At 60.5% G+C, this 224578-nt stretch carries 214 protein-coding genes, 7 tRNA genes, 1 other RNA gene, 1 riboswitch and 1 other annotated feature (1 of these 224 only partly in view); of the genes, 111 read left to right on the top strand and 111 right to left on the bottom strand.

Annotation, left to right across the window (positions count from 1 at the left end; genetic code table 11):
• Together ACJ8HN_RS13040 and ppnP are read left to right on the top strand one after the other, a co-directional pair.
• Positions 1 to 86 carry the 3' portion of an AroM family protein gene (locus ACJ8HN_RS13040; protein ID WP_039567007.1) on the top strand. It extends 592 nt beyond the left edge of the window, so the window shows 86 of its 678 coding nt (coding positions 593–678); its start codon lies off the left edge, out of view; its stop codon occupies positions 84 to 86.
• A 211-nt stretch (positions 87 to 297) separates the two neighbouring features.
• The gene (ppnP, locus tag ACJ8HN_RS13035; protein WP_004940463.1) at positions 298 to 588 is read left to right on the top strand and encodes a pyrimidine/purine nucleoside phosphorylase; all 291 of its coding nucleotides are present in this window, start codon (positions 298 to 300) and stop codon (positions 586 to 588) included.
• A gap of 65 nt (positions 589 to 653) precedes the next feature.
• On the opposite strand, the gene rdgC is transcribed toward ppnP, so the two are convergent.
• The gene (gene rdgC, locus ACJ8HN_RS13030; RefSeq protein WP_004940461.1) at positions 654 to 1565 is read right to left on the bottom strand and encodes a recombination-associated protein RdgC; all 912 of its coding nucleotides are present in this window, start codon (positions 1563 to 1565) and stop codon (positions 654 to 656) included.
• 216 nt (positions 1566 to 1781) lie between these two features.
• Here rdgC and mak point away from each other — a divergent pair, with 216 nt between their 5' ends.
• From mak to ACJ8HN_RS13015, 3 genes are all read left to right on the top strand, one after another.
• Positions 1782 to 2696: a fructokinase gene (gene mak, locus ACJ8HN_RS13025; protein WP_442523500.1), complete on the top strand. Its 915-nt coding sequence runs from the start codon at positions 1782 to 1784 to the stop codon at positions 2694 to 2696.
• Between the two features lie 102 nt (positions 2697 to 2798).
• Positions 2799 to 3032 carry a type II toxin-antitoxin system Phd/YefM family antitoxin gene (locus tag ACJ8HN_RS13020; RefSeq protein WP_033637280.1) on the top strand — a complete coding sequence of 78 codons (234 nt, stop codon included), beginning with the start codon at positions 2799 to 2801 and terminating at the stop codon, positions 3030 to 3032.
• Positions 3029 to 3415 carry a type II toxin-antitoxin system VapC family toxin gene (locus tag ACJ8HN_RS13015; protein WP_033637281.1) on the top strand — a complete coding sequence of 129 codons (387 nt, stop codon included), beginning with the start codon at positions 3029 to 3031 and terminating at the stop codon, positions 3413 to 3415. The genes ACJ8HN_RS13020 and ACJ8HN_RS13015 overlap by 4 nt, the downstream gene beginning before the upstream one ends.
• On the opposite strand, the gene licT is transcribed toward ACJ8HN_RS13015, so the two are convergent.
• The 3 genes from licT to sbcD all read right to left on the bottom strand — a co-directional run bounded on the left by licT (position 3412) and on the right by sbcD (position 8972).
• Positions 3412 to 4260 (bottom strand): BglG family transcription antiterminator LicT, encoded by an 849-nt coding sequence (licT, locus tag ACJ8HN_RS13010; RefSeq protein ID WP_060426303.1) that lies wholly within the window; start codon positions 4258 to 4260, stop codon positions 3412 to 3414. The two genes, ACJ8HN_RS13015 and licT, sit on opposite strands and share 4 nt — an antisense overlap.
• Before the next feature lie 231 nt (positions 4261 to 4491).
• Entirely contained in the window at positions 4492 to 7743 is a 3252-nt protein-coding gene (gene sbcC / locus ACJ8HN_RS13005; protein ID WP_442523499.1) for an exonuclease subunit SbcC, read from the bottom strand.
• On the bottom strand, positions 7740 to 8972 hold the full coding sequence (gene sbcD, locus ACJ8HN_RS13000) for an exonuclease subunit SbcD (protein WP_442523498.1): 1233 nt from the start codon (positions 8970 to 8972) through the stop codon (positions 7740 to 7742). The genes sbcC and sbcD overlap by 4 nt, the downstream gene beginning before the upstream one ends.
• Before the next feature lie 215 nt (positions 8973 to 9187).
• Between sbcD and phoB the strand changes: the two genes are divergently transcribed.
• The 5 genes from phoB to proY all read left to right on the top strand — a co-directional run bounded on the left by phoB (position 9188) and on the right by proY (position 15476).
• Positions 9188 to 9877 carry a phosphate response regulator transcription factor PhoB gene (gene phoB, locus ACJ8HN_RS12995; RefSeq protein ID WP_004940438.1) on the top strand — a complete coding sequence of 230 codons (690 nt, stop codon included), beginning with the start codon at positions 9188 to 9190 and terminating at the stop codon, positions 9875 to 9877.
• Positions 9878 to 9901: 24 nt separating this feature from the next.
• Positions 9902 to 11218 carry a phosphate regulon sensor histidine kinase PhoR gene (gene phoR / locus ACJ8HN_RS12990; RefSeq protein ID WP_025301740.1) on the top strand — a complete coding sequence of 439 codons (1317 nt, stop codon included), beginning with the start codon at positions 9902 to 9904 and terminating at the stop codon, positions 11216 to 11218.
• A gap of 14 nt (positions 11219 to 11232) precedes the next feature.
• Positions 11233 to 12195, top strand: coding sequence for a PstS family phosphate ABC transporter substrate-binding protein (locus ACJ8HN_RS12985; RefSeq protein WP_033647326.1), 963 nt, complete (start codon positions 11233 to 11235; stop codon positions 12193 to 12195).
• Between the two features lie 484 nt (positions 12196 to 12679).
• On the top strand, positions 12680 to 13996 hold the full coding sequence (gene brnQ / locus ACJ8HN_RS12980) for a branched-chain amino acid transport system II carrier protein (RefSeq protein WP_033653282.1): 1317 nt from the start codon (positions 12680 to 12682) through the stop codon (positions 13994 to 13996).
• A 73-nt stretch (positions 13997 to 14069) separates the two neighbouring features.
• Complete coding sequence (gene proY / locus ACJ8HN_RS12975; protein WP_033653281.1) at positions 14070 to 15476, top strand: proline-specific permease ProY; 1407 nt, start codon at positions 14070 to 14072, stop codon at positions 15474 to 15476.
• Positions 15477 to 15521: 45 nt separating this feature from the next.
• Here proY and ACJ8HN_RS12970 read toward each other — a convergent pair whose 3' ends face one another.
• The 4 genes from ACJ8HN_RS12970 to ACJ8HN_RS12955 form a co-directional block, all read right to left on the bottom strand.
• Complete coding sequence (locus ACJ8HN_RS12970) at positions 15522 to 15809, bottom strand: HigA family addiction module antitoxin (protein ID WP_025160069.1); 288 nt, start codon at positions 15807 to 15809, stop codon at positions 15522 to 15524.
• Entirely contained in the window at positions 15809 to 16087 is a 279-nt protein-coding gene (locus ACJ8HN_RS12965; RefSeq protein WP_019454217.1) for a type II toxin-antitoxin system RelE/ParE family toxin, read from the bottom strand. Before ACJ8HN_RS12965 ends, ACJ8HN_RS12970 begins: the two co-directional genes overlap by 1 nt.
• 85 nt (positions 16088 to 16172) lie before the next feature.
• Positions 16173 to 16442: a hypothetical protein gene (locus ACJ8HN_RS12960; protein WP_033637289.1), complete on the bottom strand. Its 270-nt coding sequence runs from the start codon at positions 16440 to 16442 to the stop codon at positions 16173 to 16175.
• Between the two features lie 132 nt (positions 16443 to 16574).
• Positions 16575 to 17831: a mechanosensitive ion channel family protein gene (locus ACJ8HN_RS12955; RefSeq protein WP_039566999.1), complete on the bottom strand. Its 1257-nt coding sequence runs from the start codon at positions 17829 to 17831 to the stop codon at positions 16575 to 16577.
• Positions 17832 to 18078: 247 nt separating this feature from the next.
• Here ACJ8HN_RS12955 and malZ point away from each other — a divergent pair, with 247 nt between their 5' ends.
• Entirely contained in the window at positions 18079 to 19902 is a 1824-nt protein-coding gene (gene malZ, locus ACJ8HN_RS12950) for a maltodextrin glucosidase (RefSeq protein WP_039566998.1), read from the top strand.
• 53 nt (positions 19903 to 19955) lie between these two features.
• Here malZ and ggt read toward each other — a convergent pair whose 3' ends face one another.
• The 3 genes from ggt to ACJ8HN_RS12935 all read right to left on the bottom strand — a co-directional run bounded on the left by ggt (position 19956) and on the right by ACJ8HN_RS12935 (position 23367).
• On the bottom strand, positions 19956 to 21719 hold the full coding sequence (gene ggt, locus ACJ8HN_RS12945) for a gamma-glutamyltransferase (RefSeq protein ID WP_442523497.1): 1764 nt from the start codon (positions 21717 to 21719) through the stop codon (positions 19956 to 19958).
• A gap of 234 nt (positions 21720 to 21953) precedes the next feature.
• Positions 21954 to 22556, bottom strand: coding sequence for a peroxiredoxin C (locus ACJ8HN_RS12940; protein ID WP_019454212.1), 603 nt, complete (start codon positions 22554 to 22556; stop codon positions 21954 to 21956).
• A 229-nt stretch (positions 22557 to 22785) separates the two neighbouring features.
• Positions 22786 to 23367 (bottom strand): ACP phosphodiesterase, encoded by a 582-nt coding sequence (locus ACJ8HN_RS12935; RefSeq protein ID WP_442523496.1) that lies wholly within the window; start codon positions 23365 to 23367, stop codon positions 22786 to 22788.
• A 120-nt stretch (positions 23368 to 23487) separates the two neighbouring features.
• On the opposite strand from ACJ8HN_RS12935, the gene queA reads away from it, so the two are divergent.
• From queA to secF, 5 genes are all read left to right on the top strand, one after another.
• Positions 23488 to 24558, top strand: a complete 1071-nt coding sequence (gene queA, locus ACJ8HN_RS12930; protein ID WP_442523495.1) for a tRNA preQ1(34) S-adenosylmethionine ribosyltransferase-isomerase QueA — start codon at positions 23488 to 23490, stop codon at positions 24556 to 24558.
• 72 nt (positions 24559 to 24630) lie between these two features.
• The gene (gene tgt / locus ACJ8HN_RS12925; protein WP_442523494.1) at positions 24631 to 25755 is read left to right on the top strand and encodes a tRNA guanosine(34) transglycosylase Tgt; all 1125 of its coding nucleotides are present in this window, start codon (positions 24631 to 24633) and stop codon (positions 25753 to 25755) included.
• Between the two features lie 33 nt (positions 25756 to 25788).
• Positions 25789 to 26121, top strand: coding sequence for a preprotein translocase subunit YajC (gene yajC / locus ACJ8HN_RS12920; protein WP_004940391.1), 333 nt, complete (start codon positions 25789 to 25791; stop codon positions 26119 to 26121).
• 24 nt (positions 26122 to 26145) lie between these two features.
• Positions 26146 to 27993 (top strand): protein translocase subunit SecD, encoded by a 1848-nt coding sequence (secD, locus tag ACJ8HN_RS12915; RefSeq protein WP_072008390.1) that lies wholly within the window; start codon positions 26146 to 26148, stop codon positions 27991 to 27993.
• Positions 27994 to 28003: 10 nt separating this feature from the next.
• On the top strand, positions 28004 to 28972 hold the full coding sequence (secF, locus tag ACJ8HN_RS12910; RefSeq protein ID WP_019454209.1) for a protein translocase subunit SecF: 969 nt from the start codon (positions 28004 to 28006) through the stop codon (positions 28970 to 28972).
• Positions 28973 to 29036: 64 nt separating this feature from the next.
• Here secF and ACJ8HN_RS12905 read toward each other — a convergent pair whose 3' ends face one another.
• The gene (locus tag ACJ8HN_RS12905; RefSeq protein ID WP_172904929.1) at positions 29037 to 29597 is read right to left on the bottom strand and encodes a DUF3251 domain-containing protein; all 561 of its coding nucleotides are present in this window, start codon (positions 29595 to 29597) and stop codon (positions 29037 to 29039) included.
• Between the two features lie 175 nt (positions 29598 to 29772).
• Between ACJ8HN_RS12905 and nrdR the strand changes: the two genes are divergently transcribed.
• The 6 genes from nrdR to pgpA all read left to right on the top strand — a co-directional run bounded on the left by nrdR (position 29773) and on the right by pgpA (position 33888).
• A complete protein-coding gene (gene nrdR / locus ACJ8HN_RS12900) occupies positions 29773 to 30222 on the top strand; it encodes a transcriptional regulator NrdR (protein ID WP_004940387.1) in 450 nt (149 codons plus the stop codon).
• Positions 30223 to 30232: 10 nt separating this feature from the next.
• Entirely contained in the window at positions 30233 to 31342 is a 1110-nt protein-coding gene (gene ribD, locus ACJ8HN_RS12895; protein WP_079656254.1) for a bifunctional diaminohydroxyphosphoribosylaminopyrimidine deaminase/5-amino-6-(5-phosphoribosylamino)uracil reductase RibD, read from the top strand.
• Between the two features lie 107 nt (positions 31343 to 31449).
• On the top strand, positions 31450 to 31920 hold the full coding sequence (gene ribH / locus ACJ8HN_RS12890) for a 6,7-dimethyl-8-ribityllumazine synthase (protein ID WP_033637299.1): 471 nt from the start codon (positions 31450 to 31452) through the stop codon (positions 31918 to 31920).
• A gap of 20 nt (positions 31921 to 31940) precedes the next feature.
• Positions 31941 to 32357, top strand: coding sequence for a transcription antitermination factor NusB (gene nusB, locus ACJ8HN_RS12885; RefSeq protein WP_004940384.1), 417 nt, complete (start codon positions 31941 to 31943; stop codon positions 32355 to 32357).
• Positions 32358 to 32408: 51 nt separating this feature from the next.
• A complete protein-coding gene (gene thiL / locus ACJ8HN_RS12880; RefSeq protein ID WP_033637301.1) occupies positions 32409 to 33401 on the top strand; it encodes a thiamine-phosphate kinase in 993 nt (330 codons plus the stop codon).
• Positions 33394 to 33888, top strand: coding sequence for a phosphatidylglycerophosphatase A (pgpA, locus tag ACJ8HN_RS12875; protein WP_033634010.1), 495 nt, complete (start codon positions 33394 to 33396; stop codon positions 33886 to 33888). The genes thiL and pgpA overlap by 8 nt, the downstream gene beginning before the upstream one ends.
• Before the next feature lie 32 nt (positions 33889 to 33920).
• On the opposite strand, the gene ACJ8HN_RS12870 is transcribed toward pgpA, so the two are convergent.
• The 4 genes from ACJ8HN_RS12870 to xseB all read right to left on the bottom strand — a co-directional run bounded on the left by ACJ8HN_RS12870 (position 33921) and on the right by xseB (position 38093).
• Positions 33921 to 34895: an aldo/keto reductase gene (locus tag ACJ8HN_RS12870; protein WP_060422039.1), complete on the bottom strand. Its 975-nt coding sequence runs from the start codon at positions 34893 to 34895 to the stop codon at positions 33921 to 33923.
• Positions 34896 to 35003: 108 nt separating this feature from the next.
• Positions 35004 to 36869 (bottom strand): 1-deoxy-D-xylulose-5-phosphate synthase, encoded by a 1866-nt coding sequence (gene dxs, locus ACJ8HN_RS12865; RefSeq protein ID WP_033637303.1) that lies wholly within the window; start codon positions 36867 to 36869, stop codon positions 35004 to 35006.
• A gap of 34 nt (positions 36870 to 36903) precedes the next feature.
• Positions 36904 to 37824: a (2E,6E)-farnesyl diphosphate synthase gene (ispA, locus tag ACJ8HN_RS12860; protein ID WP_060422037.1), complete on the bottom strand. Its 921-nt coding sequence runs from the start codon at positions 37822 to 37824 to the stop codon at positions 36904 to 36906.
• A 5-nt stretch (positions 37825 to 37829) separates the two neighbouring features.
• Entirely contained in the window at positions 37830 to 38093 is a 264-nt protein-coding gene (gene xseB, locus ACJ8HN_RS12855; RefSeq protein WP_015376838.1) for an exodeoxyribonuclease VII small subunit, read from the bottom strand.
• 160 nt (positions 38094 to 38253) lie between these two features.
• Here xseB and thiI point away from each other — a divergent pair, with 160 nt between their 5' ends.
• From thiI to ACJ8HN_RS12840, 3 genes are all read left to right on the top strand, one after another.
• Positions 38254 to 39702: a tRNA uracil 4-sulfurtransferase ThiI gene (thiI, locus tag ACJ8HN_RS12850; RefSeq protein WP_334282316.1), complete on the top strand. Its 1449-nt coding sequence runs from the start codon at positions 38254 to 38256 to the stop codon at positions 39700 to 39702.
• 447 nt (positions 39703 to 40149) lie between these two features.
• Positions 40150 to 41727: a filamentous hemagglutinin N-terminal domain-containing protein gene (locus ACJ8HN_RS12845; RefSeq protein WP_442523493.1), complete on the top strand. Its 1578-nt coding sequence runs from the start codon at positions 40150 to 40152 to the stop codon at positions 41725 to 41727.
• A 44-nt stretch (positions 41728 to 41771) separates the two neighbouring features.
• Positions 41772 to 43388, top strand: coding sequence for a ShlB/FhaC/HecB family hemolysin secretion/activation protein (locus tag ACJ8HN_RS12840; protein ID WP_442523492.1), 1617 nt, complete (start codon positions 41772 to 41774; stop codon positions 43386 to 43388).
• A gap of 46 nt (positions 43389 to 43434) precedes the next feature.
• Here ACJ8HN_RS12840 and yajL read toward each other — a convergent pair whose 3' ends face one another.
• Positions 43435 to 44037, bottom strand: a complete 603-nt coding sequence (yajL, locus tag ACJ8HN_RS12835; protein ID WP_033647310.1) for a protein deglycase YajL — start codon at positions 44035 to 44037, stop codon at positions 43435 to 43437.
• On the bottom strand, positions 44000 to 44911 hold the full coding sequence (gene panE / locus ACJ8HN_RS12830; protein WP_033647309.1) for a 2-dehydropantoate 2-reductase: 912 nt from the start codon (positions 44909 to 44911) through the stop codon (positions 44000 to 44002). Before panE ends, yajL begins: the two co-directional genes overlap by 38 nt.
• A gap of 182 nt (positions 44912 to 45093) precedes the next feature.
• Between panE and ACJ8HN_RS12825 the strand changes: the two genes are divergently transcribed.
• A complete protein-coding gene (locus ACJ8HN_RS12825) occupies positions 45094 to 45585 on the top strand; it encodes a YajQ family cyclic di-GMP-binding protein (RefSeq protein WP_004940373.1) in 492 nt (163 codons plus the stop codon).
• 34 nt (positions 45586 to 45619) lie between these two features.
• Here the strand turns inward: ACJ8HN_RS12825 and ACJ8HN_RS12820 are convergent, their stop codons facing one another.
• From ACJ8HN_RS12820 to ACJ8HN_RS12785, 8 genes are all read right to left on the bottom strand, one after another.
• Positions 45620 to 46984, bottom strand: a complete 1365-nt coding sequence (locus tag ACJ8HN_RS12820) for an MFS transporter (RefSeq protein WP_442523491.1) — start codon at positions 46982 to 46984, stop codon at positions 45620 to 45622.
• Between the two features lie 198 nt (positions 46985 to 47182).
• Positions 47183 to 48073 (bottom strand): heme o synthase, encoded by an 891-nt coding sequence (cyoE, locus tag ACJ8HN_RS12815; RefSeq protein WP_019454196.1) that lies wholly within the window; start codon positions 48071 to 48073, stop codon positions 47183 to 47185.
• Between the two features lie 17 nt (positions 48074 to 48090).
• A complete protein-coding gene (locus ACJ8HN_RS12810; RefSeq protein WP_004940369.1) occupies positions 48091 to 48429 on the bottom strand; it encodes a cytochrome o ubiquinol oxidase subunit IV in 339 nt (112 codons plus the stop codon).
• A complete protein-coding gene (locus tag ACJ8HN_RS12805) occupies positions 48429 to 49043 on the bottom strand; it encodes a cytochrome o ubiquinol oxidase subunit III (protein ID WP_004940367.1) in 615 nt (204 codons plus the stop codon). Before ACJ8HN_RS12805 ends, ACJ8HN_RS12810 begins: the two co-directional genes overlap by 1 nt.
• Positions 49033 to 51024, bottom strand: a complete 1992-nt coding sequence (cyoB, locus tag ACJ8HN_RS12800; RefSeq protein ID WP_033637313.1) for a cytochrome o ubiquinol oxidase subunit I — start codon at positions 51022 to 51024, stop codon at positions 49033 to 49035. The genes ACJ8HN_RS12805 and cyoB overlap by 11 nt, the downstream gene beginning before the upstream one ends.
• A gap of 3 nt (positions 51025 to 51027) precedes the next feature.
• Positions 51028 to 51978, bottom strand: a complete 951-nt coding sequence (gene cyoA, locus ACJ8HN_RS12795) for a cytochrome o ubiquinol oxidase subunit II (RefSeq protein WP_025301763.1) — start codon at positions 51976 to 51978, stop codon at positions 51028 to 51030.
• 440 nt (positions 51979 to 52418) lie between these two features.
• A complete protein-coding gene (ampG, locus tag ACJ8HN_RS12790; RefSeq protein WP_442523489.1) occupies positions 52419 to 53897 on the bottom strand; it encodes a muropeptide MFS transporter AmpG in 1479 nt (492 codons plus the stop codon).
• A gap of 51 nt (positions 53898 to 53948) precedes the next feature.
• Positions 53949 to 54527 carry a lipoprotein gene (locus ACJ8HN_RS12785; RefSeq protein ID WP_033634001.1) on the bottom strand — a complete coding sequence of 193 codons (579 nt, stop codon included), beginning with the start codon at positions 54525 to 54527 and terminating at the stop codon, positions 53949 to 53951.
• Positions 54528 to 54841: 314 nt separating this feature from the next.
• On the opposite strand from ACJ8HN_RS12785, the gene bolA reads away from it, so the two are divergent.
• The 9 genes from bolA (at position 54842) to ACJ8HN_RS12740 (ending at position 65492) form a co-directional block, all read left to right on the top strand.
• A complete protein-coding gene (bolA, locus tag ACJ8HN_RS12780; protein WP_004940361.1) occupies positions 54842 to 55156 on the top strand; it encodes a transcriptional regulator BolA in 315 nt (104 codons plus the stop codon).
• Positions 55157 to 55523: 367 nt separating this feature from the next.
• On the top strand, positions 55524 to 56828 hold the full coding sequence (tig, locus tag ACJ8HN_RS12775) for a trigger factor (protein WP_004940358.1): 1305 nt from the start codon (positions 55524 to 55526) through the stop codon (positions 56826 to 56828).
• Positions 56829 to 57266: 438 nt separating this feature from the next.
• Positions 57267 to 57890 (top strand): ATP-dependent Clp endopeptidase proteolytic subunit ClpP, encoded by a 624-nt coding sequence (clpP, locus tag ACJ8HN_RS12770; protein WP_016928858.1) that lies wholly within the window; start codon positions 57267 to 57269, stop codon positions 57888 to 57890.
• 143 nt (positions 57891 to 58033) lie between these two features.
• Complete coding sequence (clpX, locus tag ACJ8HN_RS12765) at positions 58034 to 59305, top strand: ATP-dependent protease ATP-binding subunit ClpX (RefSeq protein ID WP_004940354.1); 1272 nt, start codon at positions 58034 to 58036, stop codon at positions 59303 to 59305.
• A gap of 194 nt (positions 59306 to 59499) precedes the next feature.
• Positions 59500 to 61854, top strand: a complete 2355-nt coding sequence (gene lon, locus ACJ8HN_RS12760) for an endopeptidase La (protein WP_033653263.1) — start codon at positions 59500 to 59502, stop codon at positions 61852 to 61854.
• 216 nt (positions 61855 to 62070) lie between these two features.
• Complete coding sequence (gene hupB / locus ACJ8HN_RS12755) at positions 62071 to 62343, top strand: nucleoid-associated protein HU-beta (RefSeq protein WP_004940351.1); 273 nt, start codon at positions 62071 to 62073, stop codon at positions 62341 to 62343.
• A 178-nt stretch (positions 62344 to 62521) separates the two neighbouring features.
• Positions 62522 to 64405, top strand: coding sequence for a peptidylprolyl isomerase (gene ppiD / locus ACJ8HN_RS12750; RefSeq protein WP_033637316.1), 1884 nt, complete (start codon positions 62522 to 62524; stop codon positions 64403 to 64405).
• A 138-nt stretch (positions 64406 to 64543) separates the two neighbouring features.
• Positions 64544 to 64924, top strand: coding sequence for a ComEA family DNA-binding protein (locus ACJ8HN_RS12745; RefSeq protein WP_049196371.1), 381 nt, complete (start codon positions 64544 to 64546; stop codon positions 64922 to 64924).
• 154 nt (positions 64925 to 65078) lie between these two features.
• Positions 65079 to 65492, top strand: a complete 414-nt coding sequence (locus tag ACJ8HN_RS12740; protein WP_033637318.1) for an acyl-CoA thioesterase — start codon at positions 65079 to 65081, stop codon at positions 65490 to 65492.
• Between the two features lie 42 nt (positions 65493 to 65534).
• On the opposite strand, the gene queC is transcribed toward ACJ8HN_RS12740, so the two are convergent.
• Together queC and ACJ8HN_RS12730 are read right to left on the bottom strand one after the other, a co-directional pair.
• A complete protein-coding gene (queC, locus tag ACJ8HN_RS12735) occupies positions 65535 to 66233 on the bottom strand; it encodes a 7-cyano-7-deazaguanine synthase QueC (protein WP_442523487.1) in 699 nt (232 codons plus the stop codon).
• A 114-nt stretch (positions 66234 to 66347) separates the two neighbouring features.
• Entirely contained in the window at positions 66348 to 68063 is a 1716-nt protein-coding gene (locus ACJ8HN_RS12730; RefSeq protein ID WP_039566991.1) for an SgrR family transcriptional regulator, read from the bottom strand.
• A gap of 104 nt (positions 68064 to 68167) precedes the next feature.
• On the opposite strand from ACJ8HN_RS12730, the gene cof reads away from it, so the two are divergent.
• Entirely contained in the window at positions 68168 to 68992 is an 825-nt protein-coding gene (gene cof, locus ACJ8HN_RS12725) for an HMP-PP phosphatase (RefSeq protein ID WP_442523486.1), read from the top strand.
• Positions 68993 to 69052: 60 nt separating this feature from the next.
• Here the strand turns inward: cof and ACJ8HN_RS12720 are convergent, their stop codons facing one another.
• Positions 69053 to 70093 carry a PLP-dependent cysteine synthase family protein gene (locus tag ACJ8HN_RS12720; protein WP_015376851.1) on the bottom strand — a complete coding sequence of 347 codons (1041 nt, stop codon included), beginning with the start codon at positions 70091 to 70093 and terminating at the stop codon, positions 69053 to 69055.
• Between the two features lie 122 nt (positions 70094 to 70215).
• On the opposite strand from ACJ8HN_RS12720, the gene ACJ8HN_RS12715 reads away from it, so the two are divergent.
• From ACJ8HN_RS12715 to amtB, 5 genes are all read left to right on the top strand, one after another.
• The gene (locus ACJ8HN_RS12715) at positions 70216 to 70677 is read left to right on the top strand and encodes an Lrp/AsnC family transcriptional regulator (protein WP_004940330.1); all 462 of its coding nucleotides are present in this window, start codon (positions 70216 to 70218) and stop codon (positions 70675 to 70677) included.
• Positions 70678 to 70769: 92 nt separating this feature from the next.
• Entirely contained in the window at positions 70770 to 72545 is a 1776-nt protein-coding gene (gene smdA / locus ACJ8HN_RS12710) for a multidrug efflux ABC transporter permease/ATP-binding subunit SmdA (RefSeq protein WP_442523485.1), read from the top strand.
• A complete protein-coding gene (gene smdB / locus ACJ8HN_RS12705; RefSeq protein ID WP_439076011.1) occupies positions 72538 to 74316 on the top strand; it encodes a multidrug efflux ABC transporter permease/ATP-binding subunit SmdB in 1779 nt (592 codons plus the stop codon). The genes smdA and smdB overlap by 8 nt, the downstream gene beginning before the upstream one ends.
• Before the next feature lie 278 nt (positions 74317 to 74594).
• The gene (gene glnK / locus ACJ8HN_RS12700; protein WP_004940327.1) at positions 74595 to 74933 is read left to right on the top strand and encodes a P-II family nitrogen regulator; all 339 of its coding nucleotides are present in this window, start codon (positions 74595 to 74597) and stop codon (positions 74931 to 74933) included.
• A gap of 35 nt (positions 74934 to 74968) precedes the next feature.
• Entirely contained in the window at positions 74969 to 76255 is a 1287-nt protein-coding gene (amtB, locus tag ACJ8HN_RS12695) for an ammonium transporter AmtB (RefSeq protein WP_004940322.1), read from the top strand.
• Positions 76256 to 76345: 90 nt separating this feature from the next.
• Here the strand turns inward: amtB and tesB are convergent, their stop codons facing one another.
• On the bottom strand, positions 76346 to 77209 hold the full coding sequence (gene tesB / locus ACJ8HN_RS12690) for an acyl-CoA thioesterase II (protein WP_004940320.1): 864 nt from the start codon (positions 77207 to 77209) through the stop codon (positions 76346 to 76348).
• A 231-nt stretch (positions 77210 to 77440) separates the two neighbouring features.
• On the opposite strand from tesB, the gene ACJ8HN_RS12685 reads away from it, so the two are divergent.
• On the top strand, positions 77441 to 77932 hold the full coding sequence (locus tag ACJ8HN_RS12685; RefSeq protein WP_049196364.1) for a YbaY family lipoprotein: 492 nt from the start codon (positions 77441 to 77443) through the stop codon (positions 77930 to 77932).
• A 64-nt stretch (positions 77933 to 77996) separates the two neighbouring features.
• On the opposite strand, the gene ACJ8HN_RS12680 is transcribed toward ACJ8HN_RS12685, so the two are convergent.
• Entirely contained in the window at positions 77997 to 78311 is a 315-nt protein-coding gene (locus tag ACJ8HN_RS12680) for an MGMT family protein (RefSeq protein ID WP_033647296.1), read from the bottom strand.
• Positions 78312 to 78467: 156 nt separating this feature from the next.
• Here ACJ8HN_RS12680 and ffs point away from each other — a divergent pair.
• The 16 genes from ffs to ACJ8HN_RS12600 all read left to right on the top strand — a co-directional run bounded on the left by ffs (position 78468) and on the right by ACJ8HN_RS12600 (position 91579).
• An RNA gene (gene ffs, locus ACJ8HN_RS12675) (signal recognition particle sRNA small type) lies at positions 78468 to 78564 on the top strand.
• 368 nt (positions 78565 to 78932) lie between these two features.
• Complete coding sequence (locus ACJ8HN_RS12670; RefSeq protein WP_103829795.1) at positions 78933 to 79730, top strand: winged helix-turn-helix domain-containing protein; 798 nt, start codon at positions 78933 to 78935, stop codon at positions 79728 to 79730.
• Complete coding sequence (locus ACJ8HN_RS12665) at positions 79715 to 80209, top strand: FidL-like protein (protein WP_033637327.1); 495 nt, start codon at positions 79715 to 79717, stop codon at positions 80207 to 80209. Before ACJ8HN_RS12670 ends, ACJ8HN_RS12665 begins: the two co-directional genes overlap by 16 nt.
• Before the next feature lie 400 nt (positions 80210 to 80609).
• Positions 80610 to 81095 (top strand): winged helix-turn-helix domain-containing protein, encoded by a 486-nt coding sequence (locus tag ACJ8HN_RS12660; RefSeq protein WP_033647291.1) that lies wholly within the window; start codon positions 80610 to 80612, stop codon positions 81093 to 81095.
• Between the two features lie 30 nt (positions 81096 to 81125).
• Positions 81126 to 81629 carry a type II secretion system protein N gene (locus ACJ8HN_RS12655; RefSeq protein ID WP_033647289.1) on the top strand — a complete coding sequence of 168 codons (504 nt, stop codon included), beginning with the start codon at positions 81126 to 81128 and terminating at the stop codon, positions 81627 to 81629.
• 126 nt (positions 81630 to 81755) lie between these two features.
• Positions 81756 to 83645 carry a type II secretion system secretin GspD gene (gene gspD, locus ACJ8HN_RS12650; protein ID WP_442523565.1) on the top strand — a complete coding sequence of 630 codons (1890 nt, stop codon included), beginning with the start codon at positions 81756 to 81758 and terminating at the stop codon, positions 83643 to 83645.
• The gene (gspE, locus tag ACJ8HN_RS12645; RefSeq protein WP_442523484.1) at positions 83642 to 85138 is read left to right on the top strand and encodes a type II secretion system ATPase GspE; all 1497 of its coding nucleotides are present in this window, start codon (positions 83642 to 83644) and stop codon (positions 85136 to 85138) included. Before gspD ends, gspE begins: the two co-directional genes overlap by 4 nt.
• Positions 85128 to 86339 carry a type II secretion system inner membrane protein GspF gene (gene gspF, locus ACJ8HN_RS12640; RefSeq protein ID WP_193168969.1) on the top strand — a complete coding sequence of 404 codons (1212 nt, stop codon included), beginning with the start codon at positions 85128 to 85130 and terminating at the stop codon, positions 86337 to 86339. The genes gspE and gspF overlap by 11 nt, the downstream gene beginning before the upstream one ends.
• 23 nt (positions 86340 to 86362) lie before the next feature.
• Positions 86363 to 86815 carry a type II secretion system major pseudopilin GspG gene (gene gspG, locus ACJ8HN_RS12635; protein WP_442523483.1) on the top strand — a complete coding sequence of 151 codons (453 nt, stop codon included), beginning with the start codon at positions 86363 to 86365 and terminating at the stop codon, positions 86813 to 86815.
• Entirely contained in the window at positions 86812 to 87282 is a 471-nt protein-coding gene (locus tag ACJ8HN_RS12630; RefSeq protein ID WP_043146731.1) for a prepilin-type N-terminal cleavage/methylation domain-containing protein, read from the top strand. The genes gspG and ACJ8HN_RS12630 overlap by 4 nt, the downstream gene beginning before the upstream one ends.
• Complete coding sequence (gene gspI, locus ACJ8HN_RS12625; protein WP_223182041.1) at positions 87266 to 87643, top strand: type II secretion system minor pseudopilin GspI; 378 nt, start codon at positions 87266 to 87268, stop codon at positions 87641 to 87643. The genes ACJ8HN_RS12630 and gspI overlap by 17 nt, the downstream gene beginning before the upstream one ends.
• Positions 87640 to 88251: a type II secretion system minor pseudopilin GspJ gene (gene gspJ, locus ACJ8HN_RS12620; protein ID WP_103829790.1), complete on the top strand. Its 612-nt coding sequence runs from the start codon at positions 87640 to 87642 to the stop codon at positions 88249 to 88251. Before gspI ends, gspJ begins: the two co-directional genes overlap by 4 nt.
• A gap of 14 nt (positions 88252 to 88265) precedes the next feature.
• Positions 88266 to 89150, top strand: coding sequence for a type II secretion system minor pseudopilin GspK (gspK, locus tag ACJ8HN_RS12615; protein ID WP_442523482.1), 885 nt, complete (start codon positions 88266 to 88268; stop codon positions 89148 to 89150).
• Between the two features lie 3 nt (positions 89151 to 89153).
• On the top strand, positions 89154 to 90284 hold the full coding sequence (gene gspL, locus ACJ8HN_RS12610; protein WP_442523481.1) for a type II secretion system protein GspL: 1131 nt from the start codon (positions 89154 to 89156) through the stop codon (positions 90282 to 90284).
• Positions 90281 to 90727 (top strand): type II secretion system protein GspM, encoded by a 447-nt coding sequence (gene gspM / locus ACJ8HN_RS12605; protein WP_033637337.1) that lies wholly within the window; start codon positions 90281 to 90283, stop codon positions 90725 to 90727. Before gspL ends, gspM begins: the two co-directional genes overlap by 4 nt.
• 36 nt (positions 90728 to 90763) lie before the next feature.
• Positions 90764 to 91579: a prepilin peptidase gene (locus tag ACJ8HN_RS12600; RefSeq protein ID WP_049235196.1), complete on the top strand. Its 816-nt coding sequence runs from the start codon at positions 90764 to 90766 to the stop codon at positions 91577 to 91579.
• Here the strand turns inward: ACJ8HN_RS12600 and gspS are convergent.
• Positions 91576 to 91938: a type II secretion system pilot lipoprotein GspS gene (gene gspS, locus ACJ8HN_RS12595; RefSeq protein ID WP_033653248.1), complete on the bottom strand. Its 363-nt coding sequence runs from the start codon at positions 91936 to 91938 to the stop codon at positions 91576 to 91578. The genes ACJ8HN_RS12600 and gspS overlap by 4 nt on opposite strands.
• Positions 91939 to 92191: 253 nt before the next feature.
• On the opposite strand from gspS, the gene gbpA reads away from it, so the two are divergent.
• Together gbpA and ACJ8HN_RS12585 are read left to right on the top strand one after the other, a co-directional pair.
• Positions 92192 to 93619, top strand: coding sequence for an N-acetylglucosamine-binding protein GbpA (gene gbpA, locus ACJ8HN_RS12590; protein WP_103829786.1), 1428 nt, complete (start codon positions 92192 to 92194; stop codon positions 93617 to 93619).
• Between the two features lie 52 nt (positions 93620 to 93671).
• On the top strand, positions 93672 to 94190 hold the full coding sequence (locus ACJ8HN_RS12585) for a cytochrome b (protein WP_043146740.1): 519 nt from the start codon (positions 93672 to 93674) through the stop codon (positions 94188 to 94190).
• Positions 94191 to 94486: 296 nt separating this feature from the next.
• Here ACJ8HN_RS12585 and ACJ8HN_RS12580 read toward each other — a convergent pair whose 3' ends face one another.
• From ACJ8HN_RS12580 to ACJ8HN_RS12570, 3 genes are all read right to left on the bottom strand, one after another.
• On the bottom strand, positions 94487 to 94690 hold the full coding sequence (locus ACJ8HN_RS12580) for an HHA domain-containing protein (protein WP_004940313.1): 204 nt from the start codon (positions 94688 to 94690) through the stop codon (positions 94487 to 94489).
• A gap of 49 nt (positions 94691 to 94739) precedes the next feature.
• Positions 94740 to 95108 (bottom strand): Hha toxicity modulator TomB, encoded by a 369-nt coding sequence (gene tomB / locus ACJ8HN_RS12575; protein WP_004940312.1) that lies wholly within the window; start codon positions 95106 to 95108, stop codon positions 94740 to 94742.
• Between the two features lie 158 nt (positions 95109 to 95266).
• Entirely contained in the window at positions 95267 to 95620 is a 354-nt protein-coding gene (locus tag ACJ8HN_RS12570) for a hypothetical protein (RefSeq protein WP_033653245.1), read from the bottom strand.
• Positions 95621 to 96027: 407 nt separating this feature from the next.
• Here ACJ8HN_RS12570 and ACJ8HN_RS12565 point away from each other — a divergent pair, with 407 nt between their 5' ends.
• From ACJ8HN_RS12565 to ACJ8HN_RS12555, 3 genes are read left to right on the top strand one after another with little or no spacing between them, the layout of a single operon-like run.
• On the top strand, positions 96028 to 96741 hold the full coding sequence (locus ACJ8HN_RS12565) for a metal ABC transporter ATP-binding protein (RefSeq protein ID WP_033647273.1): 714 nt from the start codon (positions 96028 to 96030) through the stop codon (positions 96739 to 96741).
• Positions 96738 to 97595, top strand: coding sequence for a metal ABC transporter permease (locus ACJ8HN_RS12560; RefSeq protein ID WP_033637343.1), 858 nt, complete (start codon positions 96738 to 96740; stop codon positions 97593 to 97595). The genes ACJ8HN_RS12565 and ACJ8HN_RS12560 overlap by 4 nt, the downstream gene beginning before the upstream one ends.
• A 25-nt stretch (positions 97596 to 97620) precedes the next feature.
• A complete protein-coding gene (locus tag ACJ8HN_RS12555; RefSeq protein WP_041033680.1) occupies positions 97621 to 98499 on the top strand; it encodes a metal ABC transporter substrate-binding protein in 879 nt (292 codons plus the stop codon).
• Positions 98500 to 98605: 106 nt separating this feature from the next.
• On the opposite strand, the gene ykgO is transcribed toward ACJ8HN_RS12555, so the two are convergent.
• The 4 genes from ykgO to sdeX form a co-directional block, all read right to left on the bottom strand.
• Positions 98606 to 98746 (bottom strand): type B 50S ribosomal protein L36, encoded by a 141-nt coding sequence (gene ykgO, locus ACJ8HN_RS12550; RefSeq protein WP_442523480.1) that lies wholly within the window; start codon positions 98744 to 98746, stop codon positions 98606 to 98608.
• Between the two features lie 12 nt (positions 98747 to 98758).
• Positions 98759 to 99013, bottom strand: a complete 255-nt coding sequence (locus ACJ8HN_RS12545; RefSeq protein ID WP_004940303.1) for a type B 50S ribosomal protein L31 — start codon at positions 99011 to 99013, stop codon at positions 98759 to 98761.
• A gap of 186 nt (positions 99014 to 99199) precedes the next feature.
• Positions 99200 to 102346, bottom strand: a complete 3147-nt coding sequence (sdeY, locus tag ACJ8HN_RS12540; protein WP_033637346.1) for a multidrug efflux RND transporter permease subunit SdeY — start codon at positions 102344 to 102346, stop codon at positions 99200 to 99202.
• 17 nt (positions 102347 to 102363) lie between these two features.
• Positions 102364 to 103551 carry a multidrug efflux RND transporter periplasmic adaptor subunit SdeX gene (gene sdeX, locus ACJ8HN_RS12535; protein ID WP_033637347.1) on the bottom strand — a complete coding sequence of 396 codons (1188 nt, stop codon included), beginning with the start codon at positions 103549 to 103551 and terminating at the stop codon, positions 102364 to 102366.
• A gap of 142 nt (positions 103552 to 103693) precedes the next feature.
• Here sdeX and acrR point away from each other — a divergent pair, with 142 nt between their 5' ends.
• On the top strand, positions 103694 to 104368 hold the full coding sequence (gene acrR, locus ACJ8HN_RS12530) for a multidrug efflux transporter transcriptional repressor AcrR (RefSeq protein WP_033637348.1): 675 nt from the start codon (positions 103694 to 103696) through the stop codon (positions 104366 to 104368).
• Positions 104369 to 104379: 11 nt separating this feature from the next.
• On the top strand, positions 104380 to 104733 hold the full coding sequence (locus tag ACJ8HN_RS12525; RefSeq protein ID WP_033647269.1) for a DsrE/DsrF/TusD sulfur relay family protein: 354 nt from the start codon (positions 104380 to 104382) through the stop codon (positions 104731 to 104733).
• A 275-nt stretch (positions 104734 to 105008) separates the two neighbouring features.
• On the opposite strand, the gene rsmS is transcribed toward ACJ8HN_RS12525, so the two are convergent.
• Positions 105009 to 105188 (bottom strand): pleiotropic regulatory protein RsmS, encoded by a 180-nt coding sequence (rsmS, locus tag ACJ8HN_RS12520; protein ID WP_016928837.1) that lies wholly within the window; start codon positions 105186 to 105188, stop codon positions 105009 to 105011.
• Between the two features lie 103 nt (positions 105189 to 105291).
• Positions 105292 to 105828, bottom strand: a complete 537-nt coding sequence (gene priC / locus ACJ8HN_RS12515; protein WP_033637350.1) for a primosomal replication protein PriC — start codon at positions 105826 to 105828, stop codon at positions 105292 to 105294.
• A 134-nt stretch (positions 105829 to 105962) separates the two neighbouring features.
• Here priC and ACJ8HN_RS12510 point away from each other — a divergent pair, with 134 nt between their 5' ends.
• From ACJ8HN_RS12510 to ACJ8HN_RS12455, 12 genes are all read left to right on the top strand, one after another.
• Complete coding sequence (locus ACJ8HN_RS12510; RefSeq protein ID WP_004940275.1) at positions 105963 to 106343, top strand: DUF454 family protein; 381 nt, start codon at positions 105963 to 105965, stop codon at positions 106341 to 106343.
• Between the two features lie 278 nt (positions 106344 to 106621).
• The gene (gene apt / locus ACJ8HN_RS12505) at positions 106622 to 107173 is read left to right on the top strand and encodes an adenine phosphoribosyltransferase (RefSeq protein ID WP_015376864.1); all 552 of its coding nucleotides are present in this window, start codon (positions 106622 to 106624) and stop codon (positions 107171 to 107173) included.
• 92 nt (positions 107174 to 107265) lie between these two features.
• Positions 107266 to 109221 carry a DNA polymerase III subunit gamma/tau gene (gene dnaX / locus ACJ8HN_RS12500; protein ID WP_060420353.1) on the top strand — a complete coding sequence of 652 codons (1956 nt, stop codon included), beginning with the start codon at positions 107266 to 107268 and terminating at the stop codon, positions 109219 to 109221.
• Positions 108554 to 108618: a sequence feature (DnaX frameshifting element), on the top strand. (Overlaps the previous gene by 65 nt.)
• A gap of 41 nt (positions 109222 to 109262) precedes the next feature.
• Positions 109263 to 109592, top strand: a complete 330-nt coding sequence (locus ACJ8HN_RS12495) for a YbaB/EbfC family nucleoid-associated protein (RefSeq protein ID WP_004940264.1) — start codon at positions 109263 to 109265, stop codon at positions 109590 to 109592.
• Positions 109592 to 110197 (top strand): recombination mediator RecR, encoded by a 606-nt coding sequence (recR, locus tag ACJ8HN_RS12490; protein WP_004940263.1) that lies wholly within the window; start codon positions 109592 to 109594, stop codon positions 110195 to 110197. The genes ACJ8HN_RS12495 and recR overlap by 1 nt, the downstream gene beginning before the upstream one ends.
• A 144-nt stretch (positions 110198 to 110341) precedes the next feature.
• On the top strand, positions 110342 to 112207 hold the full coding sequence (gene htpG, locus ACJ8HN_RS12485) for a molecular chaperone HtpG (protein ID WP_033637352.1): 1866 nt from the start codon (positions 110342 to 110344) through the stop codon (positions 112205 to 112207).
• A 202-nt stretch (positions 112208 to 112409) separates the two neighbouring features.
• Positions 112410 to 113054 (top strand): adenylate kinase, encoded by a 645-nt coding sequence (gene adk / locus ACJ8HN_RS12480; RefSeq protein ID WP_004940261.1) that lies wholly within the window; start codon positions 112410 to 112412, stop codon positions 113052 to 113054.
• A 164-nt stretch (positions 113055 to 113218) separates the two neighbouring features.
• Positions 113219 to 114352, top strand: a complete 1134-nt coding sequence (locus tag ACJ8HN_RS12475) for a sugar diacid recognition domain-containing protein (RefSeq protein ID WP_442523479.1) — start codon at positions 113219 to 113221, stop codon at positions 114350 to 114352.
• 119 nt (positions 114353 to 114471) lie between these two features.
• Positions 114472 to 115737: a GntP family permease gene (locus ACJ8HN_RS12470; RefSeq protein ID WP_442523478.1), complete on the top strand. Its 1266-nt coding sequence runs from the start codon at positions 114472 to 114474 to the stop codon at positions 115735 to 115737.
• Positions 115738 to 115746: 9 nt separating this feature from the next.
• Complete coding sequence (locus ACJ8HN_RS12465) at positions 115747 to 116895, top strand: glycerate kinase (protein ID WP_442523477.1); 1149 nt, start codon at positions 115747 to 115749, stop codon at positions 116893 to 116895.
• Positions 116896 to 117029: 134 nt separating this feature from the next.
• The gene (hemH, locus tag ACJ8HN_RS12460; RefSeq protein WP_033637355.1) at positions 117030 to 117992 is read left to right on the top strand and encodes a ferrochelatase; all 963 of its coding nucleotides are present in this window, start codon (positions 117030 to 117032) and stop codon (positions 117990 to 117992) included.
• A 90-nt stretch (positions 117993 to 118082) separates the two neighbouring features.
• Positions 118083 to 119387 carry an inosine/guanosine kinase gene (locus tag ACJ8HN_RS12455; RefSeq protein WP_033647265.1) on the top strand — a complete coding sequence of 435 codons (1305 nt, stop codon included), beginning with the start codon at positions 118083 to 118085 and terminating at the stop codon, positions 119385 to 119387.
• Positions 119388 to 119443: 56 nt separating this feature from the next.
• On the opposite strand, the gene ybaL is transcribed toward ACJ8HN_RS12455, so the two are convergent.
• Together ybaL and ACJ8HN_RS12445 are read right to left on the bottom strand one after the other, a co-directional pair.
• Positions 119444 to 121135 carry a YbaL family putative K(+) efflux transporter gene (ybaL, locus tag ACJ8HN_RS12450; RefSeq protein ID WP_033637356.1) on the bottom strand — a complete coding sequence of 564 codons (1692 nt, stop codon included), beginning with the start codon at positions 121133 to 121135 and terminating at the stop codon, positions 119444 to 119446.
• Between the two features lie 245 nt (positions 121136 to 121380).
• Positions 121381 to 122601 carry an MFS transporter gene (locus tag ACJ8HN_RS12445; RefSeq protein WP_033637357.1) on the bottom strand — a complete coding sequence of 407 codons (1221 nt, stop codon included), beginning with the start codon at positions 122599 to 122601 and terminating at the stop codon, positions 121381 to 121383.
• Positions 122602 to 122779: 178 nt separating this feature from the next.
• On the opposite strand from ACJ8HN_RS12445, the gene ushA reads away from it, so the two are divergent.
• Positions 122780 to 124432 carry a bifunctional UDP-sugar hydrolase/5'-nucleotidase UshA gene (ushA, locus tag ACJ8HN_RS12440; protein ID WP_442523476.1) on the top strand — a complete coding sequence of 551 codons (1653 nt, stop codon included), beginning with the start codon at positions 122780 to 122782 and terminating at the stop codon, positions 124430 to 124432.
• Positions 124433 to 124541: 109 nt separating this feature from the next.
• On the opposite strand, the gene ACJ8HN_RS12435 is transcribed toward ushA, so the two are convergent.
• Positions 124542 to 125309 (bottom strand): AraC family transcriptional regulator, encoded by a 768-nt coding sequence (locus ACJ8HN_RS12435; RefSeq protein WP_033637359.1) that lies wholly within the window; start codon positions 125307 to 125309, stop codon positions 124542 to 124544.
• Positions 125310 to 125408: 99 nt separating this feature from the next.
• Here ACJ8HN_RS12435 and ACJ8HN_RS12430 point away from each other — a divergent pair, with 99 nt between their 5' ends.
• Together ACJ8HN_RS12430 and dacB are read left to right on the top strand one after the other, a co-directional pair.
• Positions 125409 to 126566: a multidrug effflux MFS transporter gene (locus tag ACJ8HN_RS12430; protein WP_086579517.1), complete on the top strand. Its 1158-nt coding sequence runs from the start codon at positions 125409 to 125411 to the stop codon at positions 126564 to 126566.
• A gap of 92 nt (positions 126567 to 126658) precedes the next feature.
• The gene (gene dacB, locus ACJ8HN_RS12425) at positions 126659 to 128125 is read left to right on the top strand and encodes a D-alanyl-D-alanine carboxypeptidase/D-alanyl-D-alanine endopeptidase (protein ID WP_442523475.1); all 1467 of its coding nucleotides are present in this window, start codon (positions 126659 to 126661) and stop codon (positions 128123 to 128125) included.
• A 10-nt stretch (positions 128126 to 128135) separates the two neighbouring features.
• On the opposite strand, the gene ybaK is transcribed toward dacB, so the two are convergent.
• The 3 genes from ybaK to copA all read right to left on the bottom strand — a co-directional run bounded on the left by ybaK (position 128136) and on the right by copA (position 132495).
• Complete coding sequence (gene ybaK / locus ACJ8HN_RS12420) at positions 128136 to 128615, bottom strand: Cys-tRNA(Pro)/Cys-tRNA(Cys) deacylase YbaK (protein ID WP_004940240.1); 480 nt, start codon at positions 128613 to 128615, stop codon at positions 128136 to 128138.
• 228 nt (positions 128616 to 128843) lie between these two features.
• Positions 128844 to 129650, bottom strand: a complete 807-nt coding sequence (locus tag ACJ8HN_RS12415) for a TraB/GumN family protein (RefSeq protein WP_342181945.1) — start codon at positions 129648 to 129650, stop codon at positions 128844 to 128846.
• Positions 129651 to 129783: 133 nt separating this feature from the next.
• On the bottom strand, positions 129784 to 132495 hold the full coding sequence (gene copA / locus ACJ8HN_RS12410) for a copper-exporting P-type ATPase CopA (protein ID WP_442523474.1): 2712 nt from the start codon (positions 132493 to 132495) through the stop codon (positions 129784 to 129786).
• Positions 132496 to 132603: 108 nt separating this feature from the next.
• Here copA and cueR point away from each other — a divergent pair, with 108 nt between their 5' ends.
• Positions 132604 to 133005 (top strand): Cu(I)-responsive transcriptional regulator, encoded by a 402-nt coding sequence (gene cueR, locus ACJ8HN_RS12405; protein WP_033637368.1) that lies wholly within the window; start codon positions 132604 to 132606, stop codon positions 133003 to 133005.
• Here cueR and ACJ8HN_RS12400 read toward each other — a convergent pair.
• The 3 genes from ACJ8HN_RS12400 to allS form a co-directional block, all read right to left on the bottom strand.
• Positions 133002 to 133463 carry an NfeD family protein gene (locus ACJ8HN_RS12400; RefSeq protein ID WP_033637369.1) on the bottom strand — a complete coding sequence of 154 codons (462 nt, stop codon included), beginning with the start codon at positions 133461 to 133463 and terminating at the stop codon, positions 133002 to 133004. The genes cueR and ACJ8HN_RS12400 overlap by 4 nt on opposite strands.
• A 2-nt stretch (positions 133464 to 133465) precedes the next feature.
• Positions 133466 to 134371, bottom strand: a complete 906-nt coding sequence (locus tag ACJ8HN_RS12395) for an SPFH domain-containing protein (RefSeq protein WP_004940203.1) — start codon at positions 134369 to 134371, stop codon at positions 133466 to 133468.
• A gap of 72 nt (positions 134372 to 134443) precedes the next feature.
• A complete protein-coding gene (gene allS / locus ACJ8HN_RS12390; RefSeq protein WP_033653232.1) occupies positions 134444 to 135358 on the bottom strand; it encodes an HTH-type transcriptional activator AllS in 915 nt (304 codons plus the stop codon).
• Between the two features lie 353 nt (positions 135359 to 135711).
• On the opposite strand from allS, the gene ACJ8HN_RS12385 reads away from it, so the two are divergent.
• The 7 genes from ACJ8HN_RS12385 (at position 135712) to ACJ8HN_RS12355 (ending at position 143446) form a co-directional block, all read left to right on the top strand.
• On the top strand, positions 135712 to 136197 hold the full coding sequence (locus ACJ8HN_RS12385) for an ureidoglycolate lyase (protein WP_033653231.1): 486 nt from the start codon (positions 135712 to 135714) through the stop codon (positions 136195 to 136197).
• A gap of 70 nt (positions 136198 to 136267) precedes the next feature.
• Positions 136268 to 137083, top strand: coding sequence for an HTH-type transcriptional repressor AllR (gene allR / locus ACJ8HN_RS12380; RefSeq protein ID WP_015376892.1), 816 nt, complete (start codon positions 136268 to 136270; stop codon positions 137081 to 137083).
• Positions 137084 to 137202: 119 nt separating this feature from the next.
• Positions 137203 to 138984, top strand: coding sequence for a glyoxylate carboligase (gcl, locus tag ACJ8HN_RS12375; RefSeq protein WP_442523473.1), 1782 nt, complete (start codon positions 137203 to 137205; stop codon positions 138982 to 138984).
• A gap of 11 nt (positions 138985 to 138995) precedes the next feature.
• The gene (gene hyi, locus ACJ8HN_RS12370; protein ID WP_442523472.1) at positions 138996 to 139775 is read left to right on the top strand and encodes a hydroxypyruvate isomerase; all 780 of its coding nucleotides are present in this window, start codon (positions 138996 to 138998) and stop codon (positions 139773 to 139775) included.
• 10 nt (positions 139776 to 139785) lie between these two features.
• On the top strand, positions 139786 to 140667 hold the full coding sequence (gene glxR / locus ACJ8HN_RS12365) for a 2-hydroxy-3-oxopropionate reductase (protein ID WP_049196309.1): 882 nt from the start codon (positions 139786 to 139788) through the stop codon (positions 140665 to 140667).
• 254 nt (positions 140668 to 140921) lie between these two features.
• Complete coding sequence (locus tag ACJ8HN_RS12360; RefSeq protein ID WP_223307168.1) at positions 140922 to 142175, top strand: MFS transporter; 1254 nt, start codon at positions 140922 to 140924, stop codon at positions 142173 to 142175.
• Between the two features lie 128 nt (positions 142176 to 142303).
• Positions 142304 to 143446, top strand: coding sequence for a glycerate kinase (locus ACJ8HN_RS12355; protein WP_049195557.1), 1143 nt, complete (start codon positions 142304 to 142306; stop codon positions 143444 to 143446).
• Between the two features lie 52 nt (positions 143447 to 143498).
• Here ACJ8HN_RS12355 and allE read toward each other — a convergent pair whose 3' ends face one another.
• The 4 genes from allE to allD all read right to left on the bottom strand — a co-directional run bounded on the left by allE (position 143499) and on the right by allD (position 148066).
• A complete protein-coding gene (allE, locus tag ACJ8HN_RS12350) occupies positions 143499 to 144284 on the bottom strand; it encodes a (S)-ureidoglycine aminohydrolase (protein ID WP_033637377.1) in 786 nt (261 codons plus the stop codon).
• Positions 144285 to 144341: 57 nt separating this feature from the next.
• Complete coding sequence (locus ACJ8HN_RS12345) at positions 144342 to 145601, bottom strand: MFS transporter (protein ID WP_047568949.1); 1260 nt, start codon at positions 145599 to 145601, stop codon at positions 144342 to 144344.
• Positions 145598 to 146845 (bottom strand): allantoate deiminase, encoded by a 1248-nt coding sequence (gene allC, locus ACJ8HN_RS12340; RefSeq protein ID WP_033653226.1) that lies wholly within the window; start codon positions 146843 to 146845, stop codon positions 145598 to 145600. The genes ACJ8HN_RS12345 and allC overlap by 4 nt, the downstream gene beginning before the upstream one ends.
• 171 nt (positions 146846 to 147016) lie before the next feature.
• Positions 147017 to 148066 (bottom strand): ureidoglycolate dehydrogenase, encoded by a 1050-nt coding sequence (gene allD / locus ACJ8HN_RS12335; protein ID WP_015376901.1) that lies wholly within the window; start codon positions 148064 to 148066, stop codon positions 147017 to 147019.
• A gap of 357 nt (positions 148067 to 148423) precedes the next feature.
• On the opposite strand from allD, the gene ACJ8HN_RS12330 reads away from it, so the two are divergent.
• The 5 genes from ACJ8HN_RS12330 (at position 148424) to cfa (ending at position 154522) form a co-directional block, all read left to right on the top strand.
• Positions 148424 to 150091, top strand: coding sequence for an acyl-CoA synthetase FdrA (locus ACJ8HN_RS12330; protein WP_049195558.1), 1668 nt, complete (start codon positions 148424 to 148426; stop codon positions 150089 to 150091).
• 9 nt (positions 150092 to 150100) lie between these two features.
• The gene (locus tag ACJ8HN_RS12325) at positions 150101 to 151366 is read left to right on the top strand and encodes a DUF1116 domain-containing protein (protein WP_015376903.1); all 1266 of its coding nucleotides are present in this window, start codon (positions 150101 to 150103) and stop codon (positions 151364 to 151366) included.
• 16 nt (positions 151367 to 151382) lie between these two features.
• Positions 151383 to 152252, top strand: coding sequence for a DUF2877 domain-containing protein (locus tag ACJ8HN_RS12320; protein WP_442523471.1), 870 nt, complete (start codon positions 151383 to 151385; stop codon positions 152250 to 152252).
• 21 nt (positions 152253 to 152273) lie between these two features.
• Positions 152274 to 153176: a carbamate kinase gene (locus tag ACJ8HN_RS12315; RefSeq protein ID WP_442523470.1), complete on the top strand. Its 903-nt coding sequence runs from the start codon at positions 152274 to 152276 to the stop codon at positions 153174 to 153176.
• Positions 153177 to 153370: 194 nt separating this feature from the next.
• Entirely contained in the window at positions 153371 to 154522 is a 1152-nt protein-coding gene (gene cfa / locus ACJ8HN_RS12310; protein ID WP_033637384.1) for a cyclopropane fatty acyl phospholipid synthase, read from the top strand.
• A gap of 283 nt (positions 154523 to 154805) precedes the next feature.
• Here the strand turns inward: cfa and ACJ8HN_RS12305 are convergent, their stop codons facing one another.
• The 3 genes from ACJ8HN_RS12305 to tesA all read right to left on the bottom strand — a co-directional run bounded on the left by ACJ8HN_RS12305 (position 154806) and on the right by tesA (position 157179).
• Positions 154806 to 155660: a co-chaperone YbbN gene (locus ACJ8HN_RS12305; protein ID WP_033647233.1), complete on the bottom strand. Its 855-nt coding sequence runs from the start codon at positions 155658 to 155660 to the stop codon at positions 154806 to 154808.
• Positions 155661 to 155737: 77 nt separating this feature from the next.
• On the bottom strand, positions 155738 to 156514 hold the full coding sequence (locus tag ACJ8HN_RS12300) for an SDR family oxidoreductase (RefSeq protein WP_033637386.1): 777 nt from the start codon (positions 156512 to 156514) through the stop codon (positions 155738 to 155740).
• A 26-nt stretch (positions 156515 to 156540) separates the two neighbouring features.
• The gene (gene tesA, locus ACJ8HN_RS12295) at positions 156541 to 157179 is read right to left on the bottom strand and encodes a multifunctional acyl-CoA thioesterase I/protease I/lysophospholipase L1 (protein WP_160866764.1); all 639 of its coding nucleotides are present in this window, start codon (positions 157177 to 157179) and stop codon (positions 156541 to 156543) included.
• Between tesA and ybbA the strand changes: the two genes are divergently transcribed.
• The 3 genes from ybbA (at position 157150) to ACJ8HN_RS12280 (ending at position 161426) form a co-directional block, all read left to right on the top strand.
• A complete protein-coding gene (gene ybbA, locus ACJ8HN_RS12290) occupies positions 157150 to 157836 on the top strand; it encodes a putative ABC transporter ATP-binding protein YbbA (RefSeq protein ID WP_004940192.1) in 687 nt (228 codons plus the stop codon). The genes tesA and ybbA overlap by 30 nt on opposite strands.
• Positions 157833 to 160265 (top strand): putative ABC transporter permease subunit YbbP, encoded by a 2433-nt coding sequence (ybbP, locus tag ACJ8HN_RS12285; RefSeq protein ID WP_442523468.1) that lies wholly within the window; start codon positions 157833 to 157835, stop codon positions 160263 to 160265. The genes ybbA and ybbP overlap by 4 nt, the downstream gene beginning before the upstream one ends.
• Positions 160266 to 160469: 204 nt before the next feature.
• Positions 160470 to 161426: a bifunctional helix-turn-helix transcriptional regulator/GNAT family N-acetyltransferase gene (locus ACJ8HN_RS12280; protein WP_126192521.1), complete on the top strand. Its 957-nt coding sequence runs from the start codon at positions 160470 to 160472 to the stop codon at positions 161424 to 161426.
• A gap of 162 nt (positions 161427 to 161588) precedes the next feature.
• Here the strand turns inward: ACJ8HN_RS12280 and purK are convergent, their stop codons facing one another.
• The 4 genes from purK to ppiB all read right to left on the bottom strand — a co-directional run bounded on the left by purK (position 161589) and on the right by ppiB (position 164554).
• Positions 161589 to 162656 (bottom strand): 5-(carboxyamino)imidazole ribonucleotide synthase, encoded by a 1068-nt coding sequence (purK, locus tag ACJ8HN_RS12275; RefSeq protein ID WP_126192522.1) that lies wholly within the window; start codon positions 162654 to 162656, stop codon positions 161589 to 161591.
• Complete coding sequence (gene purE / locus ACJ8HN_RS12270) at positions 162653 to 163177, bottom strand: 5-(carboxyamino)imidazole ribonucleotide mutase (RefSeq protein ID WP_033653219.1); 525 nt, start codon at positions 163175 to 163177, stop codon at positions 162653 to 162655. The genes purK and purE overlap by 4 nt, the downstream gene beginning before the upstream one ends.
• Positions 163178 to 163326: 149 nt before the next feature.
• Positions 163327 to 164049 carry a UDP-2,3-diacylglucosamine diphosphatase gene (locus ACJ8HN_RS12265; RefSeq protein ID WP_442523467.1) on the bottom strand — a complete coding sequence of 241 codons (723 nt, stop codon included), beginning with the start codon at positions 164047 to 164049 and terminating at the stop codon, positions 163327 to 163329.
• A 10-nt stretch (positions 164050 to 164059) separates the two neighbouring features.
• Positions 164060 to 164554 carry a peptidylprolyl isomerase B gene (gene ppiB, locus ACJ8HN_RS12260; protein WP_004940183.1) on the bottom strand — a complete coding sequence of 165 codons (495 nt, stop codon included), beginning with the start codon at positions 164552 to 164554 and terminating at the stop codon, positions 164060 to 164062.
• 308 nt (positions 164555 to 164862) lie between these two features.
• Between ppiB and cysS the strand changes: the two genes are divergently transcribed.
• Positions 164863 to 166248 (top strand): cysteine--tRNA ligase, encoded by a 1386-nt coding sequence (cysS, locus tag ACJ8HN_RS12255; RefSeq protein WP_033637393.1) that lies wholly within the window; start codon positions 164863 to 164865, stop codon positions 166246 to 166248.
• A gap of 61 nt (positions 166249 to 166309) precedes the next feature.
• Here cysS and ybcJ read toward each other — a convergent pair whose 3' ends face one another.
• Positions 166310 to 166522 (bottom strand): ribosome-associated protein YbcJ, encoded by a 213-nt coding sequence (ybcJ, locus tag ACJ8HN_RS12250; RefSeq protein WP_442523465.1) that lies wholly within the window; start codon positions 166520 to 166522, stop codon positions 166310 to 166312.
• 10 nt (positions 166523 to 166532) lie between these two features.
• Positions 166533 to 167399 (bottom strand): bifunctional methylenetetrahydrofolate dehydrogenase/methenyltetrahydrofolate cyclohydrolase FolD, encoded by an 867-nt coding sequence (gene folD, locus ACJ8HN_RS12245; RefSeq protein ID WP_033637396.1) that lies wholly within the window; start codon positions 167397 to 167399, stop codon positions 166533 to 166535.
• A 205-nt stretch (positions 167400 to 167604) separates the two neighbouring features.
• Between folD and ACJ8HN_RS12240 the strand changes: the two genes are divergently transcribed.
• From ACJ8HN_RS12240 to ACJ8HN_RS12215, 6 genes are all read left to right on the top strand, one after another.
• Positions 167605 to 167814 carry a hypothetical protein gene (locus ACJ8HN_RS12240; protein WP_442523464.1) on the top strand — a complete coding sequence of 70 codons (210 nt, stop codon included), beginning with the start codon at positions 167605 to 167607 and terminating at the stop codon, positions 167812 to 167814.
• A gap of 413 nt (positions 167815 to 168227) precedes the next feature.
• Positions 168228 to 168304: transfer RNA gene (locus tag ACJ8HN_RS12235), tRNA-Arg, on the top strand.
• Positions 168305 to 168436: 132 nt separating this feature from the next.
• Entirely contained in the window at positions 168437 to 168763 is a 327-nt protein-coding gene (locus ACJ8HN_RS12230) for a gamma-glutamylcyclotransferase family protein (RefSeq protein WP_033647222.1), read from the top strand.
• A 109-nt stretch (positions 168764 to 168872) separates the two neighbouring features.
• Complete coding sequence (locus ACJ8HN_RS12225; protein ID WP_162882640.1) at positions 168873 to 169016, top strand: hypothetical protein; 144 nt, start codon at positions 168873 to 168875, stop codon at positions 169014 to 169016.
• A 403-nt stretch (positions 169017 to 169419) separates the two neighbouring features.
• A complete protein-coding gene (locus tag ACJ8HN_RS12220) occupies positions 169420 to 169971 on the top strand; it encodes a flavodoxin family protein (protein ID WP_033653217.1) in 552 nt (183 codons plus the stop codon).
• A 618-nt stretch (positions 169972 to 170589) separates the two neighbouring features.
• Entirely contained in the window at positions 170590 to 172050 is a 1461-nt protein-coding gene (locus tag ACJ8HN_RS12215) for a diguanylate cyclase (RefSeq protein ID WP_442523463.1), read from the top strand.
• Between the two features lie 24 nt (positions 172051 to 172074).
• Here the strand turns inward: ACJ8HN_RS12215 and ACJ8HN_RS12210 are convergent, their stop codons facing one another.
• Entirely contained in the window at positions 172075 to 172554 is a 480-nt protein-coding gene (locus tag ACJ8HN_RS12210; protein WP_442523462.1) for a cold-shock protein, read from the bottom strand.
• Positions 172555 to 172719: 165 nt separating this feature from the next.
• Here ACJ8HN_RS12210 and ACJ8HN_RS12205 point away from each other — a divergent pair, with 165 nt between their 5' ends.
• Positions 172720 to 173229, top strand: coding sequence for a VOC family protein (locus ACJ8HN_RS12205; RefSeq protein ID WP_033637415.1), 510 nt, complete (start codon positions 172720 to 172722; stop codon positions 173227 to 173229).
• 36 nt (positions 173230 to 173265) lie between these two features.
• Here ACJ8HN_RS12205 and ACJ8HN_RS12200 read toward each other — a convergent pair whose 3' ends face one another.
• The 5 genes from ACJ8HN_RS12200 to ACJ8HN_RS12180 all read right to left on the bottom strand — a co-directional run bounded on the left by ACJ8HN_RS12200 (position 173266) and on the right by ACJ8HN_RS12180 (position 178470).
• On the bottom strand, positions 173266 to 174093 hold the full coding sequence (locus tag ACJ8HN_RS12200; protein ID WP_442523461.1) for an amino acid ABC transporter ATP-binding protein: 828 nt from the start codon (positions 174091 to 174093) through the stop codon (positions 173266 to 173268).
• 9 nt (positions 174094 to 174102) lie between these two features.
• Positions 174103 to 174990 (bottom strand): amino acid ABC transporter permease, encoded by an 888-nt coding sequence (locus tag ACJ8HN_RS12195; protein ID WP_041033840.1) that lies wholly within the window; start codon positions 174988 to 174990, stop codon positions 174103 to 174105.
• 30 nt (positions 174991 to 175020) lie between these two features.
• Positions 175021 to 175548: a GNAT family N-acetyltransferase gene (locus ACJ8HN_RS12190; protein WP_033653215.1), complete on the bottom strand. Its 528-nt coding sequence runs from the start codon at positions 175546 to 175548 to the stop codon at positions 175021 to 175023.
• Positions 175549 to 175792: 244 nt separating this feature from the next.
• On the bottom strand, positions 175793 to 177118 hold the full coding sequence (locus ACJ8HN_RS12185) for an LLM class flavin-dependent oxidoreductase (protein WP_442523460.1): 1326 nt from the start codon (positions 177116 to 177118) through the stop codon (positions 175793 to 175795).
• 188 nt (positions 177119 to 177306) lie between these two features.
• A complete protein-coding gene (locus ACJ8HN_RS12180; RefSeq protein WP_442523459.1) occupies positions 177307 to 178470 on the bottom strand; it encodes a M20 peptidase aminoacylase family protein in 1164 nt (387 codons plus the stop codon).
• A 346-nt stretch (positions 178471 to 178816) separates the two neighbouring features.
• Here ACJ8HN_RS12180 and cspE point away from each other — a divergent pair, with 346 nt between their 5' ends.
• The gene (gene cspE / locus ACJ8HN_RS12175; protein ID WP_004940030.1) at positions 178817 to 179026 is read left to right on the top strand and encodes a transcription antiterminator/RNA stability regulator CspE; all 210 of its coding nucleotides are present in this window, start codon (positions 178817 to 178819) and stop codon (positions 179024 to 179026) included.
• Between the two features lie 57 nt (positions 179027 to 179083).
• Here cspE and ACJ8HN_RS12170 read toward each other — a convergent pair whose 3' ends face one another.
• From ACJ8HN_RS12170 to crcB, 3 genes are all read right to left on the bottom strand, one after another.
• Complete coding sequence (locus ACJ8HN_RS12170; RefSeq protein WP_308318603.1) at positions 179084 to 180274, bottom strand: multidrug effflux MFS transporter; 1191 nt, start codon at positions 180272 to 180274, stop codon at positions 179084 to 179086.
• A gap of 6 nt (positions 180275 to 180280) precedes the next feature.
• Positions 180281 to 180877, bottom strand: coding sequence for a TetR/AcrR family transcriptional regulator (locus ACJ8HN_RS12165; RefSeq protein ID WP_038877424.1), 597 nt, complete (start codon positions 180875 to 180877; stop codon positions 180281 to 180283).
• Positions 180878 to 181165: 288 nt separating this feature from the next.
• Complete coding sequence (crcB, locus tag ACJ8HN_RS12160) at positions 181166 to 181549, bottom strand: fluoride efflux transporter CrcB (RefSeq protein WP_039566950.1); 384 nt, start codon at positions 181547 to 181549, stop codon at positions 181166 to 181168.
• Positions 181550 to 181628: 79 nt separating this feature from the next.
• A riboswitch (Fluoride riboswitch) is annotated at positions 181629 to 181691 on the bottom strand.
• Between the two features lie 122 nt (positions 181692 to 181813).
• On the opposite strand from crcB, the gene ACJ8HN_RS12155 reads away from it, so the two are divergent.
• A complete protein-coding gene (locus ACJ8HN_RS12155) occupies positions 181814 to 181945 on the top strand; it encodes a hypothetical protein (protein ID WP_442523458.1) in 132 nt (43 codons plus the stop codon).
• A 1-nt stretch (position 181946) separates the two neighbouring features.
• Here ACJ8HN_RS12155 and ACJ8HN_RS12150 read toward each other — a convergent pair whose 3' ends face one another.
• The gene (locus tag ACJ8HN_RS12150) at positions 181947 to 183014 is read right to left on the bottom strand and encodes a diguanylate cyclase (RefSeq protein WP_060438993.1); all 1068 of its coding nucleotides are present in this window, start codon (positions 183012 to 183014) and stop codon (positions 181947 to 181949) included.
• Between the two features lie 218 nt (positions 183015 to 183232).
• Between ACJ8HN_RS12150 and tatA the strand changes: the two genes are divergently transcribed.
• Positions 183233 to 183448 (top strand): Sec-independent protein translocase subunit TatA, encoded by a 216-nt coding sequence (gene tatA / locus ACJ8HN_RS12145; protein WP_004940019.1) that lies wholly within the window; start codon positions 183233 to 183235, stop codon positions 183446 to 183448.
• A gap of 93 nt (positions 183449 to 183541) precedes the next feature.
• Here tatA and lipA read toward each other — a convergent pair whose 3' ends face one another.
• The 13 genes from lipA to leuS form a co-directional block, all read right to left on the bottom strand.
• Complete coding sequence (gene lipA, locus ACJ8HN_RS12140; RefSeq protein ID WP_025301835.1) at positions 183542 to 184507, bottom strand: lipoyl synthase; 966 nt, start codon at positions 184505 to 184507, stop codon at positions 183542 to 183544.
• A complete protein-coding gene (gene lipB / locus ACJ8HN_RS12135) occupies positions 184500 to 185168 on the bottom strand; it encodes a lipoyl(octanoyl) transferase LipB (RefSeq protein ID WP_442523457.1) in 669 nt (222 codons plus the stop codon). Before lipB ends, lipA begins: the two co-directional genes overlap by 8 nt.
• A gap of 134 nt (positions 185169 to 185302) precedes the next feature.
• Positions 185303 to 185569 carry a DUF493 family protein YbeD gene (gene ybeD, locus ACJ8HN_RS12130; protein ID WP_033637425.1) on the bottom strand — a complete coding sequence of 89 codons (267 nt, stop codon included), beginning with the start codon at positions 185567 to 185569 and terminating at the stop codon, positions 185303 to 185305.
• A gap of 104 nt (positions 185570 to 185673) precedes the next feature.
• Positions 185674 to 186885: a D-alanyl-D-alanine carboxypeptidase DacA gene (dacA, locus tag ACJ8HN_RS12125; protein ID WP_033637426.1), complete on the bottom strand. Its 1212-nt coding sequence runs from the start codon at positions 186883 to 186885 to the stop codon at positions 185674 to 185676.
• 180 nt (positions 186886 to 187065) lie between these two features.
• Positions 187066 to 188139: an endolytic peptidoglycan transglycosylase RlpA gene (gene rlpA, locus ACJ8HN_RS12120; RefSeq protein WP_442523456.1), complete on the bottom strand. Its 1074-nt coding sequence runs from the start codon at positions 188137 to 188139 to the stop codon at positions 187066 to 187068.
• Between the two features lie 10 nt (positions 188140 to 188149).
• A complete protein-coding gene (gene mrdB, locus ACJ8HN_RS12115) occupies positions 188150 to 189262 on the bottom strand; it encodes a peptidoglycan glycosyltransferase MrdB (RefSeq protein ID WP_004940006.1) in 1113 nt (370 codons plus the stop codon).
• Positions 189263 to 189270: 8 nt separating this feature from the next.
• Positions 189271 to 191166 (bottom strand): peptidoglycan DD-transpeptidase MrdA, encoded by a 1896-nt coding sequence (gene mrdA / locus ACJ8HN_RS12110; protein WP_033637428.1) that lies wholly within the window; start codon positions 191164 to 191166, stop codon positions 189271 to 189273.
• Between the two features lie 38 nt (positions 191167 to 191204).
• On the bottom strand, positions 191205 to 191675 hold the full coding sequence (rlmH, locus tag ACJ8HN_RS12105; protein WP_004940002.1) for a 23S rRNA (pseudouridine(1915)-N(3))-methyltransferase RlmH: 471 nt from the start codon (positions 191673 to 191675) through the stop codon (positions 191205 to 191207).
• A gap of 3 nt (positions 191676 to 191678) precedes the next feature.
• On the bottom strand, positions 191679 to 191996 hold the full coding sequence (gene rsfS, locus ACJ8HN_RS12100; RefSeq protein WP_016928774.1) for a ribosome silencing factor: 318 nt from the start codon (positions 191994 to 191996) through the stop codon (positions 191679 to 191681).
• 194 nt (positions 191997 to 192190) lie between these two features.
• Entirely contained in the window at positions 192191 to 192853 is a 663-nt protein-coding gene (nadD, locus tag ACJ8HN_RS12095; protein ID WP_015376938.1) for a nicotinate-nucleotide adenylyltransferase, read from the bottom strand.
• Complete coding sequence (holA, locus tag ACJ8HN_RS12090; RefSeq protein WP_442523455.1) at positions 192843 to 193877, bottom strand: DNA polymerase III subunit delta; 1035 nt, start codon at positions 193875 to 193877, stop codon at positions 192843 to 192845. The genes nadD and holA overlap by 11 nt, the downstream gene beginning before the upstream one ends.
• Positions 193874 to 194434, bottom strand: a complete 561-nt coding sequence (gene lptE, locus ACJ8HN_RS12085) for an LPS assembly lipoprotein LptE (protein WP_033637431.1) — start codon at positions 194432 to 194434, stop codon at positions 193874 to 193876. The genes holA and lptE overlap by 4 nt, the downstream gene beginning before the upstream one ends.
• A 14-nt stretch (positions 194435 to 194448) precedes the next feature.
• Complete coding sequence (leuS, locus tag ACJ8HN_RS12080; protein ID WP_033637432.1) at positions 194449 to 197031, bottom strand: leucine--tRNA ligase; 2583 nt, start codon at positions 197029 to 197031, stop codon at positions 194449 to 194451.
• Positions 197032 to 197316: 285 nt separating this feature from the next.
• Between leuS and ACJ8HN_RS12075 the strand changes: the two genes are divergently transcribed.
• A complete protein-coding gene (locus ACJ8HN_RS12075) occupies positions 197317 to 197799 on the top strand; it encodes a zinc ribbon-containing protein (RefSeq protein WP_025301844.1) in 483 nt (160 codons plus the stop codon).
• Positions 197800 to 197839: 40 nt separating this feature from the next.
• Here the strand turns inward: ACJ8HN_RS12075 and ACJ8HN_RS12070 are convergent, their stop codons facing one another.
• The 13 genes from ACJ8HN_RS12070 to miaB form a co-directional block, all read right to left on the bottom strand.
• Positions 197840 to 198544 (bottom strand): FMN-dependent NADH-azoreductase, encoded by a 705-nt coding sequence (locus ACJ8HN_RS12070; RefSeq protein WP_442523454.1) that lies wholly within the window; start codon positions 198542 to 198544, stop codon positions 197840 to 197842.
• 147 nt (positions 198545 to 198691) lie between these two features.
• Positions 198692 to 199624: a pyrimidine-specific ribonucleoside hydrolase RihA gene (gene rihA / locus ACJ8HN_RS12065; protein WP_442523453.1), complete on the bottom strand. Its 933-nt coding sequence runs from the start codon at positions 199622 to 199624 to the stop codon at positions 198692 to 198694.
• 99 nt (positions 199625 to 199723) lie between these two features.
• Positions 199724 to 200185 carry a hypothetical protein gene (locus tag ACJ8HN_RS12060; protein WP_038877460.1) on the bottom strand — a complete coding sequence of 154 codons (462 nt, stop codon included), beginning with the start codon at positions 200183 to 200185 and terminating at the stop codon, positions 199724 to 199726.
• Positions 200186 to 200379: 194 nt separating this feature from the next.
• Positions 200380 to 201105, bottom strand: a complete 726-nt coding sequence (locus tag ACJ8HN_RS12055) for an amino acid ABC transporter ATP-binding protein (protein WP_033637437.1) — start codon at positions 201103 to 201105, stop codon at positions 200380 to 200382.
• A complete protein-coding gene (gene gltK / locus ACJ8HN_RS12050; RefSeq protein WP_033637438.1) occupies positions 201105 to 201779 on the bottom strand; it encodes a glutamate/aspartate ABC transporter permease GltK in 675 nt (224 codons plus the stop codon). Before gltK ends, ACJ8HN_RS12055 begins: the two co-directional genes overlap by 1 nt.
• On the bottom strand, positions 201779 to 202519 hold the full coding sequence (locus tag ACJ8HN_RS12045; RefSeq protein ID WP_033647195.1) for an amino acid ABC transporter permease: 741 nt from the start codon (positions 202517 to 202519) through the stop codon (positions 201779 to 201781). Before ACJ8HN_RS12045 ends, gltK begins: the two co-directional genes overlap by 1 nt.
• Positions 202520 to 202732: 213 nt before the next feature.
• A complete protein-coding gene (locus ACJ8HN_RS12040; RefSeq protein ID WP_033637439.1) occupies positions 202733 to 203629 on the bottom strand; it encodes an amino acid ABC transporter substrate-binding protein in 897 nt (298 codons plus the stop codon).
• A gap of 393 nt (positions 203630 to 204022) precedes the next feature.
• Positions 204023 to 205552 carry an apolipoprotein N-acyltransferase gene (lnt, locus tag ACJ8HN_RS12035; protein ID WP_033647194.1) on the bottom strand — a complete coding sequence of 510 codons (1530 nt, stop codon included), beginning with the start codon at positions 205550 to 205552 and terminating at the stop codon, positions 204023 to 204025.
• Positions 205553 to 205559: 7 nt separating this feature from the next.
• Positions 205560 to 206438, bottom strand: coding sequence for a CNNM family magnesium/cobalt transport protein CorC (gene corC / locus ACJ8HN_RS12030; protein WP_004939973.1), 879 nt, complete (start codon positions 206436 to 206438; stop codon positions 205560 to 205562).
• Between the two features lie 85 nt (positions 206439 to 206523).
• Positions 206524 to 206997 carry an rRNA maturation RNase YbeY gene (ybeY, locus tag ACJ8HN_RS12025; RefSeq protein ID WP_033637441.1) on the bottom strand — a complete coding sequence of 158 codons (474 nt, stop codon included), beginning with the start codon at positions 206995 to 206997 and terminating at the stop codon, positions 206524 to 206526.
• Positions 206994 to 208049: a PhoH family protein gene (locus ACJ8HN_RS12020; RefSeq protein WP_033637443.1), complete on the bottom strand. Its 1056-nt coding sequence runs from the start codon at positions 208047 to 208049 to the stop codon at positions 206994 to 206996. Before ACJ8HN_RS12020 ends, ybeY begins: the two co-directional genes overlap by 4 nt.
• Before the next feature lie 234 nt (positions 208050 to 208283).
• On the bottom strand, positions 208284 to 208619 hold the full coding sequence (locus ACJ8HN_RS12015) for a zinc ribbon domain-containing protein YjdM (protein ID WP_049195580.1): 336 nt from the start codon (positions 208617 to 208619) through the stop codon (positions 208284 to 208286).
• Between the two features lie 118 nt (positions 208620 to 208737).
• Positions 208738 to 210162 carry a tRNA (N6-isopentenyl adenosine(37)-C2)-methylthiotransferase MiaB gene (gene miaB / locus ACJ8HN_RS12010; protein ID WP_103772577.1) on the bottom strand — a complete coding sequence of 475 codons (1425 nt, stop codon included), beginning with the start codon at positions 210160 to 210162 and terminating at the stop codon, positions 208738 to 208740.
• Between the two features lie 197 nt (positions 210163 to 210359).
• On the opposite strand from miaB, the gene ubiF reads away from it, so the two are divergent.
• Complete coding sequence (gene ubiF / locus ACJ8HN_RS12005) at positions 210360 to 211541, top strand: 3-demethoxyubiquinol 3-hydroxylase (protein WP_442523452.1); 1182 nt, start codon at positions 210360 to 210362, stop codon at positions 211539 to 211541.
• An 87-nt stretch (positions 211542 to 211628) separates the two neighbouring features.
• Here ubiF and ACJ8HN_RS12000 read toward each other — a convergent pair.
• From ACJ8HN_RS12000 to nagB, 12 genes are all read right to left on the bottom strand, one after another.
• Positions 211629 to 211703, bottom strand: a tRNA-Gln gene (locus tag ACJ8HN_RS12000).
• 4 nt (positions 211704 to 211707) lie between these two features.
• Positions 211708 to 211784 (bottom strand) — tRNA-Met (locus ACJ8HN_RS11995).
• Positions 211785 to 211825: 41 nt separating this feature from the next.
• Positions 211826 to 211900: transfer RNA gene (locus tag ACJ8HN_RS11990), tRNA-Gln, on the bottom strand.
• 44 nt (positions 211901 to 211944) lie between these two features.
• A tRNA-Gln gene (locus ACJ8HN_RS11985) sits at positions 211945 to 212019 on the bottom strand.
• Between the two features lie 30 nt (positions 212020 to 212049).
• Positions 212050 to 212134, bottom strand: a tRNA-Leu gene (locus ACJ8HN_RS11980).
• A gap of 16 nt (positions 212135 to 212150) precedes the next feature.
• Positions 212151 to 212227, bottom strand: a tRNA-Met gene (locus ACJ8HN_RS11975).
• A gap of 219 nt (positions 212228 to 212446) precedes the next feature.
• The gene (asnB, locus tag ACJ8HN_RS11970) at positions 212447 to 214111 is read right to left on the bottom strand and encodes an asparagine synthase B (RefSeq protein WP_033637446.1); all 1665 of its coding nucleotides are present in this window, start codon (positions 214109 to 214111) and stop codon (positions 212447 to 212449) included.
• 284 nt (positions 214112 to 214395) lie between these two features.
• Positions 214396 to 215844 carry a carbohydrate-binding protein gene (locus tag ACJ8HN_RS11965; RefSeq protein ID WP_442523451.1) on the bottom strand — a complete coding sequence of 483 codons (1449 nt, stop codon included), beginning with the start codon at positions 215842 to 215844 and terminating at the stop codon, positions 214396 to 214398.
• Between the two features lie 188 nt (positions 215845 to 216032).
• Positions 216033 to 216785, bottom strand: coding sequence for an HAD-IIA family hydrolase (locus tag ACJ8HN_RS11960; protein WP_414483074.1), 753 nt, complete (start codon positions 216783 to 216785; stop codon positions 216033 to 216035).
• Between the two features lie 67 nt (positions 216786 to 216852).
• Entirely contained in the window at positions 216853 to 218073 is a 1221-nt protein-coding gene (gene nagC, locus ACJ8HN_RS11955) for a DNA-binding transcriptional regulator NagC (RefSeq protein ID WP_033637448.1), read from the bottom strand.
• Between the two features lie 27 nt (positions 218074 to 218100).
• The gene (gene nagA / locus ACJ8HN_RS11950) at positions 218101 to 219240 is read right to left on the bottom strand and encodes an N-acetylglucosamine-6-phosphate deacetylase (RefSeq protein ID WP_033647188.1); all 1140 of its coding nucleotides are present in this window, start codon (positions 219238 to 219240) and stop codon (positions 218101 to 218103) included.
• An 18-nt stretch (positions 219241 to 219258) separates the two neighbouring features.
• Positions 219259 to 220059 carry a glucosamine-6-phosphate deaminase gene (gene nagB, locus ACJ8HN_RS11945; protein ID WP_004939952.1) on the bottom strand — a complete coding sequence of 267 codons (801 nt, stop codon included), beginning with the start codon at positions 220057 to 220059 and terminating at the stop codon, positions 219259 to 219261.
• 334 nt (positions 220060 to 220393) lie between these two features.
• On the opposite strand from nagB, the gene nagE reads away from it, so the two are divergent.
• Positions 220394 to 222430, top strand: coding sequence for an N-acetylglucosamine-specific PTS transporter subunit IIBC (gene nagE, locus ACJ8HN_RS11940; RefSeq protein WP_060436936.1), 2037 nt, complete (start codon positions 220394 to 220396; stop codon positions 222428 to 222430).
• Positions 222431 to 222670: 240 nt separating this feature from the next.
• The gene (gene glnS / locus ACJ8HN_RS11935) at positions 222671 to 224335 is read left to right on the top strand and encodes a glutamine--tRNA ligase (RefSeq protein ID WP_033655303.1); all 1665 of its coding nucleotides are present in this window, start codon (positions 222671 to 222673) and stop codon (positions 224333 to 224335) included.
• Positions 224336 to 224578: the final 243 nt, after the last annotated feature.

The raw sequence follows: 224578 nt of genomic DNA, 5'->3' as shown, positions 1-224578 counted from the left end.
GCGCTTTTTTGCAGGCGCGTCTGTCGGTGCCGGTGCTGCTGTCGAACGTTCTGGTCGCCAAGCTGGCCGCAGAGTTAATCGGCTGATACAAATAGCCATAAATCACCGCTCGGCGCGGCCTCGGGCGCTTTGCGCTCGCGGGTATCCCCGGGTTTCAGCAGCCCTGACTGCCGGAGAGAGGCCCGGTGGCGTTTTCCTCTGCGCCGCGATCGCATTTCGCGCGAAAAACCAGTGACAGATCAACCGCAATCCCCCAATATGGATTTTCCATCAAGATGATTACGCGGGTGCCAGTCTATGCTGAAAGTGAATGAGTATTTTGCCGGAAAAGTGAAGTCTATCGGTTTTGACAGTAGCAGCATCGGTCTTACCAGCGTGGGCGTGATGGAAGAGGGGGAATACACCTTCTCCACCGCGCAGCCGGAAGAAATGACGGTGATCACCGGGGCGCTGAAAGTGCTGCTGCCGGGGGCGCCGGACTGGCAGGTGTTTACGCCGGGCGAGAAGTTCTTCGTGCCGGGGCACAGCGAGTTCAACCTGCAGGTGGCCGACGCGACCGCCTATCTGTGCCGTTACCTGAGCAAATAAATTTTGTTCGTTAGGGAAACGCAGGGCTCAGCGGATGCTGGGCCCTGGTCATTTCTGCGGCGGGATTAACGCTGGGCTTCGCCGCCGAGCGCTTCGATGGTGTTTTTGATCAACGCCGCCAGCTCGCTGGTCATCAGGATAAAGTCGGCGTCAAAGCGCTGGGCGAAGTCGTCGCGATCGATATCGTCGTTCTGCTCGCGCAGCGTGTCGGCGAACTTCAGGCGCTTGAGCGAGCCGTCGTCCGACAGCATCAGCTGAATGCGCTCCTGCCAATCCACTGCCAGCTTGGTCACCAGCTTGCCGGCTTCGATATGCACCGCGATTTCGTCGCTGATCAGATTCTGTTTCTTGCAGCGGATCACGCCGCCTTCTTCCAGAATCGCTTTCAGTTCCGCTTCATCCTGAATGGCGAAACCAGCCGGCATCTCGCCGGAACGCACCCATTCGGTCAGCGTCAGTTCGATCGGGCTTTCCATGGTCAGCGGCACCACCGGCAGCGAGCCGAGGCTTTTGCGCAGCAGCGCCAGCGTATCTTCGGCGCGTTTGGCGCTGGCGGCATCGACCATGATCAGATCGTTGACGGTATCGATCCACATGAAGGTTTGGTTGAAGCGGCTGAAGGCACGCGGCAGCAGGCTGTGCAGCACTTCGTCCTTCAGCGCGTCTTTCTCGGTTTTCTTCAGTTTGCGATGTTGTTCCGCCTCCAGGCGCTCAATTTTGGCCTGCAGCTCTTGCTTGATGACCGGCGACGGCAGGATTTTCTCTTCCTTGCGCGCGCAGATGACGATTTGGCCGTTGACCGCGTGCGTCAGCGCATCGCTGTGCGAGCCCATCGGGGAGACCCAGCCGGTCTTGGCCATGTCCTGGCTGCCGCACGGCGTGAAGGCGAACGCGCTGAGTTGTTTTTCCATTTCATCCGCGTTTAACGCCACTTCGCGGCTCAAACGGTAAACCATCAAATTCTTAAACCACAGCATAATGTTATCCCTGGCTGGGCGTGCGCTCGGCACGCTGATTCGTCAAAAGCAGGGCGGCATGATAACGAATTGACGCTGAAAAATCGCCCCATTCTCTCCGAATTGCGTCGCCGACCGCAGCGGAAAAGGCCGGGCGGGGGAGAGGGAAACAGGTGATTCATCCGCGTACTTACATTAGGCTGTGGCAACGCTGCGCGGCATCGAGGAGAAAAATACATGCGCATTGGCATCGATTTGGGCGGGACAAAAATTGAAGTGATTGCGTTGGCGGACGACGGCCGGGAGCTGTTTCGCCATCGCATCGCCACGCCGCGCCATGACTATGGGCAAACCCTGGCGGCGATCGCCGGGCTGGTGAAACTGGCGGAAGATCATACCGGCGAGCGGGGATCGGTCGGGATCGGCATTCCCGGCACGCTGTCGCCGTTTACCGGGCGGGTGAAAAACGCCAACTCAGTATGGCTCAACGGCCAACCGCTGGACAAGGATCTCTCGGCGCTGTTGGCGCGCGAGGTGCGTATCGCCAACGACGCCAACTGCCTGGCGGTGTCGGAAGCCACCGACGGCGCAGGCGCCGGCGCGCAAACCGTGTTTGCGGTCATTGTCGGCACCGGCTGCGGCGCCGGCGTGGCGCTGAATGGGCAGGTGCATTCCGGCGGCAACGGCATCGCCGGCGAGTGGGGCCACAATCCGCTGCCGTGGCAGGATGACGATGAGCTGCGCTACGCCCGCGAAGTGCCGTGCTACTGCGGCAAACCGGGCTGCATCGAAACCTTTATTTCCGGCACCGGTTTCGCCACCGACTATGCGCGCCTGGGCGGCAACGCGTTGCAAGGGCACGAGATCGTGGCGCTGAGCGAGCGGGGCGATGCGCTGGCGGAGCAGGCGATCGTGCGCTACGAAATGCGGCTGGCGAAAGCGTTGGCGCACGTGATCAACATTCTGGATCCGGACGTGGTGGTGCTCGGCGGCGGCATGAGCAACGTGGATCGCCTGTACCGCACGGTGCCGCAGCGGGTGAAAGATTGGGTGTTCGGCGGCGAGTGTGAAACGCCGATCCGCAAGGCGGTGCACGGCGACTCCAGCGGCGTACGCGGCGCGGCCTGGTTATGGCCGCAACAGCAGCGCTAAGCGTTGCAGCAAAGCGCGAGGCTGCTCGCGCTTTAAACCATTCCCTGTACAAAAACTGGACGGCGCTTTATGCTTTAGCTAACTTAGCTAAGGAGGACGCGTATGCCGATTCAGGCCAATATGCACGAAGCCAAATCCAATCTGAGCCAGCTGGCGGACAGAGCCGCGGAGGGAGAAACCGTGATTATTGCAAAAGCAGGGAAGCCGTACGTACAGCTGGTCGCCATCCAGGGCGAAGCGCGCCGGCCCGGCGCCGCCAAGGGCAAGTTTACCGTGCCGGCGGATTTCAACGCGGGGGATGCGGCCATTGCGGCGCTGTTTGAGGGCGATGCATGAAGCGCCTGCTGCTGGATACCCACGCGTTGCTGTGGTGGCTGATTGATGACGCCTGCCTGGGCGCGAACGCCAAAAGGCAGATCGCCGATCCGGGCAATGCGGTGTACGTCAGCGCGGCCAGCATTTGGGAGATCTCGATCAAGCAGGCGCTGGGCAAGCTGGCGCTGCCGGAAGACATCTTTGCGATCATCGAGGCCGAAGATTTTCTGGCGCTGCCGATGGACGCCTTTCATTGCCAACAGGCCGGGCAACTACCGCCCTATCATCAGGATCCTTTCGATCGCATGCTGATCGCACAGGCGCAGGCCGAGGGGCTGACGCTGATCTCCGCCGACGCGGTGTTTCCGCAGTACGGCGTGCGGGTGGCGGACGCCCGCCGTTAAGCCGGTTTTTCCTCACTTTCGCTGCGCACCCGTTCGATATGAATGGTCAGGAACATCATCTCTTCCGTGGTGAGCTGATGCTGATAGTGCTTTTCGATGTGGCGGTTGATTTTGCCGGCGCAGGCGAATGACTCACGGTATTTCTCTTTCACCACCTGATACAGCGAGTCGTCGTCGCTGTCGACGTAGTTTTGCCCCAGCAGGCGCTGGGCAAAGAATTTCAAATGGGTGACGAAACGGTGGTAACTCAGGGCTTCCTCGTTGTAATCAAAGCGGAAGTGGTATTTGACCAGGTTGAGGATCTCTTGCATCACGCGGGTGATGTGCAGCGTGTTGTGCATCTCGTCGTTAAGCTGGGCGTTGACCAGGTGCAAGGCGATAAATCCGGCCTCGTCTTCCGGCAGCGCGGTATTCAGCCGCTCGGCGATCAAGGCCAGCGCCTCCAGCCCGACGGCGAACTCGGCCTGATAGAGCTTTTTAATCTCCCACAGCAACGCATTTTTGATATCCAATCCTTCCGCGTGGCGCTGCAGAGCGAAATGGATGTGGTCGGTCAGCGTGATGTAGACGATGTTATGCAACTTGCCCGGCAGCCGTTCGCGGGCGAGGGTAATAATCCGGTCGGCGGTGGTGACGCAGGCCAGCGGGATCTCGGAGAGCAGCTCTTTATAGCGCTCGGCGATTTCACCGCCGTTATGGGTGAACACTTTTTCGATCAGGCTTTCGTCCAGCGTGTCGCCGGGCTTCTTTTTAAAGCCGATTCCTTTTCCCATTACCACCGTCTCTTCCTGACGGTCGTCCAGCGTAATCACCACGTTATTATTGAGTATTTTAGCGATTTTCATGGTCTTTCCCGGTGTTTCAGCATCCTGAAAACGAAAAAACCTGACGCCCGGAAGCGATCCCGAGCGTCAGGTTTTGCCTGTATTTTATGTTTCTGTCCTGCGGCCTGAGCGGCGGAGGGGATACAGTAACAATCCTGTTATGTCTGCATAATAACCCGTGCTCGCCGCGGCTCAACGCTTTTCACCGCGGAGTGCCGCCGCGGTCACACTTCTGCGCCGCGCACGGCGTGATCATTCCAGCCTGAAGTGCGCCTCCAGCCGGCTGACGCCGAGCCCGTTGACCTTTTTCACCTTGATCTGCACCGGAATACGCTCTTTCATCGCCTCGACGTGGCTGATCACGCCAATGGTTTTGCCGGAGGCGTTCAGGCTGTCCAGCGCGTCCAGCGCGGTATCGAGGGTTTCGGCGTCCAGCGTGCCGAAGCCTTCGTCGAGGAACAGCGAATCGATGCTGGTCTTGTGGCTGACCAGATCGGACAACGCCAGTGCCAGCGCCAGGCTGACCAGGAAGCTCTCGCCGCCGGACAGGGTGCGGGTATCGCGCAGCGCGTCGGCCTGCCAGGTGTCCACCACCTGCAGCTCCAGCGCGTCGCTGGTTTTGCGCTGCAGCAGGTAGCGCCCGTGCAGCCGGCCGAGCTGAAGGTTGGCCAGATAAACCAGATGATCGAGCGTCAGCCCTTGAGCGAAGCGGCGGAACTTGTCGCCTTCTTTCGAGCCGATCAGCTGGTTGAGGTAGCTCCAGTCGTCGTAGTCTTGCTGGCTGCGGGCGATTTGCTCGAACAACGCCTGTTGATTGAGACGGCGGGCGGCATCGCTTTCCAGCTGGTTGCGCAGTTCGCCCTGGCGCAGCTGCAACGTTTTCAACTGCTGGGCCAGCTCGGCCAGCGATTGGGTGAGTGCGTCGAGATCCGCGTTGGCTTCATCCACCCCTTCAGGGCGGCTTTGCCGATGCTGCTCCAGCGTTTGCGTCGCCTGCGTCAGCAGGGCGGCGGCCTCCACCTGGCGCTGTTGCAGTTGCTCTTTACGCTGCTGCAATTCGCGGCGCAGGGCGTCGTCCAGCAACGCAGCGGCGAAGGCGGTTTCATCGGCGAATTCGCTGTCGGCCAGCGCCTGCTGCCACAGCTGCTGCGCCTGCTGCAGCCGTTCCTGCATTTGGGTGTGCTGTTGTTGCAATCCGGCCTGCTGGCCGGCCAGGCGCTCGCGCAGTTCCTGCGCTTTTTGCCACTGCTCGGCGGCCTGCAAGCTGGCCTGTTCACAGGCGGTTTGTTTGGCGCGCAGCTGTTCGCGCACCTCGGCGACCTGCTGTTCGCCGAACAGCGCCAGCCGCTGCGCGCGCCGTTCGGCGAGGGTCTTCTCGCCTTCTTGCCAGCGTTGTTGCAGGTCTTGCTGCTGTTGCAGGCTGTCGTCATGGGTTTTCTGCAGCAGCGTAAAGCGCTCTTCGAGCAGCGCCAGCCGTTGCTGCGCCTGCTGCTGCTGCGTTTGCAGAGCGGCGAGCGCGTCTTTTGCCTGCTGTACCGCCTGCGCCGCCTGTTCATGCTGCTGCAGCGCGTGTTGCCCGCGCCGCTCTTCATCGTCGCAGCCGCTTAGCCAGGCGCTGAGCCGCTCGCCCTCGGCCAACGTAAAGTCGAATGCCAGCGGCGCGCTGAGCTGCTGCCACTGCTGCTGTTGGGCAGCCAGCTGCTGCTCATCCTGCGCGATAGCCTGCTGTTGGCGTTGCAATTGCTGTTGCAGGTTGTCGTAACGGGCTCGCAGCTCGACGCCTTGTTTTTGCAATGCTTCGGTCTGGACTTTCATTTGTTCCAGACGTTGCGCAGTTTCTGACAGTTTTACCTCTTGGTATTGTTCTACCGCCGGGTGCTCGCATGAGCCGCACAGCGGGCAGGGGGCGCCGGGTTGCAAACGGGCGCGCTCGGCTTCCAGACCCACGATCCGTTGTTCCAGCGCATAGGTTTTTTCAACATCGGCCTGGTGGGCTTTCTGCTGCTTAAATTGCTGACGGATGAGCTCTAACTGTGGCTCCAACTGGGTCAGTTCATTTTGACCGATGTTTAGCTCTTGCCGCTGCTGTTCCAGCCGTTTAACAACTTGTTGCGATAAAGAGGCGAGCGTAAATAACTGCTGGCGCGTCGGGCGCAGATCCGCCAGGGCGCTCAGGCGCTGGCGCAGCGGGGCCAGCGGCGTTTGCGCCGCCAGCGCCTGCTGCTGTTGCTGCTGAACGGCCAGCGCTTCGGTCAGCGCGTTCAACCGCTGCTGATGCTGTGCGGCCTGCGCCGTCAGCTGGCTGCGCTCGGCGGTGAGCTGCTCCAGCGTGGTTTGCTGTTTGGCACACTGCTGCGCGGCGGCATCGCCGGCCTGTCGCCGCTCGGCCTGCGTCGACTGCAGTTGGGCTATTTGGTGGTCGAGCGGGGCGACCTGGTCATCGATCAGCTGTTGCTGCTGCCGCATATGCTCGGCATGGGCTTGCTGCGCCAGACGGGCCTTTTCCACCGCCTGCTGCAGTGGCGCCAGCTGCGCCGAGTGCTGTTCCTGTTGCTGCGTCAGCTGGGCTGCCTGCTGTTGTATCGTCTGCAGCTCGGCGCGGCAGCGATCGCGTTCACCGCGCAGCGGCCGCAATTTCTCGGCCGGTTCGCTGAGCGCCAGCCGCTGCAGCTGCGGGGCGGCCTCCGTCTGCTCGCGCTGGGCGGTTTCCAGCCGCTGTTGACCCTCGTTTTGCTGTTGCTGGAGGCGTTGCCATTGCTGCAGCCAGCTCAGCGCCTGTTGCTGTTGCTGAGTTTGCTTACCGAGGGCGCTTTCCTGCGCGCTCAGCGCCGTCAGCTGTTCAGTCAGGGAGTGGCGCTGTTCATCGTTCAGCAGCTCGATGCCGCTGGCGCGCTGGTGCAACCCATCCAGGTCGGTTTTGGCCTGCTTGTGCGATTCGAACACCTGTTCGGACAACCGCCCGTAGATTTCGGTGCCGGTCAGCTCTTCCAACAGTTCGGCGCGATCGTTGGCGTCGGCGTTGAGGAACGCGGCGAACTGCCCCTGAGACAGCATCATCGATTTGGTGAAGCGGCCGAAGTCCAGCCCGGTGATGGCGGCGGTGATCTCCAGCTTGTCGCGCACCTTGTCCGCCAGGATCTTGCCGTCCTCGCGGTGCGCCAGTTCCACCTTCGGCGCCTGCAGGTTGCCGTCCGGCGCGTTTTTGGCGCGGCGCTGGCTCCAGAAGGCGCGATAGCCGACGCCCTTGACCTCGAATTCGACCTCCGCCAGCGATTCGGCGGTGTGGCGGGTCATCAGTTCATTCTGGCTCGGCGTGACGTTGAGACGCGGCGTTTGGTGGTACAGCGCCAGGCAGATGGCGTCCAGCAGGGTGGTTTTGCCCGCGCCGGTCGGGCCGGTAATGGCGAACAGGCCGTTGCTGGCGAACGGCTCGGCGGTGAAGTCAATTTTCCACTCGCCCTGCAGCGAGTTGAGGTTTTTTAACCGCAGGCTGAGGATCTTCATGGATTGGTCTCCTCAGGATTGTGCTGCACCGCCTCGACCACCTGGCGGAACAGTTGGTGCATCCGCCGTTGGCGCGCTTCGGGTATGTCGGCCTCCTGCGCCAACCTGCGTTCGAACACCTCGTTGACGCTCAGCTCGTTGAGCGTTTCCTTATCCTGCTGCGCGATCGCCTGGCGGCGCTGCTCTTTGCTGCGCCGCAGCAGCACCACTTCCACCGGCAGCTCATCCGCCATCAGCTGGATGCGGCGCTGGATATCGCTGAGATAGTCCTGCGTCGCCACTTCGATATCCAGCCACACCGGCAGCTCGCCGGCATAGTCGGCAAATTGCTGCAGCTGCCGTTCGATCTCGGCCAGATCGCCTTTGATCAGCTGCATGGGCTGGAACTGCGGGATCGCTAACGCTTCTACCTGCTGCAGGGCGCCGTCGGCGAAATCGACCAGGAAGACGCTTTTGGCTTTGCCCAGTTCATCGAAGCTGAGCGGAATCGGTGAGCCGCTATAGCGAATATGCTCTGATTTGGCGACGTTCTGCGCGCGGTGAATGTGGCCCAGCGCGATGTAATCGGCAGGTGGGAAGGCTTGCGCCGGGAAGGCGTCGAGGGTGCCGATATAGATGTCGCGCACCGAGTCGGAGGTGGTGACGCCGACGGTGGTCAGGTGGCCGGTGGCGACGATCGGCAGCGGCAGGCCCAGCCGATCGCGGCGTTCGCAGGCCGCCTGATACAGCGCCTGGTAATGTTCGGCGATGGCTTCCTGCAGCGCCTGCTGTTTTTGCGCGCCGGATTCGCCGGCGCGGCTGGTGAGCAGATCGCGCGGCCGCAGAAAAGGAATGGCGCACAGCACCGCGCCCGGCTGGCCGTCGCGCCGGTTCAGCACCACAATCTGCTGTTCGGGGGCGCTTTGCGCGCTCGCGATCACCGTGGTGTTCAGGCAGGAGAGCAGCTCACGCGATTCGTTCAGCGTCGCCACCGAGTCGTGGTTGCCGCCCAGCACCACCAGCTGACAGCCGGTGCGCTGCAGCTCCACCACGAAGCGGTTGTACAGCTCGCGGGCGTAGCTGGGCGGCGAGCCGGTATCGAACAGATCCCCGGCGACGATCAGCGCATCCACCTGCTGCTGCTCGATCTGCTCGATCAGCCAGTTCAGAAAAGCCTGGTGCTCGGCGGCACGGCTTTTGGTGAAAAAGTACTGGCCAAGGTGCCAGTCAGAGGTGTGGATCAGGCGCATGACACTCCCGGATGCAAAGGTAATGGCGATGATTATAAAGGCCGCGGCGGCGGCTGTCCCGGCGCAATGATGATGACAACCGGATGATTTTTCTTTGCGCCGGGAAATAATCGCTATGCTTACTGCCTATAACAGCCGCTTTTTTTCATAAAAGTGTCACAAAACTGACGCATAATGGCGCCCGCAAAGTCGCTAACACATTGGCAGGATTGACGATGGCAAGACGCATACTGGTGGTGGAAGACGAAGCGCCGATCCGTGAGATGGTGTGCTTTGTGTTGGAACAGAATGGTTACCAACCGTTGGAAGCCGAGGATTATGACAGCGCCGTGACGCGCCTGTCTGAGCCGTTCCCTGATTTGGTGTTGCTCGACTGGATGTTGCCCGGCGGTTCCGGCATTCAGTTTATCAAACATATGAAGCGCGAAGCGCTGACCCGTGATATTCCGGTGATGATGCTGACCGCGCGCGGCGAAGAGGAAGACCGGGTGCGCGGCCTGGAAGTGGGGGCGGATGATTACATCACCAAGCCGTTCTCGCCCAAGGAGCTGGTGGCGCGCATCAAAGCGGTCATGCGCCGCATTTCACCGATGGCGGTGGAAGAGGTGATTGAAATGCAAGGGCTGAGCCTGGATCCGTCCTCCCACCGCGTGATGGCGAACGATCAGGCGCTGGACATGGGGCCGACCGAGTTCAAGCTGCTGCACTTCTTTATGACCCACCCGGAGCGGGTTTATAGCCGTGAGCAGTTGCTTAATCACGTCTGGGGCACTAACGTTTATGTGGAAGACCGTACCGTTGACGTGCATATCCGTCGGCTCCGCAAGGCGTTAGAAACCAGTGGGCATGATAAAATGGTTCAAACCGTTCGGGGCACCGGCTACCGGTTCTCAACGCGCTACTGATCGCGCTGCGCTGGAGAATATGCCGTGTTAGAACGTCTGTCGTGGAAGAGGCTGGCTCTGGAGCTGGCTCTTTTCTGTTTGCCCGCCTTACTGCTGGGGCTGATTTTCGGTTATCTGCCCTGGTTCCTGCTGGCCTCCGCGCTGGCCGCGCTGGTGTGGAATTTCTACAACCAGCTCAAACTCTCTCATTGGCTGTGGATCGACCGCAGCATGACGCCGCCGCCCGGCCGCTGGAGTTGGGAGCCGCTGTTCTATGGCCTGTATCAGATGCAGCAGCGCAACCGCCGCCGCCGGCGCGAGCTGGCGCTGTTGATCAAGCGCTTTCGCAGCGGGGCCGAATCGCTGCCTGACGCGGTGGTGATGACCACCGTTGAAGGCAACATCTTCTGGTGCAACGGGCTGGCGCAGCATCTGCTCGGCTTCCGCTGGCCGGAAGACAACGGCCAGCACATCCTCAACCTGCTGCGTTATCCGGAATTCAGCCACTATCTGCAACAGCAGGAGTTCTCGCGCCCGCTGACGCTGCAGCTGAACAACGAACACTACGTCGAATTCCGCGTGATGCCCTACTCCGAAGGGCAGTTGCTGATGGTGGCGCGCGACGTCACCCAGATGCGCCAGCTGGAGGGGGCGCGGCGCAACTTCTTCGCCAACGTCAGCCATGAGCTGCGCACGCCGCTGACGGTGCTGCAGGGCTATCTGGAGATGATGGGCGACGAAGAGCAGGACGGTTCGCTGCGCAGCAAGGCGCTCGGCACCATGCAGGAACAGACCCGCCGGATGGACGGGCTGGTCAAGCAGCTGCTGACGCTGTCGCGCATCGAGGCGGCGCCCAATGTCGACATGAACGAGCGAGTGGATATCCCGCTGATGCTGCGGGTGTTGCAGCGCGAGGCGCAATCGCTGAGCGGCGGCAATCACGAGATCACTTTCCGAGTGAACGAACAGCTCAACGTGTTCGGCAATGAAGACCAGTTGCGCAGCGCGGTGTCTAACCTGGTGTACAACGCGGTCAACCACACGCCGAAGGGCACCCATATCGAAGTGAGCTGGCAGCAGACGGCGCACGGCGCGCAGTTCCAGGTCAGTGACAACGGGCCGGGCATCGCCGCCGAACACCTGCCGCGCCTGACCGAGCGTTTTTACCGCGTCGACAAGGCCCGTTCGCGCCAGACCGGCGGCAGCGGGCTGGGGCTGGCGATCGTCAAGCATGCGCTCAGCCATCACGACGCGCGGCTGGAGATCCTCAGCGAGCCGGGGATCGGCACCCGCTTTATCTTTACCTTACCCAACCGGTTGATTGTTCCCGCCGCTTTATCAGAGAATGCGGTGAAAAATTAACGCGAGACACCGGTATGACCCGAATAACCCGAGGGCTGTTGCTTTGCCTGGCGCTGCTGGCCGGACGCGGCGCGCTGGCGCAGCCCGACGGCATGCTGGCGGGCAACCTGTCCAGCGTCGGTTCCGATACTTTGGCGAATCTGATGGCGCTGTGGGCGCAGGATTTCAGCCGGCATTATCCCAACGTTAACCTGCAGATCCAGGCCGCCGGCTCGTCGACCGCGCCGACCGCCTTGGCGGCGGGCGCCGCGCAGCTGGGCCCGATGAGCCGGCCGATGAAGGCGGCCGAGGTTTCGGCGTTCGAACACCGTTACGGCTACGCGCCGCTGGCGGTGCCGGTGGCGGTGGATGCGCTGGTGGTGTTGGTGCATCAGGACAACCCGCTGCGCGGCCTCAATCTGCAGCAGCTCGATCGCATTTTCTCCGCCACCCGGCGCTGCGGTGAAAGCAAACCGCTGACGCGTTGGGGCGAGCTGGGGCTGAGCGGCGATTGGGCGACGCGCTCGCTGCAGCGCTTCGGCCGCAACTCGGCGTCCGGCACCTACGGCTATTTCAAACTGCGCGCGCTGTGCGGCGGCGATTTTATGCCGCGCGTCAATGAGCTGCCCGGTTCGGCTTCGGTGGTGCAGGCGGTGGCCGGTTCGCTCAACGGCATCGGCTACGCCAGCATCGGTTTTCGCGCCAGCGGCGTGCGGCTGCTGCCGTTGGCGGAATCGGGAGAGGACTATGTCGCGCCTACCGCCGCCAACGTGCGCAACGATCGCTACCCGCTGTCGCGCTATCTCTATATCTACATCAACAAAGCCCCCAATCAACCGCTGGAGCCGCTGACCGCCGCGTTCCTCGATCGCGTGCTGTCGAACGCAGGGCAGAGCCTGGTCAATCACGACGGCTATCTGCCGCTGCCGCCGGGCGCCCTGCAGAGGACCCGCCAGGCGCTCGGGCTGCAGCCGCTCGCGGCGGCCACGGTGCAATAAGCGACAAAAAGCGGCGTAATTTTCGCCTTTTTTAACGGCCAAACGGAGCTTATACCACGCGAAAACCGGGCATTTATTGGCGTTTTCGCGCGGTAAAACGGTATATGTTTCACGTTTCGTGAATCCATTGTTCAAAAATGATACAAATCATGTAGTGTATATTTATTGATAGCCAATATGATCGACTGGTGGCTAAAGTTTATATGGTCGATAGCTCTGCTTTTCGCCGTGCGTCTTGCCTTGAAGCGCTATAAACGTTTACCTTAGCCCTCGTTGTCGGATTAAACCTCCATTTTTATAACTCCTAAAATTTTGCCCATCTTCATGAGCGGCCACTTTCGAATAGGGACATAAACGCCGGATCGACTGCGTTTAGGATGCTTATTTGGCGCTGCGACGATCGGGCATGCCGGCAACCGGTGGGGCGTCACGCCACCACGCTATCGGACAATTTTTTTCATTTGAACAGGCAACACGACATCGTATGAGTCATCGTTTAACGTCAAAAGATATCCTGGCACTGGGCTTCATGACCTTTGCCTTATTCGTTGGGGCCGGGAACATCATCTTCCCGCCGATGGTCGGCTTGCAGTCCGGTGAACACGTCTGGATCGCGGCGCTGGGCTTCCTGATCACCGCCGTCGGTCTGCCGGTCATCACCGTCATCGCGCTGGCGCGCGTCGGCGGCGGCATCGACGCCCTCAGTTCGCCGATCGGCCGCGGCGCCGGCCTGCTGCTGGCGACCGTCTGCTACCTGGCCGTCGGCCCGCTGTTCGCCACGCCGCGCACCGCCACCGTGTCCTTTGAAGTGGGCATCGCCCCGCTGACCGGCGACGGCGCCATGCCGCTGTTCATCTACAGCCTGGTGTACTTCGCGCTGGTGATCGGCATCTCCCTGTATCCGGGCCGCCTGCTCGACACCGTCGGCCATGTGCTGGCGCCGCTGAAGATCGTGGCGTTGGGCGTACTGGGCATCGCCGCGCTGCTGTGGCCTGCCGGCGCGCCGATTCCGGCGACGGCGGCTTACCAGAGCGTGCCTTTCTCTTCCGGCTTCGTTAACGGCTACCTGACCATGGATACGCTGGGCGCGCTGGTATTCGGCATCGTTATCGTCAACGCGGCGCGCTCGCGCGGCGTGAAAGACGCCGGTCTGTTGACCCGCTACACCATTCTGGCCGGTTTGATCGCCGGCGTGGGCCTGACGCTGGTTTACCTGAGCCTGTTCAAGCTGGGCTCCGGCAGCGGCGCGCTGGTGCCGGACGCCACCAACGGCGCGGTGATCCTGCACGCTTACGTTCAGAACACCTTCGGCGGCCTGGGCAGCTTCTTCCTGGCGGCGCTGATCTTCATCGCCTGTATGGTGACCGCGGTAGGCCTGACCTGCGCCTGCGCCGAGTTCTTCGCGCAATACCTGCCGTTCTCGTACAAGACGCTGGTGTTTATTCTGGGCCTGTTCTCGATGGTGGTGTCCAACCTCGGCCTGAGCCACCTGATCCAGATCTCCATTCCGGTGCTGACCGCGATTTACCCGCCGTGCATCGTGCTGGTGGTGCTGAGCTTCACCCTGCGTTGGTGGCACAGCGCGCCGCGCATCATCGCGCCGGTGATGCTTGTCAGCCTGTTGTTTGGTATCCTTGACGCGGTGAAAGCCTCCAGTTTCCAGCAGCTGCTGCCGGCCTGGACCACTCACCTGCCGCTGGCGGAGCAGGGGTTGGCATGGTTGCCGCCTTCGCTGCTGATGCTGGTGCTGGTCGCGATTTATGATCGGGTGTGCACGCGTTCCCAAGTGACCGCGCACTGATAATCCCCCGGCTTAATCCAGGGCCACGGACATGTCCGTGGCTTTTTTACGTTTAAAACTATGGGTCATTTTCATGCAACAACAGTCACCCACCACTGCCCCCGACAATAAGCTGAAACGCGGCCTCAGTACGCGTCATATCCGTTTTATGGCGCTGGGATCGGCCATCGGCACCGGGTTGTTCTACGGCTCGGCGGACGCCATCAAAATGGCCGGCCCGAGCGTGCTGCTGGCTTACCTGATCGGCGGCATCGTGGCCTTTATCATCATGCGCGCCCTGGGGGAGATGTCGGTCAACAACCCGCAGGCCAGCTCGTTTTCCCGCTACGCGCAGGACTACCTCGGCCCGATGGCGGGTTACATCACCGGCTGGACTTACTGCTTTGAAATCCTGATCGTCGCCATCGCCGACGTGACCGCCTTCGGCATCTATATGGGGGTCTGGTTCCCGGAAGTGCCGCACTGGATCTGGGTGCTGAGCGTGGTGCTGATCATCGGCGCCATCAACCTGATGAGCGTCAAGGTGTTCGGCGAGCTGGAGTTTTGGTTCTCGTTCTTCAAAGTCGCCACCATCATCATCATGATCGTGGCCGGCATCGGCATCATCATCTGGGGCATCGGCAACGGCGGGCAACCGACCGGCATTCATAACCTGTGGTCGAACGGCGGCTTCTTCAGCAACGGTTTTATCGGCATGATCCTGTCGCTGCAGCTGGTGATGTTCGCTTACGGCGGCATTGAAATCATCGGCATCACCGCCGGCGAAGCCAAAGATCCGAAAAAATCGATTCCGAAGGCCATCAACTCGGTGCCGTGGCGCATTCTGGTGTTCTACGTCGGCACGCTGTTCGTCATCATGTCTATCTACCCGTGGAATCAGGTGGGCACCAACGGCAGCCCGTTCGTGCTGACCTTCCAGCATATGGGCATCACCGTGGCGGCAGGTATCCTCAACTTCGTGGTGATTACCGCTTCGCTGTCGGCGATCAACAGCGACGTGTTCGGCGTCGGCCGCATGTTGCACGGCATGGCCGAGCAGGGCCATGCGCCGAAAATGTTCAGCAAGGTGTCGAAGCGCGGCATTCCCTGGGTGACGGTGGTGGTGATGATGCTGGCGCTGCTGCTGGCGGTATACCTCAACTACATCATGCCGGAGAGCGTGTTCCTGGTGATCGCGTCCCTGGCGACCTTCGCCACCGTGTGGGTGTGGATCATGATCCTGTTCTCCCAAATCGCCTTCCGCCGCAGCCTGAGCAAAGAACAGGTGAAGCAACTGGCGTTCCCGCTGCGCGGTGGGGTGTTCACCTCGGTGGTGGCGATCGTGTTCCTGGTGTTCATCATCGGCCTGATCGGCTACTTCCCGACCACGCGCGTCTCGCTGTACGCCGGCCTGGTCTGGGTGGTATTGCTGCTGGCGGGGTACTGGTTCAAGGTCAACCATCAGAAAAAACGCGCGCCGTTGGCGACGCAGCAAGACTGAATGGAAAAACACCGGCTAAGGCCGGTGTTTTTTTAGGAGCAGGCGTCAAGCGAAGTCCAGCTTGCGCAGTTTGGAAACGTCGATGGACTGCCTGGCCTGCCACAGATCGTAAGCATCCTGCATGCCCATCCAAACCTGTTCGGAACTGCCTATCACGATGGACAGGCGGATGGCCATTTCCGGCGAGATATCGGACTTTCCGCTGATCAGGCGTTGAACCGTGGAGGGCGCGACGTCCAGCGCTTTAGCCAGCGCACGCGCGCTGAGATTCAGCGTTTCCATGGTTTCTTTGATCAACTCGCCAGGATGAGGGGGATTATGCATGCGGTTCATTAGTGATAGTCCTCATAATTCACGATATAAACATCACCCTCGACCAGTTCAAACGTGATACGCCAGTTGCCGGTTACGGTGACGGACCATTGCCCGCTGCGAGCGCCCGTTAGCGGGTGCAAGAAGAAGCCGGGCAGATCTACGTCATCAATCACTTTCGCCAGATCCAGCACGCTCAGCCGCAGCGCGATTTTCTTCGCCTGCTTGGCGTCGATACCCGCCGTTGAACCGGTTTCGAAAAACTTTTTGAGTCCCTTATGCTTGAAGCTTCTTATCATCCTGACGGCTCCATGAGTGTTGCGCTATACGCATCATAGCCAGGTGTTGCGTATGGCGCAACAAGATGGGGCGTTTTTTAACCTATTATGCCGGGCGTTTGTCTTCCGCTTCATCCTCCCCGGCGGCGCGCGCTTCGATACGCACGTCGCCGCCGTTAAGGCGTTCCTCCTCTTCCTCGCCGGCGCAGCGCGCCAGCACCTCGCGAATGTCTTGCATATTGCTGCTCAGGGCGCTCAGCGAAGGTTGCAGGTTGCGGGGCATGCGGCTTTCGTCCAGCGAAGCGCTGTGCAGGCAGCCGATAAACAGCAGGGTGGCCATCAGGGTAAACAGCCGGTGACGTAAGCGTTTCAGCAAGGGCTTTCCCTCTCGGTGGTGAAGATGATGGCGCATTAACGCCGTTTTCACCGGGGAAAAGAAGGGGATGGAGATATCTGCTGGCAATTGAAAGAACATCATTACCAGCAGACACAGTTACGTCAGCCGACGTCAGGAAGCGTTGGCGTTTTGTAGCAGCATGCCGCGCAGGTCATTGCCGGTTGGCGTTTGATGCACGCGCAGGCCGAACTCGTCGATCACCGCCAGGATATGGTCGAAAATATCCGCCTGAATGCTTTCATACTCCGCCCAGACCGTGGTGTTGGTGAAGGCGTAGATTTCCAGCGGCAGGCCTTCCGGCGTCGGCGCCAGCTGGCGCACCATCAGCGTCATGTTCTGGTGAATGCGCGGGTGAGCGCGCAGGTAGGCTTCCAGATAGGCGCGCAGCGTGCCGAGGTTGGTCAGGCGGCGGCCGTTGAGCGGCGAGGCCAGATCGATGGCAATCTCCTGATTGTGCCGGCTCAGCTCCTGGGTTTTATCGTTCAGGTAGCTGTGCAGCAGCGGGTTGCGCTGCAGGCGACGCTGTTCCTCTTGCGACAGGAAGTGCACGCTGCCGGTGTCGATATTCAGGCTGCGCTTGATGCGGCGCCCGCCGGATTCCGACATCGAACGCCAGTTTTTGAACGAGTCGGAGATCAGCGCGTAGGTGGGAATGGTGGTGACGGTATTGTCCCAGTTACGCACTTTGACCGTGGTCAGGCCGATGTCGGTGACCGCGCCGTCTGCGCCGTATTTCGGCATTTCCAGCCAGTCGCCGATCTTCAGCATATCGTTGGCGGAGAGCTGAATGCCGGCCACCAGGCCGAGGATCGGATCCTTGAACACCAACATCAGGACCGCGGTCATGGCGCCCAGGCCGCTGAGCAGCAGCAGCGGCGATTTGCCCATCAGCAGCGAGACGATCATGATGCCGATCAGGATCGCCGCCACCAGTTTCAGGCCCTGGAAAATGCCGCGCAGCGGCAGCTGATTGGAGATCGGGCTTTGGCGCAGCAGCGCCAGCAGCGTATCCAGCAGCGAGAACAGCGACAGCAGGGTGAAGGCGAGGATCCACACCTGTGCGGCGGTGACGATCACCGCCTGGGTCTGGCTGCCGCTCTGCAGCCACAGCGTCGCCTGGATGCTGATAATCACCCCTTGCAGCAGCAGCGCCACGCGCTGGAACAGTTTGTATTGGGTGATGGCCTGTTGCCAGACGCGCTGCGATTGCTGGCCGCGGCGCTGAAGGGCGGCCAGCACCACCCGGTGCAGCACCAGGTGGATCGCGACCGAGATCAGGACAATCAACCCCAATACCATCAACAGCGACATCACTCCGCCGAATTCCAAACCAAACTGTTCCAGCCAGCGCGTTATCTGTTGTTGCATTACCGCTCCTTAAAAAATGCGCAAAAAATATCCTGTAAACTTAAAACGCGTTAGCCTAAGGGGTAACGTGCAGGATTTGTACCTGTTTACCTTTTTTTACATCGGGTTAGCGTTATTTTTCGGTCTCCGCCCCCCGGCTCATCCCCGGGTTTTGCGGCCAGAGAGGAGGGGGAGTTGCACTTAACGTGGCATTGTTCGTTTCTTGAAGAACGCCGTCGATTTCGTTTGGTACAGCAGGAGAAACAGTATGCTTAACGCCTGGCATCAACCGGTCCCGCCTTTTGTGGTAAAGCAAGGGCAACGTTTGGATATCACGCTGTGGTTACAGGGGGATGAACTGCCGGAACGGGTGTTTTTGCGCGCCGAACCGGACAACGAAGAGTGGCTGCTGGTGATGAAAGCGCAGCGCCACGAGGGGATGCGGCGCTACCAGGCCAGCCTGACGCTGAATGAGGGCGAGCCGACGCGGCGTTACTGCTTCAAGCTGCTGTGGGCCGATCGCCAGCAGTGGTTCGGGCCGCAGGGCTGGTCGCCAACGCCGCCGGGGCAGCTGGCGCAGTTCGCCGTCGACGAACCTGACAACGGCCCCGAGTGGGTGGCGGATCAGCTGTTCTATCAGATTTTCCCCGATCGCTTCGCCAGCAGCGGCGGCGAGCACGGCATCCAGAGCGGCAGCTACCGCCATCACGCGGCCGGCGCCGAGGTGATTCGGCGCGACTGGCAGCACCCGCTGGAGGATCGCCACGCCGCCTCGACCTTTTACGGCGGCGATCTGGACGGCATCGGCGCCAAACTGCCGTATTTGCAGCAGCTGGGGGTGACGGCGCTGTACCTGAACCCGATTTTTACCGCACCGAGCGTGCATAAGTACGATACCGAGGACTATTACCAGGTCGATCCGCACTTCGGCGGCAACGCGGCGCTGCAGCGTTTGCGAGTGAGCACTCACAAGGTGGGCATGAAACTGGTGCTGGACGGGGTATTCAACCACACCGGCGACTCGCATCCGTGGTTCGACCGCCATCGTCAGGGCGAAAACGGCGCCTGTCACCACCCCGATTCGCCGTATCGCGGCTGGTTCAACTTTTACCCGGACGGCCGCGCGCTCGACTGGAAGGGCAACGCCAGCCTGCCGAAGCTCAACTTCGCCGAGCCGCAGGTGGCGGAAGCGATCTATCGCGGGGAAGGCAGCGTGGTGCGCCACTGGCTGCGCCCGCCGTACAGCATCGACGGTTGGCGGTTGGACGTGGTGCACATGCTGGGGGAGAACGGCGGCGCCACCGGCAACCTGCACCACCTGGCTGGCATCTATCAGGCGGTGAAGCAGGAGAATCCGCAGGCCTACGTATTGGGCGAGCACTTCGGCGACGCGCGCCGCTGGCTGCACGCCGGCGTGGAGGATGCGGCGATGAACTACATGGGCTTCGCGCTGCCGGTGCGGGCGTTCTTGGCGGGGCTGGACGTAGCCTATCACCCGGTGCGGCTGGACGCCGCCGGGTGCGCGCAGTGGATGGACGGCTACCGCGCCGGGTTGCCGCACGGCCGCCAGCTGATCCAGTTCAACCAACTGGACAGCCACGATACCGCGCGTTTTCTCACGCTGTTGCAGGGGAACGCGGCGCGCATGCAGATGGCGGCGGTGTGGTTGCTGAGCTGGATAGGCGTGCCTTGCCTCTATTACGGCGATGAGATTGGTCTGGACGGCGGCAACGATCCGTTCTGCCGCAAGCCGTTCCCGTGGGACGTCGGCGACTGGGACCGGCCGCTGCTGGCGCTGTTCCAGCGCATGGCGGCGTTGCGTAAACAGAGCGTGGCATTGCGTCGCGGCGGCTGTCAGGTGCTGTATGCCAGCGGGGAAACGCTGGTGTTCGTGCGCCTGTATCAGCAGGAGCAGGTGCTGGTGGCGCTGCAGCGCGACGGCAGCGGCCAGGCGCAGCTGCCGTACAACCCGCTGTTGGCGCGCGGCCCGTGGCGGCGTGTGGAAGGGCGGGGAGAGTTGAGCGAAACGGCAGGCGGGCTGCGCCTGCAGCTGGCGGAAGAGACGGCCACCGTGTGGCGCTGTGAAGGCTAAAGACACTGCGGGGGCCGAAGGGCCCCCGCGATAAAGGTGAGTAGGCGTTTACATCAGTAACCGACCGCAGAACCTGCCGGGCGACGCACGTCGTTGGCGCCGTACAGATAGCCTTCGCGCACCTTGCCGGAAACCGCCGAGTCGTTGCCGGAGTTGGCCGGGCTGACGCCCGCCGCACCCGGCAAGCCGACCAGAATCAGTTCGGCGGCGCCCCACGGCGTTTGCTCGACCATCTTATAGCCCATGCCGCTCAGCAGCTTCAGCGTATCGGCGGAAACGCCGCGCTGTTCGTAGTACACCTCATCCGGCAACCATTGATGATGGATGCGCGGCGCGTCCACCGCTTCCTGCGGCGCCATGCCGTGGTCTATCACGTTCAACGCGGTCTGCAGGGTGATGGTGATGATGCGCGAGCCGCCCGGCGAGCCCAGCACCATAAAGATCTTGTTGTCCTTGGTCACCAGCGTCGGGCTCATCGACGATAGTGGGCGCTTACCGGGGGCAATGCTGTTGGCGGTGCCCTGCACCAGCCCGTACAGGTTTTTCTCGCCCACTTTGACCGTAAAGTCGTCCATCTCGTCGTTGAGGAAGAAGCCGGTGCCCGGTGCGATCACTACGGCGCCGAAGCGGCCGTTGACGGTATAGGTGGTGGAGACCGCGTTGCCGTCGTGATCGACGATCGAATAGTGGGTGGTTTCCGGTTTCTCATGCGGTTCCATGCCGGGCTGTACGTTTTCCGACGGCGTGGCCTTGTCCGAGACGATTTTCTTGCGGATCTGCTCGGCGTAGCTCTTGCTCACCAGCCGGTCGATCGGGTTCTTGATGAATTCCGGGTCGCCGAGGTAGGTGTTGCGGTCCATGTAGGCATGGCGCATCGCTTCGGTCATGGTGTGAATGGCCGCCGCCGAGTTGAAGCCCATGCTTTTCAGGTCGTAGCCTTCCACCACGTTGAGGATTTCGCACAGCGTCACGCCGCCGGAGCTGGGAGGCGGCGCCGACACGAACTTGTAGCCGCGATAGCTGCAGGTAATCGGCGGCGTTTCGGTGACCTTGTAATTGGCGAAGTCGGTGGCGGTCAAGATACCGCCGCCCTGTTTGGCCGCCGCCTCCACCGCCTGCGGGATCTTGCCTTTATAGAAGGCGTCGGTTCCCCCTTTGGCGATGGCTTCCAGCGTATTGGCCAGATCGGTTTGCACCAGTTTGTCCCCCGGCTGCAGCGGGCTGCCGTCCGGGCGCAGGAAGATTTTGGCCGACTCGGGATCCTGTTTGAAGCGTGCGACGGTGGTGTCGAGGATATCGGTATCGGCGCGGGTCAGCACAAAGCCTTCGCGCGCCAGCCTGATAGCTGGCGCCAGCACCTGTTCACGGCTCAGCTTGCCGTACTTCTCACGCGCGGTTTCCATCCCCAGCACGGTGCCCGGCACGCCCGCCGCCAGATAGCCGTACAGGCTGGCGTCTTTCTTCACCTTGCCGTCGGCATCCAGATACATGTTGGCGCTGGCCGCCGCCGGCGCGGTTTCACGGAAGTTGATGAAGGTGTCGGTGCCGTCCGCCAGGTGAACGGTCATAAAGCCGCCGCCGCCGATGTTGCCGCAGCAGGGGTTAACCACCGCCTGCGCATAGCCCACCGCCACGGCGGCGTCGATGGCGTTGCCGCCCATCTTCAGGATATCCACGCCGACCTGCGAGGCCAGGTGCTGCGAGGTGACCACCATGCCGTTTTTGGCTTCCACCGCGGGGTTGGATGCCGCATACAGGCTGCCGCTGACCAGCAGCGCCGCCATGGTCAGGGGTTTGCTCCATTTCTGTAAAAACATAGTTATTCCTACCCTGTCAGTTTTTTATTGTGTTGTGTTTGCTTGCCGCTGTTCGCTTGCAAAGCGCGAGCCAGCGTTATTGATAGTAGCCGCTGATGGGCGCACGCGCGGCGAGCAGGGTGGGAAATGTGAGCGGAAACAGGGAAATAAAGCACTGAAGGTGGGCGGCCTGCCCCATAAAGGGGCATAAAAAAACCGGCCGCGTGGGCCGGTTGATTCACTATCAGGCTGAAATTACAGCTTGGCAGCGTTTTCAGACAGGTATTTTGCAACGCCGTCTGGGGAAGCGCCCATACCTGCTTTGCCTTTTTCCCACTGAGCCGGGCACACTTCACCGTGCTCTTCGTGGAATTGCAGCGCATCAACGGTACGGATCATTTCGTCGATGTTACGGCCGATTGGCAGATCGTTAACAACCTGAGCACGCACGATGCCGTCTTTGTCGATCAGGAAGGAGCCGCGCAGCGCAACGCCGGCTTCCGGGTGTTCGATGCCGTAAGCTTTCTGAATTTCACGCTTGATGTCAGCAACCATTGCGTATTTCACTTCACCGATGCCGCCTTTGTCGACAGGGGTTTTACGCCATGCGTTGTGAACGAACTCTGAGTCGAAGGAAACGCCAACCACTTCAACGCCACGCTTCTGGAACTCTTCATAGCGGTGATCGAAAGCGATCAGCTCGGAAGGGCATACGAAGGTGAAGTCCATTGGCCAGAAGAACAGGACGGCCGGTTTGCCGTTCAGGTGCTTCTTCAGGTTGAAGTTTTCAACGATTTCGCCGCTACCCAGTACGGCAGCTGCAGTGAAGTCAGGGGCTTGACGAGTTACCAGGACCATAATTACTCCTGTAATAGGTGTTAAAGGGTGGATGTAAAAACAAGGGCCAGTATAGGGGCCGCGACTTGGTGAATAAAGGGTAAAAGACCAATCGATGAGATAGCTTTCACCTATCAAAGTCGTTGATATAATTTAGCGAGCTTTAAAAATAACCTTTTCCCACAAAAGGGCAAGCGGCAAAACGTAAATTCTTGCAAGGCGTTGCAATTTCAAGGGCTTGAGCTTGACCTCAGAGCGTTTTGTCCTTCGCCTGCCGCATCATTTGCGGGTAAAACTGCCAGAACTGTGTTTCAAGCTGATGATAATGTTGCTCGACGTCGGCGAACGAACCGGCCAGCGCCTCGAGGCGCGGGCGGCGGCTGGCCATGCCCTGCAGCACCCGGGCGATGAACGGCAATTCGGCGTAGCGCTCCAGCCAGCGTTCCTGCCACAGGTAGCCGTTCAGGTTCTGAAAGCGCGGCGGCGTGAGCGGCAGAAAAGGTTCGATCTGGCTGCGGGCTTCCTGGGTAAACTGGTGCAGGTCGCGCGAAGGCTCGAGCTGCTGCCAGTGGCGCGCCAGAAAATGGTCCCACACCACGTCGAGGGTGATCGGCGCCACGCGGCGGTAGGGGGCGCTGAAATAGTCGCGGCTGGCTTTGACCTGCGGCAGGCTGTCGGTCAGCACGTCGACGCGGCGGTGCATCATGATGCCGGCCACCACCTCGGGCTGGTAGTCGGCGGCGGGGTTGCCACGCACGAAATCGGCCAGCAGGTTGCCCAGCAGCGAGCTGTCCGCCAGCATGGCCAGGTGAAGATGAGCGAGAAAATTCATCCCTCAACTATACCCGAAGTCAGGCAAATCCTCCTTATTTCTTGCCGCTGACCGCCCCCGGCTTTAGACTAGGCCGCCTGTTTTTTACCAACCAGCCCTAAATTGAAGAAGTGAATACCCATGCGCGTCGCTGATTTTTCGTTTGAACTTCCCGAATCCCTGATTGCCCACTATCCCCAGGCCGAACGCAGCGCATGCCGCCTGCTGCAGCTGGACGGGCCGAGCGGGGCGCTGACGCACGGCGTATTCACCGATCTGCTGGATAAGCTGGAAACCGGCGACCTGCTGGTGTTCAACAATACCCGCGTGATCCCGGCGCGCATGTTCGGCCGCAAGGTCAGCGGCGGCAAGATTGAGGTGCTGGTGGAGCGCGTGCTGGACGACCATCGCGTGCTGGCGCACGTGCGCGCGTCGAAAGCGCCGAAGCCGGGCGCCGAGCTGCTGTTGGGGGATGACGAGAGCATCGCCGCCACCATGGTGGCGCGCCACGAGACGCTGTTCGAGCTGCGCTTCAACGACGAGCGCGACGTGTTCACTATCCTCAACGCCGCCGGCCACATGCCGCTGCCGCCTTATATCGCCCGCCCGGATGAAGACGCCGACCGCGAGCTGTATCAGACGGTCTACAGCGAGAAGCCCGGCGCGGTTGCCGCGCCGACCGCCGGCCTGCACTTCGACGAGCCGCTGCTGGCGGCGCTGCGCGCCAAGGGCGTGGAAATGGCGTTCGTGACGCTGCACGTCGGCGCCGGCACCTTCCAGCCGGTGCGCGTGGAAACCATCGAAGATCACGTGATGCACGCCGAATACGCCGAAGTGCCGCAGGAGGTGGTCGATGCGGTGCTGGCCTGCAAGGCGCGCGGCAAACGCGTCGTAGCGGTGGGCACCACCTCGGTACGCTCGCTGGAAAGCGCCGCGGCGGCCAGCAAAGAAGCGCTGATTGCGCCGTTCTTCGGCGATACCAGCATCTTTATCTATCCGGGCTATCACTATCAGGTGATCGACGCGCTGGTGACCAATTTCCACCTGCCGGAATCGACCCTGATCATGCTGGTGTCGGCCTTCGCCGGCTATAAAAATACCATGAACGCCTATCAGCAGGCGGTGGCCGAGCAGTATCGCTTTTTCAGCTACGGCGATGCGATGTTCATCAGCCGTAACCCGCAGGCGGAAAACGAGTCCGTCGGCGGTTAATTTCCCGGGCTGCGCGCACGGCGCGGCCCCGTTTCAACGACATCAGACTGTTTCTCTGATGCTGGAGGTTTTGTGAAGTACGAACTACAAACTACCGATGGCCGCGCGCGTCGCGGCCGCCTGATCTTCGACCGCGGCGTGGTGGAGACCCCGGCCTTTATGCCGGTCGGCACCTACGGCACGGTCAAGGGCATGACGCCGGAAGAAGTGAAAGAAACCGGCGCGCAGATCCTGCTGGGCAACACTTTCCACCTGTGGCTGCGCCCGGGCCAGGAGATCATGAAACTGCACGGCGACCTGCACGATTTCATGCAGTGGCATGGGCCGATCCTTACCGATTCCGGCGGTTTCCAGGTGTTCAGCCTGGGGGCGATGCGCAAGATCAAAGAGGAAGGCGTGTACTTCCGCAACCCGATCAATGGCGACAAGGTGTTCCTGAGCCCGGAAAAATCGATGGAAATCCAGTATGACCTGGGTTCCGACATCGTGATGATCTTCGATGAATGTACGCCGTACCCGGCCGACAGGGACTACGCTAAGCGTTCGATGGAAATGTCGCTGCGCTGGGCGGAGCGCAGCCGCAAGCGATTCGACGAGCTGGAAAATAAAAATGCGCTGTTCGGCATCATTCAGGGCGGCGTTTACGAAGATTTACGTGATGTTTCAGTCAAAGGGCTGGTGGATATCGGCTTTGACGGGTACGCTGTGGGCGGCTTGGCTGTAGGCGAGCCGAAAGAGGATATGCATCGCATTCTTGAACACGTTTGCCCGCAAATTCCGGAAGATAAGCCACGCTATTTGATGGGCGTCGGCAAGCCGGAAGATTTGGTGGAAGGCGTGCGTCGCGGCATCGACATGTTCGACTGCGTCATGCCGACCCGCAACGCCCGCAACGGCCATTTGTTCGTGACTGACGGTGTGGTAAAAATCCGTAATGCCAAGCACAAGGATGATACTTCTCCGCTGGATAAGGACTGTGATTGCTACACCTGTCGCCATTACAGCCGCGCCTACTTGCACCATCTCGACCGTTGCAACGAAATATTGGGTGCTCGACTGAACACGATTCATAACCTGCGTCACTACCAACGCCTGATGGCGGGTTTACGCCAGGCTATCGAAGAGGGTAAATTAGAGCAGTTTGTTGCGGATTTCTATGGTCGGATCGGCAAGCCGATTCCGCCTTTAAACGCTTGATCTAATAATTGATAACTTAATGAGGGAATTTCAATGAGCTTTTTCATTTCTGACGCCGTCGCATCCGCAGGGGCTCCGGCTCAGGGAAGCCCGTACTCTCTGATCATTATGCTGGTGGTGTTCGGCCTGATCTTCTACTTCATGATCCTGCGCCCACAGCAGAAACGCGCTAAAGATCACAAGAAGCTGATGGACTCCATCGGTAAAGGCGACGAAGTGCTGACCACCGGCGGCCTGATCGGTCGCGTGACCAAAGTGGCCGACACCGGCATCATCGCCATCGCGCTGAACGACACCACGGAAGTGATGATCAAGCGTGACTTCGTGGCGGCCGTTCTGCCGAAAGGTACCATGAAGGCCCTGTAATCTTTTTTCCCGAAGGGAATTGCCGTGCTAAACCGTTATCCTTTGTGGAAGTATCTGATGTTGATCGTGGTGATCCTCGTCGGTCTGCTTTATGCGCTTCCCAACATCTACGGTGAGGATCCGGCCGTACAAATCACTGGCGCGCGCGGCGTCGCCGCCAGTGAAACTACGCTGGACCAGGTCCGTACCGTATTAGAAAAAGACAACATCGCGAGCAAGTCGATTGCGCTGGAAAATGGCGCCATCCTGGCTCGCTTTAAAGATCCTGACGTTCAGCTGCGCGCCCGCGAAGCGCTGGTGACCGAGCTGGGTGACAAATTCGTCGTGGCGCTGAACCTGGCGCCGGCCACGCCGACCTGGCTGGCCATGCTGGGCGCAGAGCCGATGAAACTCGGCCTGGACCTGCGCGGCGGCGTACACTTCCTGATGGAAGTGGACATGGACACCGCGTTGAGCAAGCTGCAGGAACAGACCATGGATACCCTGCGCAGCGAGCTGCGCGAGAAGGGCATTCCTTACGCGTCTATCCGCAAGCTGGACAACAACGGCGTGGAAGTTCGCTTCCGCGACAATGCGGCCCGTGACCAGGCCATCAGCTACATCGGCCCGCGTCAGCGCGATCTGGTGCTGTCCGCCAACGGCGCCAACACCATGAAAGCCAGCCTGACGGACGCCCGTCTGAGCGAAGCGCGCGAATACGCCGTCCAGCAGAACATCACTATCCTGCGTAACCGCGTCAACCAGCTCGGCGTCGCCGAACCGCTGGTACAGCGCCAGGGCGCCGACCGCATCGTGGTCGAGCTGCCGGGCATTCAGGACACCGCGCGCGCCAAAGAAATTCTGGGCGCCACCGCGACCCTCGAATTCCGTCTGGTGAACACCAATGCGGACGCCACTGCGGCGGCCAACGGCCGCGTGCCGGGCGACTCCGAGGTGAAATACACCCGTGACGGCCAGCCGATCGTGCTGTACAAGCGCGTGATCCTGACCGGTGATCACATCACTGACTCCACCTCGAGCACCGACGAATACAACCAGCCGCAGGTTAACATCTCGCTGGACAGCGCCGGCGGCACGTCCATGTCCAACTTCACCAAGGACAACATCGGCAAGCCGATGGCGACCCTGTTCGTGGAGTATAAGGACAGCGGCAAGAAAGACGCCAACGGCCGTGCAGTGCTGGTGAAACAGGAAGAAGTGATCAACGTGGCGAACATTCAGTCGCGTCTGGGCAACAGCTTCCGCATCACCGGTATCGGCAACCCGAACGAAGCGCGTCAGCTTTCGCTGCTGCTGCGTGCGGGCGCGCTGATCGCGCCGATTCAGATCGTCGAAGAGCGCACCATCGGCCCGACCCTGGGTCAGCAGAACATCACCCAGGGTCTGGAAGCCTGTCTGTGGGGCCTGGTGGCGTCCATCGTCTTCATGGTGGTCTGGTACCGTAAGTTCGGCGTGATCGCCACCACGGCGCTGGTCGCCAACCTGGTGCTGATCGTCGGCGTGATGTCCCTGTTGCCGGGGGCGACGCTGACCATGCCGGGCATCGCCGGGATCGTGTTGACGCTGGCGGTGGCGGTCGACGCCAACGTACTGATTAACGAACGTATCAAGGAAGAGCTGAAGAACGGCAGGTCCGTTCAGCAGGCGATCCATGAGGGCTATAAAGGCGCGTTCTCCAGTATCGTTGACGCCAACATCACCACGCTGATCACCGCGATCATCCTGTACGCAGTCGGCACCGGTTCGATCAAAGGCTTTGCGATCACCACCGCTATCGGTGTGGCGACGTCCATGTTCACCGCGATTGTCGGTACCCGTGCCATCGTCAACCTGCTTTACGGCGGCAAACGCATTAACAAGCTGTCTATCTGAGGAGTGCGTTGTGGCACAGGATTATACTGTTGAGCAACTCAACTACGGCCGTAAAGTCTACGACTTTATGCGCTGGGACTACGTGGCCTTCGGCATCTCGTTGGTGCTGTTGGTCGCGTCGATCGCCACCATGTCGGTGCGAGGGTTTAACTGGGGTCTGGATTTCACCGGCGGTACGGTGATTGAAATCAACCTGGAGAAACCGGCTAATCTCGACCTGATGCGCGATACGCTGGAGAAGGCCGGGTTCCAGGATCCGATCATCCAGAACTTCGGCAGCAGCCGCGACGTGATGGTGCGAATGCCACCGGCGACCGGCACCGCAGGCCAGGAACTGGGCAACAAGGTGATCGGCGTGATCAACGACTCGGTGGATAAAAATGCCACCGTGAAGCGCATCGAGTTCGTCGGCCCGAGCGTGGGCAGCGAACTGGCGCAAACCGGCGGCATGGCGCTGCTGGTGGCGTTGATCTGTATCCTGATCTACGTCGGTTTCCGCTTCGAATGGCGCCTGGCGTTGGGGGCGGTTATCGCGCTGGCGCACGACGTGATCATCACGCTGGGCGTGCTGTCGCTGTTCCATATCGAGATTGACCTGACCATCGTCGCGTCCCTGATGTCGGTTATCGGCTACTCGCTGAACGACAGCATCGTGGTTTCCGACCGTATTCGTGAGAACTTCCGCAAGATCCGCCGCGGTACGCCTTACGAGATCATGAACGTGTCGTTGACCCAGACGCTGAGCCGTACGCTGATGACTTCCGGGACCACCCTGATGGTGGTGCTGATGCTGTACATCTTCGGTGGCGCGATGCTGCAAGGCTTCTCGCTGGCGATGCTGATCGGCGTGTCGATCGGTACCGTCTCCTCGATCTACGTCGCGTCCGCGCTGGCGTTGAAGCTGGGGATGAAACGCGAACACATGCTGCAGCAAAAAGTGGAAAAAGAGGGCGCGGATCAGCCTTCGATTCTGCCTTAACAACCGCAGTATTCAGCGATATGAGAAGGAGCGCCGATGGCGCTCCTTTTTTTTGCCTCGGGGGTCAGTGCTGCTTCACTACCGCCGGTTGGGCGGTTGAAACCAGACTGTGCAGACGGATATAGCCCAATTGTTCCGGCGTCAGGCCGCTGAAGCGCAGTTCGAAGTCCTGGCCGGGCTTCGGCAGCAGCGAATCGGCGCTGGCGATCGGTTGCGACAGCGCCTCGGCGGTCAACGGCCGGCCGGTGGCGTCGTCCAACTGGCCCCATTCCACCACGGCTTTGAACGGCGGCAGCGTGGCCTGAGAGAGGACGCGCACATGCAGCTGCGCCTGCGTGCCGTTGGCTTCGTTCTTGATGTGGCTCAGCGAAACGCTCAGTTCGCCGATACCGCTCTGCAAACGGGCGGCGCTTCGGGCCGCCGGCAGCAGATAGACGCCATTGTCGGAGTTCTGATTGAGCTGATTCTGCCGCTCCAGCGCGGTGGTTTGATCGGTCAGCACGCTCACTTTCTGGTTCAGCGCGGCGACCTGATGGCGCAACTGGGGCACGGCGGCGTTATGCGCGCAGCCCGCCAGCAACACGGCGGCGGCGAGCAGGGCGATTTTGGGGTAACAGGTTGTCATGACGGCGATTTCCTATGCTGAATCTCCTGTTATCAGCTTAGTCCGCCCGGAGGGGAAAGTCATATCGGCGCCGCTTCCCGGCCGCGTGTCGCAACAAATGGCCGCCGCTCTTTGTTGTGGCTGCACTTCGGGGTAAACTGCATTTATCTATAAAAAACGTTTATCAGGACGTGTTATGCATTGCCCTTTCTGCGCCGCCGTTGATACCAAAGTCATTGATTCCCGCCTGGTGGGGGACGGTTCGCAAGTGCGCCGTCGCCGCCAGTGTCTGGTGTGCAATGAACGCTTCACCACCTTCGAGGTGGCTGAGCTGGTGATGCCGCGAGTGATTAAAAGCGATGAGGTGCGCGAGCCGTTCAACGAAGACAAACTGCGCCGCGGCATGCTGAAAGCGCTGGAAAAGCGCCCGGTAAGCTCGGACGACGTGGAAAACGCCCTTAATCATATCAAATCCCAACTGCGCGCCACCGGCGAACGCGAAGTGCCGACCAAACTGGTGGGCAATCTGGTGATGGACGCGCTGAAAAAGCTGGATAAGGTCGCCTACATTCGCTTCGCGTCGGTGTACCGCAGCTTCGAAGACGTGCGCGAGTTCGGCGAAGAGATCGCCCGCCTGCAAGACTAAAGGATCTTTCATGCATCACGACGAACTTTATATGGCGCGCGCCTTCGAACTGGCGCGGCTGGGGCGTTTTACCACCGCACCCAATCCGAACGTCGGCTGCGTTATCGTGCGCGACGGCGAAATTGTCGGTGAAGGCTATCATCTGCGCGCCGGCGAGCCGCACGCGGAAGTGCACGCGCTGCGCATGGCGGGCGACAAGGCGCGCGGCGCCACCGCCTATGTCACGCTCGAGCCGTGCAGCCATCACGGCCGCACGCCGCCCTGCGCCGATGCGCTGGTGGCCGCCGGCGTAACCCGGGTGGTCGCGGCGATGCAAGATCCCAATCCGCAGGTGGCGGGGCGCGGGCTGTACAAGCTGCAGCAGGCCGGCGTCGAGGTGCGGCACGGCCTGATGCTGGCCGAGGCCGAAGCGGTCAACCTGGGCTTCCTCAAGCGCATGCGCACCGGTTTCCCTTACGTGCAGCTGAAGCTGGGCGCGTCGCTGGACGGCCGCACGGCGATGGCCTCCGGCGAGAGCCAGTGGATCACCTCACCCGAAGCGCGTCAGGACGTGCAGCGCCTGCGTGCGCAGAGCGCCGCCATTCTCAGCACCAGCGCCACCGTGCTGGCGGACGATCCGTCGCTGACGGTGCGTTGGGATGAATTGGACGCCGAGACGCAGCGCCTCTATCCGCGCGACAATCTGCGCCAGCCGCTGCGCATCCTGCTCGACAGCCAAAATCGCATTACTCCGCAGCACCGCGTGGTGCAGCAGCCGGGCGCCACCTGGCTGGCGCGCCTGGAGGCGGATGAACAGGCCTGGCCGCAAGACGTCGAGCAGTTTATCTGCCCGGCGCACGGCGGCGGCGTCGATCTGGTAGTGATGATGATGCTGTTGGCCAAGCGCCAGGTGAATTCAATCTGGGTGGAGGCGGGCGCAACGCTGGCCGGCGCGCTGCTGCAGGCCGGCCTGGTGGATGAGCTCATTTTGTACATCGCGCCGAAACTGTTGGGCGATAATGGCCGTGGCCTGTGCCACCTGCCGGGCCTGGAGCGATTGGCCGACGCGCCGGAATTCGTCTTTAGCGACGTGCGCCAGGTCGGCCCCGACCTGCGTTTGCGCCTGCGGGCGAAACACTGAATCTCGCGCCCGCGCGCCGGTTTTACAAAAGCGCCGCGCAGGCGATGAAAGAATATGATAGAATCCGCCCCCCTGCGGGGTATTGAACCCATTTTTAAGGAAAGCCCATGAAAGTTATCGAAGGTGTTGTTGCTACTCCAAAGGCCCGCGTGGCGATCGCAATTGCACGTTTTAACAATTTCATCAACGACAGCCTGCTGGAAGGCGCGATCGACGCGTTGAAACGCATTGGTCAGGTTGCTGACGACAACATCACCGTTGTCTGGGTCCCGGGCGCTTACGAGCTGCCGCTGACGGCGAGCGTATTGGCCAAAACCGGCAAATACGACGCGGTTATCGCGCTGGGCACCGTTATCCGTGGGGGCACCGCGCACTTCGAATATGTGGCGGGCGAAGCCAGCTCCGGCATCGGCAACGTTGCGATGAATGCCGAAATCCCGGTTGCTTTTGGCGTGCTGACCACCGAAAGCATCGAGCAGGCGATCGAACGCGCCGGCACCAAAGCGGGCAACAAGGGCGCTGAAGCCGCGCTGACCGCACTTGAAATGATTAATGTTATCAAAGCTATTAAAGCCTGAATTTAGTTAAGGGGAATTCCGTGAAACCTGCTGCTCGTCGCCGCGCTCGTGAGTGCGCTGTTCAAGCGCTTTACTCTTGGCAGTTGTCTAAAAACGACCTTGCCGATGTTGAACACCAGTTCCTGACGGAGCAGGATGTCAAAGATGTTGACGTCGCCTATTTTCGCGAGTTGCTGTCCGGCGCGGCAGTGAATGCAGGTATGCTGGACGAACTGATGGCGCCTTACCTGTCGCGTCAGCTCGAAGAGCTGGGCCAGGTGGAGCGCGCGGTGCTGCGCGTCGCGCTGTTTGAACTGAAAATGCGCGAGGATGTCCCTTACAAGGTGGCGATCAACGAAGCGATCGAACTGGCGAAAACCTTCGGCGCGGAAGACAGCCACAAGTTTGTGAACGGGGTGCTGGATAAAGTGGCGCCAACCCTTCGCAAGAAAAAGTAAAACATTAAGGCCGGCATTCCCGGCCTTAATTTCTTCTAGTGGAATATCGATATGGCATGCGGCGAATTTGACCTCATTGCCCGCTATTTTGACCGGTTCAAGCGTGTGCGCCGGGATGTACAGTTGGGCATTGGAGATGACTGCGCACTGCTGGCAGTGCCGGAAAAACAGCTGGTGGCCGTCAGTACCGATACGCTGGTGGCGGGCGTGCACTTTCTGCCGGACATCGATCCGGCCGATCTCGGCTATAAGGCGTTGGCGGTCAATCTGAGCGATCTGGCGGCGATGGGCGCCGATCCGGCCTGGCTTTCGCTGGCGCTGACCCTGCCTGAAGTGAACGAATCCTGGCTGAAGGCCTTCAGCGACAGCCTGTTCGATCAGCTCAACTATTACGGCATGCAGCTGATCGGCGGCGATACCACGCGCGGGCCGCTGAGCATGACGCTGACCATCCAGGGGCTGATCCCGGCCGGCCGGGCGCTGACCCGCAGCGGCGCGCGCATCGGCGACTGGATCTATGTGACCGGCACGCTGGGCGACAGCGCCGCCGGGTTGGCGATCCTGCAGGATCGTTTGGCGGTGACGGAAACGACGGCGCGCGATTATTTGGTCGCTCGCCATCTGCGGCCGCAGCCGCGGGTGTTGCAGGGGCAGGCGCTGCGCGATCTGGCCAGCTCGGCGATCGACATCTCCGACGGCCTGATTTCCGATCTGAAGCATATCCTTAAGGCCAGCGACTGTGGCGCACGCATCGTGCTGGACGAACTGCCGATGTCGCAGGCGCTGAGCAGCCACGCCGATGCCGAACAGGCGCTGCGCTGGGCGCTGGCGGGCGGTGAAGATTACGAACTGTGCTTCACCGTGCCGGAGATCAACCGCGGCGCGCTGGAAGTGGCGTTGAGCCACCTCGGGGCCGACTACACCTGCATCGGCCAAATTGGCCCGCTGTCTGAAGGCATCCGCTATTATCGCGACGATGAGGCGGTAGAGCTGGACTGGGCTGGGTTCGATCATTTCAACGCGGAGCCGGGCACCCATGGATGAAGCCAAGCGCCGGCTGCGGATGAGCAATCCGTGGCACCTGCTGGCCACCGGGTTTGGCAGCGGTTTGTCGCCGGTGATGCCGGGCACCATGGGATCGCTGGCGGCGATCCCGTTTTGGCTGCTGCTGATCCAGCTGCCGTGGCAGCTCTACTCGCTGACGGTGATGTTCAGCATCTGCATCGGCGTCTATATTTGCCACCGCACGGCAAAAGACATGAAGGTGCACGATCACGGCAGCATCGTCTGGGACGAGTTCGTCGGCATGTGGATCACGCTGATGGCGCTGCCGGTCAATGACTGGCGCTGGGTCGCCGCCGGTTTCGTTATCTTCCGCATTCTCGACATGTGGAAGCCGTGGCCGATCCGCTGGTTCGACCGCAACGTGCATGGCGGCATGGGCATCATGGTCGACGATATCATCGCCGGCGTGCTGTCCGCCGGCATCATCTACCTGATTGGGCACCACTGGCCGATCGGGCTGTTCTGACAGACGGGCGCGCCGTTTTGCGCCCGCTTCTCTTATTCAAATCCCGTCACCCGATGCGGCACGTAAGCCGTCTCCAGTTCTGCGACCTCTTGCGGCGACAAACTCAAATCGACCGCGGCGATTGCGTCATCCAACTGCTCGCTGCGTGAAGCGCCGACGATCGGCGCGCTGACCGCCGGCTTGTTCAGCAGCCAGGCCAGCGCGATCTGCGCGCGTGAAACGCCGCGTTCCTCGGCGAGGCTGGCGACGCGCTCGGCGATGATGGCGTCGATGCCTTCAGTTTCCTCGTACAGGCTCTTGCCGAACTGGTCGGAAACCAGCCGCGCGGTGGTTTCGCCCCAGGGGCGGGTCAGGCGGCCGCGCGCCAGCGGGCTCCACGGCAACACGGCGATGCCTTCGGCGGTACACAGCGGATGCATTTCGCGCTCTTCTTCGCGCTGGATCAGGTTGTATTGATCCTGCATGCTAACAAAGCGCGTCCAGCCGTGCAGATCGGCGGTATACAGCGCCTTGGCGAACTGCCAGGCGTACATCGAGGAGGCGCCGATGTAACGCGCCTTGCCGGCTTTCACCACGTCGTGCAGCGCTTCCAACGTCTCTTCCAGCGGCGTTTCGTAATCCCAGCGGTGGATCTGCAGCAAATCGACATAGTCGGTGCCCAGGCGCCGCAGGCTGTCGTCGATGGATTGCATGATGTTGGCGCGCGACAAACCGCGCTCCAGGTTGCTCAGCGGGAAATACACCTTGGTGGCGACCACCACGTCTTCGCGGCGCGCATAGTCGCGCAGCGCCCGGCCGAGGATCTCCTCGCTGCTGCCGTCGGAATAGCTGTTGGCGGTATCGAAAAAGTTGATGCCGGCTTCCAGCGCCTGTTTCAGCAGCGGGCGGCTGCTCTCTTCCGGCAGCGTCCAGGCGTGATTGCCGCGGTTCGGTTCGCCGTAGGTCATGCAGCCCAGGCAGATGCGCGAGACGTTCAGATCGGTGTTGCCCAGTTTCAGGTACTTCATGCTTGCCTCCCATTCGAAAGCTCAGACAGTAACTGTAGCGCGGATCCCGGAGGGCGGAAACGAAAACGCCCCCGAGAGCGGAGGCGTTTTTTCAGGCGCGAGTGGCGATTACTGCGCCAGCCAGGTTTCGATTTGGCGCTGAATGCCGGCGGCGTCCAGCCCCAGATCGGCGCGCAGTTCTTCCTGGCTGCCCTGTGAGACAAAGCTGTCCGGCAGGCCGAGGTTCAGCACCGGCACCGGACGGCGTTTGGCCATCAGCAGTTCGTTGACGCCGCTGCCGGCGCCGCCCATGATGGCGTTCTCTTCCAATGTGACCAGCGTTTCATGGCTGGCGGCCAGTTCGAGCACCAGCTGCTCGTCCAGCGGTTTGACGAAGCGCATGTCGACCAGCGTGGCGTTGAGCGCCTCCGCCGCTTGCGCGGCCTCCGGCAGCAGGGTGCCGAAGTTGAGAATGGCGATCTTTTCTCCCTGGCGACGCACCACGCCTTTGCCGATCGGCAGCAGGTTGAGCGGCTCCAGCGCCGCGCCGGTGCCGGTGCCGCGCGGATAGCGTACGGCGCTCGGGCCGTCGTTGTAGTGATAGCCGGTGTACAGCATCTGGCGGCATTCGTTCTCGTCGCTCGGCGTCATGATCACCATGGTCGGGATGCAGCGCATGAACGACAGATCGAACGCCCCCTGGTGAGTCTGGCCGTCGGCGCCGACGATGCCGCCGCGATCGATGGCGAACATCACCGGCAGGTTTTGGATCGCCACATCGTGGATCAGCTGATCGTAGGCGCGTTGCAGGAAGGTGGAATAGATCGCCACCACCGGCTTGTAGCCGCCGATCGCCAGCCCGGCGGCGAAGGTGACCGCATGCTGCTCGGCGATCGCCACGTCGAAATATTGCTGCGGGTAGTCGCGGGAGAACTGCACCATGCCGGAACCTTCGCGCATCGCCGGTGTGATCGCCATCAGCGAGCTGTCTTTGGCGGCGGTTTCACACAGCCAGTCGCCGAAGATTTTCGAATAGGTCGGCAGACCGCCGGCGCTTTTCGGCAGCGTGCCGCTGGCGGGATCGAACTTCGGCACCGCGTGGAAGCTGATCGGATCTTTCTCCGCCGGCGCGTAACCGCGGCCTTTCTTGGTCATGATGTGCAACAGCTGCGGGCCTTTCAGATCGCGCATGTTTTTCAACGTGGCAACCAGCCCCTGCACGTCGTGCCCGTCTACCGGGCCGATATAGTTAAAGCCCAGCTCTTCGAACAGCGTGCCCGGCACCACCATGCCTTTCAGGTGCTCTTCGGTGCGTTTCACCAGCTCCTTGATCGGCGGCACGCCGGCCAGCACTTTCTTGCCGCCTTCGCGCAGGGTGGAGTAAAGCTTGCCGGACAGCAGCTGCGCCAGGTGGTTGTTCAGCGCGCCGACGTTTTCCGAGATCGACATCTCGTTATCGTTCAGCACCACCAGCATGTCCGGGTTGATGTCGCCGGCGTGGTTCATCGCTTCGAAAGCCATGCCGGCGGTGATGGCGCCGTCGCCGATCACGCACACCGTGCGGCGGCCTTTGCCTTCACGTTCCGCCGCCACCGCCATGCCGAGGCCGGCGCTGATCGAGGTCGACGAGTGGCCGACCGACAGCACGTCGTATTCGCTTTCGGCGCGCCACGGGAAGGGGTGCAGGCCGTTCTTTTGCCGAATGGTGGCGATACGGTCGCGGCGGCCGGTCAGAATTTTGTGCGGGTAGGCCTGGTGGCCGACGTCCCACACCAGATGATCGAACGGCGTGTTGTAGACGAAATGCAACGCCACCGTCAGTTCGACGGTACCCAGCCCGGAGGCAAAGTGGCCGCTGGAGCGGCTGACGCTGTTCAGCAGGTATTGCCGCAGCTCATCGCACAGCTTCGGCAAGCTCTCTTTGGGCAGTGAGCGGAGTTCCTCGGGGTTTTCCGCTAGCGCCAGGGTTGGGTATTTGGCTATATCAAGACTCATTCGATACTCATATCAGAGGAGTTAACGTCACACGTTAATTGTCGCGTTCAATAATGAAGCTGGCTAACGCTCGCAATGGCGCTGTGTTATAAGATTGCGCTGCCAAAGTGTCTAATGCAGCTAATGCTTCCTGATAGAGATCCCACGCTTTTGCTTTCGCGCTGTCAAGCCCGAGCAACGCCGGGTAGGTACTCTTTCCGTGTTGTTGATCCGCGCCCTGGCGCTTGCCGATTTTTTCAGTCTCGCCGACAACGTCCAAAATGTCATCCTGCACCTGGAACGCCAGGCCAACCGCGGCGGCGTAACGATCCAGCTGCGGCAACGCCGCTCGCCCGGCTTCGCCGGCGCTCAGCGCGCCCAGACGCACCGCCGCGCGGATCAGCGCGCCGGTTTTGTGGCGGTGGATCTGCTCCAGCGCCTGCAGGTCGATGCGCTTGCCTTCGGCTTCCAGATCCAGCGATTGGCCGCCGCACATGCCGGCTACGCCGCTGGCGGTCGCCAGTTCGGAGACCATCGCCAGCCGATCGCGCAGGGCCACGTCGGGCATTTCAGCATCGGCCAGGATCGAAAACGCCAGCGTTTGCAGCGCATCGCCGGCCAGGATCGCGTTGGCTTCGCCGAATTTAATGTGGCAGGTCGGCTGGCCGCGGCGCAGATCGTCGTCGTCCATCGCCGGCAGATCGTCGTGGATCAGCGAGTAGGCGTGAATGCATTCCACCGCCGCCGCCGGCGCGTCCAGGTTGGCCAACGACACGCCGAACATCTGGCCGGTGGTGTAGACCAGGAACGGGCGCAGGCGCTTGCCGCCCAGCAAGGCGCCATGACGCATCGCCGCCACCATGTTGCCGTCGTTGAACGGCAGTGGGGCGATGAAGTCCAGCAGCGCGCGATCGGCGCGCTGGCGGAAAATCTGCAGTTGATCGGCAAAAGCGGCCGCTGGGGCGATCTCAGACATGTCGGTTACTCGGCATCCGGTGTGAAAGGCGCCAGCGCCGCGTCGTCGGCGCTGTCGTTAAGAAGTATCTGCACACGCTGTTCCGCCTGTTGCAGTTTCTGCTGGCCCTGACGCGCCAGCTGCACGCCGCGTTCGAATTCGTTCAGCGCGTCTTCCAGCGGCAGTTCGCCTGATTCCAGACGCGTCACGATGCTTTCCAGCTCGCCGAGGGCGCTTTCAAAGCTGGCTGTTTGCTCTGTACTGGCTGATTGTGCTGGTTTTTTCGGCATAATTTTCTTTTTACGTCATCATGTGAACCGTGGCGCCAGAGCCTATCCTAGCGGATCTTGATTAGCAAATCATGGCGCTCATGTATGGTTTTGTGCGCAGAGCGCGGCGATATGGTGATATACTCCGCGCCGTAATTCTTATCTGACAACAAAGACCGCCATGAAGTTTATCATTAAATTGTTCCCGGAAATCACCATCAAGAGCCAATCTGTGCGCTTGCGCTTTATCAAGATTCTCTCGACCAATATTCGCAACGTCCTGAAGCAGTATGATGAAACGCTGGCGGTCGTCCGTCACTGGGATCATATCGAAGTTCGCGCCAAAGATGAAAACCAGCGGCCGGTCATCGCCGACGCCCTGACGCGCATTCCCGGCATCCACCATATTCTGGAAGTGGAAGATCGCGCTTATACCGATATCCACCACATCTTCGAGCAGACGCTGGAAGCCTACCGCGCCCAGCTGGAAGGCAAAACCTTCTGCGTGCGCGTCAAGCGCCGCGGCAAGCAGACGTTCAACTCGCAGGACGTGGAGCGCTATGTCGGCGGCGGTCTGAACCAGCATATCGAGAGCGCGCGCGTTAACCTGACCCGCCCGCAGGTTACGGTAAACCTGGAGATCGAAGACGACAAGCTGATGCTGGTCAAACGCCGCCTCGAAGGCATCGGCGGTTACCCGGTCGGCACCCAGGAAGACGTAATGTCGCTGATTTCCGGCGGTTTCGACTCGGGCGTGTCCAGCTACATGCTGATGCGTCGCGGCTGCCGCGTGCACTTTTGCTTCTTCAACCTGGGCGGCGCCGCGCACGAGATCGGCGTGAAGCAGGTGGCGCACTACCTGTGGAATCGCTTCGCCAGCTCGCACAAGGTGCGCTTCGTCGCCATCGATTTCGAGCCGGTGGTGGGTGAGATCCTGGAGAAGATTGACGACGGCCAGATGGGCGTGGTGCTCAAGCGCATGATGGTGCGCGCCGCTTCGCAAGTGGCCGAACGCTACGGCGTGCAGGCGCTGGTGACCGGCGAAGCGTTGGGGCAGGTCTCCAGCCAGACGCTGACCAACCTGCGCTTGATCGACAACGCGTCCGATACCCTGATCCTGCGTCCGCTGATCTCGCACGATAAAGAGCACATCATCAAGCTGGCGCGCGAAATCGGCACCGAAGACTTCGCCAAAACCATGCCGGAATACTGCGGCGTGATTTCGAAGAGCCCGACGGTGAAAGCCATCAAGGCCAAGATCGAAGAGGAAGAGAGCCACTTCGATTTCAGCATTCTCGACCGGGTGGTGAGCGAAGCGAAGAACGTCGATATCCGCTCCATCGCCGAGCAGGCGCAGGAGCAGGTGACCGAGGTGGAAACCGTCGCGGCCTTCGGCGCCGACGAGGTGATCCTGGATATCCGCTCCAACGACGAGCAGGAAGAGAAGCCGCTGCAGTTGGAACAGGTTGAAGTGAAAGCGCTGCCGTTCTACAAGCTGAGCACCCAGTTCGGCGATCTGGATCAGAGCAAAACCTACCTGCTGTACTGCGAGCGCGGCGTGATGAGCCGCCTGCAGGCGCTGTACCTGCTGGAGCAAGGCTTCAGAAACGTGAAGGTTTATCGTCCGTAATTTATCCGCCGGCGCCGCCAGACGCCGGCCGTTTTCTTTCAAAACGCATTTTCCCGCCAAATAACCCTGCTTATTACGCCTTTTTTTAAATAATACACTTAACTTGTTTTTCCTTTTATTAAAATCACTTCAGTCAATATATTAAAAATCTATTGATTTTTTTATTTGATGGTATGGATATTATTGTTATCGAACGCTGGCAGCCCTGTCGGCGTTTATCTGCTGACTCCCTATTGAAATTGTGTTTTGGCATTTGATTGCACATGTTTTTTCTTACTGTGCAAATTATATTTTTGCTGAGCATAAGCCATTCGTATTTTATGGTTATCAGGGTAATGCACATTGCAAAGGAGGATATCCCTATGGCCATTAATGTTTTTCGCCATTAGTCTGAACGTCAGTTAATGGTTGGCAGGGATGGACAACATTATTTAAGGAGAGCGATTAATGAAAATGAATAAGACGACATTGCTGTTGTCGGCAGCGGCGTTGCTGTTGCCCAGCGCGCCGCTGTTGGCGCAAATAGCACCTCAGGCGGGGGGCGCATCGGTTGACCATATCAATCAGGTGCCGGTGGTGAATATCAATCGTGCGGGTGCGGACGGTGTCTCGCATAACGTTTACACGCAGTTCGACGTTGGCGCTCAGGGCGCTATTTTAAATAACAGCCTTGCGGGCGCGAATACGTCATTGGCCGGAACCGTTGCGGGGAACGCTCAGTTAGAGGGCCGTGCAGCTAAGGTAATTCTGAATGAAGTGAATTCGGTAAATAAAAGTATTTTGAAGGGGATGGTAGAAGTCGCCGGGCAACGTGCCGATGTTGTCATTGCCAATAAATCCGGCATTACCTGCAACGGTTGCGGTTTTATTAATGCCCGCAACGGCGTATTAACTACCGCCGATTTGCAGTTCAAGGACGGCGCTTTTAACGGCTACCACGTTAATCAAGGCAATATTCGAGTCGAGGGGGAGGGCTTGACGAAGGGCGATGTCGATTATACGGCTGTTATTGCGCGCACGGCGGAAATCAGCGCGGCGGTTCATGCGGATGCCCTGTTAGTCTCGGCGGGGAAAAAAACGGTTTCGGCAGATCTATCCCGCTTCAATAGCGTTGAAGCGTCTAAAGATAAGCCTGAAGTATTGATCGACGTCGCCGAGTTGGGGGGAATGTATGCCAACAAGATTAGGCTGGTCGCCAATGAAAACGGCGTAGGCGTCAATAGCGGCAATGCCAATGGGGCGGGCTCCAACGCCGGCGCCTCGTTGAACAATGTCAGCATCGTCAGTATCCAAACCGACGCGGGAAGTGATGAACGCGTGCAAATCGGCAACGGCGCTCAAAACGTATCCCGCGCTTTCGTCGGTATCGCCAACCGCGGTCAGATTCAGGCGAAAAACGGTGGCGCCGACATCAGTACCGACTCGCTGGTCAATCAAGGAAATATCGCTTCACAGGGGCAATTGAACATCAGCGCTACCCGGCTGCAAAATGAAAAGAACGTGAGTGCGCGTTCGGCCTCCCTGACGGCAACGCAGCTGGACAATATCGGCCGCATTGAGGGCGGGGCAATACGGCTGAATGCGACCCAACTGAACAATCGCGGCAGCGTCAAAACGCAAAACGGCGCGCTGACACTGCGGGCGACCCGCGTCGACAATACCGGCGGCATTCAATCCGCGCAGGCTTTGCAACTCAACGCCACCAGCTTGTTCAACGCCGGCAATGGCGTGATCGAAGCCCAAAACGGCGCGGCGATCCAGGGAACGTCCATCACCAACCGCGGGAGCATCGTTTCTCGCGCTTCTTCCATCAGCTTGTCGGACACCAGTTTCAGCAACTACGGCAGGATTGAAGCCTATGGCGATATCAGCCATCGCGGCGTCTCTTTCAACAACTCAGGCACGATGCGCTCCACGTCCGGCGCGGTCACCAACAACGGCCGCGACATCAACAAGCCCGCGAATAGCTGGGGTTGGGGATACGGCGGTTTCGGCTGGCCTTACGGTTGGTCTTATTGGATGTGACAAACGTTTCCCCCACCCAAGGGTGGGGGAATGGATGAGAGAGCATGAAAAGGGAATGTCTTATTCTTTGTCTGGGCGTGCTGTTCAGCTGTTGCAGCCGCGCTGAAGCCACGCCGGCGCCGGCCAAACAACGCGTTAGCCAGGAAAGCCTCATCGGCGATACGCAACGCAAGCTGTTACCGTCCACCCCTCCTGTTTTGTCGCCGCAGCCGGAGCAAAACGCGCAAGCGGACATATTTATCAGCGAATCTCCGTGTTGGATGATCGATAACGTCGAAACGGCGACGGCGCCGCTACGCCTCACGGCTTTCAAACAGTTGGCGCATACGGCCCGTGGCCGCTGTATGGGGGAGAAAGGGTTGGCGAGGTTGCGCAAAAAGCTGCAAAACGCGCTGATAGCGCAAGGCTATATCACTTCGCGGGTGCAGCTCGACGTTCAAGAGGTACCGGCAGGGATACTGAAGGTTCGTGTGCATTATGGCCGCATCGGTCAGCTGAAAATGCAGGCGGGCAGCAGCGCCTATTTCCGCCCCGATGCGCTTTTTCCCATTGCGGCCGGCGATGTGCTGAATTTGCGTAGTATCGAGCAAGGGCTGGAGAACATGGGGGGGATACCGGGCGTCATCAGCGATATCCGCATTGCTCCGGGCGAACGAGCTGGCGAAAGCGATATCGAGATCCTGCGCCAACAGGATAAATATTGGCGTTTTACCGCCTGGGCGGATGACGCCGGCGTTCGTTCTACGGGGCGTTATCAGACCGGCGGCGCGCTGTATCTCGATAATCTGACCGCCTTGGGCGACGTTTTTTACCTGTCGATGGCGCGCAGCATTCTGGCGCCGCCGGGCAAAGGCAATGAAAGCCGCGCCCTGTACTATAGCTTGCCTTGGAGATACTGGCGCTTCAGCGCGTTGGGCGGAGACAGCCGCTATCACCAGACTTTCGCCGGCAACTTCACCGATTATCGCTATAACGGCCGTTCGCAGTATTGGGGGCTGCAGGCTGACTATACGTTGGCGCGCGGGATGAATGAGAAAACGTCGTTGAATGCGCAACTGCTGCAACGTCATTACCGCTATTACCTCAATGACACGGAGATTGCCTTGCAGAGCGCAAGGCTAACCAGCCTGAAGCTGGGCGTCAGCCATCTTTATTATGGCGCCCGTGCGCAAATCGCGCTGACCGCCGACGCCCTTGCCGGCGTCGGGAAGGGGAGCTCACATGCCGAACAGCAGCTGCGAGCGGGCGGCAGTATGCTGAAACCCTTCAATGCATTTGGTCATCGTCTGCGTTATCTCGGGGAGTTATCGGGGCAATGGGCGAGCGCCGCACAGCCGATCCAGGATAAATCGTTTATCGGCGACCGTTCTACGGTGCGCGGGTTTAGCGGCGACAGCAAATTGATCGGCAGCAGCGGAGGGTATCTGCGCAATACGCTGACGTTGGAACGTGACATGCTGCAACCCTATATTGGATTCGACTACGGGCAGTTGGCCAAACAACAGGGGGAAGGCGGCCAGTTGGCGGGGAGCGTCATTGGCCTGCAGGTGAATCAGGGGCGTTTTGCTGCGGACATTTTCGCCGGCACGCCGGTGATCAAACCCGGCGCGCTGCCGAGTGAGCGTCTGGTTTTGGGCTTCTCCAGCCAGCTCAGTTTTTGACGCGATACGGGGCGCGGATCTGCGCCCCGTGTTTACGATCGCTGATTCAGTTTTCTTCACTGTCGCGATAATCGTACATCCCGGGGATCAGCACCAGCTGCGCGGCGATCTCCGCCGCCTTGGCCTTGCCGAGCAGCAGGTCTATCAGCTTCAGCGCGAACTCCATCGCGGTGCCCGGCCCCTGGCTGGTGAGCAGGTTGACGCGCGCGTCGTACACCACGCGGCGCTCCATCCATTTATCCGCCGGTATCTGGTCTTTCAGGCCCGGGAAGCCGGTCATGTTGCCGATCGGGAACAGATCGTGATGCTGCAGCACCAGCGCCGGCGCCGCGCAGATGGCGGCGACAATGTTGCCCTGCAGATGCATCTGCCGCACCTTTTCCACCAGCAGCGGGCTGTCGCGAAAGCATTCTGCGCCTTTCAGGCCGCCGGGCAGCACGATAGCGTCGAACGGCTCATCGACGATCGCCACCAGCGGCGCGTCGGCCAGCAGCTTGACGCCGCGCGAACAGACGATAGTCAGCTCGCCGTCGCCGGCAACGCTGGCAGTAGTGACTTTTACGCCCGCCCGCACCAGCAGATCGAGGGTGGTGACGGCTTCGATTTCTTCGCTACCAGGTGCCAGGCAGACCAGCGCCGATACGCTCATATTCATTTTCCTTTCGTTTAATCAGTTCAAACAGCCGCGCATTCTCCGGCAGCGTGAGGCCGTGGCTGCGCGCGCGGCGCAGCAGGTAACCGGTGATGTAGTCGATCTCGGTGTGCCGCTGGCTGCGGATATCCTGCAGCATCGACGAAACGTTGTCGGCGGTGCTGTGGATCACGTCCATCACGTATTGCATCAGGCCTTCGCAGGAGGTGTGGTAGCCCTCCATCGCCATCACGCTGGCGACTTCACGGCACAGCGTTTCGATCTGCTCCGGGTAGCGCTGCAGATCGCCGTTGCGGCAGCCGTACAGCGCCGTCAGCGGGTTGATCACGCAGTTGACCGCCAGCTTGCGCCAGTTGGCCGAGGCGATGTTGTTGTGCCAGGCGACGTCGGGCAGCGCCTGATGCAGCACTTCCGCCAGGTGGCTGAGGTGTTGGGCGGCCGGCGAGGTGGGGCCAATGTGGGTGATGCCGGTGGCGACGTGAATAATGGTGCTGCCTTCGTGGCGCGCGGCGTGGGTGGTGGTGCCCTGCAGGATCGGCTGGCCGTTCGGCGGCAGCTCCTCCTGGGTGCCCATGCCGTTGTGCAGCAGCAAAATGGCGCACTGGGGGTTCAGCTTCGGCAGCAGCGCGCTGACCGCGCTGGACACCTGCCAGGCTTTCAGCGTCACCAGCAGCAGCTCGCTCTGCGCGAGGTGCTCCGGATCGTTGGTGGGCAAGTTGCGATTAAACGAGACGCCTTCCGGCTCTATCACGTTCACGGCGCAAAAAGGCTGAGGCACTCTTAGCCATCCCTGCACATCGTGGCCCTGCTGATACAGCCGGGAGAGCCACAGTTGTCCGAGCGCGCCGCAACCAAGAATGGTTATTTTCATTCAGTCTCCTTGGAAACACGGGAATACCGCTCAATTACCGTGAATTAACTATAGGCTTTATGGCAGCCCGAAGCGCTATCCCTGCGTGCGTTCAGCAGATTTTGTCTGAGGCGGCAAAGCGGTTATCATGCTCGGCATCAAAATCGCCTAAGCTATTAGGCACTCATTCAGGAGGAAGAAGTATGCCATCTTTCGACATTGTTTCCGAAATTGATATGCAGGAAGTGCGTAACGCCGTTGAGAACGCCACCCGCGATCTCGGCACCCGCTGGGATTTTCGCAACGTGCCGGCCAGCTTTGAGCTAAACGAGAAAAACCAAAGCATCAAGGTTGCCACCGAGTCTGATTTCCAGGTGCAGCAGCTGCTCGACATTCTGCGCGAAAAGCTGAGCAAGCGCAGCATCGACGGCGCCGCGCTGGAGATCCCGGAAGAGTTTACCCACAGCGGTAAAACCTACAGCGTGGAAGCCAAGCTGAAGCAGGGGATTGAAACCTCTGTGGCGAAGAAAATCGTCAAGCTGATCAAAGACAGCAAGCTGAAGGTGCAGGCGCAGATCCAGGGCGAAGAAGTGCGGGTGACCGGCAAGTCACGCGACGATTTGCAGAGCGTGATGGCACTGGTGCGCGGCGGCGATCTGGGGCAGCCGTTCCAGTTCAAGAACTTCCGCGATTAATCTCTACAGGGCCGGCATTGCCGGCCCTGATGCTTTACAGCGAATTGACCAGCGCTTCCAGCTGACCGCGATTGGTCTGCTTGGTATCCACCTTGACGTAGGCGCTGCGCTCTTCCGGCACCACGATCGCTTCGGCCACGCCGGGCTGCGCCTTCAGGCGGCTTTCCAGCGCCGAATCCTTTACCGCCAGTTCTGACAGCGTAATGCGCAGGCTGCTGACATACGGCGGCTCTTTCATGGTGCTGCTGACCAGGAACCAGACCGCGGCCAACACGGCGCCGGCGATAAACACCAGCCCTGCGCCCTGCAATCCGTATAGCCAGCCGCCGAGGCTGCCGCCGATCGCCACGCCGATAAACTGGCTGGTGGAGTAGACCCCCATCGCGGTGCCCTTGTAGCCGGCCGGCGATTCTTTGCTGATCAGCGAAGGCAGAATGGCTTCCATCACGTTGAAGGCTATGAAGAACAGCTGAACGCCGGCGATGATGCCCCACAGGCGCGCGCCGGAGAGCCACAGCAACACTTCGGCGCAGAACAGCACCGCCACGCAGCCCATAAACACCTGCTTCATGCGGCGATATTTTTCGGAATAGATGATGAAAGGCACCACGGCGGCGAACGACACCAGCATGGTGACCAGGTAGACGATCCAGTGCTCGCTGGCCGCCAGCCCGGCTTTTTCCATCGCCAGCGGCAGCGCCACGAAGCTCGACATCAGCAGGATATGCAGGCACATGATGCCGAAGTTGAGCTTCAGCAGGCGCGAGTTGCTCAGCACCTTGCGGAAGCTGCCGCGCACGATGCTGGACTCGCGGTTCAGCAGGTGAGTGTCGGCGGAAGGCACCACCGCCAGGGTGATGACAATGCCGGCCAGCGCCAGTACGGCGATCATCCAGAACAGCGCATGCAGGCCTAAGGCGTGGGTGATGATAGGGCCCAATACCATGGCGATGGCGAAGGTGATACCGAAGCTGACGCCGATAAACGCCATCGCCTTGGTGCGGTTCTGCTCGCGGGTCAGATCGGAGAGCAGCGCCATTACTGCGGCGGCGATGGCGCCGGAGCCTTGTAGCGCGCGGCCGAGGATCACGCCCCAGATCGAGTCGGTAGCGGCGGCGATCACGCTGCCGAGGGCAAAGATCAGCAGGCCGCCGACGATCAGCGGCTTGCGACCGATGCGATCGGACACCAGGCCGAACGGGATTTGAAACACCGCCTGCGCCAGGCCGTAGATGCCGATGGCGATGCCGATCAGCGCTTCGCTGGCGCCGTTGAGCGCCATGCCGTAGGTGGTCAGCACCGGCAGTACCATAAACATGCCGAGCATGCGCAGGGAGAATACGGTGCCTAATCCCCAGGTGGCGCGGCGCTCCTGCGGGGTCATTGAATTATCGTTCACATCAAACCTCGGTAAAAACCATGCCATCAGACGTTGAGACAGCGCCTGATGGCATGATTTCTGTAAAGCTGTGTCATTTTAGTGTGCAGGGCAGGGGGGGTAAATCGAATGTTGTTTAACAGATATTACAGTTCGGCCGCTTTTCGGCGTGACAAATAAAATGGGCCGCAAAAGCGGCCCATTTACGGATGATTTGGCTTACCAAACGTAGGTCACCAGCGCTTCAGGCGCCGCCGTGGCGCTGAAGTCGATCGACATCATCACGCTCAGCGAGGTGATGGCGACGATGGAGAACACGAACAGTTTACGCGCCCAGACGCTGTCGTTTTCGGTTTTGTAACCGCGTAGCGCCATGCCTAGCCACCATACGCTCACCGCCGCAGCGACGATCAGGTATTTGTAGCCGGCGTAGCCCACCAGGGTCAGCATCAGCGTGGCGATCATAAATGCCAGGATGTAGACCGTGATGTGGTTCTTGGCGACGGAAATGCCTTTCACCACCGGCAGCACCGGAATGTTGGCCGCCTGGTAATCTTTAAAGCGGAAGATAGCGATCGCATAAGAATGCGGCATCTGCCACAGGCTAAAGATAGCCAGCAGGATCAACGCGCCGGCGTCGAACTCGTTGGTTACCGCGCAGTAGCCGATAACCGGCGGCGCGGCGCCCGACAGGCTGCCGATCAGCGTGCCGTAGACCGAGTGGCGTTTCATGTACAGACTGTAAACGCCGACATAAACCACGAAGCCCATCACCGCCAGCCACATGGCCAGCGGGTTGGCCGCGATATACAGCAACGCGAAGCCCACAATACCCAGAACGGTCGCATAAACCAGGGTGACACTCGGCGCGATCAGGCCTTTTACCAGCACCCGATTCTTCGTTCTCTCCATTTTCTTGTCGATATCACGGTCGATGTAGTTGTTAAACACACAGCCCGACGCGACCACCAACGAGACACCCACCAGGGTGGCGAGAAACAGGGGATAGTCGATGCTCCCTTTGGAAGCGAGCAGGAATCCCCCAACGACAGAAATTAAATTGCCGAAAATAATTCCTGGTTTAGTGACTTGCAGGTATTGCTTAATCATCACGTGCAGCTCAGCTCTTAATCGACCATCATATTGATGTTGAGGTTGTACATAATCCAGAGTGAACCTACAACAACGATACCGATGATCATAGCGGTGAACAGCAATGCCACCAGGTTCCAGCGCTCTTCCGATGAGGTGTTCATGTGCAGGAAGTAAACCAGGTGAACAATCACCTGGATAACCGCCATGCCGACAACAACCGCCAGGATGGTGGAATGAGAGGCAGTGCCGTTCATTACCATCGCAAATGGAATTACCGTCAGGATGATCGACAGGATAAAGCCGATCAGGTATGACTTCACGCTGCCGTGGCTTGCGCCGCCGTGAGAGGTTTCATGGGATGAATGGCTCATTACATAACCCCCAGCAGGTAGACAACGGTAAATACGCAGATCCAGACCACGTCCAGGAAGTGCCAGAACAGGCTCAGGCACATCAGGCGGGTTTTGTTGGTCGCGGTCAGGCCGAACTTGCTCACCTGAATCATCAGCACGATGATCCAAATCAGGCCGGAAGTTACGTGCAGACCGTGGGTGCCGACCAGCGCGAAGAAGCTGGACAGGAACGCGCTGCGATCCGGACCGAAGCCTTCGGCGATCAGATGATGGAATTCATAGATTTCCATCGCCACGAAGCCCAGACCAAACAGGAAGGTCAGGAACAGCCAGGTGTTTACACCGCCAACTTTACCCTTGTTCATGGCGATCATCGCCATGCCGTAGGTGATGGAGCTGAACAACAGCAGGAAAGTTTCGACCAGGACAAACTTCAGGTCGAAGATATCTTTACCTGAGGGACCGCCAGCGGTCCCGTTCACCAGGACTGCATAAGTCGCGAACAAGCTCGCAAACAAAATACAGTCGCTCATCAGGTAGATCCAGAATCCGAAGACTTTGGTCTCACCCGCATCGTGGTGCCCATGCTCTGCATGGGCTGCGTTATGATTGGTCAGAGTTTCAGTTGACATGGTTCACGCCTGCTTTACGGATTTGTTCGTAGTGTTGGTTCTCAATGCGCTCGATTTCATCAACCTGCACATAGTAGTCAACATCGTGATCGAAGCTCTTGCCGATCCAGACAACGATCATACCGATGAAGCCGGCCAGAGCCATCCACCAGATTTCCCAAATCATTGCGAAACCGAATACCAGGCTGAAGAAGGCGATGATAACGCCGGCGCCGGTGTTCTTAGGCATATGAATCGGTTCGTATTTAGCCGGTTTCTTATACGCTTCGCCTTTTTCTTTCATGTCCCAGAATTCATCACGGTCATGAATCTGCGGCACTACGGCAAAGTTATAGAACGGCGGTGGAGACGAAGTTGACCACTCCAGAGTACGAGCGCCCCATGGGTCACCGGTCAGATCGCGGTTCTGTTCGCGGTCACGGATACTGACGAAGATCTGAATCAGCTGGCACAGGATGCCGCAGGCGATCAGCGCCGCACCGCCGGCTGCAACCAGCAGCAGAGGGTGGAACTCAGGGTTGATGTTCTGGCTGATACGACGGGTCATGCCCATAAAGCCCAATGCGTACAGCGGCATGAAGGCGGTGAAGAAGCCGATGATCCAGAACCAGAACGCGCGGATGCCCCATTTTTCGTTCAGCGTGAAGCCGAAGGATTTCGGGAACCAGTAGGTCAGGCCCGCGAAGCAACCGAACACCACGCCGCCGATGATGACGTTGTGGAAGTGAGCGATCAGGAACAGGCTGTTGTGCAGCACGAAGTTCGCGCCCGGCACCGCCAGCAGAACGCCGGTCATACCACCTACGGAGAAGGTGATGATGAAGCCAACGGTCCACAGCATCGCGGAGTTGAGCTTGATACGGCCCTGATACATGGTGAACAGCCAGTTGAAGATTTTCACCCCGGTCGGGATGGAAATGATCATGGTGGCGATACCGAAGAAGGCGTTAACGTTCGCGCCGGACCCCATGGTAAAGAAGTGGTGCAGCCAGACGATGAACGACAGAACGGTGATCGCGATGGTTGCCCATACCAGTGAGGTATAGCCGAACAGGCGTTTTCTGGAGAAGGTCGCGGTGACTTCGGAGAACACGCCGAACACCGGCAGAACCAGAATATACACCTCTGGGTGACCCCAGGCCCAAATCAGGTTGATGTACATCATCATGTTGCCGCCCATATCATTGGTGAAGAAATGGGTGCCCAGATAGCGATCCAGGGTCAGCAGCGCGATGGTGACGGTCAGAATTGGGAAAGAAACGATGATCAGGACGTTGGTACACAGCGCCGCCCAGGTGAACACCGGCATCTTCATCATAGGCATGCCTGGGGCACGCATCTTCAGAATGGTGGCGAAGAAGTTCACGCCGGTCAGCAGGGTACCCAGACCGGAAATCTGCAGACTCCAGATCCAGTAATCGACCCCGACGCCAGGACTGTACTCTTTACCCGACAGCGGCGGATACGCCAGCCAACCGGTCTGAGCGAACTCACCGACCCCCAGGGAGATGTTGATCAGCACAACGCCCACCACGAAGAACCAGAAGCTCAGGGAGTTCAGGAACGGGAAGGCGACGTCGCGCGCACCGATTTGCAGCGGCACCACGACGTTCATCAGGCCGACCACGAAAGGCATCGCCATGAAGAAGATCATGATAACGCCGTGCGCGGTGAAGATCTGGTCGTAGTGGTGCGGCGGCAGGAACCCGGCTTCGCCGGCGGACGCCAACGCCTGCTGGCTACGCATCATGATTGCGTCGGCGAAACCGCGCAGCAGCATGACCATCGCCACGATGATGTACATGATACCAATTTTTTTATGGTCGACCGAAGTCAGCCATTCGCTCCACAACCACTTCCATTTGCCGAAATATGTCAGCAGCGCCAGCACTGCCAGGCCCCCGACAATAATTGCGGCTACGGTGACCATGATGATCGGTTCGTGGTACGGAACCGCATCAAGTGTTAATTTTCCCAACATCAGTTATTCCTCGGCTCCGGCGTGAGCAGCATGTTCACCCATGTCCATACCTTGGCTCATGTCCATGCCTTCGTGCGCGCCAGCGCCCTTGTGCATATCCATGTCGCCCATGAATTTGGCAATTGTTTCTTTGAACAAATTCGGTTTGACAGCGGCAAAGTACTCAACCGGGTTGTTTTCACTCGGCTCTGCCAGTTTGTTAAAGTCGTCGGTGGTGTTCAGGTTTTTAGACGATGCCTTCACCTTGGCTACCCACTGATCGAAGTCGCCTTCGGTCGGGGTAACGATCGCGGTGAATTTCATGCCGGAGAAGCCTGCGCCGCTGTAGCTGCTGGAGATGCCCTTGTAGGCACCGGCTTCGTTGCCGATCAGGTGCAGTTTGGTCTGCATGCCGGCCATCGCATAAATCTGTCCACCCAACTGCGGGATAAAGAACGAGTTCATTACCGAGTTAGAGGTGATCTTGAATTCGACTGGAACATCTTTCGGGAAAGCCAGCTCATTAACGGTCGCAATGCCTTGTTCCGGGTAGATGAACAGCCATTTCCAGTCGAGCGACACCACTTCGATCGTCATCGGCTTCTTGTCGGTGACAATCGGCTTGAACGGGTCGAGTTCGTGGGTAGTCTTCCAGGTAATGGTGCCAAGGATGGCGATGATAATGATAGGAATGGTCCAGACGACCGCTTCGATCTTGTTGGAGTGGGCCCAGTTCGGACTGTACTTGGCGTCTTTGTTGGAAGCGCGATACTTCCAGGCAAAGGCGAACGCCATGAAGATAACTGGCACCACCACGATCAACATCAACGCGATTGCAGTGATAATCAGTGTCCGTTGCTCAACACCAATTGCTCCTTTGGGATTCATCAAAACCATATCGCAACCACTGAGCAATACAGTGGCTGCGATTAATGACAGCATCCCAATACTTTTATTGTATTTCTTAAGTCTCATCTAACGACCTCAATAACAAAGGCTCAATTGTCGTTTCATGTGTGCGGGCATTTTACGGGAAGGTTGCAGTACTGTAAACATGCTTAAGGGAGTGTCAGCGGCTTGTTGACACTTTCTGTTAAGGGGGTCACAGATGTAACCCTGCGTGACAATTTACTAATGACAACAACGCGTTGGCACGCTGAATCGTGACGAGCAGCCCGTATGTTAAGGAAAACTAAAGGTATGATGAATTTGGCGAAGAAATGCGCGGCAGGGAAATACGAAAAAAAGGTTTATTTAATGTAAAATAATTGTGTCTTAAAGGTGAATTTAATTTTATTTCCGAGCGCGGCAGTCGGATAAAAAAATAATTTTCGCGCCGATTATCTTTTTTTACCGAAATAAATATACCCCCGGATCGCTTTTTTTTCGGCCGGCGAAATCGCCGGCCGGTCAGATTATGCCAAACGGGTGCGGCGAAGGGCGAGGTAATCCAGCGTGCTGCCCATCGCGACGCCGAGCAGGCTCAGCGCGGCGCCGACTTGCAGCAGCCGATCGGCCAGCAGCGGTGCCTGCGTCCAGTCCAGCGCATTGGCGATCAGCAACAGCAACCACAGGCCCAACAGCGAACAGCCTAGCGTCAGCAGGCGCAGTGCCCAACGGTAAGATTCTGAAAACTCGGTGCGCGGCATGAAGTCGCCATGCTGCTGGGTGTGCTCCAGCGTCTGACGGCAGATGCCGAGCAGCAGCAAGCCGGGCAGGGCGGCGGCGATAGAGAACAGGTAGAACAACGGCCAGCCGTGGGCTTCGACGAACCAGCTGGCGATCGGGCCGACATAGACGCGCCCCACGGCGGACAGCGCCGACAGCAGCGCGAACTGGGTGGCGGAGAACGAACGGTTGCACAGCGTCATCAGCAGCGCCACGAAGGCCGCGGTGCCCATGCCGCCACACAGGTTTTCAAGGAAAATGGCGCTGCCCATGGTGAGCAGGCTCTTGTCGGTCACCGCCAGGATCCAATACCCGAGGTTGGAGACCGCCTGCAGGACGCCGAACAGCATCAGCGCGCGGAACAGGCTGAGACGCTGCATCAGCACACCGCCGAACAGGGCGCCGACGATGGTGGCGAACAGGCCGAGGGTTTTGTTGACCAGCCCGACTTCACCGGCGTCGAACCCCACACCGCGGATCAGGAAGGTGGTGCTGAGGCTGCCGGCGAAGGCGTCGCCCATTTTGTACATCACGATCAGCAGCAGGATCAGCCAGGCGTTGTTGCGGCCGAAGAAATCGCGCAGCGGCGCGACGACCGCCTGTTCCATGGTGCGCGGCGCCGGGATGCTTTCGTCCGGCTCCGGCGCCAGCAGCGTGGCGGCCACGCCGATCAGCATCAATCCGGCCATCAGCCAGTAGGTGGCTTGCCAGCCGAAATAGCGATCCGCCAGCCACAGCGCCAGGCCGCCGGAAACCAACATCGCCAGCCGGTAACCCAGCACCGAGATCGCCGCGCCCGCCCCGCGCTCTTCGGCTTTCAGCAGATCGGTCTTGTAGGCGTCGAACACGATATCTTGCGAGGCGGAGCAGAACGCCACCAGCACCGCCAACGCCGCCAGCCACCACAGGTGCTGCGCGGGCTGCATAAAGCCCATCGCCACGATCGCCGCCACCAGCAGCAGCTGGCTGACCAGCAGCCAACCGCGCCGCCGCCCGAGGAACGGCGGGGTATAGCGGTCCATGAACGGCGACCAGAGGAATTTGAAGACATAGGCCTGGCCCACCAGCGAGAAGATGCCGATGGTTTTCAGATCGATATTTTCGACGGTCATCCAGGCTTGCAGCGTGCCGGAGGTCAATGCCAGCGGCAGACCCGACGCGAAGCCCAGCAGCAGCAGAATGGCGGAGTTACGCTGGGTGAAAATGTTCAGATAGTGTTTCGACATGAGTTCCCTGTCTGCGCCGCCCGATCCGCCGGGCGGCACAAGGCGCGGCGATTAACGCGCGTTTTGCTTGATGAAATCGTTGACGCTGGTGTCCTGGGCCATATCGGCGATCACGTCGCCCAGTACGGAGTTGACGGCGTCGGTGATCTTCTCGTTGGTGGCCGTGAAGGCGCCCTGCACGTTATAGGTCGAGCGGTAATTCTTCACCTGCTTGTTGCCGTTCTTCGCCTGGGCGATGATCGAGATGTCGGCTTTGGTGGTGATGTTGTAGCGCAGGTTGCCTTCGGAGACGTCCGCGTACAGATTATTGACGACGATTTGCAGCGCCACCGGGCCGTCGGCGCCGATCATGTAGCCGCGTGCGCCCATCTGTTTCTCCAGCACTTCCTGCAGCAGGAAACGCAGATCGCGCGATGGCGTCAGCGTGACCAGCTGGCCGTCGCGGTTCACCTTGGCCAGCGCCTGATCGGTGCGCTGATCCGCGCCGTTGATGCTGACGGTGATGCCCTGCAGGGTAGGATCCTGCTGCGGCAGAACGATTTTCGGCGTGACGTTCAAGGTGTTGCTGCTGGTCGCGCAGCCGGCCAGCAGCAGGGCGGCCAGCAAAGGAAGACAAAGTTTCTTTAACATGTTTTCTGTCTCATTCTCGATGGGTTTAGCAATAATCAGAGCGGGATAGCCGACAACAAATTGCCGACATCATAGCATCGCCGCCGTGCGGTGGAAGCGCGGAAGGCGCCTGAGTGACAAATTTTTACCTGCCGTTGATAAAAACACGCTTTTTTGGCCCGCTCAATCGGATAATCCCCCAAGCGGCGGGGATGACGCTCATCATTTGACCGCATAAAAGAGAAATTTGTCCCGGCGATGGTCTAAACGGGGGGAAACCGGCTAATATTGAACTAGATGGGCACGGTCCTCTGCCGGTGTTGTAAGGAGATCCTATGATTCGCGAGCAAATAGAAGCAAAGTTAAGGGCGGCGTTTGAGCCCGCGTATCTGGAAGTCGTTGATGAAAGCTATCGTCATAACGTTCCGGCGGGCTCAGAAAGCCATTTCAAAGTGGTATTGGTCAGCGATCGCTTCGTCGGCGAACGTTTTTTGACGCGCCACCGCTCCATCTACGGCGTGCTGTCGGAGGAGCTGGCGGACGGCGTACACGCGCTGGCGCTGCACACCTACACGCTCAAAGAGTGGGAAGGGTTGCAGGATACCGTGCCGGCCTCGCCGCCGTGTCGCGGCGCCGGGACGCTGGCCTGAGGGGGAAATTTTCAGGTATCAGTGGAACTTTGCCCTTGAATTAGGGTATTACTACTGACGAATTTTGAAACGGCCTGCGGGCCGTTTCTGTTTTTGACGACGACACGGCCGATGCGCAATGTGGCCAACGTTCGGTCTGTTTTGGCGGCCTTTTGGCGATCGAATCGGCAAAAGTGTGAGTTTTAGCGCGCCTGCGCCGCCTAGCTTTCCTCGACTCGCCATGCATGCGCCGCTATAATGTCGCGTCTTATTTTTCCGGAATGGTTTCGGGACGCTTCTGTCATCAGGGAACTCGGTTCTTATTTGTAGCCGTCCTGGTTCTTGGAACGGAGTTGACCGAGCACTGTGATTTTTTTGAGGTAACAAGATGCAAGTTTCAGTAGAAACCACTCAAGGCCTTGGGCGCCGTCTCTCTATTACTGTACCGGCTGATACTATCAAGCAGGCGGTGAAGAAAGAGCTGATCAACGCAGCGAAAAGCGTGCGTATCGACGGCTTCCGCAAAGGCAAAGTGCCGATGAACATCGTGGAACAGCGTTACGGCGCCTCTGTTCGTCAGGACGTGCTGGGCGAAGCGATGCAGCGCAGCTTCGTTGACGCGATCATCAAAGAAAAGATTAATCCGGCCGGCGCACCAAACTACGTGCCGGGCGAGTACAAAGAAGGTGAAGACTTCACCTTCGCCGTTGAATTCGAAGTGTATCCAGAAGTTGAGCTGAAAGGCCTGGAAAACATCGAAGTTGAAAAACCTGTGGTTGAAGTGAACGACGAAGACGTCGACGCGATGCTGGATACCCTGCGCAAGCAGCAGGCGACCTGGAAAGAAACCGATCGCGCAGCGGAAGCTGAAGATCGCGTGACCGTTGACTTCACCGGTTCTATCGACGGTGAAGAGTTCGAAGGCGGCAAAGCGTCCGACTTCGTACTGGCAATGGGCCAGGGCCGCATGATCCCAGGCTTCGAAGAAGGCCTGGTCGGTCACAAAGCGGGTGAAGAGTTCTCCATCGACGTGAACTTCCCGGAAGATTACCACGCGGAAAACCTGAAGGGCAAAGCGGCCAAATTCGCTATTGTGCTGAAGAAAGTTGAAGAGCGCGAACTGCCGGAGCTGACCGAAGAGTTCATCAAGCGTTTCGGCGTGGCGGACGGTTCCGTTGCCGGCCTGCGCACCGAAGTTCGCAAGAACATGGAGCGCGAGCTGAAAGGCGCCGTGCGTAACCGCATCAAGTCTCAGGCGATCGACGGCCTGGTGAGCGCGAACGAAATCGACGTGCCTGCTGCCCTGATCGACGGCGAAATCGACGTACTGCGTCGTCAGGCTGCACAGCGTTTCGGCGGCAACGAGAAGCAAGCGCTGGAACTGCCACGCGAGCTGTTCGAAGAGCAAGCGAAACGCCGCGTAGTGGTTGGCCTGCTGCTGGGCGAAGTGATCAGCACCAACGACCTGAAAGCTGACGAAGACCGCGTGAAGACGCTGATCGAAGAAATGGCTTCTGCCTACGAAGATCCGAGCGAAGTCATCGAGTTCTACAGCAAAAACAAAGAGCTGATGAACAACATGCGCAACGTGGCTCTGGAAGAGCAAGCGGTTGAAGCCCTGCTGGCAAAAGCGAAAGTGACTGAAAAAGCCACTACCTTCAGCGAGCTGATGAACCAGACTCAACAGGCGTAATGCCGGCGTGCCGGGCGCGATGAACGGCGCCCCCGGTTTCGCCTGGCGAACCGGCGCACGATGAAAAAGCCCGCAACCTCAGGTTGCGGGCTTTTCTTTTTGCCACGTTGCTGATTAATCTCAGGTTAAGCGGGGCAATATGCACTATATTTACCCTGTTGCCTGGGGAACTGGCTGGCATGATAACGGTCAGATTAACGGCATCGTTTTCGGCGCGCGGAGAAAATCGGCCTCTGGGCTTGAAATCGCGCCGGGATCCCCCAATCTGTAAAGAATAATTCTGGGGCTGTTTGCCAAAGTGCGCGGGATGAAATAACCGTCGGGTACGTGCGGCGCGGGTCGAATGCTTGAGCATAGTCATCATGGCCGTTCTCAAGTAGAATCGGCGTATTAGGGTGACACCCTGGCCGCCAAGGCAATTTCTATTAGGAGACGGTAATGTCATACAGTGGCGAACGAGATCAATTTGCACCGAACATGGCGCTGGTGCCGATGGTGGTAGAGCAGACTTCACGCGGGGAGCGTTCTTACGACATCTATTCCCGCCTGCTGAAAGAGCGCATCATTTTCCTGACCGGCCAGGTGGAAGATCACATGGCCAACCTGATCGTGGCGCAAATGCTGTTCCTCGAAGCGGAAAGCCCGGAAAAAGACATTTTCCTCTACATCAACTCGCCGGGCGGGGTGATCACCGCGGGCATGTCGATTTACGACACCATGAAGTTCATCAAGCCGGACGTCAGCACCATCTGTATGGGGCAGGCGTGCTCGATGGGCTCCTTCCTGCTGACCGCGGGCGCCAAAGGCAAACGTTTCTGCCTGCCGAACTCGCGCGTGATGATTCACCAGCCGCTGGGCGGCTACCAAGGCCAGGCGACGGACATCGAAATCCATGCGCGTGAAATCCTCAAGGTGAAAGCGCGCATGAACGAACTGATGGCGGAACATACCGGCCAGCCGCTGGAGCAGATCGAGCGCGACACCGAGCGCGATCGCTTTATGACCGCGGAAGAAGCCGTGGAATACGGCCTGGTTGACGGCATTCTGACACACCGCAGCTAGAACCACGCGGCGCCGATGGACTATAGTAATCAGAGTGGGCAGGGGCTCGCTCTGCTGTGGCCACTCGGCGTTCCCGATATGAGTTTGGGCGCACTGCCGCCGTGATTTTCCTGCGGGACAAGACTAAAGAAGAGGTTTGACTGATGACAGATAAGCGCAAAGACGGTTCAGGAAAGCTGCTGTACTGCTCTTTTTGCGGCAAAAGCCAGCATGAAGTGCGTAAGCTGATTGCCGGGCCGTCAGTGTATATCTGCGATGAATGTGTCGATCTGTGTAACGACATTATTCGCGAAGAGATTAAAGAAGTTGCCCCGCATCGTGAGCGCAGTGCGCTGCCGACGCCGCACGAGATCCGCCACCACCTGGATGACTACGTCATCGGCCAGGAGCAGGCGAAGAAAGTGCTGGCGGTTGCGGTGTACAACCACTACAAACGCCTGCGCAACGGCGATACCAGCAACGGTATCGAGTTGGGCAAGAGCAACATCTTGCTGATCGGCCCGACCGGCAGCGGCAAAACCCTGCTGGCGGAAACGCTGGCGCGCTTCCTGGACGTGCCGTTCACCATGGCCGACGCCACCACGCTGACCGAAGCCGGTTACGTGGGCGAGGACGTGGAAAATATTATCCAGAAGCTGTTGCAAAAATGTGACTATGACGTGCAGAAAGCGCAGCGCGGCATCGTTTATATCGATGAAATCGATAAGATTTCCCGCAAGTCCGACAACCCGTCGATCACGCGTGACGTCTCGGGTGAGGGCGTGCAGCAGGCGCTACTGAAGCTGATTGAAGGCACCATCGCCGCGGTTCCGCCGCAGGGTGGGCGCAAGCATCCGCAACAGGAGTTCCTGCAGGTCGATACCTCCAAGATCCTGTTTATCTGCGGCGGCGCATTTGCGGGCCTGGATAAGGTGATCGGCCAGCGCGTCAACACCGGCTCCGGCATCGGCTTCGGCGCGACCGTCAAGGGCGAGTCCGAGAAGGCGACCGAAGGCGAACTGCTGCTGCAGGCCGAACCGGAAGACCTGATCAAGTTCGGCCTGATCCCTGAGTTCATCGGCCGTCTGCCGGTGGTGGCGACCCTGAGCGAGCTGAGCGAAGACGCGCTGATTCAGATCCTGAAAGAGCCGAAGAACGCCCTGACCAAGCAGTATCAGGCGCTGTTCAACCTGGAAGGCGTCGAGCTGGAGTTCCGCGACGAAGCGTTGAACGCCATCGCCAAGAAAGCCATGGCGCGCAAAACCGGCGCCCGCGGCCTGCGTTCCATCGTGGAAGGCGCGCTGCTCGACACCATGTACGATCTGCCGTCGATGGACAGCGTAGACAAAGTGGTGATCGACGAGTCGGTCATCGCCGGCCAATCCAAACCGCTGCTGATTTACGGCAAGCCGGAAGCTCAGGCGTCTGGCGAATAATTAGCCAGTCAAACCAGGGCGTTATCAGCAAAATGGGGGATTTTATCCCCCATTTCTTTTTCCTGCATTCTTGCCGTTGAATGTAAGAGATTCATCCCCATATACTCGTTAACCAGATTTTATGAAACGTTAGATGCTTGCGTCTCATGAGATTCCCCCTCAACCTGGCGGAAATTAAACTAAGAGAGAGCTCTATGAACCCTGAGCGTTCCGAACGCATTGAAATCCCCGTTCTGCCATTGCGCGACGTGGTGGTTTATCCGCACATGGTGATCCCGTTATTTGTTGGCCGGGAAAAATCGATTCGGTGCCTCGAAGCCGCAATGGATCACGATAAGAAGATCATGCTGGTGGCACAGAAAGAGGCCTCAACGGATGAACCTGGCATTAACGACTTGTTCTCGGTTGGCACCGTAGCGTCGATCCTGCAGATGCTGAAGCTGCCGGACGGCACGGTAAAAGTGCTGGTCGAGGGGCTGCAGCGCGCGCGCATCACTACGCTGTCCGACAGCGGTGAGCATTTCGCCGCGCAGGCGGAATACCTTGAGTCGCCGTCGATCGACGAGCGCGAGCAGGAAGTGCTGGTGCGCACCGCGATCAATCAGTTTGAAGGCTATATCAAGCTGAACAAAAAAATCCCGCCGGAGGTGCTGACTTCACTGAACAGCATCGACGACGCCGCGCGCCTGGCGGACACCATCGCCGCCCACATGCCGCTGAAACTCAGCGACAAGCAGTCAGTGCTCGAGATGTCCGACATCACCGAGCGCCTGGAATACCTGATGGCGATGATGGAATCGGAGATCGACCTGCTGCAGGTCGAGAAACGCATCCGCAACCGCGTCAAGAAGCAGATGGAGAAGAGCCAGCGCGAGTACTATCTGAATGAGCAGATGAAGGCGATTCAGAAAGAACTGGGCGAGATGGACGACGCGCCGGACGAGCACGAAGCGCTGAAGCGCAAGATCGATGCGGCGAAAATGCCGAAAGAGGCGCGCGAGAAAACCGAAGCGGAACTGCAAAAGCTGAAGATGATGTCGCCGATGTCGGCGGAAGCGACCGTGGTGCGCGGCTACATCGACTGGATGCTGCAGGTGCCGTGGAATGCGCGCAGCAAGGTGAAAAAAGACCTGAACAAGGCGCAGGAAGTGCTCGATACCGATCACTACGGCTTGGAGCGCGTCAAGGATCGCATTCTCGAGTACCTCGCGGTGCAGAGCCGCGTCAGCAAAATCAAGGGGCCGATCCTGTGTCTGGTGGGGCCGCCGGGCGTGGGTAAAACCTCGCTGGGGCAGTCGATCGCCAAAGCGACCGGCCGCCAGTACGTGCGCATGGCGCTGGGCGGCGTGCGTGACGAAGCGGAAATCCGCGGCCACCGTCGTACCTACATCGGTTCGATGCCGGGCAAACTGATCCAGAAGATGGCCAAGGTCGGGGTGAAGAACCCGCTGTTCCTGCTGGATGAGATCGACAAGATGTCTTCCGACATGCGCGGCGATCCGGCCTCCGCTCTGCTGGAGGTGCTGGATCCGGAACAGAACGTGGCGTTCAACGACCACTACCTGGAAGTGGATTACGATCTGTCCGACGTGATGTTCGTCGCCACCTCGAACTCGATGAACATTCCTGCGCCGCTGCTGGACCGTATGGAAGTGATCCGCCTGTCGGGTTACACCGAGGACGAGAAGCTCAACATCGCCAAGCAGCACCTGCTGCCGAAGCAGCTTGAGCGCAACGCGCTGAAAAAAGGCGAGCTGACGGTCGACGACAGCGCCATCATCGGCATCATTCGCTTCTACACCCGCGAAGCCGGGGTGCGCAGCCTGGAGCGTGAAATCTCCAAACTGTGCCGTAAAGCGGTGAAAACGCTGCTGATGGACAAGAAGCTCAAGCATCTTGAGATCAACGGCGACAACCTGAAGGATTACCTGGGCGTGCAGCGCGTCGATTACGGCCGTGCGGATACCGAAAACCGCGTGGGCGAAGTCACCGGGCTGGCGTGGACGGAAGTGGGCGGCGATCTGCTGACCATCGAAACCGCCTGCGTGCCGGGCAAAGGCAAGCTGACCTACACCGGTTCCCTGGGCGAAGTGATGCAGGAATCGATTCAGGCGGCGCTGACCGTGGTGCGCGCGCGCGCGGAGAAATTGGGCATCAACGCCGATTTCTACGAGAAACGCGACATCCACGTGCACGTGCCGGAAGGGGCGACGCCGAAAGACGGCCCGAGCGCCGGTATCGCGATGTGCACCGCGCTGGTCTCCTGCCTGACCGGCAACCCGGTACGCGCCGATGTGGCGATGACCGGGGAGATCACGCTGCGCGGTCAGGTGTTGCCGATCGGCGGCCTGAAAGAGAAGCTGTTGGCGGCGCATCGTGGCGGCATCAAAACCGTGCTGATCCCTTACGAGAACAAGCGCGATCTGGAAGAGATTCCGGACAATGTTATCGCCGATCTGGAGATTCATCCGGTGCAGCGAATCGATGAAGTTTTGAACATTGCGTTGCAAAACCCGGCCTTCGGCGCACTGCCGGTAGCGGCAAAATAGTGACGAATCGCAAAAACCATTGATAAAACTTATACTGGCAAGCCATTTCGGACTTGCCAGTATTTTTTTGTACCGCTAAGTTAGATCTCTGTCGGCCCGCGTTTTGCCACGCAGTCGGTGGCTTGCCAAGGTTCGATGGGATTGATATAACAGCTGCGCTGTCGCAACCGTAGGGATTTTTCGGTGCGACGATAGAATTCTAGAGGGGATGATAGAGTGAATAAGTCACAACTGATCGACAAGATTGCCGCAGGTGCTGATATTTCCAAAGCGGCAGCGGGACGTGCTTTAGACGCAGTAATCGCTTCCGTTACCGACTCTCTGAAAGCAGGGGATGACGTGGCTCTGGTAGGTTTCGGTTCCTTCACCGTGCGTGAACGTTCGGCTCGTACCGGCCGCAACCCGCAGACCGGTAAAGAGATCAAAATCGCGGCAGCCAAAGTACCTGCCTTCCGTGCAGGGAAAGCGCTGAAAGACGCTGTAAACTGATTTAGCGTCTAACCGTTTAGCGTAACAGGGTTTTGTAATAAACAATCACCTGACGCAGCGGTGCTGGTAAGGTAAGATACAAGGCGCATCGGACTGATGCGCTTTTTTTATTTTTGTCGCAGGGAACGCGCCTGCACAAGGGTTGTTAATCCACATCACAGCGGAGTGTTGTCACACTATGATGGACAATTTACGCGCGGCTGCTAATCACGTCGTGCTCAAAATCATCCTGGCCCTGATCATCCTGTCATTCGTTCTGACCGGGGTGGGTAACTACCTGATCGGCGGCTCCGGCGATTATGCTGCGAAAGTAAATGGTCAGACGATCGAGCGCGCTCAGCTGGAACAGGCTTTCCAAAGCGAGCGTAGCCGCATGCAGCAGCAGCTGGGTGACCAGTTCTCCGCGCTGGCCGGCAACGAAGGCTATATGCAGCAGATGCGCCGTCAGGTGTTGTCCCAGTTGATCGACAACATGCTGCTCGACCAGTACGCCAAGAAGCTGGGCCTGGCGGTCAGCGACGATCAGATCAAGGACGCCATCCGCAAGGCGCCTTACTTCCAGACCAACGGCCAGTTCGATAACGCCAAATACCTCGACCTGATCGGCCGCATGGGCTACACCGCCGACAACTTCGCGCAGTCGATGCGCCAGCAGTTGGTCAATCAGCAGGTGATCCAGGCCTTCGGCGATTCCGGCTTCGTGCTGCCGTCTGAATCGCAAGCCATGGCGGCGTTGGTGCTGCAGGAGCGCGACGTGCGCCTGGCGACCATCGATTTGAAAGCGCTGCAGGCGAAACAGAGCGCCGGCGACGACGAACTGAAGGCGTATTACGATCAGAACAAGAACAGCTTCATCGCACCTGAGCAGGTGAAGGTGAGCTATATCCCGCTGGACGCTGCGTCCATGCAGGACAAGGTGAAAGTGAGTGAAGAAGACATCAGCGCTTACTACGACCAGCACAAGAGCAGCTACGGCCAGCCGGAGCGTAAAAACTACAGCGTGATCCAGCTGAAAACCGAGGCGGAAGCCAACGCGGCGCTGGACGAGCTGAAGAAGGGCGCCGATTTCGCCACGCTGGCGAAAGAGAAATCCACCGATATCATCTCACGCCGCACTGGCGGCGAGCTGGGTTGGCTGGAGCCGGAAACCACCGCCGACGAGCTGAAGCAGGCTAACCTGACCGAGAAAGGGCAGCTGTCCGGCGTGGTGAAGTCTTCCGTCGGCTACCTGATCGTGCGTTTGAACGATATCGAACCTGAGAAAGTGAAGCCGCTGAGCGAAGTGCATGACGCCATCGCCAAGCAGGTGCAGCAGGAGAAAGCGGTAGACGCGTATTACGCGCTGCAGCAAAAGGTGAGCGAAGCGGCGACCAGCGACAACGAATCTCTGGCCTCGGCTGAAGAAGCGGCCGGCGTGAAAGCGGCGCAAAGCGACTGGTTCACCCGTGACAACATTCCTGCCGCGCTGAACTTCAAGCCGGTCGTGCAGGCGATCTTCGACGGCTCGCTGATCGGCGAGAACGGCGCGCCGGGCAGCAACTCCGACGTGATCACCGTAGACGGCGACCGCGCCTTCGTGGTGCGCGTGAGCGGCCACAAGCCGGAAGGCATCGAACCGTTCGACCAGGTGAAAGACCGCGTGGCGGAACTGGTGAAGCGCAACAAGGCGCTGCAGGCAGCGAAACTGCAGGGCGAGAAGCTGCTGGTTGAGCTGAAGCAGGGCAAGGGCGACGAGGCGATGAAAGCCGCCGGCCTGAGCTTTGGCGCCGTGCAGAAGATGGCGCGCGCGCCGGAAGACAGCCAACTGGTAGAGAGCGTGTTCGCGCTGCCGCACCCGCAGGACGGTAAACCGGTATACGGCATGTCGCAGGATCGTCAGGACAACGTGGTGCTGATCGCGCTCGATGCGGTGAAGCCAGGCACGTTGCCGGAAGACGAAATGAAAACCTTCGTTGGCAAGATGGAAGAGGGCGCGACCGGCGTCTCCTTCGATTCGCTGCTGGCGAGCCTGCGTAAAGAAGCCGAGATCAAAATGGGCGCCGCTGAGCAACAGCCTCAGTAATCGCCGCATTTTTCTGCAACGCAGTGCAACAAACAAAGGCCGCTTTCGCGGCCTTTTCCACATCTGATATCCGCCGATTGCTGAATATCCGCCGCCGCGGCAAGGTAGCCGTGCTGTCACACACAAGGAGGATACAGCATGCAACATTCAGAGAAAAAAGCGTTTTTCGGTTACCGTCGTCACGTTAACGCCGCGCTGACCGCGCTGTTGTTATGCCTGGCGGGGCCAGCCGCCGCGGTGAATAAAGCCGAGGCGCCGGCCCCCATGCTCTCAGCACCGGCGAGCAATGGCGGGCAACAGACGATGACCAGGGTGGCCGAAGAAACGGCGGTCAGCATCAATCAGGCTACCGCCGAACAGCTGGCCGCCGCCTTGAGCGGCGTCGGCCTGAAGAAGGCGGAAGGCATCGTGCGCTACCGCGAGCAGAATGGGCCATTCACCCAGGTTGAGCAGTTGCAGGAGGTGCCGGGCATCGGGCCGGCGCTGTTTGAGAAGAACCGCGCCCGGCTGAAAATGTGATCCCGGTCGCGGCTGCGTGGCAAAATGCCGCTGAGGCCGAAACTCCTCTGCTACATTTTACAGGTCTTACCAGTTTGGCGCGTTGACCAAACGGGCGAGGGAGCCAGCGCGGCTCCCTCTTTCTGTAATCACCAGGCAGGAGCGATCGTTCCCTATGCAAACCTTTATCAAAGTTCGCGGTTATCATCTTGATGTTTACCAGCACGTTAACAATGCTCGCTATCTGGAGTTTCTGGAAGAGGCGCGTTGGGAGTGGCTGGAGAACGAGGCCGGGTTCCGCTGGATGACGGAAAACAACATCGCTTTCATCGTGGTGAACATCAATATCAATTACCGCAGCCCGGCGGTATTGGGGGATAAGCTGCGTATCGACAGCCAGATGGTGCAGCTCAACGGCAAGAGCGGCGTGCTGAGCCAAAAGGTGACGCAGGATCCGGCGGGGACGCCGGTGGCCGACGCGCTGCTGACTTTCGTGTGCGTCGATCTGAAAACGCAGCGTGCGCTGCCGCTCGAGGGGGAACTGCGTGCGCATCTGGAGGCGCTTGTGCCGCAGGAAAACTCACGGTAAACAGGGGGAGAACGGGCGGCAGAAGCTGCCGCCGTCACTGCCTCAGGCCAGACCGGCCTTTTGTTTCAACGCGGCCATCACTTCCGCCTGATTGGCGCGATACTGCGTCAGGCCATTGGCGCGCAGGTTGCAGGCGGCGCACTCGCCGCAGCCGTCACCCTTGATGCCGTTGTAGCAGGTCAGCGTATCCTGGCGCACGCGATCCAGCTGGTGGTAATAGTCCGCCAGCGCCCAGGTCTCGGCCTTGTTCAGCCACATCAGCGGCGTTTCGAAGCGGATATCGCGGGCGATGCCCAGCGTCACCGCCTTGTTTAACGCTTTAACGAACTCGTCGCGGCAATCGGGGTAGCCGGAGAAATCGGTTTCACACACGCCGGTGATCACCGCTTCCGCTTCCACCTGGTAGGCGTAGATCGCCGCCAGCGTCAGGAACAGGATGTTGCGGCCCGGCACGAAGGTGCTCGGCAGCGCATTTTTCTGATTGGGATCGTAGGCGGGAACCGGGATATTGTCGCGCGTCAGGCTGCTGACGGCCAGCTCGTTGAGCAGCGTTACGTCCAGCACCTTGTGCGCCTTGGCGCCGAGGGCCACCGACAGCTCCTGAGCCACTTCAATCTCGGTGCGATGGCGCTGGCCGTAATCGAACGTGACGCAGTGAACTTCGTCATACTGTTGCAATGCCTGGATCAAGCAGGTCGTGGAGTCTTGTCCACCGCTGAAAACGACAACCGCGCGCTTCATAAAATCACCTTTTTGGGCTTTGGCCTCTCCCGATACACATTCGGGCGGCAGGATAAAATTGCGTTGCGGCGACAATAGTAGCAGAAAGGGCCGCCAGGCGCAGGGCGGTTCGGCTCAGGCCGGGGCGTCGTCCACCGGCGGCGGCAGCCACGCCTGGCAAAAATCGAACCAGCCGTGGGCGGTCAGCGTGACGCCATGCATGCGCGGCGGCGCGCTGATCTGATACTGGTAGTGAAACAGCGGCGTGATGATGGCGGCGGCCATCAGCCGTTGATAATAAGCCTGCAGTTGTGCGAAGCGCGGTTGCTGCGCCTGCAGCTGCTGGATCTGCCGCAGCGTGTCCTGTTGCTGTTGCCAGCGGCTTTCCGTCAGGATGCCGCGCCACAGCGTATCCTGCCGCAGCCAGCTCTCCAGCGTCGCCTCCGGCGCTTCGCCGATCAGGTTGTCCGCCAGCAGCAGGTCGGCCTGGGCGATCTGTTCCTCGCTTTGCCAGCGCTTGCCGGCGTAGTAGCGCACTTCCAGCTCGCAGCCGTGCTGCGCGAGCAGCCGCTGTAGCGCGGCCGTCACCGTTTCCAGCTCGACCGGCGGCCGATACAGCAGCGTCAGCCGGGCGGGCAGGGCGACGTCCTCTTCGACCTGTTGGCGGGGGATGCGCCAGCCGGGCAGCATTTCATGGCTGGGGGTGATCACGCTGTTGGGGATCGGCAGATGGCTCAGCAGGCCGGACTGCTGGATCAGCATCAGCAGCTTTTGTCCCTGGGCTTCGCTCAGCACGCCGTGGCGCAGGTTCAGCGCCAGATAACACCAGCCCAGGCTCATGCTGCGCTGCACCGGCCGGGCCTGCGCCAAATCGTCTTGTTGACCGATGGTGATGCGCACCGGATGCTGGCAACTGGTGTAGGGGGCGGCGGTGGGCAGATCGGGAGTGATCCAGTATTCGATGGTGTCCAGATACGGATGCTGCAGGTGGTAACCGGCGTGCTGTTCCAGCCGCACCAGCTGCGGTTCATTCAGCGTCAGCTTGAACGGGCCGGCGCCGATGGCCGGCAGCTCCGGGTGGGTCATCAGGCAAGGCAGTTCCGCCAGCCGGTGGGCCAGCCAGTAATCCGGCAGATGCAGATCGAACTGAACGCACAGCGGATGCGGCAGGCTGATGCGCGCGACGTTGGCCAGGCTCGGTTGGCTGCGCGGGTGGTGTTGCAGTTTTTCCAGCGTTTGCAGCAGCTGGTGGCCGGTCAACGGTTCGCCGTTGTGCCAGCGCAGCTGGCTGCGCAGAAAGAAGCGCCAGCGCAGGCCGCGATCGCTAATCTGCCAATGGTGCGCCAGATCGGGCTGCGGTTCCGGGTTACCGGTCATCAGGCGCGTCAGCCCGGCGTGCAGGGTCGACACCAGGTGTTGCTCGGCGCGGCCGGTCAGCGTGAGCGGGTCGAGCGCTTCCAGCGTGCGGTAATAGGGAATGCGCAGCGTCGGGCTGCCGGCCTGCCATTGCCCGCCGAGGTGCGGGCTGAGCAGATCCTGCAGGTGCTGCGGATCGAGCTGCGCCATCTCCAGCGCCCCCTGATGGTTGCCCTGTTGCAGCAGCTGTTGCAACAGCTGCGCGCGTAGCTCATCCGGGGTTTTCAGGCAGTGCAGGCGAGCGCGTTTGCCCCGGCCGGGCTGCGAATGCCAGCTCAGCCAGCCCTGATCCTGCAGCTGTTGCACCAGCGTGCGGGCGTGCCGCTCGCTGCAGTAGAACATCGCCGCCAGCTCGCCGATGGTCACGGCGACCGGCGCGCTGCCGAGCTGATGGTACAGGCGTTGATATTGGCTGAGGCGGTGAACCAGGCGCATGGGCAGAAATCCGGAACGGTTTTTTCAAATTGTTCACTATTACTTCCGCAAATACCATTCCATACTGCACGGATTGTAATCGCGTTCACATTCAAGAGGTCTTTATGTATCGCCTGGCAGCTTTCGATATGGACGGCACGCTGTTGATGCCGGATCACCGGGTTGGCCCGGAAACGCAGGCGGTGCTGAACCAGCTGGTGGAGCGGGAGATGGTGGTGACGTTCGCCACCGGGCGGCACTACCTCGACGCGCAGCCGATCATGGCGCAACTGGGGCTGCAGGGCTACCTGATCACCGGCAACGGCACGCGGGTGTATGACAACCGCGGCCAACAGCTGCACGCTACCGATCTGCCGGCGGCGGTCGCCGAAGAGGTGCTGCATCATCATTGGCGCACCCGCGCCAGCATGCACGTGTTCCGCGACGAAGGCTGGCTGACCGAGTTTCCCGTGCCGGAAGAGATGCTGCGGGCGCACCACCTGAGTGGCTTTCGTTTTCAGCTGGCCGACGTGCGCCGCCTGCCGGCGTTCGGCAACAGCAAGGTGTGCTTTGTCGCGCCGCACGAGGAGTTGCTGGCGTTGCAGGTGCAGCTGCGGGCGCAGCTGGGTGACGAGGCAGACCTGTGTTTCTCCGCCTACGATTGCCTGGAGGTGCTGCCGCTCGGTTGCAATAAGGGCACGGCGCTGGACCGGCTGAGCCGCCATCTGGGGCTGACGATGGCCGACTGCATGGCGTTCGGCGACGCGATGAACGACAAAGAGATGCTGGGGGCGGTGGGGCACGGCGTGGTGATGGGCAACGCCCTGCCACAGCTGAAATCCCTGCTGCCGCAGCTACCGGTTATCGGCCATTGCCAACAGCAGGCGGTGGCCCACTATTTACAACATTGGCTGCGTTCACCTTGCCTCACCTATTCCCCCGAAGAATGAGGTTCTCCTTACAGCCGGCCGGGTATGACTACCCGGCTTTTTTTTATCCGCAGCCTGGCGTTACAAATCCGCCAGCTGCGCCAGATACGGCTGCAGATCGCCGATGTTGTTGCTGACCCATTCCGGGTTGTAATAGGTATCCAGATAACGCTCGCCGCTGTCGCACAGCAGGGTGACGATCGACCCTTGCTCGCCGTTTTCCCGCATCTGCTTCGCCAGCTGCAGCGCACCCCAGACGTTGGTGCCGGTGGAGGCGCCAACCTTGCGGCCGAGCACGCCTTCCAGCCAGTGAATGGTGGCGACGCTGGCGGCATCCGGCACCCGCAGCATGTTGTCGACCACCGACGGGATGAACGACGGCTCGGCGCGCGGGCGGCCGATGCCTTCGATGCGGCTGCCGCAGCTGCCGATCAGGGTGCGATCGCCGTGGTGGAAGCAGTCATAGAACACCGAATTTTCCGGATCGACCACCGTCAATTGCGTATCGTGCCCCTGATAGCGGATGTAGCGCCCCAGCGTGGCGGAGGTGCCGCCGGTGCCGGCGCTCATCACGATGTGTTTCGGCACCGGGAAGGGTTCGCGCGCCATCTGGCGGAAGATGCTGTCGGCGATGTTGTTGTTGCCGCGCCAGTCGGTGGCGCGCTCGGCGTAGGTGAACTGATCCATATAGTGGCCGTTCAGCTCTTTCGCCAGCTGTTCGGAGGCGGCGTAGATCTGGGCGGCGTGATCGACGAAGTGACAGCGGCCGCCGTAAAAGGCGATCTGTTCCACCTTGCGGCGCGCGGTGCAGGACGGCATCACCGCGATGAACGGCAGGCCGATCAGACGGGCGAAGTAGGCTTCGGACACCGCGGTGCTGCCGGAAGAGGCCTCGATGATGGTGGTGTTTTCGGTGATCCAGCCGTTGCACAGGCCATAAAGGAACAGCGAGCGCGCCAGACGGTGTTTCAGGCTGCCGGTCGGGTGGGTGCTCTCATCTTTCAGATACAGGCAGATGCCGGGAAACGCCGGCAGGTTCAGGCGAATCAGGTGCGTATCGGCGGAGCGCTGAAAATCCGCTTCTATTTCACCGATAGCATATTTTACCCAAGAGTTTGTCATGATTTGGCCTCAGAATAGGGGGCTGGTTTATGGCGTAGCATAGCCTGTCGGCAGGAAAAAAGGATTGCCATTTTCCCTGTTTAATCGCCTAATGAGAGAAAATTTTTCTCCTGGTAGCCGCTATGTTAGATAAAACAGACCGTAAGCTGCTGTGCATGCTGCAGCAAGATTGCACCCAGTCGCTGCAGGCGCTGGCCGATGCGGTCAATTTGACCTCGACGCCGTGCTGGAAACGCCTGAAGCGCCTGGAAGACGAGGGCTATATCCGCGGCCGGGTGGCGCTGCTGGATAACGAAAAGCTCGGCCTGGGGCTGACGGCGTTTGTGCTGATCAAGACCCAGCAGCACAGCAGCGAGTGGTATCAGGCGTTTGTGCAGCTGACCAGCCAGATGCCCGAGGTGCTGGCGTTCTACCGCATGGCGGGGGAGTACGATTACCTGATGCAGGTCGAAGTGGCGGACATGAAAAGCTACGACGGCTTTTATAAGCGCCTGGTGAACGGCGTGCCGGGCCTCATCGACGTCACCTCGAGCTTTGCCATGGAAAAAATCAAATACACCACTGCATTGCCGGTGCCGGAGTGAAAAGTTCACCGGACGGGCGGCTCAACGGTGGTATCCTGCTCCGCTGAAGCAGAAAAAGAGACAAATCCCATAAAATCCTGGAATCAAACTGCGTGAGATTATTTGCTCAAATCGGCTGGTACTTCCGCCGGGAGTGGCGCCGCTACCTCGGGGCGGTGGTGCTGCTGATCGTCATCGCCATCCTGCAACTGTTGCCGCCTAAGCTGGTCGGCATCATCGTGGACGGCGTCACCGAAAAACAAATGTCTACCGGCGTGCTGATGGCCTGGCTCGGGCTGATGATCGGCACCGCGATCGTCGTTTACCTGCTGCGCTATGTGTGGCGGGTATTGCTGTTCGGCGCGTCCTACCAGCTGGCGGTCGAACTGCGCGAGAACTTTTACCGCCAGCTCAGCCGGCAAAACCCGGCGTTCTACCTGCGCCACCGCACCGGCGATCTGATGGCGCGCGCCACCAACGACGTGGACCGCGTGGTGTTCGCCGCCGGTGAAGGCGTGCTGACGCTGGTGGATTCGCTGGTGATGGGGTTGGTGGTGCTGGTGGTGATGAGCACCCAAATCAGCTGGCAGCTGACGGTGCTGGCGTTGATCCCGATGCCGCTGATGGCGATCGCCATCAAATATTACGGCGACCAGCTGCACCAGCGCTTTAAATCGGCGCAGGCGGCGTTTTCCAGCCTGAACGATCAGGCGCAGGAAAGCATGACCAGCATCCGCATGATCAAGGCCTTTGGGCTGGAAGATCACCAATCCAACCGCTTTGCCGACGTCGCGGCGCAGACCGGCGCCAAGAACATGCACGTGGCGCGGGTGGATGCGCGCTTCGATCCGACCATTTATATCGCCATCGGCGCCTCTAACCTGCTGGCCATCGGCGGCGGCAGCTGGATGGTGGTGAACGGGTCGCTGACGCTCGGGCAACTGACCAACTTTGTGATGTACCTCGGCCTGATGATCTGGCCAATGCTGGCGCTGGCCTGGATGTTCAACATCGTCGAGCGCGGCAGCGCGGCCTACAGCCGCATCCGCAGCCTGCTCGACGAGGCGCCGGCGGTGCAGGACGGCCCGCAGGCGCTGCCGGCCGGGCGCGGCGTGCTGGACGTGGATATCCGCGCGTTCCACTACCCGGAAAATCCGCACCCGGCGCTGCATGATGTGGCGCTGACGCTGAAACCGGGGCAGATGCTGGGGCTGTGCGGGCCGACCGGCGCCGGCAAATCGACGCTGCTGTCGCTGATCCAGCGCCAGTTCGACGTCGATCAAGGGCAGATCCGCTATCACGGCCTGCCGCTGCCGCAGGTTAAACTCGACGACTGGCGTTCGCGGCTGTCGGTGGTGAGCCAAACGCCGTTCCTGTTCTCCGATACCGTGGCGAACAACATCGCGCTGGGTCATCCGGGCGCGACGCAGGCGCAGATCGAACAGGCGGCGCGGTTGGCCAGCGTCCATGAGGACATTCTGCGGTTGCCGCAGGGCTATGACACCGAGGTGGGCGAACGCGGCGTGATGCTGTCGGGCGGGCAGAAACAGCGAATCTCCATTGCGCGCGCGCTGCTGCTGGATGCGGAGATCCTGATCCTCGACGACGCGCTGTCGGCGGTGGACGGCCGCACCGAACACCAGATCCTGCACAACCTGCGCAGCTGGGGGCAAGATCGCACGGTGATCATCAGCGCGCACCGGCTGTCGGCGTTGACCGAAGCCGGCGAGATCCTGGTGATGCAGCACGGTGGCGTGGCGCAGCGCGGCGATCATGCGGCGCTGGCGGCGCAGCCGGGCTGGTATCGCGATATGTACCGTTATCAGCAGCTGGAAGCGGCGCTGGACGAAGCGCCGGAAAACGGCGAGGAGGCGTTGGCCGATGAATAAAGTGCAAAAGCTGTGGCCGACGCTGAAGCGGCTGCTGGCCTACGGTTCGCCGTACCGCAAACCGCTGGGACTGGCGGTGCTGATGCTGTGGATCGCGGCGGCGGCGGAAGTCGCCGGGCCGATCCTGGTGAGCTATTTCATCGATAACTACGTCGCCAAAGGGCAGCTGCCGCTGACGATCGTCGGCGGGCTGGCGGCGGCTTACATTCTGCTGGAGCTGCTGGCGGCGGCGCTGCACTACTTCCAGGCGCTGCTGTTCAACCAGGCTGCGGTGGGGGTGGTCCAGCGGCTGCGTACCGACGTGATGGACGCCGCGCTGCGCCAGCCGCTCAGCGCCTTCGACACCCAGCCGGTCGGGCAATTGATCTCGCGCGTCACCAACGACACCGAGGTGATCAAGGATCTGTACGTGATGGTGGTCTCCACGGTGCTGAAAAGCGCCGCGCTGATCGGCGCCATGCTGGTGGCGATGTTCAGTCTCGACTGGCGCATGGCGCTGGTGGCGGTCTGCATCTTCCCGGCGGTGTTCGTGGTGATGGGCATCTATCAATACTACAGCACGCCGATCGTGCGCCGGGTGCGCAGCTATCTGGCGGACATCAACGACGGCTTCAACGAAGTGATCAACGGCATGGGCGTGATTCAGCAGTTCCGCCAGCAGGTGCGCTTCGGCGAGCGCATGAGCGCCGCCAGCCAGTCGCACTATCTGGCGCGTATGCAGACCCTGCGGCTCGACGGTTTTCTGCTGCGGCCGCTGCTCAGCCTGTTTTCGGCGCTGGTGCTGTGCGGCCTGCTGATGCTGTTCGGCTTCAGCGGCGAAGGCGTGATTGGCGTCGGCGTGCTCTACGCCTTCATCAATTACCTGGGGCGCCTGAACGAACCGCTGATCGAGCTGACGTCACAGCAGTCGATCCTGCAGCAGGCGGTGGTGGCCGGCGAACGCATCTTCGAGCTGATGGATCGCAGCCAGCAGAGTTACGGCGCCGACGATCGTCCGTTGGCCGGTGGCCGCATCGACATCACCGATCTGAGCTTCGCCTACCGCGCGGACAAAAAGGTGCTGCAGCACATTTCGCTGGCGGTGCCGTCGCGCGGTTTCGTGGCGCTGGTCGGGCATACCGGCAGCGGCAAGAGCACCTTGGCCAACCTGCTGATGGGCTATTACCCGGTCAGCGAAGGGGAAGTGCGCCTCGATGGCCGCCCGATCTCCAGCCTGTCGCACCGCACGCTGCGCCAGGGCGTGGCGATGGTGCAGCAGGATCCGGTGGTGATCGCCGATTCGGTGCTGGCCAACGTCACGCTGGGGCGCAACATCGAGGAAGAGGCCGTGTGGCGGGCGCTGGAAACGGTGCAGCTGGCGAGTCTGGTGCGCGGCTTCCCGCAGGGCATTCACACCCGGCTGGGAGAGCAGGGCAATAACCTGTCGGTCGGGCAGAAACAGTTGCTGGCGATGGCGCGGGTGTTGGTGCAGGCGCCGCAGATCCTGATCCTCGACGAGGCGACCGCCAACATCGACTCGGGCACCGAACAGGCGATCCAGCGCGCGCTGCGTGCGATCCGCGAGCACACCACGCTGGTGGTGATCGCTCACCGGCTGTCGACCATCGTCGATGCCGATTCCATCCTGGTGCTGCATCGAGGCCAGGCGGTAGAGCAGGGCAACCATCAGCAGCTGCTGGCGCAGCAGGGGCGCTACTACCAGATGTACCAGCTGCAGCTGGCGGGCGAGCAGCTGGCGGAAGCGGTGCGCGAAGAGAGCCAACCCGCCTGAGCATGGGCCGCGATCGCGGCCCTTGTTTCTTTCCCTCGCACCACAAGCAGGCAACCCGCCTGCGTCACGCCCCCTTTCTGCACTTTTTCGACGCGATGCGCACCAAATCAGTGCGCATTATTTAACCCATTCAAGGTATCGGTGCTGCGCTGCGTCGCGGGGGCGCCCGCGCGCCCGCTAATCCGCTGAATCGCCATGAAAAATTAAATTTGGCACAGCCCTTGCTACACAAGAGGCGTACCAGGGGTGAGTTTGGGCTTAATTCGTGGAGGGGCAATATGAAGCTGGTGACCGTGGTAATCAAACCGTTCAAGCTGGAGGACGTGCGCGAGGCCCTGTCCTCCGTGGGCATTCAGGGGTTGACCGTAACCGAAGTGAAGGGCTTTGGCCGCCAGAAGGGGCACGCCGAGCTGTATCGCGGCGCCGAGTATAACGTCAACTTCCTGCCCAAGGTCAAAATCGATATCGCCATTGCCGACGATCAGTTGGATGAAGTGGTTGATGTGATTAGCAAAGCCGCCTACACCGGCAAAATCGGCGACGGCAAAATTTTCGTTGCCGAGTTGCAACGCGTGATCCGCATTCGCACCGGCGAAACCGACGAATCGGCACTGTAACCGCGAACTCAGTTAAGTGATGGGGATGATTGATAATGAAAAGACTGTTATCCATGTTGGGCCTGAGTTCGGTAACCCTGGTTCCTTCTTTGGCCCTGGCCGCTCCGGCGGTCGCTGATAAGGCCGACAACGCCTTTATGATGATCTGCACTGCGTTGGTGCTGTTCATGACGCTGCCCGGCATCGCGCTGTTTTACGGCGGCCTGCTGCGCGGCAAAAACGTGCTGTCGATGCTGACGCAGGTCACCGTCACCTTCGCGCTGGTCTGCGTACTGTGGGTGTTGTATGGCTACAGCCTGGCGTTCAGCGAGGGCAATGCGGTGTTCGGCGGGTTCGAAACGGCGATGCTGAAAGGCATCGGCATCGACAGCGTCACCGGCAGCATCAGTCAGATGATCCACGTCGCCTTCCAGGCCTCCTTCGCCTGCATTACCGTGGCGCTGGTGGTGGGCGGCTTCGCCGAACGCATTCGCTTCTCGGCGGTGCTGATCTTCGCGATCCTGTGGTTCACATTGTCTTACCTGCCGATCGCGCACATGGTGTGGGGCGGCGGCTACCTGGCCGCCGACGGCGCATTGGACTTCGCCGGCGGCACCGTGGTGCACATCAACGCCGCCAGCGCCGGGTTGATCGGCGCCTACCTGATCGGCAAGCGCGCCGGCTTCGGTAAAGAGGCCTTCAAACCGCACAACCTGCCGATGGTGTTTACCGGGGCGTCGATCCTGTATATCGGCTGGTTCGGCTTCAACGCCGGCTCCGCCAGCGCGGCCAACGGCATTGCGGCCCTGGCATTCCTCAACACCGTGGTTGCCACCGCGGGCGCCATTCTCTCCTGGACCTTCGCCGAGTGGGTGCTGCGCGGCAAGCCTTCGCTGCTGGGCGCCTGCTCCGGCATGATCGCCGGGTTGGTTGCGGTGACGCCGGCGGCGGGCACCGTGGGCGTGGGCGGGGCGTTGATCATCGGCCTGGTGGGCGGCGTCGCCGGTCTGTGGGGCGTCGTAACGCTGAAAAAATGGCTGAAAGTGGACGACACCTGCGACGTATTCGGCGTGCACGGGGTGTGTGGCATCGTCGGCTGCCTGCTGACCGGCGTGTTCACCGCCTCTTCACTGGGCGGCACTGGCTACGCCGAAGGCGTGACGATGGGCCACCAGGTCTGGATCCAGCTGGTGAGCGTGCTGATCACGCTGGTGTGGTCGAGCGTCGCCGCCTTCATCGCCTTCAAGATCGCGGGCGCCATGGTGGGGCTGAGAGTGCCGGAAGAGCAGGAACGCGAAGGGCTGGATGTCAACAGCCACGGCGAGAGCGCCTACAACCAATAAGACTCGAAGCAGGGCAGTGCGCTAAAGACTAAAATAATGATGAAGCCAAAAGGGGCGATGGAAACATCGCCCCTTTCTTTATATTGCGGATCAGGCGTCGCGCTGGCGAATCACCCCTTCCTGCACGGTGGTGGCGACCAGTACGCCGTCGCGGGTGTAAATCTGGCCGCGCACAAAGCCCCGTGCGCCGGAGGCGGAGGAGCTCTCCACCGCGTACAGCAGCCAGTCATCCATGCGGAACGGACGGTGGAACCACATCGAGTGGTCAATGGTGGCCACCTGCATGCCCGGCTCGAGGAAGCCGACGCCGTGCGGCTGCAGCGCCGTCGGCAGGAAGTTAAAGTCCGACGCGTAGCCCAGCAGATATTGGTGGATGCGCTGATCGTCCGGCATGCTGCCGTTGGCGCGGAACCACACGTAGCGATGTGGTTCTTCCACGCTGCCTTTCAGCGGGTTGTGGAATTTCACCGGGCGCATTTCGATCGGCTTCTGGCCGATAAATTTTTCGCGCACTTTTTCCGGCAGCATATGCGCCAGTTTCTGGGCGATCTCTGACTCGGACAGCAGCCCTTCCGGCGGCGGCACGTCCGGCATCAGGTTCTGATGCTCGAAACCCGCTTCCGGGCTCTGGAAGGAAGCGGTCATATAGAAGATAGGTTTGCCGTGCTGGATGGCGCTGACGCGGCGCGCGCTGAAACTGTTGCCGTCGCGCAGGGTTTCCACGTCGTAAACGATAGGCTTGCTGCTGTCGCCCGGGCGCAGGAAGTAACTGTGGAACGAATGCACGCTGCGTTCGTCCGGCACCGTCTGTTTGGCTGCGTACAGCGCCTGGCCGACCACTTGCCCACCGAACACCTGGCGCAGCCCCAGATCTTCACTCTGGCCGCGGAACAGCCCTTCTTCGATTTTCTCCAGATCCAGCAGATCGAGGAGGTTTTGCAATGCCTGGCTCATAAAGTTATTACCTTTCTAATAATCATTTTGCGCAGTGTGCGGAATATCACGGCGCGGCGTCAACATTTTGCGTTAAAGGGCCGATGAGAATGCTCTTAATCGTGGACGCCTTGGGTTGTTTAAGTGATTAATAGGCAGGGTAAAGTGGATTTATCAGTGTTTTGTGCTAGGTTTAATAGGTGAGGTGGTGAAAGCCACCAACATGTTGATAATAAAAAAGGAGACCGATCCATGAAACTCTGGCAAATCGTAGGCGGTGCCGCGGCACTGACGATCACGCTGGCGGGATGCGCGCAAAAGAGTGCTGATGTGCCTACCCAGGCGGCCGGTAACCCGGCGGCTGCGCAAACGCAGATTCAGGGCCCGGTGGTGACAGGTTCGGTTAATATACGTCAGCGCATTGCGCTGCCGCCGGACGCCGTACTGACGGTCACCCTCTCTGATGCCTCGCTGGCAGATGCGCCGTCCAAAGTGATTGCACAGCGCGCGGTACGTACTGAAGGGCAGCAGGCGCCATTCAGCTTTACGCTGCCGTACAACCCGTCCGACATCCAACCGAATGCGCGTATCATTCTGAGCGCGGCGGTGACGGTCAACGGGCGACTGATGTTTATTACCGACACCATCCAGGAAGTGGTTAACCGCAACGGCACCCGTGCCGATCTGCTGCTGGTTCCGGTTCAGGGTGTGCCGATTCAGGCTGCGCCAACCGCCATGCAGTAAGCTTACTGCGGTACAGCAAGATGAAATCAGCAGCCTTTGCGCTTCGGCCAAAGGCTGTTTTGTTTTACCAGCGCCAGCCGTAGCGATCGAAATCGACCGTGCTGTGCGGGCCGAAAATAATCCCCTCCGCCAGCAATGCCTGCCGTTGCCGTTGAAAATCCTCCCCCTGCTGCGAGATCTGTCCGTGCCGGTTGATCACCCGGTGCCAGGGCAGCGTGCTGCCTTCCGGCAAACGCCGCAGCACGCCCCCGACCTGACGCGCGGCGCGCGGCGAGCCGGCCAGCCGGGCGACTTCGCCGTAGGTGGTGACTTTGCCGAACGGGATGGCGGCCACGATATGGAAAACCCGCTGGCTGAAAGAGGCGTCTTCTGGTTGCATATTGCTGTTCCTGCGTGACTCAAAACCCAGGCGAAGAGTGTGCCACAGCGCAGGTGGGTAAGAAAACAGCGGTTAACCCCGGTTGGCTTGCTATTTGATGGGGCATCGCCGATAATGCCCACCGCTTCGGAGTACAGAAGCCGTCAATGGGGGCCCTGTTGGTTCTCCCGCAACACTAACTTGTGAACTCGGTCAGGTCCGGAAGGAAGCAGCCGCAGCAGGTGACGTGTGTGCCGGGATGTAGCTGGCAGGGTCCCCACCCATTTTGCGGCCCGCAAAACGCTTATCCCCGTTATTCCTCATGTCGACAAGCTGCGCAAGCGTCATTTCGTACGCCGCGAGCGTGAATCTTTTCCTCTGCGCCGTTTTTGCCCTTCTCCTCCCGTGACCAAATGTATTGTTGCCAACAGATCCGATGACGGTGAAAAAATAGCGTTTATATCGTTATTTGTGGGACAAATAATGACGCAGGGATAGGGAAAATTCTTAAAGTTGCACGCCTGTTGGGATGGCGTTAGTATGGTTTATTCTCGTTGCGAAAAAACTATCCGCGCTTCGCGGCGGTCGACGAACTGGCTGAATAAGTTTAAATAATAACCCGTGTGCGCTGTCAGGCTGAACATGATTTATATCATTGATAAAGATATTACATTTAACACTGAAAACGGTTCATTGAAGAGTATAAAGAAGGGACGGGAAGTTTTCTTATCCAGCGTCAATTCGAGAGTATTCAAATGTTTGCTCGAGCATGGCCACGAGGCGGTAAGCCGGGAAACGCTGTTGCAACAGGTTTGGAGCGATCACGGCTTGAGCGCTTCTTCCGCGACGTTAAATCAATATATCAGCCTGACGCGACGGGCCTTGACGTCTGTCGGTTTCAACGAGCGCCTGATCGTTACCCTCTCTAAAAAGGGGTATAGACTCAATAGAATAATATCGATAGAGCGGCTGCGGATTGATTTGCCTGAGCCTCCCCACGCCGCGGACGTTCCCGCTACATCGCCCGCATCCGCCGCGGCGTCAAAAAATACCCACCATTATTTTTTTATTCTGCTGCGCAGCTTATCGATCGTCGTGCCATTATCTTTTCTGGCGCTGTGCTTCATCTATTACAAACATCATCGCGACAGTGAAAAGAAGCAGGTATTGTCTTACGTCGGTACGGTGAACGGCTGCCCGATCTACTATGCCGGCCATTTTTTGGAGAATCATCAGGACGACTATTTGCAGTTCTTGAGCCGTAAGGATCTTTATGGCCAGCGTTGCCGCCCCGGTGAGATTATCATCACCAAGGTTAACCGTTCTCATAATGCCAGTGAAGACAGCGGACGCCAGTTTATCGCCAAATGCACGAAGGACAGTGCGGCCGTTTTGCATAATTGTGAGAGCGAGTACATCCGGGCATGGAAAAAAAGTTAAATATCTTGTCAGCCACGCTGGTCGGCCTGTGCGTGTTGACCGGCAGCGTGGTGTATTCCCTGGTGCGCAGCCATCATGGCTTCGGCGATTTGTCCTGCGAAGCGAACGCCACGTTTAATTATTTCAATTCGCTGGACGCGCAGGCGGCGCACGATGATATCCAGCTGTCGCTAAAAATAAACTACATCTTTTTGTCCGGCGATAAGGGCGTGATGATGCTGTCGGGCCTGGCCAACGATGGCGAAGAGAAGTATTTCGTCAACCGACGGGTTAACTTCAGCTACGTCTCGCAAGGCAGTTTTTATCGCTTCCACTATGGCGAGGTGAATTATTCGCCGCGTGATACCTTGCCGGACGAGGTGTATACTTACTTTTTCAGCACTGAATCGACGTTTTATCATATTCGCAGCGTGGATAAGAATACGTTGATGTTTAGCGATGCCTACTCGCCGATGTTTTTATGCAATATTGAATCCTGATATGCATGTTATTTTTATATGGGGTTAAGGTGTATTCTGGTTACCTTTTATATCCTCGTGCCCTGCCTTTTTCGCACGCAGCTAATAACATGGGTTATTATGCGTGAATGCCTATTTTTTCATTGTTAATCAAATTTAATGGTGATTTAGCTATTTTACAAAAACGGCTATCATCATGTTTTTAAATGATTTAATGAATCTAAGGCGATGCGGTGTAGCCATATTAATTTTATATTGTTTATATTAAAGAAATAAGTTGCATGAATGTTTTTCGCATGATTAATTGAGGCCGCTCTTGAAACGGCGAACTATTAATTTTCATTGAAAATGCATCTCGCCGCATGCGTGCAAAGGTGATGGCACAAGAGCCTTTGGACTTCATTAAACTGATAGGCGAGAGATGGACATACATAACATTGCCCTGAACGAGACTCTGTTGGAAAATGAGTTGGTAATATTAAACAACAATGAAAAAACGCTGTTGTTTAAAAAAGAGAATGTGCTCATTGAAATGACCGAATTACAGCGGCGCTTCATGCTGTGCCTGTTGAGCGGTATTTATAAGAAGAACGACATTATTCGCGCGGTCTGGTTTTGCAATCATGAGACCATCAGCGACAACAATTATTATCAGATGATATTCCAATGCCGTTCTTTGCTCTCACGCCACGGTATTCCCGGCGAGGTGATCAAGACCATTCCCCGATTTGGCGTGATGCTGAGCTTTCAGGCCTGCGAGCGCGCGGCCGCTAATTTGCAGGGGGAATGCCCGTCGCCATCGGCTAATAAGCGCCGGCGAACGTGGTTGGACGCCGTGAATTATAAAGTGGCCCTGATCATCACGCTGCTGTTTTCTGTCGCGATGGTGGTCGGTATTTCCGCTTAGCGTTGACACCGTTGAATAACCGGGGGGCACGTGAGCAAGCGGTTGACAGACCTTCTTATTCTACTTTTCTGCCTGATAAATCTGGCATTCATGCTCCAGCTGGGATGGCGAATGGTGGCCGGGGATGGCGCGCCCGTTGAGCCGAGCCGTGAAAACGCGCGCGGGCCGGTGCGTCATAGTGTCTTTCCTCAGGAAGATGACATCGGAAAAATTCATGACGCGCACTGGTTTGGCCGCTATCAAGCGGCGAAAAACGGCGAAAAGGCGCACGGGTATAAAGTCGGCGAATGGGCGATCGGTGCCGAGCTGCTGGCTAACGCGCCGGAAGCCGCAGCGCTCGGCAAGATAGCCGGCCTGCTGTTCAGCGACAACGCCAAAAAAAGCCTGGTCATCGTCGAGCATGGCGGCAAGCAAACCGGTTATGGCGTTGGCGACCGTCTGGCCGGCAGCAATGCCGTTATCGTGCGGATAGTGAAAAATAAAATACTGCTCGATGAAAACGGCTATTACGCCACGCTGACGTTTAAAGAGTAGCCGGCGCGCCGTTTCGGCGCGGGGTGTTTCATAGCATAAGGCGACATTGTGATTACGCATTTCATTTATCGTTCCGGCCCAGGCTGGAGCGCCGGCTTATGGCGCGCATTAGCGGCGGTGGCCGTCATGATCGCGCTGGGCGGCGCGGCGCGCGCGGAGCAATTCTCTGCCAATTTCAAAGGCACGGACATTCAGGAATTTATCAATACGGTCAGTAAAAACCTGGGCAAAACCATCATTATCGATCCGGCGGTGAAAGGTAAGGTCACGGTGCGCAGCTACGAACAGCTCGACGAGAAACAGTATTACCAGTTCTTTCTCAACGTGCTGGACGTCTATGGCTATACGGTCATCGGCATGCCCAACAACGTCCTGAAGGTGATTGCCGCCAAAGAGGGAAAAAGAGCCGCGCTGGCGCAAAACGGCGCAGAGGCGATCGCCGAAGGGGATGAGGTGGTGATGCGCGTGGTGCCGCTGCGCAATATCGCGGCCAAGGACGTTTCGCCGATATTGCGCCAGCTTAACGACAGCATCGGCGTGGGCAGCGTGGCGCATTACGAGCAGGGCAACGCGCTGTTGATCACCGGGCGGGCCAGCGTGGTCAACGGCCTGCTCGAGCTGGTCAGGGAGATGGATCAGGACGACGGCAATCGGGTCGAGACTCTCGCGCTGAAGCATGCGGCGGCGCCGGAGATCGCGCGCATGGTGAATGAACTGTTTCGCGAAGAGGGCAAGCGGCGTACGGCCGGCGCGAGCTCGCTGCGGCTGGTGGCGGATGAGCGAACCAACAGCGTGATGATCGCCGGGGACGATCGGGCCCGCGAACACGCCAAAGAACTGATTGATCAGCTGGATAACAAGAGCGTCACCCAGGGCAATACCCAGGTTATCCCGCTCAAATACGCCAAGGCGCAAAGCCTGGTCGAGGTATTGACCGGCGTGAGTGCGGGCCTGCAAAACGAGAAAGAGAGCGCCGCCGCCAACGTGGCGCTGCTGAAAAACGTGGTGATCAAGGCCGATGAGCAGACCAATGCGCTGATCATCACCGCCGCGCCGGACGTGATGCGCGATCTGGAGGCGGTGGTCGCGAAGCTCGACGTGCGCCGCGCGCAGGTGCTGGTCGAAGCGGTGATCGTCGAAGTGCAGGATGGGCAGGGGCTGAACATCGGCGTGCAGTGGGCCAACAAATACGGCGGCGGCACGCAGTTCGCCGGCTCGGCGCCCGGGGTGTCGGCGGGGTTCGAAAATGGCATGAGCGACGTGTTCGGCAAGGCCAACGGCCTGATGACCGGTTTCTACAGCGGTAACTGGGGCGTATTGCTGTCCGCCATCGCCAGCAACAACCAAAACAATATCCTGGCCACGCCGAGCATCGTCACGCTGGATAACGCCGAGGCGGAGTTCAGCGTCGGGCAGGATGTGCCGATCCTGACCGGTTCGCAAACCACCAACAGCGATAACGTCTTCAACACCGTGTCGCGCAAGACGGTGGGGATCAAACTCAAGGTCAAACCGCAGATTAACCAGGGCCAGTCCGTGCTGCTGCAGATCGAACAGGAGGTCTCCAGCGTTGCCGACAGCGCCGGCGCCACGCCGGATTCGCTGGGGGCGATCTTCAATATCCGCACGGTCAACAACACGGTGCTGGTGGACAGCGGCGAAACCGTGGTGGTGGGCGGCCTGTTGGACAAGTCCAATTCGGAGCTGGAGAGCAGCGTGCCGATCCTCGGCAAGATCCCGCTGGTGGGGGCGCTGTTTCGCTCGACCGCCACCAAAGCGAGCAAGCGCAATTTGATGCTGTTTATCCGCCCGACCATCATTCGCAGCACCGAGGGGTATGCCCGGCAGAGCCAACGCAAGTTAGGCAAGTTCGACGCCGAGCAGCAGGACGATCGTGAGCTGAATGACGCGCTGCGCGGCGAGATCGCCGGCGATAAGAAGGCGCTCGACAATCGGGCGTTTCTCGCCACCGTTGCCAGTATCGACGCGTTTTATCCGCGGGGAGCACGCCCGTGAAGCGCCGTTCCGCGGGGCCGTTGCTGCCTTTCGGCTGGGCGCGCCAGCATGGCGTGCTGGCCGTCGATGGGCAGAGCGGCATCCAAATGTATTGCCATCCTGAAACGAGCCACGCCGGGTTGATGGAGGCCTACCGCTGCCTGCCCGGCGTGCCGGCGCTGGCCCAGCTGGAGGTGGAGGCTTTTGATCAACGGTTGGTGGCGCACTACCAGCAGGAGAGCGGCCAGGCGCAGAGAATGATCGACGATCTGGGCGGCGAACTGGATTTTTACGCGCTGGCCGAAGAGCTGCCGCAGCAGCAAGACCTGTTGGACGAACAGGACGATGCGCCGATTATCCGCCTGATCAACGCCTTACTGAGCGAGGCGATCAAAGAGCGCGCCTCCGATATCCACATCGAAACCTACGAGAGCGAGCTGGTGATCCGCTTTCGCATCGACGGCGCGCTGCGGCGGATTCTGGCACCGCAGCGCAAGCTGGCGGCGCTGCTGGTGTCGCGCATCAAGGTGATGTCGAAGCTGGATATCGCCGAGAAGCGAGTGCCGCAGGACGGGCGCATGGCGCTGAAGGTCGGCGGGCGGGCGATCGACGTACGGGTGTCGGTGATGCCGGCCAGCCACGGCGAGCGCGTGGTCATGCGCCTGTTGGACAAACAGGGCGTGCGGCTCGAACTGCCCAGCCTGGGTATGGCGCCGGCGCACCAGCAGGCGTTGCTGCGTCTGATCCGCCAGCCGCACGGCATCATTTTGGTCACCGGGCCGACCGGCTCCGGCAAGAGCACCACGCTCTATACCTTGCTGAGCCAGATCAACGATGAACAGCGCAACATCATGACGATCGAAGATCCCGTCGAGTATGAGTTGGCCGGCATCGCGCAGACGCAGGTGAATCCCAAGGTGGACATGACCTTCGCGCGCGGGCTGCGCGCGCTGCTGCGTCAGGATCCCGATGTGGTGCTGATCGGCGAGATCCGCGACGGCGAAACGGCGCAGATCGCGGTGCAGGCCTCATTGACCGGGCATTTGGTGCTGTCGACCCTGCATACCAACACGGCGATCGGCGCCGTGACCCGGCTACGGGACATGGGGGTCGAACCGTTTCTGCTTTCGAGTTCGCTCAGCGGCGTGTTGGCGCAGCGCCTGGTGCGTCGGCTTTGTCCGCAGTGCCGCGAGCCCTATGCGCTGTCTGACGCGCAGCGGCGCCTGCTGGGGCTGCCACCGACGCAGGCGGTGACCTGCTGGCGTCCGTTGGGGTGCGAGGCCTGCGGCGGGCAGGGATATCACGGCCGAATCGGCTTGCACGAACTGTTGGTGCTGGATGAACCGATGCGCATGGCGATCCATCGCGGTGACGGCGAGCTGGACATCGCGAAACTGGCCGCCGAACGCTACCTGCCGCTGCGCCAGGATGGGATCGCCAAGATGCGCGCCGGGGAGACCAGCCTGGAGGAAGTGCTGCGGGTGACGCGCGAAGGGGACGGCGATGAAGTTTGATTATCGCGCCTGCGACCGTGAGGGGCGCGCCCAGCGCGGCGTGTTGGAGGCGGATTCTCTGCGCCACGCTCGCGATCGCCTGCGTGAAAAGGGGTGGCAGGTGCTGGCGGTGCAAGCGCGCGGGCGGCCCGTTTTCGCCGGCATGTTTGCCGGCCGCTGGATGAGCGGCGTGAGCAGCGGCGATGTGGCGCTGTTGACCCGGCAGCTGGCGACGCTGCTCTCCGCTGCGCTGCCGCTCGAGGAAGCGTTGATGGCGGTGGCGCGGCAAACGGAGAAAAAAGGCCTGCAGGCGGCGTTGGCTCAGGTGCGGCAGCGCATTCTGGAGGGCTTCCCGCTGGCGCAGGCTCTAGGGCAGCATCCGCGAATTTTTGACCGTCTCTACTGCGCCATGGTGGCGGCCGGTGAGATTTCCGGCCATCTGGCGCCGGTGCTGGAGCGGCTGGCCGACTACGTCGAACAGCGCCAGCAAATGAAGAACAAGATCGTGCAGGCGCTGGTGTACCCGATGGTGCTGACGGCGGTGGCGATCGGCGTGGTGGCGATCCTGTTGACGGCGGTGGTGCCGAAGGTGATCGAACAGTTTGTGCATATGAAGCAGACCTTGCCGCTGTCGACCCGGATGCTGCTCGGCGCCAGCGACGGGCTGCGCCAATGGGGGGCATTGGCGCTGATGTTGGCGCTGGCGAGTCTCGGCGCTTTCCGCTATCGCCTGCGGGATCCGGCGCGGCGCGTGCGCTGGCATGCGTTCATCCTGCGGTTGCCGGTGGTCGGCAAGCTGTCGCTGGCGGTGAATACGGCGCGCTACGCCAAAACGCTGAGCATTTTGAACGCCAGCGCGGTGCCGTTGCTGGAGGCGATGCGCATCAGCGCCGGCGTGTTGGGCAACGACGCCGCCCGCGAACGGCTGCTGGCGGCGATGGAGCGGGTGCGGGAGGGCGAAGGGTTATCGCCGTCGCTCGAGGGCACCGCGCTGTTCTCGCCGATGATGCGGCACATGATCATGTCCGGCGAGCGCAGCGGTGAGCTGGACATGATGCTCGAGCGGGCGGCGGCGATGCAGCAGGAGGCCTTCAGCCGGCAAATCACGCTGGCGCTGGGGCTGTTCGAGCCTTTATTGGTGATCGCGATGGCCGGTTCGGTGCTGTTCATCATTTTGGCCATCCTGCAGCCGATATTGCAGCTCAATAATATGGTCGGCTAATCATGCCGTTAATGGAGAGTAAAATGAGTCATATCAGCAAGATACGCAGATCGCGGCAGCGAGGGTTTACGCTGCTGGAAATCATGGTGGTGATCGTCATTCTGGGGCTGTTGGCCAGCCTGACCATTCCAAGCCTGATGGGAAACAAGGAGAAGGCCGATCGGCAAAAGGCCGCCAGCGATATCGTGGCGCTGGAGAACGCGCTGGATATGTACAAGCTGGATAACGGGCGTTATCCCAGCGCGGAGCAGGGGCTGGCGGCGCTGGTGACCCGGCCGGTGCTGGCGCCGATCCCGAGGAATTATCCCGAAGACGGCTATATTCGCCGGTTGCCGCAAGATCCCTGGGGGCAGGAGTACCGTCTGCGCAACCCGGGGCGCCACGGCAAGCTGGACGTGTTTTCTCTGGGGCCGGACGGCGTTGCCGACACCGATGACGACATCGGCAACTGGGTGGCCGACGCCGACGCGCCATGAGGCGCATACGCGGCTTTACGCTGCTGGAGATCATGCTGGTATTGCTGTTGCTGGGAGTGACCAGCGGCCTGGTGATGCTGAGTTTTCCTGCGGATGAGAAGCCGCTGGCGCGGCAGGGGGAGCGGCTGAACCATTGGCTGTATGCCCTCGCCGAGCGGGCCGAACGTGAAGGGGTGAGTTATGGCGTGGCGTTCGCCAGCGGCGGTTGGCGCAGCGTCGTCGCCGAAGAGGGGCGGGATGAATACGTTTTGCCGGAGGGCATCGCGCTGCGGCTGAGCGTTGAGGGGCAAGCCGTCACGCTTGACGACGCGGCGGCGCAGATGCCGCAGGTGTGGCTGTATCCGGGGGGAGAAACCACTGCGTTCAGCGTGGCGCTGTCGCAGGGCAAGTGCCAGTGGCGATTGCAGGCACCTGGTTACTTCGTATTTGAAACGACGGATATTCGTTGCGATGACGCGGAAAATTAAACGCCAGCGGGGTATGACGCTGCTGGAGGTAATGGTGGCCTTGATGATCTTCGCCATCGGCTGCCTGGCGCTGATCAACAGCACCGGCGGCCAGGTGCGCAGCCTGAGCGCGATCGAAGCCAAGACCGTTGCGCTGTGGGTGGCGGACAACCAGTTGACGCTGCTGCAGCTCGACCCGCATCCGCCGACGCTGGCCTGGCATTCGGGCACTGCGGCGATGGCCGGTGAAACCTGGCACTGGCGCTATCGCGGGCAGGAGACCAGCGACGCCGGAATGCGGGCGATCGCGATTGAAGTCCGGCGCGATCCGCAGGATCGCAACGCGCTGGTGGAGATGCTGGCCTACAGGGCACTGCCATGAAACGCGGTTCGCAATGCGGTTTTACGCTGGTGGAAATGCTACTGGCCATCGCCCTGTTCGCCATGCTGTCGCTCACCGCGCTGGCGGTCTTTAGGGGCGTGCTGAAAAGCGATGAAATCACCCGGCGCAAATCGACGCAACTGACCCAGCTGCAACGGGCGCTGGCGATCGTCGAACGCGATTTCACTCATGCGCAGGCGCGGGCGCCGATTGGCGATAAGCGCTTGCCGGCGGTGCCGGAGTTCGCGGTGCGGCAGACGGTGGGCGAGGACGCGGATATACAGCTGCTGCTGATCCGAAACGGCTGGCCGAATCCACACGCTCGGCTGCCGCGCGCCACGCTGGAGCGGGTGGTGTATCGCTACCGGCAGGGGCGGCTCGAGCGTCTCAGCTATCCGAGTTTGGGCAGCCCGCAGGCGGCGGCGCGCAGCGTGCTGCTGCTGCCGGAGGTGACGCGGTTCCGCCTGCGTTTTTACCTGCAGGGCGAATGGTTGACGACCTGGCGCGCCGGCGGGCTGCTGCCGCAGGCGGTGGAGATCGTCGTCGAAACCCCCGCGCTGGGGGAGGTGCGCCGCATCGTCACGGTGCCCGCCGCGAGGCCATCATAAAAAAACAACGCGGTATGGCGCTGTTGATGGTGCTGCTGCTGATGTCGCTGATGGCGATCGTGGCGATCAATATCAACGACAACTGGCAGCGTTCGCTGGCGCGCACCCAGTCTCAACAGGATCGGCTGAAGGCCAAATGGCTGCTGCTGGGCGGGGAGATCTACGCCCAACAGCGATTGCGGCAGGCGGGAGAGAAGCGCAAGGCCTGGGGGGCATCAGGAGCGGCGTTCAGTATGCGTACCGAAGAGGGGGAGGTGGCGATACGCCTGCGCCGCGTCGATGCCTGTTTCAACCTAAACGCCCTGATCCGCGCCGCCGGCCCAACGGAGGCCGGGGATAGCGAGGGGGGGCCCCCCAATAAGGAGAGGCGGATATTCATGCTGTTACTGAACAACCTGGGGATCGCCGACGCGCAGGCGGACGCGATTGCCGAGGCCATCGTCGCCAGGGGCGATGACGAGGGGTATCTGATGGGGAATGTCAGCGAATTGCGGGAGCTGGCCGGCATCGATCGTGAGCTTTACCTGCGCCTGGCACCGCAGCTTTGTGCGGCGCCGGATGCCGAACTGCGCATCAACCCGGATGCCGTGAGCGAGGCGCAATTACCGCTGCTGCGGGCGATGCTGATGAACGCCCTGAGCGATGAACGGTTGCGGGCGCTGCTGGCGGCCCGTCCGCCGCAGGGCTGGCAGACGCTGGCGTTTTTGTCGCAGGAAAAAGCGCTGCAAGACTTGGGTGACGACGATCTCGGCGAGCGATTGACGTTCGACGATAGCCGCTGGATTGCGCAGCTGCAGCTGACGCTGAACGACGGGCGCTATCGGCTCGTCAGCGCGTTGCAACCGGGCCAGTCAGGCGTCACGGTCAGCGGACGCCTGTTCGACAGAGGGGAGGGGTAAAGGGTGGCGAATACAATCCTGCTTATCGCGCTGAGCGAGGACTTGATGGCCGATGTGCGCTGGGGCCGCGTCGGCGAGACGAGTTGCCGTTTCGCCGCCCACCTCGATCTGACCGAAGGCGGCGGCGAGTTGGCGGCCATGGCGCAGGGCAGCCGCGTCGTGGTGTTGGTGCCTGCCCGTCATGTGGCGCTGAGGCAAACGACATTCCAGGGCAAGGCCCGGCAGGCGACGCCGCTGGCGCTGGCCTACGCCCATGAGGCCGGGTTGTTGGCCGATGCCGAGCAGATGCACTGGGCGGTGCTGGACAAGGCGCAGCGCGATTTCACCCTCGCCGGCGTCGCGCTGACGCAGATGCAGGAATGGGTCGAGCGCCTGAGCGCCAGCGGCATTCGCGCCGATAAAATGCTGCCCGACGTGCTGGCATTGCCGCTGCCCGGCCAATGCAGCGCGCTACATTGGCGCAACCACTGGTTGATCCGAACGGGAAGCGGGCAGGGAATGCAGCTGCCCGACGCCTGGCTGGGCTGCGCTTCACTGCCGACGCCGGACTGGTGTCTGCACCGCGGCGGGGAGGTTCCGGCGGGCTGGGAAGCGGCGTGCATTGACGAGGATCCGCTCTGGCGACTGGCGGAAGAGGCCTGGAACAGTACATTCACGCTGCTGCAGGGACGTTTCAAACCGAGCGTACGCTGGCCGCGCCGCCTGCCCGACAAGACCGCCTGTGCGCTGCTGTTGCTCAGCGGTTCGCTGCTGGTGGGCGGTTTGCATCACCAACAGATGGCTCGGCAGAACGAGAGCCAGATTGCGGCGCTCTCACGGCACCTGCTGCCGGGCCAGGCCGCGTCGGCGTTTGCCGAGCAGGCGGCGAAAGCGCGGGTGCGGCGTATGCAGGATGCCCTGAATGCGCCGCAGCTGTTCAGGCTGTTGCCCTACGCGGCCGGGGCGCTCGCGTTATGGGCGCCCCCGCAGCTGCAGGCGCTGGCTTTCGACGCTGCCGACGATCGTCTGGTGGTGACTGTGAACAGAAACGACGTGCCGCTGCCGGCGCCGGTTAACGACGGCGAGGTCAGCATGGCGTTCAGCGAAGGCGGTGCGTCCAACCAGGCGATCCTGACGGTGAGAGGTGAGCGATGAATATCGGGTGGCGCGATAAGGCGTTGCGGCGGGCGGTGCTGTTAAGCCTGTTGCTGCTGGCAGCCTGCGGCTACTGCCTGTATCAGTTTTCACAGGCGCAGAAAAGCGCACAGCGCCTGGCCGCGCTGCAGGGGCAGGCACGCGTCATCCAGCAACTGCAGGCGCGCTTGCCGCCGGATGCCGCTGCGCGCGAGCAACTGCCGGAGCGGCTGCGGCAGAGCGCGCAGGCGTTCCGCATCCCCATCGTCGCCCTGACGGAAAGTGATGCGCAGATGCAGGTGGGGCTGCCGCCCGTGCCGTTTGAAAGCCTGCTGTCGTGGCTGGCCGCCCTGCAGCGTGAGCATGGCATCCGCGTGCTGGCGCTCGCCGTGGAACGCGCGGAGCAGGCGCCGGGCGTAGTGCAGGTCAGCCTGCTGCGGGTAACGACGCAGCCGTCGATGTAACCAACGCGAAAGAATCATCAGGGATCAGAAAAAATCATGCTATTTGCTATAAATGCGGCGGCAGATGAACACTGGCTGTTATTTAGCGCCGTGTTGAGTCTGTGCGTCGGCAGTTTTATTAACGTAGTTGTTTATCGGCTGCCCATTATGCTTGAGCGCGAAATGGAAACGGCGCAGGCCGAGCGGTTCGATCTCTTTTGGCCGCGTTCATTCTGTCCGTCATGCACAAAAAAATTATCGGCGTTCGACAATATTCCTTTATTAAGTTGGCTGCTGTTGCGTGGCCGCTGTCGTTATTGTCGCCGTCCTATTGCCGTGCGTTATCCACTGCTGGAATTATTTCTGATGCTGATGGGGATAACGCTGGCCTGGCGGCTCGGCATCGGGGTGGATTGGTTTTTCATGCTGGCGTTGGTTGCGCTGTTGCTGGCGTTGGCGGCGATCGATAACCAATGTCAGCTGCTGCCGGATTGCCTGACGCTATCGCTGCTGTGGATCGGCTTACTGTGGCATTGCCTGGCGCACCCGGCCTTTTTGCCGGCGGCGGTCATTGGCGCGATGGCGGGCTATCTGGCGCTCTGGCTATTGTATTGGGGATTTCGTTTGGCGACCGGCCGCGAGGGGCTGGGATACGGCGATTTCAAACTGTTGGCGGCGCTTGGCGCCTGGGGCGGCTATGCCGCTTTGCCGTCGATCCTGCTGTTCGCCTCCGCCGGCAGCCTGCTGTGGCTGTTGCTGCGCGCGTGGCGCGGCGGCGATGCGGCCCAACCCCTGCCTTTCGGGCCGGGGCTGGCGACGGCGGGCGCCGGCGCGGTGGCCTGTCAGTGGCTTGCGCTGCCGATAGGGGGCTAACGCAGCTGGGCTAAAAAAGGCGCCAGCGAGCGGTTGAGTCCACGGCACTTTTCCTGCAGCGGCGTGGCGTCGGCCTCCAGCTGCGCGGCGACGTGTTTACCCGCCGCAAGCAGTTGGGCGCGATTGAGCGCCGGCGTCCAATCTTTTTCCTTCGCTTCCTGCAGCGCCGCCGCCGCGAGCTTATCGCCGGCCGGAATATCGGCGCGGTTGCACCTGTCTCTTAGAAATTGACCGGCGCCGACCAGCGACGACAGCTGGTCGCGTTGGGTGGCGGCGTCAGGAGCCGATTTGGCGGCGTGCTGGCAGCCGGATAACAGCAGGGATGCCACGATCGCTGCGGCAATATTTTTCAATGTCACGTTATTTTCTCTGCGGTGTTGGTACGGTGTATTTATTTTCTTGCTCGGTGCTACGGTATTTCACGCTTTCCGGATTATTTTAAACGTTTGTCATGCCATTTAATATCATGACGATATTAGGTTTTATTATTTTAATGCATTCTAAGTGCCGGGCGTTCAGGGCTTCTACTTATTATTCCTCTCGCGGTATCGCCGCATCTCTTTGAGTTTCTTCTCACTCAGTTGGAATCCAATAAATTTAACTGGAGTCGTAATGAAATTATCCAAAATCGCCCTGATGATGGCAACGCTCGCGGCCTCCTCGGCCGCCTGGTCGCACGGTTATATCGAAGTGCCCGAGAGCCGCGCCTACAAGTGCAAGCTGGGCAGCAACACCGACTGCGGCCGGGCGCAGTGGGAACCGCAGAGCGTCGAGCAGGTTTCCGGCTTCCCTGGCGGCGCGACGCCGCTCGACGGCCAGCTGGCCAGCGGCGGGGTGAACGGCTTCGAGTCGTTGGATCGCCAGGGCGTCAACGTCTGGGCGTTGAATACCATGAAGCCGGGGCCACAGACGTTTACCTGGTACCACACCGCCAAGCACAAAACCAATAACTGGCGTTACTACATCACCAAACAGGACTGGGACGTGAACAAGCCGCTGTCGCGCGAGGCCTTCGAAAAAGAGCCGTTCTGCGAGATTGATGGCCATGCCAAGCCGCCAAAAGATCGCGAAGTGCACCAGTGCGTGGTGCCGGAGAGAACCGGCTATCAGGTGATTTACGGCGTGTGGGAAATCAATGACACGGTAAACAGTTTCTATCAGGTGGTTGACGTCAACTTCGAAGACGACGGCGTCGTGTCGGAATGGCGCAAGCAGCTGCAAGGTTCCCTCACCGGTAAAAACCTGCAGGTTGGCGACAAGGTGATTGCCCGCTTCTTCGATGCGGACGGTGAAGTGCTGACGATGAAAACCGAACTGGCGATCGACAGTGAGACGCTGACCGACAAAAACCGCTGGGGTCACGCGCTGGCCAGCAAGATCAACGCCGAACAGAAAGCGGTGCGTGCCGGGGTGAAAGACGGCAAAGGCAACGTCAATCCGGTGTTTGGCAACAACGCGGTCTACGCCAAGCAGGGCAGCACGATGAAGAGCGTGGTGATTTCCTATGAGGAAGAAACCCCGGCTATCACCGAAGAGATCCGCATCGGCAACCTGTCCAGCACCAAAATCAAGGACGGCAAAGCTCAGCTGACTTTCAATGCCGAGGTCAAAGGCAAACTGACGGTTGAAGCGCGCGTTTACGACCACGGCCAGACGGAAAAAGGCTATGTGAAAGCGACGCTGGAAGACGCCAGCCAGCCGCTGACTATGGCGCTGAGCAACGTCAGCGAAGGCCACCACATGCTGAAAGTGATCGCCAGCAACGACAACGGGCAGAGCATTCAGCCAGATATCGAAAACTTCAACCTGGAAGCGGAATCCACCGGCGGTGGCGGCAACGGCGACTATAACTTCGTCTTCCCGAACGCGCTGAGTAAATACACTGCCGGCACCACGGTGCTGCAACCGAAAGACGGCAAGGTATATCAGTGCAAACCTTTCCCTTACAGCGGTTACTGCATGCAGTGGAACAGCGGCGCGACTCACTTTGAGCCGGGCGTGGGTTCCAACTGGCAGGATGCCTGGGTCGTGAAAAAGTAAGCGTAAATCGGATAGCCAAGCGGCCAGCGATGGCCGCTTTTAAAGGAGTTTTATGTCACACGAACCTGCCCGTTACGATCTTTTCAGTCGGTTACTGCATTGGGGCATTGCCGCCGTGATGATCTACGTAATGATCGTTGGTTATTCACTGCATTTTATGACGGATGCACGCATCTTCGCCTTTTTCTCCGTGACCAATATGTCGCTGGCCTTGGTGCTGACACCGCTGATGGCGGCGCGCTTTATCTGGCGTTTTTTCCGGCCTAAGGTGCCCTATGGCGATATGCTGCAAGGGCACGAGAAGGGATTGGTGCATTTGCTGCACGAAATATTCTACCTGCTGATTTTCGTGGTGCTGCTCAGTGGATTCCTTATGCTGGAGCACGGCTTTGCCGTTTTCGGCGCGATCGATTTCCCTCGCCCGATAGCAAATCTCGACGTTAACCGCTTCTTTTTCGCCGTGCACCGTTATTCGTGCATCGCGCTGTCGGCCATGATCGTGCTGCACATAGCGGCGGTGATTAAACACCACTGCTTCGCCGGGCAGGCGATTTTGCGCCGCATGCTCTGATTTTACGGGGCGATCACGCCGCCCGGCGAGGCAGTGCGGCGGCGTGGCCGCGAAGGTAATAGGGAAGAGCGACGGCATGACCGTGACGCGTGTGGCCGATAAGCAGGGAGTGCGAGAGACAGCACGCGTTAATCGCGTTAAGGCGTAATACCCCGGACAGGAACAGAGAATTGTTTCTATTTATTATTAACGATAAAAATGAACGTAATTAACATTTCATTGTCAATAGGAAAAATACGTATTCAGTTTGAACATTGAAGCCGATAAAAGCATCGGCTCAACGCGTTGGGGGATGATTATCTGACATATTTCCAAACGGAGGTGGGGATTTTGTCATACAGTTTGTTCATGGTGAGCTCCGCCAGACGGTGATCGGCCGCTGAGTAAAACAGCTCCAGTTCATCATCGGAAAGCTCGTACTTATTTTTCTCAATAACACGTTCGAGAGTATCAATCGTGGTGCATTTACGTAAACGCATCAGATAGTCGGTTTTAGTCATGGTGGCCTTTAGTTTAATAACCGTAAAATAGCTCGGGAATAATTATCCCCTAAGTTTTCATTGTCGTACAGATGTCCTCTCCTGAGAACATTCTGAATAATCTCGCCTTGGTTTTTTGCCAGCGGCGCAGGTCGGAATCATTGATACCGTAGCTGCTGAACAGCGTATAGGTATCGTCGAGATATTCTTCGACTAACTCCGACAGGTCTGATTCGTCCATGTATTTAATTTTATAACTCATCACAAACGAAGCGATATGTTCGATCAACTCATTAAGCTGCAGGTTGACGGAGGACGTCGGATCGTTGACCCACCCATGGTGACTGTCTCCCAGGGTAGCGATACCTTCATCATACAAATTTTCGCACAAGAATTTGAGCTGAGCAATGTCGTGTCGCTTAGGCGAATACTCATCCATATCATCCCCTCCGTAAGTCTTAATTGCGGTGTGATAACACTATGTGAGTAAGCTGATTTACATCATGGACGGAGGCAGCTTAACGGTGGTTAAATAAACTTCCCGTAAAATGAATATAAATCATTTTTTCGCGTTTGGCCTGCAGTTATTACGTAAACTTACAATTCATCCGCAGTTGATGGCCGTGAGTTATCAATGATGTCGAAGATTAAACCCCGCTCCGTCACTCGGAACCGTACGCTGTCGTTGATGATATCTTCGCTGTTGATATCCAGGCAGGCATTAAAAATGCCCCACTTATAGCGATAACTCATTGAATAATCGCCGTCACCTTGTCGTACTATATCAAGTATTTCTAATGAATCTTCGGCATAGCGTGCGCTTTCAGAATAAAAACTCAGTCCGCTGGTCAGCGCCGGCACTAACTCCGCTATATTGTCATTAATCACTTTCTTTAATTTTTTAACAGAAAGTGCGTTGACGTCCAGGTTACAGGCAAGGGTAACAAGCATTAATCTCGGCCAACAGCAATGTTATCTGCTTATCTTACTCCTTTTTCACTCACGCCGGTAAATTTTTCGATTTACCGCTGTTTTTTACCTTATGCCAACATTTCAACCGAATGGGAATATCCCTGGATTTGATAAGGAGGCTGCGGGGGGAAGCGCCGCTGCGCGAAGGACTGTTACGTTCCGTTGCATTATTGTCGCGCCATAGCTTGAGATGTGGCAATGGGTGTGATGTTATATTATAACTATTAACCCATCATTTTGGTCACCACATTGACTCCCTCTTCACAACATGACGCCGCGCCGTCACTGAATTCGTTGTTTACCACCTCCGCCGCCGCGCGCTGTGCGGGGGCCGTTGCGCTGCTGGCCCTGCTGTGGCTCGGCATCTTCTGGGCGGTATCGCTGCCATGATCTCCTTGCGCCAACTGGCGATAGGCTATGGCGTCACGCCGCTTTTCCCGCCGCTGAGCGGGCAGTTCAGCGCCGGTTCGTTAACCGCGGTGGTGGGCGTCAACGGGGCCGGGAAATCGACGTTGCTGAAAACGCTCGCCGGATTGTTGCCGCCGCTGGGCGGCAGTCTGAGTTTTAGCGGCGGCAAGCCACCGCGCAGGGCTTATCTACCGCAGCAGGCCGAGTTGGATCGGCAATTCCCGATCGCGGTAAGCGATCTGGTGGCGATGGGCTGTTGGCCGCAAAGCGGCATGTTCGGCGGTATGAACAGGCGTGCGGCAAGCCAGGTCAATGAGGCGCTGGCGAACGTTGGCATGAGCGCGCTGGCGCGCAGCCCGGTGGGCGAACTGTCCGGCGGCCAGCTGCAGCGGGTGCTGTTTGCGCGCCTGCTGGTTCAACCGGCGCCGCTGATTTTGCTGGATGAACCTTTTACCGGCATCGACAGCGCCACCACGCAGATCCTGCTGCAGGCGATCGCGCAACTGCATCGGCAGGGGAAAACGGTGATCGCCGTGCTGCACGATATGTCGATGGTCGCCGAGCATTTTCCACAGGTGCTGTTGCTGACGCCGCAGGCTTGCCACTGGGGCGCGGCCGAGCGGGTATTGGAACAGGTGCCGAGGTATCACGCCGCCGAACGGCAGCCGGATCTGCGGGCGGTGGCGCCATGATGCTGTGGCATGGGCTTATCGATCCTTTCCTCTCTTTCGGTTTTATGCGCCGCGCGCTCATGGCGTGCCTGGCGTTGTCGCTCAGCGCCGCCCCGCTGGGCGTGTTTTTGCTGCTGCGCCGCATGAGCCTGGTGGGGGATGCCTTGTCCCACGCGGTGTTGCCGGGTGCGGCGATCGGCTATCTGATCTCCGGCATGTCGCTGGTGGCGATGGGGGTGGGCGGTTTTATCGCCGGGCTGGCGGTGGCGATGCTGTCCGGCCTGGTGAGCCGCCGCACGCCGCTGAAAGAGGACGCCAGCTTCGCCGGGTTCTATCTGGGCTCACTGGCGCTGGGGGTCACGCTGGTCTCGCTGCGCGGCTCCAGCGTGGATCTGCTGCACGTGCTGTTCGGTTCGATCCTGGCGGTGGATGCGCAGGCGATGCTGATGGTCGGAGCGATCGCCTCGGTTTCGCTGCTGGCGCTGGCGGCGCTGTACCGTGCATTGGTGATCGAGTCCTTCGACGTCACGTTCCTGCGCGTCAATGCGCCGCGCCGGTTGGCGCTGATCCACGGCCTGTTTCTGGCGCTGGTGGTGGTCAATCTGGTGGCGGGATTCCAGATCCTCGGCACCCTGATGTCGGTGGGGCTGATGATGCTGCCCGCCGCCAGCGCGCGCTTCTGGGCGCGCAATCTGCCGCAGACGCTGGCGACGGCGATGGGCATCGGCGCGCTTTCCAGCCTGATTGGGTTGGTGTGGTCCTATTACGCTTCGCTGCCCGCCGGCCCGGCGATCGTGCTCAGCGCCAGCGTCATCTTTTTCGTCTCGATCCTGTTTGGAACGCGCGGAGGCATTTACGCCTTCGCGCGCCGTTGAGAAGTGCCATTTGCAAGGAGAAAGTATGAAACGTTTACCTATATCGCTGGCGGTCGCTGCGCTGCTGGCCAGCCCATTGGCGATGGCGAAGACCGTCGACGCCGTCGCCAGCTTTTCCATTCTGGGGGATATCGTCAAACAGGTGGGGGGCGATCACGTCAAGGTCAGCACGCTGGTGGGGCCGGATGGCGATCCGCACAGTTTCGAGCCTTCGCCGCAGGACGGCAAAAAGTTGGCTCAGGCTGATGTGGTATTCGTCAGCGGACTGGGGCTGGAAGGGTGGATCGATCGCCTGGTCAGCGCTTCGGGTTATAAAGGGCAGGTGATCACCGCTTCACAGGGCATCAGCACCCGCCAGATGGAGGAGGACGGCAAAGCGATTACCGATCCTCACGCCTGGAACAGCATGAAAAACGGCGTGCAGTACGCCACCAACGTGATGAACGCCCTGATTGCCGCCGATCCCGAGGATGCCAACTATTTTCGCCAGCGCGGGGCCGAATACATTCAGCAACTGCAAAAGCTGGACCTGTGGGCCAAAACCCAGTTCGCCGCAGTGCCGCCACAGAAACGTAAAGTGCTGACCAGCCATGATGCTTTTGGTTACTTTGGGCAAGAGTATGGCGTCACTTTCCTTGCCCCGGTCGGATTTTCCACCGAGGCCGAAGCCAGCGCCAGCGACGTGGCCGGCCTGATCAAGCAGATCAAACAGGAAAAGGTCAACGCTTACTTTATCGAGAATCAGACCGATCCGCGGTTGGTGAAACAGATTGCCGCCGCCACCGGCGCCAAGGCGGGCGGCGAGCTGTACCCTGAAGCGCTCTCCCGTACGGGCGGCCCGGCGGCCACCTATGAACAGGCGTTCAAACACAATGTCGACGCGCTGCTGAGCAGCATGAAGTAACCTCTGCCCCCGCCTGCCGGCGGGGGACAGCTTGCAGGCACTTTCTCGCCATAAAAAAAGCCCCGTTGAGCAGCAACGGGGCTTTGCGACAGATGACACTGGGGAGTTAACGCTTTTTCTTACGTCCCTGTACCGCTTTGAATCGCGGATTGCTTTTACAGATCACATAGATGCGGCCACGACGACGCACGACTTTGCAATCCGAGTGGCGATTTTTCGCCGAACGCAATGAACTCAATACCTGCATGGGATTTCCTTGTTACTTATTGCCGATAAAGCGGCCAAAGCGCTGCTGGAAGCGCGCCGTGCTGCCTTCTTTGGAATAGTCTTTCTGCTTGCCGGTGTAGTACGGATGCGAAGCGGAAGAGACGTCGAGGGTGACATACGGCCAGCTTTCGCCGTCCAGCTCGATGGTGCGATCGGTTTTGATGGTCGATCCCACTTTAAAGTAGGCGTTGGCGCTGACGTCGTGGAAGACCACGGTGCGGTAATCGGGATGGATGCCGGGTTTCATAATGGCTCTCTCGTGTAATGTTATACTATAACAATAATTATGCACCGACCCGGCGTCGCGATCAAGCGTAAATTGCGCCCACGAGTGAATTAATGAGAACGGTTTGCATTAAGCAACTGAAGCAAAAGAAAAAGGCCGCATGCGCGGCCTTTTCGATTATCGGGTGGAGCTCATATCACTGAGCGATCAGTGGTGCTCTACCGGATGGCTGTGTTCCAGGTCCTCGTTCTTCTTGCTGAAGCGGCGGCGAACCACCACGAAGAACACCGGTACGAAGAAGATCGCCAAGACGGTGGCGGTGATCATCCCGCCCATTACGCCGGTACCTACCGCGTTCTGTGCGCCGGAGCCCGCACCGCTGCTGATAACCAGCGGCAGAACCCCGAGGATGAAGGCCAGAGACGTCATCAGGATTGGACGCAGACGCATACGCACCGCTTCCAACGTCGCTTCGATCAGGCCTTTGCCTTCTTTTTCCATCAGATCCTTGGCGAATTCCACGATCAGGATGGCGTTCTTCGCCGATAGACCGATGGTGGTCAGCAGCCCCACCTGGAAGTACACGTCGTTGTTCATGCCGCGCATCGTCGCGGCCAGCAACGCACCGATAACCCCCAGCGGCAATACCAGCATGACCGAGAACGGCACGGACCAGCTTTCATACAGCGCCGCCAGACACAGGAACACCACCAGAATCGAGATGGCGTACAGCGCCGGCGCCTGGTTGCCCGACAGACGTTCCTGATAGGACATGCCGGTCCAGTCGTAACCGATGCCGCTTGGCAGTTTGGACGCCAACTGTTCCATCAGGTTCATCGCTTCACCGGTACTCTTGCCCGGTGCGGCCTGGCCCAGAATTTCCATCGACGGCAAGCCGTTATAGCGTTCCAGGCGCGGTGAGCCGTATTCCCATTTCGCCGAAGAGAAGGCGGAGAATGGCACCATCTGGCCGCTCGTGCCGCGCACGTACCACTTGTTGATGTCTTCCGGCAGCATACGGAACGGCGCGTCGGCCTGTACGTATACCTTCTTCACACGACCGCGGTCGATGAAGTCGTTGACGTACGAGCCGCCCAGCGCGGTGCTCAGCGTGCTGTTGATGGTGGTGATGCTGACGCCCAGCGCCTTGGCTTTCTCCTGATCGACGATCAGTTTGAACTGCGGCGTATCTTCCAGGCCGTTCGGGCGCACGCCCACCAGCACGTCCGGATGTTGAGCAACCATGCCCAACAGCTGGTTACGCGCTTCGGTCAGTTTCTCGTGCCCCAGGCCGCCCTGGTCAATCAGCTCGAAGTCGAAGCCGGTTGCGGTACCGAGTTCGATGATCGCCGGCAGGTTGAACGGGAATACCAGGCCTTCTTTAATCTGCGAGAATGCGCCCATGGCGCGACCCGCGATCGCTTCGACCTTGTTCTCGCTCCCTGGACGCTCGCCCCAGTCTTTCAGGCTGACGAATGCCAGGCCGTTGTTCTGGCCGTTACCGTTGAAGCCGAAGCCCGCGACGGTAAACACCGAAACCACGTTGTCCTTTTCCTTGTTCAGGAAGTAGTCGGAGACTTCTTCCAGCACTTTGTTGGTGCGGGACTCGGTGGCGCCGGCAGGCAGCTGCACCATGGTCAACAGGATGCCCTGATCTTCGTCCGGCAGGAACGAGGAAGGCAGGCGCAGGAACAGCAGGCCCATGCCAACCACGATCAGCAGGTAGATGATCAGATAGCGACCGGTGCTGCGCAGGATGTTGCCCACGCTGTCGGTATAGTGATGCGTGCTTTTCTCGAACATGCGGTTAAACCAGCCGAAGAAGCCTGTTTTAACCCCGTGATCGCCTTTCGGGATCGGTTTGAGCATGGTGGCGCACAGCGCCGGCGTCAGGATCAAGGCCACCAGCACCGACAGCGCCATCGCGGACACGATGGTGATCGAGAACTGGCGATAGATGGCGCCGGTTGAACCGCCGAAGAACGCCATCGGCACGAATACCGCCGACAGCACCATGGCGATACCCACCAGCGCGCCCTGAATCTGGCCCATCGATTTACGGGTGGCTTCTTTCGGCGGCAGCCCCTCTTCGGCCATGACGCGCTCGACGTTTTCCACCACCACGATGGCGTCATCCACCAGCAGGCCGATCGCCAACACCATGCCGAACATCGTCAGGGTGTTTATCGAGAAGCCGAACGCCGCGAGTATCGCAAAGGTCCCCAGCAGCACCACCGGCACCGCGATGGTTGGGATCAGCGTCGCGCGGAAGTTCTGCAGGAACAGATACATCACCAGGAATACCAGGATGATGGCTTCGATCAGCGTTTTCACCACTTCGTTGATGGAGATCTTAACGAACGGGGTGGTGTCGTACGGATAAACCACTTTCATCCCTTGCGGGAAGAATGGCGTCATCTTGGCCAGCTCATCTTTCACACCTTTGGCGGTGTTCAAGGCGTTGGCGCCGGTTGCCAGTTTGATACCCAGACCGGCGGCAGGCTTACCGTTATAGCGAGCGGTAACGGCATAGCTTTCCGCGCCGCGCTCGATGTGAGCGACGTCGCGCAGGCGTACCTGGGAACCGTCGGTATTCACCTTCAGCAGGATCTTGCCGAACTCTTCCGGCGAAGTCAGACGGGTCTGCGCGATGATCGAGGCGTTCAACTGCTGCCCCGGTACCGGCGGCAGGCCGCCCAGCTGGCCTGCGGCGATCTGGTTGTTCTGCTCGGTGATGGCGGAGGTCACGTCCGTGGTCGTCAGCTGGTAGTTGTTCAGCTTGTTCGGATCCAGCCAGATACGCATCGCGTACTGGGCACCGAACAGCTGCACTTCACCCACGCCGGACGAACGGCTGATCGGATCCTTGATGTTGGACGCCACGTAGTCCGCAATATCGTCCTGAGTCATGTTCGGATCGTCGGAAACGAAGCCGGCCACCATCAGGAAGCTGCTGCTGGATTTTTCTACTTTCAGGCCCTGTTGCTGAACTTCTTGCGGCAGCAACGGGGTGGCCAACGACAGTTTGTTCTGGACCTGAACCTGCGCGATGTCAGGATCGGTGCCGGATTCAAACGTCAGGGTAATGGTGACGCTACCAGAGGAATCACTGGTGGAGGACATGTACATCAGGTTATCGATACCGTTCATGTTCTGTTCGATAATCTGCGTGACGGTATCCTGCACCGTTTTGGCATCTGCGCCCGGGTAGTTGGCGGAAATACTCACCGCCGGCGGTGCAATAGTGGGATACTGCGCAATAGGCAGTTTCATTATTGCAAGCACCCCCGCCAACATGACGATGATGGCGATTACCCAGGCGAAAATTGGGCGGTCTATAAAGAACTTAGCCATGTATTACAGGCTCCTTTTTATGACTTCTGCGCTTCAGACTGCGGCTGTTTTTGCGCCTGAGTGTCAACTTCCTGCACTTTTACCTGCGCGCCCGGATGCACTTTCATCAGGCCGGAGACGATCACGCGATCGCCGGCTTTCAGGCCATCGGTAACCAGCCATTTGTCGCCAATCGCCTGGTCCGCCTTCAGCGTGCGCAGCTCAACTTTGTCGTCTGCCCCTACCACCAACGCCGTCGCTTCGCCGCGCGGGTTGCGGGTGACGCCTTGCTGAGGCACCAGCAGCGCATCGCTGCGCACGCCTTCGTCCAGACGGGCGCGCACGAACATGCCCGGCAGCAGCGTATCGTTCGGGTTAGGGAACAGGGCGCGAATGGTGATGGAGCCGGTGGTCTCGTCGACGGTGACGTCGGAGAATTCCAGCGTGCCTTCCTGTGCGTATTCGGTGCCGTTTTCCAGCAGCAGTTTCACTTTAGCCTTGCCGTTTTCCTGCTTCAGCGCGCCGCTGGCCAACTCTTGCTTCAGGCGCAGGAAGTCGGTGCTCGACTGGGTGACGTCGACATACATCGGATCCAGCTGCTGCACGGTGGACAGGGCGGTCGCCTGGCCGTTGCTGACCAGCGCGCCTTCGGTCACGGCGGACTTGCCGATGCGGCCGGAGATCGGGGAGGTCACCTTGGTGTACGCCAGGTTGATGCGCGCGGTTTCCACGGCGGCCTTGGCGGCCACCACGGCGGCATCCGCCTGCTGCAGGGTGGAGACGGCGTTGTCGTAGTCCTGCTTGCTGATGTAGCTGGTACCCAGCAATGGCTTGTAGCGGTTTACCGTCACGCGTGCGATGGAAGCGCTGGCCTGTGCTTTGGCCAAATCGCCTTTCGCGCTGTCGTAGCTGGCTTGATAGGTGGCGGGATCGATTTGGTACAGAGACGTCCCGGCCTTGATATCGCTGCCTTCAACGAAGTTGCGCTTCAGGATGATGCCGCTGACCTGAGGGCGAACTTCGGCGATACGATACGCAGCGGTGCGGCCAGGAAGATCGGTAGTGATGTTGAGAGGCTCGGCCTTCAAGGTGACTACGCCCACTTCAGGCGCCTGTTGTTGGGCGCCTTGCTGTTGGGTTTCTTTATCATTACATCCTGTTAGCACTAAGCTGCCTGAAAGCATCAGAACGGCCGCCAGAGGCGTTAACCCTCTGTTTTTGTTCATAGAAAAACCTCAAGTGTCCGATTTCAAAATGATCAATGGATCACAAGCTTTAAAACCCATTGCTGCGTTAATTATATGTGCGTGCTATGGTACATACATTCGCGAATGTATGTAAATCACACTCCCCCTAAATAACAATGCCATGGCACGAAAAACCAAACAGCAGGCGCAAGAAACCCGACAGCAAATCCTTGATGCTGCGGTGAGAGAGTTCTCTGAACGTGGCGTTGCTGCAACGTCACTGACAGATATTGCCACCGCTGCCGGGGTTACGCGTGGAGCCATTTACTGGCACTTCAAGAATAAGGTAGACCTGTTTAATGAAGTTTGGGAATCTACCGAGCCGAAAATTGACCAGCTCGAAACAGAGTATCAGGCAAAGTTTCCCGATAATCCACTGCGGGTTATCCGAGAAATTCTGATTTACATTCTGACGTCTACGGTTGAAGACGGCCGTAGGCGGGCGTTGATGGAAATTATATTCCACAAATGCGAGTTTGTCGGTGAAATGATGCCGCTGCTGGATTCGCGCAAGGTGCTGTACCTCGCCGGCTACGAACGCATTGAAGCGGTGCTGTATAACTGCATTCACCACGGGCAATTACCCGCCGATTTACATACCCGCCGCGCGGCGATCATCCTGCGCGGTTATATCACCGGCCTGATGGAAAACTGGCTGTTTATGCCGGAAAGTTTCGATCTGCGGGCCGAAGCCGAAGCGCTGGTGGACGCGTTTTTGGAAATGCTGCAGTTTTGCCCCACCTTGCGCCTCAAACCCGACGCGGCGACGTCTGACGCCGACCGCCTTCCTTTATAAGGAGAGATTTCATGTCATCCATCGTTCTCATCGCCAATGGCGCCGCCTATGGCCATGAATCCTTGTTCAATGCGCTGCGGTTGGCCATCGCCATGAAAGAGCAGCAGAGCAGTCTCGACCTGCGGCTGTTTCTGATGTCCGATGCGGTGGTGGCCGGGCTGGCCGGGCAGCAGCCGCACGAAGGGTATCACCTGCAGCAGATGCTGGAGATCCTCACCGCGCAGCAGGTGCCGGTCAAGCTGTGCAAGACCTGTGCCGACGCGCGCGGCGTCAGCCGCTTGCCGCTGGCGGACGGCGTGGCGATCGGTACGTTGGTCGAGCTGGCGCAGTGGACGCTGGCGGCGGAAAAAGTGCTGACTTTCTGATTCCGCTGCAACGGGCCATCAGCTGCAACGCTTTTGTTGTTCGTTGCCCGCCGGCGGCCGTGACACTCTTCAGGCTTCTTAACCGATCCGAAGCTAAATCATGCAGCGCTGATTGATTCTGCCTTCTCTGGCGCCGCTCACGTTTGTCGGCGCATCGCTGCCGCGACACGCTTTTTTTTCCTTATTATTTGCGCGCTCAGCTCGCCGGACGAAGGCGGCCAGACGGCGGGTTGATGAGCGTTGAAAGACGAAAGGGACAGCGGCGCTGTCCCTGATTACTGTCCGGCAGGCAGATAGGGAGAGGTGACGCCGGCGCGCTGCAGTTTTTCCTGATAATCCCGTTTGACGATATCCAGCGCCGCCAGCGCGGTGGCCGGATCGATCTCGTTGCATTCCAGCAGGTAAATCAAGTCTACCGCCAGCTGCAGTTCGGGTGAGGCGTTTTCCAGAGACATAGCACCTGCGCTTAATTAATGGAATGAATAACTCGCGTACCGGCAGAGTATAGTGAACCCGGCGCGCAACCGGGAATAATCATTAAAATATTGTGATAAATCTTCAAAAACCGTTTTCTTTGCGCTCGATATTGCGCTCGATGCGCGCCAGCGCCTGGCGGCAGCGCATCAGGCGCCCCTCCAGCGCCGCCAGCTCGTGCTGCAGCTTTTGCTGCGCCGCCAGCGTGGTCTGGCGGCCAAGCAGGCTTTCCCGATCCTGAATCATGGCGATCAGCCGGCGTTCGTAGTCCTGATGCTCGGCCAGCTTGTGGTACAGATCGGCCTCAGGGGCTTCTTTCGGCTGGTTCTTGCGCCGCAGCGCCTGGGTGGCCAGCTCGCGCTGCAGGGCGGCGATCTGAGCCACCAGTTTTTCGGCCAGAAAGGCCACCTGGCTGGTGCGGCTGTCGTTGGCGGCGCTTTGCAACTGGGCGAAATTCTTCTCCACCTCGGCCAGGTAGTCGCGCAGCCGCGTGCCGCGGTTGGCGAACAGGGCGGCGTCGAAGCGCGCCTGCGGGATCGGGGCGTCGCCGCGCGGGGTCACTTCGGCCGCCAGCGCCGCAATCTGCTGTGCCAACACCTGTAATAGACGCTGAGTGCTCACATAAGCTCCCTCTTGATTTCAACAGGCGTAAGCTTGCCCGCGATCCTGCCGTGAAACAAGCGCCGCACGCATATTCCGCCGGCGCGGCGCCGATGCTACAGTAGGCGGCAACCGATTGAGGAGCGAAGAGCCGCATGACGCGTGGGTTATTGATCATTTTGGGCTGGCTGGCGGTGGTGCTGGCGACGTTGGGCGTGGTGCTGCCGCTGTTGCCGACCACGCCGTTTCTGCTGTTGGCCGCCTGGTGTTTCGCCCGCTCTTCGCCGCGCTTTCATCACTGGCTGCTGCACCGCTCCTGGTTCGGCCCCTACCTGCGCCACTGGCAACAGCATCGCGCGCTGCCGCCGGGAGCGAAGTGGAAGGCGGTGCTGGTGATCGTGCTCACCTTCGCCTGTTCGCTGTGGCTGGTGAAAATCTGGTGGGTGCGCGGGCTGTTGCTGCTGATGCTGGCCATTTTGCTGACCTTTATGCTGCGCCTGCCGGTTATTGACCTGCCGCAACAAAAACAGCGCTGATTGTCCCTTAAACTCCCCAATAGCTTTCAAGCCGCAGCTAGACGACAAACGCAGGCATCCCCGGGAGCTTACTTAGGTAAGTGACCGGGGGGAATGCGTGCAGTCAACAACGCTGCGGGTTGAAAGATGCAGGGGAGAGTTGCATTTGTCCGCCAGTTTGCATAGATTTGGGCGTTTTCGTGCGCGGATCGCCTGCCATTTCATCTCCGGTGTGTTTCACCCGGCGGCGGCGGGTGAGCGGCGCGCCGGTTTTCAGGCAGTTTTATCAGGCAACAATTATGACCGCTACTGCGCAGCAGCTTCAGTTTATTAAAGACAGTATCAAAACCATCCCGGATTATCCGAAGCCGGGCATCCTGTTCCGCGACGTGACCAGCCTGCTGGAAAACCCGTTGGCCTACGCCGCCAGCATCGAGCTGCTGGTTGAGCGCTATCGCGAAGCGGGCGTGACCAAGGTGGTGGGTACCGAAGCGCGTGGTTTCCTGTTCGGCGCGCCCGTCGCGCTGGCGTTGGGCGTCGGTTTCGTGCCGGTGCGCAAACCGGGCAAACTGCCGCGCGCCACGCTCAGCGAAAGCTATGAGCTGGAGTACGGCACCGACAAGCTGGAGATCCACACCGACGCCATCACCGCGGGTGACAAAGTGCTGGTGGTGGACGATCTGCTGGCGACCGGCGGCACCATCGAAGCGACCACCAAACTGATCCGCCGCCTGGGCGGTGAAGTGAACGACGCCGCATTCATCATCAACCTGCCGGATCTGGGCGGGGAAGCGCGTCTGAACAAGCTGGGCATCGACTGCTACTGCCTGGTGGACTTCGCCGGCCATTGATGCGGCATCGCCCCTTGGGCACAACGGCCTCGCGGATCGCCGCGGGGCTGTGTTAGCATGACCCTCCAGATTCCTCGACTTCTCCGGTATTAATGAGCTATCAGGTTCTCGCCCGTAAGTGGCGCCCTCAAACGTTCGCAGACGTGGTCGGCCAGGAACATGTCCTGACCGCGCTGGCCAACGGCCTCTCGCTGGGGCGGATCCATCACGCCTATCTGTTCTCGGGCACGCGCGGCGTGGGGAAAACCACCATCGCGCGCCTGCTGGCCAAAGGCCTGAACTGTGAAACCGGCATCACCGCCACGCCGTGCGGCCAATGCGACAACTGCCGCGAGATCGAGCAGGGGCGCTTCGTCGATCTGATCGAGATCGACGCCGCTTCCCGAACCAAGGTGGAAGATACCCGCGATCTGCTGGACAACGTTCAGTACGCGCCGGCGCGCGGCCGCTTCAAGGTCTACCTGATCGATGAAGTGCACATGCTCTCGCGCCACAGCTTCAACGCGTTGCTCAAGACGCTGGAAGAGCCGCCGCCGCACGTCAAATTCCTGTTGGCCACCACCGATCCGCAAAAGCTGCCGGTGACCATTCTCTCGCGCTGTCTGCAATTCCACCTCAAGGCGCTGGACGTCGATCAGATCCGCCAGCAGCTGGAAACGGTGCTGACGGCGGAGCAGATCACCAGCGACGCCCGCGCGCTGCAGCTGCTGGCGCGCGCCGCCGACGGCAGCATGCGCGATGCGCTGAGCCTGACCGATCAGGCGATCGCCATGGGGCAGGGGCAGGTGACCGCCGCCACCGTCAGCCAGATGCTCGGCACGCTCGATGACGAACAGCCGCTGGCGATCCTCGAAGCGCTGGTCAGCGCCGACGGCGAAAAGGTGATGGCTCAGGTCGCACAGGCCGCTTCGCGCGGCGTGGACTGGGAAAACCTGCTGGTGGAGACGCTGGCGCTGCTGCACCGCATTGCGATGGTGCAGCTGCTGCCTTCGATGCTCGACAATCAGTACGCCGCCGTGGAACAACGGCTGCGCGAGCTGGCGCGCACCCTGCCGCCGGCCGATGTGCAACTTTACTACCAGACGCTGTTGGTCGGCCGCAAAGAGCTGGCCTATGCGCCGGATCGCCGCATGGGGGTTGAGATGACCCTGCTGCGCGCGCTGGCGTTTCACCCGAAAGCGGTGATCCCGGAGCCGGTGGCGTTGGTGCAGACCGCGCCGGCGCCGATGGCGCAGCCGCAGGCCGCCGCATCGCAACAGCCGCCGCAGTTTCAGGACGCGCCGCCGCTAGGGCAGCCGGCCGCGCCGTCGCGGCAATCATCGACCCCATTACCGGATGCCACCGCCCAGCTGTTGAAAGCGCGGTCCCAGCTGCAGCGGCAGCAGGGAGCATCCACACCAAAAAAGAATGAGCCGGCGGCGCCAGGAATAGCGCGGCCGGCAAACTCGGCGCTGGGGCGTTTGGCTTCCGTGACCGAGCGTAGCCAGCAGCGTCTGGCGGAGAAGAAGGTGCCGGAAAAACCGGCCAAGCCGGAAGCCTATCGCTGGCGCGCGCAGACCGAGCCGGAAGCGGCGCCGGAACCGCTGGCGACGCCGAAAGCGTTGCGCACGGCGTTGGAGCACGAGAAAACGCCGGAGCTGGCCGCCAAGCTGGTGGTGGAGTCGCTGGAGCGCGACGCCTGGGCGGCGGAAATCGACAGGCTGAAGATCCCGAAACTGGTGCAGCAGCTGGCGTTGAACGCCTTCAAGCAGCAGCCGGAAGCGGGCAAGATTTGCCTCCATCTGCGGTCTTCGCAGCGTCATCTGAATTCGCCTTCGGCGCAGAAGACGCTGGCCGAAGCGCTCGGCGAGCTGTACGGCAGCCCGATCGAGCTGACCGTGATAGAGGACGATAATCCGGCGGAGCGCACCCCGCTGGAATGGCGACAAGCCATCTATGAAGAAAAGCTGGCGCAGGCGCGCCAGTCCATCGTTGCGGATACCCATATTCAGACGCTGTGCCGGTTCTTCGACGCGGATCTGGATGAAGAGAGTATTCGCCCCCTTTAAACGCCGCGCGAGGTGCGCGGCCCTAGCGACGAGAGACGACTATGTTTGGTAAAGGCGGTCTGGGCAACCTGATGAAGCAAGCCCAGCAAATGCAAGAAAAAATGCAGCAGATGCAGGAAGAAGTCGCCAAATTGGAAGTGACCGGCGAGTCTGGCGCGGGCCTGGTGAAGGTCACCATCAACGGCGCGCACAACTGCCGCCGCGTGGAGATCGATCCTAGCCTGATGGAAGACGACAAAGAGATGCTGGAAGATCTGATCGCCGCCGCGTTCAACGACGCCGCGCGCCGCATCGAAGAGACCCAGAAAGAGAAGATGGCCTCCGTCTCCAGCGGCATGCAGTTGCCGCCTGGCTTCAAGATGCCGTTCTGATGCAAACCAGCCCGCTCCTTGAATCCCTGATGGAGGCGCTGCGCTGCCTGCCGGGCGTCGGCCCGAAATCGGCGCAGCGCATGGCGTTTCAGCTGCTGCAGCGCGATCGCAGCGGCGGCATGCGCCTGGCGCAGGCGTTGACGCGCGCGATGTCGGAAATCGGCCACTGCGCCGACTGCCGCACCTTCACCGAGCAGGACGTCTGCACCATCTGCGCCAATCCGCGCCGTCAGCAAAACGGCCAGATTTGCGTGGTGGAAAGCCCGGCGGATATCCACGCCATCGAGCAGACCGGCCAGTTCGCCGGGCGCTACTTTGTGCTGATGGGGCATCTGTCGCCGCTGGACGGCATCGGGCCGGGCGATATCGGTCTGGATCGCCTGGAGCAACGGCTGGAAAAGGAGAGCATCACCGAAGTGATCCTCGCCACCAACCCGACGGTGGAAGGGGAAGCGACCGCCAACTACATCGCCGAGATGTGCGGCCAGTATGGCGTGCTCGCCAGCCGCATCGCCCACGGCGTGCCGGTGGGCGGCGAGCTGGAGATGGTCGACGGCACCACGCTGTCGCATTCGCTGGCCGGGCGTCACGCCATCAAGTTCTGATGTTTTTCCGGATGGGGCCGTTCGGCCCCGTCATTTTTTTGCCAAAAATCTCCCGCCGTCCGCTTGAAAAACAATACCCTGACCCTCATCTGATCCTCATTGTTCGATTTTGGTAGCCATTGTCTTTTGAGGTAATCAATGAGTATGAAAGGTCAAGAAACCCGCGGGTTCCAGTCTGAAGTAAAACAGCTGCTTCATTTGATGATCCATTCGCTGTACTCCAACAAAGAAATTTTCCTGCGCGAGCTGATTTCCAACGCCTCTGACGCCGCCGACAAGCTGCGCTTCCGCGCCCTGTCCGCGCCAGAGCTGTACGCCGGCGACGGCGAGCTGCGCGTACGCTTGTCCTTCGATAAAGAGCAGCGCACCCTGACCATCGCCGACAACGGCATCGGCATGCGCCGCGAAGAAGTGATCGAAAACCTCGGCACCATCGCTAAGTCCGGCACCAAAGCGTTCCTGGAATCCATCGGCTCCGATCAGGCGAAAGACAGCCAGCTGATCGGCCAGTTCGGCGTCGGTTTCTACTCGGCGTTCATCGTGGCGGACAAAGTGACCGTGCGCACCCGCGCCGCCGGCGCCGCCGATGACGAAGGCGTGTTCTGGGAGTCTGCCGGCGAAGGCGACTACACCATCGCCGACATCACCAAAGAGACGCGCGGCACCGAAATCACCCTGCATCTGCGCGAAGGCGAAGATGAGTACCTCGACGCCTGGCGCCTGCGCTCGGTGATCGGCAAATATTCCGATCACATCGCCCTGCCGGTGGAGATCGAAAGCAAAAACGAAGAAGACGACACCGTCACCTGGGAGAAGATCAACAAGGCGCAGGCCCTGTGGACCCGCAGCAAGGCTGACGTGACCGACGAAGAGTACAAAGAGTTCTACAAGCACATCGCCCACGACTTCACCGATCCGCTGAGCTGGAGCCACAACCGGGTAGAAGGCAAGCAGGAGTACACCAGCCTGCTGTATATCCCGGCGCAGGCGCCGTGGGACATGTGGAACCGCGATCACAAGCATGGTCTGAAGCTGTACGTGCAGCGCGTGTTCATCATGGACGACGCCGAGCAGTTCATGCCGAACTACCTGCGCTTCGTGCGCGGCCTGATCGACTCCAACGATCTGCCGCTGAACGTGTCGCGCGAGATCCTGCAAGACAGCCGCGTGACGCAAAACCTGCGCGGCGCGCTGACCAAGCGCGTGCTGCAGATGCTGGATAAGCTGGCCAAAGATGACGCCGAAGGCTACCAGAAATTCTGGCAGCAGTTCGGTCTGGTGCTGAAAGAGGGCCCGGCGGAAGACCACGGCAACCAGGAAGCGATCGCCAAGCTGCTGCGCTTTGCCTCCACCCACGGCGACAGCTCGGCGCAGACCGTGTCGCTGGAAGAGTACGTCGGCCGCATGGCGGAAGGGCAGGAGAAGATTTACTACATCACCGCCGACAGCTACGCCGCCGCCAAGAGCAGCCCGCACCTGGAGCTGTTCCGCAAGAAAGGCATCGAAGTGCTGTTGCTGTCCGATCGCATCGACGAGTGGATGATGAGCTATCTGACCGAATTCGACGGCAAGCCGTTCCAGTCGGTTAGCAAAGCGGATGAAACGCTGGATAAACTGGCGGATGAAACCGAAGAGCAGAAGGCCGCCGAGAAGCAGCTGGAGCCGTTCATCGAACGCGTGAAAACCCTGCTGGGCGAGCGGGTGAAGGATGTGCGCCTGACGCACCGCCTGACCGATACGCCGGCGATCGTGGTGACCGACGCCGACGAAATGAGCACCCAGATGGCCAAGCTGTTCGCCGCCGCCGGCCAGCAGGCGCCGGAAGTGAAGTACATTTTCGAGCTTAATCCGGAGCATGCTCTGGTCAAACGCGCATCCGATGTGGGCGATAACGAACATTTCGCCGAATGGATCGACCTGTTATTGGATCAGGCTCTGCTGGCTGAACGCGGCACGCTGGAAGATCCGAACCTGTTCATCCGTCGCATGAACAAGTTGCTGTCCGCCTGAAACTGAAAATATGCGCCCTTAACGGCACCGTTAGGGGCGCATTGCCGATTTTTCCCCGCCTTTTCTCGCTTTTTGTTCGTCCGTTTTTTTGCACATTCCGCAATCGATTTCCTTCGCGCGCCTTGAGCCTGCCCCCCCTGAAATGGTATCGTTGAGCGTTTTCGCAATTTTATAAAAACTACATAGCAAGGGGATTTACGCAATGCGTATCATTCTGCTGGGCGCTCCGGGCGCTGGTAAAGGTACTCAGGCTCAATTCATCATGGAGAAATACGGCATTCCGCAAATCTCCACCGGTGATATGTTGCGCGCAGCCGTGAAGGCCGGCAGTGAACTGGGCAAGCAGGCGAAAGAGATCATGGACGCCGGCAAGCTGGTGACCGATGAGCTGGTGATCGCGCTGGTCAAAGAGCGCATCGCTCAGGAAGATTGCCGCAAGGGCTTCCTGCTGGACGGTTTCCCACGCACCATTCCGCAGGCTGACGCGATGAAAGAAGCCGGCATCAACGTGGACTTCGTGCTGGAGTTCGACGTGCCGGACGAGCTGATCGTTGACCGTATCGTTGGCCGCCGCGTGCACGCGCCGTCCGGCCGCGTATACCACGTGAAGTTCAACCCGCCGCAGGTGGAAGGCAAAGACGACGTGACCGGCGAAGAGCTGACCACGCGCAAGGACGATCAGGAAGAGACCGTGCGCAAGCGCCTGGTGGAATACCATCAGATGACCGCGCCGCTGATCTCTTACTACAGCAAAGAAGCGGCGGCGGGCAACACCCAATACCGCAAAATCGACGGCACCCGCAAGGTGGCCGAAGTGAGCGCAGAGCTGGCGACCATCCTCGGTTGATCGCAAGCACGTTGTGCATGACGCCGAGCCTGTGGCCCGGCGTTTTTTTTGCCGTTTTCCCGCCAAATTGTGATCGCGGCGGCTTGTTGCGGCCGTGCCCGTTAATCGCCCGCGCCAAATAGCGTATAACAAGCCTGCGTTTTCACCCTCAGCAGGGAGCGGGCATGCTCAGACAAACCAATCTTCTGGCGGAAGCCACCGCGCGCCAGATCGTCCAGCGGGCGATGGGCATCATCAGCCATTCCGTCAACGTGATGGACAGCAACGGCGTGATCATCGCCTCCGGCAACCCGCAGCGCCTGTTCCAGCGCCATGAAGGCGCCGTGCTGGCGCTGGCGGAGAACCGGGTGGTGGAAATCGACCGCGCCACCGCCGAACATCTGAAGGGCGTGCGGCCCGGCATCAACCTGCCGTTCAGCTTTCGCAACCAGCGAGTGGGGGTGATCGGCATCTCCGGCGAACCGGCCGAGGTGCGCGCCTACGCCGAGCTGGTGAAGATGGCGGCGGAGATGATGGTGGAGCAGGCGGCGCTGCTGGATCAGCACCAGTGGGAAAAACGCTACCGGGAAGAGCTGGCGAATCAGCTGCTGCAGCCCCAGCCGAACACCGCGTCGCTGGCGGCGATGGCGGCGTATTTGGGATTGGATCTGTGCCAGGCGCGCATCGTGTGGATCGTCGAGCTGCAAGAGGCGCAGCCGCACCTGCTGCGCGAGCTGCTGGCGGAGCTGGAGGCCACCCAGCGCGACGCGTTGATCGCCATTACCGGCTTCAATGAAATGACCCTGCTGCGCCCGGCCTGCATGGTGCAGGGCGAATGGAGCCTGAAGCTGGAGCGCCAACAGGCCCAGCGTGTGCAAAACCAACTCAAACACCGCTTCCGGGTGCGGCTGATCGTCGGCGGTTTTTATGACGATCCGCAAAGCGCCTACCGTTCCAGCCTGACGGCGCGCGCCACTCAGGCGATGGCGCAGCGCCTGAAACTGCGTCACGCCACGCTGTTCTACCACGACTACCCGCTGCCGTCGCTTTTGTGCGATCTGGGGGAGGATTGGCGCGCGCAGGAGCTGGGTCGCCCCTGGCGGACGCTGGGCGAACAGGACGAAAAAGGCGTGCTGCGCGGCACGCTGCGCCACTATTTTTCGCAGAATTGTGATCAGACGCAGACCGCCGCGCAGCTGCATATCCACGTCAATACCCTTCGCTATCGCCTGCAGCGTATCGAAGCAATAACCGGCATGAAAATCAACCAATTAACCGACGCTCTGCGGTTATATATCGGCATGCTGATGCACGACTGAGTTGTGCCAACCCACAAATTCCACGCCGTTCCCCCGGCGATTTTTTGTTGTTTCCCCTCAGGCCAACGCCGGGCGCGCGGGATATGTTGGCCTGCACATCAACCACGGAGAAAACAACAATGACAACCGTATCCACTCTGGGGGCGCTGGTGGCGTTAGCCGTCGCCATCGTCCTGATTCTACGCAAGGTGCCGCCGGCTTACGGCATGATCGCCGGCGCGCTGGCGGGCGGGCTGTGCGGCGGCGCCGATCTGGTGCAGACCGTAACGCTGATGATCGGCGGGGCGCAGGGCATCACCAACGCCGTGATGCGCATCCTGGCGGCGGGGGTGCTGGCCGGGGTGCTGATCGAATCCGGCGCGGCGCACACCATCGCCGAAACCATCGTGCGCAAGGTGGGCGAAACCCGCGCGCTGCTGGCGCTGGCGGTGGCTACACTGATCCTGACGGCGGTAGGGGTGTTTATCGACGTGGCGGTGATCACCGTCGCGCCGATCGCGCTGTCGATAGCACAAAAGGCCGGCATTTCGCGCGCGGCGATCCTGCTGGCGATGATCGGCGGCGGCAAGGCCGGCAACGTGATGTCGCCCAACCCGAACACCATCGCGGCGGCGGACAATTTCCACGTGCCGCTCACCTCGGTAATGATGGCCGGCATCGTGCCGGGGCTGTGCGGCCTGGTGGTGGCCTATCTGCTGGCGCGCCGCCTGAGCGATAAAGGCAGCAAAGTGATGGCCGAAGAGCTGACTCAGCATGCCGAAGGGGCGCGGCCGGGCTTCGCTGCAGCGATCAGCGCGCCGCTGGTGGCGATCCTGCTGCTGTCGCTGCGGCCGATCGCCGGCATCGCCGTCGATCCGCTGATCGCGCTGCCGGCCGGCGGCTTGGCGGGCGCGCTGCTGATGGGGCGCATCCGCCAGTGCAATCAGTTTATGGTCTCCGGCCTGTCGCGCATGGCGCCGGTGGCGATCATGCTGCTCGGCACCGGCACGCTGGCGGGCATTATCGCCAACTCGGCGCTGAAGGATGTCTTGATTAACGGCTTAACGCACACCGGGCTGCCGGCCTGGCTGCTGGCGCCGATGTCCGGCGCGCTGATGTCGATGGCGACCGCGTCGACCACCGCCGGCACCGCCGTGGCTTCCGGGGTGTTCAGCTCCACGCTGCTCGAGCTGGGCGTGAGCGGGTTGGCCGGCGCTGCGATGATCCATGCGGGCGCCACGGTGCTGGATCACCTGCCGCACGGCAGCTTCTTCCACGCCACCGGCGGCAGCGTCAATATGGCGGTACACGAGCGGCTGAAGCTGCTGCCGTACGAAACGCTGGTGGGGTTCACCATTGCGGCAATCTCGGCGCTGATGTTTGGCGTATTTAACCTGGCGGGATAAGGAACAGTGATGAAAACGCTGAAAAAAGTGGTTATTGCCCCGGATTCTTTCAAAGAGAGCCTGAGCGCGCTCGGCGTCGCCGACGCCATCGAGCGGGGGTTCCGCCAAATTTACCCGCAGGCGCACTACGTGAAGCTGCCGATGGCGGACGGCGGCGAAGGCACGGTGGAGTCGATGGTGGCGGCCACCGGCGGCGAAATCGTCCAGGTGACGGTCACCGGGCCGCTGGGGGAGCCGGTGCAGGGGTTCTATGGCCTGCTGGGCGACGGCGAAACCGCGGTGATTGAAATGGCCGCCGCCTCAGGGCTGCACCTGGCGCCGCCCGGCCGGCGCGATCCGCGCATCACCACCAGCTACGGCACCGGCGAACTGATGCTGGCGGCGTTGGAACGCGGCGTGAAGGCGGTCATTCTCGGCATCGGCGGCAGCGCCACCAACGACGGCGGCGCCGGGATGATGCAGGCGCTGGGCGTGAAGTTGCTGGATAAGGCACGCCGGCCGCTGCCGGCGGGCGGAGCGGCGCTGGCGCAGCTGGCGCATCTCGATCTCGCCGGGCTGGATGCGCGTTGGCAACGGGTGAGCGTGACCGCCGCCTGCGACGTCGATAACCCGCTGTGCGGCGAAAAGGGCGCCTCGGCGGTGTTCGGGCCGCAGAAGGGAGCGACGCCGGAGATGGTGGCGCAGCTCGATGCGGCGCTGCATCACTATGGCGAGCTGCTGGAACGGGAAACCGGCCGCGCGGTGCTCACCCAGCCAGGGGCGGGCGCGGCGGGCGGCATGGGGGCGGCGCTGCTCGGGATGCTCAATGCGCGCTTGCGGCCGGGCATCGAGATCGTCACCGAAACCCTGTGCCTGGATGAGGCGGTGCGCGATGCCGATCTGGTGATCACCGGGGAAGGCCGGCTGGACAGCCAGTCGATCCACGGCAAAACGCCGATCGGCGTGGCGCGGGTGGCCAAGCGCCACGGCGTGCCGGTGATCGCCATCGCCGGCAGCCTGACGTCGGATTACCAGGTGGTGCATCAACACGGCATCGACGCGGCGTTTTCGGTGCTCGATGGCATCGTGACGCTGGAAGAAGCGCTGGCGGGCGCCGATCGCAATCTGCAGGTGACGGCGCGCAACGTGGCGGCGGTGTGGCGACTGGCGCAAGGGTGAGGCCCACAGGCATAGCCTGTTGCTGTTATCGGTTTCGATGCACGACTTTTCCGTTACAATAGCCGGCATTAATGGCTGCTGACATCCCGACCCAGAACGGAATGCCGGCCGGAAAGGAAATGAGGGGAACTGAGATGAAGCAAGAGAAACACGGCGTATTGCTGGTGAACCTGGGCACGCCAGATGCGCCGACCTCGTCGGCGGTCAAACGCTATCTGAAGGAATTCCTCAGTGACGATCGCGTGGTCGACACGGCGCCGCTGATCTGGTGGCCGATCCTCAACGGCGCGATCTTGCCGATCCGTTCGCCGCGCGTGGCGAAGCTCTATCAGTCGGTGTGGATGGAAGAAGGCTCGCCGCTGCTGGTGTACAGCCGCCGCCAACAGCGGGCGCTGGCGGCGCGCATGCCGAATACGCCGGTGGAGCTGGGCATGAGCTACGGCTCGCCGAGCCTGGCGGAAGCCATCGACAAGCTGCTGGCGCAGGGCGTGACCAACCTGGTGGTGCTGCCGCTCTATCCGCAATATTCCTGTTCCACCAGCGCGGCGGTATGGGATGGCGTAGCGCGGGTGCTGAAAGGCTATCGCCGCTTGCCTTCTGTGGCCTTCATCCGCGATTACGCCGAACACCCGGCCTACATCGCCGCGCTGCAGCAAAGCGTGGAGCGCTCGTTCGCCGAGCATGGCCAGCCGGATCGGTTGGTGCTGTCGTTCCACGGCATCCCCAAACGCTATGCGCGCCTGGGCGACGACTACCCGCAGCGCTGCGAGGATACGCTGCGAGCGCTGAGCGCCACGCTGCCGCTGGCGCCGGAGCGAGTGATGATGACGTACCAATCGCGCTTCGGCCGCGAGCCGTGGCTGACGCCGTACACCGATGAGACCCTGAAGGGGCTGCCGGCGCAGGGCGTGAAGCACATTCAGCTGATTTGCCCGGGTTTCTCGGCGGACTGCCTGGAAACGCTGGAAGAGATCAAGGAGCAGAACCGCGAGATCTTCCTCGAGGCCGGCGGCGAGAAGTTTGAGTATATCTCTGCGTTGAACGACGAGCCGGCGCATATCGATATGATGCAGCAGCTGGTGGCGCAGCGCCTCTAATCATCAATAATCTGTATATTAGAATCATCGTGATCGGGCGGGAATGTGTTAACATTCTCCGCTTGTTAAACCGCCACCACCGCCAATCACATGAAATTTCCTGGTAAACGCAAGTCCAAACACTATTTCCCGGTGAGCGCCCGCGATCCGCTTCTGCAGCAGGCCCAGCCCGAAAGTGAAATCAGCACCTCGTATATCGTCGGCATCGACCAGACGCTGGTGGATATCGAGGCGAAGGTGGACGACGCTTTTGTCCAGCGCTACGGCCTGAGCCTGGGCCACTCTCTGGTGATCGAAGACGACGTCGCCGAGGCGCTGTATCAGGAACTGAATGAAAACAACCTGGTTACCCATCAGTTCGCCGGCGGCACCATCGGCAATACCATGCACAACTATTCGGTGCTGGCGGACGATCGCTCGGTGCTGCTCGGCGTGATGTGCAGCAACGTGAAAATCGGCAGCTACGCCTACCGTTACCTGTGCAATACCTCCAGCCGTACCGATCTCAACTATCTGCAGGGCGTAGACGGCGCCATCGGCCGCTGTTTCACGTTGATTGGCGAAAGCGGCGAGCGCACCTTCGCCATCAACCCGGGCCAAATGAACCAGTTGCGCCCGGAAAGCATTCCTGAAGAGGTGATCGCCGGCGCGTCGGCGCTGGTGCTGAGCTCTTATCTGGTGCGCTGCAAGGAAGGGGAGCCGATGAAGGCCGCCACCCTGCAGGCGATCGAATACGCCAAAAAGCACGACGTGCCGGTGGTGTTGACGTTGGGCACCAAGTACGTCATTGCCGACAATCCGCAGTGGTGGCGCGACTTCCTGAAGGAAAACGTGACGATTCTGGCGATGAACGAAGACGAAGCGCTGGAGCTGACCGGGCTGAGCGATCCGCTGACCGCCTCGGACATGGCGCTGGAGTGGGTGGATCTGGTGCTGTGCACCGCCGGGCCGAACGGCCTGTATATGGCGGGCTACACCGAAGAGGCCAACAAGCGCCAGACCCAGCACCCGCTGCTGCCGGGGCATATCGCCGAGTTCAACCGCTACGAATTCAGCCGCGCCATGCGCCGCGAACACTGTGAAAATCCGCTGCGCGTTTATTCGCACATCGCGCCGTATATGGGCGGGCCGGAGAAGATCATGAACACCAACGGCGCCGGCGACGGCGCGCTGTCGGCGTTGCTGCACGATATCGCCGCCAACGGCTATCACCGCCACAACGTGCCGAACTCCAGCAAGCACGTGCGCAGCTACCTGACTTACTCCTCTCTGGCGCAGGTGTGCAAATACGCCAACCGCGTCAGCTACCAGGTGTTGAACCAGCATTCGCCGCGCCTCACTCGCGGCCTGCCGGAGCGGGAAGACAGCCTGGAAGAGTCTTACTGGGAGCGTTAACCCGCTGAAAAATAAAAGGTCCGGCATGCCGGACCTTTTTTTGCGCGTGTGGCGCTTCAGATCGGGCAGCCGCCCATTTTTTCTTCTTCGCTCAGGGTGTCCAGCTGCAGGATGTTCAGCATGCTGTTGGCGATCTCCCGTTCGCCCATCACCACCTGGTTGGCGCCGCGATCGGTGATGTAGGCCACCTCGTCGTCGTAGTGGGCGCGGGCGATGATCTCGATATTCGGCCGCTTGGCGCGCGCCGAGGCGACGATCTCGCCGGCCTCATAGCCGTTGGGGATGGTCAGCAGCAGCCAGCGCGCGCAGTCGAGCCGCGCCAGATCCATCACTTCCGGATTGGCGGCGTTGCCCAGCACCGTCTTGATGCCCTGTTCGCGCAGCGCTTCCACCCGCGGGCGGGAGTTCTCGATCACCACCAGCGGGATGCCCGCTTCGGCCAGTTTGCCGCCCAGCAGGCTGCCGACGCGGCCATAGCCGACCACCAGCGCGTGATTGCACATATCCACCGGGATTTGCTTCTCTTCTTCCACCGCCTCTTCGAGGATTTGGTCTTCGATGGTTTCGGTCTTGGCCAGATAGCGTTCCAGCAGGGTGAACAACAGCGGATTGAGCATGATGGACAGAATGGCGCCGGCCAGCACCAGATTGCGGCCGTGTTCCGACATCATGCCGAGCGCAATGCCGAGGCCCGCCAGAATAAAGGCGAACTCGCCGATTTGCGCCAGGCTGGCGGAAATGGTCAGCGCGGTGCGCTTGGAGTGACCGAACATTTTCACCAGCAGGAACGCGGCGGCGGATTTGCCGAACACGATGATCGCCAGCGTCGCCAGCACCGCCAGCGGTTCGTTAATCACGATCATCGGATCGAACAGCATGCCGACCGAGACGAAGAACAGCACTGCGAATGCGTCGCGCAGCGGCAGGGTGTCATGCGCCGCGCGGTGGCTCAGTTCGGACTCGTTCAGCACCATGCCGGCGAAGAAAGCGCCCAGCGCGAAGGAGACGTCGAACAGCTTCACCGCGCCGTAGGCGATGCCGAGCGCCAGCGCCAATACCGCCAGGGTGAACAGCTCGCGCGAGCCGGTGCTGGCGGTTTTGGACAGGATCCACGGCACCAGGCGGCGGCCGACCACGATCATCAGCGCGATAAAGGCGATGACCTTACCGATGGTCAGTGCCAGCTCCATCAGCAGCTGGCTGCTGCTGGCGTTGTCGTTGCCCAGCATGTTGCCGAAGGCCGGCAGCAATACCAGCGTCAGCACCATCGCCAAATCTTCGACGATCAGCCAGCCGATGGCGATTTGCCCGCGCTGGCTGTCGATCAGCTGCCGCTCCTCCAGCGCGCGCAGCAGCACCACGGTGCTGGCGGTGGAGAGGCAGAGGCCGAACACCAGGCCGGAGATCAGATCCCAGCCGAGCAGCTTGGACAGCCCCATGCCGAGCAGGGTGGCGACGGCTATTTGCGCTACGGCGCCGGGAATGGCGATAGATTTTACTGCGAGGAGGTCTTTCAAAGAGAAGTGCAGGCCAACACCGAACATCAACAGGATAACGCCGATTTCCGCCAGTTCCGGCGCCAATGAGGTATCGGCGACGAAACCGGGGGTGAACGGGCCGGCGAGCACGCCTGCGGCCAGATACCCCACCAGAGGGGAGATGCGCAGGCGGTTCGCCAGCATGCCGAGGAGGAAGGCGAGTACTAACCCTCCGACGATGGTGGTAATGAGCGGTGTTGAATTATGCATCCATACTCCTTCTGGCTATGCATCGCGGCACGGGAGAAACGCAACAAAGTTACGAAAAGATACATTTAGTTTATTGCATTTGTGCGCGACTTGCTTGGCTAATTTGGCCTTTTTTGTAAAAAGACAGAGGATTTCACTTAAGGCGCGGCAATGAGGGGGTTTTGTGCCAGATATGGAAAATAACATTGATTTATCCGTAAGATAACCCGGACGAATAAGTAATTTCATCCGGGCTAGTCGCGGAGTTATTGCGGTTTATGCTCCATATTGGGCAGCAGTGCGGTGATAATGCCGATCAGCGGCAGGAAAGCACAGATTTGGTAGACCAGTTCGATACTGGTCAAATCCGCGACATAACCAAGAACTGCCGCGCCTAATCCGCCCATACCGAAAGCAAAACCGAAGAATAAGCCGGAAACCATGCCCACCTTGCCGGGGATCAGCTCCTGGGCGTAGACCAAAATGGCGGAGAACGCCGAGGCGAGAATAACCCCGATAATCACCGTTAAAATGCCGGTCCAATAGAGCGATGCATAAGGTAAAACAAGGGTAAACGGCGCAGCGCCGAGAATAGAGCCCCAAATAACGTATTTTCGCCCTATCTTGTCGCCGAGAGGCCCGCCGATAATGGTGCCTGCCGCCACCGCGAACAGGAAGGCGAACAGGTGAATTTGCGCATTCTGCACCGAAACGCCGAATTTATGTATCAGATAAAAGGTGTAATAGCTGCTGATGCTGGCCAGATAGAAGTATTTAGAGAAAATCAGCACCAGCAGGATGCCCAGCGAGTAGACTACGGTACGTTTTGGCAGCGGTTTCAGCGTTGATGGGCTTTTCGGCTGCCCTTTAGTTGCCCGGTGCTGATGTTGATACCACTTGCTGACCTGCAGCAACACCACGATCGCCAGCAGCGCCGCCAGCGTGAACCAGGCGACGTTACCCTTGCCGTAAGGCGCGATGATCAGCGCAGCCAGCAGCGGGCCTAGCGAGCTGCCGAAGTTGCCGCCGACCTGGAACAGCGACTGCGCCAGGCCGTGCCGCCCGCCGGAGGCCATGCGCGCCACGCGCGAGGATTCCGGGTGGAACACCGATGAGCCGGTGCCCACCAGCGCCGCCGCCAGCAGCACCAGCGGGAAGGTGCTCGCCACCGACAGCAGCAGCAGGCCGGACAGGGTAAAGCCCATGCCGATCGGCAGCGAATAAGGCTGCGGGTGTTTATCGGTGTAATAACCAATCAGCGGCTGCAGCAGCGAGGCCGTCAGCTGATAGGTCAGGGTGATCATGCCGATCTGCACGAAGCTGAGGTGAAAATCGGCTTGCAGGATCGGGTAAATCGCCAGGATCAGCGATTGGATCATATCGTTGAGCAGGTGGGACACGCTGATGGCGCCGAGGATGGAGAAGGCGGTGCCTTTCACCGCACTGCCCTTGGCGGGCGGCATCGCGCTTTGGCTACTGTCGGTCATATTATTATTAGCCTGATAAGTTGTTGAGCACAGAGAAGACATCTTAGGCAGGGTGCGCAATTTTTACCATATCTGAAATAATCAGACTCACATCGCAAAAATTTGAAATCAGCTGTCATTGATTCGCGCTACAATTTCGCCCTCATCATAAAAGCCATTTAATACACGGAGATCCGCCATGCGTTTTTCGCTGAAAACCACCGCATGTGCGTTGGCCATTTCCCTGACGTTGCTGTCGGGGGCCGCCAGTGCCTGGGAAAAGGATAAGACCTACGCCATCACCATTCTGCATACCAACGACCATCACGGTCACTTCTGGCAGAACGATCATGGCGAATACGGCCTGGGCGCGCAGAAAACGTTGGTGGACGGCATTCGTCAGGAAGTGGCGGCGCAGGGTGGCAGCCTGCTGTTGCTGTCCGGCGGCGATATCAACACCGGCGTGCCGGAATCGGATTTGCAGGACGCCGAGCCGGACTTCCGCGGCATGAACCTGGTGGGTTACGACGCGATGGCGATCGGCAACCACGAATTCGACAACCCGCTGAGCGTGCTGCGGCAGCAGGAAAAATGGGCGACCTTCCCGTTGCTGTCCGCCAATATCTACCAGAAAAGCACCGGCCAGCGCCTGTTCAAGCCTTACGCCTTGTTCGACAAGCAGGGCATCAAGATTGCCGTGATCGGCCTGACGACCGACGACACCGCCAAGATAGGCAACCCGGAGTACTTCACCGACATGGAGTTCCGCGTGCCGGCGCAGGAGGCGAAGCAGGTGGTGGAGCAACTGCGTAAGGACGAGAAGCCGGACGTGATTATCGCCGCCACCCATATGGGGCACTACGACAACGGCGAACACGGCTCGAACGCGCCGGGCGACGTGGAAATGGCGCGCAGCCTGCCGGTCGGGTATCTCGACATGATTGTCGGCGGCCACTCGCAGGATCCGGTGTGCATGGCCGGCGACAACCGCAAACAGGCAGATTACGTGCCGGGCACGCCATGCTCGCCGGATCGCCAGAACGGCACCTGGATCGTGCAGGCGCACGAGTGGGGTAAATACGTGGGCCGCGCCGACTTCGAATTCCGCAACGGCGAGCTGAAGCTGGTGCATTATCAGCTGATCCCGGTAAACCTGAAGAAGAAGGTGGAGAAGGCGGACGGCACCAGCGAGCGGGTGTACTACACCCAGCAGATCGCGGAAGACCAGACCATGATGAAACTGCTGACGCCGTTCCAGGAGAAGGGCAAGGCGCAGTTGGGCGTGAAGATCGGCAGCGTTAACGGCAAGCTGGAGGGCGATCGCAGCAAGGTGCGCTTCGTGCAGACCAACCTGGCGCGGGTGATGCTGGCGGCGCAGAGGGAGCGCGCCGATGCCGACTTCGCGGTGATGAGCGGCGGCGGGGTGCGCGATTCGATTGAAAGCGGCGATATCACCTATAAGAACGTGCTCAAGGTACAGCCGTTCGGCAACACCCTGGTGCATGTCGATATGAAAGGCAGCGAGGTTGAGCAGTACCTGGCGGTGGTGGCCAACATGAAGCCGGATTCCGGCGCCTACGCCCAGTTCGCCAACGTCAGCCTGGTGGCGGACGGCAAGGGCGTCAGCGAGGTGAAGATCAACGGCCAGCCGCTGCAGGCGGATAAAACCTACCGCATGGCGACGCTGAACTTCAACGCGCTGGGCGGCGACGGCTATCCGAAGCTGGACGGGCTGCCGAGCTACGTCAACACCGGCTTTATCGACGCCGAGGTGTTGAAGCAGTACATCGAGAAACATTCACCGCTGGATGCGGCGGCCTACGAGCCGAAGGGCGAGATCGTCTATCGATAAGGGCGTAGCGGAACGGCGTTTCTCGCTTGTCGCGGGGGCGCCGTTCCCGCCGTCGCTTTTTTCCTCCCCATCAACGCATTCTGTCGGCGTTGCCGTTTTAGACGGCCTCTTACTTTCTTCTCTCCATATACGCCCTCGGCGGGCAGCCCACCATATTCTTGAAAAAAGTGGCGAAGGCGCTGTCGCTGGAAAACGCCAGCCGACCGGCGACGTCGGATTGGCTCAGCCCTGCGGCCAGCATCTCTATTGCTTTGATCAGGCGCCATTGCTGACGCCACTGTTGATAACTGAGGCCGGTTTCACGGCGGAAAATCCGGCTGATGGTTTTCTCGGAAGCGCCGCTGTAGCGCGATAGCTCGTGCAGCGGCGGAAGCATGTCCAGATTGGCCAGATGGCGCAGGCGCCGGTCGCTGGGCAGCGGTAGCAACGTCAGTTCGCGCGGCGCGGCGGCGATCTCGTCCAGGCAGACCGCCAGAATATTGGCGTGAGGCCCATGCTGCCAGTCGGTGTCGAATGCGGCGAACGCGATGCGTTCCAACACCTCGCGCAGTAGCGGCGAGGCTGTCAGTACGGCAAGCTGCGCAGGCAGACAGGCATAGCGATCGGCGTCGAGATAAAGCGAACGGTAACCGACTACGCCGTTGACCTGAACGCGGTGAGCCACTTGCGGCGGGATCCAGGCAACTCTGCCCGGCGGCAGCATACAGATGCTTTGGTTGAGCGTGATACGCATGCTGCCTTGCTGACAGAACAGCAACTGGCCCCTGTCATGCCAATGCGTGCCAGAGTCGTGCTGCGCCAGTTCGGCGGCGATCCCGAGCACGCCGTTGTCGAGCGTATCCGGATTAAAACTGTCCTGCGCCTGAAGCCACGCCATAGTATGTCCGATTTTGTAAATTTATTGTCTTTTATATTGTAATCGGCGCCGGGAGCAGATGCTACCTTGTGCAGCTTATTCTTGGCTACAGGATCTGTTATGCAACGTAAGCTGACTCTGACATTGGCGACGTCGATGATGATGTTTCCCCAGGTGGTGGAGACCATCTACAGCCCGGCATTGACGCACATTGCGCACGGTTTCCGGGTAAGTGCGGAAATGGCGGCGCAAACGCTCTCTTGCTACTTTTTCGCCTTTGCGCTGGGCGTGGTGGTTTGGGGGCGGATGTGCGACGTTATCGGACGCCGTCCCACCATTTTGGCCGGGCTGACGCTCTATCTGCTGGCTTCTATCGTCGCACTGTTCAGCGGCAGCTTCAGCGTGCTGCTGGCGGCGCGGGTGCTGGCCGCCTTTGGCGCGGCGGTCGGTTCGGTCGGGACGCAAACGGCGATTCGCGATCGCTTCGACGGTTATGAGTTGGCGCGGGTGTTCTCGGTGATGGGGATCGCCATGGCGATCAGCCCGGCGGTTGGCGTATTGAGCGGCGCAGTGCTGACTCACTATTGGGGCTATCAGGGGGTGTTTGGCGGTTTGGCGCTGTTGGCGGCGCTGTTGCTGGGCTATGCCGGTTGGCAACTGCCGGAGACGCGTCCGCAACAGGTGGTGAAGCATTCATTTTTCGGCACGCTGGGGCGGATGATCAAGGACGGGGATATTTGGCTCAGTGCGCTGCTGGTGGCGTTGTTCAATATTTGCATGTTCAGCTATTATCAGCTGGCGCCATTCCACTTCGCGGCGTTGGAACTGCCGGCGCAGTGGTTCGGTTATACCGGTTTGGTGTTGGCGGCCGGGGTCGGTATCGGCGCGGCGATCAACAAGTTTTTGATCGGCAAACACTGGCTGTTCCCCGCGTTGCTGATGCTGGCCTGCGTTTTGTCACTGGCCGGCGGCCTGCTGGTACTGCTGCTGGAAGGGAGCTTGTGGTTCGTTCTGCCGATGATGCTGGTGGTGATGGCGTACGGCATCGCCATTCCCAATATTCTGGCGCGCGCGCTGCGGCATTATAAAGACTGCATGGGCACCGCCGGCGCGATCCTTGGCCTGATGTATTACCTGATGCTTGGCGGTGGCTTGGTGCTGGCCGGGCTGTCGCAGCACCTGGGCGCCGTGCTGTCGCTCTGCAGCCTGTGCGTGCTGCTGTTGGCGTGGCGGGTGGTGCACAACGAGCGCCGTTTGGCGTTGCCTGAGCGTATCTGAATGATAAACGGGCCGGACATTCTCGCCACCGCCGCCTTCCAATGATAGCCTGAGCGGCAATTTGGTTTTGATAACGCAAGCAGGAAGATGACATGTTGAAAACCGCAGGCTGGCTGCTGCCCGCCATCCTGGCGCTGGCGGGGTGTTCGTCATCCGGCCAACGTCATGAGCAAACGCTTAGCCAGGCGCTGACGGCCCTCGGCCAGGACAAGGCGCTGATTGGGGCGTCGAGCGGCGTGATGGTGCGCGACGCCGAGAGCGGCACCGTGCTGTATCAGGCGCACGCGGAGCAGCGTTTGGCGCCGGCTTCCAACATGAAGATGTTCACGTCTCTGGCGGCGTTCGGCGTGCTGGGGGCGGATTACCGGTTTGAAACCCGGCTGCTGACCACCGGCGAGCAGCGCGGCGACACCTTGCGGGGGGATCTCTATCTGCAGGGCAGCGGCGATCCGACGCTGCACCCGGACGATCTTGACACCTTCGCCGCCACGCTGGCGCAGCGCGGCATTCGCCATATCCATGGGCGGCTGATCCTGGATGCCAGCGCGTTCGATCAAACGCCATTCGGCGCCGGCTGGAGCTGGGACGACGAACCCTTCGCCTTCGCCGCGCCGATCTCGGCGCTGAACTATGCCTTTACCCCCGGCGGCGATATCAACGTGGTGCAGGTGGACGTGCAGCCGGGCGCCCGCGCCGGTGCGCCAGGGCGGGTGAGTTTCTATCCCGCCAATGACGCGGTGACGCTGGTCAACCGCACCACCACCGGCGGTGACACCGCACTGACGTTCGATCGCCAGCCGGGCAGCAACCGAATCGTGGTCAGCGGCACCGTCGCCGCGCAGGCGGAGGCCAGCTCACGCTTGATTACCGTCGATCAGCCCGCCCGCGTGGTTGGCGCCTTATTGCAAAATGCCCTGCGCGCGCACGGCATCACGCTGCGCGGCAACGCTGAAGAAGGCGTGACCCCTGCGGGTGCCCGGCTGCTGGCGGAAAAAACCTCGCCGCCGCTCTCCCGATTGGCCGTCACCTTCCTGAAAGTGTCCAACAATGGTTACGGCGAGGTATTGACCAAAGCGATGGGCCGCAAGACGCAGGGCAAGGGGGACTGGGCCGCCGGCCTGCAGGCGATCGGCCGGTTTGTGCAAAGCCAGGGCATCGAGACCGGCGCGTACCGCCAGGTGGACGGTTCCGGGCTGTCGCGCATGAACCAGATCACGCCGCAGCAGCTGACGACGCTGCTGCTGGCGGCCAGAAAACAGCCGTGGTTCGCCGACTGGTATAACGCCTTGCCCATCGCGGGCCAGCCGGGGCTGCTGGTGGGCGGCACGCTGCGGAGCCGCATGGTGAAAAGCGCGGCTGCCGGCCGCGCCCACGCCAAGAGCGGTTCCATGACCGGGGTATCGTCGCTCAGCGGCTATGTCGACTCGGCGACCGGGCGGCCGCTGGCGTTCGCCATCATCAGCAACAATTACCTGGTGCCCGGCGCAGAGGTGAAAGCGCTGGAGGATCACCTGGTCGAGACGCTGGCGGCCTGTGACGCCACGGTGGTGTGCCGCTGAGAAGGCGGCGTCAGTCGCGCTTGGCTATGTCGGCGAAGCTGCCGGCCAGCAGGCGGCATAGATCGGCGGCGGCCAGTTCGATGTCCAGCCCGCGTTTGCCGCCGGAAACGTAGATGGTGGCGAACGCTTGCGCCGGGCTGTCGATCACCGTCGGCAGCCGTTTTTTCTGCCCCAGCGGGCTGATGCCGCCCACCAGATACCCGGTGACGCGCTGGGCCAGCTGCGGATCGGCCATCTCGGCCTTTTTGGCGCCGAGCGCGCGGGCGACCTTTTTCAGATCCAACTGGGTGGCGACCGGCGTGACCGCCACCGCCAGATGTTTGGCGTCGCCGTTCAGCGCCACCAGCAGCGTTTTGTAAACCCGATCGGCATCCAGCCCCAGCTTTCTCACCGCTTCGTCGCCGAAGTTGGTTTCGTCGCTGTCGTGGTGATACGGATGAAGGGTGAAGGCGACCTTTTGTTTCTCGAGCAGAACGACTGCGGGCGTCATAATGTATTGTCCAAAATGTCCCTAACGGGGAAGGGGTGATAACCAGCCTTAAAAATACAAAAATCCAACCCGCCCGGCAACCTGAGCGGCTGTTACATAAAGCGGGTTGCCAAGATATTCACCGGGTTGCTACCCTGTTTGTTGTAACCGTTAACACGGTTGCTATGCGTATAACTACAATACAAGAAATTCCTCTTTGACTGGCCAATAGCGATATTGGCCTCTTTTTTAGCCCTGTGGCTGCAGCATCGCCGGCAGGTTATCCTCGCCGTACAGGTGCAATGCGCCAACCGCCACCACATAGTCACCCGCCGGCAGCGCCTCCAACTGACGCCGCCAGTCGCGATTGCGCTGATGCATCAGCACATCGTACAGCCCGGCGCTGAAGGTGGCGGGCAGGGTGTCCAGCGTGCCGCGCGGTTTGGCGTCTAGCCACCAGCTCACCATGGTTTGCAGCAGCCGCGCGTTGGTGTGCCAGTGCTCCAGCGTATCGCGCAGCAGCGCGATGCCGCCTTCCGGCAGCTGTTCCAGCATCGCCAACTGCTGCTGCGCCCCTTCCAGCTCGATCACCGGTTTGTCATGCGCGCGGGCGGCCTGCAGCAGCTGATAGTCCACGCCGTACTCCGCCCGCAGCCCCAGACGCTGAGCCTGGCGCGCCTGCATCATCAGCGCCACCTGCCAGCCAGGCAGGGTGGCGAAGGCGTGTGGATCGGCGCCCAGCTCGTGGCACAGCGCCAGCAGCCGTTGATATTCTTCGGCGGACAGGCGCTGTTCCAGCGCCGGCTGCGGTTCTGCGTGGTCAAAAGGGGAGGCGGAATCGGTGATATCGGCCTCGACGATCAGCGCGTCGGCCTGCTGCAGCCGGGCGGCCAGCCGCGCCGGCAGCGGCGACATATCGACGGTGCCCATATGGATGCTGCCCACCAGATGCAGCCGACGATCGCCCGGCAGAGTGATGTCCAGCGCCGGATAAGCGTATCGTTTGGGCGAGATCAGGCCGAGAAAGGCGGCGAGGCGGCGTAACAGTTGACCCATACGGCGTGGCTCCTGAGTAGCGGGTGCGCGTTTCAGCATGAAAGGCGAGGAAAAATCGTCATTCATGCTAAACGCTATCCGCCGCGCAGGAAAGCCCGGAAAACGGCGGGGCGCCATGACGGCACCCCTGAGATCACTTCCTGGGTTTAAAACGCAGCAGCCGGTTGGCGTTGCTGACCACGGTAATCGACGACAGCGCCATCGCCGCGCCCGCCACCACCGGGCTGAGCAGCGTGCCGGTCAGCGGGTAGAGCACGCCGGCGGCGATCGGGATGCCCAGCGTATTGTAGATAAAGGCGCCGAACAGGTTCTGCTTCATGTTGCGCAGCGTGGCCTTCGACAGTTCCACCGCATCCGCCACGCCGTGCAGGCTGTGGCGCATCAGGGTGATGGCGGCGGTCTCGATGGCGATGTCGCTGCCGCCGCCCATCGCGATGCCCACGTCGGCCTGCGCCAGCGCCGGGGCGTCGTTGATGCCGTCGCCGACCATCGCCACGCGTTGGCCCTGCGCCTGCAGCTGTTTGATCGCCGCCGCTTTGCCGTCCGGCAGCACCCCGGCAATCACCCGATCGATACCGGCCTCTTTGGCGATGGCGTTGGCGGTCACCGGATTGTCGCCGGTCAGCATCACCAGCTGATACCCCTGCTGGTGCAGGCGCTGCAGCGCCGCGACGCTGTCCTCGCGCAGCGGATCGCGAATGGCGAACAGCGCGGCCGGTTTACCGTCAACGGCCAGCAGCACCGGCGTCACGCCGCGCTCGGCCTGGTCGCGCATCGGCGCTTCCAGTTCGGCGGTCGCGACCTGATGCTGCTCCAGCAGCGCGGCGTTGCCCAGCAGCAACTGCACGCCGTCGATCTCCCCGCTGACGCCGGCGCCGCGCAGGGTGCGGAACTGCGCGACCTGCGGCAGCGTTTGCCCGGCGGCGCGTTCCATGATGGCGCGCGCCAGCGGGTGATTGGAGCCTTGCTCCAGCGCGGCGGCCCAGCCGATCGCCTGCCGTTCGCTGACCTGATTGAAGGTCAGGATCTCCACCACCTGCGGCTTTCCTTCGGTCAGGGTGCCGGTTTTGTCGAACACCAGGGTGTCCAGCTGGCTGGCCTGCTGCAGGGCGTCGGCGTCGCGTACCAGCACGCCAAACTCCGCCGCGCGGCCCACGCCGGAGATGATCGACATCGGCGTCGCCAATCCCAATGCGCACGGGCAGGCGATGATCAGCACCGTGGTGGCGATCACCAACGTGTAGACCAGCTGCGGCTGCGGGCCGAAGAAGTACCATATCGCCGCGCTGAACAGGGCGATCGCCACCACCGCCGGCACGAACACCGCCGAGACGCGATCGGCCAGTTGGCCAATCGCCGGTTTACTGCTCTGCGCCTGGCGCACCAGTTTGATGATGCGCGCCAGCGTGGTTTGGCTGCCGATGGCGGCGGCGCGGAACAGCACGCTGCCGTCGTCGACCACCGTCCCGGCATGCACCGTATCGCCGGGACCTTTCTGCTGCGGCACCGCTTCGCCGGTCAGCATCGCTTCATCGAGCCAGACTTCGCCCTGCACGATTTCACCGTCGACCGGCACGCGATCGCCGGTGGTCAGCCGCAGCGTCATGCCGAGCTGCACCTCCGCCAGCGGGATATCGCGCTCGCCGTCGTCGGTTACCAGCCGTGCGGTAGGCGGCGTCAGATCCAGCAGCCGTTCCAGCGCCTGCGAAGAACGCTGGCGAGCACGCTGCTCCAGCGCATGGCCGAGGTTGATCAAACCGATGATCATCGCGCTGGCCTCGTAATAGAGGTGGCGCGCCTCCATCGGGAAGAAATCGGGCCAGATGTTGACGGCGATCGAATAGAGCCAGGCGGCGCCGGTGCCGAGCGCCACCAGGGTATCCATGGTGGCGCTGCCGTTCATCAGCGCGCGCCAGGCGTTGCGGTAGAAGTGCCCGCCGGCGAACACCATCACCGCCAGGGTGATGACGCCGACCAGCAGCCAGGGGCGCTGGGTTTCCGGCGTCAGCGTCATGCTGCCGCCGAACAGCCCCCAGGCCATCAGCGGGATACCCAACGCCAGACCCAGCGCCGCCTGCCAGCTAAAGCGCTTCATGTTGGCGCGTGCGGTCTGCTGTTGGCGCTCGCGGCGTTCGGTCTCGTCCTGAATCATTTCGGCGCCGTAGCCGGCTTTTTCCACCGCCGCCACCAGCGCCTGCGCATCGGCGGCGCCGGTCACCAGCGCGCTGCGTTCCGCCAGGTTGACGCGCGCGTGCTCAACGCCGGGAACGCTTTGCAGCGCCTGCTGCACTTTATTGACGCAGCTGGCGCAGGTCATGCCGCTGAGTAGCAGCTGTACGCTGTCGTCCGCGCCGTCGGTTGCCGGAAGGGGAGATTGCGCCGCTGGCTGAACGTCCGGCAACGAAGGTGTTGCGTCAGTCAACGGCTCAGTTTTTGGGGCGACGGCGCCCGCTACGCCGGCGTGATAACCGGCATTTTCCACCGCGGCGATCAGCGCCTGCGGATCGGCATCGCCGTACACTTTCGCGCTGTCGATAGCGACGTCGGCGGCGAACACGCCCGGCACCGCTTCCAGCGCTTTGCGGGTGGTGCCGACGCAGTGCATGCAGCTCAGGCCGCTCAGCTGCAGTTCGGTATCGGCGCGCGGCGCGACTTCGGCCTGATAACCGGCGGCGATCACACTGTCGATCAGCGCGCTGTCCGGTGCGTCGCCGGTCACTTTGGCGTAATGCACGTTAACGTCCGCCTGTTCGACATCGCTGCGGCTTTCCAGGGCTTTTTTCACCCGCTGCGCGCAGTTCATGCAGGACAGCCCCTGCAATGCCAGCATAGTGGTGTGTGACATGATTGAACTCCTTGCTTAAAAGACGGTGTTTAAAGGTTGACCGCCTGACCTGTTTTCACTAAGAATGGAGCTTAAACCTTCCAGCAAGGGTAAGGTCAAGGAGGGAAAATGAATATTAGCGACGTCGCGAAAAAAACCGGGTTAACCAGCAAAACGATTCGTTTTTACGAAGAGAAAGCGCTGATTACCGCCCCGATCCGCAGCGATAACGGTTACCGCCATTATTCCGCCAGGCACGTTGAAGAGCTGACGCTGCTGCGCCAGGCGCGGCAGGTGGGCTTCAACCTGGACGAGTGCCGCGAGCTGGTGGCGTTGTTCAACGATCCGGCCCGCCACAGCGCCGACGTGAAGGCGCGCACGCTGCAGAAGGTGGCGGAGATCGACAGGCACATCAGCGAACTGGGCGAAATGCGCCAGCGCCTGGTGACGCTGGCCGACCAATGCCCGGGCGACGAGGGGGCGGAGTGCCCCATCATCAACAACCTGGCAGGATGCTGTCGTTCAAATTAGCGGCCGATGGCGCGGATCACCAGCGTGACGCCTTCCACCGCTACCACTTCCACTTCTGTGCCGGCGGGCAGATCTTCCGCCGCCTGCGCGCGCCAGCTGCTGTCGCCGATATTGATGCGCCCCATGCCGTTGTGCATCGGCTCCGTCAGCGTGGCGCGAGTGCCGATCAGCTGGCGGTTGCGCTGGTTGAGCACCGGCGAACCGCCGGATGCGGCCGCCGGGCGCCGGCGCAGCCAGTACCACCACAGATAGGCGACGACGACGGTCAGGACGGCGAAGATCATGCCCTGCCACGCCCAGGAAAGCGGCGGCAGCAGCCAGATCAGCACGCCGACCAACAGCGCCGCCACGCCGCTCCACAGCAGGTAACCGCCGGCGCCGAGCATTTCCGCCGCCAGCAACACGCCCCCGAGGGAGAGCCAAAACCACAGCGGATTCGCCGCGATCAGTTCGAGCATGATTATTTGCCTTTGCTTTCTTTCAGCAGTTCGGTAATGCCGCCGATAGAGCCGAGGAGGCTGCTGGCGTCCAGCGGCATCATCACCACCTTGCTGTTGTTGGAGGAACCGATCTTCTGCAGCGCGTCGGTGTATTTCTGCGCCACGAAGTAGTTCACCGCCTGAATGTTGCCGCTGGCGATGGCGTCCGACACCAGCTGGGTGGCGCGCGCCTCGGCCTCGGCGGCGCGTTCACGCGCTTCCGCCTGCAGGAATGCCGACTGGCGTTCGCCCTCGGCCTTCAGGATCTGCGACTGTTTCTCCCCCTCGGCGCGCAGAATGGCCGCCTGACGCACCCCTTCCGCCTCCAGGATGTCGGCGCGCTTGGTCCGTTCGGCCTTCATCTGGGCGTTCATCGAGGCGATCAGTTCCGCCGGCGGCCGCACGTCGCGGATCTCGATACGGGTGATTTTCACCCCCCACGGATTGGTCGCTTCATCGACGATGTGCAGCAGGCGGCTGTTGATGCTGTCGCGCTGCGACAGCATTTCGTCCAGCTCCATTGAGCCGAGCACGGTGCGGAAGTTGGTCATGGTCAGGTTGACGATCGCCTGTTCGAGGTTGCTGACCTCGTAGGCGGCGCGGGCCGGATCGACCACCTGGATAAAGCACACCGCGTCGATGGCGACGTTGGCGTTATCGCGGGAAATCACCTCCTGTGAGGGAATGTCCAGCACCTGTTCCATCATGTTGATTTTACGGCCGATGCGGTCCATGAACGGCACCACCAGGTTCAGGCCCGGCATCAGCGTTTTGGTGTAGCGGCCGAAGCGTTCTACCGTCCATTGGAACCCCTGCGGCACAATTTTGACGCCGGCGAACACCACAATCAGCGCGACGACGATCACGATGGGGATAAAAGTAAGCATGCAAACCTCCTGTCAGACATATGTAAACAGATATTACGTCAGCGCCGGAAAAATGCCTACCGATACCGCGACTTAATCCAGAGCGCCGATCAAACCCGCGATCAGCGGATCCCGCGTCTGGAACAGGTTGATAAGGGTGCGCACCGCTTCGCCGCCGCGAGCATCGGACCAGGCCAGCGACAGGGGAGAAGACTGGCGCGGGTATTTGAGCTGTTTGGCCACCAACTCGCCGCTCTCCAGATAAGTTTGGCACAGCCGGCGCGGAAGGAAACCGATCCCGAGACCGCGCAGATGGCACTCCAGCTTGGTGCGCAGATCCGGCACCTTGATTTCCTGCTGGCCCGACAGCAGCCAGGCGGTGCGCTTGGCCAAATGGCGTGCGGTATCTTCGACGTTGATCGCGGCGTAAGGGCGCAGCTGCGTTTCGTTCAGCGGATCGGCGGCGGCGGCCAGCGGGTGCGTCGGCGCGATGGCGAACACCCACTCTATTTTGCCCAGCGGCAGCACCTTGATGCTGTTTTCCAGCGATTCATTGCCCGCCGCGCCGATCGCCAGATGGCAATCCTCATTCAGCAGCGCGTCCCACACGCCCATGTACACCTGGCGGGAAATGTGGAATTGGGTGAACGGGTATTTGTCGTGCAGGTGAGTTAACAGCCCGGCTACGGCGGCGGCGTCGTACAGCAGGTTGTTGATCACGATATTCACCTGATGCTCTACGCCGTCGTTGATTTGCCGCAGCTCGCCCGGCATGGCGTCCAGCCAGGTGTGCCACTGGCGGCAGCGTTCCAGCAAATACTCTCCGGCCGGCGTCAGGTTGACGGTGCGGGTGGTGCGGATAAACAGCTGCGTGCCGATGCTCTCTTCCAGCGTTTTGATGCGGTAGCTGATGGTGGCGGTGGTTTTGTGCAGCAGCTCCGCCGCGCGGGAGAAACTTTGGCACTCGGCAACCTTGATAAACGAACGAATGGTTTCGTGATCCAGCATGAGGGGTCCTTGGCTGACACCGCCTTTTCGGTTATCGGTGAGAAGAATCTACTGATGTTGCGGCGCGATAGGCAGCGGCAAAGCGCAACCCCACGATCCCGGTCACAGAATCACCCGATAGCGATGAATATGCGCCGCCCCATTTTGCCCGATGATGAATCAGGCGGTTTTTTAATTCATTGATTTAAGGCAACTAATATTACTCTTCGATCATAAAGTGTGCTGTCGATCTTATTGTGGAAAAATTTTCCAAAAAAATGCTGTCAAATTCACCACGCGCTGTCTAGAGTGAAGGCGTTGGGTGAAATATCGCCGTTCAATCGTCGTCTGGGTCATGCGCTTGGGAGAATCACATGGATTTAGTCATCGAAGAATTAACGCCGGCGGCCTTTGCGCCTTACGGCGATGTATTGCAGATAGAGGGCTCGCGTTTCTTTCATATCAATGACGGGAAAACCGAGCGTTATCACGATCTCGCCAGGATAGAGGTGTCCGACGGCAACCGGGTGCTGGCCAGCATCAACCGGGCGGAACCCTGCGATCTGCCGATGACCTTTTCCCTGTTGGAAAAGCATCCGCTCTCGTCGCAGGCCTTTGTGCCGATGAACGGCGAACGCTTCGTGGTGATCGTCGCCGAACCGGGCGAAACCATCCCCGTTGGCACGCTGCGCGCCTTTATCACCAACGGCAAACAGGGGATCAACTATCATCGCAATGTCTGGCACCACCCGCTGTTCGCCTATGCGAAGGTCACCGACTTTTTCACCATCGACCGCGCGGGCGCCGACAACTGCGTGGTCAGCCGCTTGCCGGAGCCGTATCGCATAGTTTTGGCATAGCGCTGGCCGCACGCCGCGCTGGGCGTTTATCATAGCGTCACCCATGCCGTCACTGACAAAGGAAGCTTGAATGACCGAATTACGCAGGAAAGGACGCCCCGCCACCGAAGCCGGCGCCACCAAAGGAGCGCAGGCGTTGGATCGCGGGCTGGAGATCCTCCAGTACCTGGCCAACGCCGGGGGGAGTTCGTCGGTTTCCGTGCTGTCCGAAAAGCTGGAGCTGCCGCTTTCCACCACCTTCAGGTTGTTGAAAGTGCTGGAGAAATCGGAATTCGTCTTTCAGGATCCACAGCTGGGCTGGTGGCATATCGGCATTCAGTCGTTCACCGTCGGTTCCGCTTACATGAACGATCGCGACGTGGTATCGGTGGCCGGGCCGTTCATGCGCCGACTGATGCTGCTGTCCGGCGAGACCGCCAACCTGGCGATCCGCAACAATTTCGACGCGGTGCTGATTCGCCAATGCGAGTGCCAGGCGATGGTGCGCATGTGCGCACCGCTGGGCAGCCGTTTGCCGCTGCACGCCTCGGGCGCCGGCAAGGCGCTGCTGTACCCGCTGGCGGAAGAGGAGATGCTGGATCTGATCGTGCGTTCGGGGCTGCAATCCTATACGCCGAAGACGCTGACCAGCGTGAACCTGCTGCGCAAGGATCTGCATCAGTCGCTGGAACAGGGCTACACCATCGACGATGAAGAGCACGCGCTTGGCCTGAACTGCCTGGCTTCGGCGATTTTCGATCGCAACAACAACGTGATAGCCGCCATCTCCATCTCCGGGCCCAGTTCGCGGGTCGGCAAGGAGCGGTTCAAGGAGCTGGGCGAACTGGTGGGTGAAGTGGCCAGAGACATCAGCGCCGCGCTGGGCGAATCGCGCAGCAAGGCGTAAACGTCGCGCGCCGGGCTGAACCGGCGCGGAGCAAGACTCCCCGTTTGATGAGCAAACGGGTTTTTTTGAGCGTAATTTTAAGTTGGAAAAATTTTCCAATAAATTGAGGAGAGCATCACATGGCAATTATGCGAGCGGTAGACGCGGCAATGCACGTGCTGGAAAAAGAAGGGATCACCACCGCGTTCGGCGTGCCCGGCGCGGCGATCAACCCGTTCTACGATGCGATGCGGCGGCACGGCGGCATCAAACACTACCTGGCGCGGCACGTGGAAGGAGCCTCGCACATGGCGGAAGGCTACACCCGCGCCGCCGCCGGCAACATCGGCGTGTGCATCGGCACCTCCGGCCCGGCGGGCACCGACATGATCACCGGCCTTTACTCCGCCTCCGCCGACTCGATCCCGATCCTGTGCATCACCGGCCAGGCGCCGCGTGCGCGTTTGCACAAAGAAGATTTTCAGGCGGTAGACATCGAATCGATCGCCAAGCCGGTGACCAAGATGGCGGTCACCGTGCAGGAACCGGCGCTGGTGCCGCGCGTGCTGCAGCAGGCGTTCCACTTGATGCGATCCGGCCGGCCGGGCCCGGTGCTGATCGACCTGCCTTTCGACGTGCAGATGGCGGAGATCGAGTTCGATCCGGACACCTACTCTTCGCTGCCCGCCTATAAGCCGGCGGCCACCCAGGCGCAGATCGACAAAGCGCTGGATCTGCTGTGCGCGGCGAAAAAGCCGCTGATCATCGCCGGCGGCGGCATTCACAACGCCGACGCGGCGGATCTGCTGCAGCAGCTGGCGGAGATCTGCAACGTGCCGGTGATCCCGACGCTGATGGGCTGGGGCGCCATTCCGGACGATCACCCGCTGATGGCGGGCATGGCGGGCCTGCAAACCTCGCATCGCTACGGCAACGCCAACCTGCTGGATTCGGATCTGGTGTTCGGCATCGGCAACCGCTGGGCCAACCGCCACACCGGCTCGGTGGACAAGTACACCGCCGGGCGCAAGGTGGTGCACATCGATATCGAGCCGACGCAGATTGGCCGGGTGATCTGCCCGGATCTGGGCATCGTTTCCGACGCGCGCATCGCGCTGCAAATGCTGGTGGACACGGCAAAGCGCCGCTTCGAGCGCGGCGAGTTGCCGAATCACGACGACTGGTGCGCCGCCTGTCTGCAGCGCAAGCAAACGCTGCTGCGCAAGACCCACTTCGACAACGTGCCGGTCAAGCCGCAGCGGGTGTATGAAGAGATGAACCGTGCCTTCGGCCGCGACGCCTGCTACGTCACCACCATCGGGCTGTCGCAGATCGCCGCCGCGCAAATGCTGCACGTTTTCGAGCCGCGTCACTGGATCAACGCCGGCCAGGCCGGCCCGCTGGGCTGGACGTTGCCTGCGGCGCTGGGCGTGTGCGCCGCCGATCCGCAGCGCAAGGTGGTCGCGCTGTCGGGCGACTATGATTTCCAATTTATGATTGAAGAGCTGGCGGTCGGCGCACAGTTCAAGCTGCCCTATATCCACGTGCTGGTGAACAACGCCTATCTGGGGCTGATCCGCCAGGCGCAGCGCGGGTTCGATATGGATTACTGCGTGCAGCTGTCGTTTGAAAACATCAACAATGCGGAGATTGGCGAGTACGGCGTCGATCACGTCAAGGTGGCGGAAGGGCTGGGCTGCAAGGCGCTGCGGGTGTTCAAACCGGAAGAGATCGCGCCGGCGTTCCGTCAGGCCCAGGAATTGATGCAGCAGCACCGGGTGCCGGTGGTGGTGGAAATCATCCTGGAGCGCGTCACCAATATTTCCATGGGCACCGAGCTGGATAACGTCAACGAGTTCGAGCCGGTGGCGGCAACGCCGGAAGACGCGCCGACCTCGGTCAACTTCTTTGATTACCGTTGAGGAGCCTTACCATGCCGAAATTTTCAGCCAACCTGTCCATGCTGTTCACCGAAGTCGATTTCATGCAGCGCTTCCGTCGGGCGAAGGAGCAGGGCTTCAGCGCGGTGGAATACATGTTTCCCTATGACTACCCGATCGCCGCGCTGCGCAGCGAACTGGAGGCGCATCGCCTGAGCCAGATGCTGTTCAACCTGCCGGCCGGCGACTGGGCGGCGGGCGAACGGGGCATCGCCTGCTTGCCGGGGCGCGAAGCGGAGTTCCGCGACGGCGTCGGGCGCGCGATCGAGTATGCGCAGGCGCTGGGCTGCGATCGCATCAACTGCCTGATCGGCAATCCGGATCCCGCCGTCGGCCGCCATACCACCGACGAACGGGTGAAAGAGAACCTGAGCTACGCCGCCGACACCCTGGCGCGGCAGAATATCCGCCTGCTGATCGAACCGATCAACCGCTACGACATGCCGCAGTTCTACCTGCAAACCTCCCGGCAGGCGATCGAACTGATCGAAGCGATCGGCAGCCCCAACCTGTATCTGCAGTACGACCTTTACCACATGCAGCGCATGGAGGGAGAGCTGACGCAGACCCTTGAGCGCCTGCTGGCGAAGATCGACCACGTTCAGGTCGCCGACAACCCGGGGCGGCACGAGCCGGGCACCGGCGAAATCAACTGCGAGTTTATTTTCGCGCAGCTGGATCGCATGGGTTACCGCGGCTGGATCGGCTGTGAATACAAACCGCTCACCACCACGGAAAGCGGCCTGTCATGGATTAAAAAATACCTGTCTTGAGGAGATGAAAATGAAAGTGGGATTTATCGGTCTGGGCATCATGGGCGCGCCGATGGCGGAAAAGCTGCTGGCGGGCGGGCACACGCTTTACGCCCATACCCGGCATCAGGTGCCGGCGGCGCTGTTGCAGCACGGGGCCATTGCCTGCGGCGATCCGCAGCAGGTGGCGGATGAGGCGGACGTGATCTTCATCATGGTGCCGGATACGCCGCAGGTGGAGGAGGTGCTGTTCGGTGAACGCGGCTGCGCCGCCGGCAAGCTGAACGGCAAAGTGGTGGTGGATATGAGCTCCATTTCACCGCTGGAGACCAAGCGGTTCGCGCAGCGCATCAACCAGCTGGGCGCCCAGTATCTGGACGCGCCGGTTTCCGGCGGCGAAGTGGGCGCCAAACAGGGCACGCTGACCATCATGGTGGGAGGCGAGGAAGCGACCTTCGAACGGGTACAGCCGCTGCTGGCGCTGATGGGCAAGAACATCACGCTGATCGGCGGCAACGGCGACGGGCAAACCTGCAAGGTCGCCAACCAGATCATCGTGGCGTTGACCATCGAAGCGGTCTCCGAGGCGCTGGTCTTCGCCTCGCGCGCCGGCGCCGATCCGGCCCGGGTGCGCGAAGCCCTGATGGGCGGTTTCGCCTCGTCGCGCATTCTGGAGGTGCACGGTGAGCGGATGATCAAGCGGGCGTTCGCGCCAGGGTTCCGCATCTCGCTGCACCAGAAGGATCTTAATCTGGCGCTGCAGGGCGCGAAGGCGCTGGCGCTCAGCCTGCCGAATACCGCCACTTGCCAGGAGTTGTTCAACGTCTGCGCCGCCAATGGCGACGGCGAACTGGATCACTCCGCGCTGGTGCGGGCGCTGGAGATCATGGGCAACCACCGGGTGGCCGGCTAAGAGTACCCCCGGCATTTAATTCGCCGGCTTATCGTTAGAATCAGAGATGTTCGACATTAATAACGCCCTCTTTATGATAAATAAAGAGGGTCCCCGCCAATCCAATAAAAAATGATTCAGCACAATAAAAAGTAAAAAGCAGGATGCCAACCGAGGAGACACTGAATATGGCAACCGATAATGCTGTTATTGATAAAGATATTCTTACCGCCCCTGACAAAAACCGTTTATATCGAAAAATCGCCTGGCGCATTATGCCCATTTTATTAGTGAGCTATATCGTCGGTTATCTCGATCGGGTTGGCATTTCGTTCTCGAAATTTCAAATGATGCCCGATATTCTGAACGGCAATGTCTCGATGGCCGAAGCCGTTTACGGGCTGGGCGCCGGGGTGTTTTTCATCGGCTATATCATCGCCGGGGTACCCAGTAATATTCTGCTGAGCCGCTACGGCGCCAGAAAGATCATCGCGCTGCTGATGGTGGTGTGGGGGGCGATTTCGATGCTGAGCATCTTTATCACCAACCCCTGGCAATTCTACCTGGCGCGTTTCCTGCTGGGGCTGGCGGAGGCCGGCTTCTACCCCGGCGTGATCCTCTATCTGACGCTGTGGTTCCCGTCCAGCCAACGCGCCAAGATGACCGCGCTGTTCGTGTGCGGCATCCCGGTCAGCAACATCATCGGCGGCCCGCTGTGCGGGTGGATCATCGAGCACATGAACGGCCTGATGAATCTCTCCGGCTGGCAGTGGCTGTTCTTTATCAGCGGCCCGCGCGCGCTGCTGATCGCCATCGTTATCTTCTGTTTCCTGGATAACACCTATCAGAGCGCCAAGTGGCTCAGCCCGCAGGAGAAGGCGCTGATCAAAGAGGATATGGCGCAGAGCGCGCCGCGCCAGGGCGCCGCCGGCGGGCAGGAGTGGACGATGAAAAGCATGCTGAGATCGTCCGCGTTCACCAAAATGTGGCTGATTTGCTTCTGCACCGTGATGGGCCAGGGCGGGCTGGCGTTTTGGGTGCCGACCATCATTCGCGACACCGGCGTGACCTCGGTGATGGATATCGGCCTGCTGACCATGCTGCCGTACATGCTGGCGGTGGTGGCGATGCTGGTGGCCGCGCGCAGTTCGGACAAGCATCGCGAGCGGCGCTGGCACATCATCGTGCCGTTCTGCATCGCCGCGGTGTCGCTGATCTTCATCGGCCTGTTCCCGGACAACAAGCACGTGGTGATGGCGGCGCTGTGCGTGGCGGTGGCGTCGAGCCTGGTGCCCTCGCCGCTGTTCTGGAGCCTGCCGAACGCCATCTTTACCGGCACCTGCGCCGCGGCGGGCATTGCGCTCATCAATTCCATCGCCAACATCGGCGGTTTTATTTCGCCTTATATCATCGGCTATTTCAAACAGCTGACCCACAGCAATTTGGCGGCGATGTGCGTCTTGTCGACGATGATGATACTGGGGGCGATATTAACCTACAGCGTGCCGGCGAAATGGGTCAATAAATAACGCTTCCCTTCATCTTCATTAAATAGTCGGCAACAGTTTTATTTTATTTCGCCATGCATTTCTCATCTGATTATTTCAGCGGGGGAAGGCATGGCCATTTTTATTTCGTCTCGAATAAAGGAGGCAGCATGAAAATTGTTATTGCACCGGATTCATTTAAAGAAAGCGTCAGCGCAGAACGGGCGGCGCGGGCGATCGCGCGCGGCTTCCACGAGGTTTATCCCGATGCCGAGTGCGTCTGCCTGCCGATCGCCGACGGCGGCGAAGGCACGGTGGACGCGCTGGTGGCCGCCACCGGCGGGCGCAAGGTGACGGTATCGGCGACGGGGCCGCTGGGGGAACGGGTGGCGGCGTTTTACGGCATCAGCGGCGACGGCAAGACGGCGGTGATCGAAATGGCGGCGGCCAGCGGATTGATGCTGACGCCGGCGGCGCGCCGTAACCCGCTGCTGGCGACCAGCTACGGCACCGGTGAACTGATCCGGCATGCGTTGGATCAGGGCATTCGCCACCTGATCCTCGGCATCGGCGGCAGCGCCACGGTGGATGGCGGCGTCGGCATGGTGCAGGCGCTGGGCGGGCGCTTCTACCGCCCGGACGGCAAGGCGCTGCCGTGGGGCGGCGGCGAGCTGACGGCGCTGAGCGGCGTCGATCTCTCCGCGCTGGACGCACGCCTGCGGCAGTGCCGGATCGAGGTCGCCTGCGACGTAGACAATCCGCTGGTGGGGCCGCGCGGCGCGGCGGCGGTGTTCGGGCCGCAGAAGGGTGCGACGGCGGCGATGGTGGCGCAGCTGGAACAGGGCCTGACGCAGTATGCTGAGGTGATCCGCCAGAGCACCGGGCGTGACGTGCGGCACGAAGCCGGCGGCGGGGCGGCGGGTGGCATGGGGATCGCCTGCCAGGTGTTTCTCGGCGCAACGCTGAAGCCGGGTATCGAGATCGTGATGGCGGCGCTGGGCCTGGAGCAGGCGCTGGCGGAGGCCGATCTGCTGATCACCGGCGAAGGGCGCATCGACAGCCAAACGCTGGGTGGCAAGGCGCTGTCCGGCGTCGCCCGTCTGGCGTGGGCGCGCGGCCTGCCGGTCATCGCGCTGGCCGGCGTGGTGGAGGAAGGGGCGGAGGCGCTGCACGCGCAGGGAATAGACGCGATGTTCAGCATTCTGCCGCGCCTGAGTGCGCTGGAGGCCGCGCTGTCGCAAGGGGAGCTCAACCTGCAGCGCAGCGCCGCCAACGTCGCCCGCGCGATGCGCATCGGCCGGCGATTGGGATAAAAAGAAGGCCACGCTGCGCGAGCAGGTGGCCTTGGTTTTGGCGGCGAAGCGCTTACGGCTCGACGTCGCGGTTGCAGTCCTTGGAGTAGATGTAGCTGAAGGTTTCCTGGCCCACCGCATAGCCCGCCTGCTGCACATAGGCGCCCATGAAGATGTAGTCGCCTTGCTTCACCGGCATCCATTCATTGTCCAGGTTGTACACGCCGGCGCCGCTGAGAATGTAGGCGCCATGCTCCTGCACGTGGGTCTCGATGTAGCCGTGGCTGGCACCGGGGGCGAAGGAGAGGATGTGCATATTCATGTCGAAGCCCAGATCTTTCGGCAGCAGATCCTGCAGGATCACCTCGCTCATGCCTTCGTAGTGGATCTTTTCCAGGTTGGCGACGTTGTTGCTGACCACGTGCGCCTCGTAACCCTTGATGCGCTGGTAGCGGCGCTTGTAGAGGAACAGGCGGCTGGATTGGCCGCCGTTGGCGTTTTCCAGCCGCAGGGTGACGCCCGCCGGGCAGTAAAGGTAGCCTCCGGCGGTCAGCGGGTAGTCGGTGGCGTCGGCGGAAGCGGTGATGGCGCCATCGATGACGTACACGAAGGTTTCGATCTCTTCACCGCCAAAGCCTTTGGTGTTGCGGCCGCAGTCGTGCAGCGTTACCAGATAATCGACGAAGGTGGCGCCCAGTTTCGGCGTCGACAAGATGGTGACGTCGCAGTTTTCAAAACCGGGAATGACGTTGCGCACCAGGCCGTTCGGCGGGATCAGCGCATAGTTGCCGCGTTTGATGATGGCGCGCGTTGACAGAATGTCGGTTGGATATCCGGTTTGATTGTTGAAGTAACCCACGTTGATTCTCCTGATCGTTGAAAGGGCGCCGCGGCGGCGCCCGGTAAAAAAGCGCCGTCAGGCCTCGGTGGCCGTTCGGGTTGGCGTAGTGCGTTTCATCAAGACGTTGACGGTGAAGAAAATGGCGGTGCCCACCAGCAGGATGGCGGCGGAGATGTAAAAGCCCATCACCTTGGAGCCGGTGCTGTCGGAGATCACGCCGGTCAGGAAGGGGGCGATCACCGACGAGGACATGCCGAAGAAGTTGAACACGCCGAAGCTGGTGCCATAGCCTTTCTTCGGCGCGTTGTCGGCGACGAAGGAGATCATGATCGGATCGACCGCCAGCTTGCCCAGCAACCCGTACAGGATCAGGCTGATCAGCAGCATGGTGGAGTCCGGCGAAATGACGGTGCAAACCAGCATCACCGCCGCGCACAGCTCGAGGAAAATGATCAGCTGCACCTTCTTGTTGCGGAAACGGTCGGACATGCGGCTGAAGAACAGCGCGCCCGGCACCGAGGCGAACGCCACCAGGGCGGAGGAGAAGCCGATGGCCACCCCTTCAAAGCCGCGCTCTTGCTGCAGGAACGAGGGCAGCCAGGTGACTATCATGTAGTAGCCGTAGCAGGTGGCGAAGTACATCGCGTAGGCGGAGATCATGCGCAGGCTGAACAGGCCGCTGGGCTGGCCGTCCTCCTCGGGCTCGGCAGCCGTCGGCGCAACGGTCTGGCTGACGGCCGCCGCGGCGTGAGGCTGCGAGCCTTTGATGACCACGGCGAACACCAGCGTCATCACTACCAGCAGGCCGGTGATGATGAACAGCATGATCTGCCAGTTCATGTTGAAGCTTTTCACCAGCAGGCTGGAGGCGATCAGGCCGATGGCCATGCCGAGCGCCGAGCCGCTGTTGATCACCGCGGTTGCCAGGCCACGGCGTTCCAGCGGGATATTCTCCGACGACAGGGAGTAGGCCGAGCCGTAATAAGAGCCGCAGCCCATGCCCGCCAGCAGGCTGCCGGCATAGACCATGGTCAGGCTGGTGGCGTTGCCGATCAGCAGCGTGGCGATGATGAACAGGCAGAAGCCCGGGATCAGCACCACCTTCTTGCCGAATTTGTCCACCAGGATGCCCGCCGGGATCTGCATCCCGGTGTAGGCGAAGAAGTAGAAGCTGGCGATCAGCCCCATTTCCGCATTGGAGTGCGCGCCGATGGTTTGTTGGATCTCGGGGAAGATCGGCGTCAGGACGGTGCGATAGATCCAGATCACCGCCCAGCCCAGACAGAGCACGACGACGATCTTTTTCCAGTAGCGCGGGTCGATGTCGTTGCTCATGCCTCGGCCCCCTGTTCGGTGTAGGCCAGCTGATACAGCGTCTGCGCCAGGATTTTCACCCCTTCGTTCAAATCGGCGACGGCGGTTTTTTCCGCCGGGTTATGGCTGATGCCGGCGATGCTCGGCACGAACATCATCACCGTCGGCACGCGCGGGGCGAAGATTTGCGAGTCGTGTCCGGCGCCGCTGTGCATCATGCGGTAATTCAGCCGCTGCGTTTCGCACAGGCGGCTGACGCAGGCCACCAGCTGTTCGTTCATCGGGATCGGCGCTTCGTCCATCCACAGATCGATCTCGGCCTCGATGCCCATCTCGGCGCAGATGCGCTGGATATCCTGCTCGATCTCCTGCGTGAAGCGCAGCAGCGCGGCCTGATCGGTGTGGCGGCAGTCGAGGGTGAAGTGGGTGAAGCCCGGCACCACGTTGACGGTGTTCGGCTTCGGCTCCACCTTGCCGAAGGTCAGCACCAGCGGGTCGCCCTCGGCGCGCGCCTTGGCGATCGATTCGCAGCAGATGCGGCTGAAGGCGTGCACGGTATCCCGGCGGTAGCTCATCGGGGTGGTGCCGGCGTGGTTGGCTTCGCCCTGCAGCCGCACGTCATAACGCCGTTGGCCGACGATGCTGGTCACCACGCCGATGGTTTTGCCTTCGGTTTCCAGCACCTTGCCCTGTTCGATATGGATCTCGACGAAGGCCGCGATGTCGCTGCGCAGCGGCTGATGCGGCGGAGGGAAATCGAAACCGGCGTCGTGCATGGCGTTGACGAAGCCGACGCCCTTGGCGTCCGTAATGTGCTGCACGTCTTCCCGCCGGGCCAGGCCGACGATGTTCTTGCTGCCCCAGAACACATAAGGGAAGCGGCTGCCTTCTTCTTCCGCCAGCGCGATGACTTCCAGGCTGCGCAGCGGCGGGCCGTAGGTGTCCTTGAGGTGTTTGATCGCCATGAAGGCGGCTTCGATACCGAACTGGCCGTCGAGGTTGCCGCCGTTGACCACCGTGTCGATGTGCGAACCGGAGAGAATCACCTGGTCGGGGTATTTGCTGCCCTCCAGTCGGCCGAACAGGTTGCCGACCGCATCAAAATGGGTGCTCAGCCCGGCGGCCTCGAAGGTGGTTTTCAGCGCGTGCTGCGCTTCGATCCATTCCGGGGTATAAAGCAGACGCGTCATGCCGCCGCTGGGGTCGGCGCCGATTTTCGATAACCAGCCGGAAATATCACGGATTTCTTGTTGGAAGTCTTTCATGTTTACCTGCCCGCATGTTGTGTCTCAGCGGCGATGCGGCCAGGGCGGAGGCTATTCGCCGCCGGCCGACCTATTGCGCTGAGCGCGCTGATGAAGGTTTTCTTTTTTCTCCCCGGCTCAGACATATCAACCGCGAGCCGCGGCGTAAAAAGCCCACGATAATAGAGTGCGTTAACTGGCGAAGGGATCTTTATGGTCGTAAGAACGCTGGTAAATAGCATTTGAAATTAAGTATTGATAAATATCGTCGACGATTTCGATACCGTTTTTCTCGCTTTCCATTTCACGCGCATGGCTGTTCTGCCCTGGATAAAGCACTTTGCTGACACCCGGCGCCGGCTTAACGGCATTCAACTCTTTCATGACCTGGCTGATATTTTTACGGAACGCCGATTCGTTGGTGAAATAACCCGGATTCAGGACGATATGCAATTGCCCCAATTCCCGGCCGGCGCTGAGATCGTGATACATCGAGCTGACGTGTTTGCCGAACGGCAGGCCGAGCAAAATGCCCGACAGCACGTCGACCATCATCATCAGGCCGTAGCCTTTCGGCCCGGCGATCGGCAGCAGCCCGCTGACGGCGAACGGATCGGTGGTGTGCTTGCCCTCGGCGTCCACCGCCCAGGTGTCGGGGATGGCGGCGTTGCGCGAGCGGGCGTCCAGCACTTTGCCCCAGGCCTGCACGGTGGTGGCCATATCGAAGGTAATCAGCTCGTCGCCTTCGCCCGGCGCGGAGAAGGCGATGGGGTTGGTGCCGTAGTAGACCTCGGCGCCGCCGTACGGCACCACCATCGGATCGGACTGGCACAGCGAAATGCCGACCATGCCGGCGCGCGCCGCCTGCTGCACGAAGTAGGACAGCGCTCCACTGTGGCCGATGCGGCGCACGCCCACCACCGCCACGCCGTTCTCTTTCGCCATTTCAATGGCGCGATCCATGCTCAGCTTGGCCGCCACATGCCCGGCGCCGTTGTCGCCGTCGAAAATGGCGCTGCAGGGGCCGGTTTTCTCAAAGGTGAAATGCGGGTGATTATTGGTGCCGCCTTTGCTGATGCGTTCGGAATAGTATTCGACCCTGACCGCGCCGTGAGAATGAATGCCGCGCGCATCGGCATGAACCAGCACGTCGGCGACGATGCCGGCGTGTTCCTGGCTCAGGCCGGCGGCGTGAATTTTTTGCTGGATAAGCTGATGTAATTGTTGTTTAGAGACCTTCATATACAGTCCTTTTATCACTACGGTTTATTTAATTCGCCTCTGCGTTGTAATGTATAAATACCGGGGGGGAATAATGTGATCCAGATGCGTTTTATCCGATTGGATTAAAAATTCGTTGAATTAAATCGCCATTGTTAGAAGTTTTTTTATAAATGCTTTTTCCCTTCTGGATTAACTAATATTCAGGTGATTAAGTTATTTTTTCTAACAATGGATAAAGTGTGACCGTACTCACCTCGGGGCACGATTTTAATTTGTAGCTTGATAATTAACCTTTTCGCTGAATTCAATGCGTCGCCGTGCCGCCGGTGCGGGAATATTGCCGATATTATTAAATGCTGTCTTAAGGATATCACCATGATCCATGCTTTTATTAAAAAGGGGAGCTTTCAGGATTCCGTCAGCCTGATGTTGATCTCCCGCAAACTCAGTGAATCTCCCAAGGTCGAGGAAATATCCGTCATGATGGGGACACCGGCCAATAAATCCTTATTGGAGGTGACCGGTTTCTGGCACCCGCAGTTTAGCGAAGCGACGCCGAACGATATTTGCGTGGCGATCAAGGCGGAGCCCGCCGACGAGACGATCGCCGAGGAGATCGGCGCGGCGCTGGAGACGGCGCTCAAGGCGATTGCGCAGGGCAGCCAGGGCGGCAAAAAACTGCTGCGGGCGCGCAGCTGGCGCACCGCCAGGCAGAAGCTGCCCGCCGCCAATCTGGCGCTGATCTCGATCGCCGGCGAATACGCGGCGGAGCTGGCGGATAGCGCGCTGGAAGACGGCTGCAACGTGATGATGTTCTCCGACAACGTCAGCGTGGCGCAGGAAGTGGCGCTGAAAACCAAGGCGCGCGAACGCGGGCTGATCGTGATGGGGCCGGACTGCGGCACCGCCTGCATCGCCGGCGCGCCGCTGGCGTTCGCCAATGTGGCGCCCGCCGGATCTATCGGCGTGGTGGGCGCCTCCGGCACCGGCATTCAGGAACTGATTTCGCAAATTACCCTGGCAGGCCAGGGCATCTCGCACGCCATTGGCCTCGGCGGGCGGGATTTGACGGCGGAGATCGGCGGCATCAGCGCCATCAGCGCGCTGCGCATGCTGGCGGCGGATCCGCAGAGTCTGGTGCTGGCGTTCGTGTCCAAACCGCCGGCGCCCGAGGTGCGCCAGCGGGTGATCGACGAGATGAAAGCGCTCGGTAAGCCGGTAGTGGCGCTGTTCCTCGGCGCGCAGTCCGCCGTGCGTCAGGAGGGCAACATCACGTTCGCCGCCACGCTGGATGAAGCGGCGCGGCTGGCGGCGGTGCTGGGCTACGTGCAGCAACAGGCGGCACAACAGCCCGCGGTGCCCGGCGGCAAAATCGCCGGGCTGTACGCCGGCGGCACGCTGGCGGCCGAATGCGCGATGCTGCTGGCGGAAAAACTGTCCCTGCCGGTGGATAGCGAGCACCCGCGCGGCGCCATGCTGATGGCCGACGGCCATCGCATCATCGACATGGGCGATGACTTTTATACCCAGGGGCGACCGCACCCGATGATTGACCCGACCGCCCGCAATCAAGAAATCGCCCGCCTGGCACAGCAGCCGCAGACCGGCGTGTTGCTGCTGGACGTGGTGATCGGCTTCGGCGCTCAGGACGATCCGGCGGCGTCGCTGGCGGCCGAGGTGGCCAACGTGCGCGCGGCGCGCGGCGCGGCCCACCCGCTGGCGGCGATCGCCACCGTCACCGGCACCGAACAGGATCCGCAGCAGCGCTCGCGGCAAATCGCCACCCTGCAGGAGGCCGGCATCGCGGTGATGCCGTCGCTGCCGGCGGCGGTCGCGTTGGCGCACCAGCTGATTACCCCCGTCTTACCCGCACCTGAACGCGAACGGCCGGCCTTGCTGGACGGCGTCGCGGTGATCAACGCCGGGCTGCGCAGCTTCGCCGATGACCTGCAAACCAGCGACATTCCGGTGGTGCATTACCAGTGGGCGCCGGTGGCCGGTGGCGATCAACGATTAGCCAACATCTTGAAAAAATTAAAGTAAGGAACCGCTATGTACGCAACGATTGAGCAAGCAAACGCCGCCGTTATCGCCCGTATCCGCGAGGCGCGCCCGCACTGGCAGGATGTGGATCTGGCGCACCGTTTGATCCCGCAGCTGGCCGAAGGGCGCAAGCTGCTGCACGCCGGCCCGCCGGTCACCTGGCAAGAGATGAGCGGCCCGGTGCGCGGCGCCTGCATCGGCGCCTGCCTGTTCGAAGGCTGGGCGCAGGATGAGCAGCAGGCGCTGGCGCTGCTGGAGCAGGGGGAAATCGAATTCATCCCGTGCCACAGCGTGAGCGCGGTGGGGCCGATGGGCGGCATCACCTCGGCCCACATGCCGATGGTAGTGGTCAGGAACACCGTTCACGGCAACTACGCCTACTGCAACATGAACGAAGGCATCGGCAAGGTGATGCGCTTCGGCGCCTACGGCGAGGACGTGCAGCAGCGCCTGCGCTGGATGCGCGACTCGCTGGCCCCGGTGTTGAAAGCGGTACTGGCGACGCTGGAGGAGGGGATCGATCTGACCGCGCTGATGGCGCAGGCGATCAGCATGGGGGACGAATTCCACCAGCGCAATATCGCGGCCTCGGCGCTGCTGATGCGCAGGCTGGCGCCGGAGATTAGCCTGCTGCCGCGCGATAAGGCGGAGCTGGCGCAGGTGATGCAGTTCCTCAGCATCACCGATCAGTTCTTCCTCAATCTGGCGATGGCCTACTGCAAGGCGGCGATGGACGCCGGGGCGGAGATTGAGCAGGGCACCATCGTCACGGTAATGACCCGCAACGGCAAGAACTTCGGTATCAAGATCAGCGGGATGGGCGATCGTTGGTTCACCGCCCCCGTCAATACGCCGGAAGGGCTGTTCTTCTCCGGCTTCAGCCAGGCGGACGCCAACCCGGACATCGGCGACAGCGCGATCACCGAAACTTTCGGCATTGGCGGCGCGGCGATGGTCGCGGCACCGGGCGTGACGCGCTTCGTCGGGGCTTCCGGCGGCATGAGCGCCGCCACCGACATCTCCGAGGAAATGGCGGAGATCTACCTCGAGCGCAACATGATGCTGCAGATCCCGACCTGGGACTTCCAGGGCGCCTGCCTGGGGCTGGATGCGCGCCGGGTGGTGGAAACCGGCATCACGCCACTGATCAACACCGGCATCGCCCACCGCGAAGCCGGGGTCGGGCAAATTGGCGCCGGCACGGTGCGCGCGCCGCTCGGCTGCTTCGAGAAAGCGATCGAAGCGCTGGCCGATAAGCTCGGCATCACGGCGTAAGCGAACGGAGGGGCGTATGGACATTATCGCGTTGGCCGGCAGCCGCCATGCGACGCAAGACTACGGCGCGCTGCGCTGCGTCGGCAGCTTCAACAACGCGATCAATTTCCTGACGGAACGCGCGCGGCTGCTGACGCTGCACCGCGCCGGCAGCGGCCTGAGCCCGATGGGGTGGCAGCTCAGCGCGCGGGATTTCGATCGCGTGCGGCGTGCGGTGCCGTCTGTACGACGCTGCGCCTTCTCCGCCGCAGGCATCACGTTGGATGCGCTCCTGGTGCGGCCCGCCGCCGCGGCGCGGGATCTGGCGCTGACATCGCGCGCGGCCATTGCCGATCGGCCGCTGACGGCGGTATTGCAGCGCTGCACGGCGCAGTGCGGGTTACACGGCGAGCTGGGCCGATTGGTGAAGCGGCCGTTAACGCCGGAGCCGGCCGCGCTGGTGCGGGATTTCTCCCGTTGGCTGCGGGGCGGCACGGTCGACTGGCGCCAGGCGCTGGGCAAGGGGCCGGGGCTGACGCCGAGCAACGACGACACCTTGCTCGGCCTGCTGCTGAGCGCGCACCTCGACAGCCGCATTCAGGTCGCCGGGCTGGCGCCGTTTTTCGCCCAGACGCCACCGCTGGACGCGCTGACCACGCTGGTGAGCGCGCACTACCTGCGTTACGCCGAGCAGGGCGTGTTCGCCACGCCGCTGCAGGCGTTGGCGCTGGGGCTGCGGGCGCCTGAAGAGGTATCGGCGGCGGTGGAAGCGGTGCTGAGCCTGGGGCACTTTTCGGGAGCGGACACGCTGCTGGGCGTGTGGCTGGGGGTGACGACGATTAACGCACTGTGCGGCGCGCGGTGTGAACACGAGGGCCGGATCGCGGATCCGGCCGGGACGGTATGATTTCAACTACGGGTGCAAACCATGAAAACCTTGGTCATTGCGTTGGGCGGCAACGCCCTGTTGCAGCGCGGAGCCGTGCTCTCTGCGGAGAATCAGTATAAGAGCATCGCCCTCATCGCCGACGCCATCGGCAAGCTGGCGCAGAAATACCGCATCGCCATCGTGCACGGCAACGGGCCGCAGGTGGGGCTGCTGGCGTTGCAGAACCTGGCGTACCGCGACGTGCCGCCCTATCCGCTGGATATTCTGGTGGCCGAAAGCCAGGGCATGATCGGCTATATGCTGGCGCAGCAGTTGAGCGCCAGCCATCCGCAGCAGCCGGTGTCCACGCTGCTGACGCGGGTGCTGGTGGATGCGCAGGATGCGGATTACCAGGCGCCGAGCAAGTTCATCGGGCCGGTGTATGCGCCGGAACAGCGGCAGGCGCTGGAGGCCAAATACGGCTGGACGCTGAAGGCGGACGGCAACTACATCCGCCGGGTGGTGCCTTCGCCGGCGCCGCAAAAGATCCTCGACATCGAGGCGATCACGCTGCTGCTGGCGCAGCGGCACATCGTGATCTGCAACGGCGGCGGCGGCATCCCGATGATCGCCGGCGAGCGTGGGCTGACGGGCAGCGAAGCGGTGATCGACAAAGATCTGGCGGCGGCGCTGTTGGCGGAGCAGGTAGGAGCCGATCATCTGGTGATCCTCACCGACGCCGACGCGGTGTACCAAGAGTGGGGCACGCCGCGCCAGCGCGCCATTCGGCGCGCCACCACGCAGGAGCTGGCGCCGATGGCGGTGGCGGACGGCGCCATGGGGCCGAAGATCATGGCGGTCAGCCGCTTCGTCGATCGCACCGGGCGGACGGCGCATATCGGTGGCCTGCAGGATATCGACGCGGTGCTGGCGGGCCAGGCCGGCACCTCTATTTTGCCTTAGCCGCCGTCGGTTTATCCGCGCCCGCGCTGGCGCGGATAAGTATGCCTAAATGGCATGATTTCAATAATTTTTATTCATTTCATGATGTTGCTCGCCTTGGCTAGAGTAAAAACACCCCGGTATTTACCGTCAAAAATTTGTCATTTTTATTTGCGACTATGCTTTTTGAAATGACATTTCGGCCAAGGATTGTTATGGATTCGCTCAGTGTTGATGAACTCGCCCAGAAGAAGGATCGCTGGTATCGCATTGTGGAGGAGATGTTGGCGGAAGCCGGCGTCGCCATCAACGGCCCGCGCGCCTGGGATATCCGGGTGCACAACCCGGCGCTGTTCAAACGCATTTTGCAGGAAGGCTCGCTCGGTTTCGGCGAAGGCTATATGGACGGCTGGTGGGAGTGCGAACGGCTGGATATGCTGTTCACCCGCATTCTGCAGGCCGGCGTCGATGAGCGGCTGCCGAAAAGCCTGAGCGACATCGCGCGCATCGCCTATGCCCGGCTGTTCAACCGCCAATCGCGCAAGCGCGCCTGGCAGGTGGGCAAAGAGCACTACGACATTGGCAACGACCTGTTCCGGGCGATGCTCGATCCCTACATGCAATACTCCTGCGGTTACTGGAAAGAGGCGCAGACGCTCGAGCAGGCGCAGCAGGCCAAGCTGCGGATGATCTGCGAGAAACTGCAGCTGAAACCGGGCATGACGCTGCTGGATATCGGCTGCGGCTGGGGCGGGCTGGCGCAGTTTGCGGCGCAAAACTACGGCGTCTCGGTGCACGGCGTGACCATTTCGGCCGAGCAGCAGAAGCTGGCGCAGGCACGCTGCGCCGGGCTGGACGTCGAGATCTTGCTGCAGGATTACCGCGATCTGGATCGCCAGTTCGATCGCATCGTGTCGGTCGGCATGTTCGAGCACGTCGGGCCGAAAAACTACGAGACCTATTTCAGCGTCGCGGCGCGCAACCTGAAGCCCGACGGCCTGTTCCTGCTGCACACTATCGGTTCCAATCAGACCGATCTCAACGTCGACGCCTGGATAGACAAATACATCTTCCCCAACGGCTGCCTGCCTTCGGTGCGGCATATCGCCGAGGCCAGCGAAGGGCGTTTCGTGATGGAGGATTGGCACAACTTTGGCGCCGATTACGATCGCACGCTGATGGCCTGGCTGGAGAACTTCAAACGGGCGTGGCCAGAGTTGGCCGGCGGCTATTCCGAGCGCTTCGAACGCATGTTCACTTATTACCTGAACGCCTGCGCCGGCGCGTTCCGTTCGCGCAACATTCAGCTGTGGCAGGTGTTGTTCAGCCCGGCGGGCGTGGAGGGCGGGGTGCGGGTCTATCGCTGATATCCCCGTCATATTTCAAGCTGCATCTGTGTTGGCTGCGTTTGCGCGCCCCGGTCGCTTACTTGAGTAAGTTCCCGGGGACTTACAAACTTGCCGCCTTGATGCAACTCGAACTATTTAGGGGATACCCTTCAATATTTACTTTGGGACAACACATATACCCAATGGATTTCCAGTTGCGTCTAGGCGGCAAACGTGAGAAACCCCAGGAGCTTAGATAACTAAGTGACTGGGGTTCGAACGTGCAGCCAACAACGATGCGGCTGGAAAGACGAAGGGTATATCAGTACAGCAGGGAGTACAGCTGGCGGCGATACTTAGCGGCCAGCGCGTCGCCGGTGCCGAGCGCGGCCAGAATGTCCATCAGGGTCTTGCGCGCGTTGCCGTTGGCGGCGGCCAGATCTTTCTTCAGATGCCCCATCAGCAGTTCCAGCGCTTCTTCGTTACGCCCGACCTGATGCAGCTGCAGCGCCAGCTGCACCGCCAGCTCGACGTTGCCCGGCTGCTGCTGCACCTGCTGTTGCAGCTGTTGGATTTCCGGCGTGTCCGCCGCCTGCTTCAGCAGTTCAATCTGCGCCACCAGGCCCTGATAGCGGGTATCGCGATCCTGCAGCGGGATGGTCGCCAGCACCGCTTCGGCGTCTTCGCTGCGGCTGAGCGCGATCTGAGTTTCGGCCAGGGTCAGGCCGATGTCGCTGCGCTGTTGGCTGCTCTGCCAGGCGTCTTTCAGCAGCGGCAGCGCTTCGGCAGCGTTGCCGGCGGCCAGCAGTTCCTGCGCCTGCGCCAGTTTCAGATCTTCTTCCTTCGGCAGGAAACGCTGCAGCAAGTCGCGGATCGCTTCTTCCGGCTGCGGGCCCTGGAAGCCGTCGACCGGCTGACCGTCTTTGAACAGGTAGACGGTCGGAATGGAGCGCAGCCCGAATTGGGAGGCGATCATCTGTTCGGCGTCGCAGTCCACCTTGGCCAGAATGAACTGGCCGGCGTATTCCGCCGCCAGTTTGTCGAGCACCGGCGTGAGCTGCAGGCAGTGTTGGCTGCGCTCGGACCAGAAGTAGAACAGCACCGGAATGGACATCGACTGTTCCAGCGTCTGGTGCAGGTTAGTTTCGTTAATATCAACAACAGCTTGAGCTAGCATCTTTTTTCTCTCTGATCGTGCGGAGCCATGGGGTGTAGATGGGGGCGCGCCGCCATTCTTCAACCCCGGCGGGCGAATTAAGCGTTGCTGCGCAGCAGCCAATCCAGACAGCGGCCCGGTAGAATGCGGCGCAGCACGCTCATCGCGTGCGCCAGCAGGGTCACCGGGTAGCGCAGTTTGGCGCGCGGGCTTTCCAGCGCGTGGCGCAGCTTGGGCAGAATGGCCTCCGGCGGCAGCGTCAGGCGCTTGGCGATGCCGGGGTTATGCACCGGCTTGTCGCTCTGCGTCTGATTGACGTTCTGGCTAAAGTGGGTGGAAATCGGCCCCGGTTCGATCAGGCTGACCTGAATGCCGCTGCCGTGCAGCTCCATGCGCAGCGCGTCCGACCAGGCTTCCAGCGCGAATTTGCTGGCGGCGTAGGCGCCGCGCCCGGCGCTGGAGACCAGGCCCATCACCGAGCTGGTCTGGATAATGCGCCCTTCGCCGTGCGGCAACATCGCCGGCAGCAGCAACTGGGTCAACTGGTGGGTGCCGAACAGGTTGGTGGCGAACTGCCGCTCCAGCTGGCTGCGCGAGATGCCGCTGAGCGGGCCGTAAACGCCGAAGCCGCCGTTGTTGAACAGGCCATACAGGCGGCCGCCGGTCAGCGCGATCACCTCGGCGGCGGCGCGCTCGACGCTGGCGCTGTCGTCCAGATCCAGCTCGATGCCTTCCAGCCCGAGCTGGCGCATGTTTTCCACGTCCTGCGGCTTGCGGCAGGCGGCCAGCACCCGGTAGCCGCGGTTGCGCAGATCCTGCGCCGCAATCAATCCAATTCCGCTGGAGCAGCCGGTTATCAATACTGCTTTTTGCATAACTTTACCTAGTGTACGACCCTAATTTAGTTAGACTCATGTTTTACTAGCGGTTCCAGGCGCTCCGCCATCCAGGTGGCGATAAACGGCTGGGCGTCCCCATTGGGGTGCAATCCGTCATCCTGCATCCATTCCGGCTTCACCACCACCTGTTCCATATAGAACGGCAGCAGCGGAATGTTGAACTGCCTGGCCAGCGCCGGGTAGACGGCGCTGAACGCTTCGGTATAGCGGCGGCCGTAGTTCGGCGGGATGCGGATCTGCATCAGCAGCGGCTGTGCGCCGGCCTGCTGCACCCGCGTGATGATCTGGCCGAGATCGCGCTGCATGTCCGGCGCCGGGAAACCGCGCAGGCCGTCGTTGGCGCCCAGCTCGATCAGCACCCAGCGTGGCTGATGCTGTTTCAGCAGCGCGGGCAGACGCGCCAGCCCCTGTGCGGCGGTGTCGCCGCTGATGCTGGCGTTGACCAGCTGCGGCGCGCCCGGTTTTTTCTGCCACTGTTCGGCCAACAGCGTCGGCCAGGCCCGCTCGATCGGCAGGCGGTAGCCGGCGCTTAAACTGTCGCCCAAAATCAACAAGGTATCGGCGGCGACAGCGCGTAAACTGAATAATCCCAACAGCAAAAGGAAGGGAAGATGCCAGCGGAAAACGTTCTTGAAGTTCATCATCTTAGTAAACACGTTGGTCAGGGTGAGCATCAGCTCACCATCCTTACCGGAGTCGAGCTGCTTGTCAAACCCGCGCAGACGATCGCCCTGATCGGCGAATCCGGATCGGGAAAATCGACCCTGCTGGGCATTTTGGCCGGGCTGGATGACGGCAGCGAGGGCGAGGTGCGCCTGCTCGGCGAGTCGCTGACCGCGCTGGACGAAGAAGGCCGCGCCGCGCTGCGCGCCAGGAACGTCGGCTTCGTGTTTCAGTCGTTCATGCTGGTGCCGACGCTGAACGCGCTGGAAAACGTGCAACTGCCGGCGCTGCTGCGCGGCGAGAGCGACAGGCAGAGCCGCGAGCAGGCGGTGCAGCTGCTGGAACAGCTGGGATTGGGCAAACGGCTCGATCACCTGCCGGCGCAGCTGTCCGGCGGCGAGCAGCAGCGTGTGGCGCTGGCGCGCGCCTTCAGCGGCCGGCCGCGGGTGCTGTTCGCCGATGAACCGACCGGCAACCTCGATCGCCAGACCGGCGATCGCATCGCCGACCTGTTGTTCTCTCTCAACCGCGATTTTGACACCACCCTGATCCTGGTGACCCATGACGAAACCCTGGCGGCGCGCTGCCAGCGGCGGCTGCGGCTGCGCGAAGGCAAGCTGTGGGAGGAAGCATGATCTGGCGCTGGTTCTGGCGCGAATGGCGCTCGCCGTCGCTGCTGATCGTTTGGCTGGCGTTGACGCTCTCCGTGGCCTGCGTGCTGGCGCTGGGCAGCATCAGCGATCGCATGGACAAAGGGCTCAGCCAGCAGAGCCGCGATTTTATCGCCGGCGATCGGGTGCTGCGCAGTGCGCATCCGGTGCCGGAAGGCTGGCTGCTGGACGCGCAGCAGCAGGGGCTGACGCTGAGCCGCCAGCTGTCGTTCACCACCATGACCTATGCCGGCGACCGGCCGCAGCTGGCGGACGTGAAAGCCACCGATCTGGCCTATCCGCTGTATGGCAAGCTGGAAACGCGCCCGGCCAACATCAAGCCCGAACCGGGCAGCGTGCTGGTGGCGCCGCGTCTGCTGGCGCTGCTGAACGTGAAAGTGGGGGATTCGCTCGAGGTGGGCGACACCACGCTGCGCATCGCCGGTGAAATCATTCAGGAGCCGGACGCCGGCTTCAACCCGTTCCAGACCGCGCCGCGCATCATGATCAACCTGGCGGACGTCGATAAGACCGGCGCGGTGCAGCCGGGCAGTCGCCTGACCTACCGCTACATGTTCGCCGGCGCCGAGCCGGATATTCAGCGTTACGAGGAGCGGCTGACGCCGCAGTTGACGCCGGATCAGCGCTGGTTCGGGCTGCAGGAGTCCGGCAGCGCGCTCGGCAAGTCGCTGCAGCGATCCCAACAGTTCTTGCTGCTGTCGGCCCTGCTGACGCTGCTGTTGTCGATCGCCGCCGTGGCGGTGGCGATGAGCCACTATTGTCGCAGCCGCTACGATCTGATCGCGGTGCTGAAAACCCTTGGCGCCGGGCGCGGCGCGCTGCGTAAGCTGATCGTCGGCCAGTGGCTGGCGGTGATGGCGCTGGCGGCGGTGTGTGGCGGGGCGATCGGGCTGGCGTTCGAAGCGCTGTTGATTCGCCTGCTGAAGCCGGTGTTGCCGGCCGCATTGCCCGCCGCCGGCGCCTGGCCGTGGCTGTGGGCGCTCGGCGCGCTGGTGCTGATTTCGCTGCTGGTCGGGCTGCGGCCGTACCGTCAGCTGCTGGCCACCCAACCGCTGCGGGTGCTGCGCCGCGACGTAGTGGCCAACGTCTGGCCGCTGCGCTACTTCCTGCCGGTGACGGCGGCGATCGTGGTGGCGCTGCTGGTGACGCTGATGGGGGCCAGCACGCTGCTGTGGGCGATCTTGGCGGGCATGGCGGTGCTGGCGCTGCTGCTGGGCGGCATCGGCTGGGGCAGCCTGCAGCTGCTGCGCCGCATCACGCTCAAGAGCCTGGCGCTGCGGCTGGCGGTCAACCGCCTGCTGCATCAGCCGTGGGTGACCATCAGCCAGCTGGCGGCGTTCTCGCTGTCGTTTATGCTGCTGGCGCTGTTGCTGGTGCTGCGCGGCGATTTGCTCGACCGCTGGCAGCAACAGCTGCCGCCGGACAGCCCGAACTATTTCCTGCTCAACATGACCGAGGCGCAGGTGCCGCAGGTGAAAACCTTCCTGCAGCAGCACCAGATCAAGCCGGAAACCTATTATCCGATCGTCCGGGTGCGCCTGACCGAGATAAACCAGCAGGTGGCGACCGAGCGGGTGCATGAAGACGATCCGGGCGGCGAGGCGGTGAACCGCGAGCTGAACCTGACCTGGTTGGCCGATCTGCCGGATCACAATCCGCTGGTGGCGGGCAATTGGCCGCCGAAAACCGGCGAGGTTTCGATGGATGAAGGCATTGCCGGGCGGCTGAAGATCAAGTTGGGCGACACGCTGACATTCAGCGGCGATACCCAGGCGTTCAGCGCCAAGGTCACCAGCCTGCGCCAGGTGGATTGGGAAAGCCTGAAGCCGAACTTTTACTTTATCTTCCCGCCGGGCGGGCTGGACGGCCAGCCGCAGACCTGGCTTACCAGCTTCCGCTACGACGGCGACGGTCAGATGCTGACCCAGCTCAACCGCCAGTTCCCGACGCTCAGCCTGATGGACATCGGCGCGATCCTGAAACAGGTCGGCGGCGTGCTGCAGCAGGTCAGTCGCGCGCTGGAGGTGATGGTGGTGCTGGTGGTGCTGTGCGGCGGCCTGCTGCTGCTGGCACAGGTGCAGGTCGGCATGCGTCAGCGCCGCCAGGAGCTGGTGGTGTATCGCACGCTGGGCGCCGGCAAACGGCTGCTGCGCCGCACGCTGTGGTGCGAGTTCGCCCTGCTGGGGCTGGTGGCGGGCATCGCGGCGGCGGTGGGCGCCGAGGCGGCGCTGTGGCTGCTGCAGAGCCGGGTGTTCGACTTCCCGTGGACGCCGACGCCGGTGCTGTGGTGGGCGTTGCCGCTGGCCAGCGCGCTGCTGCTGTCGCTGTGCGGCGGCTGGCTGGGCGTGCACCTGCTGCGCGGCCGGGCGCTGTTCCGCAGTTATGATGGCTGAGGTAAAGCAAGATTAGGGGCAGCTCTCGGGCTGCCGCAATCTTGCCAAAACCCAGGCTGTTCAATTGCAAAGGGCGTGGCGCTGCCTTGGTTGTTAGCGCTTACGATGGCTGATTGAGCTTTAAAGTAAGTTGTATAAAGCAACTATATGGTTGTATATTGCAACTGCTTGGTCGTTCATCGGCTCTCTGCGAGATACATAAACATGAATGAAGACTCTCTGATAGAAACGATACGTACGGCTTCCCGAACCATAGTGCGGGAATTAGGATTCATGCGTACGACGTTGGCAGGCACTGAATTTTCCCCATCCGCTGTACATGCGCTTCTTGAAATCGAACGGCAGGAAATGATGACCGCCGCTCAGCTGGTACTGGTACTCGGTCTGGATAAATCCAGCGTCAGTCGGATGGTCGGTAAACTGATGCGGGCAGGATTGCTGATTGAAACCGCCGGAGAAGATGACACCCGTTTGAAACCACTCTGTCTTTCAGCAACCGGCAGACAGACGGTGGCCAGGATCCACGCCTATGGGCGGCAACAGGTTACGACGGCGCTGGCGCATCTGCACCCATTGCAGCAACAAACCGTTGCTCAGGGACTGAGCGCCTATGCCGGTGCTCTGCAAACGCACCGTCTTGCCACCGGACAAACTTTGCAGACGCCTTTCACCATTCGTTCCGGTTATCAGACAGGTATGATTGGTCGAATCACTGAAATGCATGCCGAGTTTTACTCCCGCCACGCCGGTTTCGGGGCGTTCTTCGAGAGTCAGGTGGCTGCAGGCCTCGCGGAATTCACCGGCCGTCTGGACCAGCCAGGTAATCAGATTTGGCTGGCCATGCTCAATGACCGTATCGTGGGATCGGTGGCCATTGATGGGCAGGCTTTGGGGCAGAACGCTGCCCATCTGCGTTGGTTCATACTGGATGAAGGATGCCGTGGAAGCGGCGTAGGGCGCCAACTGCTCAGTAACGCGATGGCTTTCTGCGATCGCTTGGGTTTTTCGGCCGTTCATCTCTGGACGTTCAAGGGACTGGATGCCGCACGTCGGCTGTATGAATCTTTTGGCTTTGAGCTGATGCAGGAAGAAATCGGCAATCAATGGGGAACGATTGTCACTGAACAGAAATTTACCCGTTCTTGTCGCCCGGGGAATTAGTGTTCTGAAAACAAAGCGCGGCTGTAAAACACAAAGAAAGGATAGCGGACATGAAAGGCCCGGTGCCGGTATCGCGGAATGGGCACATCAATCTCAGGAAGATGAAAAGGGGCACCTGAATGAACAGGGGCCCTTTTGCTTTCTGCTGCTGCGGCAGCAGCCTTAGACCAGCTTCTGCTGCGCCCAGGCCAGCCCGCTTTGGTATTCGCCCGGCAGCAGCGGCGCCAGCGCCTGCAGCGCCTGGCGCAGATCGGCGGCGCTCGGGTCGTTCAGATTGAGATGGCCGACCTTGCGGCCCGGGCGCACCTCTTTCTCATACCAGTGCAGATGCACCAGCGGCAGCGACAGCCACTGTTCGTTGACGGCGGTGCCGATCAGGTTGACCATCACCGACGGCGTGCTCACCACCGGCTGCGGCAGCGGCAGGCCGAGAATGGCGCGCAGGTGCAGCTCGAACTGGCTGATGGACGCGCCGTTTTGCGTCCAGTGGCCGCTGTTGTGCACGCGCGGCGCCAGCTCGTTGATCAGCAGCCGATCGCCGACGATAAAGCACTCCATCGCCATCACGCCGACGTAGTTCAGCTCGTTCAGGATCGCCGCCAGCATCTGCTCGGCCTGTTGCTGCAGCGCCGGGTTGGGCTGCGGCAGCGCCACGCTGGTGCGCAGGATGCCGTCTTCATGCAGGTTGTGGGTCAGCGGGTAGAATACCGAACGGCCGTCGTGGCCGCGCGCGCCCACCAGCGACACTTCGCCGGAGAAATTGATGCCTTGCTCGACGATGCACTCGCCATAGGCGTCGGCCGGCAGTTCGGCTTCCTGCCCCGGGCGCAAGCGCCACTGGCCGCGGCCGTCATAGCCACCGACCCGGCGTTTGACGATCGCCAGCTCGCCCAGCGAAGCGAATACCTGCGGCCATTCGGCGGCGCTCGCCAGCAGCTGCCACGGCGCGGTCGCCAGGCCGAGCTGATCGAGCAGCTGTTTTTGCGTCAGGCGATCCGCCAGGCGCGGGAAAATGTCGCGGTTGACGAAGGCGCTGTGGGTCGCCAGCTCGCGCGTCAGCGCGGTTTCCGGCCAGCGTTCGATCTCGGCGGTAATGACGCTATTCTGATACGGCACCGCTTCGGGCTCGGCATCGATGCCGACAGGGTAAACGGCGATGCCCAGCGGTTCGCCTGCCTGGCGCAGCATGCGCCCCAGCTGGCCATTGCCCAGTACGCAAACCGGCTTCATGCATCCTCCCGCGGATCGGGGTGGTTCAAGACGTCTTCGGTCTGCGCCTGACGCCAATCCGCCAAACGCTGCGCCAGCGCGGCGTCGTGCAGCGCCAGGATCTGCATCGCCAACAGCCCGGCGTTGGCGGCGCCGGCTTTGCCGATCGCCAGCGTGCCCACCGGAATGCCGCGCGGCATCTGCACGATGGAGTACAGGCTGTCTACGCCGCTCAGCGCGGCGCTTTGCACCGGCACACCCAGCACCGGCACCAGGGTTTTCGCCGCCAGCATGCCCGGCAGGTGCGCCGCACCGCCGGCGCCGGCGATGATCACGTCAAAACCGTTGGCGGTAGCCTGCTCGGCGAAGCTGAACAGCTTGTCCGGCGTGCGGTGGGCGGAAACGACTTCGACATGGAAGGGGACATCGAGCTGGGTCAGGACTTCGGCGGCGAACTGCATGGTGGCCCAGTCACTTTTCGATCCCATTACAATTGCGATTTTCGCCCCGGTAGTGGCGGCTGAAGCGGCGTTGGCTCCCATGGGTGTAAGGCTCCTGTGATTTGTCTGGCGTCGGCTGAGGGCCGAATGAGGGCGTAGAGCATACCATGAGCGCACGGCGAGGAAAACGGTTGCGTCGCCGGTTTTCACCGTCGAAAGCGCGAATTTTCACTCGCGCGCCAGTCCGGAATTCAGAATGGGAATTGGATCAGCTCGACGGCGTCGGCGCTGACTTTGATCATCGATCCTTCGACGTGCCAGGCCCCCAGCACCGCGCGATGGGCTTCGCCGTTGCTCAACGCCAGCCGGTGCACCGCCGGGCGATGGGTATGGCCGTGGATCATCCAGTGCACGTCGTGGCGCAGCATGGTTTGCTCGACCGCCTGCGGGTTGACGTCCATGATGGCTTCCGACTTGTCCTGGTTGGATTGCCGGCTGCGGGCGCGCATTTTGGCGGCGATCTTCAATCGCCAGCGCAGCGGCAGCGCCAGGAACAATTTTTGAATCAGCGGGTTGTGCACTTTACGGCGGAATTGCTGATAGGCGTGATCGTCGGTGCACAGGGTGTCGCCGTGCAGGATCAGGATCCTGCGGCCGTACAGCTCCAGCACTTTCTCTTCCGGCAGCAGCTGCATGCCGCTGGCGCGGGCGAAGCGCTTGCCGAGCAGAAAATCGCGGTTGCCGTGGATGAAGTAGCAGGGCACGCCGGCCTGTTGCAGCGCTTTCAGCGCCGCGGCGATCTCCGCGTGCAGCGGCTCGGGATCGTCGTCGCCGATCCAGGCTTCAAACAGGTCGCCAAGGATGTACAGCGCGTCGGCGTGCACCGCTTCGCGCCGTAAAAAACGCAGAAAACCGGCAGTGATTGCCGGTTCCTGTGCGCACAAGTGCAGATCTGCGATGAACAGCGTACTCATGCAGCCGCGATTACTCGCTGACGGTCACGCTGTTGATCACCACGTCTTCTACCGGTACGTCCTGGTGCATGCCGCTGCGGCCGGTTTTCACGCCTTTGATCTTGTTGACCACGTCCATGCCTTCAACCACTTCAGCAAACACGCAGTAGCCCCAGCCCTGCACGTTTTCGCCGCGGAAGTTCAGGAAGTCGTTGTCAGCCACGTTGATGAAGAACTGTGCGGTGGCGGAGTGCGGATCGTTGGTGCGCGCCATTGCCAGGGTGCCGATGGTGTTTTTCAGACCGTTGTTGGCTTCGTTCTTGATGGTCGCGTTGGTCGCTTTCTGGTTCATGCCCGGCTCGAAACCGCCGCCCTGGATCATGAAGCCGTTGATCACACGGTGGAAGATGGTGTTGTCGTAGAAACCGGCGCGGCAGTAGTTCAGGAAGTTTTCAACGGTAACCGGCGCTTTGTCAGCAAAGGTCTTGATAACGATATCGCCGTGATTGGTGTGGAAAGTAACCATAGTTTTAATCCTAACAAGGTGAAGTGAGACGTCACGTAAAGCGAGTGAACATTCAGACCGCCCTTATAACATATCCGCCCCAGCGAGTCAGCAGCGGCTCAACCGCGCACTGTCTGTGGTAATCGTATTTGTGTTATATTATAACAATTGCGCCGGCCGCCGAATTTCGCGCATTTTATTCGCGTGAAATCAGCAAAGCATGGCCTTAACCTTGCAATAGATCAGGCTTCAGGTTTCAATACGCTACCGGGCGGCAACCTGAAGCCCGGTTATCTTTTTTGTTATCACGCACACCACGGAATCTCCCGATGCTAAAGATTTTTAATACCCTGAGTCGTCAAAAAGAGGAATTCAAACCCATTCATGCCGGGAAAGTGGGCATGTACGTGTGCGGGGTAACCATCTATGACCTGTGTCACATCGGGCACGGTCGTACCTTTGTCGCTTTCGACGTGGTGGCGCGTTACCTGCGCTACCTCGGCTATTCGCTGAACTACGTGCGCAACGTCACCGACGTGGACGACAAAATCATCCGCCGCGCGGCGGAAAATCATGAGACCTGCGACCAACTGACCGAACGCATGCTGGCGGAAATGCACGCCGACTTCGACGCGCTGCTGATCGATCGCCCGGATCAAGAGCCGCGCGCGACTCAGCACATCGCCGAGATCATCGAGATCACCCAGCGCCTGATCGATCGCGATCACGCCTACGTGGCCAGCAACGGCGACGTGATGTTCTCCATCGACAGCGATCCGCAATACGGGCTGCTGTCACGTCAGGATCTGGATCAGCTGCAGGCCGGCGCGCGCGTGGAGATCGACGACGTGAAGCGCAACCCGATGGACTTCGTGCTGTGGAAGATGTCCAAGCCGGGCGAGCCGAGCTGGCAGTCGCCGTGGGGGCCGGGCCGTCCGGGCTGGCACATCGAATGCTCCGCCATGAACTGCAAACAGCTGGGCACCCACTTCGACATTCACGGCGGCGGTTCCGATCTGATGTTCCCGCACCACGAGAACGAGATCGCACAGTCGAGCTGCGCCCACGACGGCCCGTACGTCAATTACTGGATGCACTCCGGCATGGTGATGATAGACAAAGAGAAGATGTCCAAATCGCTGGATAACTTCTTCACCATCCGCGACGTGCTCGGCCATTACGATGCGGAGACGGTGCGTTACTTCCTGATGTCCGGCCACTATCGCAGCCAGCTGAACTACAGCGAAGAGAACCTCAAACAGGCGCGCACCGCGCTGGAGCGCCTCTATACCGCGCTGCGCGGCACCGACGCCGACGCCGCGCCGGCCGGCGGCGAAGCGTTCGAAGCCCGCTTCCGCGAAGCGATGGACGACGACTTCAACACCCCGGAAGCCTACTCGGCGCTGTTTGATCTGGCGCGCGAGGTTAACCGCCTCAAGGGTGAAGACATGGCGGCGGCTAACGGCATGGCGGCGGAACTGCGCAAGCTGGCTAAGGTGCTCGGCCTGCTGCAGCAGGAACCGGAGCAGTTCCTGCAAGGAGGCGCTCAGGTTGATGACGGCGAAGTGGCGGAGATCGAAGCGCTGATCAAACAGCGTAACGAAGCGCGCGCCGCGAAGGATTGGGCGCTGGCGGATGCCGCCCGCGATCGGTTGAACGAGATGAACATCGTGCTGGAAGACGGCCCGCAGGGCACCACCTGGCGCCGTAAGTAAGCCGGCCGCAGGGAAAAACAAAAAAGGCGCTGAATTCAGCGCCTTTTTCTATGGCTGCGGGTCAGGGTTTAACCATGACCTTGCCGCCGTTGAACTCCACCACCTGATCGGCGACGATCTTGCAGCGCTTGCGGGTTTCGACCTTGCCGTCGACTTTCACCTGCCCTTCAGCGATGATTTCTTTGGCGGCGCCGCCGCTTTCACACCAGCCCTGAAACTTCAGCAGATCGCACAGTTCGACGTGGGGATGATTGTCCAGATTGAAAATTTCCATACTGCCTTACTTATTTAGGTTGAACGTCGTGATATTCCTCGCAGGCCTGCAAGGTATTTTGGATCAGTGTAGCAACGGTCATCGGGCCAACGCCACCCGGCACCGGGGTGATGTAGGCGGCGCGCTCGCTGGCGGCGTCGAAATCGACGTCGCCCACCACTTTACCGCTTTCCAAGCGGTTGATGCCGACGTCCACCACGATGGCGCCCGGTTTGATCCAGTCGCCCGGAATGAAGCCCGGTTTGCCAACTGCTACTACCAGCAGATCGGCGTTCTCGACGTGATGACGCAGATTCTTGGTGAAGCGGTGGGTGACGGTGGTGGTGCAGCCGGCCAGCAGCAGCTCCATGCTCATCGGGCGGCCGACGATGTTGGAGGCGCCGACCACCACGGCGTTCAGGCCGTAGGTATCGATGTTATAACGCTCCAGCAGGGTGACGATGCCGCGCGGCGTGCACGGGCGCAGTTTGGGGGCGCGCTGGCACAGGCGGCCGACGTTGTACGGGTGGAAGCCGTCGACGTCTTTGTCCGGGTGGATGCGTTCCAGCACCTTGACGTTATCGATGCCGGCCGGCAGCGGCAGTTGCACCAGAATGCCGTCGATTTCCTGATCGGCGTTCAACTGGTCGATCAACGCCAGCAGCTCGGCTTCACTGGTGGCAGCGGGCAGGTCGTAGGAGCGGGAAAGGAAGCCGACTTCATCGCAGGCGCGGCGCTTGCTGGCGACGTAAATTTGCGAAGCCGGGTTCTCGCCGACCAGCACAACCGCCAGCCCTGGGGCGCGTTTGCCGGCCGCCAGACGTTGTTTCACTTGCTCAGCCACTTCGTTTCTAACCTGCTGCGCAATCGTTTTACCATCAATAATCTTTGCTGACATCAGTGTGGAAATCCATCAATTAAGAAAAGCGGGGATGCCGCTATTCTGGCAGAAGCTGAGCGCGCTGTCAGGCGCAGAATCACCCTCGCGGCCGTTGCCGACGCCGATTTACGCTTTTTTTATGCCGGCCTCAGGATCCTCTACGCCATTTTTACCGGCACTTGGATACGCTGGGGCGGTTCACAGGGCGAAAGAGGGCAGGATCATGAGGGCGATAACCCGGCTTTACCCGTTGCATCATCAGCCTGATCAGCAACCGGCGAAGCCTAAGCACGTTGGCGAGACGGTGTTCGATTCTTCGCTGCATCCGGCGGACAGCGCGCAACTCACCGCGCTGCATCGGCTCGGCAAGCATGAAGGAGCGCCGCCGTGGCGGGCGCGCCTGAGTGCGCTGTGGCGGAAGCTGTGCGCATGAACGGCAGCGCATGGGCAGGGTGCGCGCTATTGCTGGCTTGGGCGCCGTGGAGCCAGGCTTCTTTAAACAGCGCACGCCCCGACGCAACACTGGGGGAAAGGGGGGAGATGACCTGCAACGCGCGGGTGGTTGAGCATGCCGATTGGGGGGACATCGCCGCAGTGGTGCAGTCCGCCCGCCTTTGCCTGCGGCGGGGCGGTGGGCGGCAAGGGGCTGAGCGTGCGCCGATTTACGTAGGCTTTGGTCTGGCTCAGCATGGCGGCGCCCGGTTGACGGGAACCCTCGCCGCGCGGGCGCTGGCGGAAAAAACGCCATAAAGCACGGCCGCCGCCGTAACGCCATGAAAAGGCATTGACTCGCTAACCTCTGACCGTATAATCCCAACCCGCAGCCGCAGGTTGCCGCATCTCAATGCGCCCTTAGCTCAGTTGGATAGAGCAACGGCCTTCTAAGCCGTAGGTCATAGGTTCGAATCCTATAGGGCGTGCCATTACTCCCTTGATTTTCTTCCCCCTACTTGTTCCCTTGAAAACTCGACTGCGCTACCCGTACTCCCGTTGGCTCGCCGCTGAACGTCATGCTATGTTCATGCGTTAACTTTCAGTGAGTAGTAGAGAGAAAAATGCAAAGCTTATTCGTTTACGGCACCCTGGGGCCGGGCAGGCCCAACGCGCACATTATGGAAGCCATCGGCGGCAGCTGGGAAGAAGGCAGCGTTGGCGGCTCGCTGCTTAACGAAGGCTGGGGCGCCGAGATGGGCTACCCGGGCATCGTGCTGGATAACAGTGGCAATCGGGTGAACGGGTTTCTGTTCCGTTCAGCTAACCTCGTCAACCACTGGCCGACTCTCGATGCGTTTGAAGGTGAGGGTTATGAACGAGTGGCGGTCAGCGTCACCACCGCCGGCGGCGAAACCGTCGATTCGTTTATCTACATGCTGAAGAAATGATATGAAGCCGCCTCGCCGAATGAGTGCGAGGCGCTTGACCCGCCGGCAATTGAACCTTCGTTTATTTTGCCGCGCTACAATAGGCGAAAATTTCTCCACGGAGCCTATCGTGCGCAAATCCAGATTCCTGCTTGTGACCTTGCTGTGCCTGTGCGCCGCCGCCGTGCTGTACGTCATGGCTTACCGGGCGTTGGGGCATTACCTCAGCGACGGCGAGCAAGCCTACCCGGATATCACTGTTGAAATCCGCTGAGGGCCGTTCGTCGCCGGGGGGGCAATACCGGCACCTTCAAGAGCGGCGGCTTGAGTCGCGCCTGTTCGTGGTGCGTTGAGAAAAATGTCATATTTCCCATTCGGCGTTACATCTGGCCGAGCAAACTTACGCGGGGATGACAGTTCTATACATTGGGATTGGTACTGTAGCTCTACCCGATGATGTTGTGTGTTATCCATTCCCTGTAGTGTATTACCCCATCCCTGTTAAGTTTATCCCGCCTTGCGCGGGATTTTTTTTATCTGCGCATGCCTGGCGGAGGAACGCGATTTTTTTGAATAACACCGTCAGTTTTATTTGGTATTCAGCCGCTGCGCGCTTGATTAGATTGAACGCGAGAGGGGCGCCGTCGGCGCCTTTGTGCAATGAGTGGAGAATTTCTATGGCGAAGACAGTAGTGGTGTTTCATTCCGGCTACGGCCATACCGAGCGTTTGGCGAAAGTCGTGGCGGAAGGCGCCGGGGCCGAACTGATCGCCATCGATCAGAACGGCGATATCAGCGACGAAGCCTGGCAGACGCTGGATGAGGCGGACGCCATCATCTTTGGTTCGCCGACCTATATGGGCGGCCCGTCGTGGCAGTTCAAGAAATTCGCCGACGCCAGCTCCAAGGCCTGGTTCGGCCGCAAGTGGCAGGACAAAGTGTTCGGCGGCTTTACCAACAGCGCCAGCCTGAACGGCGACAAGCAGGTAACGCTGATCGCGCTGCAGACGCTGGCTTCACAACATGGCGGCCTGTGGGTCAGCCTGGGGCTGATGCCGGCCAACACCAAATCGGCGCAGCGCACCGACGTCAATAACCTGGGCGGTTCGGTGGGGCTGCTGGTGCAGACCCCGGCGGATGCCGGCGTGGATGAGATGCTGTCGGGCGATCTGGCGACCGCCAAGCTCTATGGCCAGCGCGTAGCGGGCTTTGCCGCCAAACTGGCGTAAGCCCTTCCGTGCAGAGAGGGCGGCGGTGCGGTTGAGCGGACGCCGCGTTCATTTTCTCTGCACAATTGGCGTGTAAGCTGCGAAATGTTATTAGCCTGCTTGGGCTAACACTGCATTTCGTACAAATATTCCCGGTTCCTAGGCCGGGTTTTTTGTTGCTAAGGTCTGCTTAAGCTTGCACCGCTATACTGCGCGGCAGCACGGGCATGCAAGGCATGGCCGTGTTGTAACTGTCGATTTGCTGTTGTTCAGGCAAGCCCGCGCTATGCGGGCTTTTTTGGGGTTGTTATTGCACGGGCGGCCCAGTTGCAGGAAAATAATCGCGCAGTTATTCAAACAGCATTCAACGACCAATAACCATAAACTTATTAATGTAATTAACGCCCTCGGCGGCCTATTACGCTATGCGCTATGCTGACAGCAGAGTGGGCATTATTTGCTGACGCTATGCGGGGGGAGTTCGCCGCAGGCGCATCAGGCTAAGAAAAGTCTGTTAATTAAATGTTAATGCTTTTTATTATTGATTTGTCTGGCTTTTTTGGTTGAAACTCGGATTGACTATCCCTCACTGGCCGGGCGAGAGAGTATGCACATTATTATTCTGGTTATTAGCAAAATATGGGCGAGGCGATGAACGCCAGAATAAACGCCAGGCATGGCCTGCCGCTAACGGTTCAGATGATCAATCTTTTCATGCTGGCCTTTTTACTTTCCCTGGTGGGTATTCTTAGCCGGCCGATTGGCTCGCTTTCCTTATTTTGGCCGGTGAATGCGATTCTGCTCGGCCTGCTGCTGCGAAAACCCGTTTACGCCACGCCGCTCGGCTGGCTTACCACCTATCTGGGCATGGTCGCCGCCGATCTCAGCACCGGCGAAGGCTGGTCTCTGGCGCTGTGGCTGAACGCCTGCAACATGTCGCTGATCGCCGTCGGTTACGGCATCATGCTGATGCTGCCCCAATCTCAACGGCGCATGGGCAAACCCCAGGCGATACTCTATATGTTCAGCGCCAGCCTGGCCGGCGCGGCGGTGGCGTCGACGCTGTCGGTGCTGCGCAACGACAGCCTGTACAACAACACGGTGGTGGTCGCCTGGCTGGCCTGGTTCAGCGAGCAGTTCTCGACGACCTTGCTGCTGTTGCCGGTGCTGATGGCGGCGCCGCGGTTGAAGCAGCTGCTGCGCATGCAGGTGCGTTGGCGCCTGAAGGGCTGCCTGCCGCTGCTGGCGCTGCTGCTGTCGCTGATATTCAGCGTCTATATCGGCGGGCCGGGGGCCATCGCCTTCCCGATCCCGGCGCTGCTGTGGTGCGCGGTGCGCTACCCGCTGTTCCCCGTGACGTTGCTGACGCTGTTGACCGGCATGACCGAGATCAGCAGCATTTCCGCCAACCTGGTGCTGTACGAAACGCCGAACAACCACAACGCCTTCCTCGACACGCTGATGTCCGCCCGCTTGGGCATCGCCATGCTGGTGATGGGGCCGCTGATCCTCGCCAGCTCTATCGCCGCCAACCGCAAACTGATGCGGCGTCTGGAGCACAGCGCCAACCACGATTTTCTGACCGGGGTGCTGGCGCGCAGCGCGATGACGCGCAAAGCGGGCGAGCTGCTGGAACACAAGCACCGCTCGAAAGAGGCGGTGTCGCTACTGCTGATCGACATCGACCATTTTAAGCAGATCAACGATACGCACGGCCACAGCGCCGGCGATCAGGTTTTGGCGTCGTTCGCGCACATCGTGCGGCGCGAGCTGCGGCACGATCAGCTGTTCGGCCGCCTGGGCGGAGAAGAGTTCGCCATCATGCTGCCGCGCGCGCTGGCGGCGCAGGGCGTGGCGCTGGGGGAACATCTGCGCCGGCTGGTGGAGCAGGCGGAACTGCAGGCGGAAGGCAAACAGACGCTGAAAATCACCATCAGCGTCGGCGTCGCCAGCCTGGCGATGAATGAGGTGAAATCGCTGGAGCAACTGATGAATATGGCGGATATCGCGCTGTATCGCGCCAAATCGCAGGGGCGTAATCGGGTGGAGTCGTTCAACGTGGTGAGCGGCAACAGCGTCGAGCATATCCTGTTCCGCTAGGGCTCGACGCTGGGCAACCGGCGCTTACAGGCTTTTCAGCGCCTTAATGGTCTCATCCATATCGATCTCGTGCTCGGAGAAGGTATGGGTGGTGTTCTGGAAGGTGGTAATGGTCAGCATGCGCAGCGTTTGCATGGTCTGCGCCTGATCTTCTGACTGCGGGCGAATGCGGTTCATCAGCAGGCCGACCGACAGCACGGTGTTCTCTTTATCCACGTCGGCTTTGGCCGGCACTTCCTTGGTGAAGGTATTGAAAGACTTGATGCTGGCGATCTTGATTCTTTCATTGGCGATGATGATGTATTTGCTGGGCGCCAACACTTTGACCGCATAAGCCGACGGGCCTTTGGTGTTGTTGGTCGGTTCGAAGGTCACCGCCGCGTTTTTCTTAATCAGCTCCGGGTTTTGCACTTTAGTCACGTGAAAATAACGATTTTCTCCGTTCTCGTCGGTAATAAAGCCGAAGCCTTTGTCTTCAAAAAAAGTCGTTATCTTGCCGTTCATCGCTATTCTCACAAAAGGGTTCAATACAGCGCTTATGATAGCGCGGAATGCCTTGCAGCGACAGATTGCGCGGGCGGCATTTCGTCATGCGATAACGGCATTTAGCGGCTTTCCCCCCACATGCTATGTTCATGCTGACTTCATTCAATGCGTAAAGGAATAGCGATGGGCATCAAACGTCTCAATCACGCCGTGCTGTATGTCAGCGACGTGCGGCAGAGCGCCGACTTCTATCATCAGGTGTTGGGGTTCAAGCTCAAGCCGTCCGACAGCCCCGATCGGGCGGTGTTTACCCAGGCCGCCGATTCGGACAACGATCACGATTTGGCGCTGTTCAGCAAGAACCTGGGCCAGCAGCGCGCCGGGGTGTTTCGTGCCAACAACGAGCCGCCGGCGGAGCATGAGCCAGCGGCCGGGCTGTACCATCTGGCCTGGGAAGTGGACAGCCTGGAGGAGCTGGAGCGCATTCGTCACCAGCTGGCCGAACGCGGCATTCTCGGGCTGGAAGAGGATCACGGCGTGCACAAAAGCATTTATGGCCACGATCCGGACGGGCTGCTGTTCGAGGTGACGTGGTTTATTCCGCCGGCGTTGCTGACCGAAGAGGACAAAAACCAGCAGGGGATCCGCCCGCTGGATTTCGCCGCCGAGAAGCGGCGCTTCGCCGGCAGGTAAGCAGCTCGGGTACGGGGCGCCGCGGCGCCCCGACGATCACAGCACTTTGTTGAGGAAGTTGACGGTGCGCGGATGCTGCGGCTGAGCCAGCACTTGCCTGGCGTCGCCCTGCTCGACGATCTGCCCATCGACCATAAACACCACCCGATCCGCCGCTTCGCGCGCAAAGCCGATTTCATGCGTGACCACCACCAGCGTGACGCCCAGATCCGCCAACCCCTTTATCACGTCCAGCACTTCGCCGACCAGCTCGGGATCGAGCGCGGAGGTCGGTTCATCGAACAGGATCACCTTCGGGTTCAGCGCCAGCGCGCGCGCGATGGCGATACGCTGTTGTTGGCCGCCGGAGAGGTGGCGCGGGTAGGCGTCCGCCTTGTGGCGCAACCCGACGGTATCCAGCAGCGTATAGGCTACCGCTTTCGCCCGTTCGCGGGTGTGAATTTTATGCACTACCGGCGCTTCGATGATGTTTTCCAGCACCGTCAGGTGCGGGAACAGGTTGAAATTTTGGAACACGTAGCCGACGTTGATGCGTTGCCGAAGGATGGCCTTTTCCTTCAGCTCATACAGCCGGTTGCCTTTGCGGCGGTAGCCGACGTAGTCGCCGTCGATGCGGATAAAGCCTTCGTCCACGCGTTCCAGGTGGTTGATCGCCCGCAGCAGCGTCGATTTACCGGAGCCGGAAGGGCCGAGGATCACGGTGACGGTGCCCGGCTGCAGCGTCAGGCTGACGTCGTCCAGCGCCTTGTGCTTGCCGAAGAACTTGCTGACGTTGCTGATTTCGATCAGGCCGCGCGCCGGCACCGGGGTGAGATTGCGCACCGGCTGCTCGGGCAAGGCATAATAATCAATGGCTTCAGACATGCGGGTCTCCTAACGTTTTAGCCAGCCGGCCAGTTTATGCCAGGGCGTCGGCGGCAGTTCGCGCACTGCGCCTCGGGCGAAATAGCGCTCGATGTAGTATTGGATCACCGACAGTGCGGTGGTGATGAACAGATACCAGACGGTGGCGACCATCAGCAGCGGTATCACCTGCTGGGTGCGGTTATAGATCACCTGAATGGTGTAAAACAGCTCCGGCAGCGCCAGCACGTAAACGATTGAGGTGCCTTTCGCCAGGCTGATGATCTCGTTGAAGCCGGTCGGAATAATGGAGCGCAGCGCCTGCGGCAGAATGATGCGGAAGGTGCGGCGATAGCCCGGCAACCCCAGCGCCGCCGCCGCTTCGTGCTGGCCGTAATCCACGCCCAGGATGCCGCCGCGGATGATCTCGGCGGTGTAGGCGGACTGCACCAGCGTCAGGCCCAGCACCGCCACGGCGAACTGGCCGAGAATGTCGATGGTCGGGTAGCTGGCGAACACCACGGAGGTGAAGGGAATGCCCAGCGAGATGGCGTCATACAGATAGGAAAAGTTGTACAGGATGATCAGCACCAGGATCAGCGGCAGCGAGCGAAACAGCCAGATATAACCCCAGGCCAGCGACGCCAGCAGGTAAGAGCGCGACAGCCGCGCCAGCGCCAGCAGGGTGCCGAACAGGATGCTGAACAGCGTGCCGAGCAGCGTCAGCAGCAGGGTTTGCCCCAGCCCTGCCAGCACCGCCGGCGCGAAGAACCACTCGGCGAACACGCCCCATTCCCAGCGCGCGTTGCCCGCCACCGATTGCACGATGGCGGCCAGAATAAACAGCGAAAACAGCGCGCCGATCAGCCGCAGCGGATAGCGGGCGGGCACCACTTTCAAGACTTCTTGTTTGGACATGTCATGTCTCCTGATACAGATTAAGGGGCCTTAGGCGATTTTCCTTTCCGACGCGCAACAACACGCGTCCTCTGCAATCAGGCTTTTGCGGAACGGCAGGCGGCCATCGTAGGGTGGGCGACTGTATATCTCGCTGTCGACGGTGGGATCGAACTGCGGCTGATACCCGTTGCTCAGATACAGGCCCACCGCTTCGGGCTGGCGAAAGCCGGTGGTTAGATAGAGCCGGCGATATCCCTGCGCCAGCGCCAGCGTTTCCAGCTGCTGCAGCACCCGCTGCGCCAGGCCCTGGCGGCGCAGGTCGCCCCGCGTCCAGATGCGCTTCAGCTCGGCGGTTAGCGCGTCATAGCGTTTGAAGGCGCCCATGGCGATCGGCGCACCGGCGCGCAGCAGCACGATGAAGGCTCCTTGCGGCGGCGCGTACAGATCCAGCGCTTCCGGTTCCTGGTCACCAAAATAGTCGCCGTAGCGCTGACGATATTCGCCGAACAGCCCTTCGATCACCGGGGCGATCAGCGGGTCGGTCGGCAGCGTCTGAATGAAGGTGTCTTGCGTCATCGCGCGCTCCTAATCGCCGTGGCCGGGCGGGTTGATTTCCGACTGCGCAAGGCGTTCGGCGCTCTCGCCCCAGCGGTTGACCATGGCGTTCGCCTGCGGGGTCTTCGGCGCGTGAATAGAGGGGCATAGGCCTGCAAATCGATGCCGGTGCTCGCCTGCGCGGCGCCGGTCAGGCTCGGCAAGGCCGCCACGAGGGCGGCGGTAACGGTTTTCTGCATAGCGGGTATCCCTGAAAGCGATCTTATTATTGGGTGAATCTGTTCAACGGGCGCTTCAGGCCTAGATGTTCACGCAGCGTGTCGCCGTGGTACGCCTGGCGGAACAGGCCGCGTTGCTGCAGGACGGGCACTACCCGATCGACGAAGTGGCCGAAGGCGTTGGGCGTACCGCCGCTGATGATGAAACCGTCGGCGGCTTCGCCGTCGAACCAGTGTTGCAGGCCATCCGCCACCGCTTCCGGCGTGCCGCTGAACACCGGGCGCGGCGAGGCGGCTTCCAGCGCCACCTGGCGCAGCGTGAGGTTACGCTCGTGGGCGCTGCGCTTGATGGCGTCGGTGGTGCTGCGGAAGCTGTTTTGCCCCAGATCGCCGATGTCGGGGAAGGGGGCGTCCAGCGGATGGCGGGCGAAATCGTAATGCTCGAAGTAGCGGCCGAGGTAGTTGAGGGCATTCTCGATGCTGACCAGGCGGGCGGTCTCCTGGTACTGGCGCTCGACGTCCGCGTCGTCGTCGCCGACGATTACGCTGACGCCCTGGAAGATGCGCAGATCGTCCGGTTCGCGCCCCTGTTCCACCAGCTGCCGCTTCACGTCCTGGTAGAAATCCTGCGCCTGCTCCAGCGTGTCGTGATGGGTGAAGATCGCATCGGCGTGTTGGGCCGCCAGCCGTTTGCCGTCTTCAGAGGCGCCGGCCTGGAACAGGATCGGGCGCCCCTGTGGCGTGCGGCCGATGTTCAGCGGCCCCTGTACCGAGAAGAATTCCCCCTGGTGATTGAGAGTGTGCAGTTTGCCGGCGCGGAAAAATTCGCCGCTGGCCTTATTACGCACGAAGGCGTCGTCTTCCCAGGAGTCCCACAGCCCTTTGGCAACGTCGAGAAACTCGCCGGCGATGCGATAACGCAGGCTGTGCTCCGGGTGTTCTTTGCGCGAGAAATTTTTGGCCGAGCCTTCCAGCGGCGAGGTCACCACGTTCCAGCCGGCGCGGCCGTTGCTCAGGTGATCGAGGCTGGCGAACTGGCGGGCGACGGTGAACGGATCGCTGTAGGAGGTGGAGAGGGTGCCCACCAGGCCGATTTTATCGGTGGCGGCGGACAACGCGGCCAGCAGGGTGAGCGGTTCGAAACGATTAAGAAAATGCGGAATGGACTTTTCGTTGATATATAGCCCATCGGCGACGAAGACGAAATCGAATTTCCCCTGTTCGGCTTTTTTCGCCGTGGCGATATTAAATTCGAGGTTGATGCTGGCGTCGGCGGTGGCGTCCGGGTGGCGCCAGGCGGACATATTTCCCGATGCACCATGCAGAATGGCGCCCAGCCGCAATTGCCGTTGATTAGTCGCGTTGTCGCTCATCGTGATTACCCTGTCATGCGCCGCAGAGGCGCGCGGTGTCTGATGTGCCCACTATTGATGAGCGGCGGCGGGATGTAAAACAACAAAACAGCATATTCAAATGTTGAAAATTGCAAATATCACGGCGAGCGAAAAAATAACCCCCGACGCCGCATCCTCTGCGTCGGGGAAATACGCTTTACCGTTATTCAGGCGTTGCTGAGGGCTTTTTCCGGCGTGGTGGTTAATTGTTGCAGCGTGCGTTCAGCCAGCAGCGTGAAATATTGCGCGGCGGGGAACAGGGCGCGTTCATCGGGATTGAAACGCGGATGATGCAGGCCGAATTCGCTGGCGGAGCCGATGCTGACGAATACGCCCGGCACATGGTGCAGATACAGCGCGAAATCTTCACCGCCCATCTGCAGTTCCGCCTCTTCGACCCGGTAGCCGGCCTCGGCGGCGACGGTTTTGCTGAACGCCGCCCAATGCGGATCATTGATTACCGCCGGCGGCCCCGGCTGCCAGCGGAGTTCGGCCTGCGCGCCCAGCGCGGCGGCAACGCCGTCGATCACCTGGCGAATTTTGTCCGGCACCTGGCGGCGCACCGCGTCGCTGTGGGTGCGCACCGTGCCTTCCAGCTCCACGGTTTGCGGCAGCACGTTCCAGGTATTGCCGCCTTCGATGCGCGTTACGCTCACCACCAGCGATTCCAGCGAGCTGAAGCTGCGGCTGGGCAGCGTCTGCAGCGCGCCGACGATCTGGCTGGCGGTGACGATGGTGTCGACGCCCTGTTCCGGTTTGGCGGCGTGCGCGCCTTTGCCGGTGATGAGGATCTGGAAGCGATCGACGTTGGCGTAGAACGGCCCGGCGCGGGTGGCGAAGGTGCCGGTGGGCAGCTCCGGCGCGTTATGCAGGCCAAATACCGCCGCAACGTTATCCAGCGCGCCAGCGTCGATCAGATGCCGGGCACCGTTGAAGGTCTCTTCCGCCGGTTGGAAGAAGATGCGCACCGTGCCGGGCAGGTCGGCCTCACGCGCTTTGAGCAGGTGTGCGGCGCCGAGCATCACCGAGGTGTGAAAGTCGTGGCCGCAGGCGTGCATCACGCCGCGGTTTTGCGAGCTGAAGGGCACGTCGGCGATTTCGTCGATCGGCAGGGCGTCAATGTCACCGCGCAGCGCGATGATCGGCCCCTTGCCGCTGCCAATCTCCGCCACGACGCCGGTTTTCAGCGCCAGCGGCAGCAGGTTAATGCCCGCCTCTTGCAGCCAGCGCGTCAGCCGGGCGGTGGTGGCGAATTCGTGATTGGAAAGCTCCGGGTTTTGGTGCAGCTCACGCCGATAGGCGATGATTTTGTCTGCCAACTGGCTGGTCATAGGCTTGGCTCACAGTGGGAAATAAACCCTAACCCTAGTGCAGAGGCCGCCGAAGCAAAAAGACCATCTGGTTATATTTCATAGCGATTGCGTCTGCATGGGGGCGTCAACGCTGGGGTAAGCGGGCGGGTTTGGCCGTTCGCGCATTGTTCGCCGGCGCGTGGAGAGGATTGACCTGGAACGGGAGCTTATCGCAACCGGTGCAATCCATTTACACCGGGCTACACGGATTTTTTCACTCTTTATCGGATTTCTGTGATCGCGGTGGTGGACAAAATCCTGCCTGCTTGCTGTACTGTAATCGACACAGGTTTTGTGTCTTTCATTCACGTTAAAGGTAAGTTTGATGTCTAAGATTAAAGGTAGCGTTAAGTGGTTTAATGAATCCAAAGGCTTCGGTTTCATTACTCCGGAAGATGGTAGCAAGGACGTTTTCGTTCACTTCTCTGCCATCGTTAGCAACGGTTTCAAAACGCTTGCTGAAGGCCAGCGTGTAGAGTTTGAAATCACGAACGGTGCCAAAGGCCCATCTGCCGCTAACGTTACTGCTATCTAAGCTGCGTAGCTGAATTTCTTAAAACCCGCTCATTGAGCGGGTTTTTTATTGGGCGCGTTATGCCTCGCTGCGGCGGGCCAACAGGCTGAACAGCAGGATGGCGATGGCGTAACAGCCGACGATGGTCAGCGCCATCGACAGGCCCGAGGTGCCCCCCAGCCCGGTGAGCGGCACGGCGCAGGCGCCGAGGGCGAACATGCACACGCCGATCAAGGCCGAGGCGCTGCCCGCTTTGTCTCCCTGGCTTTGCATCGCCAGCGAAGAGGCGGTCGGGCCGACGATGCCGATCACCGCCACCGAGAAGAACAGCGGCACCAGCAATACGACCAGCGGCGCATGCAGCGCGGCGGCCAACAGCAGCAACAGCGACGCGACGGCCGCCAGCGTTAACCCGCCCCTCAACACCCGGCGCTCCCCCCAACGCGAACTGAGGCGGCTGGCCAGCTGCGCCGCAATGATCAGCCCGACGCCGTTAATGGCGAAGCACAGGCTGAACATCTGCGGGCTGAGGCCGTAGATCTGCTGCAAGACGAAAGGCGAGGCGCCGATATAGGCGAACATGCCGGCCATCACGAAGCCTTGCGTCAGGCACAGGCCCATGAAATAGCGTTGGGTCAGCAACCCGCCCAGCGACATCAGCATCGCCAGGATACCGCCCTGGCTGCGGCGTTCTACCGGCAGGGATTCGCGCAGCTTCAGCGCCGACAGGCTGAACAGCAGCACGGCGATGGCCGCCAGCACGCCGAAGATGCCGCGCCAGTTCATCACCTGCAGCATCACGCCGCCCAGCACCGGCGCGACGATCGGCGCCAGGCCGTTGACCAGCATCAGCAGGGCGAAGAAGCGGGTCAGCTCATGGCCGGCGTACAGATCGCGGGCAATGGCGCGGGAAATCACCGCGCCACCGGCGCCGGCGATGCCCTGTAGCAGACGGGCGATCAGCAACTGGTCGATGGTGGGTGCGAGGGCGCACCACAGCGAAGCGCCCAGCAGCAGGATCAGCGACAGCAACAGCGGGCGCATGCGGCCCAGTTTGTCGCTGTAAGGGCCGAAAATCAGCTGGCCGACGCCCAGGCCGAGCAGCCCGGCGGTCAGGCTGAGCTGTGCGGCGGCGGTGGAGGTATTCAGTTCGCCCGCCATTTCCGGCAGGGCGGGCAGATAGAGATCGGTGCACAGCGGCCCCAGCGCGGCCAACAGGCCAAGCACGACGGCGTACACCAGACGTTGTCTGGCTATGTGTTTGGTCATGGGAGATTAGCGTTTCCTGAACAGGTGAGAAATGGCCTGCTGATACAGATCGCGCAGCAGGGACGCATCGGCTTTTTGCGTGGTAAGGATACGGTAACCGGTGCCTTCGCTCATAACGGCGATAAACTCCACCCTCGCGGCGATCTCTTCCGCACTGAAATGGGGATACAGCCGCTGCAGATTGTGGCACACGTGGCGAAACAGCCGCGCTTCCGCATCGCTGAGCATTTTGGCCACCACCGGGTTGCGCGTGGCCTCGGCGGTCACTTCCAGCATCAGCATGTGGTCGGTTTCGCTCTCGCCCGGCTGCTGAAACAGCGTGCGCGCCGCCAGCGTGCCGGCGATCAGGTTGATGTGATCGCCAAGGTTTTCCAGCCGCTGCATCTTGCTGGCGATGATGCGGTTGACGATCTCTTCGATAATCGCGTCTTTATTGGCGAAATAACGATAGATTTGCCCGACGCTGAGCTGCGAGCCCTGGGCGATCTCCGCCATGCTGGCGGCGTGGAAGCCGTGGCGGCGGAAGCTGGTTTTCGCCGCTTCGACGATCTGATCGCGGCGGGCCTGCACCTTGGCCTGTTTACTGTCGTTGGGGGAGAGCATCTGCCCGATCCTTTGCTACGCGTGAGCCGAGTTCACATTTTTGGGTGTGAACGTTCATTCTCAATTGTAGTGTAACCGGCGGGAAAGACGCAACATGAACGCGTGCTGCGGGAAAAAGCGCTTAAGCGAACAGGTAGGATTTGATAAAGGCGGCGACGATCAGCACGCACAGCGCAACGGCAATCGCTTCGGCGGCGGTTTTCGGCAGGCTAAACATAGCGGTTTCTCATCCAGTCAGGAGTACTGGATGAGATTATGCGCATGCAAGATTAAGGAAACATTAAGGGCTTAGCGCCCGTTGGCCCACATCACCAGCATGAAAGCCAGCAGCGTCATCGCCAGCGAGCCGGCCAGGTTGAGCAGCATGTTGGCCAGCGCCCAGCCGAAGCGGCCATCCTGCATCAGGTACACCACCTCCAGCGAAAAGGTGGAGAAGGTGGTCAGGCCGCCGCAGAACCCGGTGGTGATCAGCAATTTCCAGGTGGGATCCAGATGCGTCATGCGGGTGAAAATCGCCATCGCCAGGCCGATGATAAAACCGCCGATCAGATTGACCATCAGCGTACCGAGCGGAATGTGGGCGTTCAGCGGGTTCATTTTCATGCTTACCGCCCAGCGCAAAACGCTGCCGACGCCGCCGCCGATAAATACGGCCAGTAAAGAGCTCAACATGGGGCAACTCCCTTTCAATCAGAGAAATTCACGGGGCTCGGAAAGGGACAGGCGTAACGCTACGCGCCTCTCTCCGAGAGGTTACGTAGACATCATCAGCCTGTGAAGGCGGTTAGGGAGGAATGTCATCTCCAGCGTGCCGCACGGCCTTTTTCGCCGCACCGGATGGATGTTACACCTAACGCCGCCTATTTTGTAGTATCGACAATCTGCGAGGTCACCCCATGAAAATCAGAACGGCGCGCCTGAGCGATCGCCGAATTAATGACGGCGCTGGATTATCCCTGCACCGAGGCGCTGCTGGTGGCGGTGGAAAGCGAGCGGGCGCATGCGTTTTACCGGCGTGAAGGCTTTGTCGAAGCGCCGAAGTATTTTGCCAAGTTATTAAACCAGTAAGTTAGTCGCCCGTCGGCGGCGCCGTTTCCAGCCGGTTACGGCCATTTTGCTTCGCCCGGTAAAGCGCGCCGTCGGCCGCTTTCAGCCAGTCCAGATAACCGCCCAGCGCGGGGTGGTAGTTGGCGATGCCGGCGCTGATCTGCAGCCGCAGCTGTGGCGCCTCTTTGAAGATGACGGCGTCCAGCCGCTGCTGGATGCGCCGCAGGACGGTTACCGCCTGTTCGGCGCTGGTGTTCGGCAGCACCGCGCCAAACTCGTCGCCGCCGTAGCGCCCGACGATATCCACGTTGCGCAAGCCGATCAGCAGCTCTTCCGCCAGCGCCGCCAGGGCCTCATCCCCTAAAGCGTGGCCGAAGGTGTCGTTGATGGTTTTGAAGCGATCGATATCCATCAGGATCAGCGTGGCGTTGTCCTGGTAGCGGCGGCAGCTGTCAAACTGGCGATGCAGCAGGTGCTCCCAGTGGCGGCGGTTGTACAAGCCGGTCAGCCCATCGCGAGTGCTGATGCGTTGCAGCTCCTGTTTCTTTTCCGCCAGCCGCTTGGCGGTGCGGTAGGTCACCAGCCCGAGCAGCGTCGGGTACAGGTAGATCATCGGCAGGCACAGATAGATTTGCAGCGGCGTGCTGTGCGGTTGAAACGGGAAGCCGAGCAGCGCGCCGGTCAGCGCCGCCGTGGCCAATTGAATCGCCAACCCTTTGACAAACAGCGCTTTGCCGGCGGAGGCGATGTTGTTCATGCTCATCATCGACAGGATGACGATCGCCGGCAGCGCATTGAACGCCATCATCGCGGCCCAGAAGCCACCGAAGGCGGAGTCGATCAGCAGGTTGCGGATCTCGGCTTTGAACGGATCTTTGGCGCGGCGGGCCAGGCGGTAGGCGAGATGCGGCCAGAGAAAGCCGTGAAAGGCCAGCAATAGCCAGACCGCCGTGGGCGGAGCCAAGGGGTAGAGCGCGGCGCAGACGCAGATAAAGCCGAGTCCCAGGCCGGCGACGCGGGGCAGATAGGTGCGTTTGGCGAAGCTGAGGCCGGATTTTCGGGCATCGAAAATGGGTGGAGCAATATACATCCGGCATCTCCCTGATAAGTATCACGGCAGCGTATCATGCGGGCGATAAACTAAGAATAGTCTGGAATCCGCGCCGTGCGGCCGCGTGGCATTCCTGCGACGGATCTCACTCTGTTACATGTTGCTGTTGTGCGAGCCGAAGGAAAGTCGCTAAATATTCGCAGGCAAGGTCAGTTTTTCTCGCTGTTCACGCAGCGCTCTATGATAAGAAGGTGAGTATGGAAGGTATCAGCATTACCAAACTTCTGGTGATTGCGGTGTTGGTGATTTTACTGTTCGGCACCAGCAAACTGCGCACGCTCGGCGCCGATCTTGGCGCGGCGCTGAAAGGCTTTAAAAAAGCCGTGGGCGACGACAGCACGCCGCCGGCCGCCGGCAACAACGCCGCCGAAAGCCAGTCCGCTCAGCAGAGCGTCGAAAAGAAAGACGTTTAGCCCCGCCTGGTGGCACGCAATAAAAAACGGATGCCTTGCGGACATCCGTTTTTTGGCGTTTCCGCCGTCTTTAGCGTAACAAACTATTACGCGTTATTTCACTTCCATCCCTTTGGCCTGCAGATCGGCGTGGTAAGACGAACGCACGAACGGGCCGCAGGCGGCGTGGGTGAAGCCCATCGCCATCGCTTCTTCTTTCATCTCGTCGAACTCGGCCGGGCTGACGTAGCGCTGCACCGGCAGGTGGTGACGGCTCGGCTGCAGGTATTGCCCCAGCGTCAGCATGGTCACGCCGTGGCGGCGCAGATCGCGCATGACTTCGACGATTTCCGCGTTGGTTTCGCCCAGGCCGACCATCAGGCCTGATTTGGTCGGGATATCCGGGTGCGCTTCTTTAAAGCGCTCCAGCAGCTTCAGCGACCACTCGTAGTTGGCGCCTGGGCGCACCTGGCGATATACGCGCGGCACGTTTTCCAGGTTGTGGTTGAATACGTCCGGCGGCGTGGCGGTGAGGATTTCCAGCGCGCGATCCATACGGCCGCGGAAGTCCGGCACCAGCGTTTCAATTTTGATGTTCGGGCTCTTGGCGCGGATGGCCGAGATGCAGTCGGCAAAGTGTTGAGCGCCGCCGTCGCGCAGATCGTCGCGGTCAACCGAGGTGATCACCACATAACGCAGCGCCATGTCGGCGATGGTTTGCGCCAGCTTTTCCGGCTCGTTGGCGTCTGGCGCGATCGGGCGGCCGTGGGCCACGTCGCAGAACGGGCAGCGGCGGGTACAGATGGCGCCGAGGATCATGAAGGTGGCAGTGCCGTGGTTGAAACACTCGGACAGGTTAGGGCACGAGGCTTCCTCACAGACGGAGTGCAGGCCGTTTTTACGCATGGCGGCTTTGATGCCCTGAATGCGCGTTGAGTCGGCAGGCAGTTTGATCTTCATCCACTCGGGTTTACGCAACAGCTCCTGCCGTTCGGTGACCACCGTTTTGACCGGGATCAGCGCCATTTTGTCAGCATCGCGGTATTTGACGCCGCGTTCCATCTGAATTGGTTTACTCATAATCGTGCAGGTTCCAGTTACGAAGCTCGACCGTCTGGTAGCCGAGTAAATGAACAAATTCCTGTACCAGGATTGGGTGTATGTCTTCAATGCCAACGCCGGGCGCCAGCGCGCTGATCTGCGTCATTTGCATGCCGGCGTAACCGCAAGGGTTGATGCGTTGGAAGGGGCTGAGATCCATCGCCACATTCAGGGCCAGGCCGTGGAATGAGCTGCCTTTGCGGATCCGCAAACCCAACGAACAGATTTTCTGCTCCCCCACGTACACGCCCGGCGCATCCGGACGGGCGCGCGATTCGAGGCGGAAGTGGGCGAGGGTGTTGATAACCGTATCTTCTATCGCCGTGACCAATTGGCGTACGCCGACCTTGTTGCGTTTCAGATCGACCATCACGTACATCACCTGCTGGCCCGGCCCGTGGTAGGTCACCTGGCCGCCGCGATCGCTCTGAATCACCGGGATATCGCCGGGCATCAGCACATGCTCGGCTTTGCCAGCCTGGCCCTGGGTGAACACCGGGTGATGCTGCACCAGCCACAGCTCGTCCGGCGTGGTCTCGGTACGACTGTCGGTGAAGTTATGCATGGCTTGGGATACAGGCGCGTAGGGCTGCAACCCCAGCTGACGCAAAATGATCTTGTCTGGTTGCAAAAGAGTCATCGTCAGGTTACAGAAGTGGTAAAGCCATTATACCGGGCGCTCCGGTCTGCGGCCAGCCTTTCGCTGACCAAAAATGCGCAACCCGGGAAGACGCTGCGCCGTCCCGGGTTGATAAGCAGGGGTTTATGCTGGAATTACAGCACCATGCGAACAATTTCAATGTTGCCCAACTCTTCGTACAGGGTTTCGACCTGCTCGATGTGAGTGGCGTTGATGGTGATGGAGACCGAGTGGTAGTTGCCTTTGCTGCTCGGCTTGACCTGCGGGTTGTAGTCGCCCGGCGCATGGCGCTGCACCACTTCAACTACCTGGTCAACCAGCTCAGGCTGCGCCAGGCCCATCACCTTGTAGGTAAACGGGCAAGGGAATTCGAGCAGTTCGTTCAGTTTAGTTTTTTGCATGTGCGTGCGCTCCAGAGTGCTAGCTAATCTATAAAGTATAACTCCCGCCGGGGCGGGAGTTAGTGTTATTCACTATATGGGGCCAATTTCGCCCGTTTCAACCGTTAACCGAACCAGTGGTGGAACATCAGTTTGATGTAGTCCACGATGCGGCTGAAGAAACCGCCTTCTTTCACTTCGTTCATCACCACCAGCGGACGCTGGTCGATGGTTTTGCCGTCCAGCTGGAAGTTGATGCTGCCGACCACCTGGTTTTTCGCCAGCGGCGCGTGAATTTCCGGCGTGTTCAGCACATAGCTGGCCTTCAGATCTTTCATGCGGCCGCGCGGGATGGTCAGGTAGACGTCTTTGTCCACGCCCAGCTCAACGCGGTCGGCATCGCCGAACCAGACCGGCTCGGAGGCGAACTCTTTACCGACCTTCAGCGGCGCCACGGTTTCGAAGAAGCGGAAGCCCCAGGTCAGCAGTTTCTTGCTCTCGGCTTCGCGGCCTTTGTAGGTGCGGCCGCCCATCACGGCGGAGATCAGGCGCATCTGGCCTTCGGTCGCCGAAGCCACCAGGTTGTAACCCGCCGCGTCGGTGTGGCCGGTTTTGATGCCGTCGACGTTCAGGCTGTTATCCCACAGCAGACCGTTGCGGTTCATCTGGCGGATATTGTTGAAGGTGAACTCTTTTTCTTTGTAAATCGCGTACTCGTCCGGCACGTCGCGGATCAGCGCCTGGCCGATCAGCGCCATGTCGCGCGCCGAGCTGTACTGGCCCTGGGCATCAAGGCCGTGTACCGTCTGGAAGTGGGTGTTCTGCAGGCCCAGCTTGCTGACGTAGGTGTTCATCAGGTTAACGAACGCGTCCTGGCTGCCGGCGACGTAGTCGGCCATCGCCACGCAGGCGTCGTTACCGGATTGCAGGTTGATGCCGCGGGTCAGCTTGGAGACCGGCACGCGATCGCCCGGCTTCAGGAACATCAGCGAGGAGCCTTTGAACACCGGGTTGCCGGTCGCCCAGGCGTCCTGACCGACGGTCACCAGATCGTCCTGGCCGATTTTACCCGCTTTTAGCGCCTGGCCGATGACGTAGCTGGTCATCATTTTGGTCAGGCTGGCCGGATCGCGACGCGCGTCGGCGTTCATCTCGGCCAGCACCTTGCCGGAGTTGTAATCAATCAGGATGTACGCTTCCGCATCGATCTGCGGGACACCTGGGATCATGGTTTTGATGTTAACGTCATCGGCATGTGCAACGGAGGCTGCGCTCATTGCGATAACGGTGCCGAGTGCGATGCTTTTGATTAAGCGAAAAGAAGTTACTTGTTTCATGATCGGGACTACAACATCCGTGAAAGTAAAGTTAAAAAACGAGCCACACTATAGCAGATGCGATCCCGGCAGGCATTATCCATTCATCTGACTAATTGCGGTTAAAGACCTTTTAGCTGCAAGAAAATGTTTCAGCTAAATAACCGCTTATCAGCCGCGAATGCCCGCCGGGCATAACGCTTAGGGTGCAGCAGTAACGAAAGACTGTTGTTGCGCTTCGCTGGCCAGGCGTTGCTGCAGCTGGGCCGCCTGCTGACGGCTGCTGAATGGGCCGAGCTGGACGCGATAAACGTTGCCGTTGGCCGCCACTTTGCCCGGCACGCCAAACTGTTGGCTCAGGCTTTGCTGCCAGCTCTGGGCGCGTTCGGCGCTGCTCAGCGCACCGACCTGCACCACGTAACCGCCGGAGGAAGAAGCGGCCGCCATGCCGGCCGCCGCAGCGCCGGCCGCAACCGGAGCGGCCACGGCGGCGGCTTCAGGTTCGGAACCTTCCAGTACGCCGGCCGGTACTGCGCTTGGCGCGCCGAGGAAACCGCTGCGGCCGTTGCCGGCGTTTGCCGGAGCGCCATCGTCGGTGCGCAGGGTGCTGTTATCGATCGGGCGCACCGCCGCGCCGCCGGCGACCGGCACGTCCTGCTGGATTGGGGTGCCCATGCCGCTGGCGCCGAGATCCGGACGTGCCGGCAGGGCGTAACTCTGTTTCGCCACGATGGTGCCGATGGTGCCCGGGCCGCTCAGCGTGCCGTCCGGCGCCACGTTGATGAAATCGACTTTGACCTTGGTGTTGTTGGACAGGTTGAGGCGGTTGGCGGCGGCTTTCGACAGATCGATGATGCGGCCCTTGGTGTATGGCCCGCGATCGTTGACGCGCACCACCAGCTGACGGCCGTTGGCCAGGTTGGTGACGCGCACATAGCTTGGGATTGGCAGCGTTGGGTGCGCCGCGGTCAGGCCGTTGGGATCGAACTGCTCACCCAGCGCCGTGGTGTTGCCGTTGGCCTCTTCGCCATACCAGGACGCCAGGCCGGTCTGCGAGAAGTTCTGCGGATCTTTTACGATGCGGTAAGTATCGCCATTAACCTTATAATCCTGCATGTTGTTAGGGTTATAGGGTTCATATTGAGGCTCGACGCCACCGATTTCCACCACCGGGCCGTTGTACGGCTGCTGTGGCGCCTGCTGTTCCGTGGTCGGGGCGGTACAGGCGGAGAGCAACACCGCCGCGACGCCGATCCAAAGCCATTCCTTACGCATTACTCACCTCTTATAAACTTTTAGACAGCATTTTCCGATGCGTGTGGATCGACATGATGATGCCGAAACCGGCCATCAACACTATCAGCGCCGAACCCCCGTAACTGACCAGAGGCAAAGGTACGCCAACTACCGGCAAAATGCCACTGACCATACCGATGTTAACAAAGACATAAACGAACAAAATCAGCATCAAGCCGCCAACCATCACGCGGCCGAAGGTGGTTTGCGCCTTGGCGGCGATCATCAACCCGCGAATGATCACCAGCAGGTAGAGCGCCAGCAGCACCAATACCCCGATCAGCCCCAGCTCTTCGGCCAACACGGCGAAGATAAAGTCGGTATGGCGCTCCGGCAGGAACTCCAGCTGCGACTGAGTGCCGTGCAGCCAGCCCTTGCCGGACAGGCCGCCGGAGCCGATGGCGATCTTCGACTGAATGATGTGGTAGCCGGCGCCGAGCGGGTCGCTTTCCGGATCGAGCAGCATCATTACGCGGTCGCGTTGATAACCGTGCATCAGGAAGAACCACAGCACCGGGATAAAGGCCGCCAGCGCGACGGCGGCGACGGCGATCAGTTTCCAGCTCATGCCCGACAGGAACAGCACGAACAACCCGGAGGCGGCGATCAGGATCGAGGTGCCCAGATCCGGCTGTGCGGCCACCAGCAGCGTCGGCAGGAAGATCAGCACCAGCGCGATGGCGGTGTTTTTCAGCGAAGGCGGGCAGACGTCGCGGTTCATAAAGCGCGCCACCATCAGCGGCACGGCGATCTTGGCGATTTCCGACGGCTGGAAGCGCACCACGCCCAGATCCAGCCAGCGCTGCGCGCCTTTACTGATCTGCCCGAAGGCGTCTACCAGGATCAGCAAAATCACGCAGAAGATATAGAGATAGGGCGCCCAGCTTTCGTACACGCGCGGCGGGATTTGCGCCATGACGGCCATCACGATCAGCCCCATGACGATCTGCCCGATCTTGCGCTCCATCATGCCGATGTCCTGGCCGCTGGCGCTCCACATCACGAAGGCGCTGTAGACCAGCAGGGCCAGGATCAGCAGCAGGAACGTCGGGTCGATGTGGATTTTGGTCCAGATCGAGCCTTTTTGTTGGCTTTCAGTCATGTTCTACCTTAGTCACCTTCTACGCCAGGCGGCAGCGGGGCCTCGCTTGGCAATTGCGTATTGTTGTCGCCCAGCATGATATGGTCGAGGATCTGGCGGGTGATGGTGCCCACTGCCGGACCGGAGCCGCCGTTTTCCAGAATGATGGCGACCGACACCGTCGGGTTGTTGAACGGCGCGAAGGCGGTCATCAGCTTGTGATCGCGCAGGTGCTCCGCCAGTTTGTGGGCGTTGTAGGTTTCGTAGCCGAATACCTGTGCGGTACCCGATTTCGCCGCGGCTTTATAAGGTGCGTCCGCAAAGTACTTGCGCGCCGTCCCGTTCGGACGGTTGGCCACCCCGTACATGCCGTCTTTGGCGATTTCCCAGAAGCCGGAGTGAATATCGCCGATCTGCGTGCTCTCTTCCTGTTTGAACGGCACCAGCGCGCCGTTGACGCGGGTGCTCTGCAGCAGGTGCGGCGTTTTGACGGTGCCGTCGTTGATCAGGGTGTTCAGCGCCTTGGCCATCTGGATCGGCGTGGCGGTCCAGTAGCCCTGGCCGATGCCCACCGGAATGGTGTCGCCCTGATACCACGGTTTTTTATAGCGTTTCAGCTTCCATTCGCGCGTCGGCATCAGGCCGGAACGCTCTTCGGCCAGATCGATGCCGGTGTACTGGCCGTAACCGAATTTGGTCAGCCAGCTCGACAGCCGATCGATCCCCATGTCATAGGCGACCTGATAGAAGTAGGTATCCGCGGACTCTTCCAGCGCCTTGGTGACGTTCAGGCGGCCGTGGCCCCATTTTTTCCAGTCGCGGAAGCGTTTTTCCGAGCCGGGCAGTTGCCACCAGCCGGGATCGAACACCACGGTGTTCTTGGTGATCACGCCGGCGCTGAGTGCCGACACTGCGATATAAGGTTTCACCGTCGACGCGGGCGGGTAAACCCCTTGCGTGGCGCGGTTGATCAGCGGGCGATTCGGATCGTTCAGCAACCCCTGATAATCCTTGCTGGAAATGCCGTCCACGAACAGGTTCGGATCGTAGCTCGGGTTGGACACCATCGCCAGGATGGCGCCGGTGCGCGGATCGCTCACCACCACCGCGGCGCGGCTGCCCACCAGCAACTGCTCGATGTAGCGCTGCAACTCAAGATCGAGCGTCAGGTAGACGTCCTGACCGGCGGAAGGCGGCTGCTCGTGCAATTGGCGGATTACCCGGCCGCGGTTGTTGACTTCAACCTCTTCGTAACCGGTTTTGCCGTGCAGCGTGTCTTCGTAATAGCGTTCGATGCCCAGTTTGCCGATATCGTGGGTGGCGGCGTAGTTGGCCAGTTTGCCGTCTTTGTCCAGGCGTTCGACGTCGCGGTCGTTGATCTTCGACACGTAGCCGGTGACGTGGGTGAGGGCGGAGCCGTAAGGATAGTAGCGGCGCTGGTAACCTTTCACTTCCACGCCGGGGAAGCGGAACTGATTGACCGCAAAGCGGGCGACCTGCACCTCGGTCAGCGCGGTTTTCACCGGAATGGAGACGAAGCGGCGCGAACGCTTGCGCTCTTTTTCGAAATTGGTGATGTCGTCGTCGGTCAGATCGACCACCGTGCGCAGCGCCTGCAGCGTGGCTTTGAGATCGTCAACCTTCTCCGGCATCAGCTCCAGCTGATAAATGGTGCGGTTGAGCGCCAGCGGGGTGCCGTTGCGATCGTAGATAATGCCGCGGCTGGGCGCGATGGGCACCAGCTTAATGCGGTTTTCGTTGGAGCGGGTGCGGTAATCCTCGACGCGGAGCACTTGCAGATTATACAGGTTGGCGATCAGGATGCCGGACAGCACCAGGATGCCCAGAAACGCCACCAGGGCGCGGCGTACAAACAGGGCGGATTCAGCCGTATAGTCGCGAAAAGGGTTACGTTCTATTTTCATCCCGCTGCTTTATTTCACTCTGTCACGGTCACCACCGGCTATTCCCGGTGGTAAGGATGATTTGTAGTAATACTCCAGGCGCGGTAGAGGCTTTCGGCCACCAGGACGCGCACCAAAGGATGCGGCAGCGTCAGCGGAGACAGTGACCAGCTTTGCTCGGCAGCGGCTTTGCAGGCGGGCGCCAGCCCTTCCGGGCCGCCGATCAGTAAGCTGACGTTGCGGCCATCCTGCTTCCAGCGTTCAAGCTGCTGCGCCAGCTGCGGCGTTTCCCACGGCGTGCCTGGGATATCCAGCGTAACGATGCGGTTGCCTTTGCCCACCGCCGCCAGCATCTGTTCGCCTTCCTTGTCCAGAATGCGCTTGATGTCGGCGTTTTTGCCGCGTTTGCCCGCCGGGATCTCGGTCAGCTCAAACGGCATATCTTTGGGAAAGCGGTGCAGGTAATCCATAAAGCCGGTTTGCACCCAGTCTGGCATTTTGGTGCCGACCGCCACCAATTGCAGTTTCACCGCTTAGCTCCAGAGTTTTTCCAGCTCGTACAGGCGACGGCTCTCTTCCTGCATCACGTGCACGATCACTTCGCCCAGATCGACCACGATCCAGTCGGAGGCTTCCTGGCCTTTCATGCCGTACAGCTCCATGCCCGCGGCACGGGATTCCTGCACCACGTGGCTGGCGATCGACATCACGTGGCGAGTCGAGGTGCCGGTGCAGATGATCATGCAGTCGGTGATGCTGGATTTGCCCTGGACGTCCAGAGCGATAATGTCTTGGCCTTTCAGATCATCGATTTTATCGATGACGAAATCTTGGAGCGCTTTACCTTGCAAAGGTTCCCCCTCGGGTGTGTTCTGTTCAGTCGGCTGCGGCGGGCAAACTGCGCGCGCCGCGGCGTAACCGGATAATGGTTTCGGCAGGCTGCCGCTGAAAGCCAGCTAACTGGTGACTGCCCGGCCAGCTAAGGTTTCCGGGGTTTTCAGCGGATACCTGAAAAATAGCGGCGCAGTATATCACGCACCTTTCGCTAGCGATATAAACCCTGCAACTCGATATAGCGCTGCACCGGGCGTGGCAGCAGGTCGTCGCAGTTGAGGCCCTGATGGCGGCGCTGACGGATCTCGGTGGCAGAAATTTCCAGTTCCGGCGTATCGGCCAAATAGATATGGCCGTGCGGGCGACGGCTGAGCAGCGCCGGGTCGGCGGTGCGATGGCGTTCCAGCCACTGCTGCAGTTCCGGCGTGTCCATGCGATCGTTATAGCCCGGGCGCGCCAGCACCAGCAGATGACACACGTCCAGCAGCGCCTGCCAGCGGTGCCACTTATGCAGCGTCAGCAGCGAGTCCTGACCAATGATAAACGCCAGCGGCTGGGCGGCGCCACGCTCTTTACGAATCGTTTCCAACGTCTCGATGGTGTAGGAGGGGGTGGTGCGGTGCAGTTCGCGATCGTCGACGGCAAACAGCGGATTGCCGGCGATCGCCAGCTCGACCATCTTCAGGCGCTGCTGCGCATTGGCCTCCGGCTGCGGGCGGTGCGGCGGCACGTGGTTAGGCAGCAGCGTGACGCGATTCAGGCCCACTTCGGCGGCCAACGCTTCCACCGGCCGCAGGTGGCCGTAGTGGATCGGGTCAAAGGTGCCGCCGAACAGCGCGTGCAAAACGGTGGGGTGTTCCGGGTTAGTGGGCATCGGTAAAACTCGTGGCCAGGGGTTTGCCGCACAGCAGCATCGACAGGGTTTCCAGTTCCGGCCAGACCGACTGGCCATAGTCCTGCTTGAGGGTCAGCTCGATTTGCGTCAGCAGCTGTACCGCCTGCTGCAGCTGGGGGCCGGACAGGCGTTGCAGCGCCTGGGTCACCAGCGGGCGGCGGTTCTGCCAGACCTTGTGCTGATCGAACAGCGTGCGCAGCGGCGCGGAAGCCATGCGGCGCTGCAGCGTCAGCAACAGCAGCAGTTCGCGCTGCAGGGTGCGCAGCAGGATCACCGGCTCCACGTCTTCTTGCTGCAGCTGCTGCAAAATATGCCAGGCGCGCTTGCTCTTGCCGGCCAGCAGAGCATCCAGCCAGTGGAACGGCGTGAAGTGGGCGGCGTCGTTCACCGCCTGTTCGACGCGCGGCAGCGTGAGCTTGCCGTCCGGGTGCAGCAGCGACAGCCGCTCCAGCGCCTGCGACAGCGCCAGCAGGTTACCTTCGTAGCAGTAGCACAGCAGCTGATTGGCGGCGTCGTCCAACTCCAGCTTCATCGCCTTGGCGCGCGTGGCGACCCAGCGCGGCAGCTGCGCCTGTTCCGGCGTCTGGCAACTGACGAGGGCGCCGTGCGGGCTGAGCGCCTTGAACCAGGCGCTGTTTTCCTGCGCTTTGGTGAGGCGCGGGCCGCGCAGGAGCAGCAGGATATCCTCGTGCAGCAGCGTGGCGAGCTTGGTCAGCTGTTCGCCGATCGGCGCCGTCGGGCCGTTTTCCGGGAAGATCAGCAGCAGCGTCTGGCGGCTGGCGAACAGGCTCATCGCCTGGCAGATGCCGAAGATGGCGTCCCAGTCGGTATGGGCGTCGAGGGAAATGCTGTAGTGCTCGCTGAACTGCTGCTGTTGCGCGGCCTGCCGGAGCAAATCCTGGCTCTCCTGCAGCAGCAGCGGTTCATTGCCGCTCAATAAATAACAAGCGCGCAGCCCCTCTCGGAGCTGCGCGGCAAGTTGTTCCGGGTAAATGCGGATCATTGTGCGGTTTGGCTTGCCGCTCGTTCGCCGGCGGCAGCGGCTTTCTGCCGGTTATCTTCTTCCGCCGCATGCACGGCCAGCAGTTTGCGCACCAGCTGTTGCGCCGCCTGCTCACGCATTTCCTGGCGAATGATCTCCTGTTCGGAGTCCTTGGCCAGCGCGGTCAACGGGTTGTCGAAGAAGGAACGGAACACTTTCACCGACAGCGGATACAGGTCATGGCCCGGGATCAGCACCTGCGCCTGCACGGTCAACACCATCTGGTACTCGGCGGTTTTACCGTCCTGGAAGATCGAAGCGGTATCCTGGCTTTCCGTCGCGCCGACGATGCGCAGGGAAGGCACGTCTTTACGCTTCGGATCGCTGACGATAGTCACGTCGTTCAGACGCAGCTGTTCGCGCACCGAGCGCGTCAACGGGCCGTAAGGGTCAGCGCTGTCCAGGATCAGCGTTTTCATTTCATTAGGCACCTGCGTGGTGCCGCGCAGGTGAAAACCGCAGCCGGCGGTGACCAGCACCGCCAACCCCAGCAACAGCGTCAGAATGCGTTGTCGCACAATTCCTCCTTGTGTTAACCCACAACCAGGTTAAGCAGTTTGCCCGGAACGTAGATCACTTTGCGAATCGTGACGCCGTCCAGATATTTAGCCACCAGATGCTCTTCGGCAGCGCGCGCGCGCACCTGCTCTTCGGTCGCATCGGCGGATACGGTGATTTTAGCGCGAACCTTGCCGTTCACCTGCACCACCACCAGTTTGGAGTCTTCGACCATCGCCTGCTCGTCGGCAACCGGCCATGGCGCAGTGTCTACGTCGCCTTCGCCGCCCAGCGCTTGCCACAGCGTGAAGCATACGTGCGGGGTGAACGGATACAGCATGCGAACCACGGCCAGCAGCGCTTCCTGCAGCAGCGCGCGATCCTGCTCGCTCTCCTGCGGTGCGCGGGCCAGCTTGTTCATCAGCTCCATCACGGCGGCGATCGCGGTGTTGAAGGTCTGACGGCGGCCGATGTCATCGGTCACCTTGGCGATGGTTTTGTGCAGATCGCGGCGCAGCGCTTTCTGATCTTCGTTCAGCGCCGCCACGTCGAGCGGCTGCACCGCGCCTTTTTCCACGTGATCGTAGGCCAGTTTCCACACGCGTTTCAGGAAGCGGTTAGCCCCTTCCACGCCGGATTCCTGCCACTCCAGCGTCATTTCTGCCGGTGAAGCGAACATCATGAACAGACGCACGGTGTCCGCGCCGTATTTTTCCACCATCTCCTGCGGGTCGATGCCGTTGTTTTTCGACTTCGACATTTTGCTCATGCCAGCATAGACCAGTTCACGGCCTTGCGGATCGGTGGCCTTGATGATGCGACCCTTGTCGTCGCGCTCGACGGTGGCGTCAACCGGGGACACCCAGACGCGCTCGCCGCTGTTGCCGGTGTAGTAGAAGGCGTCGGCCAACACCATGCCCTGACACAGCAGGCGCTTGGCCGGCTCGTCGGAATCCACCAGGCCCGCATCGCGCATCAGCTTGTGGAAGAAGCGGAAGTACATCAGGTGCATGATGGCGTGTTCGATGCCGCCGATATATTGATCGACCGGCAGCCAGTAGTTGGCGGCGGCCGGATCCAGCATGCCTTGGTCATACTGCGGGCAGGTGTAGCGCGCGTAGTACCAGGAAGACTCCATAAAGGTGTCGAAAGTATCGGTTTCACGCAGCGCCGGCTGGCCGTCGACGGTGGTCTTCGCCCACTCAGGATCGGCCTTGATCGGGCTGGTGATGCCGTCCATGACCACGTCTTCCGGCAGGATCACCGGCAACTGGTCTTCCGGCGTCGGCATCACGGTGCCGTCTTCCAGCGTCACCATCGGGATTGGCGCGCCCCAGTAACGCTGACGGGAAACGCCCCAGTCGCGCAGACGGTAGTTGACCTTGCGCTGGCCTACGCCCTTGGCGACCAGTTTGTCGGCGATGGCGTTGAAGCCCGCTTCATTGTCCAGGCCGTCGAACTCGCCGGAGTTGAACAGCGCGCCTTTGTCGGTCATCGCTTCGGCGCTCACGTCAGGCTGGCTGCCGTCGAGGTTCAGGATCACCGGTTTGATCGGCAAATCGTATTTGGTGGCGAATTCCCAGTCGCGCTGGTCGTGCGCCGGTACCGCCATCACGGCGCCGGTGCCGTATTCCATCAGCACGAAGTTGGCGACCCACACCGGCAGCTTCTCGCCGCTCAGCGGGTGGACAACGAACAGGCCGGTCGGCATGCCTTTCTTCTCCATCGTCGCCATTTCGGCTTCGGCAACTTTGGTGTTGCGGCATTCGTCGATGAAGTCGGTCAGCGCCGGGTTGTTGCGCGCGCCTTGTTGCGCCAGCGGGTGGCCCGCGGCGACCGCCACGTAGGTGGCGCCCATGAAGGTGTCGGGACGGGTGGTGTAAACCGTCAGCTTCTCTTCGCTGTCCGCCACGTCGAAGGTGATTTCCACGCCTTCGGAGCGGCCAATCCAGTTGCGCTGCATGGTTTTCACCTGCTCCGGCCAGCTTTCAAGCGTGTCCAGATCGTTCAGCAGCTGATCGGCGTAGGCGGTGATTTTGATGAACCACTGCGGGATCTCTTTACGCTCGACCTTGGTGTCGCAGCGCCAGCAGCAGCCGTCGATAACCTGTTCGTTGGCCAGCACGGTCAGATCGTGCGGGCACCAGTTCACCGCCGAGGTCTTTTTGTAGACCAGGCCTTTTTCATACAGCTTGGTGAAGAACCACTGTTCCCAGCGGTAGTATTCCGGCTGGCAGGTGGCGATTTCGCGATCCCAGTCGTAGCCGAAGCCCAGCAATTTCAGCTGGTTCTTCATGTATTCGATGTTGTCATAGGTCCACGGGGCCGGTGCGGTGTTGTTTTTCACCGCCGCGCCTTCCGCCGGCAGGCCGAACGCATCCCAGCCGATCGGCTGCAGCACGTTTTTGCCCAGCATGCGCTGATAGCGCGAGATCACGTCGCCGATAGTGTAGTTACGAACGTGGCCCATGTGCAGTCGGCCGGACGGGTAAGGCAGCATGGATAGGCAGTAGTACTTTTCCTTGCTGTCGTCTTCGGTAACTTTGAAAGTCTGCTTCTCTTGCCAGTGAAGCTGTACGTTCGATTCTATGTCTTCTGGACGGTATTGCTCTTGCATGGCGGCCGGTGGTCCTGTAGGTGTAAACCGTTGCCCCGGTCAGAGGCAACGCAATGAACATTTAGTATTCGTAGATCCGCATAGCATAGCTGATAAGACCTCCCGGCAACAACTCCAAGCGCCTGACTCGGCGCATTTAAAAAAAGCGTCGTCATGACGCGGCTCACAACCTGCGGATCCCGTGTCTTGCCAAGTGACATCAGTCATTTACGGCTAAAATAAGAACAAGTAGCTTAGGGGTATCCCTACAGCCAAGTCCGGCGCAGCGTTTATCGAGGAGAGTCTATGAACAAGGTTGCTCAGTATTACCGCGAATTGGTGGCATCGCTGACCGAACGCCTGAAAAACGGTGAACGCGATATCGACGAACTGGTGGCCAGCGCGGAGCGGCGGTTGAACGAGGCCGAGGATCTGACCCGCGATGAGGTGCGGCAGGTGACGCAGGCGGTGCGGCGCGATCTGGAAGAGTTCGCCCGCAGCTATCAGGAGAGCCGGGACGAGTTTACCGACAGCGTGTTTATGCGGGTGATCAAAGAGAGCCTGTGGCAGGAACTGGCGGATATCACCGACAAAACCCAGCTGGAGTGGCGCGAGGTGTTCAAGGATGTCAGCCACCACGGCGTTTACCACAGCGGTGAAGTGGTGGGGCTGGGCAATCTGGTGTGCGAGCAGTGTCACTACCACCTGGCGTTCTACACGCCGGAGGTGCTGCCGCTGTGCCCGAAATGCGGCCACGACCAGTTCCAGCGGCGGCCGTTTGAACCTTGATGGCGCTCCCCGGCAGGGCGGGGAACGCTAAGGCCGGCGTTTAGCGGAACAGTTTCTTCAGCAGGTTGCTGAGGAAACCGCCGCTGACGGTGGCCGGGGCGGCTTGCGCCTGCGCCGGTGCGCTGGCCGGTACGGCGACGCCGGCCGGGATTTTCTGCGCGACCGCGATGCGGCTGTCCTGGGCGGCTTTCTCCGCCGCTTCCGGGCCGTAGGCGAAGCCTTCCGCCAGCACGAATTCAACGTCGGTGATGCCGATAAAGCCCAGGAACAGCTTCACGTACGGCGTGATCAGGTCCGTCGGCGTGTCGGCGTGGATGCCGCCGCGGCTGGAGATGACGATCGCTTTCTTGCCTGTCACCAGCCCTTCGGCGCCGGCGGAGGTATAGCGGAACGTCTGACCGGCGCGGGCAATCAGATCGAAGTAGATCTTCAGCTGCGTCGGGATGTTGAAGTTGTACATCGGGGCGCTGATGATCAGCGTGTCGTGCGACTTCAGCTCGGCAATCAGCTCATCGGACAGCGCCAGGGTGCTTTGCTGGTGCGGCGTCAGCGGTTTATCGCTGGCGGTAAAACCGGCCATCACTTCACCATCCAGCTCCGGCAGCGTCGGGTTGGCCAAATCGCGTACGGTGAACCTGTCTTCAGGGTGAGTTTTACGCCATTGTTCAACAAAAAAATCGACTAATTTTCCAGACTGGGAATATTCACCCAGAATACTTGATTTCAGGACCAGTACGCGGCTCATTGGCTTATCTCCAGGCGAAGTCTAATCGGTAACGATGTCAGTCGGTGTAAACGCATGGTAGAGGCAAGCCAGGGACAGTGATAGCGCAAAAATTCGCTGAGTTAAATCAAAAAAATTGAACTAGGGCGCGAATGCGCCCCGATGGGATCAATAACGCGCTACGCGCTCGGCCAGCAGATCAATAAAGCCTTCGCGGTTGATGCCGGTCAGCACTTCCACGTTGGCCGCGTTGCCGGTTTGTTGGAAATAGTCCACCACCGTCATGCCGGCGGTGTATTCCCCCTTGGTTTCCACCCCCACCCAGCGCTCTACGCCGGTAAACAGCTGCGGCGCCAGCAGCCAGGCGATGGTGCAGGGATCGTGCATCGCCGCGCCGGGCAGGCCGCGCGGGTGGCTGAGATACAGCGGCAGGTAAAAATCGAGCATCTCCGCGACCGCCTGCGCGACCGGATTGGCTATCTGACGAATGCGTTCGATATCCTGCGGCAACACCAGCGCCTGATGGGTGACGTTCAGGCCGGCCATGGTCAGCGGCACGCCGGATTTCAGCACCATTTCGGCGGCTTCGGGATCGACGAAGATGTTGAACTCCGCGACCGGCGTGGTATTGCCGGCGTTCATGCCGCCGCCCATAAATACGATGCGTTCGATGCGGCTTTTCAGTTCGGCATGCTGGGCCAACAGCAGGGCGATATTGGTCATCGGGCCGGTCACCACCAGGGTTATCGGCTGCGGGCTGGCGCGCAGCAGGCCGGCGATCAGCTCGACGGCGCCGCGGGGATCGGGTTTGAGGGCCGGCGCCGGCAGGTGGGTGTTGCCCATGCCGGTTTTGCCGTGGACATAGTCGGCGATCACCAGCTCGCGCATCAGCGGGCTGCCGGCGCCGGCGGCGACCGGTATGTCCTCGCGCCCCATCAGGGTCAACAGGCCCAGCGCGTTACGCAGGGTTTTCTCCGGCGTCTGGTTGCCGGCGGAGGTGGTGATGGCTTTGACGTCCAGCTCCGGCGAATGCAGCGCCATGGCCAGCGCGATGGCGTCGTCGAGGCCGGGATCGCAATCGATGATAATAGGGCGGGGCATGTTCTTTCTCCTCTGTTTGTTATCCAGCGAGCATCGGATCAAAACCGGGGAGAAACAAGCGCTTTTAGTGCCGGGCGTTAGCGCGACGGGATAAGGCGTTCAGACACCGCAGAGTTCATGAGCGCTGCGTTTCCATTCTTCCACCTCGGTTGGGTGCAAGAAGGAGTAATAGACGGTAGTGCCGTCGGGCAAGATATTTTGCAGTGCCTGCATGCAGTTGGCCTCGCAGGGGCGCAGCTCGATATACACGTTGGTGATCGGCACCTGCTCCTTATCGGCGTCAAAGCGTTCGATGCGCCTTATCGCCGCAACCAGCGCGGCCATTTCGGCATGAAGCTTGACCCAGTTATGGGTGTAGATATCCGGCGGCATCTCCATTTTCATCTGGCTATTGCCAAAGGCATAGCGAGTGCTGCCGCGCAGCTGGTATTCGATGGTGGCGCAGCAGGACTCCGGCCCGAAACCCGGTTTTTCAATCAGTTTCTTCTTGTCTTCCAACGTGCGTCGAACAATCGGATAACCGGATTTGATGTTGTACTCCGCTTGTACCAGTTGAATCATGCCAGCCTCTCTGATGGGTGAGTTAATCATCAAAGGTAGGACACCCTGCAGGATCGCGCGTTGTTTACGGTCATCGCGACGAGGGGTTTAAGATAAATCCTAACTTTGTTGAGGCGGCAATGAGGGGCATTCAGGCGCATGGGTGCCGAAAAACTAGCGCCCCTTGGGGCGCTTGGGTTTAGGGGACTGCGCGATCAGTGCAGGATCTTGGCCAGGAAGTCCTTGGCGCGATCGGATTCAGGGTTGTTGAAGAAATCGTCTTTGTTGCGGTCTTCGACGATTTTGCCTTCGTCCATAAAGATCACGCGATTCGCCACCTTGCGGGCGAAGCCCATTTCGTGGGTCACCACCATCATGGTCATGCCTTCGTTCGCCAGTTCGACCATCACGTCCAGCACTTCGTTGATCATTTCCGGATCGAGCGCCGAGGTCGGCTCATCGAACAGCATGGCGATCGGATCCATGCACAGCGCGCGGGCGATGGCGACGCGCTGCTGCTGGCCGCCGGACAACTGACCGGGGAATTTGTTGGCATGGGCGGTGAGGCCGACGCGCTCCAGCAGCTTCAGGCCTTTCTCGCGCGAGGCGGTCTTATCGCGTTTGAGCACTTTTACCTGCGCCAGCGTCAGGTTGTCGATGATGGACAGGTGCGGGAACAGTTCAAAGTGTTGGAACACCATGCCGACCTTGGCGCGCAGCTGCGCCAGGTTGGTTTTCTTGTCGTTGACCGGCGTGCCGTTCACCAGGATGCTTCCCTGCTGGATCGGCTCCAGGCCGTTGACGGTTTTGATCAGGGTGGACTTGCCGGAACCTGAAGGACCGCAGACGACGACCACTTCGCCTTTTTTCACTTCGGTGGTGCAATCGGTCAACACTTGAAAGTGACCGTACCACTTGGAAACATTTTTCAGGGATATCATCAAACAGTCCTTTTCTTCAAATAGCTTACCAGCGCCGAGGCGGCGAGGCTGATAACAAAATAGACAAAGCCGGCGAACAGGATCATTTCAACCTGGGTGCCGTCGCGTTCGCCGATGGTCGACGCGGTGCGGAAGAAGTCGGCCAGGCTCAGTACGTAAACCAGCGAGGTATCCTGGAACAGCACGATGCCCTGGGTCAGCAGCAGCGGCACCATGGCGCGGAACGCCTGCGGCAGGATCACCAGCCGCATGGATTGCCAGTGGGTCATGCCCAGCGCCAGCGCGGCGGAAGATTGGCCGCGCGAGATGCTGATAATGCCGGCGCGGATGATTTCCGAATAATAAGCCGCTTCAAACAGGGAAAAGGCTACCATAGCCGAGATCAGGCGAATATCGGTTTTCGGCGACAGCCCTAGAACCTGTTGTAATAAGCTTGGAACCACCAGATAGAACCACAGCAGCACCATCACCAGCGGCACCGAACGGAACAGGTTGACGTACAGGGTGGCGAACCAGCTGATCGGTTTGAACGGCGACAGGCGCATCACCGCCAGCACGGTGCCCCACAGGATGCCGACCACGACGGCGGTCACGGTGATCTTCAGCGTGATCACCATGCCCTGCAGCAGATAAGGGAAGCTTGGGACGATCGACGCCCAGTCAAATTCGTACATTATTTACTCCCCAGGTTGCCAGGCAACTGCACTTTCTTTTCGACCAGACGCATAAACAGCATGATAACGGCGTTGATGCCGATATAAGCCAGCGTGATGGCGGTAAAGGATTCATAGGCGTGTGCGGAGTAATCCAACAGCTTGCCGGCCTGCGCGGCCATGTCCACCAGCCCGATGGTGGAGGCGATGGCGGAGTTTTTGACCAGGTTGAGCATCTCCGAGGTCATCGGCGGCACGATCACCCGATAGGCGTTCGGCAACAGCACGTAGCGGTAGGTTTGCGGCAGCGTCAGGCCCATCGCCAGCCCGGCGGCTTTCTGGCCGCGCGGCAGGGATTGAATGGCGGCGCGCACCTGCTCGCAAACGCGGGCGGCGGTAAACAGCCCCAGACAAAGCATGGAAGAGACGAAGAACTGCACGTTGGGATCCAGCTCGGTCTTGAACCAGGTGCCGATATTGACCGGCAGCAGCTCGGGGATCACCAGATACCAGGTAAAGAATTGCACGATCAGCGGCACGTTGCGGAACAGCTCGACGTAACAGGTGCCGAGAGTGGAAAGAAAGCGGTTGGGCACGGTACGCAAGATACCGAACAGCGAACCGACGAAGAAAGCGATAATCCATGCACAGACGGAGAGGGCCACCGTGACCTGAAAGCCGGACCAGATCCAGCCGAGGTAAGTGGTGTTCCCAAACGGGGCCTGCTGCAGGAAGATACCCCAGTTCCAATCTATTGACATAACAAACTCCGATAAACGGGCGCAGGGCGCCGAAGATTGATGACTTGATGAGCGCCGATCGCCGCGCGGCCAGTCTGGCTGGCTTGTTGTGTACGGATGTCGGTGGCGCGCCTTGGGGAAAATGAGGGAGGGGAACGGCCCCCCTCATTCCTGTCTGTCCCAGTCATCAACTGGGCCGGTTTGGCCTGGCGGCCGCCCCGGCTTTTGTTCTATTTAGTTCAACGCTTTGTCGTTAGGCTCTTTGAACAGTTGCTTCATGTCGTCCGACAGTTCGAAGTTCATGTTGAGCTGTTTTGGTGGGATAGGCTGTTTGAACCATTTGTCAAACCACTTGGCCGCCTCACCGGAAGTTTGCGCCTGGGCGATGGTGTCATCGACCAGTTTTTTGAACTCAGGGTCGTCTTTACGCAGCATGCAGCCGTAGGCCTCTTTCGACTGCGGCGTGCCGATGATTTCCCACTGATCCGGTTTCTTGGCCTTGGCGCGCTCGCCCGCCAGCAGGGCGTCATCCATCATGAAGGCCACGGCGCGGCCGCTTTCCAGAGTGCGGAAGGAATCGCCGTGATCTTTGGCGCTGATGATGCGCATGTTCATCTTGCCGCTGTCGTTCAGCTTGTTCAGCAGCACTTCGGAGGTGGTGCCGGAGGTGACCACCACCGGTTTGCCTGCCAGGTCTTTAAAGTCTTTGATGTCGGAGCCTTTTTTCACCAGCAAGCGGGTGCCGACCACGAAAATGGTGTCGGAGAAGGCGGCCTGTTTCTGGCGCTCGAGGTTATTGGTGGTGGAGCCGCACTCGAAATCATAGGTGCCGTTTTGCAGCAGCGGGATGCGGTTCTGCGAGGTAATCGGCAGCATTTTCACCTGCAGATTCGGTGCATTCAGCTTTTTCTTAACGGCTTCAACGATTTGGTTGGAGTAGTCCTGAGAGTAGCCCACAACTTTTTGTTGGTTGTCGTAGTAGGAGAACGGCACTGACGATTCGCGGTGGCCGACAACGATCACGCCATTGTCTTTGATTTTCTTCAGCGTACCGGTCAGGTCTTCCGCATGCGCCACGCTACCTGCCATACCGAGCAGCAGTAACGATAACGCCAATTTACGCATTTGCATGGTCCAACTCCTTTGCTGTTGTGGTGGCTCTGACTAAAGAGCGTCAGGTTAAACCGACTATTTATTGCTCAAGTTATAAAGATAGTCTTAGAACGGATAGCCGTTAAAAAATAACCGATTGTGAATATCTTGAAACTAAAATGTTTCATTTTTTGAGACGCCGCGCGCACCAAATCAATGCAACAAAACGCTGACGCACTCGTGCGGTGCGCTCGATGCACCCAAAATGTGCGCAGGTGCGACAAAACGTCAGCAAAAGTAAACCGGCGCGCGAGGTCGCCATAGATAAAAGCAAGGAGTGTGCCAGCCGCGTTGATTTAACGGTGTTTTCTGACTGAGGTGGGGATATTGACGGGAAAGTGGGGCGCGGCGGGCGCGCCCCGACGGAGAGGATTATTTGCGGCGCAGGCCCAACATCAGCGCCCAGCCGCCCAGCAGCAGGGTAATCACCCACAGCGGCGTGGCGCCGAAGCGCGCATAAGGCGTGACGCCGGTGGTCGGCGTGACCTTCACTTCGAGCACCTGACGGGTGAACTGCGGGATTTCGGCGATCACCTCGCCGTTCGCGTCCACCGCGGCGGTGACGCCGTTATTGGTGCTGCGCAGCAGCGGCCGGCCGAGCTCCAGCGCCCGCATGCGCGCCATCTGGAAGTGTTGCCACGGGCCGATGGAGTGGCCGAACCAGGCATCGTTGGAGATGGTCAGCAGGAAGTTGGTGTCCGGGCGGAAGTTATCGCGCACCTGCTGGCCCAGCACGATTTCGTAGCAGATGGCCGCCGTCAGGTTGTACCCGCGCACGCTGAGCTGCGGCTGCACATAGTCGCCGCGGCTGAAGGAAGACATCGGCAGATCGAAGAACGGCGCCAGCGGCCGCAGCAGCGTCTCCAGCGGCACGAATTCGCCGAACGGCACCAGGTGGTGCTTGTTGTAGCGATTCTTGTCCGGGTAGCTGTACGGCGTCGGCTCGCCGAGCACGATGGCGCTGTTGTAGATCTGCTGGCCCTGTGGCGTGGCGCGCACGTCGACGATGCCGGTGATCAGGCTGCTGTTCTTCGCCCGCATCAGGTCGTCCATCATGGTCAGGAAGCCGTTCTGGTTGGCTTCATAATCCGGGATGGCGGACTCCGGCCAGATGACGATCGGCGCCTTGCCCACGTACGGACGGGTTTCGTCCAGATAGGTTTGCAGCGTGCTGACCAGCGCTTTCGGATCCCATTTCATCGACTGGGCGATGTTGCCTTGCACCATGGCGACGTTCACCGCTTTCTCCGGCTGCGGGGTAAACCACTGCAGTTGGCGCAGCGGCCACGGCAACAGCAGCAGCGCGGCGGCGATGACCGCAGCCGACAGGCGGCGCTGATTGACGGCATACACCAGCAGACCGGCGATGGCCATCAGCACAAAGGTGATGGCGTCGACGCCCAGCAGCGGCGCGATGCCCTTCAGCGGGCCGTTGATCTGGCTGTAGCCGAACTGCAGCCAGGGGAAGCCGGTCAGCACCCAGCCGCGCAGGAATTCGGTCACCTGCCACAGCGCCGGCGCGGCGATGGCCAGCCGCCACCAGCGGGTGGCCGGGCACAGGCGCGTCAACAGCCCGGCGAACAGCCCGGTATACAGCGACAGGTAAGCGGCGAGCAGCACCACCAGGAAGACGTTGACGGCGAAAGGCATGCCGCCGAAATCGGCGATGCTGACATACACCCAGTTGATGCCGCTGCCGAACAGCCCGAAGCCCCAGACAAAGCCGAGCAGGGCGGACTGTTTGGCGGTGCGATTGAGGGTAACGGCCAGCAGGCCGAACAGGGAGACGATGGCTGCGGGCCAGAAGTCGTAGGGTGAGAACGCCAGCGTCCCGCCGGCACCTGACAACAGCGCCAGCAGGGCGCGAACCCGCTGGCGTTCAAGTAATGAGGCTTTAGCCATGTTGGATTTAATCTTCCAGTTTCGGTGGTGGAGAATCGTCCGGAATTTTTACATGAACCTGGATAATACGTCGACTGTCGGCCATGGCAACTTTAAATAGGTAACCTTCGATTTCAATGGTTTCCCCGCGCGCCGGCAGGTGGCCGAAGGCCTGCATCACCAGACCGCCAATGGTATCGACCTCGTCGTCGCTGAAATGGGTGCCGAAGGCTTCGTTGAAGTCTTCGATCGGGGCCAATGCGCGCACGGTGTACATGTGGCGGCTGAGCTGGCGGATATCCAGATCGTCTTCGTCGTCGTATTCGTCTTCGATCTCGCCGACGATCAGTTCCAGAATGTCTTCGATGGTGACTAGGCCGGACACGCCGCCGAATTCGTCAATGACAATCGCCATGTGATAGCGCTGGGAGCGGAACTCTTTCAGCATCCGGTCGACGCGCTTGCTTTCCGGCACTACCACCGCGGTGCGCAGCACCTTGTCGATGCTGAACGGCTCGGAGTCTGCGCGCATGAACGGCAGCAGATCCTTGGCCATCAGGATACCTTCGATGTGATCTTTGTCTTCGCTGATCACCGGGAAGCGCGAGTGGGCGGAGTCGATAATCACGTCCAGGCACTCTTCCAGCGTCTGGTTGCGCTTGAGCGTCACCATCTGGGAGCGGGGGATCATGATGTCGCGCACGCGCTGCTCGGCGATATCCATCACGCCTTCCAGCATGTCGCGGGTATCGGGATCGATCAGGTCGTTTTGTTCGGAATCACGGATCAGCTCGACCAGATCGCCACGGTTTTTGGGCTCGCCGTGGAACAGCTGGTTAAGGATAAGAGTAAAGAACCCCTTCTTGGGACTGGGGCTGTCATTGCTTTGTGAATGGTCGTCGCTCATGGCGTTTTCGTTACTGTCACTCATGTCAGAGTTAAGGGGCGTCAGCGACAGCCCCGCAGGGGGGCTGTAGGGTAAACGGCTGACGTCAGACGGGGTCTTTTTCCGCCAGGTACGGATCAGGATAGCCCAGTCCGTGCATGATTTCGGTTTCCAAAGACTCCATTTCTTCGGCTTCATCGTCTTCGATGTGGTCATACCCTAGCAGATGAAGACTGCCGTGGACAACCATATGCGCCCAGTGGGCCTCCAGCGCCTTGCCTTGCTCAATCGCTTCCTGTTCAACCACCTGGCGGCAGATGATCAGATCGCCGAGCAGCGGCAGCTCGATGCCCGGCGGGGCCTCGAACGGGAAAGAGAGCACGTTGGTCGGCTTGTCTTTGCCGCGGTAGGTCAGGTTCAGCTCGTGGCTTTCCGCTTCGTCCACCAGACGCACGGTCACCTCGGCCTCTTCCTGAAATTGCGGCAGCACGCCTTCCAGCCAGCGCTGGAAGGTGGCCTCATCCGGCAGGCCGTCGCCGCTTTCACAGGCAATCTGCAGATCCAAAATCACCTGGCTCATGGTGTCTCCTGCTCGGAGGCGGCGAGCGCCTCGCGCTTACGTTGTTCGGCAATCGCGTCTTTGCGTTTCTGCTCGGCCGCTTCCCAGGCCTCATAGGCGATGACCACGCGGGCCACCACCGGGTGGCGCACCACGTCTTCGCTGTGGAAGAAGTTGAAGCTCAGTTCTTCCACGTCCGAAAGCACTTCCACCGCGTGGCGCAGGCCGGATTTCTGGTTGCGCGGCAGGTCGATCTGGGTGACGTCGCCGGTGATGACCGCCTTCGAGTTGAAGCCGATGCGCGTCAGGAACATCTTCATCTGTTCGATGGTGGTGTTCTGGCTCTCATCCAGAATGATAAAGGCGTCGTTCAGCGTGCGGCCGCGCATATAGGCCAGCGGCGCGACTTCGATCACGTTGCGCTCGATGAGCTTCTCCACGCGCTCGAAGCCCAGCATTTCGAACAGGGCGTCGTACAGCGGGCGCAGATAGGGATCGACCTTCTGGCTCAGATCGCCCGGCAGGAAGCCCAGCTTTTCGCCGGCTTCGACCGCGGGGCGGGTCAGCAGAATGCGGCGAATTTCCTGGCGCTCCAGCGCATCTACCGCGGCGGCGACCGCCAGGTAGGTCTTGCCGGTGCCCGCCGGGCCGATGCCGAAGGTGATGTCGTGATCGAGAATGTTGGCGATGTACTGCGCCTGGTTGGGCGTGCGCGGTTTCACCATGCCGCGCTTGGTTTTGATGGTGACCGCCTTGCCGTAATCCGGCACGCTGTCGGCTACCTGTTCCAGCACCCGGCTCTCTTTGATGGCCAGGTGGATTTGCTCCGGATCGATATCCGGGATCACGCCGCGAATCGGCGCGGTATCCACGTACAGATGGCGCAGGATATCGGCGGCGGCGGCCACGCACAGGTTTTTGCCGACCAGCTTGAAACGGTTGTCGCGGCGATTGATTTCGATGCCCAATCGGCGCTCGAGTTGTTTGATGTTGTCATCAAACGGGCCGCACAGGCTGAGCAAACGCTTGTTGTCTGCGGGCTCTAACAAAATTTCTTGTGTTGCGACGTTCAAACTATTCCTCTAGGTCACATCGGGCCTGGTTGATGTCACATAGCGCGTCCGGGACGCGCGCGTTCAGGGCGAGCCTGAATACTCTCTTTCTTGAATTATTCATGGTGCGCCGCAACGGCGCAAGTTTACCGCTGATCTATCTGTGCGCCGTCGGCGAAATTCAAGGGAAGAAAAGGAAAAAACGCGGCGGGGCGCAAAGCCCGCCGCGTCATCACAGAACAAGGCCGCTGGGAATCAGTTCTTTTTCACGAACTCGGATTTCAGCTTCATCGGGCCGAAGCCATCGATTTTGCAGTCGATGTTGTGATCGCCTTCGACCAGGCGAATGTTTTTCACCTTGGTGCCGATCTTGAGCATCGAGGAGCTGCCTTTGACCTTCAGGTCTTTGATCACGGTGACCGCGTCGCCGTCCGCCAGCAGGTTGCCGTTGGCGTCTTTGACGATCAGCGTGTCCTGATCTTCCGCCGGGGCGCTGTCGCTCCACTCGTGGGCGCACTCAGGGCAGATGAACAGGGCATTGTCCTGGTAGGTGTATTCGGAGTTGCACTTCGGGCAGTGTGGGAGTTGCATGTTATGTCGCCTCTTCAACAATAAAAAAATAAAAAAGCAAATCACCGGGCGCGGACGCCCGGCGGAGAAACGGTAAGGAGTAGCGCGAATGGGCGGCGATAAGGCGGCCGCCGCGGCGTCAGGGCTGGTAAATGCCGACGCCCAGCGCGTTTTCTTTGCGGGTACGGGCGATCACCGACTGCGGGGATTCATGTACGCGCAGATCCATCTGCTGTTCGGTGCGCACCACTGCGCCACGCAGGGTGTTGGTCAGCACCTCGGTAATTTCCACGTCGACGAACTGGCCGATCATGTCGGGCGTGCCATCGAAGTTTACCACACGGTTGCACTCCGTGCGCCCGGCCAGCTCCATCACGCTTTTGCGCGAGGTGCCCTCCACCAGAATGCGCTGGACGGTGCCGAGCATGCGGCGGCTGAACTGCAGCGCCTGCTGGTTGATGCGGTCCTGCAGAATATACAGCCGCTGTTTTTTCTCTTCTTCGCTGACGTCGTCGACCATGTCCGCCGCCGGGGTGCCCGGGCGCGACGAATAGATGAAGCTGAAGCTGACGTCGAAATTGACGTCGGCGATCAGGTTCATGGTCTGTTCGAAATCGGCCTGGCTTTCGCCCGGGAAACCGACGATGAAATCGGAGCTGAGCTGGATGTTCGGGCGCGCCTTGCGCAGCTTGCGGATAATCGCCTTATACTCCAGCGCGGTGTGCGCGCGTTTCATCATGGTCAGGATGCGATCCGAACCGCTCTGCACCGGCAGATGCAGGAAGCTGACCAGCTCCGGCGTGTCTTCGTACACCGCGATGATATCATCGGTGAACTCGATCGGGTGGCTGGTGGTGAAGCGAATGCGATCGATGCCGTCGATGGCCGCCACCAGGCGCAGCAGTTCGGCGAACGAGCAGATATCGCCGTCATGCGTGGCGCCGCGGTAAGCGTTGACGTTTTGGCCGAGCAGGTTGACCTCACGTACGCCCTGCGCCGCCAGTTGGGCGATTTCGAACAGCACGTCGTCGCTCGGGCGGCTCACTTCCTCGCCGCGGGTGTAAGGCACCACGCAGAAGGTGCAGTATTTGTTGCAGCCTTCCATGATCGACACGAATGCGGTCGGGCCTTCGGCGCGCGGTTCCGGCAGACGGTCGAACTTTTCGATCTCCGGGAAGCTGATGTCGACCACCGGGCTGCGGGTGCCCTGAACGTGATTGATCATTTCCGGCAGGCGGTGCAGGGTCTGCGGGCCGAATACCACGTCAACGCAGGGCGCGCGGCTGCGGATCAGTTCACCTTCTTGCGAGGCCACGCAACCGCCGACGCCGATGATCACCGACGGGTTCTTTTCTTTCAGCAAGCGCCAGCGCCCCAGCATGGCGAAAACTTTCTCCTGCGCCTTTTCACGGATCGAGCAGGTGTTCAGCAGCAGCACGTCCGCCTCTTCGGCGTTTTCGGTCCACTCGAAGCCGTGCGTGCTGTTCAACAGGTCGGCCATTTTCGATGAATCGTACTCATTCATCTGGCAGCCCCAGGTTTTGATATGTAGTTTTTTCGTCATTGACTTGCCATTACTCAGTGCGGAGCGAAAGTTGCGTTACGCGACATGCAGGGCGCGTATTGTAATCATTTGCCGCCGTTGTGACCAGCGCGGGGGAAAATGGCACGCAACCTGAAGCCGGAGCGAAAATCCGGTACACTGCGCAAAACGCCATACCGGGTGGGATGGCGAGCATTCACACAGAAAACATAGCCAATATGAAGACATCTCAAAATCGGTATGACGCGGTGGTGGTCGGCGGCGGCATGGTCGGCGCGGCGGCGGCCCTGGGGCTAGCGCAGGCGGGCTGGTCGGTGGCGTTGCTGGAACATCAGGCGCCGCAGGCGTTCGAGGCGCAAAGCCCGCCGGATCTGCGCATTTCCGCTATCGGCTGCACCTCGGTGGGGCTGCTGAAACAGCTCGGCGCCTGGCAGGCCGTGACGGCGATGCGCACGGCGCCGTATCGCCGGCTGGAGACCTGGGAGTGGGCGTCGTCGCGCGTGGCGTTCGACGCGGTGTCCCTGGGGCTGCCGGAGCTGGGCTTTATGGTGGAAAACCGCATTCTGCAGCTGGCGCTGTGGCAGCAGTTCGCACAGTGCGCCAATTTGACGCTGCTGTGCCCCGCCAGGCTGCAATCGCTGCAGCGGGCGGACAATGCCTGGCAGCTGACGCTGGACGGCGGTGAGACGCTGCAGACGCGTTTGGTTGTCGGCGCCGACGGCGCCAACTCGCAGGTGCGCAAGCTGGCGGCGATCGGCACCAACGGCTGGCAGTATCGTCAGGCGTGCATGTTGATCACCGTCGATACCGGCGCGCCGCAGCAGGATGTGACCTGGCAGCGCTTCTTCCCATCCGGGCCGCGTGCCTTCCTGCCGCTGTGCGACAGCTGGGCGTCGCTGGTGTGGTATGACAGCCCGCAGCGCATTCGCCAGCTGCAGGCGATGCCGCCGGCGCAACTGGAGCGCGAGATCGCCGCCGCTTTCCCGGCGCGACTGGGCCCGGTTAAGGTGCACGCCGCCGGTTCGTTCCCGCTGACGCGGCGTCATGCGCAGCGCTACGTGTTGCCGGGGCTGGCGCTGTTGGGTGATGCGGCGCATACCATCAATCCGCTGGCCGGGCAGGGCGTCAATCTGGGGTATCGCGACGTGGATGCCTTGCTGAACGTATTAAGCGATGCGCGGGAGCAGGGAGAGGACTGGAGCAGCGAGGCGGTACTGCTGCGCTATCAGCGCCGCCGCCGTACCGACAATCTGCTGATGCAGAGCGGCATGGATCTGTTCTATACCGCTTTCAGCAATAACCTGGCGCCGCTGAACGTGGCGCGCAATCTGGCGCTGATGGCCGCGCAGCGGGCGGGCAAGCTGAAAGAGCATGCGTTGAAGTACGCGTTGGGATTGTAACCGACAGGGCTCGGCTGCGGCTGGGCTCGTTAGGATTGGCCGAGCGCCGGAAAGCAAAAAGCCCGCCGAAGCGGGCTTTTCTAAATATGGCTGGGGTGCCAGGATTCGAACCTGGGTATGCTGGTATCAGAAACCAGAGCCTTACCGCTTGGCGACACCCCAATTATGGTGGCTACGACGGGATTTGAACCTGTGACCCCATCATTATGAGTGATGTGCTCTAACCAGCTGAGCTACGTAGCCGATGGTACTTTTTACTTCTTTGATTTGCAAGCAGTTTGTTATGGCTGGGGTACCTGGATTCGAACCAGGGAATGCCGGTATCAAAAACCGGTGCCTTACCGCTTGGCGATACCCCACCTGCAAACAAATCTTATGTTGAAACCCCATTCCCGAAAGAATATGGCTGGGGTACCTGGATTCGAACCAGGGAATGCCGGTATCAAAAACCGGTGCCTTACCGCTTGGCGATACCCCATCAACATACTGCGCCGACGATGAAGAGAAATGGTGCGGGAGGCGAGACTTGAACTCGCACACCTTGCGGCGCCAGAACCTAAATCTGGTGCGTCTACCAATTTCGCCACTCCCGCAAATGCAAAAAAGAGATGGTGGCTACGACGGGATTCGAACCTGTGACCCCATCATTATGAGTGATGTGCTCTAACCAGCTGAGCTACGTAGCCCTCTTTTTTTGCTTTGCCTTCATCGGCGTTGCGGGGCGCATTATGCGTATATGACCGATTTGCGTCAACAAGTTTTTTCCCGAAAAAGTGCCCGGAAGCGCCGTTTGTCTGGGTTGTGAACATTATGGCGATAAAATCGGCAATTCAGGCAGTTGGCGGGGGGAAAAGGCAACAAAAAGGCGGGCCAAAAGGCCCGCCCTGAGGGAAAGCGCCGCGCGATTATTTATAGGCGGCCTGGTGTACGCCGACGGCGCGGCCGGAAGGATCGTCCATCTTCTTGAACGATTCGTCCCATTCGATGGCCTTGGCGGACGAGCAGGCGACAGACGGGCCGCCCGGCACGCATTCGGCGGCGCTCGGCAGCGGGAACAGCTCCTCGAAGATTTCGCGGTACAGGTAGCCTTCTTTCGAAGTCGGCGTGTTGTACGGGAAGCGGAAACGCGCGGTTTCGAGCTGTTGATCGCTGATTTGCTGCGCAGCGACCTCTTTTAGCGTGTCGATCCAGCTGTAGCCGACGCCGTCGGAGAACTGCTCTTTCTGGCGCCAGGCCACGCTGGCCGGCAAATAGGACTCGAAACATTCGCGGACGATGTGTTTTTCCATTTTGCCGTTGCCGCACATTTTATCTTTCGGGTTGATGCGCATCGCCACGTCGAGGAATTTCTTGTCCAGGAACGGCACGCGGGCTTCGACGCCCCAGGCGGACATCGCCTTGTTGGCGCGCGCGCAGTCGAACATATGCAGCGCCAGCAGCTTGCGCACGGTCTCTTCGTGGAATTCGCGGGCGTCCGGCGCCTTATGGAAGTAGAGGTAGCCGCCGAACACTTCGTCCGCGCCTTCGCCGGAGAGCACCATTTTGATGCCCATCGCCTTGATTTTGCGCGACATCAGGTACATCGGCGTCGAGGCGCGGATGGTGGTGACGTCGTAGGTTTCGATGTGGTAAATCACGTCGCGGATGGCGTCCAGGCCTTCCTGCACGGTGAAGTGGATTTCATGGTGTACGGTGCCCAGATGGTTGGCCACCTCCTGCGCGGCGCGCAGATCCGGCGAGCCTTCCAGGCCGACGGCGAAGGAGTGCAGCTGCGGCCACCAGGCTTCGCTGCGTTCCTGATCTTCCACGCGGCGCGCGGCGTACTTCTTGGTGATCGCCGAGATGACCGAGGAATCCAGCCCGCCCGACAGCAGCACGCCGTAAGGCACGTCAGACATCAGGTGGCTTTTCACCGACTCTTCCAGCGCGGTTCGCAGGGCGGTGGCGTCGGTCACGTTGTCTTTGACGCTGTCGTAATCGAACCAGTCGCGGCGATAGTATTCGCGGATCTCACCGTCCTGGCTCCACAGGTAGCTGCCGGCCGGAAATTCCTTGATGGTGCGGCACACCGGCACCAGCGCTTTCATTTCCGAGGCGACGTACAGGTTGCCGTGCTCGTCGTGGCCCATGTACAGCGGGATGATGCCCAGATGATCGCGGCCGATCAGGTAGGCGTCTTTTTCGGTGTCGTACAGGGCGAAGGCGAACATGCCTTGCAGATCGTCGAGGAAGTCCGGGCCTTTCTCCTGATACAGCGCCAGGATCACTTCACAGTCGGAACCGGTCTGGAACGCGTAGCGGTCGCTCAGCTGTTGGCGCAGCGCCTGGTGGTTGTAAATTTCGCCGTTGACCGCCAAAACGTGGGTGTGCGCAGCGTTGTACAGCGGTTGAGCGCCGTTGTTGACGTCGACGATCGACAGGCGTTCGTGGGCCAAAATGGCTTTGTCGCTGGCGTAAACGCCGGACCAATCCGGGCCGCGATGGCGCATCAGGCGCGACAGCTCCAGCGCTTTCTTACGCAGTTCAACGGGATCGGACTTCAGATCGAGCACACCGAAAATAGAACACATACAACTCTCCTAACGGGCTTTTATGACTGTGATGTTGTTTTTTACTGTTATGGGCAGCATTGCCGATTCATCAGCGATAACGCGGTTTTGCTGCGCTGTGGTTATGAAAATGCGCCTAAAGCTGCATGAGATGCAAGCGTTTTAGCCATACGCTGAGAAATAGTTGTTTGCCTGGGCGCGATTTTTGACGGATTTTCAGTTATCGGCGGGAAAAATTAGCGATTATGCAATTTTTAGCGTAATGACGGGATTGCCGGCCGGTTTGACCGGCAATCGATTAGCGATTAGGCGATGAGCTGCCACAGGGTGAAGGCGGCGTCCGGCGTCCAGGCGGCGTTGGAGGTGTGCGCCTGAATACAGGTGTATTTCTTGCCTTTATAACTCACCACGTCGCCGGCTTGGTAGCTGTGGTTGTTCTGCCACTCGGGCGCGCTCGGATCGGGCGGCGTGCCGTCGTTGGCGGTTTTGACCGCCAGCGCGCTGCTCGGCAGCGAGGTATTGCCCTGGCTGTCGGTTGCGGTAACGAAGTAGCTGTACTGGGTGGCCGGAGCCAGGCCGTTGTCGGCCAACGACAGGCCGGCAGTCTGGCCGATCGGGTTGCCGTTGCGGTAAACGGTGTAATTGGCGATCGGTAAGGCGCCGGTGGCGGCGGCCCAGCTCAGCTTCAGCGAGGTGGCGCCCAACTCGGAGACCGTCAGCGCCGTCGGCGCATTAGGCTTTCCCGGCGGCGGGGTGACTCCGCCCTGAATCAGCGGCGCGTAGCGGGTTTTGAACTCCCAGCTGTAGGCCACGCCGGCTTTGCTCTTGCCGTTGTCCCAGTTGATTGACCAGGTCATCAGGCCCTTGATCGACAGGTTTTTGGCGTCGAGACGCGAGAAGGCGTTATACACCGCCTGTTTGTCGATCACGTAGCCGGTGGCGGCGGCATCGTTGTTGCTCGGCAGGCCGATAACGAATTTACTGGCTGGAATTCGGATAAATCCGCGGGTGCCGGTGACCAGACTTTCCGTCAGGTAATAGAGGAAGTCTTCTTTCATGGCGTCGTTGTTTTGGGCAATCCAGGCACCGGCACCGTTATTGGCCTCGGGAACCCAGATGCCGTCGCCACCCTGGTTATAATATTGCGGCGCGATAAAGTCATAATAGCCATCTAACGCATTAATATAATCGCCATAGCTGCCGTTAGCCTGCAGATAAGGGAATTCCGGCGCCATGCTGATAATAAAGTTTTTCCCCTGCGCGGTGTAATGGTCTTTTACTTTTTTCAGCGCCGCAGGCAAGACGGTTTTATTATTGGCGGCGCCGATCGCCGCCTGTTCCAGATCGATATCCAGGCCGTCGAAGCCGTAGACTTCCACCAGGCGAATAATCTCGTCTTTCAGCCGGTCTTCGTCGCCGGTTTTCAGTTCGATGTGCGCGTCTGCGCCGCCGAGGGAGATCAGCACCGCGCGGCCCTGGCTGTTCAGCACGCCCACCTGGCGGCGGAACTCGGCGTCGGACAGGTTGTAAGGCTTGAAGGTCGGGATTCCCTGGCCTTTCATAAAGGCGACGGCCACCACGTTATATTCGGCGGGAATGTCGGTCAGGTTCATATTGGCGAACTGGCCTTGTTGATAACCGTCACTGGCGCCGGCGGCCCAGTTGTGCCAGAACCCCATCAGGATTTTTTTATTGGCGATAGTCGGCATAATGGCTGCGTCATCGGCGGCATTAATAATGTTATTTGTGCTCATGGTAGCCTCATTAATTAGGGTAAGGGATTTTCGCCTGCCGGCAATATCAGCTATTGGCGGGGCGTAAGGTTATAATGAGGGTTTTTAGCGCGGGCAGGCTGAAACCTTTTGCGGCCATGAACGAATTAAATTCAAACTGCGGTCAGGAAGAGGGAAATAATGGCGGCCGGGCAGCCGCCATAAATGCATCAGAAAATAGTGATATCGGCAACGGAAGGGTAGACGTAGCTCGGGCGGAACGGCATGGTTTCGATGTCGCTCAGCGTGGAGACGCCGGACAGCACCAGCACGGTTTCCAGGCCGGCCTGGAAGCCCGCCAGAATGTCGGTGCGCAGGTTGTCGCCGACGATCACCGTCTCTTCCGAGTGCGCCTGCATTTTGTTCAATGCGGCGCGAATGAGCCACGGGCTGGGCTTGCCGACGTAAAACGGCTTGCGGCCGGTGATCTTCTCGATGGGGGCGCACAGCGCGCCGCAGGCCGGCGAGAAGCCGTGGCCGTGGCTATCCGGGTTGGTGGCGATAAAGCGCGCGCCGTTACTGACGAAGTAGGCGGCCTTGTGCATCATGTCCCAGTTGTAAGAGCGGGTTTCCCCGACGATCACGAAATCCGGGTTGATGTCGGTGATGGTGAAACCGGCTTTGTACAGCTCATGGATCAGCGCGCCTTCGCCGACCACGTAGGCTTTTTTGCCTTCCTGGCGGCGCAGGAAATCGGCGGTGGCCATCGCCGAGGTATAGAACGCGCTCTCCGGCACTTCCAGCCCGGCGGCGGCGAAGCGGTTCGCCAGATCCTGCGCGGTCTGTGACGGGTAGTTGGTCAGCACCACCAGCGGCATGCCTTGTTCCTGGATGCGCGCCAGGAACAGATCGGCGCCGGGCACCGGCGTATTGTCATGCAGCAGCACGCCGTCGATATCGCATATAACGTTTTTGATTTTCATTTGTCGCTGTTTCTCATGATTACGGCAGGCAAGGGGTGACGATAACACACCTGCCAGAAGCGGCGGATCAGCTTTCCAGCAATCGCTGCAAGAGCACGCCGTTGAGCATCGCGCGTTTGGCCAGGGCGAAAGCGCCGATCGCCGAGCGATGATTGAGTTCGGAGGTCACCACCGGCAGATTCTTGCGGAAGTCCTTCAGCACCTGGGTATTGATGCAGCTCTGGATCGCCGGCAGCAGCACTTTGTCCGCTTCGGTGATCTCACCGGCGATCACCACCTTCTGCGGATTGAACAGGTTGATGGCGATGGCCACCGCCTTGCCCAGATAGCGGCCGACGTGTTCGATCACTTCGCTGGCCAGCAGATCGCCGCGGTTGGCGGCCTTGCAGATGGCGTTGATGCCGCAGTCTTCCAGCGTCAGTTTGCTCGGGTAGCCCTGGCTCAGCAGCTGGCGCACGCGCTGTTCGATCGCCGCGTTGGCGGCCACCGTTTCCAGGCAGCCGAAGTTGCCGCAGTGGCAGCGTTCGCCGAGCGGATCGATCTGGATATGGCCGATCTCGCCGACGTTGCCGTTGTTGCCGAGAAAAATCTGCCCGTTGACGATGATGCCGGCGCCGGTGCCGCGGTGCAGGCGCACCAGAATCGAGTCTTCGCAGTCGCGGGTGGCACCGAAGTAGTGCTCCGCCAGCGCCAGGCTGCGGATGTCGTGGCCGACGAAGCTGGTGACGTTGAAACGTTGCTGCAGGTTGTCCACCAGCGCCCAGTTGCTGACGCTGATGTGCGGCATGTAGCGCACCACGCCCAGCGCCGGATCCACCAGGCCGGGCAGGATCACCGCGATGGCGATCAGCTCGCGCAGGCGGCGCTGATTCGCTTCGATGAATTGGGCGATGGCGGCGAACAGCGCATTCTCCAGCGTTTCCTGGGTGCGTTCCGGCAGCGGATAGTGTTCTTCGCCGAGCGATTTGCCGCTCATGTCATACAGGGTGATGGTGGCGTCGTGGCGGCCGAGACGCACCGCGACGGTATGGAAATGACGGGTTTCCGACACGATGGAGATCGCGCGGCGGCCGCCGGTGGAGGCTTGCTGATCGACTTCTTTGATCAGCCCGCGCTCCAGCAGCTGGCGAGTAATTTTGGTGACGCTGGCGGGGGCAAGCTGGCTGAGTTCGGCAATTTGAATGCGCGAGATCGGGCCCTGCTGGTCGATCAGGCGGTAAACTGCCGCGCCGTTAAGTTGTTTGACTAAGTCAACGTTCCCTATTTGTGCTTGTCCGCCGGTGCTCATCAATAATGTTACTCGCTGTTCATTGAATTAAACCTCGTTACCGTTAACGAGCGTTTTGGTGATTTTAAAATCACGGGTGAAGGCGGTCAGGTTAGCCACCTTGCCGGCTTCGATGGTGCCCAGACGGTGCTCGACGCCGATGGCGCGCGCCGGGTACAGCGTCGCCATGCGCAGCGCTTCGTCCAGCGCGATGCCGATATGCTCGACGCTGTTTTGCACCGCTTCGATCATGGTCAGCGCGGAACCGCTCAGGGTGCCGTTCTCATCCACGCACAGCCCATCCCGATAGTATATTGTTTTACCGGCGAAAATAAATTGGTCAATATCTGCACCTGCCGGTGCGGTCGCGTCGGTGACCAATACCAATTTATCACCTTTCAGGCGTTTGGCGTTACGGATACTCGCCCAGGCCACGTGATGGCCGTCGGCGATGATGCCGGTATAGACCTCCGGCGTGTCGAAGATCGCTCCCATTAGCCCCGGTTCGCGGCCTGTGATATACGGCATGGCGTTGTACAGGTGGGTGGCGAAGCTGATGCCGGCGGCGAAGCCGGTGCGCGCCTGATCGTAGGTGGCGTTCGAGTGGCCGGCGGAGACCACGATGCCGGCCTCGGTCAGCTGCTTGATAACGTGCGGCTCAACCATCTCCGGCGCCAGCGTCACCTTGGTGATCACGTCGGCGTTGGCGCACAGGTAATCGATCATGTCCTGCGTTGGCTTGCGAATGAACGCCGGGTTATGGGTGCCTTTTTTCACCGGGCTGAGGTACGGCCCTTCCAGGTGCAGGCCCAGCGCCTGGTTTTGGTGCTTTTTCAGATAGGCGCGCATCACCTCGACGCTGTGCTTCATGAATTCGTCGCTGCTGGTGATCAGCGTCGGCAGATAGCTGGTGCAGCCGGATTTCTCGTTGGCGCGCTGCATGATCTCCAGCGTTTCTTCCGAAATCGCTTCCAGCGAATCGTTGAACTGTACGCCGCCGCAGCCGTTCAACTGCACGTCGATAAGCCCGGGGGCCAGGATGGCGCCACCCAGGTCGCGCGTTTCGATGCCGGCGGGCAATTCAGCCGCCGGGCAGACTCTCTCGATCAGCCCATCAGCGATAATGACTGCATGGTCATCAAGTACGTCGTGGCCGGTATAGATTCGGCCGTGGGTTAAAGCGAACATCGTAGCCCCCTGCAAAGATTAAAGACTTTTCACGCTTTCCGCTTCTAACTCGCGGAAATATTTGACGGTTTTGACTTTCAGTTCCATGGTGGCCGGCTCGTCGCACACCACCACCGCTTTGGCGTGCAGCTGCAGGCAGCTGATGGTCCACATGTGGTTGATGTTGCCTTCCACCGCGGCCTCCAGCGCCTGCGCCTTGGCGTGGCCGGTCACCAGGATCATCACTTCTTCCGCGTCCAGCAGCGTACCCACGCCGACGGTCAGCGCATATTTCGGCACCAGGCTGACGTCGCCGCCGAAGAAGCGCGAGTTGGCGATGCGGGTGTCTTCGGTCAGCGTTTTGATGCGGGTGCGCGAAGCCAGGGACGAAGCCGGTTCGTTGAACGCGATATGGCCGTCGATGCCCACGCCGCCCATGAACAGGTTAATTTTGCCGTAAGACTTGATCTTCTCTTCGTACTGGCGGCACTCGGCGTCGACATCCGCGGCGTTGCCGTTCAGCAGGTTGATATTTTCACGAGGGATATCAACGTGATCAAAGAAGTTGCGGTACATGAAGGTGTGGTAGCTTTCCGGGTGTTCCTGCGGCAGGCCAACGTACTCGTCCATGTTGAAAGTCACAACATGCTTAAAGCTTACTTCACCTGCTTTGTGCATCGCAATCAGATGTTTGTAGGCTTCCAGCGGCGTGCCGCCGGTAGGCAGGCCGAGGACAAACGGGCGCTCTGCGGTTGGCTTGAATGCGTTGATGCGTTGAACGATATGACGCGCGGCCCATTTGCCGACTTGTGCGGTATCTTTCAGTGGGATAAGTCTCATCTAACACCTCTTGGGATAAGTAAACTAAAGCTATACTGTACGGGCCTGCGGGAGTCCTAAGCGTAACCCAGCTTTATGATTCTCGCGTGAATCGTCCGTCCGGTTGATTTTTTGAATGATAAAATAAGTTTTGTGTGATGGCCAGCAATCCGGGAGGGAAAGACTACTTTTTGGTGATATTTATCACAAAAAGGGAGGTTTTAATTTGCGATACAAAATAAATTTTTTACACTCGGCATGAGTGATACGTGCCATGCGTTGTTTCTAAAAAGGTAGTGAGAGCTCCAAATAAACTACTAATAGGGTCCGTCCGCGGACAACATAGGGGGAAAAGGTGAACATTCTTAGTTATTTGCAAAAGGTGGGACGGGCGCTGATGGTGCCGGTCGCCACGCTGCCCGCCGCCGCCATCTTGATGGGCGTCGGGTACTGGATTGACCCTGTTGGTTGGGGCGGCGACAACGCGCTCGCCGCTTTCTTCATTAAATCCGGCTCCGCTATCATCGACAACATGTCGGTGTTGTTCGCTATCGGCGTGGCCTACGGCATGTCCAAAGACAAGGACGGCGCCGCCGCGTTGACCGGCTTCGTCGGCTTCCTGGTGCTGACCACCCTCTGTTCACCGGCCGCCGTGTCGATGATTCAGAAGATCCCGCTCGATCAGGTGCCTGCCGCGTTCGGCAAGATCCAGAACCAGTTCGTCGGTATTCTGGTGGGTATCATCTCCGCCGAAGTGTACAACCGCTTCAGCGGCGTCGAGCTGCCTAAGGCGCTGTCGTTCTTCAGCGGCCGCCGCCTGGTGCCGATCCTCATTTCCTTCCTGATGATCCTGGTCGCTTTCATTCTGATGTACATCTGGCCGGTGATCTTCAACGGTCTGGTGAACTTCGGTGAACACATTCAGAAAATGGGTTCGGTCGGCGCCGGCATTTACGCCTTCTTCAACCGTCTGCTGATCCCGGTCGGCCTGCACCACGCGCTGAACTCGGTATTCTGGTTCGACGTGGCCGGCATCAACGATATTCCTAACTTCCTCGGCGGCCAGCAGTCAATCGAAGCCGGTAAAGCGGTTGTTGGCATCACCGGCCGTTATCAGGCGGGCTTCTTCCCGATCATGATGTTCGGTCTGCCGGGTGCAGCGCTGGCCATCTATCACTGCGCGCGTCCTGAAAACAAAGCCAAAGTGGCAGGCATCATGCTGGCGGCCGCGTTCGCCGCCTTCTTTACCGGCATCACCGAACCGCTGGAGTTCTCCTTCATGTTCGTGGCACCGGTGCTGTACGTGATCCACGCCGTGCTGACCGGTATCTCGGTGTTCATCGCCGCCAGCATGCACTGGATCGCCGGTTTCGGCTTCAGCGCCGGGCTGGTGGATATGGTGCTGTCGTCCCGCAACCCGCTGGCGACCCACTGGTACATGCTGATCCCGCAGGGCCTGGTGTTCTTCGTCATCTACTACGTGGTGTTCCGCTTCACCATCAAGAAATTCAACCTGATGACCCCGGGCCGCGAACTGGCGGTTGCCGGTGACGAAACCGACGGTTATGACGTCAACGTCGACAGCAACGCCGGTAAAGACGAAAACGAAACCACCACGCTGGCCCGTCGCTACGTCGGCGCGATCGGCGGTTCCGACAACCTGACCGGCATCGATGCCTGCATCACCCGCCTGCGTCTGAACGTGAAAGACTCCGCGCTGGTGAACGACGCCTTGGCGAAACGCCTCGGCGCATCCGGCGTTATCCGCCTGAATAAGCAGAGCGTGCAAGTGATCGTCGGCACCCGTGCTGAACTTATCGCCAGCGCAATGCGCAACGTGATTGCAGCCGGCCCGGTAGCGGCTGCGGCGGCACCGGCGGCGGCCCCTGCCGCGGATGCCAAACCGCAGGCGGTGCCGAACGCGCCGAAAGCCGCGTTTGAAACGCTGGTAGCGCCGGTGACCGGTGAAGTCGTGGCGCTCGATCAGGTGCCGGACGAAGCTTTCGCCAGCAAGGCGGTAGGCGACGGCCTGGCGATTCGCCCGACCGACAACATCGTCGTGGCGCCGGCGGACGGCACCGTGGTGAAAATCTTCAATACCAACCACGCGTTCTGCCTGGAAACCGACAAGGGTGCCGAGATCGTGGTGCACATGGGGATCGACACCGTCGCGCTGGAAGGCCAGGGCTTCAAACGCCTGGTGGAAGAGGGCGCGGAAGTGAAAGCCGGTCAACCGATTCTGGAACTGGATCTGGATTATCTGAACGCCAACGCGCGTTCGATGATAAGCCCGGTGGTGGTCAGCAACGCTGACGACTACGCCGGCCTGGCGGCGCTGGCCAGCGGCTCGGTGGTCGCCGGTCAGACCAAGCTGTACGAGATCCAAAAGTAAGGCCGTTTTTACCTGAGTAGTACCGGGGGCCGGCCACGCATCATGGCGGAGTTTGCCCCGATTTGGCGGGAAGAGAGCGATCTCTTCCCGCTTTTTTTATCCCGTTTCGCCCCACGGCGGTGCGCTGCGCGCCGAGGGGGCAACGCGCCGCATTTTTCGTGCAACAAACGGTTGTTTCCAGACGTGGCTTGTTGGATCATAGGCGGTTATGTGTAGCGCTTTGCATTGAGGAACAGTGAAATGAGTGAGGCTGAAGCCCGCCCAACCAATTTTATCCGTCAGATCGTCGATGAAGATCTGGCGTCGGGGAAACACACGTCGGTACATACCCGCTTCCCGCCGGAGCCTAACGGCTATCTGCATATCGGCCACGCCAAGTCCATCTGCCTGAACTTCGGCATCGCCAAGGACTATCAGGGCCAGTGCAACCTGCGTTTCGATGACACCAACCCGGTGAAAGAAGACATCGAGTTCGTGGAGTCAATCAAGCACGACGTGGAGTGGCTGGGCTTTGAGTGGAGCGGCAACGTTCGTTACTCCTCAGACTATTTCGATCAGCTGCACCAGTATGCGGTCGAGCTGATCACCAAGGGGCTGGCCTACGTCGATGAGCTGTCGCCGGAGCAGATCCGTGAATATCGCGGCACCCTGACCGCGCCGGGCAAAGACAGCCCGTACCGCGATCGCAGCGTGGAAGAGAACCTGGCGCTGTTCGAGAAGATGCGCAACGGCGAGTTCGCCGAAGGCGCCGCCTGCCTGCGCGCCAAGATCGATATGGCTTCGCCGTTTATCGTGATGCGCGATCCGGTGCTGTACCGCATCAAGTTCGCCGAACACCACCAGACCGGCAATAAATGGTGCATCTACCCGATGTACGATTTCACCCACTGCATTTCCGATGCGCTGGAAGGGATCACCCATTCGCTGTGTACCCTGGAATTCCAGGATAACCGCCGTCTGTATGACTGGGTGTTGGATAACATCACCATTCCTTGCCACCCGCGTCAGTACGAGTTTTCGCGCCTCAACCTCGAATACGCCATCATGTCGAAGCGCAAGCTGAACCAGCTGGTGACCGAGAAGATCGTCGAAGGCTGGGACGACCCGCGGATGCCAACCGTCTCCGGTCTGCGCCGCCGCGGTTATACCGCCGCCTCGATTCGCGAGTTCTGCCTGCGCATCGGCGTGACCAAGCAAGACAACAACGTCGAGATGGTGGCGCTGGAATCCTGCATCCGCGACGATCTGAACGAGAACGCGCCGCGCGCCATGGCGGTGCTGGATCCGGTGAAAATCGTCATCGAGAACATGGGCGATGCGGTGGAAATGGTCACCATGCCTAACCACCCGAACAAGCCGGAAATGGGCAGCCGCGATGTGCCGTTCAGCCGCGAGATCTATATCGATCGCGCCGACTTCCGCGAAGAAGCCAACAAGCAGTACAAGCGCTTGGTTCTGGGCAAGGAAGTGCGTCTGCGCAATGCGTACGTGATCAAGGCCGAGCGCGTCGAGAAGGACGAAGCGGGCGAGATCGTCACCATCTTCTGCAGCTACGATGCGGAAACGTTGAGCAAAGATCCTGCAGACGGCCGCAAGGTGAAGGGCGTGATCCACTGGGTGTCCGCGGCGCACGCGCTGCCGGCGGAAATTCGCCTGTACGATCGCCTGTTCAGCGTGCCTAACCCGGGCGCGGCGGAAGATTTCCTCTCCACCATCAACCCGGAATCGCTGGTGATCAAGCACGGCTTCGTCGAGCCGAGCCTGGCGGCCGCACAGCCGGAGAAAGCCTATCAGTTCGAGCGTGAAGGTTACTTCTGCGCCGACAGTCGCTATTCGTCGGCCGAGCATCTGGTGTTTAACCGCACCGTCGGCCTGCGCGACACCTGGGCGAAAATCGAGGGCTAATCTTATTCGCCTAGAAAATTAATGAATCAGCGCGGCTTAGGCCGCGCTTTTTTTTGCCTATGGTTTCACCTGCGATCTATTCCTCTCTGATTTTAACCGGAGCGCGTTTAATTAATCACGGCGCATTAACCCATAAGCTTTCTGATATTGGCCTTGTTAGTCTTAATATTTGCTTATATATTCGTGATGCGAATTAATTTCATTTAGAGAGCGCTTTCAATTTTTATCGCCTGACTGACGGAT

This window comes from Serratia sp. CY29653 (assembly GCF_052169255.1).
Taxonomy (GTDB): domain Bacteria; phylum Pseudomonadota; class Gammaproteobacteria; order Enterobacterales; family Enterobacteriaceae; genus Serratia; species Serratia sarumanii.
Note: the sequence above shows the minus strand (reverse complement) of the source record. Positions and strands in the feature narration are given on the sequence as shown.

What these genes read in the sequence shown, in the direction of transcription:
- ybbP (WP_442523468.1), top strand. Translation starts at nt 157,833, where the DNA reads ATGATCTGGCGCTGGTTCTGGCGCGAATGGCGCTCGCCGTCGCTGCTG.
- cof (WP_442523486.1), top strand. Translation starts at nt 68,168, where the DNA reads ATGTATCGCCTGGCAGCTTTCGATATGGACGGCACGCTGTTGATGCCG.
- ubiF (WP_442523452.1), top strand. Translation starts at nt 210,360, where the DNA reads ATGAAGACATCTCAAAATCGGTATGACGCGGTGGTGGTCGGCGGCGGC.
- ACJ8HN_RS12845 (WP_442523493.1), top strand. Translation starts at nt 40,150, where the DNA reads ATGAAAATGAATAAGACGACATTGCTGTTGTCGGCAGCGGCGTTGCTG.
- licT (WP_060426303.1), bottom strand. Translation starts at nt 4,260, where the DNA reads ATGAAAATCGCTAAAATACTCAATAATAACGTGGTGATTACGCTGGAC.
- allS (WP_033653232.1), bottom strand. Translation starts at nt 135,358, where the DNA reads ATGCTGGATCACGAAACCATTCGTTCGTTTATCAAGGTTGCCGAGTGC.
- ACJ8HN_RS12720 (WP_015376851.1), bottom strand. Translation starts at nt 70,093, where the DNA reads ATGACAAACTCTTGGGTAAAATATGCTATCGGTGAAATAGAAGCGGAT.
- miaB (WP_103772577.1), bottom strand. Translation starts at nt 210,162, where the DNA reads ATGACGAAAAAACTACATATCAAAACCTGGGGCTGCCAGATGAATGAG.
- ACJ8HN_RS12560 (WP_033637343.1), top strand. Translation starts at nt 96,738, where the DNA reads ATGATGCTGTGGCATGGGCTTATCGATCCTTTCCTCTCTTTCGGTTTT.
- ACJ8HN_RS12415 (WP_342181945.1), bottom strand. Translation starts at nt 129,650, where the DNA reads ATGGGTCAACTGTTACGCCGCCTCGCCGCCTTTCTCGGCCTGATCTCG.
- tesA (WP_160866764.1), bottom strand. Translation starts at nt 157,179, where the DNA reads ATGAACTTCAAGAACGTTTTCCGCTGGCATCTTCCCTTCCTTTTGCTG.
- ACJ8HN_RS12680 (WP_033647296.1), bottom strand. Translation starts at nt 78,311, where the DNA reads ATGCAACCAGAAGACGCCTCTTTCAGCCAGCGGGTTTTCCATATCGTG.
- ACJ8HN_RS12870 (WP_060422039.1), bottom strand. Translation starts at nt 34,895, where the DNA reads ATGAAGTACCTGAAACTGGGCAACACCGATCTGAACGTCTCGCGCATC.
- cfa (WP_033637384.1), top strand. Translation starts at nt 153,371, where the DNA reads ATGGATTCGCTCAGTGTTGATGAACTCGCCCAGAAGAAGGATCGCTGG.
- ACJ8HN_RS12600 (WP_049235196.1), top strand. Translation starts at nt 90,764, where the DNA reads ATGCTATTTGCTATAAATGCGGCGGCAGATGAACACTGGCTGTTATTT.
- htpG (WP_033637352.1), top strand. Translation starts at nt 110,342, where the DNA reads ATGAAAGGTCAAGAAACCCGCGGGTTCCAGTCTGAAGTAAAACAGCTG.
- ACJ8HN_RS12165 (WP_038877424.1), bottom strand. Translation starts at nt 180,877, where the DNA reads ATGCTCTCCCCCAACGACAGTAAACAGGCCAAGGTGCAGGCCCGCCGC.
- ACJ8HN_RS12320 (WP_442523471.1), top strand. Translation starts at nt 151,383, where the DNA reads ATGGACATTATCGCGTTGGCCGGCAGCCGCCATGCGACGCAAGACTAC.
- ACJ8HN_RS11965 (WP_442523451.1), bottom strand. Translation starts at nt 215,844, where the DNA reads ATGAGCACAAATAACATTATTAATGCCGCCGATGACGCAGCCATTATG.
- clpP (WP_016928858.1), top strand. Translation starts at nt 57,267, where the DNA reads ATGTCATACAGTGGCGAACGAGATCAATTTGCACCGAACATGGCGCTG.
- ppiB (WP_004940183.1), bottom strand. Translation starts at nt 164,554, where the DNA reads ATGGTTACTTTCCACACCAATCACGGCGATATCGTTATCAAGACCTTT.
- ACJ8HN_RS12045 (WP_033647195.1), bottom strand. Translation starts at nt 202,519, where the DNA reads ATGTCAATAGATTGGAACTGGGGTATCTTCCTGCAGCAGGCCCCGTTT.
- hemH (WP_033637355.1), top strand. Translation starts at nt 117,030, where the DNA reads ATGAAGCAAGAGAAACACGGCGTATTGCTGGTGAACCTGGGCACGCCA.
- ACJ8HN_RS12745 (WP_049196371.1), top strand. Translation starts at nt 64,544, where the DNA reads ATGCAACATTCAGAGAAAAAAGCGTTTTTCGGTTACCGTCGTCACGTT.
- thiL (WP_033637301.1), top strand. Translation starts at nt 32,409, where the DNA reads ATGGCATGCGGCGAATTTGACCTCATTGCCCGCTATTTTGACCGGTTC.
- purE (WP_033653219.1), bottom strand. Translation starts at nt 163,177, where the DNA reads ATGGGAGCCAACGCCGCTTCAGCCGCCACTACCGGGGCGAAAATCGCA.
- cyoA (WP_025301763.1), bottom strand. Translation starts at nt 51,978, where the DNA reads ATGAGACTTAAGAAATACAATAAAAGTATTGGGATGCTGTCATTAATC.
- ACJ8HN_RS12430 (WP_086579517.1), top strand. Translation starts at nt 125,409, where the DNA reads ATGCAACGTAAGCTGACTCTGACATTGGCGACGTCGATGATGATGTTT.
- tomB (WP_004940312.1), bottom strand. Translation starts at nt 95,108, where the DNA reads ATGGATGAGTATTCGCCTAAGCGACACGACATTGCTCAGCTCAAATTC.
- gspM (WP_033637337.1), top strand. Translation starts at nt 90,281, where the DNA reads ATGAATATCGGGTGGCGCGATAAGGCGTTGCGGCGGGCGGTGCTGTTA.
- hyi (WP_442523472.1), top strand. Translation starts at nt 138,996, where the DNA reads ATGCCGAAATTTTCAGCCAACCTGTCCATGCTGTTCACCGAAGTCGAT.
- lipB (WP_442523457.1), bottom strand. Translation starts at nt 185,168, where the DNA reads ATGACTCTTTTGCAACCAGACAAGATCATTTTGCGTCAGCTGGGGTTG.
- ACJ8HN_RS11960 (WP_414483074.1), bottom strand. Translation starts at nt 216,785, where the DNA reads ATGAAAATCAAAAACGTTATATGCGATATCGACGGCGTGCTGCTGCAT.
- ACJ8HN_RS12150 (WP_060438993.1), bottom strand. Translation starts at nt 183,014, where the DNA reads ATGTATATTGCTCCACCCATTTTCGATGCCCGAAAATCCGGCCTCAGC.
- ACJ8HN_RS12670 (WP_103829795.1), top strand. Translation starts at nt 78,933, where the DNA reads ATGATTTATATCATTGATAAAGATATTACATTTAACACTGAAAACGGT.
- ACJ8HN_RS12325 (WP_015376903.1), top strand. Translation starts at nt 150,101, where the DNA reads ATGTACGCAACGATTGAGCAAGCAAACGCCGCCGTTATCGCCCGTATC.
- apt (WP_015376864.1), top strand. Translation starts at nt 106,622, where the DNA reads ATGACCGCTACTGCGCAGCAGCTTCAGTTTATTAAAGACAGTATCAAA.
- tatA (WP_004940019.1), top strand. Translation starts at nt 183,233, where the DNA reads ATGGAAGGTATCAGCATTACCAAACTTCTGGTGATTGCGGTGTTGGTG.
- recR (WP_004940263.1), top strand. Translation starts at nt 109,592, where the DNA reads ATGCAAACCAGCCCGCTCCTTGAATCCCTGATGGAGGCGCTGCGCTGC.
- ACJ8HN_RS12155 (WP_442523458.1), top strand. Translation starts at nt 181,814, where the DNA reads ATGACGGCGCTGGATTATCCCTGCACCGAGGCGCTGCTGGTGGCGGTG.
- panE (WP_033647309.1), bottom strand. Translation starts at nt 44,911, where the DNA reads ATGAAAATAACCATTCTTGGTTGCGGCGCGCTCGGACAACTGTGGCTC.
- brnQ (WP_033653282.1), top strand. Translation starts at nt 12,680, where the DNA reads ATGAGTCATCGTTTAACGTCAAAAGATATCCTGGCACTGGGCTTCATG.
- phoB (WP_004940438.1), top strand. Translation starts at nt 9,188, where the DNA reads ATGGCAAGACGCATACTGGTGGTGGAAGACGAAGCGCCGATCCGTGAG.
- proY (WP_033653281.1), top strand. Translation starts at nt 14,070, where the DNA reads ATGCAACAACAGTCACCCACCACTGCCCCCGACAATAAGCTGAAACGC.
- tesB (WP_004940320.1), bottom strand. Translation starts at nt 77,209, where the DNA reads ATGAGCCAGGCATTGCAAAACCTCCTCGATCTGCTGGATCTGGAGAAA.
- ACJ8HN_RS12400 (WP_033637369.1), bottom strand. Translation starts at nt 133,463, where the DNA reads ATGCTCGAACTGATCGCGGCGAATCCGCTGTGGTTTTGGCTCTCCCTC.
- ACJ8HN_RS12395 (WP_004940203.1), bottom strand. Translation starts at nt 134,371, where the DNA reads ATGCTTACTTTTATCCCCATCGTGATCGTCGTCGCGCTGATTGTGGTG.
- ACJ8HN_RS12825 (WP_004940373.1), top strand. Translation starts at nt 45,094, where the DNA reads ATGCCATCTTTCGACATTGTTTCCGAAATTGATATGCAGGAAGTGCGT.
- ACJ8HN_RS12730 (WP_039566991.1), bottom strand. Translation starts at nt 68,063, where the DNA reads ATGCGCCTGGTTCACCGCCTCAGCCAATATCAACGCCTGTACCATCAG.
- ybcJ (WP_442523465.1), bottom strand. Translation starts at nt 166,522, where the DNA reads ATGGAAATTTTCAATCTGGACAATCATCCCCACGTCGAACTGTGCGAT.
- ACJ8HN_RS12685 (WP_049196364.1), top strand. Translation starts at nt 77,441, where the DNA reads ATGAAACTCTGGCAAATCGTAGGCGGTGCCGCGGCACTGACGATCACG.
- lipA (WP_025301835.1), bottom strand. Translation starts at nt 184,507, where the DNA reads ATGAGTAAACCAATTCAGATGGAACGCGGCGTCAAATACCGCGATGCT.
- ACJ8HN_RS12495 (WP_004940264.1), top strand. Translation starts at nt 109,263, where the DNA reads ATGTTTGGTAAAGGCGGTCTGGGCAACCTGATGAAGCAAGCCCAGCAA.
- glnK (WP_004940327.1), top strand. Translation starts at nt 74,595, where the DNA reads ATGAAGCTGGTGACCGTGGTAATCAAACCGTTCAAGCTGGAGGACGTG.
- ACJ8HN_RS12465 (WP_442523477.1), top strand. Translation starts at nt 115,747, where the DNA reads ATGAAAACGCTGAAAAAAGTGGTTATTGCCCCGGATTCTTTCAAAGAG.
- ACJ8HN_RS12965 (WP_019454217.1), bottom strand. Translation starts at nt 16,087, where the DNA reads ATGATAAGAAGCTTCAAGCATAAGGGACTCAAAAAGTTTTTCGAAACC.
- ybeD (WP_033637425.1), bottom strand. Translation starts at nt 185,569, where the DNA reads ATGCAAAAAACTAAACTGAACGAACTGCTCGAATTCCCTTGCCCGTTT.
- ACJ8HN_RS12940 (WP_019454212.1), bottom strand. Translation starts at nt 22,556, where the DNA reads ATGGTCCTGGTAACTCGTCAAGCCCCTGACTTCACTGCAGCTGCCGTA.
- ACJ8HN_RS12265 (WP_442523467.1), bottom strand. Translation starts at nt 164,049, where the DNA reads ATGAGTACGCTGTTCATCGCAGATCTGCACTTGTGCGCACAGGAACCG.
- ACJ8HN_RS12525 (WP_033647269.1), top strand. Translation starts at nt 104,380, where the DNA reads ATGTCATCCATCGTTCTCATCGCCAATGGCGCCGCCTATGGCCATGAA.
- ACJ8HN_RS12565 (WP_033647273.1), top strand. Translation starts at nt 96,028, where the DNA reads ATGATCTCCTTGCGCCAACTGGCGATAGGCTATGGCGTCACGCCGCTT.
- ACJ8HN_RS12715 (WP_004940330.1), top strand. Translation starts at nt 70,216, where the DNA reads ATGTTAGATAAAACAGACCGTAAGCTGCTGTGCATGCTGCAGCAAGAT.
- dxs (WP_033637303.1), bottom strand. Translation starts at nt 36,869, where the DNA reads ATGAGTCTTGATATAGCCAAATACCCAACCCTGGCGCTAGCGGAAAAC.
- ACJ8HN_RS12840 (WP_442523492.1), top strand. Translation starts at nt 41,772, where the DNA reads ATGAAAAGGGAATGTCTTATTCTTTGTCTGGGCGTGCTGTTCAGCTGT.
- ACJ8HN_RS12955 (WP_039566999.1), bottom strand. Translation starts at nt 17,831, where the DNA reads ATGCAACAACAGATAACGCGCTGGCTGGAACAGTTTGGTTTGGAATTC.
- ACJ8HN_RS12580 (WP_004940313.1), bottom strand. Translation starts at nt 94,690, where the DNA reads ATGACTAAAACCGACTATCTGATGCGTTTACGTAAATGCACCACGATT.
- yajL (WP_033647310.1), bottom strand. Translation starts at nt 44,037, where the DNA reads ATGAGCGTATCGGCGCTGGTCTGCCTGGCACCTGGTAGCGAAGAAATC.
- ACJ8HN_RS12355 (WP_049195557.1), top strand. Translation starts at nt 142,304, where the DNA reads ATGAAAATTGTTATTGCACCGGATTCATTTAAAGAAAGCGTCAGCGCA.
- ACJ8HN_RS12300 (WP_033637386.1), bottom strand. Translation starts at nt 156,514, where the DNA reads ATGCAAAAAGCAGTATTGATAACCGGCTGCTCCAGCGGAATTGGATTG.
- ACJ8HN_RS12170 (WP_308318603.1), bottom strand. Translation starts at nt 180,274, where the DNA reads ATGACCAAACACATAGCCAGACAACGTCTGGTGTACGCCGTCGTGCTT.
- dacA (WP_033637426.1), bottom strand. Translation starts at nt 186,885, where the DNA reads ATGAAACAAGTAACTTCTTTTCGCTTAATCAAAAGCATCGCACTCGGC.
- copA (WP_442523474.1), bottom strand. Translation starts at nt 132,495, where the DNA reads ATGTCACACACCACTATGCTGGCATTGCAGGGGCTGTCCTGCATGAAC.
- cyoB (WP_033637313.1), bottom strand. Translation starts at nt 51,024, where the DNA reads ATGTTGGGAAAATTAACACTTGATGCGGTTCCGTACCACGAACCGATC.
- purK (WP_126192522.1), bottom strand. Translation starts at nt 162,656, where the DNA reads ATGAAGCCGGTTTGCGTACTGGGCAATGGCCAGCTGGGGCGCATGCTG.
- ribH (WP_033637299.1), top strand. Translation starts at nt 31,450, where the DNA reads ATGAAAGTTATCGAAGGTGTTGTTGCTACTCCAAAGGCCCGCGTGGCG.
- ACJ8HN_RS12220 (WP_033653217.1), top strand. Translation starts at nt 169,420, where the DNA reads ATGGCGAAGACAGTAGTGGTGTTTCATTCCGGCTACGGCCATACCGAG.
- clpX (WP_004940354.1), top strand. Translation starts at nt 58,034, where the DNA reads ATGACAGATAAGCGCAAAGACGGTTCAGGAAAGCTGCTGTACTGCTCT.
- gspK (WP_442523482.1), top strand. Translation starts at nt 88,266, where the DNA reads ATGGCGCTGTTGATGGTGCTGCTGCTGATGTCGCTGATGGCGATCGTG.
- xseB (WP_015376838.1), bottom strand. Translation starts at nt 38,093, where the DNA reads ATGCCGAAAAAACCAGCACAATCAGCCAGTACAGAGCAAACAGCCAGC.
- ACJ8HN_RS12475 (WP_442523479.1), top strand. Translation starts at nt 113,219, where the DNA reads ATGCTCAGACAAACCAATCTTCTGGCGGAAGCCACCGCGCGCCAGATC.
- nagB (WP_004939952.1), bottom strand. Translation starts at nt 220,059, where the DNA reads ATGAGACTTATCCCACTGAAAGATACCGCACAAGTCGGCAAATGGGCC.
- ACJ8HN_RS12905 (WP_172904929.1), bottom strand. Translation starts at nt 29,597, where the DNA reads ATGACAACCTGTTACCCCAAAATCGCCCTGCTCGCCGCCGCCGTGTTG.
- ACJ8HN_RS12630 (WP_043146731.1), top strand. Translation starts at nt 86,812, where the DNA reads ATGAGGCGCATACGCGGCTTTACGCTGCTGGAGATCATGCTGGTATTG.
- sbcC (WP_442523499.1), bottom strand. Translation starts at nt 7,743, where the DNA reads ATGAAGATCCTCAGCCTGCGGTTAAAAAACCTCAACTCGCTGCAGGGC.
- ACJ8HN_RS12585 (WP_043146740.1), top strand. Translation starts at nt 93,672, where the DNA reads ATGTCACACGAACCTGCCCGTTACGATCTTTTCAGTCGGTTACTGCAT.
- mak (WP_442523500.1), top strand. Translation starts at nt 1,782, where the DNA reads ATGCGCATTGGCATCGATTTGGGCGGGACAAAAATTGAAGTGATTGCG.
- gltK (WP_033637438.1), bottom strand. Translation starts at nt 201,779, where the DNA reads ATGTACGAATTTGACTGGGCGTCGATCGTCCCAAGCTTCCCTTATCTG.
- allD (WP_015376901.1), bottom strand. Translation starts at nt 148,066, where the DNA reads ATGAAGGTCTCTAAACAACAATTACATCAGCTTATCCAGCAAAAAATT.
- bolA (WP_004940361.1), top strand. Translation starts at nt 54,842, where the DNA reads ATGATTCGCGAGCAAATAGAAGCAAAGTTAAGGGCGGCGTTTGAGCCC.
- ACJ8HN_RS12055 (WP_033637437.1), bottom strand. Translation starts at nt 201,105, where the DNA reads ATGATATCCCTGAAAAATGTTTCCAAGTGGTACGGTCACTTTCAAGTG.
- nrdR (WP_004940387.1), top strand. Translation starts at nt 29,773, where the DNA reads ATGCATTGCCCTTTCTGCGCCGCCGTTGATACCAAAGTCATTGATTCC.
- thiI (WP_334282316.1), top strand. Translation starts at nt 38,254, where the DNA reads ATGAAGTTTATCATTAAATTGTTCCCGGAAATCACCATCAAGAGCCAA.
- ppnP (WP_004940463.1), top strand. Translation starts at nt 298, where the DNA reads ATGCTGAAAGTGAATGAGTATTTTGCCGGAAAAGTGAAGTCTATCGGT.
- ACJ8HN_RS12280 (WP_126192521.1), top strand. Translation starts at nt 160,470, where the DNA reads ATGAATGAAGACTCTCTGATAGAAACGATACGTACGGCTTCCCGAACC.
- lnt (WP_033647194.1), bottom strand. Translation starts at nt 205,552, where the DNA reads ATGGCTAAAGCCTCATTACTTGAACGCCAGCGGGTTCGCGCCCTGCTG.
- ACJ8HN_RS12180 (WP_442523459.1), bottom strand. Translation starts at nt 178,470, where the DNA reads ATGACCAGCCAGTTGGCAGACAAAATCATCGCCTATCGGCGTGAGCTG.
- malZ (WP_039566998.1), top strand. Translation starts at nt 18,079, where the DNA reads ATGCTTAACGCCTGGCATCAACCGGTCCCGCCTTTTGTGGTAAAGCAA.
- ACJ8HN_RS12040 (WP_033637439.1), bottom strand. Translation starts at nt 203,629, where the DNA reads ATGCAAATGCGTAAATTGGCGTTATCGTTACTGCTGCTCGGTATGGCA.
- cueR (WP_033637368.1), top strand. Translation starts at nt 132,604, where the DNA reads ATGAATATTAGCGACGTCGCGAAAAAAACCGGGTTAACCAGCAAAACG.
- asnB (WP_033637446.1), bottom strand. Translation starts at nt 214,111, where the DNA reads ATGTGTTCTATTTTCGGTGTGCTCGATCTGAAGTCCGATCCCGTTGAA.
- ACJ8HN_RS12935 (WP_442523496.1), bottom strand. Translation starts at nt 23,367, where the DNA reads ATGAATTTTCTCGCTCATCTTCACCTGGCCATGCTGGCGGACAGCTCG.
- ACJ8HN_RS12445 (WP_033637357.1), bottom strand. Translation starts at nt 122,601, where the DNA reads ATGACCGACAGTAGCCAAAGCGCGATGCCGCCCGCCAAGGGCAGTGCG.
- gcl (WP_442523473.1), top strand. Translation starts at nt 137,203, where the DNA reads ATGGCAATTATGCGAGCGGTAGACGCGGCAATGCACGTGCTGGAAAAA.
- folD (WP_033637396.1), bottom strand. Translation starts at nt 167,399, where the DNA reads ATGTCAGCAAAGATTATTGATGGTAAAACGATTGCGCAGCAGGTTAGA.
- nadD (WP_015376938.1), bottom strand. Translation starts at nt 192,853, where the DNA reads ATGCCCACTAACCCGGAACACCCCACCGTTTTGCACGCGCTGTTCGGC.
- dacB (WP_442523475.1), top strand. Translation starts at nt 126,659, where the DNA reads ATGTTGAAAACCGCAGGCTGGCTGCTGCCCGCCATCCTGGCGCTGGCG.
- rlpA (WP_442523456.1), bottom strand. Translation starts at nt 188,139, where the DNA reads ATGCGTAAGGAATGGCTTTGGATCGGCGTCGCGGCGGTGTTGCTCTCC.
- ACJ8HN_RS12360 (WP_223307168.1), top strand. Translation starts at nt 140,922, where the DNA reads ATGCCCATTTTATTAGTGAGCTATATCGTCGGTTATCTCGATCGGGTT.
- ACJ8HN_RS12660 (WP_033647291.1), top strand. Translation starts at nt 80,610, where the DNA reads ATGGACATACATAACATTGCCCTGAACGAGACTCTGTTGGAAAATGAG.
- ushA (WP_442523476.1), top strand. Translation starts at nt 122,780, where the DNA reads ATGCGTTTTTCGCTGAAAACCACCGCATGTGCGTTGGCCATTTCCCTG.
- rihA (WP_442523453.1), bottom strand. Translation starts at nt 199,624, where the DNA reads ATGCCCCGCCCTATTATCATCGATTGCGATCCCGGCCTCGACGACGCC.
- ACJ8HN_RS12805 (WP_004940367.1), bottom strand. Translation starts at nt 49,043, where the DNA reads ATGTCAACTGAAACTCTGACCAATCATAACGCAGCCCATGCAGAGCAT.
- leuS (WP_033637432.1), bottom strand. Translation starts at nt 197,031, where the DNA reads ATGCAAGAGCAATACCGTCCAGAAGACATAGAATCGAACGTACAGCTT.
- ACJ8HN_RS12195 (WP_041033840.1), bottom strand. Translation starts at nt 174,990, where the DNA reads ATGTCCAAACAAGAAGTCTTGAAAGTGGTGCCCGCCCGCTATCCGCTG.
- ACJ8HN_RS12210 (WP_442523462.1), bottom strand. Translation starts at nt 172,554, where the DNA reads ATGAACGGCAAGATAACGACTTTTTTTGAAGACAAAGGCTTCGGCTTT.
- ggt (WP_442523497.1), bottom strand. Translation starts at nt 21,719, where the DNA reads ATGTTTTTACAGAAATGGAGCAAACCCCTGACCATGGCGGCGCTGCTG.
- yajC (WP_004940391.1), top strand. Translation starts at nt 25,789, where the DNA reads ATGAGCTTTTTCATTTCTGACGCCGTCGCATCCGCAGGGGCTCCGGCT.
- crcB (WP_039566950.1), bottom strand. Translation starts at nt 181,549, where the DNA reads ATGTTGAGCTCTTTACTGGCCGTATTTATCGGCGGCGGCGTCGGCAGC.
- ACJ8HN_RS12435 (WP_033637359.1), bottom strand. Translation starts at nt 125,309, where the DNA reads ATGGCGTGGCTTCAGGCGCAGGACAGTTTTAATCCGGATACGCTCGAC.
- ACJ8HN_RS12985 (WP_033647326.1), top strand. Translation starts at nt 11,233, where the DNA reads ATGACCCGAATAACCCGAGGGCTGTTGCTTTGCCTGGCGCTGCTGGCC.
- mrdB (WP_004940006.1), bottom strand. Translation starts at nt 189,262, where the DNA reads ATGACTGAAAGCCAACAAAAAGGCTCGATCTGGACCAAAATCCACATC.
- ybaL (WP_033637356.1), bottom strand. Translation starts at nt 121,135, where the DNA reads ATGCATAATTCAACACCGCTCATTACCACCATCGTCGGAGGGTTAGTA.
- nagC (WP_033637448.1), bottom strand. Translation starts at nt 218,073, where the DNA reads ATGAGCACCGGCGGACAAGCACAAATAGGGAACGTTGACTTAGTCAAA.
- ACJ8HN_RS12305 (WP_033647233.1), bottom strand. Translation starts at nt 155,660, where the DNA reads ATGCTAGCTCAAGCTGTTGTTGATATTAACGAAACTAACCTGCACCAG.
- ACJ8HN_RS12345 (WP_047568949.1), bottom strand. Translation starts at nt 145,601, where the DNA reads ATGAGCAACGACATCGACCCGCGCTACTGGAAAAAGATCGTCGTCGTG.
- ACJ8HN_RS12075 (WP_025301844.1), top strand. Translation starts at nt 197,317, where the DNA reads ATGAACAAGGTTGCTCAGTATTACCGCGAATTGGTGGCATCGCTGACC.
- queC (WP_442523487.1), bottom strand. Translation starts at nt 66,233, where the DNA reads ATGAAGCGCGCGGTTGTCGTTTTCAGCGGTGGACAAGACTCCACGACC.
- tig (WP_004940358.1), top strand. Translation starts at nt 55,524, where the DNA reads ATGCAAGTTTCAGTAGAAACCACTCAAGGCCTTGGGCGCCGTCTCTCT.
- ybeY (WP_033637441.1), bottom strand. Translation starts at nt 206,997, where the DNA reads ATGAGCCAGGTGATTTTGGATCTGCAGATTGCCTGTGAAAGCGGCGAC.
- allR (WP_015376892.1), top strand. Translation starts at nt 136,268, where the DNA reads ATGACCGAATTACGCAGGAAAGGACGCCCCGCCACCGAAGCCGGCGCC.
- ACJ8HN_RS12970 (WP_025160069.1), bottom strand. Translation starts at nt 15,809, where the DNA reads ATGAACCGCATGCATAATCCCCCTCATCCTGGCGAGTTGATCAAAGAA.
- ACJ8HN_RS12510 (WP_004940275.1), top strand. Translation starts at nt 105,963, where the DNA reads ATGACGCGTGGGTTATTGATCATTTTGGGCTGGCTGGCGGTGGTGCTG.
- gbpA (WP_103829786.1), top strand. Translation starts at nt 92,192, where the DNA reads ATGAAATTATCCAAAATCGCCCTGATGATGGCAACGCTCGCGGCCTCC.
- gspJ (WP_103829790.1), top strand. Translation starts at nt 87,640, where the DNA reads ATGAAACGCGGTTCGCAATGCGGTTTTACGCTGGTGGAAATGCTACTG.
- ACJ8HN_RS12215 (WP_442523463.1), top strand. Translation starts at nt 170,590, where the DNA reads ATGGGCGAGGCGATGAACGCCAGAATAAACGCCAGGCATGGCCTGCCG.
- lon (WP_033653263.1), top strand. Translation starts at nt 59,500, where the DNA reads ATGAACCCTGAGCGTTCCGAACGCATTGAAATCCCCGTTCTGCCATTG.
- rsmS (WP_016928837.1), bottom strand. Translation starts at nt 105,188, where the DNA reads ATGTCTCTGGAAAACGCCTCACCCGAACTGCAGCTGGCGGTAGACTTG.
- ybaK (WP_004940240.1), bottom strand. Translation starts at nt 128,615, where the DNA reads ATGACGCCCGCAGTCGTTCTGCTCGAGAAACAAAAGGTCGCCTTCACC.
- ACJ8HN_RS12315 (WP_442523470.1), top strand. Translation starts at nt 152,274, where the DNA reads ATGAAAACCTTGGTCATTGCGTTGGGCGGCAACGCCCTGTTGCAGCGC.
- dnaX (WP_060420353.1), top strand. Translation starts at nt 107,266, where the DNA reads ATGAGCTATCAGGTTCTCGCCCGTAAGTGGCGCCCTCAAACGTTCGCA.
- pgpA (WP_033634010.1), top strand. Translation starts at nt 33,394, where the DNA reads ATGGATGAAGCCAAGCGCCGGCTGCGGATGAGCAATCCGTGGCACCTG.
- acrR (WP_033637348.1), top strand. Translation starts at nt 103,694, where the DNA reads ATGGCACGAAAAACCAAACAGCAGGCGCAAGAAACCCGACAGCAAATC.
- corC (WP_004939973.1), bottom strand. Translation starts at nt 206,438, where the DNA reads ATGAGCGACGACCATTCACAAAGCAATGACAGCCCCAGTCCCAAGAAG.
- ACJ8HN_RS12740 (WP_033637318.1), top strand. Translation starts at nt 65,079, where the DNA reads ATGCAAACCTTTATCAAAGTTCGCGGTTATCATCTTGATGTTTACCAG.
- ACJ8HN_RS12455 (WP_033647265.1), top strand. Translation starts at nt 118,083, where the DNA reads ATGAAATTTCCTGGTAAACGCAAGTCCAAACACTATTTCCCGGTGAGC.
- ACJ8HN_RS12070 (WP_442523454.1), bottom strand. Translation starts at nt 198,544, where the DNA reads ATGAGCCGCGTACTGGTCCTGAAATCAAGTATTCTGGGTGAATATTCC.
- ACJ8HN_RS12185 (WP_442523460.1), bottom strand. Translation starts at nt 177,118, where the DNA reads ATGAGCGACAACGCGACTAATCAACGGCAATTGCGGCTGGGCGCCATT.
- sdeY (WP_033637346.1), bottom strand. Translation starts at nt 102,346, where the DNA reads ATGGCTAAGTTCTTTATAGACCGCCCAATTTTCGCCTGGGTAATCGCC.
- ybbA (WP_004940192.1), top strand. Translation starts at nt 157,150, where the DNA reads ATGCCAGCGGAAAACGTTCTTGAAGTTCATCATCTTAGTAAACACGTT.
- ACJ8HN_RS12200 (WP_442523461.1), bottom strand. Translation starts at nt 174,093, where the DNA reads ATGTCTGAAGCCATTGATTATTATGCCTTGCCCGAGCAGCCGGTGCGC.
- ispA (WP_060422037.1), bottom strand. Translation starts at nt 37,824, where the DNA reads ATGTCTGAGATCGCCCCAGCGGCCGCTTTTGCCGATCAACTGCAGATT.
- ACJ8HN_RS12240 (WP_442523464.1), top strand. Translation starts at nt 167,605, where the DNA reads ATGAGGGCGATAACCCGGCTTTACCCGTTGCATCATCAGCCTGATCAG.
- ACJ8HN_RS12665 (WP_033637327.1), top strand. Translation starts at nt 79,715, where the DNA reads ATGGAAAAAAAGTTAAATATCTTGTCAGCCACGCTGGTCGGCCTGTGC.
- queA (WP_442523495.1), top strand. Translation starts at nt 23,488, where the DNA reads ATGCGCGTCGCTGATTTTTCGTTTGAACTTCCCGAATCCCTGATTGCC.
- ACJ8HN_RS12570 (WP_033653245.1), bottom strand. Translation starts at nt 95,620, where the DNA reads ATGCTTGTTACCCTTGCCTGTAACCTGGACGTCAACGCACTTTCTGTT.
- gspI (WP_223182041.1), top strand. Translation starts at nt 87,266, where the DNA reads ATGACGCGGAAAATTAAACGCCAGCGGGGTATGACGCTGCTGGAGGTA.
- allC (WP_033653226.1), bottom strand. Translation starts at nt 146,845, where the DNA reads ATGAAAGACTTCCAACAAGAAATCCGTGATATTTCCGGCTGGTTATCG.
- holA (WP_442523455.1), bottom strand. Translation starts at nt 193,877, where the DNA reads ATGATCCGCATTTACCCGGAACAACTTGCCGCGCAGCTCCGAGAGGGG.
- rdgC (WP_004940461.1), bottom strand. Translation starts at nt 1,565, where the DNA reads ATGCTGTGGTTTAAGAATTTGATGGTTTACCGTTTGAGCCGCGAAGTG.
- ACJ8HN_RS12385 (WP_033653231.1), top strand. Translation starts at nt 135,712, where the DNA reads ATGGATTTAGTCATCGAAGAATTAACGCCGGCGGCCTTTGCGCCTTAC.
- cspE (WP_004940030.1), top strand. Translation starts at nt 178,817, where the DNA reads ATGTCTAAGATTAAAGGTAGCGTTAAGTGGTTTAATGAATCCAAAGGC.
- ribD (WP_079656254.1), top strand. Translation starts at nt 30,233, where the DNA reads ATGCATCACGACGAACTTTATATGGCGCGCGCCTTCGAACTGGCGCGG.
- ACJ8HN_RS12330 (WP_049195558.1), top strand. Translation starts at nt 148,424, where the DNA reads ATGATCCATGCTTTTATTAAAAAGGGGAGCTTTCAGGATTCCGTCAGC.
- ACJ8HN_RS12190 (WP_033653215.1), bottom strand. Translation starts at nt 175,548, where the DNA reads ATGACGCAAGACACCTTCATTCAGACGCTGCCGACCGACCCGCTGATC.
- gspF (WP_193168969.1), top strand. Translation starts at nt 85,128, where the DNA reads ATGAAGTTTGATTATCGCGCCTGCGACCGTGAGGGGCGCGCCCAGCGC.
- gspG (WP_442523483.1), top strand. Translation starts at nt 86,363, where the DNA reads ATGAGTCATATCAGCAAGATACGCAGATCGCGGCAGCGAGGGTTTACG.
- ACJ8HN_RS13020 (WP_033637280.1), top strand. Translation starts at nt 2,799, where the DNA reads ATGCCGATTCAGGCCAATATGCACGAAGCCAAATCCAATCTGAGCCAG.
- glnS (WP_033655303.1), top strand. Translation starts at nt 222,671, where the DNA reads ATGAGTGAGGCTGAAGCCCGCCCAACCAATTTTATCCGTCAGATCGTC.
- cysS (WP_033637393.1), top strand. Translation starts at nt 164,863, where the DNA reads ATGCTAAAGATTTTTAATACCCTGAGTCGTCAAAAAGAGGAATTCAAA.
- ACJ8HN_RS12060 (WP_038877460.1), bottom strand. Translation starts at nt 200,185, where the DNA reads ATGATTCAACTGGTACAAGCGGAGTACAACATCAAATCCGGTTATCCG.
- glxR (WP_049196309.1), top strand. Translation starts at nt 139,786, where the DNA reads ATGAAAGTGGGATTTATCGGTCTGGGCATCATGGGCGCGCCGATGGCG.
- ACJ8HN_RS12230 (WP_033647222.1), top strand. Translation starts at nt 168,437, where the DNA reads ATGCAAAGCTTATTCGTTTACGGCACCCTGGGGCCGGGCAGGCCCAAC.
- ACJ8HN_RS12810 (WP_004940369.1), bottom strand. Translation starts at nt 48,429, where the DNA reads ATGAGCCATTCATCCCATGAAACCTCTCACGGCGGCGCAAGCCACGGC.
- ACJ8HN_RS13015 (WP_033637281.1), top strand. Translation starts at nt 3,029, where the DNA reads ATGAAGCGCCTGCTGCTGGATACCCACGCGTTGCTGTGGTGGCTGATT.
- ACJ8HN_RS12205 (WP_033637415.1), top strand. Translation starts at nt 172,720, where the DNA reads ATGGGCATCAAACGTCTCAATCACGCCGTGCTGTATGTCAGCGACGTG.
- sdeX (WP_033637347.1), bottom strand. Translation starts at nt 103,551, where the DNA reads ATGAACAAAAACAGAGGGTTAACGCCTCTGGCGGCCGTTCTGATGCTT.
- cyoE (WP_019454196.1), bottom strand. Translation starts at nt 48,073, where the DNA reads ATGATTAAGCAATACCTGCAAGTCACTAAACCAGGAATTATTTTCGGC.
- amtB (WP_004940322.1), top strand. Translation starts at nt 74,969, where the DNA reads ATGAAAAGACTGTTATCCATGTTGGGCCTGAGTTCGGTAACCCTGGTT.
- nagA (WP_033647188.1), bottom strand. Translation starts at nt 219,240, where the DNA reads ATGTTCGCTTTAACCCACGGCCGAATCTATACCGGCCACGACGTACTT.
- adk (WP_004940261.1), top strand. Translation starts at nt 112,410, where the DNA reads ATGCGTATCATTCTGCTGGGCGCTCCGGGCGCTGGTAAAGGTACTCAG.
- ACJ8HN_RS12545 (WP_004940303.1), bottom strand. Translation starts at nt 99,013, where the DNA reads ATGAAACCCGGCATCCATCCCGATTACCGCACCGTGGTCTTCCACGAC.
- ACJ8HN_RS12015 (WP_049195580.1), bottom strand. Translation starts at nt 208,619, where the DNA reads ATGCAACTCCCACACTGCCCGAAGTGCAACTCCGAATACACCTACCAG.
- ACJ8HN_RS12470 (WP_442523478.1), top strand. Translation starts at nt 114,472, where the DNA reads ATGACAACCGTATCCACTCTGGGGGCGCTGGTGGCGTTAGCCGTCGCC.
- ampG (WP_442523489.1), bottom strand. Translation starts at nt 53,897, where the DNA reads ATGTCGAAACACTATCTGAACATTTTCACCCAGCGTAACTCCGCCATT.
- sbcD (WP_442523498.1), bottom strand. Translation starts at nt 8,972, where the DNA reads ATGCGCCTGATCCACACCTCTGACTGGCACCTTGGCCAGTACTTTTTC.
- ppiD (WP_033637316.1), top strand. Translation starts at nt 62,522, where the DNA reads ATGATGGACAATTTACGCGCGGCTGCTAATCACGTCGTGCTCAAAATC.
- ACJ8HN_RS12785 (WP_033634001.1), bottom strand. Translation starts at nt 54,527, where the DNA reads ATGTTAAAGAAACTTTGTCTTCCTTTGCTGGCCGCCCTGCTGCTGGCC.
- smdB (WP_439076011.1), top strand. Translation starts at nt 72,538, where the DNA reads ATGAATAAAGTGCAAAAGCTGTGGCCGACGCTGAAGCGGCTGCTGGCC.
- gspD (WP_442523565.1), top strand. Translation starts at nt 81,756, where the DNA reads ATGATCGCGCTGGGCGGCGCGGCGCGCGCGGAGCAATTCTCTGCCAAT.
- mrdA (WP_033637428.1), bottom strand. Translation starts at nt 191,166, where the DNA reads ATGAAAATAGAACGTAACCCTTTTCGCGACTATACGGCTGAATCCGCC.
- ykgO (WP_442523480.1), bottom strand. Translation starts at nt 98,746, where the DNA reads ATGCAGGTATTGAGTTCATTGCGTTCGGCGAAAAATCGCCACTCGGAT.
- ACJ8HN_RS12555 (WP_041033680.1), top strand. Translation starts at nt 97,621, where the DNA reads ATGAAACGTTTACCTATATCGCTGGCGGTCGCTGCGCTGCTGGCCAGC.